This window comes from Demequina globuliformis (assembly GCF_000975155.1).
In the GTDB taxonomy this organism is placed as follows: Bacteria; Actinomycetota; Actinomycetes; order Actinomycetales; family Demequinaceae; genus Demequina; species Demequina globuliformis.
In genome coordinates this window covers 1-227571 of the sequence record NZ_BBRG01000003.1, presented here as the reverse complement: position 1 = coordinate 227571, position 227571 = coordinate 1, and the positions used below count along the sequence as shown (strand labels likewise).

The 227571-nt window shown below is 66.7% G+C and carries 224 protein-coding genes, 5 tRNA genes and 1 other RNA gene (1 of these 230 only partly in view); 132 read left to right on the top strand and 98 right to left on the bottom strand.

Annotated features, from left to right (window positions below; genetic code table 11):
• Positions 1–67: transfer RNA gene (locus AOP75_RS11110), tRNA-Glu, on the top strand (it extends 6 nt beyond the left edge of the window).
• 12 nt (positions 68–79) lie between these two features.
• Here AOP75_RS11110 and AOP75_RS11105 read toward each other — a convergent pair.
• The 3 genes from AOP75_RS11105 to AOP75_RS11095 all read right to left on the bottom strand — a co-directional run bounded on the left by AOP75_RS11105 (position 80) and on the right by AOP75_RS11095 (position 4626).
• Entirely contained in the window at positions 80–562 is a 483-nt protein-coding gene (locus AOP75_RS11105; RefSeq protein ID WP_062079143.1) for a thiol-disulfide oxidoreductase DCC family protein, read from the bottom strand.
• 75 nt (positions 563–637) lie between these two features.
• Positions 638–3709 carry a glycoside hydrolase family 9 protein gene (locus AOP75_RS11100; RefSeq protein WP_062079142.1) on the bottom strand — a complete coding sequence of 1024 codons (3072 nt, stop codon included), beginning with the start codon at positions 3707–3709 and terminating at the stop codon, positions 638–640.
• 197 nt (positions 3710–3906) lie between these two features.
• Positions 3907–4626, bottom strand: a complete 720-nt coding sequence (locus AOP75_RS11095) for an IclR family transcriptional regulator (RefSeq protein WP_062079141.1) — start codon at positions 4624–4626, stop codon at positions 3907–3909.
• A gap of 51 nt (positions 4627–4677) precedes the next feature.
• On the opposite strand from AOP75_RS11095, the gene leuC reads away from it, so the two are divergent.
• The 5 genes from leuC to AOP75_RS11070 all read left to right on the top strand — a co-directional run bounded on the left by leuC (position 4678) and on the right by AOP75_RS11070 (position 10031).
• Positions 4678–6111, top strand: a complete 1434-nt coding sequence (leuC, locus tag AOP75_RS11090) for a 3-isopropylmalate dehydratase large subunit (RefSeq protein WP_062079140.1) — start codon at positions 4678–4680, stop codon at positions 6109–6111.
• Between the two features lie 12 nt (positions 6112–6123).
• On the top strand, positions 6124–6762 hold the full coding sequence (gene leuD, locus AOP75_RS11085; protein ID WP_062079139.1) for a 3-isopropylmalate dehydratase small subunit: 639 nt from the start codon (positions 6124–6126) through the stop codon (positions 6760–6762).
• Positions 6763–6849: 87 nt separating this feature from the next.
• Positions 6850–8148, top strand: coding sequence for an MATE family efflux transporter (locus AOP75_RS11080; protein WP_083966929.1), 1299 nt, complete (start codon positions 6850–6852; stop codon positions 8146–8148).
• Between the two features lie 471 nt (positions 8149–8619).
• A complete protein-coding gene (locus tag AOP75_RS11075) occupies positions 8620–9465 on the top strand; it encodes a CPBP family intramembrane glutamic endopeptidase (protein WP_062079178.1) in 846 nt (281 codons plus the stop codon).
• Positions 9462–10031, top strand: a complete 570-nt coding sequence (locus AOP75_RS11070; protein ID WP_152650062.1) for an AAA family ATPase — start codon at positions 9462–9464, stop codon at positions 10029–10031. The genes AOP75_RS11075 and AOP75_RS11070 overlap by 4 nt, the downstream gene beginning before the upstream one ends.
• Here AOP75_RS11070 and AOP75_RS11065 read toward each other — a convergent pair.
• Positions 10009–10911: a PfkB family carbohydrate kinase gene (locus tag AOP75_RS11065; RefSeq protein ID WP_062079136.1), complete on the bottom strand. Its 903-nt coding sequence runs from the start codon at positions 10909–10911 to the stop codon at positions 10009–10011. The two genes, AOP75_RS11070 and AOP75_RS11065, sit on opposite strands and share 23 nt — an antisense overlap.
• 72 nt (positions 10912–10983) lie before the next feature.
• On the opposite strand from AOP75_RS11065, the gene murA reads away from it, so the two are divergent.
• From murA to AOP75_RS11045, 4 genes are read left to right on the top strand one after another with little or no spacing between them, the layout of a single operon-like run.
• Positions 10984–12294, top strand: coding sequence for a UDP-N-acetylglucosamine 1-carboxyvinyltransferase (murA, locus tag AOP75_RS11060; RefSeq protein ID WP_062079135.1), 1311 nt, complete (start codon positions 10984–10986; stop codon positions 12292–12294).
• A gap of 1 nt (position 12295) precedes the next feature.
• Positions 12296–13012, top strand: a complete 717-nt coding sequence (locus AOP75_RS11055) for a lysophospholipid acyltransferase family protein (RefSeq protein WP_236683155.1) — start codon at positions 12296–12298, stop codon at positions 13010–13012.
• Positions 13013–14014, top strand: a complete 1002-nt coding sequence (locus AOP75_RS11050) for an NAD(P)H-dependent glycerol-3-phosphate dehydrogenase (RefSeq protein ID WP_062079134.1) — start codon at positions 13013–13015, stop codon at positions 14012–14014.
• Positions 14014–15105 carry a D-alanine--D-alanine ligase family protein gene (locus tag AOP75_RS11045; protein WP_062079133.1) on the top strand — a complete coding sequence of 364 codons (1092 nt, stop codon included), beginning with the start codon at positions 14014–14016 and terminating at the stop codon, positions 15103–15105. Before AOP75_RS11050 ends, AOP75_RS11045 begins: the two co-directional genes overlap by 1 nt.
• Here the strand turns inward: AOP75_RS11045 and AOP75_RS11040 are convergent.
• A complete protein-coding gene (locus tag AOP75_RS11040; RefSeq protein WP_062079132.1) occupies positions 15102–15566 on the bottom strand; it encodes a DUF3515 family protein in 465 nt (154 codons plus the stop codon). The two genes, AOP75_RS11045 and AOP75_RS11040, sit on opposite strands and share 4 nt — an antisense overlap.
• 32 nt (positions 15567–15598) lie before the next feature.
• On the opposite strand from AOP75_RS11040, the gene AOP75_RS11035 reads away from it, so the two are divergent.
• The gene (locus tag AOP75_RS11035) at positions 15599–16537 is read left to right on the top strand and encodes a thiamine-phosphate kinase (RefSeq protein ID WP_062079131.1); all 939 of its coding nucleotides are present in this window, start codon (positions 15599–15601) and stop codon (positions 16535–16537) included.
• 155 nt (positions 16538–16692) lie between these two features.
• On the opposite strand, the gene rpmB (AOP75_RS11030) is transcribed toward AOP75_RS11035, so the two are convergent.
• Positions 16693–16884: a 50S ribosomal protein L28 gene (rpmB, locus tag AOP75_RS11030; protein ID WP_061962473.1), complete on the bottom strand. Its 192-nt coding sequence runs from the start codon at positions 16882–16884 to the stop codon at positions 16693–16695.
• A 206-nt stretch (positions 16885–17090) separates the two neighbouring features.
• Here rpmB (AOP75_RS11030) and AOP75_RS11025 point away from each other — a divergent pair, with 206 nt between their 5' ends.
• Positions 17091–18596: a DAK2 domain-containing protein gene (locus AOP75_RS11025; RefSeq protein WP_062079130.1), complete on the top strand. Its 1506-nt coding sequence runs from the start codon at positions 17091–17093 to the stop codon at positions 18594–18596.
• Positions 18593–20878 carry an ATP-dependent DNA helicase RecG gene (locus AOP75_RS11020; RefSeq protein ID WP_062079129.1) on the top strand — a complete coding sequence of 762 codons (2286 nt, stop codon included), beginning with the start codon at positions 18593–18595 and terminating at the stop codon, positions 20876–20878. The genes AOP75_RS11025 and AOP75_RS11020 overlap by 4 nt, the downstream gene beginning before the upstream one ends.
• Before the next feature lie 21 nt (positions 20879–20899).
• On the opposite strand, the gene AOP75_RS11015 is transcribed toward AOP75_RS11020, so the two are convergent.
• A complete protein-coding gene (locus AOP75_RS11015; RefSeq protein ID WP_161794571.1) occupies positions 20900–22630 on the bottom strand; it encodes a cellulase family glycosylhydrolase in 1731 nt (576 codons plus the stop codon).
• A gap of 268 nt (positions 22631–22898) precedes the next feature.
• Here AOP75_RS11015 and AOP75_RS11010 point away from each other — a divergent pair, with 268 nt between their 5' ends.
• The 11 genes from AOP75_RS11010 (at position 22899) to AOP75_RS10960 (ending at position 29996) form a co-directional block, all read left to right on the top strand.
• On the top strand, positions 22899–23459 hold the full coding sequence (locus AOP75_RS11010) for a hypothetical protein (RefSeq protein ID WP_062079128.1): 561 nt from the start codon (positions 22899–22901) through the stop codon (positions 23457–23459).
• Between the two features lie 13 nt (positions 23460–23472).
• Complete coding sequence (locus AOP75_RS11005; protein ID WP_062079127.1) at positions 23473–24006, top strand: signal peptidase I; 534 nt, start codon at positions 23473–23475, stop codon at positions 24004–24006.
• Positions 24003–24635, top strand: coding sequence for a hypothetical protein (locus AOP75_RS11000; RefSeq protein ID WP_062079126.1), 633 nt, complete (start codon positions 24003–24005; stop codon positions 24633–24635). The genes AOP75_RS11005 and AOP75_RS11000 overlap by 4 nt, the downstream gene beginning before the upstream one ends.
• Entirely contained in the window at positions 24632–25672 is a 1041-nt protein-coding gene (locus AOP75_RS10995) for a hypothetical protein (RefSeq protein ID WP_062079125.1), read from the top strand. The genes AOP75_RS11000 and AOP75_RS10995 overlap by 4 nt, the downstream gene beginning before the upstream one ends.
• A gap of 27 nt (positions 25673–25699) precedes the next feature.
• Entirely contained in the window at positions 25700–26281 is a 582-nt protein-coding gene (gene rsmD, locus AOP75_RS10990; protein ID WP_062079124.1) for a 16S rRNA (guanine(966)-N(2))-methyltransferase RsmD, read from the top strand.
• The gene (gene coaD / locus AOP75_RS10985) at positions 26278–26760 is read left to right on the top strand and encodes a pantetheine-phosphate adenylyltransferase (RefSeq protein ID WP_062079123.1); all 483 of its coding nucleotides are present in this window, start codon (positions 26278–26280) and stop codon (positions 26758–26760) included. The genes rsmD and coaD overlap by 4 nt, the downstream gene beginning before the upstream one ends.
• A gap of 98 nt (positions 26761–26858) precedes the next feature.
• Complete coding sequence (locus AOP75_RS10980; RefSeq protein ID WP_062079122.1) at positions 26859–27410, top strand: YceD family protein; 552 nt, start codon at positions 26859–26861, stop codon at positions 27408–27410.
• A 2-nt stretch (positions 27411–27412) separates the two neighbouring features.
• Positions 27413–27607 carry a 50S ribosomal protein L32 gene (rpmF, locus tag AOP75_RS10975; protein ID WP_062079121.1) on the top strand — a complete coding sequence of 65 codons (195 nt, stop codon included), beginning with the start codon at positions 27413–27415 and terminating at the stop codon, positions 27605–27607.
• A 27-nt stretch (positions 27608–27634) separates the two neighbouring features.
• A complete protein-coding gene (gene rnc / locus AOP75_RS10970; protein WP_236683154.1) occupies positions 27635–28375 on the top strand; it encodes a ribonuclease III in 741 nt (246 codons plus the stop codon).
• A gap of 9 nt (positions 28376–28384) precedes the next feature.
• The gene (gene mutM / locus AOP75_RS10965) at positions 28385–29344 is read left to right on the top strand and encodes a bifunctional DNA-formamidopyrimidine glycosylase/DNA-(apurinic or apyrimidinic site) lyase (protein ID WP_062079119.1); all 960 of its coding nucleotides are present in this window, start codon (positions 28385–28387) and stop codon (positions 29342–29344) included.
• Positions 29345–29378: 34 nt separating this feature from the next.
• The gene (locus AOP75_RS10960; protein WP_236683153.1) at positions 29379–29996 is read left to right on the top strand and encodes a response regulator transcription factor; all 618 of its coding nucleotides are present in this window, start codon (positions 29379–29381) and stop codon (positions 29994–29996) included.
• A gap of 13 nt (positions 29997–30009) precedes the next feature.
• On the opposite strand, the gene AOP75_RS10955 is transcribed toward AOP75_RS10960, so the two are convergent.
• From AOP75_RS10955 to AOP75_RS10935, 5 genes are read right to left on the bottom strand one after another with little or no spacing between them, the layout of a single operon-like run.
• On the bottom strand, positions 30010–31623 hold the full coding sequence (locus AOP75_RS10955) for a sensor histidine kinase (RefSeq protein ID WP_062079117.1): 1614 nt from the start codon (positions 31621–31623) through the stop codon (positions 30010–30012).
• Positions 31616–33271 (bottom strand): thiol reductant ABC exporter subunit CydC, encoded by a 1656-nt coding sequence (gene cydC / locus AOP75_RS10950; RefSeq protein WP_062079116.1) that lies wholly within the window; start codon positions 33269–33271, stop codon positions 31616–31618. The genes AOP75_RS10955 and cydC overlap by 8 nt, the downstream gene beginning before the upstream one ends.
• On the bottom strand, positions 33268–34848 hold the full coding sequence (locus AOP75_RS10945) for an ABC transporter ATP-binding protein/permease (RefSeq protein ID WP_062079115.1): 1581 nt from the start codon (positions 34846–34848) through the stop codon (positions 33268–33270). Before AOP75_RS10945 ends, cydC begins: the two co-directional genes overlap by 4 nt.
• Positions 34849–34851: 3 nt before the next feature.
• On the bottom strand, positions 34852–35880 hold the full coding sequence (gene cydB / locus AOP75_RS12730; RefSeq protein WP_062079114.1) for a cytochrome d ubiquinol oxidase subunit II: 1029 nt from the start codon (positions 35878–35880) through the stop codon (positions 34852–34854).
• Between the two features lie 9 nt (positions 35881–35889).
• Positions 35890–37362 carry a cytochrome ubiquinol oxidase subunit I gene (locus AOP75_RS10935; RefSeq protein ID WP_062079113.1) on the bottom strand — a complete coding sequence of 491 codons (1473 nt, stop codon included), beginning with the start codon at positions 37360–37362 and terminating at the stop codon, positions 35890–35892.
• A gap of 418 nt (positions 37363–37780) precedes the next feature.
• Here AOP75_RS10935 and AOP75_RS10930 point away from each other — a divergent pair, with 418 nt between their 5' ends.
• The 17 genes from AOP75_RS10930 to AOP75_RS10855 all read left to right on the top strand — a co-directional run bounded on the left by AOP75_RS10930 (position 37781) and on the right by AOP75_RS10855 (position 53165).
• Positions 37781–40309, top strand: coding sequence for an Rne/Rng family ribonuclease (locus AOP75_RS10930; RefSeq protein ID WP_062079112.1), 2529 nt, complete (start codon positions 37781–37783; stop codon positions 40307–40309).
• Positions 40310–40446: 137 nt separating this feature from the next.
• The gene (gene rplU, locus AOP75_RS10925) at positions 40447–40755 is read left to right on the top strand and encodes a 50S ribosomal protein L21 (RefSeq protein WP_062079111.1); all 309 of its coding nucleotides are present in this window, start codon (positions 40447–40449) and stop codon (positions 40753–40755) included.
• A gap of 14 nt (positions 40756–40769) precedes the next feature.
• Positions 40770–41021 carry a 50S ribosomal protein L27 gene (rpmA, locus tag AOP75_RS10920; protein ID WP_062079110.1) on the top strand — a complete coding sequence of 84 codons (252 nt, stop codon included), beginning with the start codon at positions 40770–40772 and terminating at the stop codon, positions 41019–41021.
• 107 nt (positions 41022–41128) lie between these two features.
• Positions 41129–42655, top strand: a complete 1527-nt coding sequence (gene obgE, locus AOP75_RS10915) for a GTPase ObgE (RefSeq protein ID WP_062079109.1) — start codon at positions 41129–41131, stop codon at positions 42653–42655.
• A 2-nt stretch (positions 42656–42657) separates the two neighbouring features.
• Positions 42658–43773 carry a glutamate 5-kinase gene (gene proB / locus AOP75_RS10910; protein WP_062079108.1) on the top strand — a complete coding sequence of 372 codons (1116 nt, stop codon included), beginning with the start codon at positions 42658–42660 and terminating at the stop codon, positions 43771–43773.
• Between the two features lie 201 nt (positions 43774–43974).
• On the top strand, positions 43975–45102 hold the full coding sequence (locus tag AOP75_RS10905) for a sugar ABC transporter substrate-binding protein (protein WP_062079107.1): 1128 nt from the start codon (positions 43975–43977) through the stop codon (positions 45100–45102).
• 119 nt (positions 45103–45221) lie between these two features.
• Entirely contained in the window at positions 45222–45971 is a 750-nt protein-coding gene (locus AOP75_RS10900) for an ATP-binding cassette domain-containing protein (RefSeq protein WP_062079106.1), read from the top strand.
• The gene (locus AOP75_RS10895; RefSeq protein WP_236683152.1) at positions 45968–47245 is read left to right on the top strand and encodes a sugar ABC transporter permease; all 1278 of its coding nucleotides are present in this window, start codon (positions 45968–45970) and stop codon (positions 47243–47245) included. The genes AOP75_RS10900 and AOP75_RS10895 overlap by 4 nt, the downstream gene beginning before the upstream one ends.
• A gap of 139 nt (positions 47246–47384) precedes the next feature.
• Positions 47385–48671 carry a glutamate-5-semialdehyde dehydrogenase gene (locus AOP75_RS10890; protein WP_062079105.1) on the top strand — a complete coding sequence of 429 codons (1287 nt, stop codon included), beginning with the start codon at positions 47385–47387 and terminating at the stop codon, positions 48669–48671.
• A gap of 54 nt (positions 48672–48725) precedes the next feature.
• Positions 48726–48872 carry a hypothetical protein gene (locus tag AOP75_RS12725; RefSeq protein WP_162488574.1) on the top strand — a complete coding sequence of 49 codons (147 nt, stop codon included), beginning with the start codon at positions 48726–48728 and terminating at the stop codon, positions 48870–48872.
• A 1-nt stretch (position 48873) separates the two neighbouring features.
• Positions 48874–49470 (top strand): nicotinate-nucleotide adenylyltransferase, encoded by a 597-nt coding sequence (nadD, locus tag AOP75_RS10885; protein WP_062079104.1) that lies wholly within the window; start codon positions 48874–48876, stop codon positions 49468–49470.
• On the top strand, positions 49463–51112 hold the full coding sequence (locus AOP75_RS10880; RefSeq protein ID WP_062079103.1) for a hypothetical protein: 1650 nt from the start codon (positions 49463–49465) through the stop codon (positions 51110–51112). The genes nadD and AOP75_RS10880 overlap by 8 nt, the downstream gene beginning before the upstream one ends.
• Positions 51113–51466, top strand: coding sequence for a ribosome silencing factor (gene rsfS / locus AOP75_RS10875; RefSeq protein ID WP_062079102.1), 354 nt, complete (start codon positions 51113–51115; stop codon positions 51464–51466). It begins immediately after the preceding gene.
• A 26-nt stretch (positions 51467–51492) separates the two neighbouring features.
• Positions 51493–52113, top strand: a complete 621-nt coding sequence (locus tag AOP75_RS10870; RefSeq protein ID WP_062079101.1) for a histidine phosphatase family protein — start codon at positions 51493–51495, stop codon at positions 52111–52113.
• Positions 52110–52709 (top strand): histidine phosphatase family protein, encoded by a 600-nt coding sequence (locus AOP75_RS10865; protein ID WP_062079100.1) that lies wholly within the window; start codon positions 52110–52112, stop codon positions 52707–52709. The genes AOP75_RS10870 and AOP75_RS10865 overlap by 4 nt, the downstream gene beginning before the upstream one ends.
• A gap of 72 nt (positions 52710–52781) precedes the next feature.
• Positions 52782–52854: transfer RNA gene (locus AOP75_RS10860), tRNA-Ala, on the top strand.
• Positions 52855–52952: 98 nt separating this feature from the next.
• The gene (locus AOP75_RS10855; protein WP_062079099.1) at positions 52953–53165 is read left to right on the top strand and encodes a helix-hairpin-helix domain-containing protein; all 213 of its coding nucleotides are present in this window, start codon (positions 52953–52955) and stop codon (positions 53163–53165) included.
• A gap of 27 nt (positions 53166–53192) precedes the next feature.
• Here the strand turns inward: AOP75_RS10855 and AOP75_RS10850 are convergent, their stop codons facing one another.
• Genes AOP75_RS10850 through AOP75_RS10840 form a run of 3 tightly spaced genes read right to left on the bottom strand, consistent with a single transcriptional unit; the run spans position 53193 to position 54758 of the window.
• Positions 53193–53864: a DNA alkylation repair protein gene (locus AOP75_RS10850; RefSeq protein ID WP_439645202.1), complete on the bottom strand. Its 672-nt coding sequence runs from the start codon at positions 53862–53864 to the stop codon at positions 53193–53195.
• 4 nt (positions 53865–53868) lie between these two features.
• Positions 53869–54267, bottom strand: a complete 399-nt coding sequence (locus tag AOP75_RS10845) for a hypothetical protein (protein WP_062079098.1) — start codon at positions 54265–54267, stop codon at positions 53869–53871.
• The gene (locus tag AOP75_RS10840) at positions 54264–54758 is read right to left on the bottom strand and encodes a glutathione peroxidase (protein ID WP_062079097.1); all 495 of its coding nucleotides are present in this window, start codon (positions 54756–54758) and stop codon (positions 54264–54266) included. The genes AOP75_RS10845 and AOP75_RS10840 overlap by 4 nt, the downstream gene beginning before the upstream one ends.
• Before the next feature lie 84 nt (positions 54759–54842).
• Here AOP75_RS10840 and AOP75_RS10835 point away from each other — a divergent pair, with 84 nt between their 5' ends.
• Complete coding sequence (locus AOP75_RS10835) at positions 54843–55604, top strand: SGNH/GDSL hydrolase family protein (RefSeq protein ID WP_062079096.1); 762 nt, start codon at positions 54843–54845, stop codon at positions 55602–55604.
• Here AOP75_RS10835 and AOP75_RS10830 read toward each other — a convergent pair.
• Positions 55561–56268, bottom strand: a complete 708-nt coding sequence (locus AOP75_RS10830) for an NADPH-dependent F420 reductase (RefSeq protein WP_083966925.1) — start codon at positions 56266–56268, stop codon at positions 55561–55563. The genes AOP75_RS10835 and AOP75_RS10830 overlap by 44 nt on opposite strands.
• Positions 56265–57311, bottom strand: a complete 1047-nt coding sequence (locus AOP75_RS10825; RefSeq protein WP_062079095.1) for an LLM class flavin-dependent oxidoreductase — start codon at positions 57309–57311, stop codon at positions 56265–56267. The genes AOP75_RS10830 and AOP75_RS10825 overlap by 4 nt, the downstream gene beginning before the upstream one ends.
• A gap of 107 nt (positions 57312–57418) precedes the next feature.
• On the opposite strand from AOP75_RS10825, the gene AOP75_RS10820 reads away from it, so the two are divergent.
• Positions 57419–57901, top strand: coding sequence for an NUDIX hydrolase (locus tag AOP75_RS10820; protein WP_062079094.1), 483 nt, complete (start codon positions 57419–57421; stop codon positions 57899–57901).
• 18 nt (positions 57902–57919) lie between these two features.
• On the opposite strand, the gene AOP75_RS10815 is transcribed toward AOP75_RS10820, so the two are convergent.
• Positions 57920–59392 carry a DHA2 family efflux MFS transporter permease subunit gene (locus AOP75_RS10815; protein ID WP_062079093.1) on the bottom strand — a complete coding sequence of 491 codons (1473 nt, stop codon included), beginning with the start codon at positions 59390–59392 and terminating at the stop codon, positions 57920–57922.
• Positions 59393–59597: 205 nt separating this feature from the next.
• Positions 59598–60425, bottom strand: coding sequence for an HAD hydrolase family protein (locus AOP75_RS10810; RefSeq protein WP_062079092.1), 828 nt, complete (start codon positions 60423–60425; stop codon positions 59598–59600).
• A gap of 40 nt (positions 60426–60465) precedes the next feature.
• Between AOP75_RS10810 and AOP75_RS10805 the strand changes: the two genes are divergently transcribed.
• Complete coding sequence (locus AOP75_RS10805; RefSeq protein WP_201774160.1) at positions 60466–61095, top strand: NADPH-dependent F420 reductase; 630 nt, start codon at positions 60466–60468, stop codon at positions 61093–61095.
• Here the strand turns inward: AOP75_RS10805 and AOP75_RS10800 are convergent, their stop codons facing one another.
• The 7 genes from AOP75_RS10800 to AOP75_RS10770 form a co-directional block, all read right to left on the bottom strand.
• Positions 61096–61392, bottom strand: coding sequence for a GNAT family N-acetyltransferase (locus tag AOP75_RS10800; protein ID WP_062079090.1), 297 nt, complete (start codon positions 61390–61392; stop codon positions 61096–61098).
• Positions 61393–61533: 141 nt separating this feature from the next.
• The gene (locus AOP75_RS10795; RefSeq protein WP_062079089.1) at positions 61534–62220 is read right to left on the bottom strand and encodes a CE1759 family FMN reductase; all 687 of its coding nucleotides are present in this window, start codon (positions 62218–62220) and stop codon (positions 61534–61536) included.
• Positions 62217–62672, bottom strand: coding sequence for a MarR family winged helix-turn-helix transcriptional regulator (locus AOP75_RS10790; RefSeq protein ID WP_062079088.1), 456 nt, complete (start codon positions 62670–62672; stop codon positions 62217–62219). The genes AOP75_RS10795 and AOP75_RS10790 overlap by 4 nt, the downstream gene beginning before the upstream one ends.
• Positions 62673–62679: 7 nt before the next feature.
• The gene (locus tag AOP75_RS10785) at positions 62680–63864 is read right to left on the bottom strand and encodes an LLM class flavin-dependent oxidoreductase (RefSeq protein WP_062079087.1); all 1185 of its coding nucleotides are present in this window, start codon (positions 63862–63864) and stop codon (positions 62680–62682) included.
• A 92-nt stretch (positions 63865–63956) separates the two neighbouring features.
• A complete protein-coding gene (locus AOP75_RS10780) occupies positions 63957–64721 on the bottom strand; it encodes a fructosamine kinase family protein (protein ID WP_062079086.1) in 765 nt (254 codons plus the stop codon).
• A 12-nt stretch (positions 64722–64733) separates the two neighbouring features.
• On the bottom strand, positions 64734–65960 hold the full coding sequence (locus tag AOP75_RS10775; protein ID WP_062079085.1) for an MFS transporter: 1227 nt from the start codon (positions 65958–65960) through the stop codon (positions 64734–64736).
• 4 nt (positions 65961–65964) lie between these two features.
• A complete protein-coding gene (locus AOP75_RS10770; RefSeq protein WP_062079084.1) occupies positions 65965–68211 on the bottom strand; it encodes a glycoside hydrolase family 3 N-terminal domain-containing protein in 2247 nt (748 codons plus the stop codon).
• Positions 68212–68283: 72 nt separating this feature from the next.
• Between AOP75_RS10770 and AOP75_RS10765 the strand changes: the two genes are divergently transcribed.
• Entirely contained in the window at positions 68284–68922 is a 639-nt protein-coding gene (locus AOP75_RS10765) for a TetR/AcrR family transcriptional regulator (RefSeq protein ID WP_236683151.1), read from the top strand.
• Between the two features lie 69 nt (positions 68923–68991).
• Here the strand turns inward: AOP75_RS10765 and AOP75_RS10760 are convergent, their stop codons facing one another.
• On the bottom strand, positions 68992–70944 hold the full coding sequence (locus AOP75_RS10760) for a M3 family metallopeptidase (protein WP_083966922.1): 1953 nt from the start codon (positions 70942–70944) through the stop codon (positions 68992–68994).
• A gap of 170 nt (positions 70945–71114) precedes the next feature.
• Between AOP75_RS10760 and AOP75_RS10755 the strand changes: the two genes are divergently transcribed.
• A complete protein-coding gene (locus AOP75_RS10755; protein ID WP_062079082.1) occupies positions 71115–71693 on the top strand; it encodes a DoxX family protein in 579 nt (192 codons plus the stop codon).
• On the opposite strand, the gene AOP75_RS10750 is transcribed toward AOP75_RS10755, so the two are convergent.
• Genes AOP75_RS10750 through AOP75_RS10740 form a run of 3 tightly spaced genes read right to left on the bottom strand, consistent with a single transcriptional unit; the run spans position 71686 to position 74821 of the window.
• Positions 71686–72540 carry a GDSL-type esterase/lipase family protein gene (locus AOP75_RS10750; protein WP_062079081.1) on the bottom strand — a complete coding sequence of 285 codons (855 nt, stop codon included), beginning with the start codon at positions 72538–72540 and terminating at the stop codon, positions 71686–71688. The genes AOP75_RS10755 and AOP75_RS10750 overlap by 8 nt on opposite strands.
• On the bottom strand, positions 72537–73679 hold the full coding sequence (locus AOP75_RS10745; RefSeq protein ID WP_062079080.1) for a glycosyltransferase: 1143 nt from the start codon (positions 73677–73679) through the stop codon (positions 72537–72539). The genes AOP75_RS10750 and AOP75_RS10745 overlap by 4 nt, the downstream gene beginning before the upstream one ends.
• Entirely contained in the window at positions 73676–74821 is a 1146-nt protein-coding gene (locus tag AOP75_RS10740) for a glycosyltransferase family 4 protein (protein WP_062079079.1), read from the bottom strand. Before AOP75_RS10740 ends, AOP75_RS10745 begins: the two co-directional genes overlap by 4 nt.
• Positions 74822–74937: 116 nt before the next feature.
• On the opposite strand from AOP75_RS10740, the gene AOP75_RS10735 reads away from it, so the two are divergent.
• From AOP75_RS10735 to AOP75_RS10630, 22 genes are all read left to right on the top strand, one after another.
• On the top strand, positions 74938–75594 hold the full coding sequence (locus AOP75_RS10735) for a copper resistance CopC family protein (RefSeq protein ID WP_062079078.1): 657 nt from the start codon (positions 74938–74940) through the stop codon (positions 75592–75594).
• Positions 75591–76832: an MFS transporter gene (locus tag AOP75_RS10730; protein WP_062079077.1), complete on the top strand. Its 1242-nt coding sequence runs from the start codon at positions 75591–75593 to the stop codon at positions 76830–76832. The genes AOP75_RS10735 and AOP75_RS10730 overlap by 4 nt, the downstream gene beginning before the upstream one ends.
• Entirely contained in the window at positions 76829–77746 is a 918-nt protein-coding gene (hemC, locus tag AOP75_RS10725) for a hydroxymethylbilane synthase (RefSeq protein WP_062079076.1), read from the top strand. The genes AOP75_RS10730 and hemC overlap by 4 nt, the downstream gene beginning before the upstream one ends.
• A gap of 3 nt (positions 77747–77749) precedes the next feature.
• Entirely contained in the window at positions 77750–78766 is a 1017-nt protein-coding gene (locus AOP75_RS10720) for a uroporphyrinogen-III synthase (protein WP_062079075.1), read from the top strand.
• Entirely contained in the window at positions 78763–79746 is a 984-nt protein-coding gene (hemB, locus tag AOP75_RS10715; RefSeq protein WP_062079074.1) for a porphobilinogen synthase, read from the top strand. Before AOP75_RS10720 ends, hemB begins: the two co-directional genes overlap by 4 nt.
• Positions 79743–81035 carry a glutamate-1-semialdehyde 2,1-aminomutase gene (gene hemL / locus AOP75_RS10710; protein WP_062079073.1) on the top strand — a complete coding sequence of 431 codons (1293 nt, stop codon included), beginning with the start codon at positions 79743–79745 and terminating at the stop codon, positions 81033–81035. Before hemB ends, hemL begins: the two co-directional genes overlap by 4 nt.
• A 279-nt stretch (positions 81036–81314) precedes the next feature.
• A complete protein-coding gene (locus AOP75_RS10705; protein ID WP_062079072.1) occupies positions 81315–82739 on the top strand; it encodes an MFS transporter in 1425 nt (474 codons plus the stop codon).
• 47 nt (positions 82740–82786) lie between these two features.
• The gene (locus AOP75_RS10700) at positions 82787–84916 is read left to right on the top strand and encodes a molybdopterin oxidoreductase family protein (protein WP_062079172.1); all 2130 of its coding nucleotides are present in this window, start codon (positions 82787–82789) and stop codon (positions 84914–84916) included.
• Positions 84913–86403: an FAD-dependent oxidoreductase gene (locus AOP75_RS10695; RefSeq protein ID WP_062079071.1), complete on the top strand. Its 1491-nt coding sequence runs from the start codon at positions 84913–84915 to the stop codon at positions 86401–86403. Before AOP75_RS10700 ends, AOP75_RS10695 begins: the two co-directional genes overlap by 4 nt.
• A gap of 2 nt (positions 86404–86405) precedes the next feature.
• Positions 86406–88979 (top strand): nitrite reductase large subunit NirB, encoded by a 2574-nt coding sequence (gene nirB, locus AOP75_RS10690; RefSeq protein WP_062079070.1) that lies wholly within the window; start codon positions 86406–86408, stop codon positions 88977–88979.
• Complete coding sequence (gene nirD, locus AOP75_RS10685; protein ID WP_369345462.1) at positions 88976–89428, top strand: nitrite reductase small subunit NirD; 453 nt, start codon at positions 88976–88978, stop codon at positions 89426–89428. The genes nirB (AOP75_RS10690) and nirD (AOP75_RS10685) overlap by 4 nt, the downstream gene beginning before the upstream one ends.
• A 127-nt stretch (positions 89429–89555) precedes the next feature.
• On the top strand, positions 89556–92126 hold the full coding sequence (gene nirB / locus AOP75_RS10680; protein ID WP_062079069.1) for a nitrite reductase large subunit NirB: 2571 nt from the start codon (positions 89556–89558) through the stop codon (positions 92124–92126).
• Complete coding sequence (nirD, locus tag AOP75_RS10675; RefSeq protein WP_062079068.1) at positions 92123–92494, top strand: nitrite reductase small subunit NirD; 372 nt, start codon at positions 92123–92125, stop codon at positions 92492–92494. Before nirB (AOP75_RS10680) ends, nirD (AOP75_RS10675) begins: the two co-directional genes overlap by 4 nt.
• Positions 92491–93720, top strand: coding sequence for a uroporphyrinogen-III C-methyltransferase (gene cobA / locus AOP75_RS10670; RefSeq protein WP_062079067.1), 1230 nt, complete (start codon positions 92491–92493; stop codon positions 93718–93720). The genes nirD (AOP75_RS10675) and cobA overlap by 4 nt, the downstream gene beginning before the upstream one ends.
• The gene (locus tag AOP75_RS10665) at positions 93720–94835 is read left to right on the top strand and encodes a uroporphyrinogen-III synthase (RefSeq protein ID WP_062079066.1); all 1116 of its coding nucleotides are present in this window, start codon (positions 93720–93722) and stop codon (positions 94833–94835) included. Before cobA ends, AOP75_RS10665 begins: the two co-directional genes overlap by 1 nt.
• Positions 94832–95518: a sirohydrochlorin chelatase gene (locus AOP75_RS10660; RefSeq protein WP_062079065.1), complete on the top strand. Its 687-nt coding sequence runs from the start codon at positions 94832–94834 to the stop codon at positions 95516–95518. The genes AOP75_RS10665 and AOP75_RS10660 overlap by 4 nt, the downstream gene beginning before the upstream one ends.
• Complete coding sequence (locus AOP75_RS10655; RefSeq protein ID WP_062079064.1) at positions 95502–96221, top strand: HesA/MoeB/ThiF family protein; 720 nt, start codon at positions 95502–95504, stop codon at positions 96219–96221. The genes AOP75_RS10660 and AOP75_RS10655 overlap by 17 nt, the downstream gene beginning before the upstream one ends.
• A gap of 5 nt (positions 96222–96226) precedes the next feature.
• Positions 96227–97414: a molybdopterin molybdotransferase MoeA gene (locus tag AOP75_RS10650; protein ID WP_062079063.1), complete on the top strand. Its 1188-nt coding sequence runs from the start codon at positions 96227–96229 to the stop codon at positions 97412–97414.
• The gene (gene moaC, locus AOP75_RS10645; protein WP_062079062.1) at positions 97411–97881 is read left to right on the top strand and encodes a cyclic pyranopterin monophosphate synthase MoaC; all 471 of its coding nucleotides are present in this window, start codon (positions 97411–97413) and stop codon (positions 97879–97881) included. Before AOP75_RS10650 ends, moaC begins: the two co-directional genes overlap by 4 nt.
• Entirely contained in the window at positions 97878–98444 is a 567-nt protein-coding gene (gene mobA, locus AOP75_RS10640) for a molybdenum cofactor guanylyltransferase (protein ID WP_062079061.1), read from the top strand. Before moaC ends, mobA begins: the two co-directional genes overlap by 4 nt.
• The gene (locus AOP75_RS10635; protein WP_083966918.1) at positions 98441–98728 is read left to right on the top strand and encodes a DUF6457 domain-containing protein; all 288 of its coding nucleotides are present in this window, start codon (positions 98441–98443) and stop codon (positions 98726–98728) included. Before mobA ends, AOP75_RS10635 begins: the two co-directional genes overlap by 4 nt.
• Positions 98725–98964, top strand: a complete 240-nt coding sequence (locus tag AOP75_RS10630) for a MoaD/ThiS family protein (RefSeq protein ID WP_062079060.1) — start codon at positions 98725–98727, stop codon at positions 98962–98964. The genes AOP75_RS10635 and AOP75_RS10630 overlap by 4 nt, the downstream gene beginning before the upstream one ends.
• Here AOP75_RS10630 and AOP75_RS10625 read toward each other — a convergent pair.
• The 13 genes from AOP75_RS10625 to AOP75_RS10565 all read right to left on the bottom strand — a co-directional run bounded on the left by AOP75_RS10625 (position 98961) and on the right by AOP75_RS10565 (position 112071).
• Complete coding sequence (locus tag AOP75_RS10625; RefSeq protein ID WP_062079059.1) at positions 98961–99998, bottom strand: ABC transporter ATP-binding protein; 1038 nt, start codon at positions 99996–99998, stop codon at positions 98961–98963. The two genes, AOP75_RS10630 and AOP75_RS10625, sit on opposite strands and share 4 nt — an antisense overlap.
• Positions 99995–100765 carry an ABC transporter permease gene (locus AOP75_RS10620; RefSeq protein ID WP_369345461.1) on the bottom strand — a complete coding sequence of 257 codons (771 nt, stop codon included), beginning with the start codon at positions 100763–100765 and terminating at the stop codon, positions 99995–99997. Before AOP75_RS10620 ends, AOP75_RS10625 begins: the two co-directional genes overlap by 4 nt.
• Before the next feature lie 8 nt (positions 100766–100773).
• Positions 100774–101538 (bottom strand): molybdate ABC transporter substrate-binding protein, encoded by a 765-nt coding sequence (gene modA, locus AOP75_RS10615; protein ID WP_236683150.1) that lies wholly within the window; start codon positions 101536–101538, stop codon positions 100774–100776.
• Positions 101535–101939: a TOBE domain-containing protein gene (locus AOP75_RS10610; RefSeq protein ID WP_062079169.1), complete on the bottom strand. Its 405-nt coding sequence runs from the start codon at positions 101937–101939 to the stop codon at positions 101535–101537. The genes modA and AOP75_RS10610 overlap by 4 nt, the downstream gene beginning before the upstream one ends.
• A 39-nt stretch (positions 101940–101978) precedes the next feature.
• A complete protein-coding gene (gene moaA, locus AOP75_RS10605; protein WP_062079057.1) occupies positions 101979–102980 on the bottom strand; it encodes a GTP 3',8-cyclase MoaA in 1002 nt (333 codons plus the stop codon).
• Positions 102977–103375: a molybdenum cofactor biosynthesis protein MoaE gene (locus tag AOP75_RS10600; RefSeq protein ID WP_236683149.1), complete on the bottom strand. Its 399-nt coding sequence runs from the start codon at positions 103373–103375 to the stop codon at positions 102977–102979. Before AOP75_RS10600 ends, moaA begins: the two co-directional genes overlap by 4 nt.
• 26 nt (positions 103376–103401) lie before the next feature.
• Positions 103402–103899 carry a MogA/MoaB family molybdenum cofactor biosynthesis protein gene (locus tag AOP75_RS10595; RefSeq protein WP_062079055.1) on the bottom strand — a complete coding sequence of 166 codons (498 nt, stop codon included), beginning with the start codon at positions 103897–103899 and terminating at the stop codon, positions 103402–103404.
• A 101-nt stretch (positions 103900–104000) separates the two neighbouring features.
• Positions 104001–104522, bottom strand: a complete 522-nt coding sequence (locus tag AOP75_RS10590; protein WP_062079054.1) for a PH domain-containing protein — start codon at positions 104520–104522, stop codon at positions 104001–104003.
• 78 nt (positions 104523–104600) lie between these two features.
• Positions 104601–105371: a respiratory nitrate reductase subunit gamma gene (gene narI / locus AOP75_RS10585; RefSeq protein WP_062079053.1), complete on the bottom strand. Its 771-nt coding sequence runs from the start codon at positions 105369–105371 to the stop codon at positions 104601–104603.
• Positions 105368–105997, bottom strand: a complete 630-nt coding sequence (gene narJ, locus AOP75_RS10580; protein WP_062079052.1) for a nitrate reductase molybdenum cofactor assembly chaperone — start codon at positions 105995–105997, stop codon at positions 105368–105370. Before narJ ends, narI begins: the two co-directional genes overlap by 4 nt.
• Complete coding sequence (gene narH, locus AOP75_RS10575; protein ID WP_062079051.1) at positions 105990–107633, bottom strand: nitrate reductase subunit beta; 1644 nt, start codon at positions 107631–107633, stop codon at positions 105990–105992. Before narH ends, narJ begins: the two co-directional genes overlap by 8 nt.
• Positions 107630–111334 carry a nitrate reductase subunit alpha gene (locus tag AOP75_RS10570; RefSeq protein WP_062079050.1) on the bottom strand — a complete coding sequence of 1235 codons (3705 nt, stop codon included), beginning with the start codon at positions 111332–111334 and terminating at the stop codon, positions 107630–107632. Before AOP75_RS10570 ends, narH begins: the two co-directional genes overlap by 4 nt.
• A complete protein-coding gene (locus AOP75_RS10565) occupies positions 111334–112071 on the bottom strand; it encodes a helix-turn-helix transcriptional regulator (protein ID WP_062079049.1) in 738 nt (245 codons plus the stop codon). Before AOP75_RS10565 ends, AOP75_RS10570 begins: the two co-directional genes overlap by 1 nt.
• Before the next feature lie 194 nt (positions 112072–112265).
• On the opposite strand from AOP75_RS10565, the gene AOP75_RS10560 reads away from it, so the two are divergent.
• The 4 genes from AOP75_RS10560 (at position 112266) to AOP75_RS10545 (ending at position 117086) form a co-directional block, all read left to right on the top strand.
• Complete coding sequence (locus AOP75_RS10560; RefSeq protein ID WP_062079048.1) at positions 112266–113627, top strand: MFS transporter; 1362 nt, start codon at positions 112266–112268, stop codon at positions 113625–113627.
• Between the two features lie 86 nt (positions 113628–113713).
• Positions 113714–115327: a circularly permuted type 2 ATP-grasp protein gene (locus AOP75_RS10555; RefSeq protein WP_062079047.1), complete on the top strand. Its 1614-nt coding sequence runs from the start codon at positions 113714–113716 to the stop codon at positions 115325–115327.
• Complete coding sequence (locus tag AOP75_RS10550) at positions 115321–116253, top strand: alpha-E domain-containing protein (RefSeq protein WP_062079046.1); 933 nt, start codon at positions 115321–115323, stop codon at positions 116251–116253. The genes AOP75_RS10555 and AOP75_RS10550 overlap by 7 nt, the downstream gene beginning before the upstream one ends.
• A complete protein-coding gene (locus tag AOP75_RS10545; protein ID WP_062079045.1) occupies positions 116250–117086 on the top strand; it encodes a transglutaminase family protein in 837 nt (278 codons plus the stop codon). The genes AOP75_RS10550 and AOP75_RS10545 overlap by 4 nt, the downstream gene beginning before the upstream one ends.
• A gap of 72 nt (positions 117087–117158) precedes the next feature.
• Here AOP75_RS10545 and AOP75_RS10540 read toward each other — a convergent pair whose 3' ends face one another.
• Positions 117159–118454: an S-layer homology domain-containing protein gene (locus AOP75_RS10540; RefSeq protein ID WP_062079044.1), complete on the bottom strand. Its 1296-nt coding sequence runs from the start codon at positions 118452–118454 to the stop codon at positions 117159–117161.
• A 655-nt stretch (positions 118455–119109) separates the two neighbouring features.
• Between AOP75_RS10540 and leuS the strand changes: the two genes are divergently transcribed.
• From leuS to holA, 5 genes are all read left to right on the top strand, one after another.
• Entirely contained in the window at positions 119110–121647 is a 2538-nt protein-coding gene (leuS, locus tag AOP75_RS10535; protein ID WP_083966935.1) for a leucine--tRNA ligase, read from the top strand.
• A gap of 33 nt (positions 121648–121680) precedes the next feature.
• Positions 121681–122556 (top strand): DegV family protein, encoded by an 876-nt coding sequence (locus AOP75_RS10530; RefSeq protein ID WP_062079043.1) that lies wholly within the window; start codon positions 121681–121683, stop codon positions 122554–122556.
• Between the two features lie 64 nt (positions 122557–122620).
• Complete coding sequence (locus AOP75_RS10525; protein ID WP_062079042.1) at positions 122621–123400, top strand: ComEA family DNA-binding protein; 780 nt, start codon at positions 122621–122623, stop codon at positions 123398–123400.
• The gene (locus AOP75_RS10520) at positions 123397–125781 is read left to right on the top strand and encodes a ComEC/Rec2 family competence protein (protein WP_062079041.1); all 2385 of its coding nucleotides are present in this window, start codon (positions 123397–123399) and stop codon (positions 125779–125781) included. The genes AOP75_RS10525 and AOP75_RS10520 overlap by 4 nt, the downstream gene beginning before the upstream one ends.
• Before the next feature lie 4 nt (positions 125782–125785).
• Positions 125786–126763, top strand: a complete 978-nt coding sequence (gene holA, locus AOP75_RS10515; protein ID WP_062079040.1) for a DNA polymerase III subunit delta — start codon at positions 125786–125788, stop codon at positions 126761–126763.
• 213 nt (positions 126764–126976) lie between these two features.
• Here the strand turns inward: holA and rpsT are convergent, their stop codons facing one another.
• The 3 genes from rpsT to AOP75_RS10500 all read right to left on the bottom strand — a co-directional run bounded on the left by rpsT (position 126977) and on the right by AOP75_RS10500 (position 129604).
• Complete coding sequence (gene rpsT / locus AOP75_RS10510) at positions 126977–127237, bottom strand: 30S ribosomal protein S20 (RefSeq protein ID WP_062079039.1); 261 nt, start codon at positions 127235–127237, stop codon at positions 126977–126979.
• Positions 127238–127308: 71 nt separating this feature from the next.
• The gene (locus AOP75_RS10505) at positions 127309–127908 is read right to left on the bottom strand and encodes a type II toxin-antitoxin system PemK/MazF family toxin (RefSeq protein ID WP_062079038.1); all 600 of its coding nucleotides are present in this window, start codon (positions 127906–127908) and stop codon (positions 127309–127311) included.
• A 4-nt stretch (positions 127909–127912) separates the two neighbouring features.
• Positions 127913–129604 (bottom strand): putative bifunctional diguanylate cyclase/phosphodiesterase, encoded by a 1692-nt coding sequence (locus AOP75_RS10500; protein ID WP_062079037.1) that lies wholly within the window; start codon positions 129602–129604, stop codon positions 127913–127915.
• Positions 129605–129760: 156 nt separating this feature from the next.
• Between AOP75_RS10500 and lepA the strand changes: the two genes are divergently transcribed.
• Complete coding sequence (gene lepA, locus AOP75_RS10495) at positions 129761–131614, top strand: translation elongation factor 4 (RefSeq protein ID WP_236683148.1); 1854 nt, start codon at positions 129761–129763, stop codon at positions 131612–131614.
• 2 nt (positions 131615–131616) lie between these two features.
• A complete protein-coding gene (gene hemW, locus AOP75_RS10490) occupies positions 131617–132819 on the top strand; it encodes a radical SAM family heme chaperone HemW (protein ID WP_062079035.1) in 1203 nt (400 codons plus the stop codon).
• Positions 132820–132955: 136 nt separating this feature from the next.
• Here hemW and AOP75_RS10485 read toward each other — a convergent pair whose 3' ends face one another.
• Complete coding sequence (locus AOP75_RS10485) at positions 132956–133654, bottom strand: magnetosome magnetite crystal formation protein family (protein ID WP_062079034.1); 699 nt, start codon at positions 133652–133654, stop codon at positions 132956–132958.
• A gap of 114 nt (positions 133655–133768) precedes the next feature.
• Positions 133769–134155 (bottom strand): DUF4870 domain-containing protein, encoded by a 387-nt coding sequence (locus AOP75_RS10480; protein WP_062079033.1) that lies wholly within the window; start codon positions 134153–134155, stop codon positions 133769–133771.
• A gap of 272 nt (positions 134156–134427) precedes the next feature.
• Between AOP75_RS10480 and hrcA the strand changes: the two genes are divergently transcribed.
• From hrcA to AOP75_RS10405, 15 genes are all read left to right on the top strand, one after another.
• The gene (gene hrcA / locus AOP75_RS10475) at positions 134428–135444 is read left to right on the top strand and encodes a heat-inducible transcriptional repressor HrcA (RefSeq protein ID WP_062079032.1); all 1017 of its coding nucleotides are present in this window, start codon (positions 134428–134430) and stop codon (positions 135442–135444) included.
• Entirely contained in the window at positions 135441–136583 is a 1143-nt protein-coding gene (dnaJ, locus tag AOP75_RS10470; protein ID WP_062079031.1) for a molecular chaperone DnaJ, read from the top strand. The genes hrcA and dnaJ overlap by 4 nt, the downstream gene beginning before the upstream one ends.
• Positions 136584–136588: 5 nt before the next feature.
• Positions 136589–137419, top strand: coding sequence for a 16S rRNA (uracil(1498)-N(3))-methyltransferase (locus tag AOP75_RS10465; RefSeq protein ID WP_083966914.1), 831 nt, complete (start codon positions 136589–136591; stop codon positions 137417–137419).
• A 4-nt stretch (positions 137420–137423) separates the two neighbouring features.
• A complete protein-coding gene (locus AOP75_RS10460; RefSeq protein ID WP_062079030.1) occupies positions 137424–137765 on the top strand; it encodes an HIT domain-containing protein in 342 nt (113 codons plus the stop codon).
• Complete coding sequence (locus AOP75_RS10455; protein ID WP_062079029.1) at positions 137765–138814, top strand: PhoH family protein; 1050 nt, start codon at positions 137765–137767, stop codon at positions 138812–138814. Before AOP75_RS10460 ends, AOP75_RS10455 begins: the two co-directional genes overlap by 1 nt.
• A complete protein-coding gene (gene ybeY / locus AOP75_RS10450) occupies positions 138811–139263 on the top strand; it encodes an rRNA maturation RNase YbeY (protein WP_062079028.1) in 453 nt (150 codons plus the stop codon). Before AOP75_RS10455 ends, ybeY begins: the two co-directional genes overlap by 4 nt.
• Positions 139264–139270: 7 nt before the next feature.
• Positions 139271–140536, top strand: a complete 1266-nt coding sequence (locus AOP75_RS10445) for a hemolysin family protein (protein WP_062079027.1) — start codon at positions 139271–139273, stop codon at positions 140534–140536.
• Positions 140520–141428 (top strand): GTPase Era, encoded by a 909-nt coding sequence (era, locus tag AOP75_RS10440; protein WP_062079026.1) that lies wholly within the window; start codon positions 140520–140522, stop codon positions 141426–141428. The genes AOP75_RS10445 and era overlap by 17 nt, the downstream gene beginning before the upstream one ends.
• Before the next feature lie 283 nt (positions 141429–141711).
• Complete coding sequence (locus AOP75_RS12670; protein ID WP_161794570.1) at positions 141712–142050, top strand: NINE protein; 339 nt, start codon at positions 141712–141714, stop codon at positions 142048–142050.
• 172 nt (positions 142051–142222) lie between these two features.
• Entirely contained in the window at positions 142223–143965 is a 1743-nt protein-coding gene (gene leuA / locus AOP75_RS10430) for a 2-isopropylmalate synthase (protein WP_062079024.1), read from the top strand.
• 127 nt (positions 143966–144092) lie between these two features.
• Positions 144093–145280 (top strand): TM2 domain-containing protein, encoded by a 1188-nt coding sequence (locus tag AOP75_RS12435; RefSeq protein ID WP_083966912.1) that lies wholly within the window; start codon positions 144093–144095, stop codon positions 145278–145280.
• 81 nt (positions 145281–145361) lie between these two features.
• Positions 145362–145895: a hypothetical protein gene (locus AOP75_RS10420; RefSeq protein WP_062079023.1), complete on the top strand. Its 534-nt coding sequence runs from the start codon at positions 145362–145364 to the stop codon at positions 145893–145895.
• The gene (locus AOP75_RS10415; protein WP_062079022.1) at positions 145892–146323 is read left to right on the top strand and encodes a GNAT family acetyltransferase; all 432 of its coding nucleotides are present in this window, start codon (positions 145892–145894) and stop codon (positions 146321–146323) included. The genes AOP75_RS10420 and AOP75_RS10415 overlap by 4 nt, the downstream gene beginning before the upstream one ends.
• A 3-nt stretch (positions 146324–146326) precedes the next feature.
• The gene (gene recO, locus AOP75_RS10410) at positions 146327–147067 is read left to right on the top strand and encodes a DNA repair protein RecO (RefSeq protein WP_062079021.1); all 741 of its coding nucleotides are present in this window, start codon (positions 146327–146329) and stop codon (positions 147065–147067) included.
• Between the two features lie 69 nt (positions 147068–147136).
• Complete coding sequence (locus AOP75_RS10405) at positions 147137–147895, top strand: isoprenyl transferase (protein ID WP_062079020.1); 759 nt, start codon at positions 147137–147139, stop codon at positions 147893–147895.
• On the opposite strand, the gene AOP75_RS10400 is transcribed toward AOP75_RS10405, so the two are convergent.
• The 5 genes from AOP75_RS10400 to AOP75_RS10380 are packed head-to-tail and all read right to left on the bottom strand — an operon-like array spanning position 147849 to position 151527.
• Positions 147849–148433, bottom strand: coding sequence for an SNARE-associated domain-containing protein (locus AOP75_RS10400; protein ID WP_062079019.1), 585 nt, complete (start codon positions 148431–148433; stop codon positions 147849–147851). The two genes, AOP75_RS10405 and AOP75_RS10400, sit on opposite strands and share 47 nt — an antisense overlap.
• Positions 148433–148843: a Fur family transcriptional regulator gene (locus AOP75_RS10395; protein WP_062079018.1), complete on the bottom strand. Its 411-nt coding sequence runs from the start codon at positions 148841–148843 to the stop codon at positions 148433–148435. Before AOP75_RS10395 ends, AOP75_RS10400 begins: the two co-directional genes overlap by 1 nt.
• Positions 148840–149703, bottom strand: coding sequence for a metal ABC transporter permease (locus AOP75_RS10390; protein WP_062079017.1), 864 nt, complete (start codon positions 149701–149703; stop codon positions 148840–148842). Before AOP75_RS10390 ends, AOP75_RS10395 begins: the two co-directional genes overlap by 4 nt.
• A complete protein-coding gene (locus AOP75_RS10385) occupies positions 149700–150497 on the bottom strand; it encodes a metal ABC transporter ATP-binding protein (RefSeq protein WP_062079016.1) in 798 nt (265 codons plus the stop codon). The genes AOP75_RS10390 and AOP75_RS10385 overlap by 4 nt, the downstream gene beginning before the upstream one ends.
• A complete protein-coding gene (locus tag AOP75_RS10380; RefSeq protein ID WP_062079015.1) occupies positions 150484–151527 on the bottom strand; it encodes a metal ABC transporter substrate-binding protein in 1044 nt (347 codons plus the stop codon). Before AOP75_RS10380 ends, AOP75_RS10385 begins: the two co-directional genes overlap by 14 nt.
• A gap of 169 nt (positions 151528–151696) precedes the next feature.
• Between AOP75_RS10380 and AOP75_RS10375 the strand changes: the two genes are divergently transcribed.
• Genes AOP75_RS10375 through dusB form a run of 3 tightly spaced genes read left to right on the top strand, consistent with a single transcriptional unit; the run spans position 151697 to position 155587 of the window.
• Positions 151697–153079 carry a glycine--tRNA ligase gene (locus AOP75_RS10375; RefSeq protein WP_062079014.1) on the top strand — a complete coding sequence of 461 codons (1383 nt, stop codon included), beginning with the start codon at positions 151697–151699 and terminating at the stop codon, positions 153077–153079.
• A 41-nt stretch (positions 153080–153120) separates the two neighbouring features.
• Entirely contained in the window at positions 153121–154347 is a 1227-nt protein-coding gene (locus tag AOP75_RS10370) for a YibE/F family protein (RefSeq protein ID WP_062079013.1), read from the top strand.
• A gap of 52 nt (positions 154348–154399) precedes the next feature.
• Complete coding sequence (dusB, locus tag AOP75_RS10365) at positions 154400–155587, top strand: tRNA dihydrouridine synthase DusB (RefSeq protein WP_062079012.1); 1188 nt, start codon at positions 154400–154402, stop codon at positions 155585–155587.
• A gap of 192 nt (positions 155588–155779) precedes the next feature.
• On the opposite strand, the gene AOP75_RS10360 is transcribed toward dusB, so the two are convergent.
• Together AOP75_RS10360 and AOP75_RS10355 are read right to left on the bottom strand one after the other, a co-directional pair.
• Positions 155780–156415 carry a dihydrofolate reductase family protein gene (locus AOP75_RS10360; RefSeq protein WP_083966910.1) on the bottom strand — a complete coding sequence of 212 codons (636 nt, stop codon included), beginning with the start codon at positions 156413–156415 and terminating at the stop codon, positions 155780–155782.
• A 45-nt stretch (positions 156416–156460) separates the two neighbouring features.
• Positions 156461–157384 (bottom strand): endonuclease domain-containing protein, encoded by a 924-nt coding sequence (locus tag AOP75_RS10355; RefSeq protein WP_083966909.1) that lies wholly within the window; start codon positions 157382–157384, stop codon positions 156461–156463.
• A 263-nt stretch (positions 157385–157647) separates the two neighbouring features.
• On the opposite strand from AOP75_RS10355, the gene AOP75_RS10350 reads away from it, so the two are divergent.
• Positions 157648–158937, top strand: a complete 1290-nt coding sequence (locus AOP75_RS10350; protein WP_062079009.1) for a deoxyguanosinetriphosphate triphosphohydrolase — start codon at positions 157648–157650, stop codon at positions 158935–158937.
• A 78-nt stretch (positions 158938–159015) separates the two neighbouring features.
• Positions 159016–159780, top strand: a complete 765-nt coding sequence (locus AOP75_RS10345; protein ID WP_236683147.1) for a class I SAM-dependent methyltransferase — start codon at positions 159016–159018, stop codon at positions 159778–159780.
• Here the strand turns inward: AOP75_RS10345 and AOP75_RS10340 are convergent.
• From AOP75_RS10340 to AOP75_RS10325, 4 genes are read right to left on the bottom strand one after another with little or no spacing between them, the layout of a single operon-like run.
• Positions 159777–160772 carry a DUF368 domain-containing protein gene (locus tag AOP75_RS10340; protein ID WP_062079007.1) on the bottom strand — a complete coding sequence of 332 codons (996 nt, stop codon included), beginning with the start codon at positions 160770–160772 and terminating at the stop codon, positions 159777–159779. The two genes, AOP75_RS10345 and AOP75_RS10340, sit on opposite strands and share 4 nt — an antisense overlap.
• Entirely contained in the window at positions 160769–161158 is a 390-nt protein-coding gene (locus AOP75_RS10335) for a hypothetical protein (RefSeq protein ID WP_062079006.1), read from the bottom strand. Before AOP75_RS10335 ends, AOP75_RS10340 begins: the two co-directional genes overlap by 4 nt.
• Positions 161155–161577 (bottom strand): hypothetical protein, encoded by a 423-nt coding sequence (locus AOP75_RS10330; protein WP_062079005.1) that lies wholly within the window; start codon positions 161575–161577, stop codon positions 161155–161157. The genes AOP75_RS10335 and AOP75_RS10330 overlap by 4 nt, the downstream gene beginning before the upstream one ends.
• Before the next feature lie 3 nt (positions 161578–161580).
• Complete coding sequence (locus AOP75_RS10325; RefSeq protein WP_062079004.1) at positions 161581–162039, bottom strand: DUF6941 family protein; 459 nt, start codon at positions 162037–162039, stop codon at positions 161581–161583.
• 143 nt (positions 162040–162182) lie between these two features.
• Between AOP75_RS10325 and dnaG the strand changes: the two genes are divergently transcribed.
• Positions 162183–164087 carry a DNA primase gene (gene dnaG / locus AOP75_RS10320; RefSeq protein ID WP_062079003.1) on the top strand — a complete coding sequence of 635 codons (1905 nt, stop codon included), beginning with the start codon at positions 162183–162185 and terminating at the stop codon, positions 164085–164087.
• Between the two features lie 37 nt (positions 164088–164124).
• Complete coding sequence (locus tag AOP75_RS10315; protein ID WP_062079002.1) at positions 164125–164562, top strand: VOC family protein; 438 nt, start codon at positions 164125–164127, stop codon at positions 164560–164562.
• A 63-nt stretch (positions 164563–164625) separates the two neighbouring features.
• Here the strand turns inward: AOP75_RS10315 and AOP75_RS10310 are convergent.
• The 8 genes from AOP75_RS10310 to rpmB (AOP75_RS10280) all read right to left on the bottom strand — a co-directional run bounded on the left by AOP75_RS10310 (position 164626) and on the right by rpmB (AOP75_RS10280) (position 166396).
• Positions 164626–164698 (bottom strand) — tRNA-Asn (locus tag AOP75_RS10310).
• A gap of 127 nt (positions 164699–164825) precedes the next feature.
• Positions 164826–165110 (bottom strand): HU family DNA-binding protein, encoded by a 285-nt coding sequence (locus tag AOP75_RS10305; protein WP_062079001.1) that lies wholly within the window; start codon positions 165108–165110, stop codon positions 164826–164828.
• Between the two features lie 10 nt (positions 165111–165120).
• Positions 165121–165303, bottom strand: coding sequence for a 50S ribosomal protein L32 (gene rpmF, locus AOP75_RS12430; RefSeq protein ID WP_083966908.1), 183 nt, complete (start codon positions 165301–165303; stop codon positions 165121–165123).
• 4 nt (positions 165304–165307) lie between these two features.
• Positions 165308–165430, bottom strand: a complete 123-nt coding sequence (gene ykgO, locus AOP75_RS10300) for a type B 50S ribosomal protein L36 (protein WP_062079000.1) — start codon at positions 165428–165430, stop codon at positions 165308–165310.
• Positions 165427–165678 (bottom strand): type B 50S ribosomal protein L31, encoded by a 252-nt coding sequence (locus AOP75_RS10295; protein ID WP_062078999.1) that lies wholly within the window; start codon positions 165676–165678, stop codon positions 165427–165429. The genes ykgO and AOP75_RS10295 overlap by 4 nt, the downstream gene beginning before the upstream one ends.
• A gap of 2 nt (positions 165679–165680) precedes the next feature.
• Positions 165681–165986, bottom strand: coding sequence for a 30S ribosomal protein S14 (gene rpsN / locus AOP75_RS10290; protein WP_062078998.1), 306 nt, complete (start codon positions 165984–165986; stop codon positions 165681–165683).
• Complete coding sequence (gene rpmG, locus AOP75_RS10285) at positions 165986–166156, bottom strand: 50S ribosomal protein L33 (protein ID WP_062078997.1); 171 nt, start codon at positions 166154–166156, stop codon at positions 165986–165988. Before rpmG ends, rpsN begins: the two co-directional genes overlap by 1 nt.
• Positions 166157–166396: a 50S ribosomal protein L28 gene (rpmB, locus tag AOP75_RS10280; RefSeq protein ID WP_062079167.1), complete on the bottom strand. Its 240-nt coding sequence runs from the start codon at positions 166394–166396 to the stop codon at positions 166157–166159.
• Between the two features lie 52 nt (positions 166397–166448).
• Here rpmB (AOP75_RS10280) and AOP75_RS10275 point away from each other — a divergent pair, with 52 nt between their 5' ends.
• From AOP75_RS10275 to AOP75_RS10260, 4 genes are all read left to right on the top strand, one after another.
• Entirely contained in the window at positions 166449–167525 is a 1077-nt protein-coding gene (locus tag AOP75_RS10275) for a CobW family GTP-binding protein (RefSeq protein WP_062078996.1), read from the top strand.
• A 56-nt stretch (positions 167526–167581) separates the two neighbouring features.
• Positions 167582–167655 (top strand) — tRNA-Ile (locus AOP75_RS10270).
• Between the two features lie 357 nt (positions 167656–168012).
• On the top strand, positions 168013–168492 hold the full coding sequence (locus AOP75_RS10265; RefSeq protein ID WP_161794569.1) for a hypothetical protein: 480 nt from the start codon (positions 168013–168015) through the stop codon (positions 168490–168492).
• A 218-nt stretch (positions 168493–168710) separates the two neighbouring features.
• Complete coding sequence (locus AOP75_RS10260; RefSeq protein WP_152650059.1) at positions 168711–169496, top strand: DsbA family protein; 786 nt, start codon at positions 168711–168713, stop codon at positions 169494–169496.
• Positions 169497–169538: 42 nt separating this feature from the next.
• Here the strand turns inward: AOP75_RS10260 and AOP75_RS10255 are convergent, their stop codons facing one another.
• From AOP75_RS10255 to AOP75_RS10240, 4 genes are all read right to left on the bottom strand, one after another.
• Positions 169539–172205, bottom strand: coding sequence for a transglutaminase domain-containing protein (locus AOP75_RS10255; RefSeq protein ID WP_152650058.1), 2667 nt, complete (start codon positions 172203–172205; stop codon positions 169539–169541).
• Between the two features lie 100 nt (positions 172206–172305).
• Positions 172306–172698, bottom strand: a complete 393-nt coding sequence (locus tag AOP75_RS10250; protein ID WP_062078992.1) for a hypothetical protein — start codon at positions 172696–172698, stop codon at positions 172306–172308.
• 2 nt (positions 172699–172700) lie between these two features.
• On the bottom strand, positions 172701–173960 hold the full coding sequence (locus AOP75_RS10245) for a hypothetical protein (RefSeq protein ID WP_062078991.1): 1260 nt from the start codon (positions 173958–173960) through the stop codon (positions 172701–172703).
• Complete coding sequence (locus AOP75_RS10240; RefSeq protein ID WP_062078990.1) at positions 173957–175186, bottom strand: SHOCT domain-containing protein; 1230 nt, start codon at positions 175184–175186, stop codon at positions 173957–173959. The genes AOP75_RS10245 and AOP75_RS10240 overlap by 4 nt, the downstream gene beginning before the upstream one ends.
• A 110-nt stretch (positions 175187–175296) precedes the next feature.
• Here AOP75_RS10240 and AOP75_RS10235 point away from each other — a divergent pair, with 110 nt between their 5' ends.
• Positions 175297–175602 (top strand): DUF1905 domain-containing protein, encoded by a 306-nt coding sequence (locus tag AOP75_RS10235; RefSeq protein ID WP_062078989.1) that lies wholly within the window; start codon positions 175297–175299, stop codon positions 175600–175602.
• Positions 175603–175679: 77 nt separating this feature from the next.
• On the opposite strand, the gene AOP75_RS10230 is transcribed toward AOP75_RS10235, so the two are convergent.
• Entirely contained in the window at positions 175680–175886 is a 207-nt protein-coding gene (locus AOP75_RS10230) for a CsbD family protein (protein WP_062078988.1), read from the bottom strand.
• A 73-nt stretch (positions 175887–175959) separates the two neighbouring features.
• Entirely contained in the window at positions 175960–176811 is an 852-nt protein-coding gene (locus AOP75_RS10225) for an NAD(P)H-hydrate dehydratase (protein ID WP_062078987.1), read from the bottom strand.
• A gap of 91 nt (positions 176812–176902) precedes the next feature.
• Between AOP75_RS10225 and def the strand changes: the two genes are divergently transcribed.
• Positions 176903–177397, top strand: coding sequence for a peptide deformylase (def, locus tag AOP75_RS10220; protein ID WP_062078986.1), 495 nt, complete (start codon positions 176903–176905; stop codon positions 177395–177397).
• A gap of 7 nt (positions 177398–177404) precedes the next feature.
• On the opposite strand, the gene AOP75_RS10215 is transcribed toward def, so the two are convergent.
• Positions 177405–178049, bottom strand: coding sequence for an NAD(P)H-hydrate epimerase (locus AOP75_RS10215; protein WP_062078985.1), 645 nt, complete (start codon positions 178047–178049; stop codon positions 177405–177407).
• A gap of 209 nt (positions 178050–178258) precedes the next feature.
• Between AOP75_RS10215 and AOP75_RS10210 the strand changes: the two genes are divergently transcribed.
• Together AOP75_RS10210 and AOP75_RS10205 are read left to right on the top strand one after the other, a co-directional pair.
• On the top strand, positions 178259–178756 hold the full coding sequence (locus tag AOP75_RS10210) for a DUF3145 domain-containing protein (protein ID WP_062078984.1): 498 nt from the start codon (positions 178259–178261) through the stop codon (positions 178754–178756).
• Between the two features lie 11 nt (positions 178757–178767).
• Positions 178768–179130: a nuclear transport factor 2 family protein gene (locus AOP75_RS10205; RefSeq protein WP_062078983.1), complete on the top strand. Its 363-nt coding sequence runs from the start codon at positions 178768–178770 to the stop codon at positions 179128–179130.
• A 123-nt stretch (positions 179131–179253) separates the two neighbouring features.
• Here the strand turns inward: AOP75_RS10205 and fabF are convergent, their stop codons facing one another.
• The 6 genes from fabF to aceE form a co-directional block, all read right to left on the bottom strand.
• On the bottom strand, positions 179254–180492 hold the full coding sequence (fabF, locus tag AOP75_RS10200; RefSeq protein WP_062078982.1) for a beta-ketoacyl-ACP synthase II: 1239 nt from the start codon (positions 180490–180492) through the stop codon (positions 179254–179256).
• A gap of 33 nt (positions 180493–180525) precedes the next feature.
• Positions 180526–180771: an acyl carrier protein gene (locus AOP75_RS10195; protein WP_062078981.1), complete on the bottom strand. Its 246-nt coding sequence runs from the start codon at positions 180769–180771 to the stop codon at positions 180526–180528.
• Positions 180772–180854: 83 nt separating this feature from the next.
• Positions 180855–181853 carry a beta-ketoacyl-ACP synthase III gene (locus tag AOP75_RS10190; protein ID WP_062078980.1) on the bottom strand — a complete coding sequence of 333 codons (999 nt, stop codon included), beginning with the start codon at positions 181851–181853 and terminating at the stop codon, positions 180855–180857.
• Positions 181850–182764 carry an ACP S-malonyltransferase gene (locus AOP75_RS10185; RefSeq protein WP_062078979.1) on the bottom strand — a complete coding sequence of 305 codons (915 nt, stop codon included), beginning with the start codon at positions 182762–182764 and terminating at the stop codon, positions 181850–181852. Before AOP75_RS10185 ends, AOP75_RS10190 begins: the two co-directional genes overlap by 4 nt.
• Before the next feature lie 77 nt (positions 182765–182841).
• On the bottom strand, positions 182842–184011 hold the full coding sequence (locus AOP75_RS10180) for a PucR family transcriptional regulator (protein ID WP_083966933.1): 1170 nt from the start codon (positions 184009–184011) through the stop codon (positions 182842–182844).
• Positions 184012–184181: 170 nt separating this feature from the next.
• The gene (aceE, locus tag AOP75_RS10175; RefSeq protein WP_236683146.1) at positions 184182–186890 is read right to left on the bottom strand and encodes a pyruvate dehydrogenase (acetyl-transferring), homodimeric type; all 2709 of its coding nucleotides are present in this window, start codon (positions 186888–186890) and stop codon (positions 184182–184184) included.
• A gap of 237 nt (positions 186891–187127) precedes the next feature.
• Here aceE and AOP75_RS10170 point away from each other — a divergent pair, with 237 nt between their 5' ends.
• The 8 genes from AOP75_RS10170 (at position 187128) to AOP75_RS10135 (ending at position 191836) form a co-directional block, all read left to right on the top strand.
• Positions 187128–187556, top strand: coding sequence for a DUF3052 domain-containing protein (locus AOP75_RS10170; protein WP_062078977.1), 429 nt, complete (start codon positions 187128–187130; stop codon positions 187554–187556).
• A complete protein-coding gene (locus tag AOP75_RS10165; RefSeq protein WP_062078976.1) occupies positions 187553–188014 on the top strand; it encodes a peroxiredoxin in 462 nt (153 codons plus the stop codon). Before AOP75_RS10170 ends, AOP75_RS10165 begins: the two co-directional genes overlap by 4 nt.
• A gap of 30 nt (positions 188015–188044) precedes the next feature.
• Positions 188045–188118: transfer RNA gene (locus AOP75_RS10160), tRNA-Val, on the top strand.
• Between the two features lie 103 nt (positions 188119–188221).
• The gene (locus AOP75_RS10155) at positions 188222–188650 is read left to right on the top strand and encodes a VOC family protein (RefSeq protein ID WP_062078975.1); all 429 of its coding nucleotides are present in this window, start codon (positions 188222–188224) and stop codon (positions 188648–188650) included.
• A gap of 62 nt (positions 188651–188712) precedes the next feature.
• A complete protein-coding gene (locus tag AOP75_RS10150; RefSeq protein ID WP_062078974.1) occupies positions 188713–189456 on the top strand; it encodes a potassium channel family protein in 744 nt (247 codons plus the stop codon).
• Between the two features lie 13 nt (positions 189457–189469).
• The gene (locus AOP75_RS10145) at positions 189470–190306 is read left to right on the top strand and encodes a Nif3-like dinuclear metal center hexameric protein (protein ID WP_062078973.1); all 837 of its coding nucleotides are present in this window, start codon (positions 189470–189472) and stop codon (positions 190304–190306) included.
• A 19-nt stretch (positions 190307–190325) separates the two neighbouring features.
• Positions 190326–191063 (top strand): zinc ribbon domain-containing protein, encoded by a 738-nt coding sequence (locus AOP75_RS10140; protein WP_062078972.1) that lies wholly within the window; start codon positions 190326–190328, stop codon positions 191061–191063.
• On the top strand, positions 191060–191836 hold the full coding sequence (locus AOP75_RS10135; RefSeq protein WP_062078971.1) for a histidine phosphatase family protein: 777 nt from the start codon (positions 191060–191062) through the stop codon (positions 191834–191836). The genes AOP75_RS10140 and AOP75_RS10135 overlap by 4 nt, the downstream gene beginning before the upstream one ends.
• On the opposite strand, the gene AOP75_RS10130 is transcribed toward AOP75_RS10135, so the two are convergent.
• The gene (locus AOP75_RS10130; protein WP_161794568.1) at positions 191833–192606 is read right to left on the bottom strand and encodes a YaaA family protein; all 774 of its coding nucleotides are present in this window, start codon (positions 192604–192606) and stop codon (positions 191833–191835) included. The genes AOP75_RS10135 and AOP75_RS10130 overlap by 4 nt on opposite strands.
• A 141-nt stretch (positions 192607–192747) precedes the next feature.
• Between AOP75_RS10130 and rnpB the strand changes: the two genes are divergently transcribed.
• Both rnpB and AOP75_RS10120 read left to right on the top strand, forming a co-directional pair.
• An RNA gene (gene rnpB, locus AOP75_RS10125) (RNase P RNA component class A) lies at positions 192748–193123 on the top strand.
• Positions 193124–193205: 82 nt separating this feature from the next.
• Positions 193206–193604 carry a hypothetical protein gene (locus tag AOP75_RS10120; RefSeq protein WP_152650056.1) on the top strand — a complete coding sequence of 133 codons (399 nt, stop codon included), beginning with the start codon at positions 193206–193208 and terminating at the stop codon, positions 193602–193604.
• A 61-nt stretch (positions 193605–193665) separates the two neighbouring features.
• On the opposite strand, the gene AOP75_RS10115 is transcribed toward AOP75_RS10120, so the two are convergent.
• A complete protein-coding gene (locus tag AOP75_RS10115; RefSeq protein ID WP_062078969.1) occupies positions 193666–194529 on the bottom strand; it encodes a formate/nitrite transporter family protein in 864 nt (287 codons plus the stop codon).
• A 92-nt stretch (positions 194530–194621) separates the two neighbouring features.
• Here AOP75_RS10115 and AOP75_RS10110 point away from each other — a divergent pair, with 92 nt between their 5' ends.
• Entirely contained in the window at positions 194622–195896 is a 1275-nt protein-coding gene (locus AOP75_RS10110) for an LCP family protein (protein ID WP_236683145.1), read from the top strand.
• A gap of 795 nt (positions 195897–196691) precedes the next feature.
• Positions 196692–198104, top strand: coding sequence for an O-antigen ligase family protein (locus AOP75_RS10105; RefSeq protein WP_062078968.1), 1413 nt, complete (start codon positions 196692–196694; stop codon positions 198102–198104).
• 6 nt (positions 198105–198110) lie between these two features.
• On the opposite strand, the gene ppgK is transcribed toward AOP75_RS10105, so the two are convergent.
• A complete protein-coding gene (ppgK, locus tag AOP75_RS10100; RefSeq protein ID WP_062078967.1) occupies positions 198111–198935 on the bottom strand; it encodes a polyphosphate--glucose phosphotransferase in 825 nt (274 codons plus the stop codon).
• Positions 198932–199813, bottom strand: coding sequence for a type I methionyl aminopeptidase (gene map, locus AOP75_RS10095; protein WP_062078966.1), 882 nt, complete (start codon positions 199811–199813; stop codon positions 198932–198934). The genes ppgK and map overlap by 4 nt, the downstream gene beginning before the upstream one ends.
• Positions 199814–199844: 31 nt before the next feature.
• On the opposite strand from map, the gene AOP75_RS10090 reads away from it, so the two are divergent.
• The gene (locus AOP75_RS10090; protein ID WP_062078965.1) at positions 199845–200042 is read left to right on the top strand and encodes a hypothetical protein; all 198 of its coding nucleotides are present in this window, start codon (positions 199845–199847) and stop codon (positions 200040–200042) included.
• Positions 200043–200048: 6 nt separating this feature from the next.
• Here AOP75_RS10090 and AOP75_RS10085 read toward each other — a convergent pair whose 3' ends face one another.
• The 3 genes from AOP75_RS10085 to AOP75_RS10075 all read right to left on the bottom strand — a co-directional run bounded on the left by AOP75_RS10085 (position 200049) and on the right by AOP75_RS10075 (position 203262).
• A complete protein-coding gene (locus AOP75_RS10085) occupies positions 200049–200723 on the bottom strand; it encodes an SDR family NAD(P)-dependent oxidoreductase (RefSeq protein WP_062078964.1) in 675 nt (224 codons plus the stop codon).
• A gap of 20 nt (positions 200724–200743) precedes the next feature.
• Positions 200744–201544 carry a 3-methyl-2-oxobutanoate hydroxymethyltransferase gene (panB, locus tag AOP75_RS10080; protein WP_062079163.1) on the bottom strand — a complete coding sequence of 267 codons (801 nt, stop codon included), beginning with the start codon at positions 201542–201544 and terminating at the stop codon, positions 200744–200746.
• A gap of 74 nt (positions 201545–201618) precedes the next feature.
• Positions 201619–203262 (bottom strand): NAD+ synthase, encoded by a 1644-nt coding sequence (locus AOP75_RS10075; RefSeq protein ID WP_062078963.1) that lies wholly within the window; start codon positions 203260–203262, stop codon positions 201619–201621.
• Positions 203263–203371: 109 nt separating this feature from the next.
• Here AOP75_RS10075 and AOP75_RS10070 point away from each other — a divergent pair, with 109 nt between their 5' ends.
• From AOP75_RS10070 to AOP75_RS10055, 4 genes are read left to right on the top strand one after another with little or no spacing between them, the layout of a single operon-like run.
• Positions 203372–204706, top strand: a complete 1335-nt coding sequence (locus tag AOP75_RS10070) for a glutamine synthetase family protein (protein WP_062079162.1) — start codon at positions 203372–203374, stop codon at positions 204704–204706.
• Positions 204707–204720: 14 nt separating this feature from the next.
• Entirely contained in the window at positions 204721–207717 is a 2997-nt protein-coding gene (locus tag AOP75_RS10065) for a bifunctional [glutamine synthetase] adenylyltransferase/[glutamine synthetase]-adenylyl-L-tyrosine phosphorylase (RefSeq protein ID WP_062078962.1), read from the top strand.
• On the top strand, positions 207714–208586 hold the full coding sequence (locus AOP75_RS10060) for a hypothetical protein (RefSeq protein ID WP_062078961.1): 873 nt from the start codon (positions 207714–207716) through the stop codon (positions 208584–208586). Before AOP75_RS10065 ends, AOP75_RS10060 begins: the two co-directional genes overlap by 4 nt.
• A 36-nt stretch (positions 208587–208622) precedes the next feature.
• Positions 208623–209660: a hypothetical protein gene (locus tag AOP75_RS10055; protein ID WP_062078960.1), complete on the top strand. Its 1038-nt coding sequence runs from the start codon at positions 208623–208625 to the stop codon at positions 209658–209660.
• A gap of 31 nt (positions 209661–209691) precedes the next feature.
• Here AOP75_RS10055 and AOP75_RS10050 read toward each other — a convergent pair whose 3' ends face one another.
• From AOP75_RS10050 to AOP75_RS10040, 3 genes are all read right to left on the bottom strand, one after another.
• On the bottom strand, positions 209692–210468 hold the full coding sequence (locus tag AOP75_RS10050; protein ID WP_236683144.1) for a carbohydrate kinase family protein: 777 nt from the start codon (positions 210466–210468) through the stop codon (positions 209692–209694).
• Between the two features lie 92 nt (positions 210469–210560).
• Positions 210561–211601, bottom strand: coding sequence for a LacI family DNA-binding transcriptional regulator (locus tag AOP75_RS10045; RefSeq protein ID WP_062078959.1), 1041 nt, complete (start codon positions 211599–211601; stop codon positions 210561–210563).
• Between the two features lie 30 nt (positions 211602–211631).
• Positions 211632–213272 carry a glycoside hydrolase family 13 protein gene (locus AOP75_RS10040; protein ID WP_062078958.1) on the bottom strand — a complete coding sequence of 547 codons (1641 nt, stop codon included), beginning with the start codon at positions 213270–213272 and terminating at the stop codon, positions 211632–211634.
• 297 nt (positions 213273–213569) lie between these two features.
• On the opposite strand from AOP75_RS10040, the gene AOP75_RS10035 reads away from it, so the two are divergent.
• Positions 213570–213923, top strand: coding sequence for a DUF2249 domain-containing protein (locus tag AOP75_RS10035; RefSeq protein ID WP_062078957.1), 354 nt, complete (start codon positions 213570–213572; stop codon positions 213921–213923).
• A 64-nt stretch (positions 213924–213987) separates the two neighbouring features.
• Here the strand turns inward: AOP75_RS10035 and AOP75_RS10030 are convergent, their stop codons facing one another.
• On the bottom strand, positions 213988–215016 hold the full coding sequence (locus AOP75_RS10030) for a metalloregulator ArsR/SmtB family transcription factor (protein WP_062078956.1): 1029 nt from the start codon (positions 215014–215016) through the stop codon (positions 213988–213990).
• Positions 215017–215243: 227 nt separating this feature from the next.
• Between AOP75_RS10030 and AOP75_RS10025 the strand changes: the two genes are divergently transcribed.
• On the top strand, positions 215244–216584 hold the full coding sequence (locus tag AOP75_RS10025) for a serine hydrolase domain-containing protein (RefSeq protein ID WP_062078955.1): 1341 nt from the start codon (positions 215244–215246) through the stop codon (positions 216582–216584).
• A gap of 95 nt (positions 216585–216679) precedes the next feature.
• On the opposite strand, the gene glnA is transcribed toward AOP75_RS10025, so the two are convergent.
• Positions 216680–218110, bottom strand: a complete 1431-nt coding sequence (gene glnA, locus AOP75_RS10020) for a type I glutamate--ammonia ligase (protein WP_062078954.1) — start codon at positions 218108–218110, stop codon at positions 216680–216682.
• A 182-nt stretch (positions 218111–218292) separates the two neighbouring features.
• Between glnA and AOP75_RS10015 the strand changes: the two genes are divergently transcribed.
• Entirely contained in the window at positions 218293–218730 is a 438-nt protein-coding gene (locus tag AOP75_RS10015; RefSeq protein ID WP_062078953.1) for an RDD family protein, read from the top strand.
• Positions 218727–219401 carry an HAD-IA family hydrolase gene (locus tag AOP75_RS10010; protein ID WP_062078952.1) on the top strand — a complete coding sequence of 225 codons (675 nt, stop codon included), beginning with the start codon at positions 218727–218729 and terminating at the stop codon, positions 219399–219401. The genes AOP75_RS10015 and AOP75_RS10010 overlap by 4 nt, the downstream gene beginning before the upstream one ends.
• Here AOP75_RS10010 and AOP75_RS10005 read toward each other — a convergent pair.
• From AOP75_RS10005 to lipB, 3 genes are all read right to left on the bottom strand, one after another.
• A complete protein-coding gene (locus AOP75_RS10005) occupies positions 219398–220093 on the bottom strand; it encodes a DUF4191 family protein (RefSeq protein ID WP_062078951.1) in 696 nt (231 codons plus the stop codon). The genes AOP75_RS10010 and AOP75_RS10005 overlap by 4 nt on opposite strands.
• 63 nt (positions 220094–220156) lie before the next feature.
• Entirely contained in the window at positions 220157–221176 is a 1020-nt protein-coding gene (gene lipA / locus AOP75_RS10000) for a lipoyl synthase (RefSeq protein ID WP_062078950.1), read from the bottom strand.
• Entirely contained in the window at positions 221173–221883 is a 711-nt protein-coding gene (gene lipB / locus AOP75_RS09995) for a lipoyl(octanoyl) transferase LipB (protein ID WP_062078949.1), read from the bottom strand. Before lipB ends, lipA begins: the two co-directional genes overlap by 4 nt.
• A 90-nt stretch (positions 221884–221973) precedes the next feature.
• Here lipB and AOP75_RS09990 point away from each other — a divergent pair, with 90 nt between their 5' ends.
• Positions 221974–224172: an MMPL family transporter gene (locus AOP75_RS09990; protein ID WP_152650055.1), complete on the top strand. Its 2199-nt coding sequence runs from the start codon at positions 221974–221976 to the stop codon at positions 224170–224172.
• A gap of 49 nt (positions 224173–224221) precedes the next feature.
• Complete coding sequence (locus AOP75_RS09985; protein ID WP_062078947.1) at positions 224222–225550, top strand: protein kinase domain-containing protein; 1329 nt, start codon at positions 224222–224224, stop codon at positions 225548–225550.
• Here the strand turns inward: AOP75_RS09985 and AOP75_RS09980 are convergent.
• The gene (locus AOP75_RS09980; protein WP_062078946.1) at positions 225528–226424 is read right to left on the bottom strand and encodes a TIGR01777 family oxidoreductase; all 897 of its coding nucleotides are present in this window, start codon (positions 226422–226424) and stop codon (positions 225528–225530) included. The two genes, AOP75_RS09985 and AOP75_RS09980, sit on opposite strands and share 23 nt — an antisense overlap.
• A gap of 6 nt (positions 226425–226430) precedes the next feature.
• Positions 226431–227571 (bottom strand): 2-oxoglutarate dehydrogenase, E2 component, dihydrolipoamide succinyltransferase (sucB, locus tag AOP75_RS09975; protein ID WP_083966903.1); only part of this gene is annotated, 1141 nt, incomplete at its 5' end.

Sequence of the window (227571 nt, the reverse complement as noted above, 5' to 3'; positions counted from 1 at the left end):
GTTGTGTAGCGGCCTAGCACGCCGCCCTCTCAAGGCGGTAGCGCGGGTTCGAATCCCGTCGGGGCTACGGACAGACTCCTCACCGATCACGGTGGGGAGTTTTTTCGTTTCTGGACTCGGTGAGTGCCGCGACATCGTGTTGCGTGGCGAGTCTTGCGCGCCATTGCCGTGCGAGCGCGGGCGGCGGAGTGCCGCACGCGGAATCCTCCGCCTCGCGGCGGGGGCGACGCTTCGCGATCTGGTCGTAGACGCTGTCCCGCACGCCACGTGGCACGACGCGCATTGCCGTAGCGGCGCGCCACGGCCACCCGAGCCCTCCGGCCACCTCAGCCACGGCATCGGACCGTAGCCGCGGCCCGTCCACGGTGGCGACCACGAGCGTGGAGTCGGCTACGTGCGAGCCAAGCCCCATGGCAGCAAGCGCACTGCGGCCCACCTCGCCCGCACTGCCTGCGATGAGGAAGCGACCGTGCGGATCATGGCGGATGAGCCAGGCGACAAACCCATTGCACAGGCCACAGTCGCCGTCGAAGACAACGACAGGGCGCGCACGGGTGCTCATGCCGCCACCCTACGCCGCACACGCAATGGCCCGGCGAGGGTCTCCCCACGCCGGGCCACTGCTTTTAGTGGTGCGCTAGCCGCGATCCTTCTTTGCCTTGCCACTGCCGTGGTGCGAGAGCGTGCACGGCTGGCCATTGAGCCAGAACTGTTCTGGCGGGGCATCGGCGAGCGTGCCCGGAGTGCCGATGAACCCGATCGTGGCGCGCTGGCCGGCCCGGAGCGTGCCGTTCCAGCGTTCGCCTGCGGCCGTCACCCACTCGGCCTCTTGGCTCCACTGTGCGCTCCAGGCTTGGCGGGAGACCTGGTCGTCGGCCGGGTAGGCCCACATCAACTCCCAGTCCTTGATGGCCTGGTCCGAGGTGTTCTCAACCCAGATCTGCGTGTTGTATCCCGCTGGCCACGAGCCGTGAACCGTGTAGGACACCGAGCACGGTTCCACGATGGGAGAGCCCTGGTCGTAGTCCGCCATCCATGACGCCACCCACGACAACGCCGAGTTCCAGTTCACAGTGATCTCGTTGGTCGACCACGACTCGATGTGGTCGATGTAGCACAGTTGCGGTGCGCAATCGCGATCGGGGTAGGTGGCGATAATGACCGGATCCCAGGTCCCAGTGTCCGCGTTGGGGCCACCTGCGACGGAACCCGCGGGCGGGTGTGGCAGAGACTCGTCGAGCTGGTTCGTGAACCACCGGCTGTGCTGGTTCTGGCTCGTGACCGTGCCGTAGTCGGTGATGTAGGACACGTTGAGTGCGTTGCGGCCCAGCAGGTAGTCCATCGACTCGACCACGCCGGCCGCGTAGGCCGCGTCACCCGTGAGGTCATACGCGGTCCCAAGGATCACCTGGTTGTTCAGCACGGCAGAGTTGGAGCCCCACTCGAAGCCGTCGTCGGCCAACGCGAGGCCAAACTCCTGGTCCTGCTGGATCTCCAGGAGTTCATCAGCGCCAGCAATCACCTGGTCGCGGATGTCCTCGCGGTTGGCGTAGTCGTTCGGCACCGTCGCGAGGTCGAGCTTGGCCAGCGCGGCCAGCGAACCCCAGTAGAAACCGTCGGCGACGTCAGCCGCCTCGTCGACGTCGGAGTCACGGAGGTAGTCCTCGAACTCGCGCTCGCCCGTGGTGATGAACAACTCCGCGGCGGCCCAGTAGAACTCGTCCGTGACGTCGTCATCGTCATAGGGCCCGCCGCCATCTGCGCCGTCCGCAACGGGCGCATACAGGTCGGGCGTGGCGAGTGCCGCCTCCCATGTCGACCGCGCCGTCTCAAGGAGTTCTTGCGCGAAGTCGGAGTCGTACGGGGCGAACAAGCGCGCGCCCTGCGCGGCTGCGGCAGACAGGTTGAGCGTGGCGGCCGTCGACGGGCGGTGTAGCTCGCGCACCTGCGGGTCATCGGCAGGCGCCAAGGGCAGCCCGGTCCATCCGTCGTCGTGGATCTTGTGGTGCACGAGGCCTGCGAACTGCGCCCCCTCCGGCACCTGCATCGACATCATGAACTCGAGTTGCCAGCGCGCCTCGTCGAGCACGTCCGGCACGCCGTTGGAGGACTCCGGCACGTTCAGGGTGCCGTCTGCGAGGGCCTCGTGGTCGGCCGATGCTGCGGTCTTGGTTCGCTCGTAGGTTCCCAAGAGTTGGGCGGTAGCGATGCCGCCATTGACCACGTACTTTCCGTGGTCGCCGGCGTCGTACCAACCGCCAACGACGTCAAGCGTGTAGTCGCATGGCTCCCAGCCGTAGCCGTCGGTGTAGACCTTGGCTGCGTCCGCGGCGTTTTGGCAGGGCACGTTGAGGTCACCTTGGTTGGTGGCATCGCCGCCTGCCTCGGAGACGTGGCCGGCCTCCCGGGCGTACTCCTCGCCAACGATCGCGGCGTCGATCTCGATTCCGGAGCGTGCGAGGTAGAAGTAGTTGAGTGCGTCGGTCCTGAGGTCCTCATACGCCTCGGTGCCAATGCTGAACTCGTACGACGTCTCGCCGTCAGCGCTCAGCGTGTAGGTGCCTGGGGTGGTGACGTCAGTGAAGTCGATCCCGTGGACGGCTATTCCAGCAGAGGCGTCGTCGCCGAGCACCGTCGTGGTGCCCGAGGCCACCTCGCCCGACTCGCCGGCGAGTGACCATGCCACAGGCTCCGAGGCGTCGGTCACGACAGTCGCGTTCTTGGGGCCGTGGGTGAGGTACCCAACCTGGTTCACGCGCACCCGAGGGCCGGTGTCCGGCTCGTACGGCTCCGCCGCGGCTCCGCCTACGTAGGACACGTTATCCACGCAGAACTCCCAGCTCTCGGGGTTGCCGTGGACCTGGAAGGTGAGTCGAGGGTCAACGGGATCGTCAGCGATCGCGACCTCGACGGAGTGAGAAGTGAGAGCGTCGCTCGGCTCCGCATCGATGGCGCCGTAGGACGTGTATGCGCCGCCCTCCTGCTGCACCTTGCCGACGATGGGCCCGGCGCCGGAACTGTCAAAGCTGAAGCTGTACGCGCCGGCGGCAAGCGTGAGGTCCTGGAAGAGGGCGACGGAGTAGTCGCCTGCACCGGCGGGAACGGTGGCGCAGAACGCGCCCTCCTCGGTGACCCGCGCCGTACCCTCCACGAATCCGTAGTGCGTCCAGCCGGTGAGGCCGTCGTCGAAGCCGCCATTGGTGACTTGTTCAACCTGGTTCGTGACTGCGACATTGTCGAGGCACACCGTGCGAGGCGAGCCGTCGGCATTGTTGCTGACGTCGACAATGATCTTCGCGGGATCAGCGGCCTGGGCCACATCGAAGCCAATCGAGACCTCGGTGGTGGTGTCCGCGTCGACGACTTCGAGCGCGTGCTCGATCGAGTCGTTGGGGCCAGAGACGACCTTGACCTGGACCTCTCCGGTCGAATACAGCTCGAGGTCAGCGACGTTGTGGCCCTCAGGGAGAGGGAAACTTGCCCCGAGGCCGCCAGCGCCAATGCCGTTGCCTGTCGAGGTGCCACAGAGTTGACCGTCGTCATTCACGGTCATGCCTGAGCCGTCGAGGCCCCAGTTCCAGAAGGAGCCGGTGCCGTCGGAGAAGTCTTGCTGCGCGAGGTCGGCGCGAGCGGGGGCCACGGTGAGGGTGGCGATGATCAGGGCGCCGGCTGTCGCGCCGGCCCAGCGGGTGAGGGAAGTGCGTTTCACGTTGCGCTCTCCTTTGAGCCATCGGTGGAGTACTTCGCGCGCCGTCAGCGTCGTTGCTGTGGGCGTGTGGTGAACCTAACACGAAACGATTCGACGCGGAGGGCGGGAGCGTTCACATCGTTTCGATAACCTTTTTACCTGGGCCCTTGCCGGCGGTAGAAGCGCGCATGGCGAGGCGCGTGAGCGCCGCGGACGTCCTACTGCTCGGTGCGTCGCAGAACGTCGCTCAGTTGGCGTGCGGCGTCAGTCACTGCCGTCGCGTGCTCGCCGGCTGGGTGCGTGGTCAGGCGCTCAATGGGGCCGGAGATGGATACCGCCGCGATGACAGTTCCGCCCGTGCCCCAGACCGGGGCAGACACAGAGGAGACGCCGGATTCGCGCTCGCCGGCGCTCTCCGCGTAACCGCGTTCGCGCACGCGCTGCAGGTCGGATGCCGAGAACGCTGACCCGACCAGGCCTGCGTGCATGCGCTCGGGTTCGGCCCATGCGAGGAGCACCTGCGCGGCCGATCCCGCGTGCATGGTCATGGTGGTGCCGACTGGGATCGAATCGCGCAGACCCACAGGGCGGTCCACGGCCGCAATGCAGATGCGCTGATCGCCGTGCGGACGGTAGAGCTGGCTGGACTCGCCCGTGCGGTCGCGCAGCGTGGTGAGCACGGGCAGCGCGGCGGAGACGAGGCGGTCCTCGCCCACGGAGGCCGCGAGCCGGGCAAAGCGCGGACCCAGGACGAACGCGCCCGAGTCGTCGCGCCCCACGAGGTGATGGTGCTCGAGCGCGAGGGCAAGCCTGTGCACGGTGGGCCGCGCAAGGTGCGTCTGGGTCACGAGCTCCGCGAGGGTGGCGGGGCCGTTCTCGAGGACCGAAAGTATGGCTGCGGTCTTGTCCACCACGCCAACGCCGCTATGATTGTCCATAGAGCGATACTAGCGTCTCATATCGTGAGATGCGAACATCTGGAGGTAAACATGGGAACCACGCTCGCGGAGAAGCTGTGGGCCAGCCACTTGGTCCGCAAAGGTGAGGGCGGCGCGCCCGACCTCATCTACATCGATCTGCACATGTGTCACGAGGTCACGAGCCCGCAGGCCTTCGAGGGCCTGCGCCTGGCCGGCCGTCAGGTGCGACGCCCCGACCTGACGATCGCGACGGAGGACCACAACACCCCGACGCTTGACATCGACAAGCCGATCGCTGACCTCACCAGCCGCACCCAGATCGACACCCTGCGCAACAACGCCAAGGAGTTCGGTATCCGCATCCACTCGCTGGGTGACGCCGACCAGGGCGTGGTGCACGTGGTGGGACCGCAGTTGGGCCTCACAATGCCCGGTATGACGGTGGTGTGCGGCGACTCCCACACGTCCACCCACGGCGCTTTCGGCGCGCTGGCCTTCGGCATCGGCACCTCCGAGGTCGAGCACGTGCTCGCGACCCAGACGCTGCCGCTGAAGGCCTTCAAGACCATGGCCATCAACGTCAACGGGGACCTGCCGGAAGGCACCACGGCCAAGGACATCATTCTCGCGGTGATCGCCAAGATCGGCACCGGCGGCGGCCAGGGCTATGTCCTCGAGTACCGCGGCGACGCGATCAAGTCGCTATCGATGGAAGCGCGCATGACCGTGTGCAACATGTCCATCGAGGCGGGCGCGCGCGCAGGCCTGATCGCACCGGACGAGACCACCTTCGAGTACGTCAAGGGCCGCCCCCACGCCCCCGAGGGCGCCGACTGGGCTGAGGCCGTCGAGTACTGGCAGACGCTCGTCACGGACGACGACGCCACCTTCGACGCCGAGGTGAACCTTGAGGCCTCCGACCTCGAGCCCTTCGTCACCTGGGGCACCAACCCCGGCCAGGGCTTGCCGATCAGCGCCAACGTTCCCAACCCCGAGGAGATCGCCGACGCCGACCAGCGTGAGGCGGCCGAGAACGCCCTGAAGTACATGGGCCTCACGCCCGGCCAGCCCCTCAAGGAACTTGAGATCGACACGGTCTTCTTGGGCTCGTGCACCAACGGTCGCATCGAGGACCTGCGTGCTGCTGCCGAGATCATCCAGGGCCGCACCAAGGCGCCGAACACGCGCTTCCTGGTGGTCCCCGGTTCCGCTCGCGTGCGTCTGCAAGCGGAGGCGGAGGGTCTCGATCAGATCTTCATCGACTTCGGAGCCGAGTGGCGCAACGCCGGATGCTCCATGTGCCTGGGCATGAACCCCGACCAGCTGAAGCCGCAGGAACGCAGCGCCTCGACCTCGAACCGCAACTTCGAGGGCCGCCAGGGCAAGGGTGGTCGTACCCACCTGGTCAGCCCGCTCGTCGCCGCCGCCACCGCGGTGCGCGGCACCCTGTCAAGCCCCGCCGACCTGGAAGGCGCCGACACCCTCGTCGGCGCCCCCGCGTAAGGAGCAGCCGCCATGGAGAAGTTCACCACCCACACCGGCGTCGGCGTTCCGCTGCGCCGCTCCAACGTCGACACCGACCAGATCATCCCCGCCGTCTACCTCAAGCGCGTCACGCGCACGGGGTTCGAGGACGCCCTCTTCGCTGCTTGGCGCGGCGACGAGAACTTCATCCTCAACCAGGACGCCTACAAGGCCGGCTCCGTGCTGGTCGCAGGCCCCGACTTCGGTACGGGTTCGTCCCGTGAGCACGCGGTATGGGCGCTGAAGGACTACGGCTTCAAGGTCGTCATCGCCGCACGGTTCGCGGACATCTTCCGCGGAAACTCCGGCAAGCAGGGCCTCCTCGCCGCCGTTGTGGAGCAGGGCGACATCGAGCTGCTGTGGAAGGCGCTCGAGGCCGAGCCCGGCAAGGAGATCACCGTCTCCCTTGAGGACCGCACCGTCACCTGCGGCGACATCACCGTCCCGTTCGAGATCGATGACTACGTGCGCTGGCGCCTCATGGAGGGTTTGGACGACATCGGCCTGACCCTCCACAATGAGGAGGACATCACGGCGTTCGAGGGCACTCGCGCATCGTGGCGTCCCCAGACCTTGCCGGCAAAGACCGAGCCCAAGCAAGAGGTCGTGGCAGCCCGCCCGGCCGAGTAAGCCAAGGAGCCGCTCACGAGCAGCACCCCGTCACAGCGACGCCGCGTCGCCCGACCGCTACCGCATCGGGCCGCGGCGTCGCTTGCGTTGCCCGCCATCGCCTCAAACGTGGCTGTGCCGCTCGCCGGCCTGGTGGACACCGCCGCGCTCGGACACTTCGCGACCGCCACAGACATTGGCGCCGTCGGCCTTGGCGCGGCCGTGGTCTCGACACTGTTTTGGATCTTTGCGTTCCTGCGTACGGGCACCACGTCGCTGGTGGGGCGCTCCTTAGGACGGGCCGATGCTCACGGGGCCGTGCGTCACGTGCAGCGGGCGTTCGGGCTGGCCTTGGCGCTCGCGGCAGTGTGGCTGCTCGTCATGTGGGTCGTGGTGCCTGGCATCTTGCAGATACTCGCGCCGCCGGGCGCCGCACGCGACGCCGCGCTGGCCTACACCCTCATTCGCGGCCTCAGTCTGCCGGCGATGCTCATGACGCTGGTGGTCTCCGGCTATTTCATTGGCGCCAAGAACACGCGCATTCCACTCGTGATCGCCAGCACGCAGGCTGTCGCGAACATCGTGTTTGACCTCGTCCTCGTCGGGGGCCTGGGTCTAGGCGCCGAGGGTGCCGCGTGGGGCACATTCGCCTCCGAACTGATCGGCGCCGCGCTCGCCGTCTCCCTGTTGTGGCGGCGGCTGTCTCCCGAGCAGCGAGCGACGTTCAAGGACTGGCGTGATGAGACCTTGCGTCACGGGTGGGCCGCCCTATTGCGGTTTAATGGCGCGCTCATGGGCCGCACTGCGTTGCTCACCGGCGTCGTGACTTTTGTTGCCTCGGTCGGGTCCTACTTTGGGCCTGAGGTCCTCGCTGCCAACGCCATCATGTTGCAGCTCATGAACCTGGCGTCCTACGCGCTCGACGGCTACGCCAACGCCGCCGAGGCGCTGGTGGCCCACGCCGCAGGCGCCGGCCAGACACCTCAACTGCATAGCGCCGTCATCGCGACAGCCATCCCCATGGCGGTCATTGGCGTGGGGCTGACCCTCGTGTATTGGTTCGGGCGCGGGCTGATCCTGACGTTGCTGACCGACCTAGCTGACGTGCGCGCTGCGGCGCTCGACTATTGGCCGTGGATCGCGCTGTTGCCGCTGCTGTCGTGGGGAGCGTACTGGCTGGACGGCGTGTTCCTGGGGGCGGGCCAGGCCGGATTGATGTTCGCCGCCATGGCGGTTTCAGTCGTGGGCGTGTTCATCCCCGTGATCCTGGTAAGTGCCTGGAGCGCAGGCGGGCTCACCAACACCGCCGTCTGGACCAGCTTTCTGCTGCTCAATGTGGTGCGACAGGTCACTCTCGGCGCCCTCTACCCGCGGCTCACGCGATCCGTCGCTGCGGGCGCTTCCTAGCCCGGCCGCGGCATCGGCCGCCAACCAGGCCGTGCCCCCAACCCGGCCGCGCCGCCGGCCCCGTGTGCCGCAGCGGGCACCTAGCCCGGCCGCGCCGCCGGCTGCCAACCCGGCCGTGCCCCCCAACCTGGCCGCGCCGTCGGCCCCGTGTGCCGCATCGGGCACCTAGCCCGGCTACGGCATCGGCCGTCGTTCCTGCGTGCGCCGCGTGCGAAAGTGACTGAAAATCCGACCAGCTGGCCGACACCCCGCGGCGTGTCGCGGGTGGAGGCACGATCCTCAGTCACTTTGCGACGCCGCGATCGATTGCAGACGCGCCGAGAGCCGAACCCGCGCTGAGCGCCGCGTCGGAACACGCGCTGAGAACCCGCTTCGAGAACCCGCGCTGAGAACCCGCTTCGAGAACCCGCGCCCGGCACCGCATTCGGAGCTGCGCCAGTACGCGCTCCAGAAGGTGGCATGCTGGCGGGCATGACATCCCCGGTCATCGAGGCCCCCGTGACGTTCGACCGCTCCGACGCGCGCGACTGGCTCCGCCTCAGCGCGGCGGCGCTCGTGTGCGCGGCCGCGATTGTGCTCTTTGCCCTGCACGAGCGTCCAGAGGGGTACATTCCACTGGTCGCAGGCGTGGCGTTGGGGTGGTACGTCGACCGCTCGCTTGGCAAGGACCTTGCGCTGATCGCACTCGGGCAGGCGATCATTTCCACGATCTCGCTCGAGGCGGATCTCTCCAACGCCGGCATCGCGCGGTTCGCGATCGCGCTATCGCTGGCCGTGGCGGTGCCGTGGGCGCTCGCGAGATGGGTCGTGGGCCACAGCGCCGTGACCTTCCCGGTGCGTACGGGCAGAAAGTGGACGCGGGCCCAGTGGTGGTACCTCGCGGTCGTGATTGTTGCGGGTTACCTTCTGTTGCCGTTCTACTTCATTGGCTCGGGCGCGTACCTGAACTGGCCAGACTTGTCCGGCGACACCGACGTGGCGCGGTTGTTTGTCGGTGTCAACGCCGTGGGCATCTGGGACGAGCTGTTCTTCATCTGCGTGGTGTTCGCCCTCCTGTGCCGACATTTCCCACTATGGTGGGCGAACGCTCTCCAGACCTTAGTGTTCGTGTCCTTCCTATGGGAGCTCGGCTACCGCGAGTGGGCGCCCGTATTCACGATTCCCTTTGCCCTGATTCAAGGCTGGCTGTTCGCGCGGTGGAAGTCCTTTTCCTATGTCGTGACTGTGCACCTGCTGTTCGATGCGGTCGTCTTCGCCGCGCTGGTGCACGCCCGCCATCCCGACCTCTTCGACATCTTTGTGACGGCTCCGCGATGAACATTCTGGGAATTGCCGGGCCTCCCGGCGCAGGCAAAACGACAATGGCGGCGGCCTTGGCGCAGCAGTGGGGGCCTGGCGCAATTGCGCTATCCGTGGACGGGTTTCATCTCCCAGGGCAGGCGCTCCGCGAACGGGGTATCGCGGACCGCAAGGGTGCGCCTGACACCTACGACGTGCCTGGTCTGCTGCGGTTGCTCGAGGCATTGCGGCGTCCTGACCGGGGCGAGGTGCTCGCGCCCGCTTACTCTCGCGACCTTCACGAGCCAGTCGCGGACGCCGCGAGGGTCGGTCCGGACATCCACACGGTGATCGTCGAAGGCAACTATCTGGGCTTGCAACAGACGCCGTGGAGTGAAGTGCGGCCCCTGCTGGACCTCCTGTGGTACCTCGACATCCCGTGGGCGGTCACGCGGGAGCGGCTCATCGCTCGTCGGGTCGCGACGGGCAGGGACGTCGTCGAGGCACGGGAGTGGGTGACGACGGTCGACCGCGCCAACGACGCGCTCGTGCGTTCAACGACCGCTGGAGTCGACCGCGTCGTTACTGCGGAAGAGCTTCGTTAAGCCAGGCGCGGGTCCCGAAGGTCCGTAGGGACACCGCCACGACCCGCGACGCCCACTCCAGGTCGGCGGGGAGCCTGTCGAGGTCCAGCCCCCAGGCGGCGAGACGGTGCGCGAGCGCGCCATGGAGCACGTCTCCCGCCCCCAGGGTGTCCACGACTTCTACGGGCGCTACCGGGACTTCGGTGACGTGCGTGCCGACCTGAACGAGCATCGGCCCGCCCCCGCGGGTCACCACGGCGGCTTTCACGCCCCGCTCGACCAGGGCAGCGAGGGTCGCCTCGGGTGAGCCGCCGCCGGGGAACGTGAAGTCGTCCGAGACGACCGCGACATCCGTCACCGCCAGGAGGTCATCCGTGTACGGCTTGTGCGAGCCCGCGTCCAGCACGACCGGTATGCCGGCCTCACGCGCGGCCTGCGCGATCGGGACAGCGAGGTGGCGGTGATACCCGTCGATGAGCACAGCGGTGGCGCCATGAACAAGGGCCGACGCGTCAAAGTTGTCAGGGGTGTGGGGCACGTCGACGGCCGCAGTGGTGGGGGAGACGACGGCACGTTCCCCTGTGGCCCGCGTCACCATGATCGCCGCCGTCAGGGGTGGCCCGGTGGGGGAGCCATCAGCCACGTGGAGGTCGACCCCGCAGTCGGCGAGGTCCGCACGGATCAGGTCGCTCAGCGGGTGAGAGGGCAGCGCGGTGACGAGGCGCGCGCGGGAGCCGCATGCGGCAGCCGCGACCGCGCCATTGGTAGCGGGTCCGCCTGCCGCCAGGAAAAAGTCCTGGGACGCGACTTTGACGTTGGAGGAGGGCACGTGATCGACGAGGTGCGCGACGTCGACGGTCGTGAGTCCTGAACAGACAACGAACGGAGCAGACGGAGCCATGCAGCGATCCTGCCACGCTCACGTCGCGCGCGGATGTGCGTGCCTGAGTGCGCCATGAGGCACGATAGTCACATGACCGATTCGATTCGCGTGACCGGTGGCCGCGCCCTGAACGGCGAGGTTCACGTTCGAGGAGCGAAGAACTTCGTTTCCAAGGCGATGGTGGCCGCGCTCCTGGGCTCCACCCCCTCTACCTTGCGCAACGTGCCGCGCATTCTCGACGTGGAAATCGTCTCTTCGCTGCTGCGGCTGCATGGCGTGGGGGTCGACTACGACGTGGAGTCCGGTGTCCTCAACGCGGACACCACCACGTTGTCGCCCGCGGACGCTGTCGACATCGCCCAGCACGCCGGGTCGTCGCGCATCCCGATCCTGCTGTGCGGCCCGCTGCTGCACCGCCTGGGAGCCGCCGTGATCCCCGACCTGGGTGGGTGCCGCATTGGTGACCGCCCCATTGACTTCCACCTTGAGATTCTCACCAAGTTCGGTGCTGAAGTTCGCCAGGCGGACGACGGCCTGCACCTGTCGGCACCGAACGGCCTACGCGGCATCAAGCACGAACTCGCGTACCCGTCCGTAGGTGCGACTGAGCAGCTCCTGTTGACCGCGGTGATGGCCGAGGGCATCACGACACTGCACAACGCAGCCGTCGAGCCCGAGATCAAGGACCTGATCGACACGTTGCAGAAGATGGGCGCGATCATCTCTGTCGACACCGATCGCTCGATCACCATCGAAGGGGTCACGGAACTGCGCGGCTACGATCACGTGTCGCTGACCGACCGCATCGAAGTAGGTTCCTGGGCCGCCGCCGCGCTGGCCACGGGAGGCGACATCTTTGCTCGCGGCGCGCAGCAGCGCCACATGGGCAGCTTCCTCAACACCTTCCGCAAGGTCGGGGGAGAATTCGATGTCACCCCTGACGGCATTCGGTTCTATCACCCTGGCGGCGACCTGAAGTCGATCGCGCTGCAGACCGACGTGCACCCCGGGTTCATGACCGACTGGCAGCAGCCCATGGTGGTCGCCCTCACCCAGGCCAAGGGCCTCAGCATTGTCCACGAGACGGTCTATGAGAACCGCCTGGGGTTCACCTCCGCCCTGAACCAGATGGGCGCCCATGTGCAACTGTTCCGCGAGTGCCTGGGCGACAAGCAGTGCCGGTTCGGGCAGCAGAACTATCAGCATTCCGCCGTCATCTCCGGCCCCACGCCGCTCAAGGCGGCGGACATCGAGGTCCCCGACCTGCGCGGCGGGTTCTCCTACCTGATCGCCGCGCTCGCGGCGGAGGGAACGTCGACCGTCACGAACATCGGCATCATTGACCGTGGCTACGAGAACTTCCGTGGAAAGCTCACCGCCCTGGGCGCGGTGATCGACTGACGTGGCACCCAAGATGCCAGGCGGTTTCCGAACCGCCGCCGTTTTTGTCAAACCCCTCCTGCTCGCGACCACGCGGCGTGAGTGGTCGGGAGGCGAGCACCTGCCGCAGGACCGCGGGTTCATTGCCGTGTCCAACCACTCCACGTATGCCGACCCCTTCACGTTCGCGCACTTCTTGTACGACCACGGGTTCGCGCCGCACTTCCTCGCGAAGGCGTCGCTGTTCGACATCCCCGTCGCTGGCAAGGCGCTCAAGGGACTCGACCAGGTGCCCGTTCACCGCGGGAGCGCCCGAGCCAAGGATGCGGTAGACGCCGCCGTCAAGCTGTTGGAACGGGGAGACTCGATTGCTGTCTTCCCAGAAGGCACCCTCACGCGTGACCCCGATCTGTGGCCCATGAAGGGACGCACGGGCGCCGCACGCATGGCGCTTGAGCACGACGTGCCGGTGGTACCCGTGGCTCAGTGGGGCGCCCACCGGCTCTTGGACCCGTACGGCAAGCGGCCGCACCTGATCCCGCCCAAGAAGATCATCATGAAGGCCGGTCCGCCCATTGACCTCGATGAGTTCCGCGGGCGACCAGCGGACATCGAGACATTGCGCGGCGCGACCGACCGCATCATGGATACCCTGACCGCAATGGTCGCCGACATTCGCGGTGAAGAGCCGCCCAGCGCACCGTTCGATCCGCGTGCGCGCAACGCTGAGGGAGAGTAAATGATCAAGGCCACCGTTCTGGGCTCCGGCGCATGGGGCACGACCTTCGCGGCCGTACTCGCTGACGCCGGCACCGAGGTGACCCTGTGGGGCCGCGATGAGGCAGTCGCGGCGCAGATCATGACCGAGCACGTCAACGGCCGTGCGCTTCCCGACCTGCCCCTGCCGCACGGCATTCACGCGACGACCGACATTGAGGCGGCGCTCGCTGGAGCCCACATTGTGGTGGTGGCGCTTCCCGCACAGAAGGTGCGCGACATCATTGGCGGTTGGAAGGACTTGGTTCCGGCCGATGCCGTGGTCGTCTCGCTCATGAAGGGCATCGAGGTCGGCACTCACCTACGGATGAGTGAGGTGCTGACGGAGCTGTGGGATATTGCGCCGGAACGCATGACGGTGGTCTCCGGCCCCAACCTTGCGCGTGAGATCGCCGCGAAGCAGCCCTGCGCGACCGTCGTCGCCGGTATCGACAAGGCGGCCACCGAGCTCGTTGCCGAGGCGACCGCATCGCCATACTTCCGTCCCTACACCAACCCCGACCTCGTAGGCGTCGAGCTGTGCGGCGCTTTCAAGAACGTGGTCGCGGTGGGCGTGGGCGCGACCGATGGCCTGGGTTTTGGCCACAACACCACGGCGACCGTCATCACCCGTGGACTGACAGAGATCACCCGCCTGGGCACCGCGCTTGGCGCCCACCCCGACACGTTCTCTGGTCTTGCGGGCATGGGCGACCTGATCGCGACGTGCGCGTCGCCACTGTCGCGTAACCACACGCTGGGAGCGCACATTGGGCGCGGCCTGTCGTTGGAAGTCGCGTTGGAACGCACTGGCGGCACGGCGGAGGGCGTCAAGACCTCGCTGTCCATCCAGGAGCTCGCCCGCGCCCACGACGTTGACGTTCCGATCTGCGACGCCGTGGTGAGCATGTTGCACGACGCCCAGCCCATCATGCAGGTCATTTCTGGCCTCCTGTCGCGTCCGCGCAAGGCAGAGGTGGTCTGATGGCCAAGCCCACAGCGGTCATCCTCTTTGGCGGCCGCTCGTCCGAACACGGCGTGTCCTGCGTCACTGCGGGGGGAGTACTCGCGGCCATTGATCGCGAGCGGTGGAACGTCGTGGCGGTGGGCATCACGGCGCAGGGCCGGTGGGTGCACGTCAGCGACGACCCTGAGGACTGGCAGATCGTTGACGGAGCGATGCCGACAGTGGGCGAGTCCGGGGACACCGTGGTGCTGCCTCGTGACGCCGGCGAGAAGATGTGGCGGGTCATCTCCGCCGACAACCGCGTGAGTGACCTCGCCGACGTCGACGTCGTGTTCCCTCTGCTCCATGGGCCGTGGGGTGAGGATGGCACTGTCCAGGGCGCACTGGAACTGGTCGACGTGCGCTACGTGGGTTCCGGCGTGCTCGCCTCAGCTGCCGGCATGGATAAGCAATTCATGAAGGCGGCGTTTCGCGATGCGGGACTTCCCGTGACACCGGATGTGACGCTCCTGCGGGGCGATGCGCTCGACGACCACATGGATGATGTCCGCACGCTGGGGCTGCCACTGTTCGTGAAGCCGGCGCGCGCGGGGTCGTCGATGGGCATCTCCAAGGTCACGGACCTTGACGAGCTTCCCGCCGCGATCGCGGAAGCGGTCAAGCACGATCCCAAGGTGCTAATCGAGCAGGAGGTGGTGGGCCGCGAGATTGAGACCGCAGTGCTGGAGACAGCTGAGGGTGCTGTCGCTTCTCCTGCCTCCGAGATCATTACGGCCGACACCCACGACTTCTACGACTTTGAGGCGAAGTACTTGGATCCGGATGCCGTGGTGTTGCGGATGGCCGACGACCTCGAGAGCTACACCGCCGCTCGCATCGAGCAGATTGCGCTCAAGGCTTTCCGTGCCGTGGGCGCTGAGGGCCTCGCGCGTGTGGATGTCTTCTTGTCAGAAGACGGCAACATCACGGTCAACGAGATCAATACGATGCCTGGATTCACTCCCACGAGCCAGTACCCGCGCATGTGGGCAGCTGCCGGCACCGACTTCGCGACCTTGGTGGAGACCATGCTCAGCACCGCCCTCGCGCGGCCGCTCGGGTTGCGCTAGCGGCACTCGAGGTTGTTGACGGGCGCTCGTGCAGCTGCCGTGGAGACGGCGGACAGTACCTCGCTGACGGCGTCATCGGCACGCACCTTCGGGACGGTGAGTTCGAGCGCGGGGGAGCGGCCAAACGTCACGGCCACCCAGTCCTCCTCAGTTTCCTCAACGAGCCAGTCCACGTTGGCAGAGGCCGTCGCGATCGCGAGGCATGGCTCGGTGGTGGGGCCTGGCGGCTCCACGCCACACCTCGCGACGATGGGGAACTCCTCGCCCCAGGCCTGGGTCGCTTGAGACGTGGTGCCGCGCTGGTCCAAGCCGCCCACAATGTCAGGGATGGCGAGCATCACCTCGGCGCAGTCGGGATCCGCCGCGTAGGGTGCGGGATCCACGACGAGGGGATGCGCGCAGCCAGCGAGCACGGCGGCCGAGGCGGCCGTCAGGACGGCAAAGGTGGCACGGCGACGCATGCGATAAGCCTAATGCTGGCTACCCTCGACCCATGACCCGCATCAGTGACATGAATGAGGACGACCTGATCGCGCTCTTTGCGCCGCGCTTGCCGGAGACGGATGCCGCCATTTTGGGTGCCGGTGACGACTCTGCGGTGCTCGCGGTCGACGGCCACCTCGTCGTGTCCGCCGACATGCTGGTGGAGGACCGTCACTTCAGGCGCGCGTGGTCGACGGGGGCAGATGTGGGCTACCGCGCGGCCATGCAGAACCTCGCGGATATCGATGCGATGGGCGCGGTGCCCACCGCGCTTGAGGTGTGCCTGGCGGCGCCGGGCGATACGGACGTGGAGTTCGTGCTGGGGCTGGCCGATGGCCTGCGCGAGGCCTGCGAACCGCATGGAGTGGGCGTCGTGGGTGGGGACTTGTCCGGAGCTCGGGAGATTGTGGTCGCGGTGACGGCGCTCGGGGAGACGCATGGCACGGAACCGGTCACGAGGGCCGATGCCGAGGTCGGGGATGTCATTGCGGTGGCGGGTCCGCTCGGGGCTGCGCGGGCGGGACTGGCGCTGTTGGAGGCGGGCCGCCGGGACGCGCCGGAGGCGGTCGACCTGTTCTTGCGTCCACAGCCGCGCATTGGGGCTGGCCTTGAGGCGGCATTGCACGGAGCCACGGCAATGATGGACTTGTCGGATGGCCTGGTGCGCGATGGCGCCAGGATCGCGCGCGCCTCGCAGGTGCGGCTGGCGATCGAGTCAGCCGCGGTCCCCATCCACGAGGCAGCGGTGTTCACGGCCCAGGTCCTGGGTGAGGACGCGCTGGGCTGGGCGCTGGGTGGTGGGGAAGACCACCACATGCTCGCGTGCTTCCCGCGAGCCTCCGCGGTACCGGCGGGCTGGCACGTGATTGGGACGGTCGAGCCCGGCGAGCCGGGACTACTCATCGACGGCGCACTCCCGTCGGTGGCCGGGTGGGATCACTTCGGTTGAGCAGGCGGGCAGTGCCGCAGCGCCTGACCGCATCACCTGACCGCAGCGCCGCGGCTAGCGACCCAGACTGTGCGCGCGTGCACGTAGGGGCCGTTGGCACACGAAAAAGCGGGCGTCCCCGAGGGGATCGCCCGCTTTTTACGTCTGTGTAAACGTCAGACGGCGCGCTGCACCTTGCCAGCCTTCAGGCAGGAAGTGCACACGTTGACTCGCTTGGGGGTACCGGCGACCACTGCACGGACGCGCTGGATGTTGGGGTTCCAGCGACGCTTGGTGCGGCGGTGCGAGTGCGAGATGGAGTGACCAAACGAAGGTCCCTTGCCGCAGACGTCGCAGTTGGCAGCCACGATAGTTCTCCTTGGTGTCTTTGCGCGTCCACGTTCAGTGCGGAGCGCCACATTTTTGAGCCCGGGGTGCCCGGGCAACCGCACTAGAGTATCCGATCTGGGCCCCTCACGGCAAACGCCGCGTGTGCGCCCGCTCCGGTGTCGGTGCTCCATGACAGCATAGACCTCGAACGCGCCGCGTCCGCGGTGCCCCTTGTGCAGGAGTTATGGCTGAATCCACGGACTTGCGGCGCTGGCTTACCTCGGGAGCCAGCGCGATCAAGCGTGCCCGGCAACATCTGGATTCCATCAACGTTTTCCCGGTGCCCGACTCCGACACCGGCACCAACATGTACCTCACCTTGCACGAGGGCAACCGGGCGGTCGCCAAGTTGCCGGAGAGCGCCACTCACCGCGAGGTCGTTGCGGCTTTCACCCGCGGGGCGCTGCTGGGCGCGCGCGGCAACTCCGGCGTCATCGTCAGCCAATATTTGACGTCGTTCCTGACGGCGATCGACGCGAGCGGGGGGCTGTCGGGGGCAAAGCCCAAGGCCATCGCCAGCGCGCTCGAACAGGCCTCGGACGCTGCCTATCGCGCGGTCGGAGCGCCCGTGGAGGGCACGGTGTTGACGGTGGCGAGGCGTGCGGCAGAGGGGGCCCGCGCAGCAGTCCAGTCCGGCGCAGACCGCGAAGGCACCGTGGTGGAGGCAGTGGTGAGCGCACGGGCGGCGCTCGCGCGCACGCACGAGGACCTGCCGAGTGCGCGCGAGGCGGGCGTGGTGGATGCCGGTGCCGCAGGCCTGTTGCTGCAGCTGGAGATGCTCGCGGAGACGATGGCGGGTGCCCACGCGCTGGACGGCTTCGACGACGTGCCCTGGGAGCTGCGCGACAACGGCGTGGTCGTGAGCGCAAGCGACGTCCACTCCCACGAGGGTGGCGCGTACGAGGTGATGTTTGTGGTGCGGGATGAGCATGACATTCGCGAAGCGTTGACCGGCGAGTTGCAAACGATTGGAGACTCGGTCGCCGTGACCGGAGCCCACGATCTCTACCAGGCGCACGTGCACACAGATGAGCCCCACATCGCGGTCGAGCACGGGATCGCTACCCACGCGCGCCAGATCGTGGTGCGCAACATCGTCGCGTCGCATGACGCCGACCGGGCGTCGACGGGAGTGGTGGCCCTGACGACATGCCCAGGTATGGCCGAGCCGCTCGCGGACGCCGGCGCCGTGGTGCTGGTGGTACCTGACCCGACCGGGGTCAGCAAGCGGGGCCTGCGCCGCGCCGTCAAGGACGCCTCCGGCACCCACGCCGTCGTCGTGGCCGGCCACCCCCACCTGCGCGCCGCGGCAGTAGAACTGGCTCACAAGCGGCGCAAGGAGCCCTCGCTCACGGTGTTGGAGGCTGAGCATGAGGCCCATGTCGTTGCGGCGGTCGCTGCCGCAGCTCTCACGACGCCGGGGCAGGACCTTGCGGAAGAGATGCGTGCCGCAGTGGCACGGACATCGGTCACGGCGAGCACCGGCGACGCACTGGACCAGGACGTGGATGCGCTCGTCACTGCGCAGACTGAGGTGGTGTCCCTCATCTTGGCCGCTGGTGTGCCGGAGGCCGTGGCAGAGAAGGCCCGCACGTCAGTGCCCGCCGTCGCACGCGCAGCGGACGTCAACGTGTATCGCGGCGGGCACGCACACCCGCCCGTGTGGATCGGTGTCGAGAGCACCGCATGAGTGAACCCGCGACCTCGACGGGGCGCCTGTATGAGCCACTGACGGCAGTTCTCGGGGCGAGGACGGCCGGCGGGCTCAAGAAGTTGGGGCTGGAGACAGTTGGCGACCTGGTGCGCCACTATCCCCGCCGGTACGGCGCGCCCGGAGAGATGACCAACATCGCGTCCCTGCGCACTGGAGAGCACGTCACGGTGATGGCACAGGTGCGTAGCGCTCAGGTGCGGTCCATGCGTTCGCGCGGCGGCGCCATGCTCGAGGCCATCGTCACAGACGGGTCGTCCACGCTGCAACTGACCTTCTTTGCCAAGCGCGCGGGCGTGCTGCGAATGCACGAGGACAAGCTGAGAGCCGGTCGCACGGGCCTGTTTACCGGCACCGTGGGCGAGTACCGAGGGCGACGCCAGCTCACGCATCCCGACTACCTGATTGTGGGAGTCGATGCGGACAACGAAGATGACGCTGTCCTCGAAGCATCACGGCCCATCCCGATCTACCCGGCCACGGCGTCGGTGCCCACATGGCGCATCGGCCGGTCAGTGCGGACCGTCTTGGACCCCCTGACCGAGGATGACCTGCCGGATCCCCTCCCTTCCGCGCTGCGTGAGTCGCGCTCCCTGCCCACGCTGCGCGAGGCGCTGCAGTTGGTGCACGTGCCCAACGAGGACGCCGACATTCGGCGCGGTCGCGACCGGCTCCGCTTCGAGGAAGCATTCGTGCTGCAGGCTGCCTTGGCGCGTCGGCGAGCCGCCCACGCGGACCTCACTGCCACCGCTCGCCCGCCTCGCACAGGTGGTTTTCTTGATGCGCTCGACGCCCGTTTGCCGTTCGCGTTGACCGAGGCGCAACGTGACGTGGGCCGGGAGATTGCCGAGGATCTCGCGCGGGACAGGCCCATGATGCGCCTGCTGCAGGGGGACGTCGGTGCGGGAAAGACGGTGGTCGCTTTGCGCGCCATGGCTCAGGTCATCGATGCCGGGGGACAGGCCGCGCTCCTTGCCCCCACCGAAGTCTTGGCCGCACAGCACGCACGGTCGTTGCGGGCCATGCTCGGCTCCCTCGCCGACGGCGGGATGCTGGGCGGCGCGGACAACGCCACCCGCATCGCCTTGCTGACGGGGTCGCTCGGCTCCACGGCGCGACGCCAGGCGCTCGCGGAGGCGGCCTCGGGCGCCGCCGGGATCATCGTCGGCACCCACGCGCTGCTGTCGGAAGGCGTGCAGTACGCGGATTTGGGCCTCGTCGTCGTGGATGAGCAACACAGGTTCGGCGTGGAACAGCGAGACGCGTTGCGCGAGCGAGGCGACCGCCCGCCGCACACCCTCGTGATGACCGCCACGCCCATCCCGCGGACCGTGGCGATGACGGTCTTTGGCGACCTTGAAACGTCCGTCTTGGGTCAGCGACCCGCTGGCCGAGTCGAGATCACCACCCACCTTGTTCCGGCAGACAACGCGCCATGGATGTCGCGCACGTGGCAACGGGTGCGGGAAGAGGTCGACGCGGGCCGGCGCGTGTACGTCGTGTGCCCTCGCATTGACGCAGACGGCGACGCGCCCCAGAGCGACGGCTCCGGTTCCAAGTCCCCCGCACCAGGAGACGTGCGCCCCGCGGACGGGGAACTGACGCTCGATGTCGGGGATGCGGTCGTCGATGACGAACCTGAGGTCCCGTTGGCGTCCGTGGCCGCCACGGTGGAGCAGCTGGCGGCTTTGCCGGAGCTAGCGGGCGTGCGCATCGGCGCCATGCACGGCAGGCTCAGCGCGGAGGACAAGGACGCCGTGATGGCCGCCTTCGCAGGAGGCGAGGTGCCCGTCTTGGTGTCAACGACCGTGATCGAGGTCGGCGTCGACGTGCCCCAGGCCACGATGATGGTGGTCCTCGACGCGGAACGGTTTGGCATCTCTCAGCTTCACCAGCTCCGTGGCCGCGTGGGGCGTGCGGACTTGCCGTCGCTATGCCTGCTTGTCACGCGGGCCGCGCCCGGCACTATCGCTGAGGAGCGGCTGCAGGCGCTCGCGGACACCGCGGATGGGTTTGTACTGGCGGAAAAGGACCTTGAGCTGCGGCGCGAAGGAGATGTCCTCGGCGCCGCCCAGTCCGGCGGCCGCTCGTCGCTTCGCCTCCTTCGCGCTGTTCGTGACGCCGACCTCATCGATGAAGCCAGGGTGGCGGCCGCACACGTCATCGAGAGCGACCCGCGCCTGGAGCAACACCCGGCCCTGGCATCGGCCGTCAGCGCGTGGCTTGATCCCGAACGCGAGGCCTTCCTCGAGCGTTCCTGACGCCCCCGATACCCGCGGGCTCTAGCCCAGCGGAATCTCGTGATCGAGGCCCTGGGGCTGTCCCGCCTCGTTCTTCCACAGCACTGGGTCCAGCAACGCCATCTTGTCCTCGTCCCACGTGGTCCAGTCGTCGAGCAGCAGCCCACCTGTGTCCCCCGAGTTGGGGTTCAAGGACCAGAACGTGTGGTGCAGGCGCCGGTCCTGGATGAGGTCGCGCAGCGACGTCAACCACCGGTCCTGACGCTCGTCTTGTCCCAGGCGCCCGCCCCATTCGCCAATGAGCAACGGAGACACGCCGTCGTCATGGAGGTAGAGCCAGAAGGGACCCCAGACATCGTCCTCAAGGGTCGCCGCGGTGAAATCGCCTTGGAACCAGGGCTGCTCATACACGAGCGGCCCGTAGTCGTGCGGGGAGTACATGATTTTGTCTGCCGGGCCCTCGACGGGGATATCGCCAGCCATGGAGAGATTGCCTCCCCACCACGTGATGTCCCAGTCGTCAGGGTTGGTCGACGTCACCGCCGTGCCGATTTTGGGCGTCGCCTCGATCCCCTCGACCAAGAGCAGGACGTCGGGGTGGATGGCGTGGATGCGCTGCGCGGCCTCGGAGGCCACCGCCTGCCAGTCGTTGGCCTCGCCGTCACCCCAACTCGCGCGCGGCTGCTCGGGCGGCTTGCCGTGCGGTTCATTTTTGAGGTCAAACCCAATGATGGTGTCGTCGTGTGCGTATCGCTGTGCCACCCACTCCCACGCGACAAAAAAGTCTTCCTCGGAGACGGCGTCGGTATGCCAGACGGGGGCGGTATGCCCGGCATTGTCGGCTTTCGCGGAGTGCACGTCCAGGATCACTTTGATCCCGTGAGCCTTGGACTGTTCAAGGAACACGTCGAAGATCTCCAGCGTCGTCAGGCCTTCCAGGTCGGGGTTGGCGGCCGCGTTCACGTTGCTGGTCGTGCCTGCTTGGCCGGCGCGCCATTCCAGGAGGAGCTGCGTGGAGATCGGGATGCGCAACACATTGAGCCCGCGGTCGGCGACAGCCGCGAGTGTTGACTCGAGGTTGACGGACCACAGGCCGTGAAGGACGCGCTCGGACGTGTTGAAGCCAAACCAGTTCGCCCCGGTCAACCACACCTCATCTCCTTGCGCGTTGACGAGCCGGTTGCCGTCCACGCTGAGCCAGTCGTCGTCGCTTGCGGCGTTGACTGGAGCGGGCACCTCGTCGCTCGCCGCGTTGCGGTGGTCGTGGTGGCCGTCGCCGCTGGTCGAGGTCACGCAGCCCGTGCTGACCACCTCCGCCGCGCCGTCCGCGGTGAACCCAAACGCGGTGCTCGAGCCCGCCGGCACGGCAGCGTTGTAGTCGAGGTTCCCGGCCTGGGTGGTGCCCGTCGCGCCGGTGGCCAGCGTGGAGTTCCAGGCGCTTGCGACAGTGGACGAACCGAGGTCGAGCTCGACAGTCCAGTCGGTGAGTGCGACGTCACCGGCGGTGACGGTGATGTCCGCCTGGTAACCGCCCTCCCACTCAGAGGTGACGTTGACGGTAGCGGCGCACTGGGCCGATGCCGCGGCTGGGTCGCCCGTGGCGCTGACGCTCACGGACGGGGTGGGGCTCGGCGATGCAGCGGGCGGCGCCGTCTCGTCGCCGGCTCGCGTGAGTGCCCAGCCGCCAGCGATGAGTACGGCCGCGAGGCCCACCCCCGCTGGAACAGCGATGCGGGCTTGCCTCCACCAAGGCGCGGTTGATGTGTCAGTCACGTTGGAAACCTCTCGCATTCGCCGGTCGCGACCACCCTAGCCATCGTTGCCGTTCGCGCTGGTCATCGGCCGGTTTTTTCGAAACATGGTGCTGGGGCTAGGACCTAAGTCGTGAGTAAGCGCCGGTATGCCCAGTTCCCGGACGTGACGATTCTCACGCTCCCGTTCGGCGCACGTGAACGCGGTTTGAATCGCCGTGAGCGGGTGGTCACACTCGAAAAACGGAGGCCAACCCCCTTCCGTCGCATGAACCAAGGAGTTGCAAGACATGACCGCACAAGCACAGGGCCGTTCCCGCCAGGACAAGGTCAAGATCGGCCTTGCCGGCATCGCCATCCTCGGCATCGGAGCCGCCGTCACCACCGCCGCGTGGACGGACGACGTCTGGTTTACGTCTCAGGCTGAGGCTGCCCAGTTCGACCTCCAGGGGTCGCTCGACGGTGTCGACTGGCAGGACGTGGGCGTCGACTCGATCGACGGCATGCCTGGCGCCGACGAGTCCATCGAGATCCCCGCGTCCGAGTTCGCTGGGCTGGTGCCTGACGACTCGCGCACGGTTACCGTGCACCTGCAGAACGCGGGCGACACGGACATCGCGCTTGCCGAGGCCGTGCCAGCCCTCACCGGTGACCTCTTCGTCGCAGACGCCGCGCCGCTGGACACCCCCGCCACCGTCACCGTCGGCGACTTCGCATCCGCGACGTTGGCCCCCGGAGCGGAGACGACGTTTGACATCACCGTCGCCACCCCCGAGGACTGGGGCACCGGCTACATGGGCGCCACCGGCTCCTTGAGCGTGTCCGTCGTGGGTACCGCGACGGCCTCCTAAGGCGACGACGACAGTGGCACGCGCGCTGAGGACCATCGGAAGCATCGCCCTTTGGGCAGGTGCTGCTGTTGGCGTGCTCACCTGCCTTGTATGGGCAGCAACGGCGCTAGGCGTGCTGAAGCCACTGATCGTCACCTCCGGCTCCATGGAGCCCACCATTGAAACAGGCGCATTGCTTGTTTCCGTGCCCGTCGCCGGCGACGAGATTGCCCCCGGTGATGTCCTGACTCTCCCCAGCGATATCACCGGGGGACTCGTCACGCACCGCGTGGAGTCCGTCGAGGCCACCGACGCCGGGTGGGACATCGCCATGCGAGGGGACGCGAACCCTGTTGCCGACCCCGAGGTATACGTCGTCACCGAAAGCGCATGGACGCCAGCTCTCAACATTCCCGGCGCGGGCGCCGTCCTGGCGAGCTTGTCCCGCCCCAGCGTGGTCATCCCGGCGCTCATCGCGTTGGCTGCACTGCTCGGGATGTCGATGGTTCGGGACGATCGCGCCAAGCCAGCCGCCGCGGACGCCGTGGAGGAAAAGGTGTCAACGTGACGCCCACGGCGCGCGGAACGTCGGGCCTGCTCATCGCTGCACTTGTGTGCGCGGTGGGCGCTGCTGTTCTCGCGGCTCTTCCCGTGCCCGGCGGCCAGCACGTGACCGTCGATGTCGACCTCGGCGCCGTGGTCCCAGGAGAACCCGTGACGAGCACCGTGAATGTCGACGTGCCGACTGACTCGACTGTGGTGCGCGCGGAGTGGGTGCACCTGGACGGCATCGCCCGCCACATCGACTGGTCGGTCGCCCTGTGCGGCGGTGACGGCTGCGCGGATGGAGCGCCCGTGCGCACGGGCGCGGTGGTCCCTGCGGGAACCCATACTGTCTGCGTCACCGGCGTGTTGGCAGGGGATAGCCCTGCTGGCTCCGGCCAGGCGACCGGCGTGGTCAGTCTCGTCTCCGAGGCCGACGCTGGCGCGCTCGAGGCCTGCCTCGACTCGGAAGCGGCGGATGCTGGCGGCGCACCTCCACGCGTAGTCGGAGCGCAGGCGGGTTCTGCGTCCGGCGGTGTGCCGCCGTGGACGGGCGACCAGACGCCGTGGGCCGCCGCGGTGCTTGCGGTAGCGGCCGTCGCGTGCGGATTGACAGCACTGGTCAGGGAGAGACGAAGGAGGGTGGACGCATGAGCCACACGCGGTCGCGGTTCTCCATGCTCGGTGTCGCAGCTGCGATGTCGGTTCTTGTCGTGGCACTCGCCTTGCTTCCTGGCTTCACCCAAGCGGCCTGGACAGACGAGGTCGCCACGACCACGGCAGCCTTCGCTGGCGATTGGGGCGCCGGCGGGGACGGAGACGGCGGGATCTCGCCGGGAAACGACGACACCGTGATCTCTGACATTCAATGGGCGATCGCGAGCCCTGTCCAAGCGTGCGCGAACCTCACCGTCACGACTGAGTCCACGACACCCGTTGACTGGGCCGTCGATGTCGACATGACCTCGTCACCCTGGAACGGAGTGGATCCGAGTCTGGGAAAGGTTGAGAACGGTGCGAACGCGGCCATCGATGGCACGGTCCTGCACCTGACAGGCATTCACGACGACGGCGCGCCCTTCAACGCCTCAAGCAACAACACGCCCTTGAGCAGCGCCCAGGTCGCCAAGATCCGCCTGTGTGTCTATGACGGTGGCGACCCGCCAGTGGGGGACGCGGACTGGTACACCACCGTCCAGCATGCACCTGTCCGCGACGGGAACAAGGTGTGCACCTCGATGGACGTCATCGGCCTTGTCGACGAGGATGAGTACCCGTTCTACTACGGCTGGCAGGCCACGATGGACCTGACCGAGGCTTGGGAGATGCTGGACGACGCGGGACTGTCGTACAACTTCACCTCGATGACGCCGGGCCCCGAGGGTGACTATGGGTACCACATGGACCCCGGAACCGTGAGCGTCGACCACAGTACGTATGCACTCACGAGCGCCGTCCACTTTTCGCTGCACGGCACCGCGTCCGGAACCGTGACGTGGTGTCTGAACGGCATCCCTCGCTCCGCAGGCACGACGGCCAGCTCCGACGCCGGGGACGCAGATGACCCGGCAAACTCAGGCGAGACCTCGCCCGCTCCGGCGGCCTCGGCAACGCCGGTGCCCTCCGCAGAGCCGACCGTCACGCCCAGCACAGACCCGACGCCCGAGTCGACCCCCACGGAATCTCAATAGTCCGGTCGCGGTGCGTAAGGTAGCAGCGTGACTCGAATCATCGCTGGCCAGTACGGCGGTCGCCGCCTCGCGGTGCCGCAACGGGGCACCCGCCCTACGACCGACCGCGTACGTGAGGCGCTCTTTTCGCGCCTGGATCACGCCGATGAGCTGCGCGATGCGGAGGTCCTCGATCTCTTCGCGGGCTCGGGCGCGCTGGGACTGGAGGCGCTGAGCAGGGGAGCGCGGCGCGCGACTCTCGTGGATAGCGCGCCTGCAGCTGCGCGGGTCCTGCAGGCGAACGTCCGCGACCTTGGCCTCGCGAGTACCGTCCGGGTGGTGAAGGAGAAGGCCGCCAGCTTCCTGGCGCGCGCGACGGGGCAGTTCGATCTGGTGCTCATCGACCCCCCGTATGACCTCCCGTCGGCCGAGGTCGACGCTATTCTCGCGGCGCTCGTTCCCGTCCTGGCGCCGGGCGCTGCAGTGGTGCTGGAGGGCTCTACTCGCGCGCAGGCTCCCCAGTGGCCCCGGGGAATCGCGCTCGCGGCCAGCAAGGATTACGGCGAGACTCGGTTGTTCTACGCCCATGCGGGCGACCCGGAATCCAGTGAGGTAGCGTCAGGCACATGAGCGTCGCTGTCTTCCCCGGCACCTTTGATCCCATCACGATCGGGCATGTCGACATTGCCGCGCGCGCCGCCCGGCTCTTCGATGAGGTCGTGATTGCCGTCGCCCACAACTCCACGAAGACGCCCTTGCTCGATGCGGACGCGCGTGTTGCCCTCGCCGTATCTGCGACACGCCACCTCGACGGCGTGAGTGTGGAGCAGACGGACGGCCTGCTCGTGGACTTCTGTCGTGATCGAGGTGCCAATGCCATCGTGAAGGGTTTGCGTGGCGGGGCGGACTTCGACGCCGAGCGGCCCATGGCTCTCATGAACCGCTCGCTGACCGGCATCGAGACGGTGTTCATCGTGGGCGACAACGCGCTCAGCCACATCGCATCATCCCTGGTCAGGGACGTCGCGCGGCACGGCGGAGACGTCAGCACGTATGTGCCACCAGGCGCGGCCGACGCGATCGTGGCGGCGCTCAAGTCGCCAAGTTGAGGTTGACGCCACTTTTCGCGTAAACTAGTGCGCCGGTCCTGCTGGAGATGTACGGGCCTGAAGTCCACGAGGACTGGAAACGATGGGAGGGGCGCTGAATGTCGCACCATCCCACCCATTCTCCCTATGTGTTCCACGTCCGGGACATGGCCGGGAGCCCAGGGTCGCACCGCGAGGTGAGCGAGTCGTTTCCTGCCCCCGAGGCCTTAGGAACAGACGTCATCAGCGTTCCTCAGGGCACGGAAATCGAGCTCACCGCGAGCCTCGAATCCGTGTCTGACGGAATATGGGTTTCGGGACGCGCCCGCGCGCAGGCAGTTGGCGAATGCGGACGGTGCTTGGATGAGGTTCGACAAGACGTCGATGCCGCGATCCAGGGGCTGTTCACAGCGGCTAAGATTGACCTGGGCGAGGACGAAGACGAGCCTGAGGACGTTTTCGAGTTTGACGGTGAAAGCCTCAATCTCGAGGATGTGGTGCGGGATGCGGTAGTGACTCAACTGCCGTTCACCCCGCTGTGCCGTCCGGATTGTCCCGGGCTGTGTGACCAATGTGGCGCGCGGCTCGCTGACGAACCGGACCACGCCCACGAGGTGATCGACCCGAGGTGGTCGACACTCCAGAGTTTGACTGAACAGAAAGAGAGTTAGCCGTGGCAGTTCCCAAGCGCAAGATGTCGCGCAGCAACACGCGTGCACGTCGCTCCCAGTGGAAGACCACCGCTGCGAACCTGACGTCGTGCCCGTCGTGCAAGGCCGACAAGCTCGCTCACACCGCATGCCCCTCGTGCGGCGCCTACAACGGTCGCCAGTACGCCGAGGCGCTGCGCACCGTGAACGAGCTGTAAAGAGTTTTCAGCGCGAGGACGAGTATCGTGACCATTCCAGGGCAGGCTGCGGCCGATGCCCTGGTGGCACGCCTAGGTGTCTTTATCGACCCCGAATTGCTCGTCCTCGCGCTTACTCATCGCTCGTTCGCCTATGAGGCGGGCGGGCTCCCCACTAATGAGCGCCTGGAGTTCCTCGGGGACTCGGTGCTCGGGGTGATCGTGACCGATCGCCTCTATCGTGACCACCCCGACCTCCCTGAAGGTGAGCTCGCGAAGATGCGCGCCGCCACCGTCTCTCAGAAGGCGTTGTCCGAGGTCGGCCGCGCGATTGAGATTGGGCCCTGCATCCTTCTGGGCAAGGGCGAGCGATCCACCGGAGGCTCCGACAAGGACTCGATCCTGTGCGACGCGGTGGAAGCCATCATTGGCGCCGTCTACCTCACGCACGGCATCGACACCACCCGCGACGTTGTGCTGAACCTGGTCGGCGGTCACCTCGCCGCCGCGGCCACGTCGGGCGTGGCACTCGACTGGAAGACCTCCCTCCAAGAGGCCGCTGCCGAACGTGGCAAGAGCGCCCCCGTGTACACGTGCGAGGGCGAGGGCCCTGACCACGCCCGCACGTTCACCGCGACGGTCCGCATTGACGGCGAAGCCTTTGGGACCGGTGTTGGCACAGCCAAGAAGCACGCCGAGCAGGCCGCCGCCGCGCAGGCGTATGAGGCACTGACGGGATCGAACGGGTCAACGTCAGTCCCCGACGAGGCACCCGCGCACCAGGCGTAGGGCGTCGGCTTGCCTGAACTTCCCGAGGTCGAGACCGTCCGTGCGGGTCTGGCGCCATTTGTGACGGATGCCTTCATCCGGGAGATCGACATCCGCCGCGACTCGTGCGTGCGGCTGCTGCCAGGCGGCGCTGAGGAGTTCCGCGCTCGATTGCTCGGCACGCGGATGGTCGCACCAGTGCGCAGGGGAAAATTCCTGTGGGTCCCCGTTGTGCATGGGGCCGATGCCCTGGCGGGGGAGACCACGGCAGTCGAGGCGCTTTCCGCGCACCTGGGCATGTCGGGGCAGTTCCGCGTCTACACGCAGGCGGAGGCGCCACCACCGCACTCCCACTGCCGGGCGCGGCTGTCGTTGGAACGTGGCGCCGAGTCGCTGGTGCTGGACTTTCTCGACCAACGCACCTTTGGCTACCTCCACGTCGAGGAAATGGGTGCGACGATCGATGGCTTGCCTGGCGGCCATGGCAGTGCCCAGGCGGCGCTGCCGGCGTCGGTGGCCCACATCGGTCGCGACGCCCTGGATCCGTCGCTGGACGTAGCTGCAGCATTGCGCGCGTTCAGGCGCGGCAACCGTGGCATCAAGCAGGTGCTGCTCGACCAAACCGTCGTGTCAGGGATCGGCAACATCTATGCAGATGAGGCCCTGTGGCACGCACGCGTGCATCCAGAACGCCCAGCACACGCCGTCAGCGCGCCACAGGCGGCCGCCCTCCTTCAGTCCGCGCAGGCAGTGATGCGGCGAGCGCTTGCCGAGGGCGGGACCAGCTTTGACGCGCTCTACGTCAACGTCAACGGCGAGTCTGGCTACTTCGCGCGAGGCCTCGAGGCGTATGGCCGGGCAGGGGAGGGGTGCCGGCGCTGTGGCAGGCCCCTGCGCCGGGCCACCGTGGGCGGCCGCGCGACCCATTGGTGCGCCACGTGCCAGCGGCGATACGTCGCGCGTGCAGGTGCACGTGGGCGCGCCAGGTAGGTCTGGACGCAGGGATACGCCTACGATGCAGGGTATGGCTGACGTGCGTGTACTGGTTCTTGATGACCACGAAGTGGTGCGGCGTGGCATTTGCGACATTCTTGACCGCGCCGAAGGCGTCGAGGTCGTCGCGGAGGCGGCATCTGTCGCGCAGGCGATTCGTCGCGCCGACGCGGTCCGGCCGGACGTCATTTTGTCCGACTTGCGCTTGCCGGACGGCACGGGGCTTGATGTCATCGCGCACGTACGCGAGACGCTTCCCCAGACGCACATTGTCGTGCTGACGAGTTATGACGACGATGAGGCTCGTGCGGCTGCCCGCCAGGCCGGTGCGGACGCCTTCGTGGCCAAGACTGCGGGTTCTGCGGAGGTCGTCAAGGCGGTGCGCGACAGTGCGACCGGCCGCGAGCACGGCCAGCACATCAACGTCAGCGAGGATGAGTCAGTCGCGAGCTTGACTCCTACGGAGCGCAAGGTGCTGACCGCCGTGGGCGAGGGGAAGTCGAACCGTGAGATCGCTGACCAGCTCGGCATTGCGGAAAAGACGGTGAAGAACCACGTGACGAGCGTCTTGGCCAAGATGGGGCTGAAGCGGCGCACACAGATTGTGGCGTGGGCTACCCAGCGGCGCGCGCAGTCGTTCCGCGGCTAGCCGTCGCAGCGCGTCAGTTTGGAATCTCGACGTTCCATGACGCCAACGATCCTGGTTGATCGGCGTCCTTGTGGACCGCGTGGAGCGAGAAACTGCCATGACGGCGCAGCGCGCGGTTGGCGAGGTTGGACGTTCCCGAGTAGCGCTTGAGCGCCCCCGCGGGGCCGATCCCGTTGTCCTGCACCCGAATTTCAAGGCGGCCGTCTTGGGTCAGGACCCACAGGTGCAACTCGCTGGCATGGGCGTGACGCGCCACATTCGACAACAGTTCGCGCAGGACGGCCACCACGTCGTCTCCCAAAGTAGCGTCGGCATTGACCGCTGCCTGCAGCGTGGGCCACTGTGCCTCACGCACCTGCGGTGCAAAGCCGAGGGATGCTTGGGCGAGGGTGATCTCCCGTTGGGCACGGTCTGCGATGGGCTCGGAGCTGCGTTGACCGGCGAGCGCGCGCATCACTCCGCGCACCTCGTGCTGCGCACGCTTCACGTGATCGAGCGTGCCCGCTAAGCGCTTCTGAAGAGACGGATCAACGTCCTCCGTGATCGACTCGATCTGCATGGCAGTCGCGAAGAGCTCCTGGGAGACAAAGTCGTGGAGGTCGTCCGCTAGGCGCTCGCGTTCCTCGAGGAGCGCCGAGTGATTGCGGGCATGACTGAGCTCCGACAACGACAGCGCGAGTGCCGCCTGGTGTGCGAACCGTTGCGTCGTGCTGAGATCGTCCTCGCCAAAGGGCTCGTCCCCGTTGTCACGCCACAGCAGGAGGAGGCCTATGGCTTTGCCCTCGGCGATGAGTGGCGCATAGAGCGACGGCCCGTAGTCCGTGACTTCTTTCAACACGTGGTTGCCCGGCGGGGCTGGCGCCACGATCCCCGTGCCCGAGCGGATGACGTCCATCGCCCGTCCGTACTGAGGCAACTCGAGGCCAAGTAGCATGTCGGCGCCTTCGCCGTCGGCCATTTCGATCACCCAGCGATCCTCGACGCCGGGAAGCACCAACGCGGCTGTGGCCGCCTTGGCCAGGTCGCGGGCGGCGTCAACGATGGCCTGCAGCGCTTCTTCCTCGTCCTCGATCGTCAGCATCTCTGTTGTGATGCGCTGCGAGGCCTCAAGCCACCGCTCACGGTCGGCTGCCTGCCGGTGCAAGTTGGCATGGTCGATCGCGACCGAGGCTCCCGCGGCGAGAGCGACGATCATGTGTTTGTCGTCTTCGTCGAACGCCGTGGGCTTGTCAGCCAGGTAGAGGTAGCCAAAGACCGTGTCGCCGACGGTGAGGGCCGTGCCTAGGAACGTGCCGAGCTCGGGGTGATTGTCCGGCATCCCTTGGTGCGCGGGATGCGTGCGCACGTTCTCGACCGCAAGCGTGCCGTGATCAGGGATGCGGCCCAGCACACCCACGCGGCCAGGCGGGTGGCCGATCATGCCCTGGGTGTCCTCGTCCATGCCCTTGACGTGGAACGCGACGGACTCGCCCTGGGGGTCCATGACGTGCAGGGCCGCGTATTTTGCGTGGGTGAGCGTCCTTGCCGAGTCGACCAAGAGATCGAGCACGGACTTCAGGTCGAGATTGCGGTTGAGGGCCGTGATCGCGTCGGCGAGCGTGAGTTCGCGGGGCCGGTGGTCAGACATCGAGGCTCACCACGGTGTCGACGTGCGCGGTCAGGTCCAGGTGGTGGGTCACGATCACCACCGTACGGTCTTGCTGGCGAAGACGCTGGAGCACCGCGGTGAGTGCGGCGCGTCCAGCCGTGTCGAGATGCTCGGCGGGTTCGTCGATCAGGACAACGGGCTGCGGTGTCAGGAAAGCGCGTGCGAGCAAGAGGCGGCGGCGTTCGCCGCCCGAGATCGAATCACCGCCGGCCCCGATCACGGTGTGCACTCCGTCGGCGAGGCCGTTGACCCAGGGCATCAACCCCACGAGCGTGAGTGCCTCGACGGCCTCGTGGTCGGAGACATCGCCGCGCGCCACCCGAAGGTTCTCGAGGATCGAGGTGCCGAAGACGTGGGCATCCTCCGCAGTCATGCCCACCGTGGTGCCGAGCAGTTCCCTGGTCGCGGGCTTGCCCTCAATGCGCACGGAGCCGGCCGCGGGTGCGAGAGCTCCCGCGATCGTCGTCAGCAGAGTCGTCTTGCCGACGCCCGAGCGGCCCACGATGGCGAGCGCACCACCGCGGTGCACAGTGGCGCTTAGTGGCGTCGTGGGGGTCATCCCGGGCCACGCGGCGCTCACAGCGACGAGCTCGACCGCAGGCACCGTGTCGGTTGCGACGGGCTCCTGAGCGTCCGGCGTGGTCCCGGCAGAGGGCGCACCGTCCTCGGCTTCAGGAGTGTTGGGCGCAATGTCGAGGATCCGTTCGGCGGCCTTGCGCGAGCGGAAGAGCTGAGTGACGGCAGCGGGAACACCGCCCACGGCCTCGAAGGACGCCAGGGGAAGCAGGACGATGATTGCTGCGGTCGTGGGGCCGTAGAGGCCATCCGCCGCGCCCGTCACTGCAATCCACAGGCATCCCACGAGTGCTGCACCCGCACTGAGGGCCTGCAGGGCCGCTGCGAACGCGGCCGGGCGGGCGGACCGGTCCTGAGCGCGCTCGGCCTCAGCATCGGCCTCCCGCAGCGACGCTCGCGCCGCTGCCGCGGTACCCCACACCTTGTGCTCGGCCGCCGCGTCCACACTGGACATGACCGCCTCGGTGACCCGGGCATCGGCCGTGACGGATGCCTCCGCTGCGAGGCGAGCGGATCGCCACGTGAGCGCCGCGGCGCCAACCCCCGCAACCACGAGGGCAACCGCGAGCACCGCTCCGGCCCGTGGATCCATCCAGCCATTGATGCCGACGGCGATTCCGGACACCACGACCGCGACGCCCAGGGGGATGATCCCGCGCACCACAGCGTCACCCACGGAATCAACGTCGGCGCCGATGCGCGACAGCGTGTCTCCCCGGCGCAGTCCCAACACTTTGTCAGCCCGTGCAGCGGCGAGGCGCTCGTACACGCGCGCGCGCAGCGCCACGACGCCCCGCAACGCGGCATCGTGAGACACCAGTCGCTCGAGGTAGCGGAACAGGCCGCGGCCAATGCCGAAGAACCGCACCACCACTGCGGCGAGCGCGAGGTCAGCGGGGGAGGGCATGCCCGCCGCGCGCGCGATCAGCCACGCCGCGACGGCCGCGAGCCCCACGGCAGAGCCCAAGGCGGCGGAGCCCGTCAGGATCGCCAATGCCACGCGTGGACGCGACAAGTCGCTTTCTCGCAAGAGGGTGCGCAGAGCGGTCATCGCGCCACCTCCATGGCCGTCACCTCGACCACGGAGTCGGCGGCGTGAATGAGCGCCTCCTCGTGGGTAGCGACCACCACGGTTGCGCCGGCAGATGCCGCGTCGACGATGCGCGCGATGACCTCGTCGCGTGAACTCCGGTCGAGGTGACTCGTGGGCTCATCAAGCACCACGACGGGCCGCCCCGCGCCCAGGGCGCGGTCGAGCGCGACGCGCTGACGCTGCCCCAAGCTCAACGTGCGCCCCTCCGGTCCCAGGTCAGGACGCTGGGGTGCCCAGGCGAACTGCGTGGACCAGCCTTCTGACTCGACTGCCGAGGCGTCGGTACGCCCCGCAGACGTCAGCGCTGCGACAAAGCCAGAGTCCGGCTCCAAGAGGCCCATGATCGCCGCCAACGCCGTGGACTTGCCGTCGCCGTTGGGTCCCACGAGCGCCGTCACGGTGCCGGGACGGGCAACGACGTTGAGGCGCGCTGGTGCGAGCCGGCGACCATCAGGCGTCGCCACACTGAGATCCTCCACGACGACGGTCGCGCCATGCAGCGACGGGGCGGGCGCGTTGCCCCCTGGCGCTACGACGGGGCGCTCGAGCACCTCGAAGGCCGCGTCCGCGGCCGCGAGGCCATCGGCACTGGCATGGAAATGTGTGCCGACCATGCGCAGCGGGAGGTAGACCTCGGGCGCGAGGATGAGGACGGCCAAAGCGGTCTCGATAGACACGTCGCCATCGACCAGGCGGAAGCCAAGGGTGACTGCGACCAGCGCCACGGCCAACGTGGTGAGCAGTTCGAGCGCCATGCCAGACATGAACGCGATGCGTAGCGAGCCCATGGTCGCTGACCGCTGCGCTTCGCCTAGTTCGCGGACCCGGGCGGCTGGGCCGCGTTCGCGTCCCAACGCTCGTAGTGTCGGGAGCCCGGCGATGAGGTCGAGAGTGCGTTCGGCAAGCTTTTGCATCGCCTCAAGATGCTTCGCGGAGCGTTCACGGGTCACGAGACCAATGAGCACCATGAAGATAGGAACCAGCGGCAGCGTGCCGATCACGATGAGCGCGGAGATCCAGTCCAGGCCAAGGACGACGACGAGCATGATCGGCGTGACGGTGGCGCTCAGGAGCAACTGCGGGAGGTAGCGCACAAAGTAGGGCATGAGCGACTCGAGCCCACGCGTGACGGTCGTCGCAACGGCGGTGCCCTCGCCGGAGGCAATCCACCTGGGCCCCAGCGCAGCCGCGTGTGCGACCACCTGTTCGCGCAACTCCGAGATGACCTGCGCGCCGGCGCGGTGCGCCAAACGCTCCTGTGTCCACGTCAGCGCCACGCGAATCAACACAATGACCACGAGCCACGTCAGCGCGACGGAGAGGGTGCGCGCCTCGATCGGCACAAGGAACCCCACGGGCCCTAGGCCGTCGTCGGTCAGCGGCGTAGGTGCCAATACGGGAGCGAGTGCTCGACTGAGCACCAGTGCCTGGAATCCAATGGTGATGGCGGTCGCCAGCCCCAGGACCGCCGTGACAATGATGTAGCGCCTGGCAGGACCGATGCGTCCCGCCAGGCGCGGATCAAGTGGGCGCACTCGCTACTTCTTCTTTGGAAGGAAGGTCAGCGAATTGTGCTCGGGGATGTGGTCCATCGACAGGCGACGGCGGAACACCCAGTAACTCCAGCTCTGGTACGCCAAGACGATGGGTACCAGGATGACGGCGACCCAGGTCATGACGGTCAGCGTGTAGTCCGTAGAGGAGGCGTTGTCGACGGTGAGGGAGTACGCCGGGTCAGTGGACGACGGCATCACGTCGGGGTAGAGCGACCCGAAAATGAGCACCACGGCGGCGGCGATCGCGACAGCGTTCGCGGCGAACGCCTTGCCGTACGAGCCCTGGTTCCCGAAGAACCACGCGCCCAGAAGTGCCAGCGCCGCAACGGCCACCGCCGCCCAGGTCCACGTCACGGAGTAGGCCACCTGCGTCCAGATCGCAAACGTGCCTGCGACGACTACTGCGATGGGTGCCAAGGTCTTAGCAACGCTTGCAGCGCGGTCGTGAACCTCTCCCGAGGTCTTGAGCGCCAAGAAGATCGCGCCGTGGCTGAGGAACAGGACCAGCGTGGTCGCGCCGCCCAGCAGCGCGTACGGGTTCAGCAGGTTGAAGAACCCGCCTGTGTAGGTCATGGTCTCGTCGATCGGCACGCCGCGCACGATGTTGGCGAATGCCACGCCCCACAAGATGGAGGGGATCCAGGCGGACCCCATGATGGCCCAGTCCCAACGGCGCCGCCAGGCGTCGTCGTTGATCTTGCCGCGGTACTCGATGGCCACCGCGCGCACAATGAGTGCGATGAGGATCAGCAGCAGCGGGATATAGAAGCCGGAGAACAGCGTGGCGTACCAGTGCGGGAAGGCCGCGAACATGGCGCCACCTGCGGTGAGCAGCCACACCTCGTTGCCGTCCCAGACGGGCCCAATCGTGTTGAGGGCCACGCGGCGACCCTTGTCGCCCTTGCCGACCTTCTCCATGAGCATGCCGACGCCAAAGTCGAAGCCCTCGAGAACCAGGTAACCGGTCCACAGGACCGCGATAAGGATGAACCAGACGAGTGCGAGATCCATGGGGGACTCCTAGTACGCGAAGGACATGGGTCGGTCGGGGTCAGCGGAGACCTGTTCGGGCTCGACGTCCGGCAGCCCCTCCACGGTGTAGCGATGCATGAGCTTGGCCCAGAAGACCCCGAGGATTGCGTACAAGACCGTGAACACGGTCAGTGACAGTGCTACTTCGAAGACCGAGGTCGCTTCCGAGACCCCAAACATGGTCATCAGCATGATCTCGTCGGATCCCGTGGGGTTGGGAGCGACGACGAACGGCTGACGGCCCATCTCGGTGAAGATCCAGCCAAAGCTGGCGGCAGCGAATGGCATGGGGATCGAGATGAGGGCAAGCTTCGACATCCACGGTTGCTCGATGACCTGCTTTTTCCGCGTGAACCAGAAGATCAGCACCGACAAGGCGGCGGAGAACGCGGCCAAGCCAATCATGAGGCGGAACGACCAGTAGGTCACGAGCAGGTTGGGGCGGTACTCGATCACTTCACCGTCAGGAGTGGTGGCGCCGTAGCGCTCGGCATAGATCTCCTGCAGGTCGTTGATGCCGAGCACCTCGCCGTCCCAGCTGCCGGTGGCCAGATACGAGGTAAGGCCAGGGATCTCGAGCACGTGCTGCACGGACTCAGGGTCATTTCCTGCGAGGTTGCCGATGGTCAACAGCGAGAACGGGGCGGGCCCGTCTGGCGTATCCATGAGGCCCTCAGCCGCGGCCATCTTGATGGGCTGCTGTTCGAACATCAGCTTCGCCTGGATGTCGCCCGTGATGATGACGCCGATTCCCGCCAGGAGCATCACCACGGCTCCAAAGCGCGCGGACGTGCGATAGATGTCGATGTCCGCCGACTTCTTGTCTTCGCGAGACTTGCGCACCATCCAGTAGACGGAGATACCTGCGACGAACGTGCCCGCCACCAGGAAGGCAGTGGAGATGACGTGCGGGAACGCCACAAGGGTCGTGTTGTTCGTGAGTACCGCCCATATGTCGGTCATCTCGGCGCGCCCAGTTTCCGCGTTGTACTCCGCGCCCACAGGGTGCTGCATCCACGAGTTAGCGGCGAGGATGAAGTACGCCGACAGGAGGGAACCGATGGCGAACGCCCAGATGGTGGCCAGGTGCACCTTCTTGGGCAGCCTGTCCCAACCAAAGATCCACAGCCCCAAGAACGTCGACTCCAGGAAGAAGGCCAGCAGCGCTTCCATCGCGAGCGGCGCGCCAAAGACGTCACCCACAAAGCGGGAGTACTCCGACCAGTTCATGCCGAACTGGAACTCCTGCACAATGCCGGTCGCGATGCCGAGCGCGAAGTTGATGAGCAGCAACTTTCCGAAGAACTTCGTCATTCGGTAGTACTTCTGCTTGCCGGTGCGCACCCAGGTGGTCTGCATGATCGCCACCAGCGTCGACAGGCCGATCGTCAGAGGAACCAGGATGAAGTGGTAGACGGTAGTAATGCCGAACTGCCACCGTGCGAGGTCGAGCACATCCACGGGGGGACTTCCCTTCAATTACACATCGATGGCATCCAACGTACCCGGGAGCGGCTAGTGCTGGTGGCGGGACCAAGGTCCCGGCGCCCATTACGGTTCGATTACGATGCGCCAGACACGCTGGATCCAGGGCATATAGGTGGGTATGGCGCTTGGTGTGTCACAATGGTCCGCAGGTCGCACCTAGCCACACCGGGTGCCAACCGCGCGACAGACGCAGCGACTGCGAAGCAGCCAGTCCCGTCCTGGTCCCGCCGGGCTACAGCCGGCAGGCGGAGACATCGGGGATAGGCGCTCATCAGCCAGGCGCCGCTGTCCGCCGCGACCTGCAGACTTCAGGTGGCCGTACAGACGTACGAGCCATGACCGACGACTAGGTCGGCGCGGAGTGTGGTCCGTGCCGATTCGAGGTACCCGCGTGAGCGAGGAACGAAGCACACCCGAATCACCCACGACTGCCGTTATTTTCCAGGCGCCTGAGCCCGCTCAGCCCCGCCGGGCATCGGCCCCAGCTGGCCCGCCGTCGTCGGCCAAGAAGGACACCGCACCCGCGGATGCGTCCGACTCTCCCAAGGACGGCGCTGCAGAAAAGAAGCCCGCCGCGAAGAAGTCGGGCTCAAAGGGCTCCGGCGCCAAGGGCGCAAAGTCGGAGGCCGGCAAGGGCACCAAGTCAAAGGCCGATGCCGGGGACAGCGCCAAGGGCGACTCCAAGAAGTCCGGCGCCAGCACTGCGGAAGCCGCCGACGGCGCCCGCGATAGCGGCACCGACAGCGCCGCCGATGGCGCTGGGCAGGGCAATGACGACTCCGCTGATGGCGGCGAGGGTGGCGCCAAGCGCCGCCGCCGCCGCGGCGGACGCGGTCGCGGCCGGAGCAAGAACGGCGGCGAAGGCAACCAGGACGGACAGGACCAGCAAGACGGGTCCACCAGCGAGCCGGGTAACGCCAGCGAGGCTCCCGCGGATGACGCTCAGGGTGCCGAGGACTCCCCGCAGGCGCAAGATAACGACGACACTTCAGACGGTGATGGCGAGTCGGGCGGCTCATCGCGTCGGCGTCGACGCCGCCGTGGATCGCGGTCGTCAGGGTCGAACTCCAGCGCCTCCGCCAATGAGGAGCAGCTGCAGGGCTCGACACGTCTGCAGGCCAAGCGTCAGCGCCGCCGCGAATCGCGTGACGGCCAGCGCCGCCGCCCAGTGATTTCCGAGGCCGAGTTCCTCGCGCGCCGCGAGTCTGTCAAGCGGTCCATGGTGGTGCGTGAAAAGGACCACCGCGTGCAGATTGCGGTACTGGAAGACGACGTCCTTGTGGAGCACTATGTCTCTCACCAGGCGCAGCAGTCGATGGCGGGCAACGTGTACCTGGGCCGAGTGCAGAACGTGCTGCCCGGCATGGAGGCCGCGTTCATCGACGTAGGCCGGGGCCGCAACGCCGTGCTGTACGCCGGCGAGGTGAACTGGGACGCTGCGGGCCTTGAAGGCAAGCCGCGCCGCATCGAACTGGCGCTGAAGCCCGGTGACACCGTGATGGTGCAGGTCACCAAGGACCCGATCGGGCACAAGGGTGCGCGTGTCACGAGCCAGATCTCTCTGGCCGGCCGCTTCCTTGTGTACGTCCCCGCCGGCGGCGTGACGGGCATTAGCCGCAAGTTGCCCGACACCGAGCGGGCGCGCCTCAAGAAGCTCCTGCGGGAGGTCATTCCGGCCGATGCCGGCGTGATTGTCCGTACAGCCGCGGAAGGTGCGTCTGAGGACGAGTTGCGCGCTGACGTTGAGCGCCTGAAGCGCCAGTGGGAGAGCATTCAAGCGGAGGCCGCCAACGGCAAGGGCCCCAAGTTGCTGCGCGGTGAGCCCGACATGGCTATCCGTGTGGTGCGTGACATCTTCAACGAGGACTTCGACTCGCTCACGATCCAGGGCGAGGACACGTGGAACTCGCTGAGTGCGTACGTGGGTCAGGTCGCACCGGATCTCATGGAGCGCCTGCACCGCTACCACGGCGAGGGCGACGTGTTCGTGGACTCCCGTGTAGACGAGCAGTTGGCCAAGGGCATGGACCGCAAGGTGTGGTTGCCGTCCGGTGGCTCGCTCGTGATCGACCGCACCGAGGCCATGACCGTCATCGACGTCAACACCGGCAAGTTCGTCGGCAAGGGCGGCACCCTCGAAGAGACGATGACGCTCAACAACCTCGAGGCAGCTGAGGAGATTGTCCGCCAACTGCGCTTGCGCGACATCGGTGGGATCATCGTCATCGACTTCGTGGACATGCTGCTTGAAGCCAACCGTGACCGCGTCCTGAGGCGCTTGATCGAGTGCTTGGGGCGCGACCGCACCAAGCACCAGGTGGCTGAGGTCACGAGCCTTGGCCTGGTTCAGATGACGCGCAAGCGCGTGGGCCAGGGCCTGGTCGAGGCGTTCTCGGAAACGTGCGATCACTGCAAGGGTCGCGGCTTCCTCGTGCACGGCGAGCCCGTCCCAGAGGCCAGCGAGAAGCAGCCCGAGCGTCGCCGTGGCGGTCGAAACAAGAATGGCGGCAATCCCCAGCAAAACTCCCAGCAGCAGCCGCAGGAGAAGAAGAAGCCTGCCGTGAAGGAAGAGGAGCCTGCCTCTCACTCCGAGACGCACGCCCTCGACGACCGGGAAGAAGCCCGGGCCGCCGTGAAAGCGACTCTCGCCTCGATCGCTGCGGCCGCTGAGAAGGCTCATCACGATCACGAGGACGCTCCCGCAACTGACGCGACGTCCGACGTCGCAGTCGAGCCCGGCTCCGAGGTGACCGACGCGGCTGAGCCCGTGGCGGCATCGGCCCCGGACACGACCACCCCATCCGCTGACAGCGCGCCCGCTGAGGGTGCGAATGATGCCCCGAGCGCGGCCGCCGAGACCGACGCGGGCACCGCGCCGCCGGTGGCAGCCGAGTCCGAGGGAGATGACACTCAGAAGTAGCGCACATGATGGCCGTGTCAGTTTGACCTGGCCGGTCTCGCGGCGTATATTTATACGTCGGTGCGCGAGCGCCAAGGCCTGCCTGCGCCCCGCACGGCAGCGGCAGGAAAACCACAAGCTTTGAAGGATTCGATTTCATGGTGTACGCGATTGTGAAGGCGGGCGGCCGCCAGGAGAAGGTCTCCGAAGGCGACGTCATCGTCGTTGACCGTCTCAAGGCGGAGCAGGGCTCGACTGTTGAGCTCGCACCGGTGCTGTTCGTCGACGGTGACAAGGTCACCTCCGATGCCAAGGCACTGTCCAAGATCAAGGTGACGGCTGAGGTGGTGCGCGATGAGCGCGGCCCCAAGATCGACATCCTTAAGTACAAGAACAAGACCGGCTACCGCAAGCGTATTGGTCACCGTCAGGAGCTCACGCGCCTGAAGGTCACCGGTATCAAGTAAGCGAGGAGAAACTCATGGCACACAAGAAGGGCGCGAGCTCCTCGCGCAACGGCCGCGACTCGAACCCCCAGTACCTGGGCGTGAAGCGCTTCGGTGGCGAGGTCGTCTCCGCCGGTGAGATCATCATTCGTCAGCGTGGCACCCACCACCACCCCGGCCACAACGTTGGCCGTGGCAAGGACGACACCCTGTTCGCCCTCGAGGCTGGCACGGTGCAGTTCGGCAACCGTCGTGGCCGCAAGGTCGTCGACGTGGTGGCAGGCTAAGTTCCACACTTCATTCTTTGTCAGGGGCGTCGCCGGTGAGGTGGCGCCCCTGACGCATATCTGTAGCGGTGTCCGGCGTTGACCGGCGCCAAGAAAGGAGCACGAACATGGCTTCGTTTGTGGATCGCGTCGTGCTCCACGCCGCGGGCGGTAAGGGCGGCCACGGAGTGGCATCTGTCCACCGCGAGAAGTTCAAGCCGCTCGGCGGCCCGGACGGCGGCAATGGCGGGCGCGGGGGATCGGTTGTCCTCGTCGTCGACGCCCAAGTCACCACGCTGCTGGACTACCACCACTCGCCGCACCGCACCGCGGACAACGGCGGCCAAGGAGCGGGCGACCACCGGCACGGCGCCAACGCGCCGGACCTGCGCCTGGGTGTTCCCAGCGGCACCATCGTCAAGTCCACTGACGGCGACGTCCTCGCCGACCTCGTGGGTGAGGGCGCAGAGTTCGTCATCGCGGCCGGTGGCCGCGGCGGACTGGGCAACGCCGCATTGGCGTCCCAGAAGCGCAAGGCTCCCGGATTTGCCCTCCTGGGAGAGCCGGGGGAAGAGCAGTCGGTTGTTCTTGAACTGAAGTCGATCGCGGACGTGGCGCTGGTGGGCTACCCCAGCGCCGGAAAGTCCTCGTTGATTGCCTCGATGTCCAAGGCGCGCCCCAAGATCGCTGACTATCCCTTCACCACGTTGGTGCCGAACCTAGGAATCGTCCAGGCGGGTAGCGCCAGGTTTACGGTTGCGGATGTGCCCGGCCTCATTGCCGGCGCCTCGGAAGGCAAGGGACTGGGCCACGACTTCTTGCGTCACATCGAGCGTTGCTCGGTGATTGCTCACGTGTTGGACACCGCTACGCTCGAGTCGGACCGCGACCCCGTGCGCGATCTCCAGGTCATCTCTGACGAACTGCGGGCGTACACAGGCGACGCTGCCATCAGCGGCATCCCCTTGGCGGAGCGCCCGCAGATCATCATTTTGAACAAGATCGATATCCCCGACGGACGCGAGTTGGCTGACATGGTTCGTGAGGACCTAGAAGCAACCGGGATGCCCATCTTCGAGGTGAGTGCGGTGTCGCGTGAAGGCTTGCGCGAACTGTCCTTCGCCTTGGCCACCATGGTGGCCGAACACCGTGCGGCGGCGCCCGAGTTGGAAAAGGCGCCCATCACGATCCGCCCCAAGGCAGTCGACGATTCCGGCTACAACGTCACGCACATTCGCGACGGTGCTCTCGACTACTACGAAGTGCGTGGACAGAAGGTCGAGCGCTGGGTCAAGCAGACTAACTTCGCCAATGATGAGGCCGTGGGCTACTTGGCAGACAGGCTGGCTCGCGCAGGAGTGGAGGACGCGCTGTTCAAGGCAGGCGCCGTGCCCGGCTCGGAAGTGGTGATCGGCCCACGCGAGGGTGGCGTGATCTTCGATTGGGAGCCCACCATGGCAGCCGGCGCCGAACTGCTCGGCTCGCGTGGTTCTGACCTGCGTATCGAGGAACACGAGCGCACCGGCAACCGCGCCACGCGTGCCCAAAAGCGGGCCGAGCACAAGGAGCGGATGGACGCCAAGTCCGCCGCGCGTGAAGAGCTCTGGACCGAACGCGACGCTGGCCACTGGACGGATCCCACGGAGGACGACTGACCATGGCCGCACGGGAGGGGATCGCCGCCGCGCACCGCATCGTCGTCAAGATTGGCTCGTCGTCCCTCACGGGGGACAGTGGTCAGCTCGATGAGGGTGCGCTGACCGCGTTGGTCGATGTGCTCGCTGCGCAGCGCCACGCGGGACGCGAGGTCATCTTGGTGACCTCGGGCTCGATCGCCGCCGGCATCGGCCCGCTGGGCTTGCCCTCCCGACCACGCGATTTATCGACTGCTCAGGCGACGGCGTCCGTTGGCCAGGGAATGCTGATCGCCGCGTACTCGCGCGCCTTCGCCGCGCACGCTCTCCATGTAGGCCAGGTCTTGCTGACCGCCGAGGACATGGTGCGCAGGACCCACTACGGCAACGCGCAACGCGCCCTTGAACGGCTGCTCGACCTCGGCGTGATTCCGATCGTCAACGAGAATGACACGGTTGCCACGGACGAGATTCGCTTCGGCGACAACGACCGGCTTGCGGCACTGGTGGCGACGGTGACCAAGGCCGACGCTCTGGTGCTCCTCACCGACGTCGACGGCCTGTATACCGCTGCCCCTGGCACGCCGGGCGCGCGGCGGCTCGACGTCGTGACCGGCCCCGACGACCTCGAGGGCATCGACATCACCAAGCGTGGCTCTGCGCTGGGCACGGGCGGCATGGTGACCAAGCTCGAGGCCGCTCTCATCGCGACGTCTTCCGGGATCTCCACGGTACTGACGTCCGCGCCGACGGTCGCCGCCGCGGTGGCGGGTGACCAGGTCGGCACGCTGTTTGCCGTCACGGGAAAGCGCAACGGCACCCGACTGACGTGGCTCGCTCACGCAGCCCGCATGCAGGGCCAGTTGGTCTTGGATGCAGGTGCTGCAGCGGCCGTCGACGGCCGGCGCGCCTCGTTGCTCGCTGCCGGCGTCCACGCCGTGCGTGGGGAGTTCGACGCTGGCGACCCGGTGGAACTGGTGGGCCCTGGAGGCGTGGTGGTCGCGCGTGGCCTGAGCGCCTTTGCCTCGCATGAGATTCCTCAGATGCTCGGCCTCACCACGGATCAGTTGCGGGCCGAACTGGGTGAAAACTACGCGCGCCCGCTGGTGCACATCGACGATTTGATCGTGACGCCCTAGCGCTCGCTCATTCGCCGCTCCACGGTGGCGCCGCCCGCAACCGGGGGAGGGCGCGCCGTTACCGTTTCGTGATGTGACCGAAGCCACATCGCAACCTTATTTGTCTATGCCGGGAACGAATGACGGCGTAACGTTTCGAAAGGTTGCTCAACGTGGAGCGACCAGGGGATTCACTCTCCATGACACAGAATGAGGTGTGATGTGAAGAAGAACTCATGGCTGACACTGGCGGCTGCAGCAGGAGCGACGGCGCTTGTGCTGGCTGGCTGTAGCTCCGACGACGGCGATGCGGACGCGGAGTCCACGGCCGGAGCAACGTCGGACACTCAGACAGAGTCCAGCGAAACCGCGGCGGCCGCTGGAGGTGACGGCTCGCGCGCATGCGTGATCCTTCCCGACGCAGTCTCGTCGCCCCGCTGGGAGAACGGCGACCGTCCTGCGCTCGAGGAGGCCATCACCGCGGCCGGCTTTGAGGCAGACATTCAGAACGCACAGGGAGACACCGCCAAGTACGCGACCATCGCCGACCAGATGCTCACGCAGGGTTGCGGCGTGATGATGCTCGTGGACCACCAGGGTGCGGCCGTGTCGGTGACCGAGAACGCCCAGAGCCAGGGCATCCCTGTCATCGCGTACGACCGACCGATCGAGGGCGCCGACTATTACGTGTCCTTCGACAACGTGAAGGTGGGCGAGCTCGAGGGTCAGATGATCGTGGACGGCCTGAACGACAATGGGGTGGATCCTGCGGAGGCCACCGTGGTGTACATCGGCGGTGACCCCGCCGATGGCAACGCTGCGATGTTCTACGAGGGCGCCAACAACGTCATGACGGAGGCCGGCATCACTCCGGCTGCTGAGCCGCCGGGCAAGTGGGACGGCGAGTACTCCGCGACCGCCTTCGAGCAGGCGCTGACCGACCTCGGTGGCGAGGTCGACGCGGTGTGGGCTGCCAACGACACCAATGCCGCTGGCGTCATCACCATCTTGGACAAGAACGGTCTCACCGTTCCGGTCTCCGGACAGGACGCCTCCGTCGCTGGCCTGCAGAACGTGCTGCTGGGTAAGCAGTACGGCACGGTGTACAAGCCCTATCAGGTGGAGGCAACCGCGGGCGCTGAGCTGGCGATTCAACTGCTGAACGGCGAGACTCCTGCGGTCGATATGACGCTCGAGGATGGCACCCCCTTCATCGCAGTCGAGCCCATCTCCGTGGGTGCGAGCGACGTCCAGCAGGTCATCGACGACGGCAACGCGTCGTACGACGAGATCTGCGCCGGCGATGTTGCCGCGGCGTGTGACGAGGCTGGCCTGACTGCCGGTTCCTGATCACGACAGCACTGATGCACTGAAGGAGGGCTCCACGTCACCACACGGCGACGTGGAGCCCTCCGCCCAGCGGGGACGCAGCGTCGCGGACCTGCCTCACTCGAACGGAGATTCAAGCGGTGAACCAACCGATCATCGAGCTCAAGGGCGTGACCAAGTCGTTCGGTCCCGTCAACGTGCTCAAAGGCGTCGACTTTAAGGCATACGAGGGAAAGGTCACCGCGTTGGTCGGTGACAACGGAGCGGGTAAATCAACGTTGATCAAGGGCTTGGCCGGAGTCCAGCCCTACGACGGCGGCCAGGTGTTGTTCGGCGGCGAACCCGTTCACCTGCACCACCCCAAAGACGCGGCCAAGCACGGCATCGAAGTCGTGTACCAGGACCTGGCCCTGTGCGACAACCTCGACATCGTTCAGAACATGTTCCTCGGGCGCGAGGAAACTCGCGTGGGGACTTTTGAAGAAGGCCGGATGGAGGTCGAAGCGGCCGCTGCGTTGCAGACCCTCTCGGTGAAGACCGTGAAGTCGCTGCGTCAGAAGGTCGCATCCCTGTCAGGCGGCCAGCGACAGACAGTTGCCATCGCCCGCGCCGTCGTGAAGCAAGCGAAAGTGGTCATTCTCGACGAGCCCACCGCGGCACTCGGCGTTGCTCAAACCGCGCAGGTGTTGAGTCTGGTGCGCCGGTTGGCCGACCACGGCGTTGCCGTCATCATCATTTCTCACAACCTCCAAGACGTGTTCAAGGTCGCCGACGATATCTCCGTGCTGTACCTGGGAAGCATGACGGCGCGCATCGCGACCGCGGACACCAACCCCAACGACGTGGTGGGCTACATCACTGGCACCAAGACCATGGAGGTGGCGTCGTGAGCGCGGACATCGACAACCCCGTGGCCGCAGAGGCGGCCCGTCACTCCAACGCCGAAAGCCTGCTGGGCAAGGGCATGGAGGGAGGCGTCGGCGATCACTTCCGCGCCTATGTGAGCCGCGTCAAGGGCGGCGAGATGGGAGCGTTGCCGGCCATCGGCGGCCTCATCGTCCTGTTCATCATCTTCGCCGTCGCCCACGATGCCTTCTTGTCCGAGCGCAACATGGCCAACCTGCTGACCCAGGCGGCGCCGCTCGTGATGCTCGGTATGGCGCTCGTGTTCGTGCTGCTGCTGGGCGAGATCGACTTGTCGGCAGGTGTCACCTTTGGCGTCACGATGGCGGTGTTTGTCAGGCTCACCCAACCCGATGGCTTGTCGTGGCCCGTCGCGATGCTGATCGCGCTGGGGCTCGGAGCGTTCATTGGCGCGTTCATTGGCTTCTTTGTCGCGAGGGTCGGTATTCCCTCCTTTGTGGTGACGCTCGGTATGTTCCTGGGACTCCAGGGCGTTCTGCTCATCATCATCGGAGACGCCGGTGCCTACCGCCTGATCCCAGAGCCCGTCAAGGCACTGCAGAACGCGAACCTGCCCGTCGTGGGTGGGTGGATCATGCTCGTCGTGGTGCTGGCCTTGCTGGTCGCAGTCGCGCTGTGGGACCGGCGACGTCGCGCTGCCGCCGGTGCGCCCAACCCGCCCGTGTCCATCATGATCGCCAAGCTCGCCGGCATCGCGATTGTGGGATGCGCGGGGGTGTACTTCCTGAGCCAGGACCGCGGGACGGCGACGCTCGCGATCGCGGGTGTGCCGATCGTGGTGCCGATGGTGCTCGGCCTCGCGATGGTCGGTACGTTCCTGCTCGACCGCACTCGCTACGGCCGCTACCTGTACGCGATCGGTGCGAACAAAGAGGCGGCGCGGCGCGCAGGTATCAACGTGACGATGGTCAAGTGGACCGCGTTCGTCATCTGCTCGTCCACGGCCGTGCTCGCCGGCGTGTTTTACGTGTCCCGCGTGGGCTCGGCCGATGCCGGCATGGGTCGCGAGATTGTGCTCTCAGGTGTGGCGGCTGCCGTGGTGGGTGGCGTCAGCCTCTTTGGTGGCCGTGGGCGTTTGGTGCACGCGGTGATCGGAGCGCTCGTGATCGCGACCATTGAGAATGGGCTTGGCCTTCTGGGGCTGCCCGCCGGCGCAACATTGGCGGTGTCCGGCGGAGTGCTCATCCTCGCGGCGACGGTAGATGCCCTCGCGAGGCGCCGGTCAGCAGGGGGGTCCTAGCCTGCGAGGGATTTCACCTGCGCCTCCTCCGCGCTCGTCGCGGAGGAGGCGCAGTGCTGTGCCGTGAGCGCAGCAGCACCCACTGCGGGTGGTGGCCGAGGCATCGGCCCGCAGGGAGCGCCTCGCTAGACTGGCACGTATGACCGACACCGCCGTGACTCCTGACATCGAGGCTGCCGTTCTCGAGGCCTGCCAGCGCGCCAAGCTCGCGTCCCGCGCGCTCGCGACCGCCACGCGGACCGCGAAGGACCAGGCGCTGCACGCGATGGCTGACGCTCTCGTGGAGCAGGCGCCGCGCATTGTCGAGGCGAACGCTAAGGACCTCGAGCGCGGTCGCGCCAACGACATGACGCCGGGGCTGCTGGACCGTCTCGCGCTCACGAACGAGCGGATCGGGACCATCGCCGAGGCCTTGCGCTACCTCGCCGGGCTTCCCGATCCGGTCGGCGAAATCAAGCGTGGGTCCACGCTCGCCAACGGAATCCGCTTGGTTCAAAAGGCCGTGCCCATGGGCGTGGTCGGGATGATCTACGAGGCGCGCCCCAACGTGACAGTGGATGCTGCTGGACTGGCCCTGAAGTCGGGGAATGCTGCGGTATTGCGTGGGGGATCGGCGGCCGCGAACTCGAACGAGGTCATCGTCGCCGTGGTGCAGGACGCCCTCGATAGCGTGGGCCTGCCGCGTGACGCGGTGCAGTCCATCGACGCCTATGGGCGAGAAGGCGCGCGCGTGCTGATGAACGCGCGCGGCCTCGTGGACGTGCTCGTGCCTCGCGGCGGGCGCGACCTGATTCAGGCGGTAGTGCGAGATTCGACGGTGCCCGCTATCGAGACCGGCGAGGGCAACTGCCACGTGTACCTCGACGCCTCGGCCCCCGTGGAGCGCGCGGTCTCTATTGTCGTCAACTCAAAGACCCATCGGGTGGGCGTGTGCAATGCTGCGGAGACGCTGCTGGTACACAAGGACGCGGCGCAGGAAGTGCTCCCCGCCGTCCTCGCGGCGCTTGCCGCTGAGGGTGTCACGCTTCACGCGGACCCCGCCAGCGCTGCCTGGGCGCCAGAAGGAGCGACGGTGGTGGCCGCGACGGAAGAGGACTGGGCGACCGAATACCTGAGCCTCGACATTGCGGTGAAGGTCGTCGACGACATCGAGGCAGCTATCGAGCACATCTCGCGCTACTCGACAGGACACACCGAGGCTATCGTGACCGACGACATTGGCGCGGCGGACAGGTTCGTGAGCCGGCTCGACACCGCAGCGGTCATGGTCAACGCCTCGACGCGATTCACCGACGGTGCAGAATTTGGGCTCGGTGCGGAGATTGGCATTTCCACGCAGAAATTGCACGCGCGCGGGCCCATGGGACTGGGTGAGCTCACGACAACGACCTGGATAGCCTACGGCGACGGTCACGTTCGCCCCTGACCGCGCGCACGCGTGGAATAATGGCCATCACCTCTGAGGAAGGAAGTCCCCCCTGTGTTTACCGAAGCGGCTGCCGAGGCCACCCACGTGGTCAACGAATTGCCCATGGAGCCCATCGCTTTTGGCCTGCTCACCTTCACCGGACTCATGAGCCTGTTGTTCGTGACCTTCGCCTTCCGGAGCATCGGCACGCGCCACTGACGTGAGCGCCCCGCTCGAGCGGATCGGTGTCCTGGGCGGCACGTTTGATCCCATTCACCACGGTCACTTGGCCGCGGCGTCTGAGGTCTGTGCCGCCCTTGACTTGGACCGGATGCTGCTCGTGCCTACCAACGTCCAGCCATTCAAGACGGACGTGACCTCCGCTCCAGCGCACCACAGGCTCGAGATGTGCCGACTGGCGGTCAAGGGCGACGAACGCTTTGGCGTCTCCGCAGTCGACGTTGACCGCGGCGGTGTGACCTATACGGTCGATACGTTGCGCGATCTGGGCCGGGAGTACCCGGACGCACAGTTGTACTTCGTCACGGGAGCCGATGCCCTCGAGAGGTTCTCGCAGTGGCGAGATGCCCACGTGTTGAGCACATTGGCGACATTCGTGGGAGTGACTCGGCCCGGTCATTCGTTAGGACAGTCGGATACCCCACACTCCCTGGTCGAGGTTCCCGCCCTGGCGGTATCCTCGACTGATGTTCGTCGGCGCGTAGGGGCCGGGGCGCCGATTCGATATCTGGTGCCGCGAGCGGTGGCAGATTACATCGCACAGCACGACCTGTATTCAGGAGGATCGGATGAGTGACCAGGAGCGCCCGCTCTCACGACGTGAGCGACGTGCGCAGGAGCAGCGGGAGGCGCAGCGCCTCGACGACACCGCGCCGCTCGAGCCTGGCCTGGATACCGAGGGCCTGCCCCTGTTTGGCCCCGACGGGCGGGCGCTATCGCGCCGTGAGCGTCGCCGCTTGGAGCGCCTCAACAACCCGGTGGAGACCTGGACCGCGGAAGAGGAAATGATCGCGACGGGTCAGATCCCCGCGATGACTCCCGAACGGATCGCGGAGCAGGAGCGCATTGCCCGTGAGAAAGCAGAGGCCGCCCAGCGCGAGGCACGTACCGCGTCAGCGGAGATCCTTCGCGTCAGCGACCAGGACATCGCCCCCGGAGACAACCAGGGCGACGACGATGACGATGACCAGGGCAACGCCGAGTCGCCGGAGCACGCCGCCGAGCCTGTAGCGCCGCGACGCGAATCCCTGATTCCTGAGTCCTCGGCGCCCGAGGAGCCGGACGCCGTGCACGACGTCGAGCCCGAACAGGACGCGCAGGCCGAGCAGGACGCGCACGCTGAGCAGGACACCCACGCCGAGCAGGACACGCTCGCCGAGCACGGTACTGACGAGCCCGTTTCCGACGAGGTTCCAGCTGACGCGGACGACGATGCAGAGGGTGGCGCCGCGGAGGCCGCAGGCGAGGCCACACCTGAGGACCCGCGGCCCGAGCCGCTCGAGCAAGCGCCCTCTCCGCAGACTCCTCTCGGCATGCCCCCCGGGATGTCGCCAGAGATGTTTGCGATGCTCTTCCCGCCGGGGTCCGCCCAGCGCCGGCTCATGGAGGAACACGCAACGGCGGCATCTGCTCCGAGCGCGCACTCGGCGCCACAGCCCCAGAGCGCGAGCGCGGTCAGTATGGCCAGCGCGGCCAGCGCGGTTAGCGCAGCGAGCGTGACAGACGTTGATGCCCCTGTGGGCGAGGAGCCCCAGGATGACCCCTCGCACACGGATGGCGCCGCGCACGCCGCCGCGGACGTCGAACCGCACTCGCCTGAGGCCCCCGAGCCCTGGGGATACGAGCCAGCCGAGCCCGAGCGCCCCGTTGACATGTGGGCGCAGGTCGCGAGCCAGTCTCACCAGCAGCCGGCGACCGAACCGATGTCGGAGTTGCAGCAGGGCGAGCCGTCCTTTGAGCAGATCCTCAATGCGGACGACGCTGCCCTCGAGGATGCGCCCAGCACGGGAGCCGTACCCGCGTTTGTGCCCGTGTCCGCCGCGTCATCCGATCACGATCCGGTGGATTCCTCTGGCGCAGCGCACGCGAGTTCCGGGCATGGCGATCGTGGCGCACCGTCGCCGTGGGACAGCCACCCGTTGATGACGGCCGAGGTGCCGCAGGTCACGGGAGAACTGCACCTCGACCTCGACGACGACTCGCTGGACGCCGAGCCCTTGCCGCGTCCTGACCTGAGCGGCGTGCACACGTCGACCAACCCGGCGCCTGCGGACGTTGAGCCCGTACCTACGGGAAACTTCAGCGTGGAACCGCGGGAAAAGCCCGAACTTCACCCCGCCGGTGGCGCCCACCACTTTGGTTGGGCACAGCTGGCCGTGATCGGCGCCGTGGCATTCGTGCTCGGCGTGATCGTATGGAACGTACTGAAAGGTAGTTGATTGAGCGCGACTGAAGCAGCGGTGGAACTGACCCGCGAGGCGGCCCGGGCCGCCGAGGACAAGAAGGCCACCAACATCGTCGCCCTCGACGTCACGGGCACCATGCCGTTGACGGACGTGTTCGTGATCGCCTCAGCCTCGAATGAGCGCCAGGTGATCGCCATCGCTGACGGCATCGAGGAAGCACTGCACGCCAAGGGTGCGAAGGCGATTGGCCGCGAGGGCCAACGTGAGGGCCGCTGGGTGCTGCTCAACTTCAACGACATCGTGGTGCACGTGATGCACGATGAGGAGCGCGCGTACTACGACATCGAGCGCCTTTACAAGGACTGCCCGGTCATCGACGTCGCGTAGCGGCCCCGTCGCCCCAAGGAGAACCCATGCAGGTCTACCTGGTCCGTCACGGCCAGACCGAGTGGAATGTCAAGGGGCTCCTCCAGGGCTCGTCTGACATCCCCTTGACCGAGGAGGGGCGCCAGCAGGCAACGCGAGCCGCGCAGGCACTCGCCCGGCGCATCGGCCCTCAGCCCATCATCGTGACCTCCCCGCTCGAACGCGCACGCCATACTGCCCAAGCGCTCGCGGACGTCGTCGGAGTGGACGTCACCGTTGACGACCGCCTGCGCGAGCGTGCCTACGGCGCCTGGGAGGGGATCACCCCTCAGGAGCGGGAGTCGCAGTGGGCCGAGGAAGTCGCCGTGTGGCGAAACCACGGCGAGCCGAACGTGCCCGGCTTTGAACTTCACGATGCGGTGAGGACCCGTATGGTCGCAGCGCTCGAAGAGGCGGCCGAATCCGCATCTGCTGGAAGCGCCGTCGTCGCCTTTGCGCACGGAAGCTGCGCGCGGGTGGGACTTCACGGACTCCTCGGGATCCCGCTGACGCACCGCACCATCGGGAACCTCGGCAACACGGCGTGGAGCCAGTTGACCAGGCGCGGGCGCGGCGACTGGACGCTCGACCGCCACAACGTGACAGCGGCCTTCATCGAGGCGGCATGACAACCCTGGTGCTGTGGCGTCACTCGCGCACCGGGTACAACGCCGCCGGGCGCCTGCAGGGTTCTCTCGACATTCCGCTGGGGCCAGAAGGGCAGGAGCAGGCGCGGCGCGCCGCTGGCCAGATCGTGAGCGCCTATGGCGCCCACCTGCGAGTCGTGAGTTCGCCCCTGGTGCGTGCGCGGGCATCGGCCCTCGAGTTGGCGAAGCTCGTGAGCGTCCCAGTCGAGGTCCAGGACGCCTTGACCCAGCGCTCGTACGGCGTGTGGGAGGGGCTCACGGGCGCGGAGGTCTCGCGGCGATGGCCCCAGGAATGGGCAGCGAAACAGCGCGGAGAGGACCCGTCCATCGATGGATGGGGCAAGGCCGCAGACGTCTCCGCGCGCGTGGGGAAGGCGCTACGCGCGCTCGCCGGGGACGCTCGTCCCACGGTCGTCGTGAGCCACGGTTCCGCCATCCAATTAGGTCTGTTGAACCTCCTTGAACTGGTGCCCACATCACGCATCTTGGGGCATGTGCCGCACGCCGCCTGGTCGGTCGTGACCCAGTCAGAGTCGGGCGCGTGGCACCTCGAGCACTACGGCCTTGGCGCGCCATAGCGGATTTGGTCCGTGCCGAGAACTGGGCTACTATTGCATTCGCCCTCAGGGGCACGGTGATCGCAAGATTACGGGGCTGTGGCGCAGCTGGTAGCGCACCTGCATGGCATGCAGGGGGTCAGGGGTTCGAGTCCCCTCAGCTCCACGATGTGTTGAGACAGCATCAAGAAAGCCGCTCTTCGGAGCGGCTTTCGTCTTTTCTGCCGCGGCACTCGCGCCGGTCGGCTCGCTACGCTGAATGGCATGAGCACCCGCGACGTTCCCGCCCAGATCGGTGACCTGCCGCGCATCGGTCGGCCCGCCAACTCCGCATTGCTCGAGCGTGGGATTACGACCCTTGACCAGGTGCTCGCCACAGGCCAGGCGGCGCTGCTGGGGATGCACGGCGTGGGGCCCAAGGCGGTGCGGATCCTTCGTGAAGCGCTCGCCGCGCGGGGCCAGACGCTCGGCGATTAGGCGCGCCGTGACGAGTGGGTCACGTGGCTACGCCCCGCGGCCGACCATCGCGTTGATCCAGATGGGGGCGTACGGCGACGTGCAATTGGGCGGCGTCGGGTAGTCCTTCAGGACTTCAAGTTCCTCGCCGATCGCCAGCGCGCGCGCACGGTGGTGCTCGTGGTGAATGCCGATGTACGCCAGGGTGTTGTTCATTTCCCACTGCAGATCCGCGGGCGCGGCCTGCATGTGGGACTCGATCTGGTCGAGCAGCGCGTTGAGGTCGAGCCCTTCAGGGCCCTTGCGTACTCGCAGCGCGGTCAGGGCCCATCCGGAAGCGGCGATCGCGGGGTTGGCGTCGCCGAACCATCGCTCACGCAGCGCCTCCTTGTGTGGACTCTTGGCCACCACGTAGTTGACGAGCCAGTCCCGCACTTTGGGAATCCGGGCATCGCGCAGCATCGCATCCAGCTCATCGTCAGAAAACTGACGCGGCCGGCAGATCAGCAGCGCGACCAGGCGGGCGGGTGAGTTGCCGGTGTCCCACAGCGCTACAGCGAGGTCGGGGTCCGTCTTAATTCGCTTGGCTACGGCCCGCAGCTTGGTCAGGTTCACCCCGTGGTCGTCGCCGTGCCGCTCATTGACCGCCCGCATCTTTGGGTCGTCGAGACCCTTAAGCTCGCCGAGGATGTCCGGAACGGATTCGGTGCTCATGGCCATCAATCTACGCTTGCGACGCGGCGACCACGCGTTCGATGCGGTCCGCCTCGTCCGGTTCCACCACAAAGTCGTGACGACCGGCGTGCGAGTCACGCAAGGTCACGGAGACCCCGTCCGGCGTGTCCTTGCGGTTCATGAAACGCACAATGTGGCGCCGCCGGTTGTAGCCCCACAGCCAAAACACCACGAGCGCGGGGAACAGGAGAAAGACACCCCAGATGATCGAGGCGAGGATGGTGTTGTCCAGATTGTCAGTCGTCGCCGCCTCGCGGTACGTATTGATCGCGAAAAACAGCAGCACGAGCGCGGGGACCCAGGACGCCCACTGCTTGCGTGTTTGGTAGACGCTCACCTGACGGTCGTTCACCGCCAACTGCCAGCGGCGGTCGCGGAGATCCTTCACTCGCCAGGCTCCGCAGCGAGTGCCTTCTCGATGTCGGCCGCGATCTGTTCCGGCTCAGTGTTGGAACCGTACCGTGCGATGACGTGGCCGTCGCGGCCCACCAAGAACTTGGTGAAGTTCCACTTGATGGCTGAGCTCAGGGTGCCTCCGGCCTCGGACTTCAGCCACCGGTACACGGGGTGAGTGTGCTTACCGTTGACGTCGATTTTCGCGAACATCGGGAAACTCACCCCGTAATTGGCCTCGCAGAACTCACCAATCTGGTCGGCCTCGCCGGGCTCCTGGTGACCGAACTGGTTGCAGGGGAACCCAAGCACGCTGAAGCCCTGCTCGCCGTACGTCGAGTAGAGCTTTTCAAGGCCTGCGTACTGAGGGGTGAATCCACACTTGGACGCGGTGTTGACGATGAGGACAACCTCGCCGGCAAAGTCCGCGAGGGTGCGTTCCTGGCCGTTGAGGGCCGTGGCCGTAAAGTCTGTGAGCGTCGGCATCTCTCTATAGTCCCACAGCGCTGTGGCGCGCCCGGCGCGGGTCGGCATAGCGCGTGAGCACACCCAAGCGGATAGCATCGACGGATGCGAATTGCGTCTATCGGCGACAGCTTTACCGAGGGAGTGGGCGACGAGCGGCCCGACGGCACGGTGCGCGGGTGGGCTGACCTCGTCGCCGCTGGCTTGGGTGCGGCGCTCGACGAGCCCGTGGACTACGTCAACCTGGCGATCCGCGGACGGCTCCTCGACCCCATCGTGGAGGACCAGTTAGAGGCGGTGCTGGCGCTCGACCCCCTCCCCACCTTGGTGACGTTCAATGGCGGCGGCAACGACATGATGCGGCCCAACTTCAACCTCGCTCACATCATGGGGCAGATCCAGCGGGCCATGGATCGCTGCGCCGAGGAGGGCGTTGAGCTCCTCATGCTGTCCGGCGGTGACCCCACGGCGCGGCTGCCTCGAGGTTCCATGATGGCCAGCCGCGGCCGGCTCTACCTTGATCAGGCTCGCGACCTCCTCGAGGACTACCCGGAACTGACATTTGTCGACAACTGGAGTGATGAGGAGCTGGCCACGGCGCCGTATTGGTCGCCGGACCGCCTGCACCTCAATGCGCTTGGGCACTCGCGGGTTGCCGCGCGGGTGCTGACGGCGTTGGGTGTGGAGACCGAGCTTCCCGTGGCGGGGGAGCAGGCGGGTAGCGCCGGTGGGCCGATGGTGGAGGCGCGTTACTACGCCACGTACGTGTTGCCGTGGTTGGGCAGGCGGCTGACGCGCCGCTCAAGCGGCGACGGGCGCACCCCTAAGTACGCGACCTGGACGCGGATGCCCAGTTCCCCGAACTGACCTTGTGCTCCTGCTGGCGATCGTGCTGGGCGGCGCCGGCGTCGATCGCGTCCAATAGCGCGCGAGCGTCGGTGGCGGCACCGAACGCAGGTGCCCCAGGCTGGAGAAAGCGGCCACGAGCGAGGTTCCCGATACGCAGTGGGTCAAAGCCGAGCGCGTCGACAACCTCGGTGGTCGCGCGCACCGCCGCGTCATCATCGCCTGCGATTGCGACCGCGAGCCGGTCGGCCGCGCCGTGAGGCCGGTGACGTTCGTCCACATCGTGGTAGCCCAGGTGGTTGAAGGCCTTCACCACGCGCGAGTCGCTGAGGTGAGCCGCGACAATCTCGCTTGAGGTGGTGCGCGGGTCCGTCAGGTCCTCGCGATTACCGTCGGTTTCCCACCAGAAGTTCATCGCATCGACGACGACACGGCCTGCGAGCGCCGTGGGGTCGAGTTCTCGGTACTTGCCCAGCGGAAGCGCAAGCACGACGATGTCCGCCTGCTCAGCCACGGCATCGGCCCGTACCGCGGTCGCTCCTGGGGCCAGAACCTCGACGGTGAGCGCGATGTGTGCGGGGTCGCCGGAGCCCGCGATCAGCACCCGGTAGCCGGCCTCGACCGCTCGTCGGGCGAGCACGGTGCCGAGCTTGCCCGCGCCCAGAATGCCGATGGTGGTGGTCATGAGCGCGCTCCCTCGGACAACAGGTCCTTGACACGGGGAATGACCTCGGTGCCATACAGGTCCACCGCGCGCATGCGTGCGGACGCGGGCATCGCGCCTCCGCCGGTGTACACCAGGTCAAAGCGGCCCGCGTCCACGGCGGCGATAGCGGCGGCCATCTTGCGTGCGACGGTGTCTACTGACCCCACGTACAGGGAGCCGTGATCGATCTCATCGTCGTACTGAGAGCGAGTCATGGCGGGCCATCCGCGCTCGGCGCCCACCCTGTCGCGCATGGCCTTGTACCCGGGGAAGTACGCTTCCCTCGCCTCATCATCGCTGGCAGCAATGAAGCCATGGCTGTGCATTCCGACCGGGTGCGCCGTGGTGCCATATTGCTCGCTCGCGCGGCGATAGAGGTCAACGTACGGTGCAAACCGCTCCGGCGCGCCGCCGATGATGGCGAGCATGAGCCGGAACCCGTAATGGGCGGTGCGCACCACGGACTGGGGGGACCCACCCACGCCTACCCAGGTCGTCAGCTGCCCCGAGTCAGTCAGCGGGTACACCTCCGCGTCAGTGAGTGACGCCCGGGTGGTGCCGCTCCAGGTCACCGGCCTTTCCTCGAGGATGCGCGAGAACAGCTCGATCTTCTCCTCGGAGAGCACCTCGTAGTCCGCGAGGTCGTACCCGAACAGCGGGAAGGACTCGGTGAAGGAGCCGCGGCCCAGAATGACTTCCGCTCGTCCATTGCTCACGGCGTCGAGGGTGGAGAAGCGTTGGAAGACGCGCACGGGGTCGTCGGAGGACAGCACAGTGACGGCCGAGCCCAGGGTGAGGCGCGTGGTCCGTGATGCGATCGCAGCGAGCACCATCTCGGGGGAGGAGATCGCAAAGTCCGAGCGGTGGTGTTCTCCGAGCGCGACGGCGTCGATCCCGATCTGGTCGGCCAAGGCGGCCTCGTCGACCACCTGCCGGAGCGCGGCGGCGTGGGACATGAGCGTGCCCTGATCGTCGAGGGGAAGGTCGCCAAAGGTCTCGATGCCGAACTGCACGTGCGTCATGGGTGCTCCTGGAAGTGCCGTGGTCGTTGATGTCTCAACTAAGTAGCGATCTGGGGTCGGGTTCTATTCCTCGCGGCGCTCGCTCGAGTCCGGATAGCCTGGATCGCATGGCGACCCCCGACTTCATCCTGTCCTTGCGAGAGAAGATCGGCCACGACCTGCTGTGGTTGCCGGGGGTCACGGCGGTGGTGTTGCGGCCAGGCGAGGGAGGGACGGAGGAGGTCCTGCTCGTCGAGCGCGCCGACAGCGGCGAATGGACTCCCGTGACCGGAATCATCGACCCAGGGGAGGAGCCCGCCGCCGCCGGTGCCCGCGAGGTCGAAGAGGAGGCCGACATCGTGGCGGAGCCCGAGCGGCTCGTACGTGTCCGCGCTTTGCCTGACACGACCCACGCCAATGGCGACCGCGCCCAGTATCTCGACTTAACGTTCCGCTTCAGATACGTCTCAGGCACGGCCCGACCTGCGGACGGCGAGAACGTCGACGCTGCATGGTTCCCGGTTGACGCGATGCCGCCCATGAGTCTCGATATGCAGTCACGGGTTGCCGCCGCGCTCAGCGACTCGCCTGATGTCGCCTTCATGCGCTAGTCGCGCCGAGCTCCTGACCTAGTGCGCAGCGACGGGTGCGGCGTCCTCGCTGGACTCCGGTTTGCGGATCAGTGAGGCAAGGCCGATGCCAAAGGTCGCCAGAACCGCGCCGACCAGGAATGCCGCCTGGATACCGCTTGCCTGCGCCGCGGTCGCCGTGGCGCCTTCCGCCTCCTGAGTGAGCGTGACTGCGGTCATGGTGGCGACGAACAGCGCTGTGCCGGCGGCTGCGGCCACCTGCTGGAGCGTCGAGACCGTCGCAGAGCCGTGCGAGTACAGCGAGCGCGGTAGCGACCCGAGCGACGCGGTGAACAGCGGTGTGAAGACCAGTGCGAGGCCCACGCTCATCGTCACGTGAATGGCGAGCACCGCCCACCACTGTGCGCCTTCTCCGAGCGTGAGCGCGGCGCACCACAGGGCGATGGTCACGAGCACCGTGCCGGGGACCAGCAGTGCGCGCGGTCCAATGCGGTCGTAGGCGCGCCCCACGGGCGTGGCAAGGAGGCCCATGGTGAGACCTCCTGGCAGGAGGAGCAGCCCTGCCTGAAGCACGCTCATGCCCAGCACGCCCTGCGTGTACAGCGGAATGAGGATGATGGTGCCGAACAGCGACACCATGCATACGACGAACATTGCACAGGAGAGCGCGAAGTTGCGGGACTTGAACGTGCGCAGGTCGAGCAGTGCGCGGTCCGTGCGCTGGAGCACGATCTGGCGCCACACGAACAGCCCGATGACTGCAGCGCCCACCGCGACATAGGCGATGGCTGTGCCGACATTTCCTTCGGCAGACTCGCCGATCTGGCTCAGCCCAAAGACGAGCGCGCCGAAGCCGAGTGCGGACAGCACCACCGACAACACGTCCAGGGGGGTTTCCTTGGGCTCGTTGGTCGACCGCATCGACATGATGCCGAAGATCAGCACGGTGATGGCGACCGGGAGAACGGCAACGTAGAGGAAGCGCCACGACGCAAACGCGAGAATGGCGCCCGAGATCGTGGGTCCAATGGCCGGCGCGACGGAAATGACCATTCCGATGGTTCCCATGCGCCGCCCTCGCTCGCGCTCGGGGACCAGTGAGATGACCGTGGTCATCAGCAACGGCAGCATGACGGCCGTGCCGCAGGCCTGAACGATGCGGGCGAGCAGCAACACCTCGAATCCTGGCGCCATGGCTGCCAACGCCGTGCCGGCGACAAACACCGACATCGCGATGATGTACAGCGGGCGGGTGGGGAAGCGCTGGAGCAGGTAGCCAGTGATGGGGATGACGACGGCCATCGTGAGCAAGAACGCGGTGGTGAGCCACTGCGCGTCGATGGCGGTGATCCCGAGATCCGTCATGAGGTGGGGGATGGCCACACCCATGATGGTCTCGTTCAGGATCACCGTGAAGGCGGAGATGATGAGCACACGGATCACGAGGTTGTCGCGCGCGGTGGTCGCCTGAATGTCGGTAGACACGGCGGTGTTCTCGGCGGGGACAGACATAGCCGGGGACAGCCTTTCTGGTCAATGCGTGGGCGCGGCGGTGGCTGCGCGGACGGCACACATCAACGGGGAACGGCAACCATTGTCGCACCACCCCGCCGTGCCGTCACCCCCTGACCGCGTAGCAGCTGTGGAGTGGCACACAACGCTCGTCTAGGCGCCGCTAGACAGCGAAATGGAGCCATGTGGCGGGGAGGCGGCGGGCTTAGATGAGGTCAAGTTCCGCGAAGGCGCGCACGAGCCCGGCTCGTTCGGGGCCGTCGGCGACGACATCTGCCAGCTCAAGAATGTCGGGAACAGCGGTCGAGATGACGATCGAGGTGTGCGCCTCAGCCAACATCTCACGATCGTTGGGCCCGTCGCCTGCGGCGACCACGGCATCGGCCCCAAGCCCCAGGGCGCTGCGCGCCAAGTCAACGCCGACAGCCTTCGTGATGTGCGTGAGGTAGATCTCGCCGGTGCGCTCGCCCAGGGCCTCGTTTGAGCCGGCGACCACGGAAATCTCGGGCCCAACAGCCTCGAGCACGGCCGCGATGGGACCGCCTCCGTCAAAGACGAAGATCTTCGAAAACGACCGCGAAGCGCGGTCCTCCGTCACGGTCAGCGCGGCGCGGAAGATCGAAAACGCCTCCTGGCGTTCACGCGGCGCGTGCGGCCCTGGGGCCTTGGCGTCCAGCAGGGCCTCCACCTCGGGGCCTGCATACATGGCATCGGGCGCCTCGAGTGCGTACAGGGCGCCCTGCGCGTCGAGGGCCTCGACAGTGCGACGCGCGATGTCGGCGGGAAAGCGCTCATCGGTCACCACCGCGTCTCCCACTTGCACGCGCGCGCCCGCCGAACTCACGATGCCGTCAAAGCCCGCGTCGACCAATTGGGGCGAGATTGCGCACGCTGGCCGCCCCGTGCACAAGAACACGAAATTGCCGCGTGCGCGCGCCCGTCGCACGGCGTCAGCGTGTGCCTGCGGGACCACGCCGTGCTCCGCGTAGGTGCCGTCGACGTCGAGGAAGATTGCCCGGGGATGGATTGCCATGGTGTCACCCTATCCAGCGGCCTGCCATAGGGTGGCGGGCGTGAGTTCGCCCATTTCCAGCCTTGGCATCCTTGGGGCCGGCCGCATCGGCCGCGCCATTGCCGCGCTCGCGCGTGACGCGGGCCTCGCGGTTGAGATGGTGGGCTCCACCGGGCCTTTCGAGACCGTGGTGAGAGCCGACGCCGTGGTGCTGGCCGTACCGCTCAGTCGGCTCGACACGCTCCCGGACGTGAGCGGCGCTCTCGTGATCGACGCGATGAACTACTGGTGGGAATTGGATGGTGCGATGGCGCGGTTCGAGGACCCGTCCACGTCGTCATCGGAGATCGTTGCGCGCTCATTGCGGGGAGCGCGTGTGGTGAAGACGCTCAACCACCTCAGCGGCTACGCCCTCGAGGAACTCGCGCGTGCGCACTCGGACCCCGAGCGCTTGGGGATGGCGGTAGCGGGCGACGACGAGGCCGACCGCGACCGCATCTGTGCACTGGTGGACGCGCTGGGGTTTACCCCGGTTGTGGCAGGCGCGCTCGCGGACGGGGTGCGTTTTGAGCCCTTGACGGAGGCTTTTGGGGCCGATGCGGATGCGGAGGAGCTGGCGGACATGTTGGCCAGGTTTTGGGACTCGCAACGTGGCCGCGTCGTCGCGCGAGCCCGCGGCCACGCGCGGTGACTACGGCCAGCGCACCTTAACGGCGCAATCCTCGCAGCGTCGGAGGTAGCGGGCGAGGTAGGGGCAACTCGGAACGACCGTCGCGTCGCGCTTGGCGAGGTCAGCGAGCGTCTCTTTCGCGAGGGTACGAGCGACGGCCGTGCCGCGCATCTCCTCGGCAACCTCCGTGTGGACCAGGTCGGTGGCGTCGCCGGCAATCACGTAGTCGATGTAGCCAACGACATCCCCGTCGACCCTGTATTCGTAGCGCGACGCGGACTCATTGCGGACCACGTCGGGAGAGTGGTGCTCAGTCATGGCTTCCTCCCCTGTAGTAGCAAATGTGCTGAGTTGCTCCGACACTAACGCCCCGCGGGGCGCCTCATGACCCGTGCAACCGCATTGTGACCTGGAGGGTGTCCGGTATGGGGTTTTGTCACCAGTTTGTGACGTGAATGGTTACGCGTCCCCTGACCGCGGCAACGTCCCGCCGGTCGCCAGACGCATGAGGTCAGACTCGAAATCGACCGAAACCTCTGTGCCCCCGGCGGATCCGAACTCGTGGCTGTAGGACTTCCACGAGTCCTCGCGAACCGCCTTGGCGAACCCGGATTCCATCAGCAGCGTGAGCTCCTTGGCTGCCCGGTCAATGCGAGAAGTGAGCGCCGTGCTGCTCATGTCTTCAGGCGCCGCGAAGAGCCCGGTTGGCACGGGGAGCGCACGCAGGTAGGCGAAGAGCGAGCGCACCTCCTGGTCCACGACCAGGGCGTGACGCGCCGTTCCGGCGGTGGCGGCCAGGACCACGGGCTTGCCAATGAGCAGGTCGTTGTCGAGCACCTGGAAGAAGCCCGTGAATGACGCCGCTGCGGCGGCCTTGTACACAGGAGTGGCCGCAATGATGCCGTCCGCCTCCACCAGAGCCTCGATGGCCTTGGTGAAACCCGGACCCATGAACTGGCTTGACAGCGCCTGGGGAAGTTCTGGCAGGAGTTCGCGGATCTCAATGACGGTGAGTTCCACATCGCGCCCCCGTTCCCGAGACAGCGCGACCGCGCGCTGCGCGGTGCGGTCGGCGAGCATGCGCGTCGAGGAGGGGTCGGAGGCGCCGGCCGAGATCACGACCAGACGCAGGGCAGTGGTGGTCATGGTGTCTCCAGAGCGTATGCCACAAGTTTGTGGTTGAGGGACGCGAGGGTTTCCACCTCGTCGTCGGAGAGTGCGCCGGTGAGCGCTGCTGCGACGGCGGCACCGTGGCGGCGCCCAATGGCGCGTTGGACCTCGCGCCCGTCATCGGTTAGGGCAAGGTGCGACGCCCGGGCGTCGCCCGGGTCAGCGCACCGGCTGATGAGACCGCGCGTGACGAGCCGGTCCACCATCCGCGACAGCGCCGGTTGACTGAGCAACACACCCCGGCTGAGTTCGCTGAGTCGCATAGGGGTCTCTGACTTCGACAACGTGTACAGCACGTCGTATTCGCGTACCGACAGTCCTTCCCAGACGTGCTGCGCGGCGAACTGACGCATCAGGACGGCGTGGGCAGTCATGGCGGACTCCCAGGCGGCGTTGGCCCGGGCGGTGCGCTGTCGTGGGGTGGTCATAGCGGTCCTAAAGAGTGGGGTAGACGGCTTCCGCGCCCTGGGAGTCCTGATAGGGCGAGGCGCCGGTGACGTTGTCGCCGCGGTTGGCGTTGGGGCGCGGCTGGCGCGGCTCGGCGTCGCCGTACTTGGCCTTGACCAGGCTCGCGTGCGTGGGAGCGTCAGGAACTCCGGGCTCCCGGCGGGCCTCGGTCTCCTTGCGCAACACGGGCACCACCTCCCCGCCGAGGTACTCCAACTGCTCCAGGACCATCTCGACGGGAAGCCCGGCGTGGTCAATCAGGAAGAGCTGGCGTTGGTAGTCGCCCACGTATTCGCGGAAGGAGAGGGTTTTGTCGATGACTTCTTGGACAGAGCCCACTGCCAGTGGTGTCTGCGAGGAGAAGTCCTCGAGGGAGGGGCCGTGGCCGTACACGGGCGCCTCGCGGAAGTAGGGCGCAAACCTGTCGCGTGCTTCTTGGCTTGTCTTGCCGATGAAGGTTTGACCGCCCAAGCCAACAATGGCTTGGTTTTGTGACCCGTGGCCGTAGTGCTCAAAGCGCTGCCGGTAGAACTGCACCATCCGCTGCGTGTGTTCCTTGGGCCAGAAAATGTGGTTGGCGAAGAAGCCGTTGCCGTAGAAGGCGGCCTGTTCGGCGATCTCGGGGGTACGGATTGACCCGTGCCACACGAACGGGGGCACGTCATCCAGCGGGCGGGGAGTGGACGTGAACCCCTGGAGCGGGCCGCGGAAGTTGCCTTCCCAGTCGACGACGTCCTCGCGCCACAAGCGGTGGAGCAGGTTGTAGTTCTCGAGTGCGAGCGGGAGGCCCTGACGGATGTCCTGGCCAAACCAGGGGTACACCGGCGCCGTATTTCCGCGACCCAGCATGAGGTCCATGCGGCCTTTGGACAGGTGCTGCAGCATCGCGTACTCCTCGGCAATGCGCACCGGGTCATTGGTGGTGATGAGCGTGGTGGACGTCGTCACCGTGAGGTGGCGCGTCTGAGCGGCGATGTGAGCCAGGAAGGTGGTGGGAGACGACGAGAAGAACGGCGGGTTGTGGTGCTCGCCAATGGCAAAGACATCCAGGCCTACCTCTTCCGCCTTGAGTGCAATGCGCGTGAGGTTGTCGATGCGCTCGGCTTCCGAAGGCGTGTAGTCGTTGACGGGATCGCGGGTGATGTCCGAGACGGACATGATGCCGAACTGCATGGTGTGCTCCTGACGTGGGGGACTGCTCCTGGCTCCAATATATGCGTATGCATGTAATAACGCGAATGCGCCGTTGGCATTCCCGACCGGGGCTACGTGCGGAGGTTGACAGTGGCGTGCGCAGCGCGTGTGAGCTCCACTCCGTAGGCGCGCCCATGGCCCGCGGCATGGACGGCGAGGGGGTGCAGCTGGTGCAACGGAATCCGGTCCTGCCAGCCGGAGCGCAAGGGCGCGACCTGTGCGTAGCCGCGCATCACCTCATCGAGGTGGGGGAGTCCGAACAGGTGGAGCATCGCGATGTCGGTCTCCGCGTGGCCGCCATGAGCGGCAGGGTCGATCAGCACCACGCCCGCCTCATCGCACAGCACATTGCCCGCCCACAGGTCCCCATGGATGCGAGCTGGGGCGGCGTCGTCGTCAAAGGCGCCCGTGCCAATGCGGTCGCACGCACGGCGCACGACGTCTGCCTCTGCGGGTCGCAGGTGGCCGTTGGCGACGGCGGGGGCAAGGAACGGCTCGACTCGGCCGCGCGCATACATCTCGCCCCACGACGGCGAGGTGAGGCGCGGCATCTCGCGCCGTCCAATGAACAGGCGCCCGTCGTAGCCGGGTGGTGCCTGCCCAAAGGCGGTGGCGCCGGCCATATGAGTCTGAGCGAGTTCTTGCCCGAACTGGCGTGCCGCACGTGCCGTGAGCAGTACATCATTGACACGCTCGAGCTCGATACCTGTGTCGCTTGAGCGGATGACGGTGGCGATGCGGCAGCCGTGAGCCGCCGCTAGCCACGCGAGCCCTGCGGCCTCCGCCGCGAAGAATCCCGCGGGTGCGTCGGCGCGTTCCTTGATGAACGTCTCCATCGCTCCACCCTCTCAGGTGTCGGTCCGAGCCTGCACCCTCCTTGGCGCCATGACGCCTGCCAGGACCACAATGAGGACGCCGAACACGGGAACTAAGGCGAGGCCCACTCGCAGCGAGGTGGCGTCCGCGATCGCGCCCACCAGCGGTGGGGACGCGAGGAAGGCTACGCGCAGCAGCCACGACAGGATTGTCAGACCCGTTCCTGGCCGCAGCCCTGGAAGTTCGTCAGCAGCGTGCATGGCACCGGGGATCAGCGTGGCCACACCAAAGCCGGCGATGCCGAAGCCGATGATCGTGCCCCAGGCGGACGGGAAGGCAAGCGCGCCGCCCATTCCAACGGCGACCATGAGCCCGCCCCAGCGAGCGACTGTGCGCTGGCCCCAGCGGTCGACCATGCCGTCACCGAGCAGACGCCCCACAAACTGGCAGCCCTGCATGGCAACGAAGGCGAGTGCGGCGACACCAGCGGCAGCGCCGACCTCGTCTCGCATATAGCTCGCGGACCAGGTCGACGCAGCGTCCTCGGTCCACCCGCCACCAATCGCGATCACGGTGAGGGCAAGAAGGAGGCCCCACGTGCGCACGGGGATGGCCCGCAGCGGAGTGTGGTGGGGCACGCCGGCCTCGTCGGCACCAGCGTCGGCGACCGCATCAGACTCAGGGCCGGGCAAAAGCATGGGATAGGCGGCGACATTGACGATCACGACCAGGACGGCTTGTGCGGCGAACTGCGCCGCGACGCTGACGCCGCCTCCAGCGCAGGCAGCGCCAATGAGTCCGCCGGTGACTGCACCAGCGCTCCACAACGCGTGAAAGGCGTTAAAGATGGACCGTCCGTAGCGACGTTGCACGCGCAGGCCGTGGGCGTTTTGCGCGACATCGACGATCGCATCCGTGGCGCCCACCACAAACAGTGCGGCACCAAACAGCCACACGTTTCCGGCGACGCCTGCGCCGAGCATCGCGAGGACGCTCAGCACCATGCCGACCGTCGCGACCCGCGAGGAGCGCCAATGGCGGATCATGGGCGCCGCGAGCAGCCCGAGCAGGAGTGCGCCAATGGGCCACATTGCCATGGCGACCCCGAGGCCACCGTAGGACAGCTCGAGGCCATCGCGAATCTCCGGCACACGCGGCGCGAAGCCGCCCAACACGATGCCGTTGGTGAAAAAAATCAACGACACGCCTAGGCGTGCGCGGCGCAGATCGCGCGACACCGCGCGGCGGGGAGAGGTCACGTATTCATTCTCCCGTGATCGTGAACGGCGCCTCAAGGAGGTCGCTCAACCGCGAACTGGGTCCCACCAGCAACGTGAAGTCGCCCGGCTCGACCAGGCGGCGGCCCTGCGCCGTCACGATCGTGCATGCCGATGCGGCGATGTCGATGTCCACGACGGCGTGAGTGCCGGGCTCCAGGTCAACGTGGGTAAAGGCCTTGAGTTCGCGATCGGCCCAGGTGGCGGAGGTCACGTTGTCACGCACGTAGGCCTGCACCGTCTCCCGCACGGGCCGCGTGCCAGTGTTGGCGACGGTGACGCGTGCGCGCACCGTGTCTGCCGTGGTAAGTGCTGGTTGGGAAATGCGCAGATCGCTGTACTCGACCTGCGAATAGGACAGTCCCTCGCCAAAGACCCACTGCGGCTCTTGCGTGAGGTCTGCATAGCGGTCGCCGTGCTGCGCGTCGATCTGGTTGTAGAAGGTGGGCTGTTGGCCCACGTGGCGAGGCCACGACAGCGGCAGGCGTCCCGAGGGTTCAATCGCGCCCAGGAGGAGCTCCGCGATGGCCTCACCGCCGGCCATGCCGGGGTTTGCTGCCCACACGACCGCGGCGGCGCGCTCGACGCTCGCCGGCAGCACGTGAGGCTTCGACGCCAGCACCACCACGATGACGGGCGTCTCTGTCTCGATGAGCGCATCAAGGAGCGCGACTTGGCCGCCCTGCAGCTCCAAGGTGGCGGTCGACCTTCCCTCACCCACGAGTTCGATTCGGTCGCCGACCACGGCGACCACGGCATCGGCCCCTTGCGCGGCCTCGACCGCAGCGGCGATCTCTTGTGGATCAGGTGCGACGGGTACGGCAATGCGTGGGCGTGGCTGTCCGTCTGGGAAGAACTCACCGCGGGGATCGGGCGCGGTGGTGACGACGCCAGCGCCCTGGACGTGACGGATCTGCGATCCCTCGGGCGCCTGGGCGCGCAGCCCATCGAGCACGGTCGTGATCATCTCGCGCGGGTGGCCGTGTGCGAGCCATGGGGCCTGCCCGGATGATCCTGCCCAGTCGCCCAGTTGCGTCTGCGCGTCGTCCGCATTTGGTCCGACCACGGCCACGGTGAGGGGGCGGTCGTGGGAAAGGGGGAGCGTGCCGTCGTTGTCGAGCAACACCAGCGAGCGGCGCGATGCCTCGCGTCCCAGTTCCCGGTGCGACGGCTGCGCGATCACGGCGCGCTGACGCTCGACGTCGGGTAGTCGGGGGTTCTCAAACAGGCCGAGGTCGAACTTAAGTGTCAGGATGCGTGCAACGGCCTGGTCGATGCGCTCCTCGCTGAGAAGCCCTAGGCGTACGGCCTCCTGGGCCCCTTCAAAGAACGCCGGTGTCGTCATGATCATGTCGTTACCGGCGTTGACGGCGGCGGCCGATGCGTGGGCATAATCCGGGAACAGGCGCTGCTCCCTGACGAGGTTGCCCACGTTGTCCCAGTCGGTGATGAGTGTGCCGCGGTAGCCCCACTCGCCACGCAGAACATCGCCCAGAAGCCACGAATTGATGGTGATGGGAACGCCGTCGGTGGCCTGGTAGCCCAACATAAAGGTGGCAGAGCCGGCCTCCGCGACGCGTTGAAAAGCGGGGAGGTACCAGGAGCGCAACTTGCGGGGCGAGATGTCTGCCTCGGACGCGTCACGGCCGCCCTGGGTTTCGGAGTATCCGGCAAAGTGCTTGGCCGTCGCGAGAACCGCATCGGGGTCGCCCAGCCCGTCGCCTTGGTACCCCTCCACCATGGCGGCGCCGAGTTCGCCCAGCAGGTACGGATCCTCGCCAAAGGTCTCGGAGACGCGTCCCCAGCGCAGGTCGCGGGCAATGCACAGGACGGGAGAAAAGGTCCAGTGGATGCCGGTGGCGGCGACTTCGACGGCCGTGGCGCGCGCGACACGGCGCAGCAGGTCGGGGTCGAACGATGCGGCCAGTCCAAGTTGAGTGGGGTAAATCTCCGCGCCCTCCCAGAAAGAATGGCCGTGGATGCAGTCTTCTGCGACCAGCAGTGGGATGCCCAGGCGCGTGTGCGGCGCCAGCGCGGCTGCTTCCATGACCCGGTCGGGGGAGGTGTGCAGGATGGACCCGACGTGGAAGGTGTTGATGAGGTCCTCGACGCCCTCCGTTGCGGTGAGCTGCAGCATTTGGCCCACCTTTTCTGCGAGCGTCATGCGCGAGACGAGGTCGGCGACTCTGTCCGCGGTGGGCAGGGAGGTGTCGAGGTAAGCGGCGGTGCTCATTCGAATCCTTTCGACAGGGGGCCAATGGAGGCGACGCTAGCACGTTTCTTACCGTGTGGTAGATTCAGTGGCGTGAACAACATATCGACCGAAAGTCAGGAGCTGGACGCCGCTGAGCGCACCTATGCGCGCGGCCGCGCCACCAAGGCTCACATTCTCGACGTCGCCATGGCGACCTTCGCGGAGAACGGCTATCGCGGTAGCTCACTGCGCGATCTCGCGAGCCGCGCCGGCATGTCGCACCCAGGACTGCTCTACCACTTTCCCACCAAGGAAGACCTGTTGATGTCCGTGCTCGCGCGCCGTGACGAGCTCGACGCTGAGGTCAACCCCGTGCGCGGCGAGGACGGCATTGTCGCGATGCGTAACCTTGCGCGGGCCTCGATGGTCAACGAAGACCGGCCCGGGGTGGTCGAACTCTTCGCCGTGGTCTCCGCCGAGGCCACCTCGCCGGCTCACCCCGCGCATGACTACTTCGTCGAGCGCTACCGCACGCTTGTCGCGACACTGACGCAGGCGTACGAGGTCGCGGCCAAGGCCGGGCAGGTCATTGACGGACTCGACCCGACCGCGGCGGCGCAGGCGGCGATCGCGGTGGTCGATGGACTTCAGGTGCAGTGGCTCCTTGGCCTGCGAGACGTGCGCATGAGCGAGGTGGTGCGCCGCCACTTCCAGGCTCACCTCACCGTTCCGCTCGACCTCGCGGACTAACTCACCGGTCACGGCTGCTGGCACCGGACGCCTTGGGGCGATCGGTGCCAGCAGCCGTTTCTGCGTGCGCTACTTCGATAGCGACGCGAGCCAGTCTGCGTAGGCTTCCGACGAGAACGGGCGGCCCAGGAAGTCGGCGATGAGGTCGGCCGCGGGCTTGCTGCCGCCTGGTGCCAGCACGGTGTCGCGATACCGGTGGGCACGCTCCGGGTCCAAAAGATTCTCCCGGTCGAACCCTGTGGCCAGATCCTTCGCGATCGCGAGGGACCACTGATAGGTGTAGTAGCACGCCGAGTACGTCGTGAGGTGCCCAAACGAGCGGTACTGGTGCGTGCCGGTGAGTGGCGTCCGCACGTCAAACTCGCGCTCGATGGCGCTTGCGGCGGCTTCGATGTCCTCCGGTACATCCCGGTGCAGCCTGTATGACATCTGCGCGTAGACGAGCTGGCGGCACGTGAGCAGACCTTCACCAAAGTCGCGGCTCGCTCGGAGACCCTCGACGAGGTTCTCGGGGATCTCCTCACCCTCGTCGTTCACGGCGAACCTGCGGAGCACGTCGTGGGAGTAGGCCCAATCCTCGAGGAGCTGCGATGGCGCCTCGACAAAGTCCCATTCGCCCCGCTCGCTCAGACCCGCGAGGCGCGCGTACTCGCCGTTCCCGGAGAGGATCGCATGCATGAGGTGACCAAACTCGTGCAGGAACGTTTCGAGGTCATCAAAGGTCATCTTGCCGCGCGGAAAGTTGCACACGAGTGCACTCTCGGGGAGGTATCGGTCCGCGATGCCGCCCACGACGCCAAAGCACGCCATGTGGCCGTATTTGCCTTCGCGGGGATGCATGTCGAGATGGATGCGGCCCACCCGGTCGTCACCCGTGCGGCTTCCCCCGACATGGTGTCCGCGCGCATGGACGTCGTACACCTCGACGTCGCCATGCCATCGCGGTGCCTCCGCAACGGGGCGGAACTCCAGTTCAAACAGGTCCCCGGCGAGAGCCAGGATGCCGTCCCGGACGCGCGAGTAGTCGAAGTATTGGCGGAGCAAGCGGCCGTCAACGCCGTAGCGCTCGGCCTTGAGGGTCTCGAGGTAGTAGCGGGAGTCCGACACCAGCACCGACTCCGCGTCTGGATGGTCCTCGCGCAGGCGGGCGAGGATCACATCCGCGTCCGCTTTGCCCGCCGGTAGCGCCGCCGCGGCGACGTCCGACAGGAAACTCTCGATCCCAGCGCCATCAGTCATCATCATGGGTGCGGTGGCGTAGTCGGGCCACCCCTCGAAGCCGAGCGCGCGTGCCTTGTCGTGGCGCAGGTGAAGCAGCCGCGCGAGCACCTCGTCGTTGGCAGGCGCGCGTTCATAGTCGGCACGCATCAGGGCTTCGCGCACGGCGCGGTCGGAGCACATGTCGAGAATGGGGACCAGATCGGGGTAATCCGTCGTGATGGTGACGAACCCTTCCGCGTCAGGAGCATGGGCCTCGATGTAGTCGGCCGGCATGTCCGCTAACGCGCTCAGCGGCACGCGGATGGAGCCCACGTCCTCGCGGATGTTGTCCGCGAACTCCGTGGTCGCCGCAGAAATCTGCTCGGAGAGCTGCGCGACCGTGCGGCGCGCGTCGTCGTCGAGATGGGCGCCTTGCAGGCGGAAGTCACGCAACACGAGCTCGCGCAGGTGCCGCGTGCGGTCATCAGTGGCGACCAGCCTCTTCTCGATGGCGTGGTAGAGCGCGGGATCGCCGTCGCGTGCGGAGCGGAAGGCGTCGACCTCGTGCAGCAGCGCGGTGGCGCGGGAGCGCACGTCGGGATCAGGGTGCACCTCCGTGAGGGTCTCGACGAGCGTGGCGGCCTGGTCGACCGCAATGTCTGCGTCGTTCCACGCCGCGAGGACATCATCGGTGGTGTCTGATCGAATCTGTTCCAACAGTGCCGTCGATAGTGATAGCCGCTGTGCGACATAATCCGCGGTGAATTGCTCCCAATCGGGGCTTCCGTGAACGGGGAGGACGACGGGTGCGATATCAGTCATGAGACTGATTGTAGGTGGGTATTTAGTCCTATGTGTTGCGCGTTGTGAGGGATGTGACACTTTGGTGACAACCTGCGGTTTTGTCGTGCATTTCCGCAAACTTCGCGCTACCTTTGTTGCAAGGCACCCCGGAATCCCCGCCTTACGTCACCGACATCAAGGAGACTTCAATGACCACCACGGAAAGCACTGAGAGCCAGGTCACTGGCCCCGTAGGTTCCAAAGCCGGATGGGTGATGCTGAGCGTTACCCGCATTGTCATCGGTTTTTACTTCTTCTGGGCCTTTATTGACAAGCTGTTCGGGCTTGGCTTCGCTACGTGTCGTCAGGAAGACGGCACCATCGAGGTCATGTGTGACAGCGCCTGGCTGAACGGCGCGCGCATTACCGAGGGCTACCTCGGTTCCTCGTCCGGCCCCTTCGCAGACTTCTTCGCCGACCTCGGCACCATGGCATGGACCGACTGGCCATTCATGATCGGCCTGCTCGGCATCGGCCTCGCCCTGATGCTCGGAATCGGCACCCGCGTGGCCATGTGGGCTGGTTCCCTCATGTTGGCCATGATGTGGATCTCCCACTCCTGGCCCAACCAGGGCGGCAACGCCACCAACCCCTTCGTCGACGACCACATCATCATGATCGTGGCGATCATCGCGGTGGTCCTTCTTGAGGTGCGCTACCAGGCCGTTGGTCTTGGCGAGCGGTGGAAGCGTATGGAGATCGTGCAGAAGCAGCGCTGGCTCATCTGACGCGACGATTCGCCTTGAGGGCGTCGGCGGCCCTGGCCGTCGACGCCCTTTCGCGTGTGTGGGGCCCACGGTTGTCCCTGGGGCCGATGCGGTGGCTGTGTCCCGTACGGGTGGCGACCCACTCCGCGGCGATGACGGCCGCGATCGCTGGCAGCAGGTCGGTCGACCTCCTGAGTGCCCAGGGGGTGCCGTGGCGTGCGAGCCACCATGCCTGCGCCGCACGCGAGGGTGGCCCTGGCGCCGGGCTTATTGAGTGCATGGCGGGAAGTCGGTCGCACATGACAGCCAACGCCTCCGCCGCGAGCGCCCTGTGCCCCTCGGGTGACGGGTGGATTCGGTCCACGTGCCATCCGCGGGAACCTGTCGCACCCATCGCCAACGCACCATTGACGATGCGCGCGCCTGTGGCAGCCGCCGCGGCGGTGAGTGCCTCGTTCACAGCACCGGCCCGCGAGGCCATCACCGCAGCAATGCCGCGGGGAAGGAGGTCGAAGAGGCCAATGCGATCGATCGTTGCCACGACGACGGTGTGTCCAGCCCGCGTCAGCGACCCGAAGGCCTCTTCGCAAGCACCGTGCACGTCGACCGCATCGAAGTCGCCGCGCAGGGCGTCATTGCCGCCAATCGAGCACAGCACCACGTGTGGCTCCCATGCAAGCGCCGTGGCAGCCTGCGCGGGCAGGTCGCGCGCGCGAGCGCCGTTGGCCGCGAGACACAGGTAATCCGCCGCGCCCCAGGCATCGGCCGCGTGCCGTGCCCACCCCACGGCTCCCCACTGATCCCGGGTCCCATCGCCTACCCCCAACGTGATGGAGTCACCCAGCGCCGCGACCCGCACGTCGCTCACGCCGCCAGCCGGGCGGTGGGTGCCAGCGCCAGGGAACGGTGAAGGGCCTCCATCGCGTCGATAGTGCGCGTCCATGGCCAACACTCGGCCTGGGACCGCGCCGCGGAGGACCGGTTGCGTGGGTCACGCCTCAGGACGCCGTGTATTGCCATGGCCAGATCTCCCGCCGTGCCACGGGCGCATATCCCCGCCTCGCCCATGACTTCCTTGAGCGCCGACGCACTGTTGGCGACGACGGGGGTCCCTGAGGCGAGCGCCTCCAGCGCGGCGAGCCCAAAGGTCTCGATAGGGCCCGGCGCCACCAGCACGTCGGCAGTGGCGAGCAACGCTGCGAACGTGTCGGGACACGACACGAAGCCCGCGAACTCCACGGGGAGCCCGGCGCTGAGGGCGCGCAGCGCACGCTCGCGCGGGCCCGAGCCGGCAATGACAAGACGGACTGGGAGCCCACGGCGATGCAGAATCCGCACTGCCTCGATGGCGAGGTCAGGGCGTTTCTCTGCCGACAGTCGCGACGCCATGACCAGGAGCGCCTCCGATGGGCGCGCATACCGGGCTCGCATTGCGGAATCCGCGCGCCCAGGGTGAAAGTGCTCGAGATCGACGCCCAGCGGCACGTGACGGGTGGGTAGGCCGAGCCGCGCGAACTCGCCAGCCGCGTAGGAGGTGGTGCACACCACCTCGGTGAAGGCCTCGTAGGTCCCGGCGTTGTGAGAATCGATGGCGCGTTGTGCCCACGGTGACGTGGCGACGCGCGGCACATGCGCACGCAGGACGCCGTCGGATCTCTCATGGGCGAAGAACACGGTCGGAATGTCCCGCGCGGCCGCCCACGACGCAGTGCTGCGCAACGTCGTGCGGTCGGACACTTCAAGAATGTCCGGGGCAAACCGAGTGAGCGCGTCGCGTACGCGGTCGATCCGGGTGATCATCCGGTAGCCACCGCTGCCAGGCAACCGCGGTGCGCGGATCGTGACGCGAGTGCCGCAGGGCGTGCGCTCCAGCGCGTCGCGTGCTCCTGGAACCACGAGCAGCACCTCGTGGCCGCGCGCGATGTAGCCCCGGCCCAGTTCCTGCATCGCGGTCCTCAGCCCGCCCGAGCGGGGGCCGTAGAAGTTCGCAATGTGCGCGATTCTCATGGTGTCACTCCCGTGATCGTCCTTGCTGGGCGCGCCGCCATCACCGCGGCGTAGTGGCCCATCAGCTCGTCGCACACCCGGTCCCAAGTACGACCGCTCACGCTCACGCGCGCGTGTGCTCCCGCCCGGGCCCGCCACTCGGGTGCGTTGACCACGTCGCGCGTCGCCGCTGCAAATGCTGCGCGATCTCCCGGTTCAAACAGGCGGCCAGTGATGCCGTCTTCAACGAGGTCAACTGGACCACCGCGCCGGGGGGCGACGACGGGCACGCCGCTGGCGTGGGCCTCCTGGATGGTTTGGCAGAAGGTCTCAAGCTCGCCGCAATGCACAAAGACATCGAAGGTGGCCATGGCCGCCGCCAGGTCCTCGCCATCCAGGAACCCGGTGAAGATCGCGTGGGGGAGCGCGCGCTCCAGTTCTGCGCGAGCCGGCCCCTCGCCCACAATCACCGGCCGGATCCCAGGGGCACGCGCCAACGTCGTCAGGTCCTCGACGCGCTTTTCCGCCGCGAGGCGGCCGACGTACCCGACCACCACCTCGCCGCGCGGCGCCCACTGCGCGCGCAGGTGAGGGTCGCGTTTGGTGGGGCTAAAGCGCGTGGCGTCTACCCCGCGCCCCCACCGGTGGAGGCGCGGTATCCCCAGTCGCTCCAGTTGAGCGTGAGCGTGGGAGGACGGCACCAGGGTGCGGTCGGCCTTGGCGTGAATGTCACGCACGCGCTTCCAGCCAAACTCCTCTCCCCATCCCGCGCCGTAGCGCGACGCATACGACGGCACTTCCGTTTGGTAGACGGCGACTGACGGCAATCCAAGAGCGTGCGCCGCCTTGACCGCTGACCAACCGAGCATGAAGGGCGACGCGAGGTGAACAACGTCTGGTGACTGGCTGTCCAACAGCGCCCCAAGTTTGCGGGTGCTCGCGGTGCACACGCGCACGTCCGGATACCCGGGCCAGCCAAGGGCAGGCAGCCGAACTATCCGTGCGCCGCGATACTCGTCCGGCCCGCCTCCACCCCGGCCCTGCGGCGTGAGGACCACCGCATCGTGCCCGCGCTCGGACAAATAGTCGATGATGCGCAACAGCGAATGGGTGACGCCGTTGGTGTGGGGAAGGAAGGACTCGGCGATCAGCGCGACTCTCACCTCTCCACTGTGACCGCCGTGCGTGACGTGCGTGGGGTAGGTGCGGAGAAGGTGCGGTGAACCTTCGGTGACGCACGCGTGACGGCGGCGCTGGTCCCCGATGTGACAATGGTGAGATGCCCGGACTTGTGAATGCTCCTGTGCGCGCCGTGATCGCGCTTATCGCTACCGCCGCCGTCATGATTGGCCTGAGCCCAGCGGCGACGGCCCACACCGAACTTCGCAGCTCTGATCCCGAAGCAGGTGCGACGGTGGACACGCTCGACAGCGTCTCCCTCGTCTTCAGTTCGGCGATCCTGGACATTGGCTCCGAACTCATCCTGGTCGACTCGGCCGGAGACACTCACGCGCTCACCCCGGAGTACCCCGATCCCACTGTGGTGAGCGCCGCGGTGGACACGCAGTTGCCGGCGGGTGACACCGTGTTGCAGTGGCGCATCGTGGCGGAGGACGGCCACCCCATTGAAGGTGAGGTGGCCTTCACCCTTGCGTCGACGGGCGCCGAGGCGAATGAGTCGAGTGGAGGCGCTTCCGCTGTGCCTTCGGCGACGCCAGCACCGTCAGACGCGCCGTTGCCGTCAGCGACGCCGTCGCCTGTAGACGGGCAGCTCATCGCGCCCAACCCGGATGCCTCGGTGAGCCCCAGCCCGTCGCCGACCGCTGACGCGGACGATGACGGCGGTGTGGCCAACCCATGGGTGTGGATGATCGTTGCGGTCGCCGTGGTCGGCACGGCCGCTGCGGCCCTCATCGCGCAGTCGCGGCGCCGGTGACTGACCTCCCCTCCACTATTCCCGCCGGGCAACCCCGGTGGCGGCTGCCGCGCACCGCGCACGCGCCTCGAGCGCGTTGGGTACTGGCATCCTTTGCCCTGGTCGGCTTTGTCATCGGCCTGGGACAAAACTCCGCCGCGGCGGTGATCCAGAACCAGGTCATCGATCTCGACACCACTGTCGATGTGCTCGGCTACACGATGGTCGCCTACTCGTTGGGTGTGGTGGTCGGAGCACCCGTCATCCTCGTCGGGCTTGGGCGCGTGGGCCGCAGGCCACTGCTGATCGCGCTGGCCGCCTCCTTTGCCGCGCTGTCGATCGCGACCGTGGTGGCCCCCACCGCTCAGTCGCTCATGGTCATCCGCTTTCTGACGGGCCTGCCGCACGGTGCACTGTTGGGCGTCGCGTCATTTGTCGCGATGTCCGTCCTGGGGCGGGGGCGGCGAGGCCAAGGTGTCGCGATCATCATGTTGGGGTTGACGTTCTCTCAGATTGTCGGCGTGCCCCTCATGCAGTGGCTGTCGAACGCCGCCGACTGGCGCGTGGCGTATGCAGTGGTCGCGTTTGCTTCCGTCGTCGCCCTCGCCGCCGTGTGGGCCTTCACCCCCGACGTCCCGGGAAATGCGGACACCTCCACGCGCCGCGAGATCCGTGCGTTCCGGTCAGTGCCGTTGTGGACGGCGTTGATCGCGATCACCGTCGGGTTCTCCGGGCTCGGCGCCGTGTTCTCGTACATAGTGCCGTTGCTTGAAGACACCAATGGGCTGAGCGCCACCAGCGTGACGTGGGCGCTCGTGATGTGGGGAGTGGCCACGTCAACGGGCGCTTTCGTCGGGGGCAAGTTGACGGACCGCTCCCATGTGGGTGCCGGACGCCTGGGACTTGTCCTCACGGGCGTCGCGTTGCTCGGCATCGGTGTGGGTGGCAGCAATCCCGTGGTGACGTTGCCCACGCTCTTCCTGTTGGGCGTGGCAACGCAGATCTATTCGCAGTCCGCGCAGGTACACCTGATGGATGTCTTGCACGGCTCGCCCTCACTGGGCTCCGCGCTGTCGCATGCCGCCCTCAATGCGGCATCGGCACTGGGTGCGGGCCTGGGTGCCGTCATCATTGGCGCGGGTATGGGCTACCAGGCGCCGGCGTGGGCGGCGCTGGCACTGACGGCCGTGGCGTTCGTCATAGCCCTGTGTGGACCCGGATACCGGAGGGTGCGCATTGTGAAAGAGTTGACCCCATGAAACTTCGTTTGGGCACGCGTGGCTCGGTACTCGCCCGCACCCAGTCAGGGATGGTTGCCGACGCCATTGTCGAGGCCGCCGCCGCTCGGGGAATCGAACTCGACGTGGAGTTGGTGTTCATCCGTACTGAGGGGGATGTATCGCAGACCCCCCTGGTAGGGATCAGCCAGACCGGCGTCTTTGTGAACGCCCTGCGAGATGCCCTCATGGCCGGCGTGTGCGACATCATTGTGCACTCCCTGAAGGACATCCCGACGGCGTCGCACCCGGACCTTGACCTGGCCGCGATCCCGGTACGCGAGGACGTGCGCGACGCGCTGTGCACGCGAGGCGAGTCGCTGTCGGAGCTTGCGCCGGGCGCCCGCGTTGGCACGGGCTCACCCAGGCGCGCCGCTCAGATCTTGGCCCAGCGTCCCGATGTCACGGTGGAAGGGCTGCGCGGCAACGTTGACACGCGACTGGGGAAGTTGCACGACGGTCTCGACGCTGTGGTCCTGGCCGCAGCAGGGCTGAGCCGTATGGGCCGGCTCGAGGACGCGACGCAATTGCTTGACCCGTCCGTGATGCTGCCGGCGCCCGGTCAGGGTGCGCTCGCGGTAGAGATCATGCCCGACGCGGATCCCGCCTGGGCCGTCGCCGTACGCGACCTCGACCACGCGCCTACCCGCCAAGCGGTCACCGCGGAGCGGGCTTTGCTCGGCGTACTGGACGCCGGCTGTGCCGCGCCGGTGGGGGCACACGCGACGGTCAAGGATGGCGTACTGACGCTCAAAGCTCGCGTGATCAACGCTGACGGCTCGTTGGCGTTGAACGAGACCACCAGCGGCCCCGCGACAGAGGCCTCGAGCCTGGGGCGCCGCACCGGATTCACTTTGCTCGGCCGTGGGGCCGCGCGACTCATGGGAGGCAGTTAACCGATGGATCTGTCCGTACTCGAAGGCAAGCGCCTCTTGGTCCCTGTGACGGCACAGCGCCGTCTGCTCGCGCAGCGCCTGGCCGACGCCGGTGCAGTGGTAGAAGAGGTGGAGTTCATCGCGATCGCGGGTCCCGCGTCGCCCGAGGCGCTGGAAGCCGCCACACTCGCATGGTGCGCCGGGGACTATGACTGGATGGCCGTGACGAGCCGCAACGCGGTGACGGCCATGGACCGGATCGCTCGCGCCCGCGGCATGCGTCTGAGTAACCCGCAGCCGCAGGCCAAGGTTGCGACGGTGGGGGAGGCCACGCGCGCTGTGTGCGAGCAGGTGGGCCTCGCCGTCGACCTGGTGCCCACGGACAAGCTCAATGCGCGCGGCATTGTCGCCGAGTTCCCCGAAGGCGGCGGCCGCATCTTGGCGCCGTTGGGCAATTTGGCATCGCCAGTGCTGGAACGCGGCTTGGGCCGCAAGGGCTGGACGGTCGATGTCGTCGAGGCGTACCGCACCGTTGATGGCGACGGCCCCGACCCGGACGTGCGCGAGATGCTCGCCGACGGTGCGTTCGATGCGGTCCTGCTCACCTCCGGCTCCGTTGCGGAGCGTCTGGCCACCACCTGCCCGGAGATGTCCGCTGACACGACCATCATCGCCATCGGCGACATGACGGCGGCCTCCGCGCGTGCGGTAGGAATGACCGTGGCTGCGGTGGCACAGGCCCCGTCGTACGACGGCATTGTGGCCGGGCTGCTCGAGGCGCTCGACCCCGCTGCGGCTGAGCGGGCCGATGCCGACGCAGCCTCCGAACCAAGCGCGCCGAGCGACCCCAATGCCGACAGTGCTTCGAGCGCCCCCAGCGCTCCGAGCGTCCCCAATGCCGACAGTGCTTCGAGCACCGTATCCCCGGCGACCGGTCCCACGCCGGCCAGCGCGGCATCGGCCGTCACCCCATCGAGCGCGACGTCGCAGGCGAGCGCGCCGAGCGCCGACACCCCCGCTGAGGTCGAGGGGTCGCGATGACATACCCCCAGCGGCGTCCCCGCCGGCTTCGCACCACGGCCGCCATGCGGCGTCTGGTGCGGGAAGTGCGCCCGCAACCGGCTCAGTTGGTGCTGCCGGTGTTCGTTCGCGAGGGACTCCAGGGTTCTCGCCCCATCGAGTCGCTTCCTGGCGTCTCGCAGCACGGGCTCGACGCACTGCCGGACCTTGTTGACGAGGCCGTCGCCGCTGGCGTTGGCGGCATCATGCTGTTCGCCATTCCTGAGGTGCGGGACTCGACTGGGTCGCAGGCGTGCGCCGCGGACGGGATTCTCAACCGGGCCATCGAACGGGCGGCCGCGACGGCCTCTGGGCGACTCGTCGTGATGGCGGACCTGTGCCTTGACGAGTTCACTGACCACGGGCACTGCGGCATCCTCACCGCCGAGGGGGCCGTGGACAACGACGCCACCCTTGCGGTGTACGCGCAGATGGGTGTCGCGCAGGCTCGTGCAGGCGCTGACGTGCTGGGGCTGAGCGGAATGATGGACGGTCAGGTGCAGGCGGTGCGAGCCGCTCTGGATGCCGAAGGCCTGGTAGACACCAGCATCTTGGCGTACAGCGCCAAATACGCCTCAGCCGCATACGGGCCGTTCCGCGACGCGGTCGAGAGCCAGCTTGACGGTGACCGCAAGACGTACCAGATGGACCCGGCCAACCGGCGCGAGGGCTTGGTCGAGGCGAGCCTCGATGAGACCGAGGGCGCTGACTTCCTGATGGTGAAGCCAGCCCTGCCGTACCTGGACGTGCTCGCAGACGTAGCCCAGGCATCGGCCGTGCCCGTCGCGGCCTATCACGTGTCCGGAGAGTACTCGCAGATCGAAGCAGCAGCCGAGCGCGGCTGGATCGATCGCCGCACCGCTCACCTCGAGGCCATCACCTCGATTGTGCGGGCAGGCGGCGACATTGTGTTGACGTACGCGGCGCTTGACGCCGCGCAGTGGTTGAAGGAGGACTCATGAGCGTTCGCAGTGATCGCGCTGCCGCCATCTTGCCCGGTGGAGTGAACTCGCCGGTGCGGGCCTGGAATGGTGTGGGCGGCGAGCCAACCCCGATCGCCTCGGCGAAGGGCGCGAGGGTGACCGACGCCGACGGGCGTGAGTACATCGACTACGTGGGGTCCTGGGGCCCGGCCATTCTTGGCCACGCTCACCCCACCGTGGTGCAAGCCGTTCAGGAGGCCGCGGCACAGGGCCTGTCGTTTGGTGCCACGACTGAGCGTGAGGTCGAGCTCGCAGAAGAAATCCGTGGACGCTACGCGCCTGCAGAGCGATTGCGCCTCGTGTCGACTGGCACGGAAGCGACCATGACCGCGATCCGCTTGGCGCGCGGAGCGACTGGTCGCGACGTGATCGTGAAGTTCGCCGGCTGCTATCACGGCCACTCCGACGCGCTGCTCGTGGCCGCCGGCTCAGGACTTGCCACGGCGGGAGTGCCGGACTCCGCGGGCGTGACGGCTGGCGCAGCCGCAGACACGCTCGTGTTGCCCTACGGTGACGAAGACGCGCTGACGGCAGCCTTCGCCGAGCACGGGCCCCGCATCGCGGCCGTGATCACGGAGGCCGCTCCGGCCAACATGGGCACGGTGACGCCGCCGCGCGGTTTCAATCGCCTCATCGCAACGCTGTGCCGCAACGAGGGTGCGGTGTTCATCGTCGACGAGGTCCTCACCGGATTCCGTGCCGGTCCCGCGGGGTACTGGGGCGTCGAGCGCGACCTCGATCTCGCGGCGGGCGTCGAGCCATGGCAGCCGGATCTCGTCACCTTCGGAAAGGTCATTGGCGGCGGGATGCCGGTGGCGGCGCTGGGCGGGCGTGCGGACCTGATGGATCAGCTCGCGCCGCTGGGGCCCGTGTATCAGGCAGGAACGCTGTCGGGTAACCCCGTGGCGGTCGCGGCAGGGCTCGTCACGATGCGGCTGCTCACCGATGACGTCTACACGGGCATCGCTCGCAGGGCGGACGCGCTCGCGGATGGCGTGTCGACCGCGCTCAGCTCCGCTGGCGTCACGCATGCCGTGGGTCGAGCCGGCACCTTGCTGTCCTTCTTCCTGGGGCTCGACGTCGCGCCCGTCACCTTCGACCAGGCAGCGAGCCAGGATACGGCGGCGTTCGCGCGCATGTTCCACGCGCTCAATGAGTCCGGCATCTACCTCCCGCCGAGCGCGTTCGAGACCTGGTTCGTCTCGGATGCCCACACTGACGCCGACATTGACGCGACCGTCGCCGCGGTCGCGGCCTGGGCGCAGTAGCACCCGCTTTCCCTACCCTCACGAGTGCGCCTGCGTCGTTCTTGCCACTGAACGATGCAGGCGCATGTGTGGGCGCGAGAGCCGGCGCGCCGGCTCACCTCACGTCACCCCTGAGCGTGAAGTGAGAAAGAGTTCGCAGGAGTTTCACACAAACCGCCGATAGGCGAAACACCACCTCCCTACCTTGAGAAGTGTCCGACAGGGCCGCCGATGCGGGGCGACCCACGTGCCAACGATGGCCCGGACGCTCCATCAGTCAAGGAACCCTCGGGAGGGGTCATGTCCGTACAGGATCGCGAAGCATCCGTCGTCGCCGCATCTGCCGAGCCCGCACCTGTCGCCCCCGGCGTCGTGGGCCGCGGTCGCTGGATCGAGCGGTGGACCCCGGAGGATGAATCCTTCTGGACCTCCGCAGGCAAGCGCATTGCCCTCCGCAACCTCATCTTTTCCATCGTCGCGGAGCACATCGGATTCTCAATCTGGATGCTGTGGTCGATCGTCGTGGTGCGCATGTACGGCACCTACGACGACGCGGGAGTCCTCATCCAGGCCGGTGCCAACGGCTGGGCGCTGACCGCGGAGCAGGGCCTGACGCTGCTGGCTGTCACCTCCGGGGTGGGTGCGTTCTTGCGCGTTCCGTACACCTTCGCCGTTCCGATCTTTGGCGGACGCAACTGGACCGTCATCTCCGCACTGCTGTTGATCATCCCCACCCTCGGACTTGCGTGGGTGGTGGGCCGCCCGGACACGTCCTTTGGCGTCCTGGTTGCCATCGCCGCGACAGCGGGCTTTGGCGGCGGCAACTTTGCGTCGTCGATGGCGAACATCACGTTCTTCTATCCTGACAAGGAGAAGGGCTGGGCCCTGGGACTGAATGCCGCTGGCGGCAACATCGGTGTCGCCGTCGCACAAAAGTTGGTGCCCGTCGCGATCGGGATCGGCGGTGTGGGTCTGGCTATGGCCGGCCTGATGTACTTGCCGCTGGCCGTGGTCGCCGCCGTCCTCGCGTTCCTCTTCATGGACAACCTTCGCGAGGCCAAGGCCGACCCCAAGCCCACGGCCCGGTCGCTGCGCCACGGACACACCTGGGTCATGGCCTTCCTTTACGTCGGCACCTTTGGGTCCTTCATCGGTTACTCGGCCGCGTTCCCCACCCTGCTGACCGTCGTATTCGACCGCCCCGACATCGCGCTCGGCTGGGGCTTCCTTGGCGCGCTGCTGGGATCTCTCGCCCGCCCGTACGGGGGCAAGCTGGCTGACCGCTTCGGTGGCTCACGGATCACCATCATTGCCTTTGTGCTCATGGCCGGCGCTGGCCTGCTCGCCGTCGAGGGCATCCGGCAGGAGAGCCTTGGCTTCTTCTTTGTGTCCTTCCTCGCGCTCTTCCTGCTCACCGGAATCGGCAACGGCTCCACCTACCGGATGATCCCGTCGATCTTCAACCGCCTGCGCGACGTCAAGGGCGACGGCTCGGAAGCCTCGGTGCTGGACTTCAAGCGTCAAAGCGCGGGCGCGGTCGGCATCATCTCCGCGATCGGCGCCTTCGGGGGATTCGCGATCCCCTTCGTCTACAAGTACTCACGCGAGTGGTTCGACGGCTCGATTGTCCCCGCGCTCCAGCTCTACATCGGAGTCTTCCTCGTCATGGCCTTGCTCACGTGGATCCTCTACGTCCGCAAAGGCGCACGCATGGCGGGGGTGTAAACGTGCCCGCATCGCACGGCGCCGCATCGCCCAGGGACACCATCCCCCTGGGTGGTGCGGTCGCGACCCATTGCCCGTACTGCGCGCTTCAATGCGCCCAGTCGTTGCAGCCGACGCCAGGGGGCCGAGTCCCGCTTGAGGTCACGGGACGCGATTTCCCCACCAACAGGGGAGGGCTGTGCCAAAAGGGCTGGACCTCGGCTGAGGTACTGCGCGCCCGCGACCGCATCACGACCCCGCTGATCCGGACGGCCGACGGCGGTTTTCGCGAGGCCGGCTGGGATGAGGCGCTCACCTTGGTCGGTGGGCGCGTCCGTGACATCCAGACTGAACACGGGCGTGACGCGATCGCGGTGTTCGGTGGCGGCGGCCTCACCAATGAGAAGGCGTACGCGCTGGGGAAGTTTGCGCGGGTCGTGCTCAGAACCCCATACATCGATTACAACGGCCGTTTCTGCATGTCCTCCGCAGCGGCCGCGTCCAACCGGTCGCTTGGCCTGGATCGAGGTCTTGGCTTCCCGCTTGCGGACCTGGGTGGAGCCGACGCTGTCCTGGTGGTGGGGTCGAACATGGCGGCCACCATGCCGCCGTTCGTCGCCCATCTGGCAGGGGTGCGTGAGCGTGGCGGGCTGATCGTCACGGACCCGCGTGTGACGGCGACCGCGAAGCTCACCCACGACGGCAAAGGCATGCACCTTGCACCCGTGCCCGGGACTGACCTCGTGGTGTTGCTCGCCATCGCTCACGTGCTGGTGGCAGAGGGGCTCACGGACACCCGCTACCTTGCCGAGCGCACGAGCGGCCTCGAGGCTGTCCAGCGCTCGGTCGCGTCTTGGTGGCCCGAGCGCGCCGAGGCGGTGTGCGGCATCCCGGCCGAGGACCTGCGCCGCGCGGCCCGGATCCTCGCTTCGGCCTCGCCCGCGCAGGGCGGGCGAGGCGCGTACGTCCTGACCGGGCGGGGCTTGGAGCAGATGAGTCAGGGCACCGACGGCGTCACCGCCGCCATCAATGTTGCATTGCTCTTGGGTCTGATCGGTCGTGAGGGCTCCGGCTTTGGCCCCGTCACCGGGCAGGGCAACGGGCAGGGCGGGCGCGAACATGGCCAGAAGTCCGACCAGCTTCCGGGCTACCGGATGATCACTGACCCCGCGGCCCGCGCCCACGTCGCGGGCGTGTGGGGCGTTGACCCGGACTCCCTGCCTGGTCCCGGCGTTCCCGCGGTCGCGCTGCTGACGAAGCTCGGGACCTCGCAGGGGCCGCGCGCGCTGCTGGTGCACGGCTCGAACGTGGTGGTGTCTGCACCGAACGCCGACCGTGTCCGCGAGGCGCTTGGGCGGCTTGATCTGCTGGTGGTGTGCGACATGGTGCCCTCGGAGACCGCGCTGATGGCGGATGTCATCTTGCCTGTCACGCAGTGGGCGGAAGAGGACGGCACCATGACCAACCTCGAAGGACGCATTATTCGCCGCCGCGCGGCCGTCAAAGCGCCAGGCGAGGCTCGCAGCGAGTTGTGGATCTTGCAGCGCCTCGCCGCCGAACTTGGTGTGGAGCGCGGCTTTTCTGACAACCCCGGCGAGGTGTTCGCGGAACTCGCCCGAGCATCGGCCGGTGGAAAGGCCGACTACTCCGGGATCACCTACGAGCGTCTCGACGCCGGCGAGGAACTGTTCTGGCCCGTGCCAGGGGCCGGTCACGCTGGCACGCCGCGCGTGCTGCTGGACCGTTTCCCGACCCCGGATGGCCGCGCCACGATGATCCCGGTCAGTCACCACGACCCCGCGGACGATGTCCGGCCAGGCGCGCCGTTGTACCTCATCACCGGGCGCGTGCTCCAGCACTATCAGTCGGGCGCGCAGACGCGCCGCGTGGACGAGCTGAACGCGGCCCAGCCAGGCCCGTTCGTTGAGATGCACCCGCTCTTGGCCGAGCGCCTTGGGCTGGCTGAGGGCGACATCGCTGCACTCACGACGGCGCGCGCGGAAGGGCTCGCGGCGGTGCGACTCACCGAGGACATCCGTCCCGACACCGTTTTCATGCCCTTTCACTGGTCCGGCGTGGGCAGCGCGAACCGCCTGACCAATGACGCCACGGATCCGATCAGCGGCATGCCGGAATTCAAGGTCACCGCGGTGGCAATCGCGCCGGCACCAGCGGCCCAGGAGGTGCTGACGTCATGAACGTTGTGGTCATTGGCCATGGGATGGTCGGCTCGCGTTTTGTTGAGGACCTGATTGCTCAGGATCCGCACGCCCACGTCACCGTCCTTGGTCGCGAAGACACCCAGCCGTACAACCGTGTCCTGCTGTCCAGCGTGGTCGCCGGCGTCACTGACCCCGCCCTGCTCACGATGAGTGCAGCACGCGGGGAGCGCGTGCGGGTCCGCCAGGGGATCTGGGCCACAGAGATTGACCGCACAGCCCGCACGGTCACGGACTCGAGCGGCACGGTGCATCGCTACGACCGGTTGGTGCTCGCGACCGGGTCTCAGGCACGCATTCCTGACATCCACGGCATCGCCACCGACCGCGGTCTCATGCCCGGCGTCACCGTGCTGAAGGACCTGTCCGACGCCACCGGCATCGTGAAGCGCATCTCCAAAGCGCGCCGGGCCGTGGTACTCGGCGCGGGTGTGCTGGGGATGGAGGTAGCCACCGGCCTGGCTGCCCGCGGACTCTCCGTCACCCTGGTCCATCACGCCGCCCGCGTGATGGAGCGCCAGTTGGGCGACGCGGCCTCCCGCATCGCCACAGGGTCGCTTCACCGGTTGGGGGTCAAGGTTGTGACCGAGACCTCCGTCGCCGAGGCGATTGATCGGCGCGGGGTGCTGCAGGCCGTCCGCCTGACCGACGGCACCCAGGTCCTCACGGACATGCTGATTATGTGCGCAGGCACCATCCCCGAGACGTCACTTGCCCGTCGCGCAGGGTTGCCGTGCGAGCGTGGCGTGCTCGTAGGCGAGGACTGCGCGAGCCCCGTCGACGGGAACGTGTTCGCGATCGGTGACTGCGCACAGCCGCCCGAGGGGGGCACGGGGCTGGTGGCCCAGGGCTGGGACCAGGCCGCGCGGTTGGTGGCGGCGTGGACGGGGCGGGCCGTTGCCCGCAGGGACGCTGAGGACGATCTCACCAACGTGGTGCGCGTCAAGGCCTCTGGGCTCGACCTGGTGACGATGGGGCTGTCGGGCAAGTGCGACCACGGCGAGCGCGACCTGCGCGCGGTGCGTATCTCCGACCCCGCCATTGGCCGGTTCGTGGAGGTCGTGGTGTCCCATGGGCTGCTCGTGGGCGCCACGATCGTGGGGGACAAGGCATGCGCCTCAGAGCTCTCCGCGATGTATACGCGCATGCTGCCCGTTCCCTCCGACCCTGCCCACCTGATCATCCGGCCGCTGGCAGGCATGACCGGTGGGGTCGCAGCGAAGTCGCCCAAGGATATGGACAACGCGGACACGGTGTGCAACTGCAACACCGTCACCAAGGGGCGCATCGTCGCCGCGATCGACGATGGCTGCACGAGCGTCGATGAGGTGGCGCGCGCAACCCGGGCCGGCACCGGCTGCGGCGATTGCCGTGCGGTGGTCGGCGAACTTATTCAGGCCTGCGCGGCGGACGCCGCGGACTCAGGCGACAAGGTTCCCGCGCTCGCGGGACGTGGGGAAGGGTGATCATGACCGGCACAGCTCAGATCGTCGTCGTTGGCGGCGGCATGGTGGCACATCGATTCGTGGAGGCGCTGCGCGCGCGAGACGCCGATGGGCGCTACGCGGTCACCGTCCTCGCGGAGGAGCCGCGCGCTCCATATGACCGCGTTGCACTGACGTCCTACTTCACCGGGCGTGACCCCGAGGATCTCGCGTTGGGCGACCCGGAGTTGTGGGCCGACCCGCTCGTGCGCCTTGAACGCGACGCCAAGGTCGTCGAGATCGACCGCGAGGCACACACGGTGACCGACGTGCACGGTGTCACCTACCCCTACGACCACCTTGTCATGGCGACGGGTTCCTACGCGTGGACGCCCCCCACCGAGGGCGCCGACCTCCCGGGCGTGTTCGTGTACCGCACCATCGATGACGTCGCGGCGCTGCGCATTTACGTGGAGCAGCGACGCAAGGATCTGGGCCGTCCTGTTCGCGGCGCCGTCATTGGCGGTGGCCTGTTGGGGCTTGAGGCCGCTGGCGCGCTGCAGGAGCTCGGTGCTCACTCCACCGTCATCCAGTTCACCGACCGCCTCATGAACCTGCAGGTCGACGAGGGCGGAGGTCAGGCGCTGACGCGGCTCATCGAGAAGCTCGGTGTGTCCGTTAAGTGCAACACGGCGACCCAGGCCATTAAGCCCGACAAAACCGGCCGCGTCGGTCGGCTTACCTTCGCCGACAAGGGGGAGCAGCTCGCGGACGTCGTGGTCTTCGCCACCGGTGTTCGCCCGCGCGACGAGCTGGGCCGCGAGGCCGGGCTCCCGATCGGCGAGCGCGGCGGAATCGTCGTCGATGACACGTGCCTCACCGAGGACCCGCACGTGTCTGCCATCGGCGAAGTCGCCTGCATCCAAGGCGCCTGTATTGGCCTCATTGCCCCTGGCAACACCATGGCGGAGATCGCCGTCGACCGCCTGTTGGGAGGCACCTCGACGTTCCCTGGTGCCGACACCGCCGCCAAGCTCAAGTTGCTGGGAGTGGACGTCGCCTCGTTCGGCGACGCCTTCGCGACGACGCCAGGCGCGCTCGAGCTGACGTATGCGGACCCGGTGGCGGGTGTCTATAAAAAACTGGTCGTGACCGACGATGCCCGCACCCTGTTGGGTGGCATCTTGGTGGGCGACGCGTCGGCCTACGCGTCGCTTCGCCCGCTAGTGGGGTCGGAACTGGGCGGTGACCCCGCCGGGTGGCTGCTGCCCGAGGGCGCGATCGAGCGCCCCAACGTAGAACTGCCGGACGAGGCCAACATCTGCTCGTGCAACAACGTGTCCGCAGGCGCGATTCGCGGCGCGGTCAACGAGGACGGCTGCACCGACCTCGCAGGTGTGAAGGCATGCACCAAGGCCGGCACCTCCTGTGGGTCGTGCCTGCCGCTAGTGAAAAAGCTGGTCGGCGCCGAACTGGAGAAGTCCGGCATCGAGGTCTCCAACGCTATGTGCGAGCACTTCGAGTTCTCCCGTGCGCAACTGTTCGACGCCATCCGGGTATCCGAACTGCGCACCTTCTCCGAGATCATCGAACGCTTCGGCACCGGCCGCGGGTGCGACCTGTGCAAGCCCGCGGTGGGTTCCATCTTGGCCTCGCTGTACAACGAGCATGTGCTGGCGGCGGACCGCGCTGCACTCCAGGACACGAACGACCGGGTCATGGCGAACATGCAGAAGGACGGCACGTATTCGGTGGTGCCGCGCGTGCCCGGCGGCGAGATCAAGCCCGAGCACTTGATCCTCATAGGCGAGATCGCCAAGGAATTCGATCTTTACACAAAGATCACGGGCGGTCAGCGCATCGACATGTTCGGCGCCCGGTTGGACCAGTTGCCGAGCATCTGGACGCGGCTCGTTGACGCAGGCATGGAGTCCGGTCACGCGTACGGCAAGAGCCTGCGCACCGTGAAGTCTTGCGTGGGATCCGACTGGTGCCGCTACGGCGTGCAGGATTCGGTGGGCATGGCGATCGCGCTCGAGATGCGCTATCGCGGCCTGCGTAGCCCCCACAAGATTAAGCTAGGTGTGTCCGGGTGCGCACGCGAATGTGCGGAAGCGCGTGGCAAGGACGTAGGGGTCATCGCCACCGACAAGGGCTGGAACGTCTACGTGGGCGGCAACGGCGGTTTCACTCCCAAGCATGCGCAGCTGCTGGTGGAGGATGTCGACGACGCGACGGTGTTCCAGGTGATCGACCGCTACTTGATGTTCTACATCCGGACCGCGGATCGCCTCCAGCGCACCGCGCCTTGGCAGGAAGAGTACGAGGGCGGGCTCGACGCGATTCGCGAGGTCGTCATAGGCGACTCGCTGGGCATCTGCGCGGACTTGGATGCGCACATGGCCCGCCACGTCGACACCTATGAAGACGAGTGGAAGGCCGTGCTTAACGACCCCAAGCGGCTCGCCCAGTTCACGAGCTTCGTGAACGCTCCGGACGAGGCAGACCCGTCGCTTGCCTATGTCGAACAGCGCGGTCAGCGTCGCCCCGCCACCCCTGCGGAAAGGGCCGGAGGGGCTGTGCTCATCGCACCCGCGACACTGGAGGTCCGCTCGTGAGCGCCCCCGTACGGCCGCGGGACGCGGAGGCGAACCTGACTGAAGCATCGTCGCCCACCCAGGCATCGGCCCCGTCCCAAGCATCGGCCCCCACCGCCATGGTCCGGATCTGTGGCTTTGAGGACCTGGTGCCCGAACTCGGCGTCGCCGCTTTGGTGAGCGGCACTCAAATAGCGGTCTTTCGATTAACAGACGGCTCGGTGCACGCCGTGCAGAACTTGTGTCCGTTCTCAGGAGCGTCTGTGCTCAGCCGCGGGATCACCGGGTCGCGTGGTGACGAACCCACGATCGCATCCCCCATCTACAAGCAGGTGTTCTCGCTCGTGACCGGCGAGTGCCTGGTCACCATGGACAAGGAGCCCATGCCAGGCGCGAGCCCTCACCTGCGTGTCTATCGCGTGCTGGTCGACGGCCCGGGCGTGTGGGTGGATCCCACGGACCTGCCCTAGGGACAAAGTCATGGATAGGTGCCGCGTGGGCTTTCTAGACTCGAATCACCTGGAAACGCGCGACGGTCGCGCGGCGCGCAGCGCCACAATGGCCGGCGCGCGCTGCTGCCAGGGGAGGAGGCACCACATGGGTGCGCAGCGGATCATCGTCGTCGGTGCTGGCATGGTCGCCCAGCGGTTTGTGCAATCGCTGCGCGAGGCGGACGACGCCGGCCGGTATGAGGTCGAGGTCTACGGCGAAGAGCAGTACGCCCCGTACGACCGCGTCGCGCTGACGAGCTTCTTCTCCAAGGCGGGTCCAGAGGAACTGCTCTTGGGTTCTCCGACCCTGTGGGATGACCCCCGCGTCACTCTCCACCGCGGGGCCCGCGTGACATCGATCGACCGCGCCGCCCGCACCGTGACTGTCGATGACGGCTCACAGCGCAGCTACGACCACCTGGTGCTGGCGACCGGCTCCTCCGCGTGGGCGCCGCCCATTCCAGGGGTCGACCTTCCCGGCGTGTTCATGTACCGCACCCTGGACGATGTCGCCGCGCTGCGGGACTGGGTGCGCGCCAAGCAGACGTTGGTGGGCCGCCCCGTGCGAGGCGCGGTCATCGGAGGAGGGTTGCTGGGCCTCGAGGCCGCAGGAGCGCTGCAGAGCATGGGCGCGACCGCGACGGTCGTGGAGTTCGCCAACCGCCTCATGGCCTTGCAGGTCGACGATTCCGGCGGCGAGGCGCTCAAGTCCCTCATCCAGCGCCTGGGGGTGCAGGTCAAGTGCGGGCTCGCAACATCCGCCGTTGAGGCCGATGCCTCGGGCAACGCGGGCACGCTCAAGTTCAGTTCCGGTGGTGAGCAGTTGGTGGACGTCGTGGTGTTCGCGACGGGAATCCGGCCGCGCGACGAACTCGCCCGCGAAGCGGGGCTGCCTGTGGGCGAGCGTGGCGGCGTAGTAGTCGACGATGCGTGCCTCACGAGTGACCCGTCTGTGTCCGCGATCGGGGAGTGCGCGGCGGCGGCAGCCGACGAGCACATGTCGATTGGCCTGATCGCGCCCGGCAACACGATGGCCGACGTCACTGCGCACCGCTTGCTGGGCCGCGAGGAGGCCTATCTGGGTGCCGACACCGCGACCAAACTCAAGCTGCTCGGAGTCGACGTCGCCTCGTTCGGCGACGCCTTCGCCACGACGCCAGGGGCGCTCGAAGTCGTCTATTCCGACCCGTTCTCTGGCGCCTACAAAAAGCTCGTCATGACCGACGATGCCTCGACTCTGCTGGGCGGCATGTTCGTGGGCGACGCCTCCGCCTACGCCACCTTGCGGCCCATGGTGGGTGCGGAACTTCCTGGCGACCCGAGCAGCTGGATCCTGCCGGAGGGTCAGGCGGAGCGTCCCGAACTCGAACTGCCTGACGCTGCCACGGTGTGCTCGTGCAACAACGTCACGGCTCAGTCCATTCGCGCGGCGGTCAACGAGGACGGCATCCACGACCTCGGAGAACTGAAGTCACACACCAAGGCTGGAACCGCGTGCGGCTCCTGCCTGCCGCTGGTGAAGAAGATCCTCAACACCGAGCTGGAGAAGTCCGGCATCGAGGTCTCCGAGGCACTGTGCGAGCACTTCGCGATGTCACGCGCATCGCTGTTCAGCGCAATCCAGGTTGCTGGCCTCACCACGTTCTCCGACATCATTGAGCGGTTCGGCACCGGCCATGGATGCGACATCTGCAAGCCGACCGTCGGCTCCATCCTCGCCTCGATCTATAACGAGCACGTCTTGTCCGACGGCCGCGCGGCGCTCCAGGACACGAACGACCGCTACATGGCGAACATGCAAAAGGACGGCACGTACTCGGTGGTGCCGCGCATCCCCGGCGGCGAGATTACGCCGGACAAGCTGCTCGTCATCGCGGAGGTGGCCAAGGACTTCGACCTGTACACGAAGATCACCGGCGGCCAGCGCATCGACCTGTTCGGCGCGCGGCTCGAGCAACTGCCGGAAATCTGGCAGCGCCTCGTCGACGCTGGCATGGAGTCCGGCCACGCGTACGGCAAGAGCCTGCGTACCGTGAAGTCCTGCGTGGGCTCGTCGTGGTGCCGCTATGGCGTGCAGGATTCCACCAGCATGGCGATTGCCCTCGAAGAGCGCTACCGCGGCCTGCGCAGTCCGCACAAGCTGAAGGTTGGAGTGTCGGGATGCGCCCGCGAGTGCGCGGAGGCGCGCGGCAAGGACGTGGGCGTCATCGCGACGGAGAAGGGCTGGAACGTCTACGTGGGCGGCAACGGCGGCTTCACCCCCAAGCACGCTCAACTGTTGGCCGAGGACGTCGACGACGCGACGGTGTTCCAGGTGATCGACCGGTACCTCATGCTCTACATCCGCACCGCGGATCGCCTCCAGCGCACCGCGCCGTGGCAAGAGGAGTACGAGGGCGGGCTCGACGCCATCAAGGACGTCATCCTCAATGACTCGTTGGGGATCTGCGCTGACCTCGATGAGCACATGGCGCACCACATCGACACGTACGAGGACGAGTGGAAGGCGGTCCTCGAGGACCCCGCGCGACTCGCGCAGTTCACCAGCTTCGTCAACGCTCCTGACCAGGCCGATCCCAGCCTGGCATACGTGGAGGAGCGCGGCCAGCGCCGCCCCGCCACCCCCGCAGAACGCGCCGCGATGAGTGGCGCCTCCCGATCGGAGTCCCGCGTATGACTGTGACTGTCCCCGCCACCGCTGTTCCCGTGTGTGACTATGACGCCCTGGTGCCTGACCTCGGCGTCGCGGCTCTCGTCGGCGATACCCAGGTCGCGGTCTTCCGCCTCGACGACGGCTCCGTCCACGCCGTGCAGAACCTGTGCCCGTTCTCGGGAGCATCGGTGATGAGTCGCGGCATCACGGGCTCGCGCGGTGACGAGCCTACGATCGCCTCCCCGATCTACAAGCAGGTGTTTTCCCTGATCACGGGCGAATGCCTGGTGTCCATGGACAAGCAGCCCGTCGCCGGCGGCCCCGACTTGGCCGTTTTCCCAGTGGTCCTCGACAATGGCCAGGTGATGATCAACCTGGCTGGTGGCGAATGACCGTACTCTTCGGACTCGACCTGCGCGGCAAGTCCGTCGTGATCGCTGGAGCGGGCACGGTGGCGGAGCGCCGGGTGAGGCGGTTCGTCGGTGATGGCGCCGTGGTGACCGTCGTCGCGCCGCGCGTGAGCGAGGACATTGAACGGCTCGCCCTCCACGGAGACGTGACGGTTCAACGGCGAGGGATTGCTCCTGAGGACCTCGACGGAGCGTGGTTCGTGCTCGCCGCCACGGATGACCGCTCGCTGAACGATGAGATCGCCCAGTGGGCGCATGCGCGCCGGGTGTGGTGCATCGACGCCTCGGACGCGTCACGCGGAAGCGCCCGCCAGGCCGCCATGAGTCGCCACGGCGAGACGGCAGTCGGGGTCCTGTCGCTTGGATCGCCTGACCCTCGCCGCATTCGCGCGGTACGCGATGCGGTTGCGGAGCACATCGACGCCGGCGAGGTGGACCTGCGCCGTCGGCGCACGGGGGAGGGGCGCGTCGTCTTGGTGGGCTCCGGGCCAGGTGACGTGGGTCTGATCACCGTGCGTGGTCGGCAGGCCTTGTCGGAGGCCGATGTCGTGGTCACCGACCGTTTGGGAGCCACCGAATTGCTCGTGGCGCTGCCCGCAGACGTCGAGGTCATCAACGTGGGGAAGTCCCCTGACCGCCACCCCGTGCCCCAACATGAGATCAATCGGATTCTGGTCGACAAGGCTCGCGCGGGCAACACCGTGGTCCGGCTCAAGGGCGGCGATCCTTACGTCTTTGGGCGCGGGGGCGAGGAAGTCCACGCGTGCCAGGCCGCCGGCATTCCCGTGGAAGTGGTCCCCGGTATTTCCTCCGCCCTGTCGGTGCCTGCGCTCGCGGGCATTCCGGTGACCCAGCGCGGCATCGCCACGTCTGTGCACATCACGACAGGTCACGCTGGCGCGGACCCGGCCGCCGTGGCATCAATGGCCGCCGGCGCGACCACGGTCTTCCTCATGGGAGTGACGGCGCTGCCGCGCATTGTCGAGTCCGCCATTGAGGCGGGCTGCGACGCCGGTGTGCCCGTCGCCATTGTGGAGAACGGCTCCACCGCGCGCGAGCGGGTCACCCACGGCACGTTGGCAACCATTGCTGGTATTGCTGCGGAAACAGGAGTGAAACCTCCGGCGGTTATCGTCGTCGGCAAGGTCGCGGAGCCGGGAATCCTCGGCACAACCGCCGCGGCGACGCCAGAGCCCAAGGGGGAGTGATGAGCGACGCAGGTGACGTCCTTGCCGGCTGCGTGCTGGTGATCACCGCTGACCGACGCAAACGTGAGTTGGCGTCCGCACTCGAGCGCCGGGGGGCCACCATCGCTCACGCGCCCGCGCTCAGCACCATCTCGCATCTCGATGACGCGGCCTTGGTTGCCGACACGCGAGCGCTGATCGACGCGCGGCCGGACGTGGTGGTGGCGACAACGGGGATTGGCTTTCGCGGGTGGATTGAGGCTGCGGATGCGGCTGGCCTTGCCGACCCGCTGCTCACGGTGCTGTCTGAGGCGCGGCTCATTGCTCGCGGTCCCAAGGCGCGCGGCGCGATTCAGGCTGCCGGAATGCAAGCCGATTGGGTCGCGGAATCGGAGACCGCCGCAGAGCTGCGCGACTACCTCCTCGCGGAGGGAGTCGACGGCCTGACCATCGCAGTGCAGCACCACGGCAACGGGTCCGACGGGCTCGACGAGGCCTTTGCTGATGCGGGCGCTACGGTGCATAGCCTGGTGGTGTATGGCTGGGGTCCGCCCGTCGATCCTGAGGCCCACCGCGCCGGCATCACGGCGGCGGCCACGGGCCGGGCGGATGCCGTGCTGTTCACGTCGGCGCCGGGCGTCGAAGCGTGGCTTGCCGGGGTGCGCGAGGCCGGGGCGTTGGCAGACATTGCGGCGCTGGTAGAGGCGGGTTCTTTGGTGCTCGCCTCCGTGGGCCCTGTCACGGCCGCTCCACTTCAGGAAGCCGGCCTGCGAACCTGCTATCCCGATCGCTGGCGCTTGGGCGCGCTGGTGCGAGAGCTCATCAAGCACTTCAGCGATACCTCGGGCGCGATCCCCACTGCGGACGGGCCGCTGGTGATCCGCGCCACGGCCGCGATTCTCGACGGTCGGGTGCTGCCGCTGACGCCCACCGGTCTCGATATTCTCAAGGCGCTCGCGGCCGCCAAGGGGTCCGTCCTCACGCGTGAGCAACTCGGGGCGCTCCTGCCTGGTGCGCAGGCCGGGCCACATGCAGTGGAGGCGGCCATCAATAGGCTGCGCGACAACGCTGGCTCGCGTGCGCTGGTGCGGACGGTCGTCAAACGCGGCTATGCGTTGGGGGTGACGGGCTCATGACGTCTCCGATCCTGATTGGCTGTGCGCACGGGACTCGCTCCAAGGAAGGCCAACTCACCATCCGGAACCTGCTGCAAGAGCTGCGTGAGGCGACAGGCCTGGACGTGCGTGAGGCGTATGTCGACGTCCAGGAGCCCAAGATTGACGAGGTGGTTGCGGGCATTCCCGAAGGGGACGGGGTGTCGGCGGTGGTGGTCCCCCTGCTGCTCGCGGGCGGCTACCACGTGTATGTCGACATTGCGGAAGCCGTCGAGCACCGGGCCGACGTGGTCGCCGCTCCGGCCCTGGGACCCGACGAACGTCTCCTGGACATCGTCTTGCAGCGGCTCGACGCGCAGGGGGTAGAGCATGACGCGACGGTGATTTTGGCCGCAGCCGGGTCCTCAGACCCGCGTTCGCAGGCGGACACGGAACGCGCCGCCGAGATGTTGCGCGAGCGTTGGGGAGGTCCAGTGCGGATCGGTTTCGCGGCTGGCCCCAAGCCGTCGGTGGCCGATGCCGTGGCTCAGGCCCGAACAAACGGCGAGGACGGCATCGTGGCGGTTGCCTCGTATCTGTTGGCACCCGGGCTCTTCCAGCGCAGACTGGAGGATGCCGGCGCGGATTACGTCACCGGTCCGCTGGCCCCCCATCCCATCTTGCTCGAGATTGTCGCCGATCACTTCAATGACCTCATCGCCTGACGCGTTCACCCGCCAGCGGGGCCTGACTGGCTTCGGTTCCGGCGGGCAAGAGTCGTTGGCCACGGCGGCGGTGGCGATCGTCGGAGCGGGCGGCCTTGGGTGCCCAGCGGCGCTCTACCTGGCGGCGGCGGGTGTGGGATCCCTGACGTTGATCGACGATGACCACGTTTCGGTCACGAATCTTCATCGGCAGGTGCTGTATGGCCCCCAGGACGTGGGCCGCGTCAAGGTTGATGCCGCGGCAGATGCCTTGGCCCGCGTCGCGCCACACTGCCGTGTGACCGCGGTGCGCGCACGCGTGACGGAAGCGAATGCCCACGACCTCCTCGCGGAGCACACGGTCATCGTGGATGCGACCGACACTATGCCAGCGCGCCGGCTCATAGAGGCGACCGCCTACGACTCCGGTCTACCCGTGGCCTGGGGCGCCGTTCAGGGATGGCACGGTCAGGTCACCGTCTTTGACCGGGACCACCGGCTCGCGGACGTGTTCCCCGGACCGGACCCCCTTGACCTCGAGATGTGCGACGCGGGTGCAGTGTTTGGGCCTGTGTGCGGCGTCGTGGGCACCGCGATGGCATCCGAGGCTGTGCGACTCGCCGCTGGCGCGCACTCGTCGCTGGCCGGTTCGCTCGCTATCGTCGATGGCAGGACTGGCCGCTGGCGTCACATTGAGGTGGCCGGCAAAGCACACCGGAGGTGAGGCGTATGCGCCCCGTCGATGAACACGTCGCGCATGCGGTCTCGCTCATGGCACCGGTCGACCTTGATGAGGTCGCGTTGGCCGAAGCGTTCGGCCGTGTCCTCGCGCGGACCGTCACGGCGCGGTACGACAGCCCGCGCTTCGACAATTCGGCTATGGACGGCTACGCGGTGCGCGCAGCGGAAGTCACCGTCGGCACTCGCATGCGGGTGGCGGCCGACATCCCGGCTGGCAGTGGCGAACCCCCCGCACTTCACTCGGGAACCTGCGCGCGCATCATGACCGGCGCGCCCGTGCCGCACGGGGCCGACGCCGTGATCCCCGTCGAACACACCGACGCCGCGACGGCCGAGGTGACTTTCTACCAAAGCGCGGTGACGGGAGCCCACATCCGGCGCGCGGGGGAGGACGCACGTGCGGGGGACGCCGTCGTCGCCGCAGGGCAGCTCCTCGGAGCGTGGCAGTTGTCGGCAGCCGCATCGGCCGGCCACGCCACGGTGGCCGTCCGCCGGCGCCCCGTGGTGGCGGTGCTGGCGACTGGGGACGAGTTGGTCGACCCCGGTATGGAGCCGGGCCCCGGCCAGATTGTCGATTCCAACTCGACCCTGCTGTCGATGTTGGTGACAGCCGTGGGCGGCGTCCCCGTGGTCTTGCCGCGCTGCCCCGATCGCCCGGGTGCGGTCGCGGCAGCGCTCGCCGGTGTTGATGCGGACCTCATCGTGACGGCCGGAGGCGCCTCTGTGGGGGCATATGACCCGGTGAAAGCTGACCTCGCCGGTCACGGTGTGGAGTTCTTCGCTGTCGCGATGCAACCGGGAAAGCCGCAGGGGCTCGGCACGGTCAACGGGATCCCCATCGCCTGCCTTCCTGGCAACCCGGTCTCCGTGGCGGTGACCTTCCACGTGGTTGTGGGGCCCATGCTGCGGGCGCTGCTGGGTGCAGTGGAGCCGAAGGTCCTGGCGGCTCCTGCGGCCGAGGGTTGGAAGTGCCCAGCAGGCCGGGCACAGTTTGTGCCGGCGGTGGTGGAGTCCGACGGATCAGTGCGGCCCGCGACCGGTGGCGGGTCGCGATCGCATTTGGTCGCTTCCCTCGCCGCTGGGCGCGTGCTCGCGGTGGTCCCCGCGGAAGTCGAGCAGGTCTATGCCGGGGATACGGTTGGCATCATGACGAGCATCTTGGAGAACATGGGATGAGCCACTTCACGCACCTCGACAGTGACGGCCACGCGCGTATGGTCAACGTGACCGGGAAGCAACCCACGGTGAGGTCAGCGACGGCGGAGGCGCACGTTGACTGCGCCCCGGAGGTGGTCGCCGCATTGCGTGACGGCACCGTGCCCAAGGGTGACGTGCTCGCGGTGGCGCGTATCGCGGGCATTGCGGGAGCCAAGCGCGTTCCGGACCTCCTGCCCCTGGCCCACGTGATCGGCGTGCACGGTGTCGATGTGGAGGTCGATGTCGCCGACGACGGCGTCCACATCGTCGTCACTGCGCACACCGCTGACCGCACCGGCGTGGAGATGGAGGCGCTCACCGCGGCTAGTATCGCCGCGCTCAACGTGGTGGACATGGTGAAGGGACTCGACAAGGGCACCTCGATCCGTCACGTGCGGCTTCTGCGCAAGACCGGAGGCAAGTCGGGAGACTGGACCCGCCAGTGATTGCCGACGCGATCATCGTGGCGGGCGGGCGTGCCTCGCGGCTGGGGGGAATCGACAAGGCCTCCGTCAACGTGGGGGACTCGACCCTGCTTGATCTCGCGCTCTCGGCGACCGCAGGTTGCCGTGAGGTCTGTGTGGTGGGGCCACCTCGCATGCTTCCTGAGGGCGTGATCTCCACACAGGAGGAGCCGCCGTTCTCGGGTCCAGTCGCCGCTGTGGCCGCGGGCGCGGGGGCGCTCCCAGGCGGGAGTGACGCAGTGCTGGTGCTGGCGTGCGACATGCCGTTCGCAAGCGAAGCAGTGGCGCAGTTGTACGTCCGGCTTGAGTCGTGCGTTCAGGCCGATGGTGTGTGGGGCGTGGATGAGGATGGCCGCGAGCAGCCGCTCTTGGCGCTGTACCGCACGCGCGCTCTGGAGCGGGCTTTGGCTGGCGTGCGTCCGGCGGGCGCATCGATGCGGGAGCTCACGGCGGGCCTGCGGATGGTGGACGTGACAGTCCTTCGCGCCGCACAGGACGCGGACACCTGGAATGATGTCAATCGTCTGCGAAAGGAGTGGGGATGACGAGTACACAGGTGGAAGCCTGGGTCGAAGCACTGGCGGGGGAACTGGGGATTGACACCGCAGTCGTGGACATCGACAGGCTCCTCGACGCGGCGCGCGAGGCCGCGCATTCGGTTTCGCGACCGTCAGCGCCGCTCACGACCTTCCTGATTGGTTATGCGGCCGGGCGCGCATCGGTCGGGGAGGACGGGCCAGATGAGGGCCAGGCCGTCGAGGCCTTCGACGAGGCCGTCGAAGCTGCCAATGACCTGGCGCGCGGATGGCTCCAGGAGATGCCCGGATGACGGTCACCGTCCGGCTTTTCGCGGGTGCGAGTGAGGCTGCTGGCGCTGAGGTGGCGACCGTCGACGCTGCGAGCGTGGCGGACCTGCGTGCGACGCTCGCGAGCGACTTTGGTGACGAGTTTGTGCGCGTCTTGCGCCAGTGCAGCGTCATGGTGGACGGCAGGAGGGCCGACGACCACGCCCCGCTCACACCGGGGTCAACCGTCGATATTCTCCCGCCCTTCGCTGGCGGCTAGGTCAGCGCGTACGCCTGCGGGCGCGGGGTGACGACAAATGTGACGCGTGCTCCCGGTTCGAGCCCGCGTGCCGCGAGCGGGTCCACGTCCGCGGTCAATGTCTCTCCGCGCACTCGCACCGAGTCTCCACGCGAGTCGATCGCGACCACGGTGTCAGGGATGCCACCGGCCCGCTCGGGGCCCGCAAGGGTCACTGCGCGCGGCGCGATCGCTACCCGCGCCACCTCACCTACGGACAGCTTCGAGGTGTCCGCAGGAACGGTCGCCGTCGCGGAGACGCGCAGTCCCTCTCGCATCACCGTTCCCTCCACCAACACCCGCCCCGCCATCCGCGCAGCGAACAATGTGCGGGGCTGCGTGAGGACCTGCGCCGTGGGTCCCGATTCCGACACCGAGCCGCCGTCCAACACCACCACGGACGGGGTGAGAAGCCAGGCGTCAGCGGCATCGTGGGTGGCCATGATCAACGGGATGTGGGTGGCTGCCTGCTTCACCAGCGTGCGTACGGCGTGAGCCGCCTCCACGTCGATGCCGGCGAACGGCTCGTCTAGCAACAGCGCCTTCGGCTGGGCCGCCAGCGCGCGCACAATCGACACGCGGCGCGCCTGCCCGCCGGACAACGCCCCGGGCCGGCGGTTCGCGAGGGATGCGAGCCCTGATGCTTCGAGGTGGTTCATCGCTGCCTCGCGCGCGGCGGCGCGGCTGAAGCCACGCGAGCGCGGGCCGAATGCCACGTTGTCGAGCACGCTGAGGCGCCCGAACAGGTCGTCGCGTTGGGTGACCAGGGCGAGCCCTCGCTGGCGCGAGGGCAACGGGGCCATATGAGGTCCGCTCAGGTCGAGCCCCGCTAACCGCGCGTGGCCCCCTGACGTGGGCAGGGTGCCGGCGAGCGCGGCGAGCACGGTCGATTTTCCTGACCCATTGGGGCCCAGCAGGGCCAACGCCAGCGCGTCGCCGCATTCCAGACGGCAGTCCACGCCGCGCTCGGGCACCACCACATGCGCGGACAAGCCCATGCCGCTCGCTGGCGTCATGCCGGCCTCCGCCCCAGCGGTCGGTACGCCAGCGCGACGACCGCGATCGCGACGGCAAGGAGAACGACCGCGAGCGCGACAGCGGCCGCCGTGTCAGATTCGCGCTGCAGGTAGATCTCGAGCGGCAAGGTGCGCGTCACGCCCTCCATTGAGCCCGCGAAGGTGAGAGTGGCGCCAAACTCGCCGAGCGCGCGGGCGAACGTGAGGACAACGCCGGTGGCGAGCGCGGGCGCGATGGCAGGGATAGTCACGGTGCGCAGGATCCGGCTGCGACTGGCGCCGAGCGTGCCAGCCACGCGCTCGTGGTGCGTCGAACGCGCGCGGAGGGCCGACTCGGTTGCGAGGACCATGAATGGCATGGCGACGAACGTCTGGGCGATCACGACCGCGGTGGTGGTGAACGCGATGTCGATGCCACCCGCTGAGAGGGTCTGTCCCAGGAGACCCTGACGGCCGAATGCGTACAGCAGGGCCAGGCCGCCGACCACGGGTGGCAGCACCAGCGGGGCCAACATCGTTGCTCTGATCACGGGCTGAAACCGAGAGTTCCATGACGCCAACGCAAAGCCGAGCGGCACCCCCATCACCGTGCACGCGACAGTGGCAATCGTGGCCGTGCGCAGGCTCAGACCCATGGCGTGCAGCGATGACGAGGTCGTGAGCAGCGCGGGGAGATCGCCCCAGGAGACCCTGAGTACGGTGGCCACGAGCGGCACGATGAGGAGCGCTGCGCCGACGAGGGCAAGCGGCACCATCCAGCGAGGCATGAGGCGCATCATGGTGTGCCAAACCCGTAGCTGGCGAGGGTCGCGAGGCCGCTTGGGGAGGTGACGTGCGCGACGAATTGAGCGGCGAGGTCGGGATCGTTCGCGGAGGTCAGCGCGGAGATCGGGTAGGTGGTCGTGGCCGCAGCCACCACGTCGGGGTCGGTTGACAGTGCCACAGCATCGAGGTCGGCGCGGTCGGCGACGTCAGTCGTGTAGACAATTCCGGCGTCCGCTTGTCCGGTGGTGACCTTGGTGACCACGTCGGTGACGGCGAGTTCCTCGCTCGCGGGGCTGAGGTCTACAGCCGCGATCGCGGCGGCATCGCGGGCGAGCACCCCACACGGGACCGGCGTGGCGCACGTGACCAGCGTGAGGTCGCGATCTGCGAGGTCGCTGATGTCCGTGATGCCCCTGGGGTTTCCTGGAGCCACGGCGATGGCGAGGGTGTTGGTGGCGAAATCGATGGGTGCGTTCGCGAGGCCGGCGTCCACCACGCGCGCCATCTGATCATGGCTGGCGGAGGCAAAGACGTCTGCCGGTGCACCCTCAAGCAACTGAGTGGCGAGCGATGACGATCCTCCGGTAGCGAGCCGGACGTCGACTCCAGGGTGACCTGCCTCAAAATCCACGGCGATGTCCTCGAAGGCGTGAGCGAGAGAAGCCGCGGTGTGCACGGTGAGGACATCCGACGTGCCTGGAGTGCATCCCGCCGCCATGGTCGCTGCTATCGCTGCCGTCGCCGCCCAGGCGCCCATCGCACGCCCGGTCGTCACCCGCGGTCCCGCTCGCGTTCGACAATCACGGTGGTGGCCTTGACGACGGCCGTCGCCACCGTTCCTGGTTGGAGCCCCAGGTCTCGCACGGCCTCCGCGCTCATGAGGGAGACCACCCGGTGAGGCCCGCATTGCAGTTCGACCTGCGCCATGACCCGGTCCATCGTGACTGCCGTCACGAGTCCTTCGAATTGATTGCGCGCGGACCGTGCTACAGGAGCCTCGGTGGAGGTGGCGTTGGCCCGTTGAGTGGCGTACCTCGCGACGTCGACGCCGTCGATTACCAGTCTGCCCGCGGCGTCCTTGGTCGTGGGCACCGCTGTGGAGTCGATCCACCGCCGGACCGTGTCATCGGAAACTCCGAGGAGCCGAGCGGCTTCGGATACTCTCAAATGCGGCATGTACGCAAGCATATCGCCGCATGTGCGGCGAGGGCGAGGCTATCCTCCGATTGCGCTCATGGGGCGGTCGGGCTGCAAAAAGCCGGGATCGTCAATGTCATGCCCCGGGCGTTTGAGTTGCAGGCATGCCGCCACCGCCGCCGCGATCGCCTCGTCGTCGGCGTCACCGCGCACAAGCGCGCGAATGTCAGACTCTTGGCGGGCAAAGAGACAGGCGCGAAGCTGGCCGTCGGCGGTGAGGCGCACGCGGTCACATGTGCCACAAAAGGGTGCGGTCACGGAAGCGATGACGCCCACCGAGGAGGGTCCGTCGTCAATGTCCCACACCTGGGCCGGGGCTGCGCCGCGGTCCCCACGCTCCGTGAGCCGCCATCGCCGGCGCAATTGCGCGAGGATCTCCTCGCCCGTCACCATCTGGTGCCGATCCCACGTGTGCCCGGCGTCCAGCGGCATTTGCTCAATGAACCGCATCTGGTACCCGCGGTCGACGCAGAACTGGGTGAGGTCAACGACCTCGTCGTCGTTGACGCCTCGCATGGCGACCGCATTGATCTTCACTGGCGCCAGGCCGGCGGCGTCGGCCGCGGCAATGCCGGCAAGTGTCTCGGTCAGCTTGTCGCGCCGGGTGAGTGCGTGAAAGCGATCGCGGCGCAGCGTATCTAGCGAGATGTTGACGCGTGCCAGGCCCGCGTCGTGCAAAGCGTCCGCGAGGGCAGGAAGCCGCAGAGCGTTCGTCGTCAGCGACACTTCCGGGCGACCCAGCGGTCCCTCCAGGTGCGCGAGCCTGTCGACGACATCCACGACATCGGCCCTGAGCAGGGGCTCGCCGCCTGTCAGGCGAATCTCGGTGATTCCCATCTCGACCGCGACGCGTGCGACGCGGACAATCTCATCGGTGGACAACATGGTGTCGCGCTGGAGCCACGGGACGCCCTCCGCCGGCATGCAATAGGTGCACCGCAACGAACACCGGTCGGTGAGCGAGATACGCAGGTCACGGTGGACGCGCCCAAAGCGGTCGGTGAGGCCGGGATGTGTCATGTCAGTCCTACCCACGTGTGGGAGCCGTCCGCGAGGAATTCGCGCTTCCAGATGGGGGCTTCCGCTTTGACTCGCTCGACCACGTCGCGGCACGCCTCGAAGGCCTCGGCACGGTGAGGCGCTGCGGCGGCGGCGATGATCGCGACGTCGCCCACGTGCAATAAGCCAAGGCGGTGAGTCACCACGACCCGCACAGTGTCGGTGGTGAGTTGGCGCGTAATGGTGTCAATCACCGTGGCTGCGTCGGGGTGTGCGCTGTAGTCCAACGCAGTGACCTCGCCGGTGACCGAGGGATCGTGGTTGCGCACGCGGCCCACGAACGTCGCCACGGCACCGTCGGCTGGCGTGGCCACCGCCTCCACGTGCGCGTCGAGGCTCAGGGGCGTCTCGCTCACGCTCGTCCATGTCGTTGTGGGGCCGCTCATTGGTGATCCGATCCGCGCACCTGGGCGACCAGGTGCGGCAGCAGCGGCACAAGCACGGTCATGCCGTCGCGTGCGCCACCGACCGAGCCGGGAAGATTGACGACGACTGCGCGCTCAGGGGCAGCGGTCACCCCAGCAAGTCCGCGGCTGAGGGCCGCGTACGGGGAGTGCGAGTGGCCCTCGCGCCGGATCAGTTCGGGGATGCCGTCCAGCAGCTGCGCCAAGAGGGGCGCCGTGGCCTCCGGCGTGACGTCGCGGGGGCTGACCCCGGTCCCGCCGGTCGTAATCACCACGTCGCTACCTGCCTCCACCGCAGCGGAGATCGCCCGTCGCACGGACTCGATGCCGTCGGGCACCACGACGGAGGCGACCGAAGCCGCCCATTCGCTCATCGCCGCCGCGATCATGGGTCCGGTGGTGTCCTCCGCGGCGCCAGCCGCGCGCCTGTCCGACACCGTGATCACCGTGACGTCAAACTGAGGTGTATCCGGCATCGGCCCTCCTGCCCTCGACGGTGCCGCCAGTGTAGGACGGGTGTCTACCGGCCGTGTTGCGCAAAACTCGCAGCGGCAGCGGCGTCCCTGTGAAGTGGCGCTCAGCGGTTCCGGTCGCCGTCGTCCTCGATCGAATCGAAGACCTCGTTGTACAGCAGTGAGTGGACCTTCTCGACGTTCGGAATGTCGTCGAACTCGAGCGGGTCGTCTGATGCGGACTCGATGATGAGCGTGCCAGTGCGGAACATGCGATCCACGAGTCCGTGGCGGAACTGCACGGTGTTGATGCGTTGCAACGGGATGTCGATCCCCGTCTTGGTGAAGACGCCCGTGCGGAAGATGACACGGCGGTCGGTAATGACGAAGTGCGTGGTGCGCCAGCGGATCCACGGAGCGACGGCGAGCCACCCCACTAGTGCCGCACAGAGCACTCCTGCAACGACCCCTATCCACGTGCGAGTACCGTCGCTCCACTCGGTGCCGCTGACCCACCACCACAGCGCGCCCACGGCGGCGATCGCGAGCACAGACACCACGACGGGCCAGAAGAGTGCTTTCCAGTGAGGATGACGGTCGACGACGACCTCTTCGTCGGGAGCAAGGAGTGAACGCGGATAGCCCATGGCGCCACAGTAGTGGGCGCGCGCCAACTGGGGCGAGAGGAATCGTCCGTCGCCTCCCCGGCGCGAGTGCGTCGCCGCTCAGTCGCGCCGCGATGGTTCCCACCCCCGGCGCGGTGCGCGCGATCCTGTGGGGTGCGGTTCGCGCTTGCGATAGACCACATATGGACGCGCAAGGTATTGCAGCGGCACGGAGAACACGTGGACCAGACGCGTGAATGGCCAGATCGCGAACAGCAGCATCCCAGCGATGGCGTGCAGTTGGAACGGCAACGGCGCGGCAGCCATGATGGCCCCATTGGGCTGGAAAACCAGGACTGATCGGAACCACACCGCGACGTCTTCGCGGTAATTGTGGCCCTCGCCAAAGATGCCGGACGCGTACCAGGACACCAACACGCCCAGCACGATGGCAAGACCCAGGAACACGTACATGATCTTGTCGCCGGTGGAGGTGCGTTCGAGGACCCGCGTGACGGTGCGTCGCCTGTAGATCAGGAGGGCGAAGCCCACGATGGTGCATGCGCCCGCGGTCAACGACAGAGGCACCGTGAGGGTGTGATACGTGTGTTCAGAGATCCCGAGCGCCTCGGTCCACGACTCGGGAATCATGAGGCCAAGGAAATGCCCTGCGATGACCGCGAGGATGCCGTAATGAAACAGCGGCGACGCGATGCGCAGAATGGATTTCTCATACAACTGGCTTGACCGAGTGGTCCACCCGAACTTGTCGTAGCGGTAACGCCAGATCAGGCCCGTAATCATGGTCGCCATCACCACGTAGGGCAGAGCGATCCACAAAATCTCCATGGCCGCAGACGGTTCGGTCGCGGCGACGTCGGCGAGAATCATCGGCGGCCTCCAGACGGTTCGAGCGCCAGTGTCTGCGAGAACGGGTCGAGTCCGACGGTCTCTTGAGGAGCGCCCATCCTGGCGAGAGACTGCATACGCTCGCGGATCTCGTCCGTGATGGGTGGAAGGGTGGCGAGCATGGCATCAACGACGGAGGCGTAGGGCGAGTGGTACTTGTCGAGTGCCTCGCGGAACAGGCCGATCGACACTCGATGCTCCACCAGCAGGGCCTCACCCGTCAGTTGGTCGCCGCGTGCGGTGAACTCAAGTACCACCGCGAGGTGATCGGGCAGTTCTTCCGGGCCAAGCTCCCACCCGTGTCTGAGGTAGGCCTGCTTGAAACGCAGCAACGCTAAGCCCCGGTTGCGGGTATCGCCGTCGGTCCAATAGCTCAGGTACGGGCACGCGCGGCGTTTGGTGTCGATGGTGGACACGTAGTGGCGTTGAACTGGCCCAAGGCCCTCGGCCCGCAGGTGCGCGATGAACGTGAGCAAGGGACCGCTGACGGCTGTGGGCGCCTGGCGGCACACGGCCTCGATCTCATCGAGGCGCTCCCACAGGTCGTCATCGGGGTAGCACAGGAGCCACGCTGCTGCGAGCCGTGCCGCTGCAATGTTCTCAGTCATCGCTCTTCCTCACCTTTGGCATCCCCAGAGCGACCCCTTTGCCGTTCCAGTGGGGCAAATCCGTCGTCGCAGAGGTCACGGCCGCGCCATACCGCTGCTCGTCTCTGACGGCCTTGAGCATGTGGAAACTCTCGGCACTCACGCGCTGCGGCGGAGGTGGTGCCGCGAACTGGCCCGGACCGCCTTCTCCGTCCAGCGCGCAGCCCATCTCGTCGAGGTCAGCAGCGACCTCGGCGTGCGCGGGTGGAATCACGTAGCGGTCCTCGTACTTCGCGACCGCGAGTAGGCGGTACAGCGCAAGCATCTGGGCCTCCGACAGCCCCACCCGCGCCGGAATCGTGTCATCCGTGTCGTTGCCGATGTTCTTGTCCCGCATGTAGGCGCGCATGGCCGACAGCGTGTCGAGGCTGCGCAAGACGGGCGCGACATCGCCTGCAGTGAAGAGCTCGGCGAGGTACTCGACGGGGATGCGAAGCGAGCGCAACGCACCGAACAGGTTGTCGGCGTCTTCGGCGTCGTTGCCCGTCTCGCGCAATGCGTCAACGACCGGCGAGAGCGGTGGGATGTACCAGACCATCGGCATAGTGCGGTACTCGGGATGGAACGGGAGCGCTACCCGGTACTCCTTCGCGAGCGTGTACACGGGGGACTTCTTGGCCGCCTCCAGCCAATCCTCTTGGATCCCGTCCCTGCGGGCTTGTGCGATCACGGCCGGGTCGTGGGGGTCCAAGATCAGGTCCAGCTGGGCCTCATAGAGATCCTGCTCGTTTGGCGTTGAGGCCGCTGCCGTGACCCTGTCAGCGTCGTACAGGAACAGGCCCAGGTACCGAAGGCGCCCCACGCATGTTTCCGAGCACACGGTTGGCTGGCCGGCCTCGATGCGCGGGTAGCACATGGTGCACTTCTCGGCCTTTCCGGTGTTGTGATTGAAGTAGACCTTCTTGTACGGACACCCGGTCACGCACTGGCGCCAGCCGCGGCACGCGTCTTGGTCGACGAGCACAATGCCGTCTTCCTCCCGCTTGTACATCGCTCCCGACGGGCACGACGACACACAGGAGGGGTTCAAGCAGTGTTCGCAGATACGCGGGAGGTAAAACATGAACGCCTGCTCGAACTCGAACTTGATGCGGTCCGTGACATCGTCCTTGATTTTCTTCACGACCGGGTCTTGCGGGGCGTACTCGGGTGCGCCGCCCAGGTTGTCGTCCCAGTTCGCCGACCACTGGATCTTCATGGATTCGCCGGAGATCGCAGATCGGGGAGTCGCGACGGGAGTGTGCTCGGTCGAGGGAGAGTTCAGGAGCGTGTCGTAGTCGTACGTCCAAGGCTCGTAATAGTCCTTGACCTCCGGCAGGAGGGGGTTCGAAAAGATGGTGGCCAGGCGCTTGATGCGCCCACCTTGCTTGAGCTTGAGCTTCCCTCGCTTGGTGAGCTCCCAGCCGCCCTTCCACTTTTCTTGATCTTGATAGGCGCGTGGGTACCCCAGGCCAGGGCGCGTCTCCACGTTGTTGAACCAGACGTACTCAACGCCGTCACGATTGGTCCACGCCTGCTTGCACGTGACGGAGCAGGTGTGGCAGCCAATGCATTTGTCGAGGTTCATCACCATGCCGACTTGAGCCATGACCTTCATCGGTACTGCACCTCCTGGTTGGAACGACGGCGGATGAGCGTTACTTCGTCCCGCTGATTGCCCGTGGGCCCGTAGTAATTGAAGGCGAAGGAGAACTGCGCGTAGCCGCCGATCAGGTGCGTGGGCTTGAGGATCAGGCGAGTGAGTGAGTTGTGGATGCCTCCGCGCTTGCCGCTGCGCTCGGTGAGCGGCACGTCGACCAGGCGATCTTTGGCGTGGTACATGTACACAGTGCCCTGGGGCATGCGGTGGGAGACGACTGCTCGTGCCGCAACCACGCCGTTGCGGTTGTAGGCCTCGATCCAGTCGTTGTCCTTGACGCCAATCGCCTCCGCGTCTTGCGGACTCATCCATACGTCGGGTCCGCCGCGCGACAACGACAGCATGTACTGGTTGTCCTGGTAGTTCGAGTGAATGGACCACTTCGAGTGAGGAGTGAGGTACCGCACCGCCACTGCCGCGCCGTCGGCCTGTGGTCCATCCTGGGAGATGCGCGCCATGTTCAGTGGCGGCCGGTAGGTCGGCAGTTGTTCTCCCACCTCGCTGATCCAGTCGTGATCGAGGAAGAACTGCTGGCGACCCGTGAGCGTATGCCATGGCTTGAGTCGCTCAACGTTGATCGCGAACGCGGTGTACCGGCGCCCACCGTGTTCGGAGCCGGACCATTCGGGCGACGTAATGACAGGCACCGGTCGCGACTGGGTGTCGGCGAACGTAATGCGCTTGCCCTCGTGGTCCTCCGCGAGGTCCGCCAGGCGCTGGCCCGTGCGCTTTTCCATGTCCCGGAAACCCTCGACCGCCACACGGCCATTGGTGGTGCCGGACAAGGCGAGGATCATCTCGCAGGCTTCCTGGGCGGTGGTGATTGACGGACGGCCTGCCATGGGTCCGTCCGCGATGACGCCGTTGATGCGGCCGAGGAGCTCGACCTCGGGCGCTTGATTGAACTTCACGCCCTTGGTCGCGGTCCCGAGTTTCTCGATGAGGGGGCCGATGGAACTCATCTTGTCCCCGATCGCCGTGTAGTCGCGCTCGACGAGCACGAACTTGGGGGCTGTGACCCCGGGAATCACCTCGGTGCCCTCGTCCTTCCAGTCCCGCACCACGCCGCCGGGTACGGCCATCGCGTCCGGCGTGTCGTGCTGGAGAGGCGCACACACGAGGTCGGTGCGCGTGTCGAGGTGGCCCACGGCCAGCCGGCTCACTTCACGCCCAAGTTCTTGGAAAGTGTCGTAGTCGCTCTTGGTCTCCCACGGAGGGGCGATGGCAGGTGTGAACGCGTGGACGAACGGGTGCATGTCGGTCGACGACAAGTCGTGCTTCTCGTACCACGTCGCGGCGGGCAGCACGATGTCTGAGAACACGCCCGTGCTCGTCATGCGGTAGTCGATGTCAATGAGGAGGTCGAGTTTGCCTCCGTCAGGATCGTCGCGCCACACGACGTCTGGGGTCCGCTTGTCTGGCGCGGTGTGGTCGGCATCGACGGCGTGGTCGGTTCCTAGAAGGTGGCGAAGAAAGTACTCGTTTCCCTTCGCAGAGCTACCCAGCAGATTGGCGCGCCAGACCGTGAGGACTCGCGGCCAGTTCTGCTCGGCATCAGGGTCCTCCACCGCAAAGGCGATCTCTCCAGACTTGAGTTTGGGGCCCAAGTAGTCGCCGGCACTTTGTCCAGAAGCCTTGATTGCATCCCCGAGGTCGAGGGAGTTCACATTGAGCGTGGGGTAGGAGGGCATCCATCCGGACCGTGCGGACTGAGCAAGGGTGCCGATCATCGACTTGCCCTTAAACATCCCCTTGCCCAGGGGGGAGGCAATGGCCTCCGGGCCCAGCGCGTCGTACTTCCACTGGTTGGTGTTCTGGTAGGCCCATGCCGTCGTGATCATGTGCCGCGGGGGCCGCGACCAGTCAAGCGCATTGGCGAGCGTCGCCCACCCTGTCACGGGTCGGCACTTCTCTTGGCCAACGTAGTGCGCCCAGCCGCCGCCATTCACACCTTGGCAGCCGGTCAGGGTGATAAGGGTCAGAAATGTGCGATAGGTCTCGTCCGAGTGATACCAGTGATTGGTGCCGGCACCCAGAATGATCATTGACCGCCCGCCTGACTGCTCCGCGTTTTCCGCGAATTCTCGACCCACCCGCTCGACGAGCGACGCTTTCACCCCGGTCACTTCCTCCTGCCAGGCCGGCGTGTACGGCGCGGGGTCGTCGTACCCCTCCGGCCAGTCGCCGGGGAGGCCCTCCCTGCCAACCCCGTATTGCGCGAGCATGAGGTCGTAGACCGTCGTGACACGCCGCTGTCCCGATGCTGTGTCCAAGGCACCCGCGGGGACGCCGCGGCGGTGCGCGGTCCCGCCCTCGCCCTCGTCTTGGTTGACGTCGAAGCGCGGGAGGAGGACCTCAAGGGTGTCGGTGCCGGTCGCTCCGTACAGCGAAAGGGCGGGGTCGATTCCCTCCAGGTCGAGGTTCCACTTGCCCTCGCCCTGCTGCCCAAATCGATCGCCGAGCGTGCCGTTCGGGACCGTGAGTTGTCCGGTGGTCCCGTCAATGAGGACGGTTTTGAAGGCTGCGTTTTCGCTGGTATCCCCGAGGTCCGCGGCAGTCACGAACTTGTCTGGAACCCACGCACCGTCGTGTTCACGCAGCGACACCAAAAAGGGCAGGTCCGAGTAGCGCTTGACGTAGTCGACAAAGCGCGGGACCTGCCGCTCAACGAAGAACTCCTTGAGGATGACGTGGCCCATCGCCATAGCCATGGCGCCATCCGTCCCCGGGTGGGGATTGAGCCACTCGTCTGCAAACTTGGTGTTGTCCGCGTAGTCGGGGGAGACCGTGACGACCTTCTGCCCGCGGTAGCGCGCCTCGGTCATGAAATGCGCGTCGGGGGTGCGCGTCACGGGGACGTTGGCTCCCCACATGATCAGGTAGCTCGCGTTGTACCAGTCGGCAGACTCGGGCACATCGGTCTGGTCGCCGAACACCTGAGGGGACGCGATGGGGAGATCGCAGTACCAGTCGTAGAACGACAACATGGAGCCGCCCATCAGCGAAATGAAGCGACTTCCCGCGGCGTGGGACGCCATCGACATTGCAGGGATGGGTGAGAAGCCGAAGATGCGGTCAGGGCCGTGTCGCTTGGCCGTATGGACGTGTGCGGCGGCCGCGATCTCTTTTACTTCCTTCCACGAGGCGCGCACCATGCCGCCCTTGCCGCGCGCACGCTGATATCCCCGGCGTGCGATGTCGTCGTCTTGCAAGGCCGCCCAGGCGTCGACGGGGTCGGGGTGGTCCACCTTCTTGGCGCGGTAGGCCTCCAGGAGGGCCGACCGGATGTACGGGTACTTCACCCGGGTGGGCGAATACGTGTACCAACTAAAGGCCGCACCGCGTGGGCACCCCCGCGGTTCGTACTCGGGGCTGTCGGGCCCGGTCGTGGGGTAGTCGGTCTGCTGCGTTTCCCACGTGATGACGCCGTCTTTGACGTACACCTTCCACGAACAGGAGCCGGTGCAATTGACGCCGTGCGTCGAGCGCACAATTTTGTCGTGGCTCCACCGGTCGCGGTAGAAGACGTCTGCGTCTCGGCCGCCCTCAAGCGTGACCGTCCGCAAGTCGTCGGAGACCTCGCCGCGGTGGAGAAACCGGCCGGCACTCACCAAGAAGTTTCCGGCGATGCCGGCATCGGTGGGTTCTGTCGTGGTCATCAAGGCTCCTCGCGTGCGGTCGTGTCGTCGTTGACGGGATGGGAGGGAACGGTGAAGCGGGGGGAAACATCGGCCCTGTTCAGGCGGGCGCGGCACATGCCGGGACGCACCCACACGTCGACGGCTTTGACCGAGACCGGCTGACCGCTGACGCTGAGCGTGTTGTGGATCAGTTCGGCGTGAATCGCGCAGATCTCGGGATGGTCCGGAAAGAGGCTTGCGTAGGGGCAATTCGTCATCGTGATCTCGTCACCCACGCGATTGCGGCTGGCGTCGAAACCGATGTCTCGGAGGACCTCGACCGCGTGGTCGACGGCCTCATCGGGCTCGGCTGCCGCCTGGGTACGTGCGGGTTTCCATGCGCGCGCGGAGGTCTTTGCGATGGCGGAGGCATCGCACGCGTCGAGCGCTGCAGTGAGTTCGGCAGACAGTTCTTCGAGCGGGAGTAAGCCGGTCGACAGCGGCGCGTAGACCGTTGAGGGGCGCCCCCGGCGACCACTGCGCCGCTGGCTTCGCTCGACGAGCCCGTCGTCTGCGAGGGAGTCGAGGTGATTGCGAACGGTGTTCGCATGCAGGTCGAGGCGGCGTGCGAGTTCAGTGACGGTGACAGCGGAGTCGTGGTGGCGCAGGCCCTGCGCGACGGCGCGGCGCGTGGAGATGCCCGGTGATGGGGCCGCGTTGCTGTGGGACGCCGCTGTCCGCAATGCACGACCGATGCTCTCGCCGTCGGGGCTCATATCCACTGTCCTAGCACGTGGGAGTGGGACCGTGCATTTTTTACAAGGAACTCTGACGGAGGTGTAAAAAACATGTGTCGGAGGGTCCACGGCAGGCATCACCTCCCGGGAGGGCTTGTGGCGACGTTCCGGTGGCAGATCCCTCGAAACCGGGCCACGCTAGGAATCAAGCCACGACAGAAAGGCAGACGCCGATGTCTGATGCAGCAGCCGCCGTTCCAGCGAGGACCGGCCAGGACTGGCTCAAGGACTGGGACTCAGAGGGGCCCTCCTGGGACAAGCGGCGCGCATGGCGCACGCTCGCCATCACGACCTTTGACCTCATCCTGTGCTTCATCGTCTGGTTCTTGGTCTCCGCGATAGCGCCTGTGCTCAACGATCTCGGTTTTGAGATCTCAAGTAGCCAGTTGTATTGGCTCACGGCTATGCCCGGGCTTGCCGGCGGGTTCCTGCGGATGGTGTGGACGTTCCTGCCGCCCGTCCTCGGCACGCGCAAGCTCGTCACCTACACCATGGCGCTCTTGTTGATCCCGATCATCGGCTGGGCGGTGGCCATTCAGAACCCCGACACTCCCTACTGGGTGTTGCTCGTCCTGAGTTTCGCGACCGGAATTGGTGGCGGCGCCTTCGCGGGCTTTATGCCGTCTACCTCCTACTTCTTTCCCAAGGCGAAGGCCGGAACAGCGCTCGGCATCCAGGCAGGCGTGGGTAACTTCGGGGTCAGCATTGTGCAGTTGGCGACTCCCTGGATCGTGAGCTTCATGCTGCTGGGCGGATTCGCATCGGGAGTGATCGGTCCCTCGCAGACGCTGGTCGACGACGCCACTGGGGCGACTGAGGAGGTGTGGTACCAAAACGCCAGCTACGCATGGGCGTCGCTCACCGTGATTGGCATCGTGATCTCGTGGCTCTACCTGCGTTCGATCCCCATGAAGGTGTCGAAGGTCACCGACCAGTTCGTGATCTTTAAGAACAAGCACACGTGGATGATGACGCTCCTGTATGTCATCACCTTCGGTGCCTTCTCAGGCTTCGCGGCGGTCTTCGCCCTGTTGATCGATGAGACGTTTGGCACCGGCGTGTTCGGGGACGCGGGAATCGATCCGCTGCAGTACGCGTTTTTGGGCGCCCTCGTGGGCTCAGCGGCCCGCGTGCTCTTTGGTCCCGTCGCTGACAAATTTGGCGGCGGCAAAGTGACGGTGCTCTCGTGCGCAGGGCTCGTGGCCTCGTGCGCATACACCGCCATGCAACTGTCACCTGAGTCTGCCGATGACTTCCCGAAGTTCCTCTGGGGCATGCTCGCGATCTTCTTCTTCTCAGGAATCGGCAACGCGTCCACGTTTAAGCAGATGCCGTACATCTTCAACCGCGTCGAGTCCGGCGGCGTCATTGGGTGGACCTCCGCGGTCGCTGCCTTTGGCCCGTTCTTCTTCTCCGTCATTCTGGCCTCCACACCCAGCTACACACTGTTCTGGTGGTGGACGGCGTTGTCCGCCGTCGGCACCGTGGTGGCCTGGTGGTACTACGCCAGGCGCGGCGCGGAGAAGCCCAGCTAGGCCACGCTCAGGGGCGGCGCACGGGAGACACGCGGCGGATACACGCCCGCCACGCGCTCGACACGATCCCCGGTTAACGTGGGGGAATGACCGATGCTGCGACCCCGTGGAGTGGATACGCGCCGGTGGCGGCGTGGGACGAGGCGATGGACGTGCACGGTGAGGTGCGCGAACCGTACCGCCGCGTGTACGACGAGCTTGAGCGGATGTCACGCGAGGACCTCACCGCCCGCGCAGAGGCTCTCGCCTCGACGTACCTCGCGCAGGGGGTGACCTTTGATCACGCGGGGGAGGAGCGTCCGTTCCCGCTGGACATTGTTCCCCGCGTGATCGGCAGCGACGAGTGGGACATCATCTCGCCCGGAGTCGCCCAACGCGTACGCACGCTGGAAGCGTTCTTGGCGGACGTCTACGGTTCGCAGCGGTGCGTCACAGATGGCGTGGTGCCCCGCAAACTCATTGCGACGAGCCAGTACTTCTACCGGGCCGTCGCCGGCGTCGAACCCGCCAACGGAGTTCGCGTACACGTGTCAGGCATTGACCTGGTGCGCGACAGTCAAGGCATCTGGCGCGTCTTGGAAGACAACGTGCGGGTCCCGTCCGGAGTGAGTTACGTGCTGTCCAACCGCCGCGCGATGAGCCAGATGTTCCCCGAGCTGTACGGGGCCATGGGCATCCGGCCCGTGCTGGAGTACTCGCGCCGGCTGCGGGCGGCTCTCGCCAAGAGTGCACCCGAAGGTGTGCACGACCCGACCGTGGTGGTGCTGACCCCCGGTGTCTATAACTCGGCCTACTACGAGCATTCCCTGCTTGCGCGCACCATGGGCGTGGAACTGGTGGAAGGGCGCGACCTCGAGACCGTCAATGGCCACGTGTTCATGCGCACCACCGCCGGGCGCCGGCGCGTCGACGTCATCTACAGGCGGGTGGATGACGACTTCCTCGACCCAGTGAAGTTCAGGCCAAACTCGTCCCTGGGCGCCCCTGGTCTCATCAACGCCGCGCGGCTGGGCAACGTGACCATCGCGAACGCTGTCGGAAACGGCGTCGCCGACGACAAGTTGATCTATACCTACATGCCGGACCTCACCCGGTACTACCTGGGAGAAGAGCCGATCTTGCCCAATGTTGATACCTGGCGCCTGGAGGAACCCGAGGCGCGCGAAGAGGTGCTCGACCGGCTGGAGGAACTCGTCGTCAAGCCCGTTGACGGTGCGGGCGGCAAGGGCGTGTTGATTGGTCCGAACGCCAGCCGCGCGCAATTGGCAGAGGCACGCGCGACAATCCAGCGCGATCCGCGCGGATGGATTGCGCAACCGGTGATTCAACTGTCCACGGTGCCCACCCTGACGGAGGACGGACTTGAGCCACGACACGTCGACCTGCGCCCATTCGCGATCAACGACGGTGAGGAGCAATGGGTGCTCCCTGGAGGCCTCACGCGGGTGGCGCTTGAACGAGGGCAACTGATTGTCAATTCCTCCCAAGGCGGCGGGTCAAAGGACACGTGGGTGTTGGGCGGCGCGCGTCAGTGGCGGCGCCACCGGGCGCCCGTCGAGGGGCGCATCGAGTTGTCCGGAATGGCTTCAGTCCCGCAGTCCAGTCACCCAGAGGATGTCGCCGCCGGCCAGCAGCAGCAACAACAGCAGCAACAGCAACACCGGCAGGCCCCTGGCGCGACGGAGGGCACGTCATGCTGAGCCGCATCGCAGAGTCGCTGTTTTGGATTGGACGCTACGTCGAGCGTGCAGATAACACCGCGCGCCTGCTCGATGTCCACCTGAATGTGCTCCTTGAGGACCCCTGGGTGGACGAGCCGTCCGCCAACGCATCGCTGCTCAACGTCATGAACGTCTCGTTCGAGCCCGATGCCGTGCTGACTCAGCGGGATGTGCTCGCCACACTTGCCTACGACCCCGAGCAGCTGTCATCGATCGCCGGATCCCTCATGGCCGCGCGCGAGAATGCGCGCCGGGCGCGCGAGGTCATCTCCACCGAGGTGTGGCACAGCCTCAACACCACGAGGATGGAGCTGCGCCGCTGGACTGGAGGCCACCGTCGGCCGCACGAGTACTTTGACTGGGTGCGTGAGCGGACCGCTGTTACGCGTGGGCTCGCGAGTGCCACCACGTCGCGCGACGATGTGTGGAACTTCCTCGAACTGGGGCGCTCCCTTGAGCGCGCGGACATGATCGCCCGGCTGCTCATGACGCGCTCGCTCGACGGCACCACGGGGCCCGACTGGACCACGCTGCTGCGCACCTGCTCAGCGCACGAGGCATACCTGCGCACCGTGCGTGCCCTCGTCGTCGAAGAACGCGCCGCAGAGTTCATTCTGATCGACCGGTACTTCCCACGCTCCATCGCCTACAACCTCAACATGGCGGAGGAGTTCCTCACACGCATCGAAGGTGAGGAACGCAACCGCACCCTTGCGGGGCGAGCCCAATTGGCTCTCGGGCGTGCCCGCACCACCCTCGAGTACTCGCCGGTGAGGGAGGTGCTGGACGACCTCCGCAACCAAATGCAAGCCGTACAGCAAGCCTGTGCCACGGCATCGGACCTCATCCGTGACCGCTACTTCCTTCCCGACGCGACCGTCGCATGGAATCAGGAGGCGCTATGACCACCATGCGCATCGAACACACCACACGCTTCCGCTACGCAGCAGAGATTGGCTCGTCCTACAACGAAGCGCGGGTGGTGCCGGCGTGGCTGCCCCGGCAGCGCGTCCTCGACTCACGGGTGTCCATCACGCCCGTGACCTGGCGTTCGTCCTACCGCGACTACTGGGAGTGTGATGTCACCGTGTTCGAGGTGCTTCAGCCGCACACGTCGCTGACCGTCGCCGCATCGTCGGTCGTCGAAGTCGCGTCCTCTCCGCCGCGTGGGGAAAAGGCAGGCTGGGAGGCGTTGGAGGGGCCAAAGCTGCGTGACCTGTTGTGCGAGTACTTGGACAACTCCGCCGCGACAGCGCCCCCTGACGCGCTCGCGGATTTCGCGCGTGATGCCTCCCACCGCCTGGGGCCTGATTCGACTGCTCGAGCCATCTGCGAGTATCTCCACTCGGAGGTGCGCTACGTGCCGGGGGTGACGTCAGTGCACTCGACGGCCCAAGACGCGTGGGAGGGTCGTTCCGGTGTGTGCCAGGACATGGCGCAACTGGCCATTGGTGCCTTGCGGGAGATCGGGATCCCCGCGCGGTATGTGTCGGGATACTTGCATCCCTCACGCGATGCCTCGATCGGCGAGACAGTCGAGGGGGAGTCGCACGCGTGGATCGAATGGTGGAGCGGCGAGTGGACAGGGTTTGACCCCACCAACGATCGTGAAGTCGGCGACCATCACGTCATTGTGGGCCGCGCCCGCGAATACCGCGACATCCCGCCCCTGGCAGGCGTGGTCGCGGGGGCAACCGAGGACCTCGACGTCACCGTCAAGGTGACGCAGACCGCCTGACGACAGAGGCACTGGTGCCCGCGCCGCACTAGGGGCACAGTGCCGGCGCCGCACTAGGGGCACAGTGCCGGACTACCCGGTGTACTCGAGGTGCCACGCTTCGGGCTTCGCGCCCGTGGGCCACGCCCACGTGGGGTGCATCCAGTTGTACGCGGTGAGCTGCTGGCGCAACCATGCGTACGCCTCGCCGGTGAATGCTCCTGGCAGTCCTGCGCCAGACAGATCCACGGCGGCACCCCAGCCGTGGTAGGACGTCCCCGGCTGGGCAGCGAGCGAGCCGTGCGTCGCGCGGGCGCGCACCTGGCCCGCCAGGTCGCGATACGAATCACTGATGGGGATGTCGATGCCGTAGCGGGCGCTGAAGGCCCGGTTGAGCCGCTCGAGGTCGCCGGCCGCCTGGCATAGAAGCTGCTGGCCTGGCGCCCAGGACAATCCGCACAGGTCGTGGTCAGCCAGCGCTCCATTCGTCGCAGTGAGCCGAGCCCGTTCGACGCTGTCACGGTCAACTCCGGCGAGGTAGATCCCGGGCACCCAGCCGGACTCGGACCCGACCGTGACCTGCACCCAGCCATTGGCCGCTGCCGCGCCGGTCGTTGCCATGACGTCACCGGCGCTGACAGTGGCGAGCGTCGTGTGGAGGAGGCCTGGGCCTGAGCGCACGGGCACCGACGGTGTTCCAACCACCTGCACCTCGGCATGGCGCATGAGCGGACGTGCCGCGGTATCTGAGCCGAACCACACGCCCGCTTGGTGGGTCTGGAAGAGCACCTGGGCGAGGCCGGCGCGGGAGATGGCCTGGGCGGGCCTAAAGAGCCGAGCATCGCCATCGCGCCACCCCTGCACCGCACCGATCTGAGCGAGCCACACGATGGCTTCGTAATGTGGTGACGCTGGGTCGACGTCCGCGAACGTCACGACCGGAGGTGCCTCGAGCTCGGGCGAGCCGGCGAAGGCGTACAGGAAGGAAGCAACCTGTTCACGCGTGAGGTCGGCGTCCGGCCGGAACTCGGCGCCGTCGCGGGTGTTCCAACCGTGCGCAATCTCCGCGGCGGCGAGCCAACTCACGTTGTCGAAGTCGTCTGAGGAGGCATCGACGTCGACATAGGGCGAGGCATCCGCAGGCGTGTGTGGCGGCTCGCCAGCGAGGCGATAGAGATAGGCGGCCATCTGCGCCCGCGTAGGAGTCTCTCCAGGAGAGAACAGCCGGGCCCCGGACGGCGCAGTGCCGGCGTCCATGACACCGGCGAGCACCACCCATTGAATCGCCTGCGCGAACGGCGAGTAGTGCGCGGTGGTCGCGACCTCAGAGACGTCGGCAAAGACGACGGTGGGCAGGGCGGGCCCCAACTGGGGGCCGAGCGCGGCCACTGAGGACGACGGCGGCGCGGGCGTCGAGGACGACGTGGCCGTTGGAGCGGGGTCGGCCGATGGCGTCCCCGTGGGGGCGGGCGGCTTGCTTGTCGGGGTTGGCGTGGGCGACGCGGTGGCCGAGGGAGAGGGCGTAGGAGGGGTGGCCGATGGCGACGACGTGGGGCGAGGCGTCGGGCTCGGGGTGGGCCGGGCGGTGGTGGTCGGCTGCGGATCAATCGTGGTGGTCGGCTCGGGCGTTGCAGACACCGTTGGAGTCGGTGGTGGCGATGCCGGGGAGCTGGGCGCTGGCGTTGCCTCCGGCGATGGGGAGGGAGAGACGGTCGGCTCCGCGCTCGCGGTCGCACTGGGCGAGGGGGCGGGTGCGTCGGGTGCCGTCGACGCCGCGCTGGCGAGGAGCGGCGAGTGGCTCGGCTCGGGCTCGTCGCCCACGGCGTACGCTGCTGGCGCGCAGACCAGGAGCGCTACCCCCGCCACGGCTGCCGCGGTGACGCGGATCGCGCTGCTGAATGTCCGGCGTGCAGAAGCGATCATCGGCGATCCCCTTCGTTGTCGCGCGGTGGTGACCCCGCGCGACCTAGGTCCCATTGTGACTCGGCTCGCTCGGGTTTGCTCGTCGGGATTGGTGCCGCTTCCGGGCGCAACCCGACGCCGCATCGGCCCTGAGCTCAGCGCCGATACAATTCGGGGTGTGACTGATACGCCCGCAACTGACGAGAACCGGTACGACTTCCGCGCAATCGAGGAGCGCTGGCTGCCCGTGTGGCGCGAAAACCAGCCGTTCCGCTCCTCAAACGAGGACGACGACCGCCCCACGAAGTACGTCCTCGACATGTTCCCGTACCCCTCGGGCGACCTTCACATGGGCCACGCTGAGGCGTACGCGCTCGGCGACGTGATTGCGCGGTACTGGGTGCAGCGTGGTTACAACGTCCTGCACCCCATTGGGTGGGACTCGTTTGGCCTGCCGGCCGAGAACGCCGCGATTAACCGTGGTCTGGACCCACGCGGGTGGACCGAGGACAACATCGCTCAGCAGCGCGCCTCGATGGAGCGCTACGCGTGCTCCTTTGACTGGGACCGCGTACTCGCGACGCACCGCCCCGAGTACTACCACTGGAACCAGTGGCTGTTCACGCGCATGCACGAGCGGGGCCTGGCGTATCGCAAGCACAGCGCCGTGAACTGGTGCCCCAAGGACCAGACAGTGCTGGCCAATGAGCAGGTCGTCGGCGGCCTGTGCGAGCGGTGCGATACCCCTGTCACGAAGAAGAAGCTGAACCAGTGGTACTTCAAGATCACGGACTACGCGGACCGGCTTCTGGATGACCTGAACGGCCTCGAAGGTAAGTGGCCGTCCAAGGTCATCGCGATGCAGCGAAACTGGATTGGGCGCTCCGAGGGTGCGGACGTCGCCTTCCAGATCGAGGGCCGCGATGAGCCGATCGACATCTACACCACCCGCCCTGACACGCTTCACGGCGCGACCTTCATGGTCGTTGCCGCGGACTCCGACCTTGCAGCGGAACTGGTGAAGGGGGCCGATGCTTCGGTGACGGCCGCGTTTGAGGCGTATGTGGAGCACGTGCGCGCCGCCTCCGACATTGACCGGCTGGCGACGGACCGCCCCAAGACGGGTGTGTTCCTCAACCGCTACGCCGTCAACCCCGTCAACGGCGAGCGCCTGCCTATCTGGGCCTCGGATTACGTCCTGGCCGACTACGGTCACGGCGCGATCATGGCGGTCCCCGCGCATGACCAGCGCGACCTCGACTTCGCTCGTGCCATGGACTTGCCAGTGCGGGTCGTGCTGAATGTCCTGGATGAGGACGGGACGCCGCTCGAGGACCCTGCCGTCTCGGGAGTGGCGGCCACGGGTGACGGTGAACTGATCAATTCGGGTGACCTGGACGGCAAGTCCAAGGCGGAGGCCATTGCGGCAATTACGGCTGACCTCGAGGCCAAGGGCCTGGGCCACTCGTCGCGCAACTATCGCCTGCGCGACTGGCTGATCTCCCGCCAGCGCTATTGGGGCACTCCCATCCCCATCGTGCACTGCGACGACTGCGGCGAAGTGCGCGTCCCCGACGACCAGTTGCCGATTGAACTGCCTCCTGCGCAGGGTCTAGACCTCAAGCCCAAGGGCACCTCGCCATTGGGTGGCGCGAGTGAGTGGGTCAACACGACCTGCCCGGACTGCGGAAAGCCTGCCAAGCGTGACACCGACACCATGGACACCTTCGTGGACTCGTCCTGGTACTACTTGCGGTTCCTGTCGCCGGGCAAAACCGACGGGCCATTTGACCCGGCCGACGCGCAAAAGTGGGCGCCCATCGACCAGTACGTTGGCGGCGTCAGCCACGCGATCCTGCACCTGCTGTACTCGCGGTTCTTCACCAAGGCGCTCAAAGACATGGGACTGGTGAACTTTGACGAGCCGTTCTCGTCTTTGCTGAACCAAGGCATGGTGCTGATGGACGGGTCTGCCATGTCGAAGTCGCGCGGCAACATCGTGCGCCTGTCGGAGCAGCTCGACGAGTACGGCGTGGACGCAGTGCGCCTCACCATGGGCTTCGCGGGCCCGCCCGAGGACGACATCGACTGGTCGGATGTGTCGCCCGGCGCGACGGCGAAGTTCCTCGCCCGTGCCTGGCGCCTGGCGCGCGACGTGACGTCCGAGCCCGGGGTCGACCCCGCGACCGGTGACGCGGCGTTGCGTGCGGTCACCCACAAGACCATGCACGAGTGCGCGGAGCTCACTGAGGGATTCCGCTTCAACGTGGTCGTCGCGCGCACCATGGAACTCGTCAACGCGACCCGGAAGGCCATCGACTCCGGCCCCGGCGCGGCCGACCCCGCCGTGCGTGAGGCAGCCGAGCAGGTCGCGGTCCTGCTCAGCATGTTCGCCCCCTACTGTGCCGAGGACATGTGGTCGATGCTCGGCCACGACAACGTGTCCCGCGGCGGGTGGCTCACGGTCGACGAGGCTCTCCTGGTTGAGGACACCGTCACGTGTGTGGTGCAGGTCAAGGGCAAGGTCCGCGACCGCCTCGAGGTCTCGCCCAGCATCGGCGAGGACGACCTGCGGGAATTGGCGCTCGCCGCTCCCGGAGTGGTCCGCGCACTCGAGGGAGCGCAGATCCGTACCGTCATCGTGCGCGCCCCCAAACTGGTCAACATCGTCCCTGCGTAGCGGTCGAGCGGCGGCAGTCGCTAGGTTGGGAACATGACCGGCCCCACCGTAGTCGTCACGGACTCCGCCGCGTCGGTGCCCACGGCACTGGCGCGGGAGTTCGGATTAGTGGTGGTGCCGCTGTCGGTGATCGTGGACGACGAGGCCTTCGAAGAGGGTGTGTCGATCACGAGCGATCAGGTGCTCGCTGCACTGACGGTCGGCAGTACCGTGACAACCTCGCAGCCGGCGCCGCAGGCTTTCTCGGAGGCGTTCCGCGGCATCGCGGACGGTGGTGCTGGCGCGATTGTCGCAGTGCTGATTGGCGGCAAATTATCGGGCACGGTCGATGCTGCTCGGGCCGCCGCCTCCACGGTCGACATCCCGGTGACGGTCGTGGATTCGCGCACGGTGGCGATGGGCACGGGTTTTGCCGCGTTAGCGGCGGCTAAGGTCGCCCGCGATGGCGCGCCTGCCGGCCGGGTCGGTGAGATCGCCCGCGTGGTGGCGGCGAGCGTGACGTGCGTTTTTACGGTGGACACTCTCGAGTACCTGCGACGGGGCGGTCGCATCTCCTCAGCGGCGGCAGCCATGGGGCGTGTCCTGAGCGTCCGCCCTGTGCTGGAAATTGTTGACGGCGAGGCATCGGTGACTCACAAGGTGCGGTCCACGGCGCGGGCCCGCGACACGGTGCTCGATCGCGCTGAAGAGGCCATTGCGGCGGCAACCGCCCCAGCGGTGGCGGTGATGACGCTGGGCGATGGCACCTTTGGCGACGACGCGGCCCGCTCGTTCAGGCTCCACCATGATCATCTCGCGATGCAGGTAGACACCACGATTAGCTCCGTGCTGGCGGTCCATGCTGGTCCAGGAGCCCTTGCCGTCGTGGTCGCGGATGTCGCGGCCTCGTCCCCAGGCCGCATCGACTAGCGGCCCTTCCACGAGTTCTCTGGGCGGATCAGCCGTCTCCGCCGGCGCGCCTTAGCGTCGAAGCGTGACACCGACTTCGTCAGAACCGCCGACGGCGCCCACCACAGTCGCGGGCGCAGACCCGCAGGGCCGGACGGACGCCTCGCCTGCGCCCGTAGGCGGGAGCCACGCCTCGCCTGCGCCGTGGCGAGAGGCGGCCGCCGGGCGGGTCGCCCGGGCGTACGAAGCCGCCCACGGCCGCGAGATCGAAGACACCGCGCGCGGATTCCGCATCGGTGTCGAGCCGCGCGTCGCGATCGCACTTGTGGTGACGCTCGCCGTCGGCGCAGTGGTCGCATGGGCACTCCTGCGCGCGAGCGCGCCCGCCACTCCGGCGCCATGGGGCGAGGAGGCCGCCGCCACCGCGTCCGCAACGCCGGTGCCAACGGCCGCAGCGTCCGTCACTGCCGGCACCGTCTGGGTGCACGTGTCCGGAGCGGTTGAACAACCCGGACTCGTCGAAGTGCCTGCTGGCTCCCGGGTCGCGGACGCCATTGACATGGCGGGCGGTGCTACCGCGCAGGCGGACCTTGGCAGCGTCAACCTTGCCCGGATTGTCGCGGATGCTGAACAGGTTCACGTCGCCGAACCGGGCGCCACGTCAGCTGCCGAGGGACCCATCAGTGTGAACCGAGCGAGTGCGGATCAACTGGAAGAGTTGCCGGGGATAGGCCCGGTGATTGCCGCGCGCATCGTCGCCGACAGGGAGGCAAACGGGCCCTTCGCGTCGCTTGCGGACCTCACGCGGGTTTCCGGTGTGGGCGACGCCATGGTCGCGGGCTTGGAACAAGTGGCGACCGTGTGACGCGCGTGCACGATGCGCGCCTGGTGCCAGCCGCCGGCGCTGCGTGGGCAGCGGTCCTCGCTGTGGCCTGGCACGGGGTGGACCCCGGTACGGTCGCCGCGGGAGCGTGGGGGCTGTGGGTCGTAGCCGCAGGGGTGGTGGCGCTTGCCGTACGAGCGTCCACGCGGCGAGACGCCCACGCCCGGGTGGTAGCCGTGGTTGCGTGCCTAGGGGTGGCGGCAGCGGCCGCTTCATCCGCCGCCTTCGCGGCGCATCTGTGGGAGCGTGCGGCCGCGGATGGTGGGTTTGAGAGCGCGATCGCGGCCGACGAGATTGACGTGCGCGTCGTCGCACGGGAGCGCGGCAACGAATATGCGAGCGCCCGCGGCCGAGCGTGCATGGTGCCGGTGACCATGACGGCGTGGGCACCGCCGGTGGATGGCGGTGGGCCAGGGCCGCCTGGGGAACTGGGGGCCTCACGTGTGATCAGCAACGTCGACGCCGGGCGCTGGCTGCCGTTGCGCGGCCCCGCCACGGTCTCGCTTCCGGAGTGCCCGCGTGCCGGCGACACCCTCGAGCTGAGAGCTGATCTGGTCGCGGATGGGAACGGCGCCTTGGCCTGGGATGCGACTGTCCTCGCTGTGCAGCACGGGACGGGGCCCGTGCATGAAGCGCGGCGAGCGTTCATTGACGCCTCCGCAGCCGTACCGGACGAGTCACGGGGGCTGCTCCGAGGAATGATCACCGGCGACACGTCCAGCATGAGTGAGTCTCAGGTGGCGGACATGAGGGTCGCGGGGATCGCGCATGTCACTGCCGTGTCCGGCGCCCACTTCGCGATGGTGTCACTCGGGGTCATGGCGTTGGTGCGCCTCATGAAGTGGCCCAGGTGGGGCCAGGCGGCGGCCGTGTCGATCGCGGCGGCAGCATTTGCGCTGCTGGTGGGGCCACAACCCTCCGTCGTCCGCGCCACGGGGTTCGCGCTCATTGTTGCGGTGGCCGTTGCCTGGGGACGGCGCGCGCGAGCTCTTCCGGCGCTCGCCGTCACGATCCTGGTGGTGGCGCATGGGGCACCGGCCGTGGTGGGGGAGATCGGATTCGCGATGTCGGTGACGGCCGTCCTTGCCATTGTTCTCGTGGCACCCGCGATCGCCCGCCGGCTTTCCGCCGCCGTGACCCCACGGTTGGCGAGCGCGTTGTCGATACCGGTGGCGGCGCAGCTCGCACTGGTGCCTTTCCTTATTTTTCTTCAGCCCGGCATCGGCCCGTACGCAGTCCTCGCGAACGTCGCAGCCGCGCCGTTCTTGGCTCCGGTCATGGCACTGGGCTTGGCCGCTGTGTTGGTCGCGCCGTGGTGGGCGGTGGGCGGCACGGCACTCGCCCACCTCGCGGCGGTGCCGACCACGGCAATGGCCCGCATCAGCGCAGGGGTGGCGGATCTTCCAGGTGCGTGGTTACCGTGGCCCTCGGGACCCACGGGAGTGCTGCTGGGCATGGGGCTGGGACTGGCCGGACTCGTGGCGACGGCGACACACATGGTGCTGGTGCGGGCAGTTGCCATCGTGGTGATGATCGCCATCTGTGCAGGCGTCTGGGGAGCAAGGACGGGGCTGACGCGCGCGGCGGCATCCGACTGGGATGTGGTGGCGTGCGATGTGGGGCAAGGCGACATGATGCTTGTGAGGACGGGGGACCGGTCGGCCGTCGTGATCGATACCGGGCCTGACGACGTGGCCGCGATCGCCTGCTTGGACCGCTACGGCGTCACGACTGTGCCCTTGTTGATCCTGACTCATCCCGACCTTGACCACGACGGCGCGGCCGTCGCCATTGCTACGCACGTGGACGTTGAGCGGGCGTGGATTGCGCGCGCGGGCGAGGGCGGGGACGCGGCCCGCGGTCTGCGTGCTGCGGGCATCGCGCTCGAGGTACCGGCCGATGCCTCGGTACAGAGATTGGGGCCCGTCACCTTGGAGGTCTTGCCCGGTTCGCAGGATGGTGACCCGGCGCCTGAGGGAGACAACGATGGCTCGATCACCATGCTGGTGTCGGGGGCACGCACGTCTGTGCTCGCGCTCGGTGACCTCGAGCCCGCCGGTCAGGGGCGCCTCGTGGCGACCATGCGCGCCGCGGGGCAGCGCGTGTTCACGGTCGATGTGGTGAAGGTGGCACACCACGGCTCCCGTCACCAGGATGCCGACCTTGCTGCCCTGATACAGGCTCGGTGGGCTGTCTTCAGCGCGGGGCGCGACAACGACTATGGTCACCCGGCGTCTGACGCCATCGAGATGTACAGCGGCGCCGGCGCACACCCGCTGGTCACTGCCGAATGCGGAGACATTGCGTTCGCGGTGAATGGACCGGCGACAGGACATGAGTGTCACAGCGACGTGGCACGCTAGTGCCATGCCACCGCGTACCCGAGCTGCAGAGCCCACGTGGTTCCGCGCCAAGCCAGCACCCGTTGTCCTCGTGTCGGGACCCGAGGGCGTACTGGGCCAGCGTGCGATCGAGCGGATCACGCAGGCGCGGCCGGACGCCGCGATTACCCGTCTCGACGCCGGCGCGTACACCCGTGGCGCACTCCTCGCCGCCGCGTCGCCATCCCTCTTTGACGAGGCCGGAATCGTCATTGTGGCCGGCGCGGAGGCGATGAACGACGAGTTCTTATCGGATGCGCTGTCGTACGTGACGTCGCCTGACCCTGACGTCGTCGTGGTCATCCGCCATGGCGGCGGGGTTCGTGGCAAGAAGCTCCTCGACACCATGCGCAAGGGCGGCGTCCCCGAGTACACGTGTCCCGCGATCAAGAAGGACTCCGAGCTCGCGGACTTTGTCGCGGGAGAGTTCGAGCGAGCCAAGCGGCCTGTCGGCGCACAGGTGGTGAGGGCACTCGTCGATGCCGTGGGCGGCGACATCGCGGAACTTGCCGCAGCCGCCCAGCAGTTGATGCGAGACGTCGAAGGGTCCATCTCGCCGGAAACCGTCACGCGCTACTACGGTTCGCGCGTGAACGCGACCGCCTTCGAAGTGGCGGACGCCGCCGTCGCGGGGGACGTGGCGAAGGCGCTCACGCTCCTGCGCCACGCGCTCGCTACCGGTACCGATCCGGTGCCGCTCAACGCCGCGCTCGCCGCAAAGCTGCGAGTTCTCGCGAAGGTAGGCGCGGCGCGCGGTCGCAGGCTTGACCCCACCAAGGACCTGGGAATCGCTCCGTGGCAGGCGGATCGCGCTCGTCGTGAACTGCGCAAGTGGACCGCGGACACTCTTGCTGAGGCGATCGAGGCCGTCGCTCAGGCTGATGCGGAGATCAAGGGCGCTGCGCGAGCGCCCGAGTTCAGTCTGGAGCGCGCCGTGCGCGTCGTGGCGCAGCTCGCTCAGTAGCGCGAGGGCGCAGCTTGCTCAGTAGCGCGAGGGCGCAGCTCGCTCAGTAGCGCAAAGGCGCACCTCACGCGCTACGCGGGTACAGACGTGGTGTGGGCTGAGCCTTCCCGGTGGTGGGGGATCAGGAACCCCAAGTGGTCGCTGCGCCCACAACGCCTCGGGCCCCCACACGCCGAAGCGAGTGAGGGCCCGAGGGACGAGCGATGGGCGCGCTTAGAGAGCGGCGACCTGCTTGGCCAGCGCCGACTTGCGGTTCGCGGCCTGGTTCTTGTGGATAACGCCCTTGGAGACGGCCTTGTCCAGCTTGACGGAGGCGACCTTCAGCGCGTTCGCAGCCTTGTCCTTGTCGCCGGCGGCGATTGCCTCGCGCACCTTGCGGACATTGGTCTTCAGCTCGGACTTGACGGCGACGTTGCGCTGGCGGGCCTTCTCGTTGGTCCCGATGCGCTTGATCTTCGACTTAATGTTTGCCACAGCGATCCTTCTTGATGAGGTGAAATCTTCCTTGGGGGGCGCGAGCGCGCGCCCACACACAAACGTCAATGCTACCAGTGATGGTGGTCGGAAAGCGAACTCGCCACCGCATCGAACCGGTGCCTATCCAGGATAGCGCCTTCGCGGCGAACGGCCCGCGGGTCCACACGGATGATGCGGTCGATCCTCACCTCGCTTGGGCGGCGCTGGCGGTCCCATGCGCCGGTCCCAATATCCACCCAGTACCTGCCCCAACGCGCCTCTTGGGCGGAGTCGAGGTCGTGGTCCTTGCTCGTGAGCTGGAGCGCCAACAGCCACGGGCCGTCGTGCCCGATGAGCAACACCGGCCGGTCCTTCCCCTGCGAGTGGTCTTCCTCGAACGGCACCCAGGTCCACACAATTTCCCCGGGATCTGGCAGTCCGTCGGCGTGCGGCGCGTACCGCACTGCCACGCGTCCGGTGTAGTCGCCCGGGTAGGGACGGTGCCGTGTTGGCGCCGAGGTGGGGCGGTGCCGGGATCCCGACCGCGTTGCCCGCGATGGGCGCCCCGGCGGTCGCTTGGTGGCGCGTGTGCGCGCGCGAGCGTTGCGTCGACGCTTGTCTTCGCGAGTGGCCCACGCTGACAACCCCACAACGGCCAGCACGGCCACGATGAGAAGGAACTGCTCCATGGGGTCAGCGTAGAGGGACGGACGCCACGCGCTGGGGTGTGGGGGAGGGCGAGGCCAGTGGGGCCGATGCCGGGGCATCAGGAATGTCGCTGGCCGGTCGGGGGTGGTCGAAGAGGAACCCTTGGGCGAGCTGCCAGCCGTGGGCAATCGCGGTGCGTCGCTGCGTCTCGGTCTCCACGCCCTCGATGATTCCCACCATTCCCAGGCTCGCGACAAGGGAGGAGATGGCGGTCGAGATGCGGTCGCCCGTAGAGCCGTCGCCGAGGCGTAGCGTGAATTCGCGCGCGAGCTTGATGCCGGTCACGGGGGAGCGTAGGACCGATGACAGTGCGGAGTATCCCGTTCCAAAGTCGTCGAGCAAGAGGTCCACGCCCATATCGGTGAGCTGTTCCAATTCAGTGCGGGTGGACGAGGTAGAGATCAGCATCCCCGACTCGGTGATTTCCAGCGCAAGGCGAGACGGCGCAACCCCGGCCTCAGCGAGCGCCTCGCGCACCGTGTCAACCAGACCGGCGCCGCCGATGTGTTGAGTTGAGATATTGACCAGCACCCGCCCTGGGAACGCCGGGCGCTCCGCGATGAACTGGCATGCGTCGCGCAACACCACCTCGCCTAGCGGCACCACAAGGTTCGCTTCCTCGCAGATGTCGAGGAACTCGTGGGGGAGCAACAGGCCGCGATGGGGGTGGCGCCAACGCACCAGGGCCTCGTAAGCGCGCACCTCGCCCGTGGCGAGTTCCACGATGGGTTGAAAGTGCACCTCAAGCTGGCCCTCGCGCAACGCGGCGCGAAGTTCCGACTCGACTGACAGCCGCATCTGCGCGTGGTGGCGCATCCCCTCCGAGAACGACTGCGCGTGATCGCGGCCGGCCCGCTTGGCGTGCGACATGGCGACATCCGCGTCACGAATGAGTGCCTGTGCACTCATGTCGGGACCGCCGAGCGCGACTCCCACGCAGGCGGTGGGCTCGACCTCGTGACCGCCCACGGAGAAGGGCACTCGCAGCGCCGCTCGGACATCGTCAGCGAGGCCCTCGGCCTCGGCCAGCGACGTCAGCCCCGGCGCGACGATCACAAACTCGTCGCCGCCCAAGCGGGCGACGGTGTCCTGGCTGCGTACCGTCGCGCGTAGCCGCCGAGCAGCCTCGGTGAGGAGGCGGTCACCGGCTTCGTGGCCCAGGGAATCGTTGACGACGGTGAAGTCGTCGAGGTCCAAGAAAAGGCATGCAACCTGCGGTTCGGGCGCTTCGAGCACCACGTCGAGCCGGTCAACCACCAACGCACGGTTCGGCAGCCCGGTCAGGGTGTCGTGCAACGCGCGGTGCTCGAGCAATGCCTGGGCGCGCCGCGTTTCGGTGACGTCCTCCACCTGAGCCAGCACCCGCATCGGCCCGCCGTCCACGCGAGAAAACGTCACTCGAGCCCACACCACGTCACCACTGACGTGAACCAAGCGACGCTGTGCCTGCAGGTGACTGACGCCGCGCTGCAGCCGCTCCCACACGCGCCCATCGCGCGTGGCGTCGTCAGGGTGGGTGATGGAGGCGAGCGCCACTTTTTCTAGGGCCCCGGAGTCGTAGCCCAACAGCGCCTCAAGGGCACTGTTGGACTCGTGGATTCGCGCATCAGCATCGAGCACAGCCATGCCTATCGCTGCGCTGGCGTATGCCGCGCGGAAAAGTTCGTCGCCTGCCACCGGTTCGACTCCTCGCCTGGGTGACTGAGGACTCTCCCGCCACCACCGGGACTATCGGCAGGTTTCCTTACAAAGTCAAGTGGGCCCTCGTTCGGCATAAACGTGGGAAAATGACGCCAGACCTGTCCGGCACACCACAAGGATTCCAAGGCCATCGTGAATTTCGCCCCCAGCATCGAGCCCGCCGCCACTGCGCCCGAGCTCATCCGCAACTTCTGCATCATCGCGCACATCGACCACGGCAAGTCGACTCTCGCGGACCGCATGCTCGGTATTACGGGCGTCCTGGAGGCCCGCCTGCAAAAGGCGCAATACCTGGACCGCATGGACATTGAGCGCGAGCGGGGCATCACGATCAAGTCGCAGGCCGTCCGCATGCCGTGGGACGTCGAGGGCACGCCGCACGCGCTGAACATGATCGACACTCCCGGGCACGTCGACTTCTCCTACGAGGTATCCCGCTCGCTGGCCGCGTGCGAGGGCGCGATCCTGCTCGTCGACGCCGCACAAGGTATTGAGGCGCAGACGCTTGCGAACCTGTACTTGGCCATGGAGAACGATCTCGTCATCATCCCCGTGCTGAACAAGATTGACCTTCCATCCGCCGACCCGGACCGCTATGCCGCGGAACTCGCGCAGCTGATCGGTTGCGAGGAGGACGAGGTGCTCCGGGTGTCTGGCAAGACGGGGGAGGGCGTCGAGGCCTTGCTGGACCGCGTCGTGCGTGACATTCCGGCACCGGTGGGCGTGGCTGACGCCCCCACGCGCGCCATGATCTTCGACTCCGTGTACGACACGTACCGCGGCGTCGTCACGTACGTGCGGGTGGTTGATGGCTCGCTCAAGCCGCGCGAGAAGATCGCGATGATGTCGACATTGGCCACTCACGACTTGTTGGAGATTGGCGTCATCAGCCCCGAACCCAAGCCGACGAAGGGATTGGGCGTGGGCGAGGTGGGCTACCTCATCACGGGCGTGAAGGACGTGCGCCTGTCCAAGGTGGGTGACACGGTGACCCAGGCAAACAACCGCGCGACCGAGTCGCTGGGCGGCTACCGGGACCCCAAGCCCATGGTCTACTCGGGCCTGTTCCCGCTGGATGGCTCGGACTTCCCGATCCTTCGAGATGCGCTCGACAAGCTTCAGCTGAACGACGCCTCGCTCGTGTACGAGCCGGAGAGTTCCGTCGCGCTCGGATTCGGGTTCCGCTGTGGATACTTGGGTCTGCTTCACCTGGAGATTGTCCGCGACCGCCTTGAGCGCGAGTTCGGCATCGACCTGATTTCCACCGCGCCCAACGTGGTCTACGAGGTGGAGATGGAGGACGGCAAGGTCGTCACGGTCACCAACCCGTCGGAGTTCCCCGGCGGCAAGATCGCCCAGGTGCGTGAGCCCGTCGTCGAGGCCTCGATCCTGGTGCCCAGCGAGTTCATCGGGACCGTCATGGAGCTGTGCCAGGAACGCCGTGGGCAGATGGGCACCATGAACTACCTGTCCGAGACACGCGTCGAGATGCACTACACGCTGCCGCTTGCGGAAGTGGTCTTCGACTTCTTTGACCAGTTGAAGTCCCGCACCCGCGGCTACGGCTCGCTCGACTACGAACCCGCCGGGGACCAGACTGCAGACCTGGTCAAGGTCGACATTTTGCTGCAAGGCGAGGCCGTCGATGCGTTTAGCGCCGTGGTGCACCGCGACGCCGCTTACCAATACGGTCTGCAGATGGTCACCAAACTCAAGGACCTGATTGATCGTCAGCAGTTTGAGGTGCCTATTCAGGCTGCGATCGGCGCGCGCATTATCGCTCGCGAGACCATTCGCGCGATTCGCAAGGACGTGCTCGCCAAGTGTTACGGCGGCGACATTTCTCGTAAGCGAAAGCTGCTTGAGAAGCAGAAGGCCGGCAAGAAGCGCATGAAGAACATCGGCTCGGTCGAGGTGCCGCCGGAGGCCTTCATCGCCGCGCTGTCCACGTCCGACGACGGTTCGGACAAGGGCAAGAAGAAGTAGCGGTGTCCGCCGCGACCGTGACCGTGGGCGCTGCCACGGAGCGCGACTTCGGGGTCTACATTCACGTGCCGTTTTGCTCGGTGCGATGTGGCTACTGCGACTTCAACACCTACGCCCCGGGCGAAAGCGAGTTTTCCTCCCGCTCGGACTATGTGCAGGCGGCACTGGGCGAGATGCGGCAGGCGCGCGACACCATGGCGGGCGACACGCGCCCCGCGCGCACGGTGTTCGTGGGAGGTGGCACGCCGACCATGCTGGACGCGGGCGCGCTGACGGCGCTGCTCGACGGGGTGCGCGACACCTGGGGGCTTGCGGCCGATGCCGAGGTCACCACGGAGGCCAACCCTGACTCGGTCACTCGAGAGTCCCTTGAGCAGCTTGCGGGGGCGGGCTTTACGAGGGTGAGCTTCGGTATGCAGTCGGCAGTCCCGCACGTGCTGGCGACGCTGGAGCGCACGCACCAACCCGAGAACGTTGCGCGCGCTGTTGCGTGGGCGCGCGCGGCTGGCCTCGCCGTCAGCCTGGACCTGATCTACGGGACACCTGGCGAATCGCTCGAGGACTGGACTGCGTCCTTAGACGCCGCGATCGCGCTTGAACCCGACCACGTCAGTGCCTACGCACTGGTGATCGAGCCCGGTACGCGCATGGGTGCGCAGTTGCGACGCGGACAGATCCAGGCGGTCGATCTCGATACCCAGGCGGATATGTATGAGGCAGCGGAGGCACGCCTGGCGCGCGCGGGTTATGACTGGTACGAGGTGTCGAACTGGGCGCGCTCGCCCGAACAGCGCTGTCGTCACAATGTGGCCTACTGGACCAGCCAGGACTGGTGGGGCGTGGGCCCTGGAGCGCACTCCTACCTAGGCCCGCGGGTGGCGCCGGCAGGCGAGAGCGTTCCCGCGCAGCGCTGGTGGAACGTGAAGTTGCCGCGCGCTTACGCGGCACGCATCGACGGGGGCGAGTCGCCAGTGGCCGAGGTGGAGCCGCTCGACGAGGCGGACCTGGCGCTCGAGTCGGTCATGCTGCGCTTGCGACTCGCCGACGGCATGCCTGTGGGGGAGTTGCCCGAGCGACGACCCGACCAGATCGCGGCGCTCGTGGCCGACGGCGTCCTCGACGGTCGCGCGGCGCTGCGGGGCACGCTGGCGCTCACGCTGAGGGGCCGGTTGCTCGCCGACGCCGCAGTGCGTGCACTGACCTAGCGTTCCGTCGTGGGCGCCTGGTACGCAACTGACTGAGATTCCGCCCCGGACATGGCGTGTCGTGCACGCCAGCCGGCGTGTCTGCAGAATCTCAGTCAGTTTGGAACGCGAGCGTTCAAGCGGTCTCGCGGGCGTCCTACTTGAAGAACGGTATGACCAGCTTGATTCGGTAGTAGTCGCCGTTGTTGGCCTTCACCGCCGCAATGATCGACACGACGATCGAGTAGATCCAGTAGGCAATGAACAGGGGCAGCGTGACAATGAAGCCGAACAGCAGCGTGGCGAGCCCAATGATCACGGCGCCCAGCCCCACGCACAAGGCAGTGAGCTGCAGGTTCAACTGCTGACGACCGTGGTGCGCCACCAAGGCGCTGCGCTCGCGGTAGATCAACCAGATCACGAGGGGGACCGCGAAGCCCAGGACGCTCGCGGAGATCGCGGCAGCAATGAGCGCACCCACGTGCGTGAACATGGCCCACATGCGCGCGTCGGACTCCAGCATGGGAGCGGGCGCGCCGTGCGGGTAGTGGCCATTGGACTGGCCGTACTGTGCGTGGCCGTATTGCGACTGCCCGTACTGTGACTGGCCGGGCTGGGGATCCGGGTTGTCTGTTTGCCCGTCAGCCGCTTGCTCGGGCTGTACTGGATTGGTCTGCGCTGGGTCGGTCTGCGCTGGGTCGCGCGGGTCCTGCGCGTCGGCGGCGAAGGCCGCTTCGTGAACCGCGCCGGCCTCGGGGGTCGTCTCGGCTTCGTGGTTCGCGCCGCTGTCCGGAGTGTCGGATGCGCCGGCTGACTGCTCGGTAGCGTCGTCAGGCTCTGGAGTTGATGTGCTCATACCCCCACGGTGCCACGAAAACGCAGGGCCCCGCATCGGCCACTAAGCCGATCCGGGGCCCTGACTGCCTTCGGGGTCAACCCTGAGTGAGTGACCGCGGGTGAAGACTCTGGGTTACTTCACGAGTTCCAGCGTGAAGGGGTACTTGTAGGTGTTTCCCTTGTTCACTGCCTGGAAGGCCTGGATGCCAAAGACGAGGCCAATGATGAGGACGGCGAGCCAGATCAGCAACGAGAGGATCCCGATCAGCGGAATGACGCCGATCACGCTCGACGCGACGTATCCGATCGTGACCAGGATGCCGAAGTTGAGCGCGTTCTTGCCCTCACGGTCGGCGAACTCCGACTGGTCCTTGCCGACAAGCCAGAAAATCAGCGGCAGCAGGAATCCGGTGAAGACGGTCAGGTGGGCCAGCGCGGGCAGCAGGTTCGGGTTTGACCCGGAAGTGCTTGGTGCCGGCTGCTGCGGAGGCGGCGGGGGAGTCCCGTTGTTGTCAGTCATGTTCTCTCACCACTTTGATGTTGATGGGTCTGGACGGCGCTGGCGTACCTCGAGTGTCGCGAGAAACATCCCTCAGTCTTATCGCGTACCAGCGGTGACACCGTAGCGGTATTCGCCGCGCACGTCACCAGTGCGCTTTCGACGCTACCGCGTGCTGGCGCGCCGCGCACGGTGGCCCAGTGCGCGAGCCAGGAACGCACGGCCGCGAGAAACGTTAGAATTAGCACTCGTAGGTTGCGAGTGCCAGAACGTGAGGTAGTCAGGAGGTGCCGGTGAGCGAAGATCGTCGCCGCGCGGTGCTGCACGCCATCGTGGAGGGATACGTCTCGACGTCGGAGCCGGTGGGCTCGAAGGCGCTGGCGGAAACCTCCCACCTGGGCGTGTCCTCTGCCACGATTCGCAACGACATGGCGGCGTTGGAGGAGGAGGGCCTCATCGCCCAGCCCCACACGAGCGCCGGGCGCATTCCCACTGATGCCGGCTACCGCCGCTTTGTGGACCAGGTGGCGTCTGCCGCGCTGCACGAGCCGCACAAACGCGCCATCACCACTTTCCTGTCCGACGCGGTTGATCTCAACGACGTCGTCGAGCGCTCCGTTCGCCTGCTGAGCCAGCTGACCCGCCAGGTCGCGGTGGTGCAGTATCCGTCGCCGCGAGAATCTGCGGTGCGGCGGGTCGAGCTGGTGCGGATCGGCGTGGATCGCGCTTTGGTGGTGGTGGTGTCGGCCGATGCACGGGTGGAGCAGGGCACGGTGGGCTTGGGGCACGATGTGCCAGAGGATGAGTTTGAGACGGCCGCACGGGCCATCAACGATGTGTGTGTGGGGCGCACGCCCAGTGAGCTCGGCCCCGCGCTCGCCGCATGGCTGCAGCGCAACTCGCACGCCTCATGGGCCGCTGCGGTTGTCGACGCCGTGGTGGCGCAGGCCAAGGGCGGTACCGTGGAGCGCGTCGTTTTCGCCGGGACCTCGAACCTGGCGCGAGCGGCGAACGACTTCGAAACAGACGCCATTGGCCCGGTCCTCGATGCGCTCGAGGAACAAGTGGTGCTGTTGCGGTTGTTGCACGAGATGGCCGGTGAAGGTCGGGACGTGAGCGTGCGCATCGGGATGGAAAACGGTGCCGATGCCTTCGCTCGCACATCAATTGTGGCGGCGGGCTACGGATCCCAGGGAGAAAACGTCTCCTTGTTGGGTGCGTTGGGCCCCACCCGCATGGACTATCCAGGGACGATGGCCGCTGTACGTGCCGTTGCCCGCTATCTGTCAAGAATTGTGGAGACTGAGTGAACGACTATTACGCCACCCTTGGCGTCGAGCGCACCGCCTCGGAAGCCGAGATCAAGAAGGCCTATCGCAAACTGGCGCGTGAGCTGCACCCCGATGTCGCGGGGCCCGACTCCGCGGATAAGTTCAAGGACGTCGCGGCCGCGTATGAGGTGCTGGGCAATGCGGACAAGCGCGCCCAATACGACCGGGGCGTGGACCCGCGCGGCGGCCACGGCGGTGCGCAGGGTGGGCCGCAGGGCTTCGGTTTCGAGGACATCTTTGAGCAGTTCTTTGGCGGCGGGGGACAGAGCCCATTCGGTGGTGCGCAGCAACGTGGTCCCGCGTCACGGACGCAGCGTGGAGGCGACACGCTCGTCCAGGCGTCGATCTCGCTTAAGGAAGCCGTCTTTGGCGTGAGCCGCGAGATTCAGGTGGACCTCGCGGACGTGTGCAAGACGTGCTCGGGTTCGTGCTGCGCGCCGGGAACGCAGCCGCAGCAGTGCTTGCAGTGCAACGGTCAGGGCGTGGTGCAGCGCATGGCGCGGTCGCTGCTTGGAAATGTGATGACGACCTCGCCGTGCCCCGCATGTGGTGGCTACGGCACCACGATCCCGTCGCCATGCGGTGACTGCTCGGGTCAGGGCCGCAACCACTCGCGTCACACGGTGAAGGTCGACATTCCCGCCGGCGTGGAAACGGGCACGCGGATCCGATTGGCGGGACGCGGCGACGCTGGCGTGGCAGGAGGCCCCAAGGGCGACCTCTACGTGGAAATCCGGGAGAAGGGCGACGAGGTCTTCGAACGTCGCGGCGACGACCTCCACTGCACGCTCGAGGTGCCCATGACAGCGGCAGCGTTGGGCGCGCAGATGACGGTCGACACATTTGACGGCGACCAGGTGGTGGACATCCGCCCTGGTACGCATGCCGGGACGTCCGTGAAACTCAAGGGCCTGGGCGTGGGCCGACTGCAACGCAACAGTCGCGGCGATCTCTACGTTCACCTCGACGTGCACACGCCTACCGACCTCACTGACGAGCAGGCCGAGCTGATGCGTCAGCTCGCGACGCTGCGCGGCGAGGAGTTGCCGGAGGCGAACCTCGCGCCTATGGGCGGCGGGGTCTTCTCCCGTCTGCGTGGCGCGTTCAAGGGACGCTAACCGTCGTGTCCGCTCCCGTCTTCGTTGACCCCGCCGCCGCGAACGCGGTTCCAGGCGCACTGATCGATGTGCGCGGTAGCGAAGCGCGGCACGCGGTGACGGTGCAACGGCGTGAGGTCGGGGAGACCGTCGACATTGTCGATGGCCACGGCACGCGCGCCAGGGGTGTGATTGAGGGCGCTGCAGGCGACCTGCTTCAGGTGCGGGTCGGGACGGTAGCGCATGAGGCCGATGCCCCGGTGACCTTGGTTCAGGCGCTCGCCAAGGGCGGGCGTGACGAGCAGGCGGTGGAGGCGGCGGTAGAACTGGGCGTGACGCGCGTGGTGCCGTGGGCAGCCGCGCGCTCCATTGTTCAGTGGCGAGGACCCAAGGCCGACAAGGGCCGTGCCAAGTGGGAATCCCTGGTGGTGGCGGCCTCGAAGCAGTCGCGGCGTGCCTTCGTTGCGCCCGTGGACGCTGTCGCCTCGACGAGAGACCTGTGCCACAGCATCGGCCCTGCAGTCGCCGCAGGCGACACGGTGCTGGTCCTGCACGAGGATGCCACCGTGCCGCTCACGTCCCTCTCGTTCGCGGGCCCGGCGACTCCCGAGCCGGCACGTGCAGTGTGGCTGATTGTGGGTCCCGAGGGCGGCATCGCGGCTGAGGAACTTGAACAGTTTCAACGCGCAGGCGCGACCGCGGTGCGCTTGGGTCCCCACGTCTTGCGGGCGTCCAGTGCCGGACCTGCCGCCATGGCCGCACTCGCGGCCGTGAGGGGCACCTGGGACAACCCTGCGGGTTTTGCGCAGGGCGCAACGGGCCAGGCAGACGCGCCGACCGGCGGGGAACTACGCTAGCTGTATGAGCGACGACTGCCTGTTTTGCAAGATCGCCGCGCGGGAAATCCCGGCGGACGTAGTGCTGGAAAACGACCACGTGGTGGCGTTCCGTGACATCGCCCCCAAAGCGCCCGTGCACGTGCTCGTGGTCCCACGCGCTCACGTCGAGAACGTCGCGCAGGCGGCACACGAGGTGCCCGAGCAGCTCGCGGCCATGGCGGCGGCGGCGCAGGAGATTGCGGACGCCGAGTGCGATGGTCAATTCCGATGGATCTTTAACACGGGGGAGCGTGCTGGTCAGTCCGTGTTTCACGCGCACGGCCACGTCATTGGTGGCGGCAACTTGGATTGGAATCCTGCTTAATGGCTGAACGCATTGTCACCATTGACGACGCTGATCGGATGCCCGAGCTGATGGGCAGCGCGGACGCCGTCATGAAGGAAGTGGAACGCGCACACCCTGACGTCGACATCTTTGTGCGCGGCAACGTCATCACCTTGCGCGGCACGGATGAGGCGGTTGCAGCGGCCACCACTGCAGTGGAGGAGCTGCGATCGGTCATGGCTGCCGGGGTGCCCCTCACGCCGGAGATCGCGCGGGAGTCTGTTCGCATGCTGTCGGCTGCGCGCGGAGTGGCCGCGGCGGCAGCGGACGCTGGCAAGGCCGGAGAGGCTGCTGAGCGGCCCGCGGGTGTCTTGAGCCGCTCGATCCTGTCCACGCGGGGACGCACTATTCGCCCCAAGACGCATGGCCAGGCCGACTACGTCAAGGCAATCGAGTCGCACACCGTGACGTTCGGCATCGGCCCTGCCGGCACCGGCAAGACCTACCTCGCGATGGCCCAAGCGGTCGCGGCGTTGCAGGCAAAGAAGGTCAATCGCATTGTCCTGACGCGCCCGGCGGTTGAGGCCGGCGAGCGGCTCGGATTCCTGCCGGGGTCGCTGAACGACAAGATCGACCCGTACCTGCGACCGCTGTACGACGCGCTGCATGACATGGTGGACCCGGAGTCGATCCCTCGACTCATGGAGGCGGGGACCATTGAGGTGGCGCCGCTGGCGTACATGCGCGGGCGCACGCTCAACGACGCGTTCGTGATCCTGGACGAGGCTCAGAACACGACGCGCGAACAGATGAAGATGTTCCTCACGCGCTTGGGTTTTGGCACCACGATGGTGGTCACGGGCGACGTGACCCAGGTGGACCTGCCCGGCGGCACTCAGTCGGGCCTGCGCGCGTCCCGCGAGATCCTCGACGGAGTGGAGGACATTGCGTTTTGCGAGTTGGGTGCGCAGGACGTGGTGCGTCACCGGTTGGTGTCGGACATCGTGACCGCATATGCGAAGGCGGATGAGGCACACGCGCCGCGCGGCGGTGGCCAGCAGCGGCGATTCAAGGAGAGCGGACGATGATCGAGGTCAACAACGAGACGGACGCCGTCATCGAGGAGATCGAGTTCTCCGAGCTGGCGTCCTTCGTGTTGCGTGAGATGCATGTGGCCGACGGGACTGAGCTAGCGATCATGTTCGTCGACGAGCGCACCATGGAGGACCTCCACATCAAGTGGATGGATGAACCCGGTCCTACGGATGTGCTGAGTTTTCCGATGGATGAGCTGCGTCCTGGCACGGCGGCCGAGCCCACCCCAGCGGGCCTGCTGGGTGACATCGTGGTGTGTCCGACGGTCGCCGCGACGCAGGCCAAGGCTGCCGGTCACACAGCGGAAGAGGAGATGCTGCTGCTCACGACGCACGGCATCCTGCACCTTCTGGGGTACGACCACGTAGAGCCGGAGGAAGAGAAGGAGATGTTCGCCCTGCAGCGACGCCTCTTGCTGACCTTCCTCGCCCAGCGAGGCTAGAGGTTCAGTGAGCGCCACCGCAGTCGCCACCCTTGCCCTCATTGGCGGGTTTTGTCTGGTGGGTGCGGCCGTGTTGCACGCCCTCGTCGCAGCGTTCGAGCAGGTGCCCCATGCCGCCGAGCGGGATCTCGCGCAGGCCCGCAGGCCGGATGGCAAGCCCACGCGTGCCGCGCGATGGGCCTCGCTCCCCGGTACGCAAGACGACCGAGCATCGGTGGCGTATGCCACGTTCGAGGCAATCGCCATCGTCTGCCTCACGGTCTTGATGGTGGCGCTCGGGATGGAGATGGACTGGCATGTCGGCGTGGTCGTGCTCGCGGGCGCGATCGCCGCGACCACCCTGTCGCTCGTGGTGATCCGTGCGCTTCCGCGCCAGGTCGCCCGCCAAAGCCCCGAGGGCGCGATCCGCGTGCTGTCGAGCACCGGGTGGTCCCTGACGCAGCTGGTGCAGCCCCTGCGCGCCGTGGTGCCAGCACTCAAGGCGCCGCCATTGGCGGAGCCCGAGGACCTCGTCGAGCAGGCACAGGATGCGCTCGAAGCTGAAGACGCCGAACTCTTGCGCTCCGTTGTCTCCCTCGGTGACACGCTCACGCGAGAAGTCATGGTGCCGCGCACCGACATGATCACCATCCGCTCCGGGACTACGGCCCGCAAGGCGATGGTGCTGTTCATGCGATCAGGATTCTCGCGCATCCCCGTCATTGGCGACGACGTCGACGACATCTTGGGCGTCATCTACCTCAAGGATGTGGTCGACGCTACGTGGGACGATCCCGACGCGCTCGAAGAATCCGTGGACGCGTTGCTGCGCGAGCCAGTGTTCGTGCCGGAGTCGGTACCTGCAGACGACCTCTTGCGGCGCATGCAAAGCGAGGTTTTCCACATGGGGATCGTGGTGGACGAATACGGTGGCGTGGCTGGGCTGGTGACGATTGAGGACGCGCTTGAGGAGATTGTCGGGGAAGTGGTCGACGAGCACGACCGCAGCGCGCCTGAGGTGACCGAGGTGTCGCCTGGGAGGTACCGAATTCCGGCCCGCATGCCGCTGGATGACTTGGCGGAACTGTGTGGCGTCGACATCGAAGACGAGGACGTCGAGACGGCAGCGGGTGTGCTCGCGAAGGCGCTCGGCAAGGTGCCGATCCGGGGTGCGCGTGCCACTGCGCATGGGCTGACCCTCATTGCAGAGACAATGGAGGGTCGGCGTCGCCGGCTGACGACGCTACTAGTGGAGAAAGCTCCCGAGGAGGACACAGATGACGGACAGCGCTGAGCACCGTTCAGGATTCGCCTGTTTTGTGGGGCGACCCAACGTGGGAAAGTCCACGCTGATGAACGCGCTGGTAGGGGAGAAGGTCGCCATCATGTCCTCGCGTCCCCAGACCACGCGCCGCGCGATCCGCGGAATCCTCAACCGCGAGGATTCGCAGATCGTGATTGTCGATACGCCCGGGCTGCACCGCCCGCGGACATTGCTCGGGGAGCGGCTCAACGACCTGGTGCGTGAGACCTTCGCCGAGGTCGATGTGATCGGGTTCTGCCTGCCCGCGAACGAGAAGATCGGGCCCGGTGACCAGTGGATCGCTCGGGAACTATCCGAGGCCCGCGCCCCCGTCGTCGCGATCGTGACCAAAGTCGACACCGTGCCGCGGGACAAACTAGCTGAGCATCTGCTCGCGGTCCAGCAACTGGGCGAATGGTCGGACATCGTGCCCGTGTCCTCCGTCAAGGACATCCAAGTGGACGTGGTGTGGGACGTGCTCGTCCAGCACCTGCCTGAGGGGCCGCCCCTGTATCCGGAGGGCGAGGTCACTGACGAGCCCGAGGAGATTCGCATTGCAGAACTGATCCGGGAAGCGGCGTTGGAGGGGGTGCGTGATGAACTCCCGCACTCCATCGCGGTCGTGATCGAGGAGATGATCGAGCCAGGCGAGGAGACGTCGCGGCGGGAAATCCTTGAGATCCGGGCGCACCTGTTCGTGGAGCGCGACTCCCAAAAGGGGATCATCATCGGCAAGGGCGGCTCGCGCCTCAAGGAGGTGGGCGCCACGGCTCGCGAGGGCATCCAACGCCTGCTGGGACGCAAGGTCTTCCTTGACTTGCACGTGAAGGTCGCGAAGGAATGGCAGCGCGATCCCAAGCAGCTGGGACGGCTCGGCTTCTGACGAGGTCGTCGTCGGCAGTGTCGGCGCGCTGGTGTAGTTTCGGTGGCGACGAGCGCGGCCGTGAGGGGACCGCGCGTCACTGAGGGGACACTCCATGGCCACGACGCACTGCGACGCCTGCGCTCAACCGTTGACGGACGCGGGACCGTACTGCCCGGGCTGCGGTCGTGCCCGCGCGGGAGCAACCCAGCAGTGGGGAGCGCCGCCCCCACCGCCCGTGGCCACGGCAACCGGGGCATCGGCCCCCTCCATCCCTCCGCCTGCGCCGTACAGCCCGGCTCCCATGAGCGACGTCTTGCCACCCGCGCCACCCGCGCCGTCGTGGGCGCACGCCCAGCCCCACGCACAGATGTATTCGGTGCCGCAACAGCCCTACGGCGGGTATGCCGCCGTCATGATGTCGTCGAAATCGCGCGTGGCCTACATCCTCCTAGGACTGTTCCTGGGCGGCCTCGGGATTCACAACTTCTATGTGGGGCGGGTGGGGCCGGCCGTCGCACAACTGTTGTTGATCGTCTTTCTGGGATGGACCGGCGTGGTGGCCCTCGCCGTGATGATCTGGATCATCATCGAGGTCTGCACGGTAACGACGGACAGCCAGGGGCGACGCCTCCGGGCATAGCGTCAGGTCTGTGCGCGAAGCCGTCATCATTCGCTATGGTGGACGCATGCGTGCACGCTCGCTGCTCCTTCGTTGCCGCGACGAGGCTTAGTTCCCAAGCCGGATCCTCGTCGCGGAGGTTCGCGCGCCGGCTGGCTTCCAGCCCTCCCACACCACAAGGAATTCATTAGCCATGAGCGAGCACTACACCGGCGGTTCCCAGAACGCGAGCCGCATGCCCATCCACAAGTACGCGCCCTTCCACGACATCATCGCGGTAGACCTGCCGGACCGGACGTGGCCCAACCAGCGCATCGACAAGGCCCCGCGCTGGTGCGCCGTGGACCTTCGTGACGGCAACCAGGCACTCATCGAACCCATGAATGTGGAGCGCAAGATGCGCATGTTCGACTTGCTGGTCCGTATGGGTTACAAGGAGATCGAGGTCGGCTTTCCGTCCGCGAGCCAGACTGACTTCGACTTTGTCAGGGCCCTCATCGAGGACGATCACATTCCCGACGACGTCACGATCCAGGTCCTGACTCAGGCTCGTGAGCACCTGATCGAGCGGACTTACGAATCGTTGCGTGGTGCCAAGACCGCCATCGTTCACCTATACAACTCGACGTCAGTGCTGCAGCGCGAAGTGGTCTTCCGCGCGGATGAGGACCAGATTCTCGACATCGCAACTCACGGAGCGATGCTGTGCCAGAAGTTCGAGGAGACCATCCCGGACACGCAGGTGTTCTACGAGTACAGCCCGGAGTCCTACACAGGGACGGAACTGGAGTACGCGGTCAAGGTCTGCAACGCGGTGCTGGACGTGTGGAAGCCCACGCCGGAGCGCAAGGTGATCATTAACCTGCCGGCCACGGTGGAGATGGCGACCCCGAACGTCTACGCGGACTCGATTGAGTGGATGAACCGCCATCTCGATTACCGCGACTCCGTCGTGCTGAGCCTGCACCCGCACAACGATCGCGGCACCGCTGTCGCAGCCGCGGAACTGGGCTACATGGCCGGTGCCGACCGCATCGAGGGCTGCCTGTTCGGCAACGGCGAGCGCACCGGCAACGTGGACCTGGTGACGCTGGGGATGAACCTGTTCAGCCAGGGAATCGACCCCCAGATCGACTTCTCAGACATCGATGAGGTGCGCCGCACGGTTGAGTACTGCAACCAGATCGACGTGCACCCGCGCCACCCCTGGGGCGGTGACCTGGTCTTTACGGCGTTCTCGGGATCGCACCAGGACGCGATCAAGAAGGGCCTCGACGCCATGGCGGCGAAGGCCGATGCCGCTGGCAAGGAGGTCGACGACCTGGTCTGGGGCGTGCCTTACCTGCCAATCGACCCCAAGGACGTGGGCCGCTCGTACGAGGCCGTGATCCGAGTCAACAGCCAGTCGGGCAAGGGTGGCGTGGCGTACCTGCTCAAGACGGAGCGCAACCTCGACCTGCCCCGACGGCTCCAGATTGAGTTCTCCCGGGTAGTGCAGCAGCAGGCCGATGCCACCGGCGCCGAGCAAACGACAGAGGACCTGTGGAGGGTCTTCCGGGACGAGTACCTGCCGTCTCCCACGGGCGAAGGGCAGTGGGGCCGGTTCTCCCTGGTCGGTACCCGCGGCACCAGTTCCGATGACGGACCCGACACTTTGGCCGCAGACATCATCGACGCCGGCACCGCGGTCACCGTGGAGGCCTCAGGCAACGGTCCCGTGGCGGCGTTTGTCGCCGCTCTCGGCCAGCGCGGCGTCAAAGTCGAGGTCCTCGACTACCACGAACACGCGATGACCACGGGCGGCGATTCGCAGGCCGCGGCCTATGTTGAGTGCCTCATTGACGACGAGATCATGTGGGGCGTGGGAATTGACCCGTCGATCACGACGGCGAGCCTCAAGGCGATTATCTCTGCCGTGAACCGAGCTTCGCGTTAGTGCATTCCTGACCGCCGGGGGCGTCTTTGCCCCCGGCGGTCAGGGTGTCGGTGGTGACTGCCATACTGGCAGGTGCTGGGGGTTCTCTCCGGCACGTATGTGATTCACCACTGAGGGGAAAGTTTTCATGACCGACAATTCGTCTGTCCCGCCCACGCCTCCGGGCAACGGCTCTGCCGTTCCGCCGCCGCCGCCCGGCGCGCCCGTGCCCGCGCAGCAGCCGGCATCGGCTCCCGCTGCCGGCTACGCGCAGCCTCCGACGCCTGGTGCCGGCGGCGCTGGTCCCGCGGCCGAGGGGTCGCGCAGCTTCATCGTGACGTGGCTCCTGGCCTGGATCCTTGGCTACTTTGGCGCCGACCGTTTCTACCTCGGCAAGGTCGGTACCGGCCTCCTGAAGTTTTTCACCATCGGTGGCCTCGGCATCTGGTACCTCGTGGACCTCATCCTGGTACTCGCCGGCGCTCAGCGAGACAAGCAGGGATTCGCGCTGCAGGGCTACCAGAAGAACAAGCTTGTCGCGTGGATTGTGACCGGTGCATTCGTCCTGCTTGGCATTGTCGTGGGCGCCGTGAGTGGGGCTGCCGCTGGCGGTGCTGATGACGCCGCACCCACCGCAAGCGTGGAGTCGAGCGCGACGCCGGAGGCGTCGGACGCGACTGCGGAGGCCTCGGCTGAGCCGAGCGACTCTCCCAGCGCCGAGCCCGAGCAGTCGGCGAGCCCCGAGGCTACGGAAACGGCTGGCTCGTCGGACGCCGACGTCGTTGCATGGGCAGAGGAGACCTACGGCACGTTTGACGTCGTAGAGGAGTCCGGCACAGGAGACACGATCATTACCTTGCCCGAGGGCGTGGACGCCGGTCTGCTGACCGCGTCCTACGGCGGTAGCGGCGCATTCACCATGCAGATTCTCGACGCCAACAACGAGGCCACCATTGAAGGAACGGTGCTGTCCTTCGGTGCCTACGACGGCACCGTGCCATTCGGGCTCGACGGGTGGATCGGCGAGCCCGGAACCAAGATCGAGATCCAGGCAGACGCCGACTGGACGCTAGAGATCGCGCCCGTGGCCTCCGCGCCGGCACTGGTCGAGAACGGTACCGGCGCTGGCGTGTACCTCTACGACGGTGCGGCAGCCACGCTCAACGCCTCCTACGCAGGGGAGAGCGCATTCTCGGTAATCGAGTACGGCGACGACATCCTGTTTGGAGTCCTGGTGCTCGAGTTTGGCGCGTATGAGGGCCAGGTGGCGATGTCCGCCGGACCTTCCGTCATCGCTGTCAACACTGACGACGACTGGACGCTGACGGTCGAGTAAGCCCTCAGCTCCACGCTGCGCCCTCGGATCTGCGCAAGTGAGATCCGAGGGCGCACGCATGTCGCGAACTAGAATGCAGGGATGAAGGAGACCGCTGTGAAACGCGCGCTGGTGGTGAGCCTCGGCGGCTTTGGTCTCTTCGCTCTCGCGGGCTGTTCCGGCTCCGGCCAGGCGCAGGACGCCGCTGACAATCTTCCCAACCTCGAGGTGCAAGGCTTGGCAAGGATCGACTGCGCTGACTCCACGGTGTGGGGCGGCGACCTCGAGCCCACGCGCGGCCCCTATGTGCAGGAGTGTTGGCGTGGCGCGCCAGAACTGCCCTTCGACGAGGAGGCCGACGACATCATGTACTCGATCCTCGCCGCGACCGATGCCGTTGATGTGACTGACGCGGTGTGCCCTCAGGACGCGCTGTACGCCTCCGCGGCAGTGGCGTGCCGGGCCGCAAACGAGGGCGATGTTCTCTATCGCGTGGTCGTGGCGCTCACGGATCCCGCGACCGTGGTGGGCACACTGCCAGACGAGCCAACCGATGAGCAGATCGATGACGCGCTGGCGGGAGCACAGGTGGAAGTCCTTGTCGCGACGCAAGAGGTTCCGGAGGCCACGACATGACGGTTCGCGTGCGCAGGTTCGCCCCGCGAGATGGGGAAGCGGTCGCTCATCTGTGGCGTACCTGCTTTCCTAGCGACCCCGCGCGCAATAACCCCGAGGATCTGATCGCGCGCAAGCTCGCACGCGATCCTGACCTGTTCTGGGTCGCCACCGACGGCATGGACGTGGTTGGCGCAGCCATGGGCGGGTACGACGGCGTTCGCGGCTGGCTCTATCACGTGGCAGTCAGTCCTGACCGACGTCACGAAGGCATTGGCCGAGCCCTGGTCTCGCGGGCGCTTGCCGAGTTCGAGGCGATCGGATGCCCCAAGGTCAACCTCCAGGTCCGTGCCTCCAACCGTGACGTGGCGGCGTTTTACGAGGCACTCGGATTCACCCTCGACGAGGTCGCCTCTTACGGCTACCTGATGCCGGGCTCGGGCGGATAGCCAGTGCCCCTGTATCGAGACGACGCGATCGTCCTGCGCACCCACAAGTTGGGCGAGGCCGACCGCATCATCACGCTCCTGACGCGGCGCCACGGCAAGGTGCGCGCCGTTGCCAAGGGCGTACGGCGAACGACCAGTCGCATTGGCTCCAGGGTGGAGCCCTTCATGCTCATCGACGTCCAGCTCTACGAGGGGCGCAATCTCGACATCGTGAGCCAAGTGGAGACGCGCGAGCCGTACGCACGACGCATCGCGGAGGACTACGGCTTGTGGACCGCGGCGACCGCGATGGTGGAGACCGCAGACAAACTCGTGGACCACGAGAAGGAACCCGCGAACGACCAGTTCCGGTTGTTGCACGGGGGTTTGGGGTCGCTCGCACGGCGCGCCCATGCGCCCGGGCTGGTCCTCGACAGTTTCTTGTTGCGATCGTTAGCGCTGGCCGGCTACGAGCCGAGCTTCGGTGACTGCGCCTCGTGCGGGCGGCCAGGGCCTCACCGCGCGTTCGCCGTCGCAGGAGGTGGGGCAGTCTGCGAGAGCTGCCGTCCGCCAGGGGCGGCGGCCCCAAGCCCAGAGACATTCCTCTTGCTCCAGTCGTTGCTGAGCGGAGATTGGGACAGGGCGGACTCGTCGGACGAGCGTGCGCGCAAGGACGCGGCCGGGCTTATCGCGGCCTACGCGCAGTTCCACCTGGAGCGCAAGGTGCGCTCCCTCAACCACGTCGACCGGTCCGGACACACGTAACACGCCCGATCCCGACGGCGGTGCGGGCGGTACCCGAGCATCGGCCTGTTGCGCCGTTAGGCTGGCGGTGTGACGTACGAGCGCCCCTTCCCGCACCCCGGTGGTGCCACCCCACCCGCACTGCCCGCCGCGGCCGTCCCGCGCCACGTAGCTGTCGTGATGGACGGCAACGGTCGGTGGGCAAAGGATCGAGGACTGCCGCGCACGGCCGGGCACGAGCAAGGCGAGTCATCCCTGCTGGACGTCGTTGCCGGAGCTGTGGAGGTCGGGGTCACCCACCTCAGTGCGTACGCGTTCTCCACCGAGAACTGGAAGCGAAGCCCTGAAGAGGTGCGCTTCCTCATGGGGTTCAACCGCGACGTGATCCGGCGCCGGCGCGACGAGATGCACTCGTGGGGCGTGCGCGTGAGGTGGGCGGGGCGTCGCCCCAAGCTGTGGACGTCCGTCATCAAGGAATTGGAGAAGGCGGAAGAACTCACGCAGCACAACACCGGGCTGACCCTCACCATGTGTGTGAATTACGGCGGCCGCGCAGAGATTGCTGACGCTGCCCGGGAAATCGCGCGCAAGGTGGCCGCAGGGACGTTGAACCCAGAGAAGGTCACGGAGGCGACCCTCGCCGCACACATGGATGAGCCGGACATGCCGGACGTCGACTTGTTCTGGCGCTCCAGCGGCGAGCAGCGCAGCTCCAACTTCTTGCCGTGGCAGGCCGCCTACGCGGAGTACGTGTTCTCAGACACGCTATGGCCTGACGTCGACCGCACGCACCTGTGGGCGGCTATTGAGGAGTACGCGCGGCGGAACCGGCGGTTCGGCGCAGCGTAGTCGCGACAAAGGCGACCGCGATCACGCCCACAAGACCCGCGGTGAACAACCACGGCGACCGCTTCCACAGTTCGATGAGCGTCACGGAGACCGAGCCGTAGATCATCGCCCAGGCGGCACAGCCCGGCAGCATGGCCACCGTGAACATGTCCCAACGCATACGGGTGTAGCCGGCGGTGCCGAGCACGACCGTCTGAAAGCCGATGGTGAGAAAGCACAGGGGGATACCGACAAATCCCCATTTCTCCAGGAACAGCTGAGCGCGGTCCATGGCAGGCCCGGACAGGCGGCGGGCCATGCGGCTGCGGCGGTTCGCCGGCGGGGGAGTCGGACGTGGCGCCGCTGGTGCCTCGGAGGCTGTCGGCGCGGTCGCGTTGACCTCGAGAGACTCACCGGCGGTGGCGAGGGCGTCGGTCCCTCGGCGTAGCCACCGCCCCACCCAGTAGGTGCCTTGCGAGCGGAAAAACACCACGGCGAACAGGAACGGGACTATCGCCCAGATCCCAATGTCAGAGATGAATGAGGGAACGCCGGGCATTAGCGGCCTTGCGCGGCACAGTCCCGGCAGATTCCTGTGATCTCTACGGTGTGGTCGATCCCGGTGAAGCCGAGCTTCACACCGAGCTGCTCAGCCCACCGTTCGAATTCGGGAACCTCGATGTCGTGCGCTGCGCCGCACGACCGGCACCGCAGGTGATGGTGGTGCGTGTCTTCAGCGCCGCACCGACGGTAGAGCGTCTCGCCGCTGTCAGTGACGACGGCATCTACCTGACCGGCTTCCGCGAGAGACTGCAGCGACCGATAAACCGTCGCGAGACCTACGGAAGAACCGTCGTGGCGGAGCGTGTCATGCCAGGCCTGCGCGGAGCGGAACTCCTCGGATTTGGACAGGACGTCCATGATGGCGGCGCGCTGCTTGGTCATGCGCGGGGCGGGTGATGTGCTCATGCTGTCTCCACCTTCTCACGGCGCTGCCGGGCTCGATGTCGCAGGCTTGCCCCGGACGCGACGACAACATACAGGAGTACGCCCAGAACCACGATGAGTGCGCCCGGCTGAAGGTTGTAGAAGAGCGTGATGCCGACGCCTGACACGCACAGCACGACGCCGATGACCATGGCGATGTTCATGGTGCGGTTGAACGATCCGGTCACCATTTGCGAGATCGCGACGGGCAAGATCATGAGCCCCGAGACAAGCAGGACACCTACGACGCGCATCGACGCAGTGATCGTGACGGCGGCGAGCACAGCGACGACCATGTTCAGAGCGTTGACCGGCAGGCCGGTGGAGTGAGCAAACTCTTGATCGTGCGTCACAGCGAACAACGACCGGCGCAATCCCAGACCGATCGCGAGGATCGCGATCGACAAGATCACGGTGACCCACACATCGTTCCAGCTGACCGTCGATATGGAGCCAAACAGGTAGCCCATGAGGTTGGCGTTTGACCCGCCGGCTGCGGAAATGAGCAGCACACCGGACGCGATGCCGCCGTAGAACATCACTGCCATGATCACGTCAGCGGCCGCGATTCCACGGGCGCGCATGCGCTCGATGACCACCGCGCCCGCGATTGCGAAGACGATGGCTCCTGGAATCGCGAGCGCGTCCTGGTCCGCGAGGCCTGCCCACGATCCCGCGAGCCATCCGGCGGCAACACCTGCAAGGGCGACGTGGCCGATGCCATCGCCCAGCAGCGCCATGCGGCGATGGACAAGGTAGGTGCCCACGATAGGCGCGGTGACGCCCACCATGATCGCGACCAGCATCATGCGCTGAACGAGGGGGTCAGTGAGTACGCTCACTTGCGCACCTCCCATGCGAAGGGCGACGCGGTGGGCTCGGGCACATCCGCGTGTGCGTGTTCGTGATCGTGTCCTGGCAGCGCGTGCACGCCCAGGCCACGCGGCGGCTCGCCCACGTGGGTGACGCAGCCCTGTTCGAGCACGACTGCGTGGTCGATGAGGGGCGTCAGTGCGCCGAGCTCGTGGAGGACGATGACCACCGAGCCGCCGCTGTCACTGTGGCGCTGCAGCGTGGCGGCGAGCGCCTCCTGGCTCGGGACATCCACGCCGGCCATGGGCTCGTCGAGGATCAACAGGTCGGGTTTGCGCACGAGCGCGCGCGCGATGAGGACTCGTTGCTGCTGACCACCGGAGAGGTGGCTGACGTCGCGGTGTGCCAGTTCGCCGACGCCTAGATCGTCGAGCGCGGCAATGGCACGCGCCTTGGCGTCTCGTGGAGGGACAAGGCGGCCAGCGCCGAGGAGCCCAGAAGTGACGACCTCAATTGCGGTCGCTGAGACACCCGAACCTGCGCTGACGCGCTGCGGAACGTACCCGACGCGACGTGATGTCGCCCGTGAGCGCTCCTTGCCGAAGATCTTGACGGAGCCGCCGCTCAGCGGAAGGGCTCCCACGAGAGCACGTACCAGAGTCGACTTTCCGGAGCCGTTGCCGCCCATGATGGCGACCGGCGCTCCGGCGTGTGCGTCTACATGGACATCGTGGAGGATCTCGTGCCCTCCCAAGCGCACGCGCACCCCGCGTGCCTCGATGGCAGGCGGGGTGGCGGTGCGGTCAGGGCTACTGGCAGCCAAGGCCGGTCCTCAGGTTTTCTAGGTTGGTCTCCATGACGCCAAGGTAGTCTTCGCCGTCGGCCACTGTCTCGATGGGACTGAGGACCAGGACCTCGACGCCGACGTCTTCCGCGATCGACTCCGCGACATCGGCCGAGACCTCGTCCTCGGTGAAAATGGTGGTGGCCCCGCTCGCCTCGACCATGTCGCGAATCTCGCGCACACGCGCCGGGGACGGCTCGCTCTCAGGGTCAATCCCCGCCAGTCCCTCTTGGGTGAGGTCGTAGCGAAGCGTCAGGTAGCCGAACGCCTCATGCCCCACGAAGATGTCGTCGCGTTCGCACGTGGCCAGCCCGTCGGTGTACGAGGCGTCGAGCGCATCGAGATCGGTCAGCAACTGTTGCCCGTTCGCGGCGTACGTGTCGGCGTTGGCGGGATCGAGGTCGCTGAACTCGGCAATGACGTCCTCGGTGTACTCGGCCAGCAACGTGGGGTCAAGCCAGAAGTGAGGATCGAGGCTGCCGTGATCGTGGCCGTCGTGCGAGTCAGCCTCGTCGGAGTGTGCGTCCTCAGCCTCCGCGGATTCATCCGCGTGGTCGTGGTCGTCCTCGCCGGACTCGTCGTCAGCGTGGTCATGGCCTTCGTGCGAGCCCTCAGCGTGCTCGGCGACGTCCGCGCCATGCTCGTCGATGATGTGGTGTGAGTCGAGGCTACGCACGCCGGTGGTGTCAACGGCATCGTCAATCGCTGGCTGGAAGTCGCTTTGGAACAGGACAGTGTCCATGTTTTGCATGTCGCGCACCGTCTTGGGGGATAGTTCCGCGTCGTGCGGTTCCACGCCGGAGCCGATGAGGGGCTCAACCGCTACGAGTTCGCCACCGACCCGCTCGGCGACAAACTGCAGGGGATAGAAGGCGGAGCCAACGGTCAGGGTGGCGTCGGTGCTGTCGGCTGCGGCGGAGTCCGACGAGTCCTCGGGCGAGGCCGACGAGCAGCCTGCGAGCACGAGGGCACCAGCGATGCCGGCAATGATGAAGGGGCGAGATTTCATGCGACCACAATACGCTTTATTGATAATCATTGTCAATTAAGCGAGGGGATGCTGGATCCGTGCTCAACCCCAGCATCGGCGCCGCCAGTGCACGGCGCGCTCGCGCCGCGACTGTCCGCGCGCCGATAGACTAGGCCCGCACTTCCATCCGAATCCCAAGGAGTATTCAGTGGCACCGTCTCGCCTGGACAACGTGATCTCGCTGGCAAAGCGTCGCGGCTTTGTCTTCCCGTGTGGGGAGATCTACGGCGGTACGCGGTCCGCGTGGGATTACGGCCCGCTCGGAGTGGAGCTCAAGGAGAACATCAAGCGCCAGTGGTGGCGTGCGATGGTCTCGAGCCGCGACGACATCGTTGGCCTGGACTCGTCGGTCATCCTGCCGCCAGCAGTGTGGGAGGCCTCGGGCCACCTCAAGGCGTTCGTCGACCCGCTGGTCGAGTGCCTCAGCTGCCACAAGCGCGACCGCGAGGACCATCTTCTCGAGGCCTTCGAAGAGAAGAAGGGCCGCGCCCCTGAAGGCGGCCTCGCCGAGGTGCCCTGCCCGCACTGCGGAACGCGCGGCGAGTGGACCGAGCCCAAGATGTTTAACGGCCTCCTCAAGACCTACCTTGGCGTCAGCCAGGACGAGTCAGGCCTGCACTATCTGCGTCCCGAGACCGCGCAGGGCATCTTCGTCAACTACGACAACGTGCAGCGCACGTCGCGGATGAAGGTTCCCTTCGGCATCGGCCAGATCGGAAAGTCCTTCCGCAACGAGATCACGCCAGGAAACTTCATCTTCCGCACGCGCGAGTTCGAGCAGATGGAGATGGAGTTCTTCGTCAAGCCCGGCACGGACGACGAGTGGCACCAGTACTGGATCGACACCCGCCTGCAGTGGTACAAGGATTTGGGTATTGCCGCGGACAACCTGCGCCTGTACGAGCACCCGCAAGAGAAGCTCTCGCACTACTCGAAGGGCACCACTGACATCGAGTACCGCTTTGGTTTCCAGGGCAGCGAGTGGGGCGAGCTTGAGGGCATCGCGAACCGCACGGACTTTGACCTCAGCACCCACAGCGAGCACTCCGGCAAGGATTTGAGCTATCTGGACCCGGCCACCAACGAGCGCTACACGCCGTATGTGATCGAGCCTGCGGCGGGCCTGACGCGTTCCTTGATGGCCTTCCTTGTCGAGGCTTACGACGAGGACGAGGCGCCCAACACCAAGGGCGGCGTGGACAAGCGCACCGTGCTGCACCTTGACCCGCGCATTGCGCCGGTCAAGGCCGCTGTCCTGCCGCTGTCCAAGTCGGAGGAACTGCTGCCGACCGCTGAGGCACTCGCGAAGGAACTGCGCGCAGCGTGGAACGTGGATCTCGACGTGACGCAGGCCATTGGCAAGCGCTACCGCCGCCAGGATGAGATTGGCACGCCGTACTGCATCACGGTCGACTTCGACACCAAGGACGACCAGGCCGTCACCATTCGCGACCGCGACACCATGCAGCAGGAGCGCGTGGCGCTGTCTCAGGTGCAGGCGTACCTCGCGACTCGCCTCATCGGCGCCTAACGCTCCTTGAGAGGGCCGATGCTCGGGCTGGGTGCGCGCTGATGGGTGCGGGGCATTCGCACGTGCTTGAGGAGCGCCCACGCGCCTCCGAGCGCACCACCACGGTGCTCACCAGTGCGGTGGGCGTGGTCGTCTTTTTGACGGTGGTGGGTGCCATGGTGGTGTGGCCGTCGGACTGGTCGTTCCTGCGGTCGGTCCCGACGTCATATGAGGATGCGACCTGGGTTGACGTCACTGTGGAGTCTGTGGACGAGGCCACGGGTGAGGCGCAGGTGATCGTCGACGGGCAGGAGGATGTAGGCCTGCAGACGCTGCTGCCGCTTGAACTCGCGGACTTCACCTACGCCGTGGGCGACTCCGTGCGAGCCCTGCAGATCGAGGACGGCACGCTCATCTTCGGGGACTTCAACCGTGGTCCCCCCATGCTCCTGCTTCTCGTGGTCTACGTGGTGCTTGTGCTGGCCGTCGCCTGGTGGCGTGGTTTGGGGGCACTGCTCGGCCTCGTCGCGGCGTTTGGTGTCGTGATCTTCTTCACGGTTCCCGCGCTATTTGAAGGCGGCGACCCCCTGATCGTGGGACTCGTCACCGGGTCCGGTGCACTGTTCTTGCTGTTGTACATGGCGCACGGCCCCAACGCGCGCACCACAACCGCGTACCTCGGAACGCTCGCTGGCCTCATGATTACCGCAGTCCTTGCATGGTGGGCCGTGGGAGCGTCCCGTCTGACAGGGATCTGGTCGGAAGAGGGCACGCACCTCGAGCTGGCTGGCCGTGCGGTCGACCTTCAAGGCTTGGTCCTGTGCGGCATCATCATCGCGGGGCTCGGCGTGCTCAACGACGTGACGGTGACGCAGGCGTCCGCCGTCTGGGAACTGCGCGCTGCACGGCCCGACATCACGCGCTGGAACCTGTTCGCACGCGGCATGCGCATTGGCCGCGACCACATCGCCTCGACGGTTTACACCATTGCGTTTGCGTATGTCGGAGCCGCGTTGCCGACCATCATGCTGGTGTCGCTGTACGACCAGTCCATCGGGGTGTCACTGACCAGTGCGCAGATTGCAGAAGAGGTCGTACGCACCCTCGTGGGTTCCATCGGCCTGGTGCTCGCGGTGCCGCTCACGACCGGCATCGCGGCGCTGGTGGTCGGCCATGACGGGGCCATCGCCGGAGAAGAGACCACGGACGTGGCGCACGCGCATGGGAACGCGACCCCCACAGAGCCGGGCTCGCGTGACGCCGAGGCCCCTGGAGACGGTCCGCAGTAACGCCCAGTGGCCGCTTGCGGGCGCCGCGCCACGCATCGGCGACAATAGAGGCATGACGACTGACGCATCGGCCCTGCCCGCAGCAGGCGCGCGCGTGCTGCCGCCGCTGCACATTGGGCCCCTCACGATCGACACCCCCGTGGTGCTGGCCCCCATGGCCGGCATCACCAATGCTGCCTTCCGTCGCCTGTGCCGCGAGCACGGAGGCGGCATCTATGTTGCGGAGATGGTCACCAGCCGCGCGCTGGTGGAGCGCACCCGCGAGTCCATGCGGATCATCCACCACGATCCTGATGAAACGCCCCGGTCCGTCCAGTTGTACGGCGTGGATCCCGCGACCATTGGCGCCGCAGTGAAAATGCTTGTCTCTGAGGACCGCGCCGACCACATCGACATGAACTTTGGTTGCCCCGTACCCAAGGTCACCAAGAAGGGCGGGGGAGCAGTGCTGCCGTGGAAGAAGGACCTCTTCCGCGACATCGTGCGTGCCGCCGTGCGCGAAGCGGCGCCCTACGACGTTCCCGTGACCGTGAAGATGCGCAAGGGTGTCGATGACGACCACCTCACGTACCTCGAGGCTGGGCGCATGGCGGAGGCGGAGGGCGTGGCAGCGGTCGCGCTCCACGGCCGCACTGCTGCCGACTACTACTCGGGCAACGCTGATTGGGAGGCGATCGCGCGCCTCAAGGAGGCCGTCACCACGATCCCCGTGCTCGGCAACGGTGACATTTGGTCGGCCGAGGATGCGCTGGAGATGGTGGAGCGCACCGGCGTCGATGGCGTAGTCGTCGGGCGTGGATGCCAGGGCCGGCCGTGGCTGTTCGCGGACCTGCAAGCCGCGTTCGAGGGCCGCGAGGAGCGAGTACGTCCAGACCTACGGATGGTCGCGGACACCATCTACCGCCACGGCGAACTCATGATCAGCTTTTTCGACGACGACGAGCTCAAGGCAATGCGCGAGATCCGCAAGCACGTGGCGTGGTACTTCAAGGGGTATCCGGTCGGCGGCGAGATCCGCAAGAGCCTGGGCTTGGTCGAGACGCTGCCGCAGTTGCGGGCTCTGCTCAACACGCTGCCATTGGACACCCCGTATCCGGGAGAGGCGGCCGAGGGGCCGCGCGGGCGCCAGGGGACTCCCAAGAGCCCATCGTGCCCGGACGGGTGGCTCGACACTCAGGACATCACCCCGGATATCGAGGCACGGCTCCGCGAAGCGGAACTGAGCGTGTCAGGCGGCTAGTTCCCGGGCTCGCTGTGCTCGCGCCTCCGTTAGGCCCCGTACTCCCCACCCAGTGCGTCCCCACCCTGTGCCACACCACCCTGTGCGACCCCCACCCTGTGCGTCCCCACCCACGCTGCGAATCGGAGCTCTGGCCGCCAACTTCGCGCGTGTTTGGCGGCTCGTGCTCCAGTTCCAGTGCGCACTGCGGCTCTACGCGAGGCCGTAGGGCGTTTCCTCGGCGGGTCCGCCGTCCTCCGGAATCGGTGACCGGTCCTCGGGTTCGCGCGCGGCCCGCATCGTCACCTGGACCATGCCATCGCCGTACCGGCGCACATCGGTGACCGTGACAGCATGGCGTTGCTCCGCGCCCGCGAACAGGGGGTGGCCCGCCCCGAGAATGGTGGGATGGATGGTGACGATCATCTCGTCGATCAGCTTGGCGTCGAGGGCCTGGCGAATAACGGAGCCACCGTCGATGTAGACGTGCTTGTCGCCCGCAAGTTCCTGAGCCTCCGCAACGAGATTCGCAATGGGGGCCGACGCTGAGCTCACCGTCGAGCGTGCTTGCGCCAGAGGGCGGCCGGTGGCGATCAGGATGGGCATGTCGCCGTAGAACCACTCATTCATGCCGTGAACCACGTCAAAGGTGCGCCGGCCCATGAGAATCGCGCCCACGCCAGCGTAGAAGTCAGCGAACGTGATGGCATCGGCATCCACCGCAGCCCACTCGCCGGCCGCCATCGGCGCCCAGGAGGGGCGGTCCGCCTCGAGCCACGAGATGTCGTCTCCCGGCCCCGCGAGGAACCCGTCGACGGACATTGCGCAATACACCTTGACCTCACCCATGCCACCCACGCTACGCCCCGACTCGTCGTCGTGCGTGGCATCCGATCATGGATAGTCGCGCCGGCGCGAACGTAGGCTGTCGCGGACTTGTTGTCGGCACCACTCGGGTCGCTGTGTGACGTCTTCGTACGTGAAACGAATCGTCATAAACCCCGCGGCGGAGAGCAGGGCATCGCGCTCGAGGTCACGACGGCGCGCGCGATCGCTGGAGTGGAATTGCGCTCCATCGAACTCCACGGCGACTCTTGCCTGACGGTGCAGCATGTCGACAACCGCGGCGCGACCGGGCACATTGACGCGTCCTTGCCACACCCAGGCTTCCCACTCCGGGCCTGTGAAGACCTGAGTCTTCGCGATGTACTCGAGTGCACTCGTGACACCATCGCTCGCGACGGTGAGCAGGGTAGTCAGCTCGGCGCGGTCCGGGACTCGGGGATAGCGGGCGAGTGCCTTCAGCGACAAGTCGGCACGGATACGCAGGTCACGGACAACGCCAAGCATGGAACCGGGATCGCGGAAGGCGCTGCTCCGTGCCCAGACCTGCACGGGCACGTGTGCTTTGGGAACGGTCGTGAACGCACCCACTCGTGTGGGGTGAATCGACGCGGACGTGCGCCACACTCTGACCCCCTGCGGCGGTCGTAGGCGTGCAGAGGGGCGTGCGCAGACGTCGATCTCACGAATGTCCAGGTGCCGCATGCCCCACACCCATGCCGCGGCCGGCCCAGCGATGAGCGCGTCGGTCGGCATCCATGCCTGTGCTTGTGTCACGCGTGTGAGGACCGTGTCGCGATTGTGCGGCGCGGTAATCAGGCCGGGGCCGGTGGGGACGGCAAGTCCCAAGTGAACTGCTCGCTCGATCGTCCGAGCTGAGCAGTGACTTAGGAGGTCCGACCGCGCTACCGGCACCTCCGCGTTCGCGAGCACGCGCTGGAGCCGCGTCAGAGCTGGCGAGCGTCCGGGTGTCATGGAGGCGACGTTAGGTGCGCATGGGATCTGAGGGGTGCAAGAGGCCCTGATCCGTGGACACCGGTGCTGATGTAGCGCCCTGGGGACGACCCCGGCAAGGCTGACCTCAACCTCGAAGTGGAGCACGAGCCGCCATTTTGGGGGTTCCTTGGCGGCCGATGCTCCATCTCAGGTCCGCAGGGCGGTGGGGTCCCGCAGGGCGGTGGGGTCCCGCAGGGCGGTGGGGTCCCGGAGGGCGGCGGGGAGCGCGCTAGGTTGGGACCGTGAACGACAACAGCGATGCAGCCGCCAGCGGCACCGTGCCCGAGGGCTACACCGAGGCCGACGCGGAGCGCTGGGTCCACGAACCGTCGAAAAGCCCCAACCGCACGCCATTTGAGCGGGACCGCGCGCGCATTCTCCATTCCAGCGCCTTGCGGAGGCTGGGAGCGAAGACGCAGGTGCTGGGCCTGGGAAGCGGTGACTTTGTGCGCACGCGGCTCACCCACTCGCTGGAAGTCGCGCAGGTGGGGCGCGAGCTCGCGAAGGCGCTGGGATGCTCGCCAGACGTCGTGGATGCGGCATGCCTTGCGCACGACCTGGGACACCCCCCGTTTGGCCACAATGGAGAGCGCGCCTTGGACAAGGTCACGCGCCACATTGGCGGCTTTGAAGGCAACGCGCAAACGCTACGCCTGTTGACGCGGCTCGAGCCCAAGTCCGTGCACCCGGACACGGGCCGCCCGATTGGTTTGAACCTGACGCGCGCGAGCCTCGACGCGGCCGTGAAGTACCCGTGGGGGGAGGAAGGCGCTCCCGCGCGTGCCGACGGTAAGCCCAGCCGCAAGTTCGGCGTCTACGCGGATGACCGCGAGGTCTACGAGTGGCTGCGTACGGGTGCCCCCGAGCGTGCGCAGAGCTTTGAAGCGCAGATCATGGATTTGGCCGACGACATCTCGTACTCCGTCCATGACGTCGAGGACTCGGTGGTCTACCGCCAAGTGTCGTTGTCAGTCTTGCGCGATCCCGGTCACGCCCGCGAGATTGTTGACCACGCGCGCGAGTGGTACGGCCGGGGCGACGAGGCAGCGCTGTTGGCGGCACTCGAGCGACTGCGCCAGTTCCGGTGGTGGGCGGATAGTTTCGATGGGTCCCGCCAAGCACTCGCTGCGCTCAAGGACATGACCAGTCAATTGATTGGGCGGTTTGCCTCGGCGACCATCGCCGCAACGCAGGCCGAGTACGGCACGGGTCCTCACACCCGTCATCATGCAACCTTGGTGGTCCCCCAGGACACCCTCGATGAGATTTTGATCCTCAAAGGCATCGCGGTGCATTTCTTGATGGCGCCGCGTGAGACGAGCCCCACGTACACCAAGCAGCGCCGGGTATTGCGAGAGCTGGTCAAGGCGCTGGCCGAGCGCGGCGCGGACGTGATGGAGCCTCAGTTCGCGGCCGACTACCGCGCCGCGTCTGGCGACGACGAACGGCTTCGCGTCGCCGTTGACCAGGTGGCGTCGCTGACAGACACGTCGGCGTACAACTGGCACCACAAGTACTGCGGCGGGCAATAGCGCACGGGCCGATGCGCCGGCTGGCGCTCGATGGCGTGCACGGGCCGCACCGGCACAGTGAGGGAAGGGAGCCCCCGGGTGGACACCTTCGAGAGTCAACTCGAAGCTGGCGCTTCAGCAGACGTGTCCGGATGGGACTTCGCGTGGCTTGAGGGCCGCGCCACGGAGGAGCGTCCGCCGTGGGGGTATGGGCGGCAGCTGTCGCAGCGGCTCGGGACGGCGCGGGCCTCACTGGACATTCAGACTGGCGGCGGCGAGGTCCTCGCTGAGGCTAAGCGCTTCCCGCCCACCGCCGTCGCGACCGAGTCGTGGCCGCCCAACGTCGCACACGCGAGCCAGCTCCTCCACCCGCGCGGCGTGGTCGTGGTCGCTGACCCCGACGAGCCACCACTGCCGTTCGCCGACGGCTCCTTCGACCTGGTCACGAGCCGTCACCCCGCCACCATTTGGTGGTCAGAGATTGCCCGTGTGCTGGAGCCCGGCGGGACATACTTCGCTCAGCATGTGGGTCCGGCGAGCGCCTTTGAACTTATCGAGTTCTTTGTGGGTCCGCAGCCTCAGGCACGGCGCGGACGTGACCCGCACGATGAGGCGGCGGCGGCGCGCGCCGCGGGGCTCGAGGTTGAGCGCCTCGAGACCGCGCGATTGCGCATCGAGATCTTCGACATTGCGGCGGTCGTATACCTGCTCCGGAAAGTCATCTGGTGGGTGCCCGACTTCACCGTGGAGCGCTACCGCGACCGGTTGCGCGATCTTTACGACGTCATTGAGCTGCGCGGGAGCTTTGTCGCTCACTCCACGCGCCACCTCATCGAGGCGCGCCGGCCTCGAGCCGGGCGCTAGTCAGAGGCGAGGAGCGCGTCGCGCCGGCGCACAAGCCGCGCCTCGATGACGAGCAACGCCACCACCACACCAAACCCGAGCAGGAAGGCGAGGATGGGGCCCACGATGTCGCCGGAAGGCGCCTCGAGGTGACGGTCGTCGTCTTGCCACGGCCACAGTGCCACCAGTGACCCGGCCATGACGCCGGTCAGGACTACAAGCGTGGTGCGGCGGTGGTGTTCCAGGAGCCACTGCAGCAACTTCACGATCGACACCAGGCCAATCGCGAGGCCGATCGAGAAAAAGGCCAGATATCCCAGATCGCGGTCGTTGACCGCCGCGAGGGTCGGCTCGTACAGGCCCATCGTGAGCAGGAGGAACGACCCTGACAGGCCCGGCAGGACGAGTGCCGACACGGCGATGGCTCCAGCAGGGATCAGCACCAGGGGAGTGGGCTCCAGGTTCCCTCCAGGCAGCGACACGATCACCGCGGCCGCCACCGCGCCCACTGCCGCGATCAGCCAGTCTGTGGCCGACCATCGGCCCACCGGACGAGTCCTGAGCGGCGCGTGCGCCGCCAACCTGAACGGCACGGCCAAGGATGCGAGAACCAGGCCAAAGAACAAGGCGCGCATGGTGACGGGATGGTCGTGCACCAGATCCTCCATGACGGAGGCCATGACAAGGAGCGCGATGACCATGCCCACGCCGAGCGGTAGCAAAACGCCCCAGCTCACGCGTGCCCACTCCGGCTTGGAACGGGACACCCCTCGCCCGCGCACTCCGTCGGAGATCGCGATGCGGGTGCCCGAGATGAAGTGGCCGGCGGAGGTCAGCAGCGTCTCGTAGACGCCAGTCATGAGCGCCACGGTGCCGCCGGAGACTCCCGGCACAGTCTCGGCGGTGCCGATCAGAGCGCCGCGCACCACATTCAGGGCACCGGTGCCGACAGATCGCCGAGCCGGCTGATTCGGGGTCGTGCGGGACGTGTCCGACTCGGTGGGCTCGGTCATGCGGCTACTTCCTTGTGAGGGCGGCGTTTGCTGAGGAGCACCCACAACGCAGCCAAGGGCAACAGGAGCGGGACCCAGCCATAGGCGGAACCGTAACCGGTCCACACCGTTTCATCGGCCCACCACTGCGGCTCGATGTATCCCAGCGTGCCCACAGTGAGGACGCCTGCCAATTCGATGCACGTTCCCCACAGCGCGGTCCGACGCCAGCCGCGCCACAGGGCGACGGCGATGACGATGTAGAGCACGGCGCTCACCGCAGACACGCTGTACGGCAAGGGCGCGTCCGCGAACTTCGTAGAGATTTGGTAGACGGACCTGCCCGTCGACGCGATTCCCAGCACCGCGTAGGCGACGATCAGCACAATGCGACCGATGGGGTTCATGACGCTCCCAGGATCTGGAATACGCGCCACGCAAGCACGGCGCCGGCAATGCCAATGATGACGGCCGCGCCGCCATCCACTCGTGCGATCTGGTCCGGTTGCAGCACAGGTCGGTGGGGGTCGGGGTCAAGTGCGACGGCATCGGGCTCACCCAGGCGGCCGATGCCAAGGAAGGGCACCAGAATCACGGAAGCCAGCAGATAGCCGAGTGTTAGGACGAGTCCCGCATCCGAGTCGCTGAACAGCACGACGACCACCGCGAGGGCGTGGACGGCCGTGACGATCCACATCGCCGTCACGACGCGTTTGAGCCACGCGTGCAGACGCGGCCACACCATGGTCGCGATTCCGACCACAACGAGGGCCGCGCACACCGCGATATACGCGGGGAACACGACCCCGGTGTACACACCGGTCATGTGTTACTGCTGCTGCTGCTGAACCTGCTGCACACGCATGGGCAGGCGGCCGAGCTCTTCGCCGTCGACGGAGATGACCCACGAGAACATGCCAGGCTGCACAAACCGGATGCCATCGATCGTGAAGGCGAAGCAGGCGACCTGCTCGTCGCCGTCGACCAGATGCGCGGGGCGACCGAGCGTGAACTCGCCGCCCATGCCGCGCACAGGCTGTGCCTTGCCCTCGGCGTCAGCACGCATGCCGATCGGGTACTCCTTGCCGTCCTCCGTGAGCAACTTCAGCTCGAGCTGGTGGGAGGCGTTGGTGGCGGTGAAGGGCACGTGCACGGTGGCAGCGACGGCGAGGCGTCGGTGCGCCGCCGGGAACTGCCGGACGAAGATGGTGTTCCATCCCGCACCGAGCGAGTAGATCTTGCCGTTGACGACCTCAGCCGAGTCGGCGAGGAAGGCGTCGATTCTCACGGGGGATTCCTTTCGATGGGCGTGGACCTCCACCAGAGTACCCACCGAGGCCGCTGCTCGCGGCACCCTTCGCTGAGGGAAGAAGACGCGAGCGCGTACCGACGAGCACCGGTAGGGGTCCGAGTGCCGAGTACCATGCAGACGTGGCCGGGACAATCAACAGGGACGACATCGCGTCCGTGCGTGAAAAGGCCCCCATCGAGGACATCATCGGCCAGCATGTGGCGCTCAAGCCCGCTGGCGTGGGTTCTGTGAAAGGCCTGTGTCCATTCCACGATGAGCGTTCGCCGTCTTTCCACGTGCGACCTGCCGCGGGGCGCTGGCATTGCTTTGGCTGTGGCGAGGGCGGCGACGTCATCGAGTTCGTCATGCGGATCGATGGGCTGCCCTTCGCGGAAGCCGTGGAGTATCTCGCCGACAGGGCCGGCGTCACGTTGCGGTACGAGGCCGGCGGTGGCCCCAAGCGTGAAGGAACCGCGGGGCAGCGCAAGCGCCTGCTCGAGGCGCATCGCGTCGCACAGGAGTACTTCGCTGAGCAACTGCACAGCCCCGAGGCCCGCATTGGCCGGGACTTCCTGCGCGATCGCGGGTTTGACCGGGCCGCTGCCGAACACTTTGGGGTGGGCTACGCGCCGCAGGGGTGGTCGCACCTCACTGATCACCTGCGCGGCAAGGCCTTCACCGAGGCGGAACTGCGTACATCGGGATTGGTCTCCGAAGGGTCGCGGGGCGTCTATGACCGCTTCCGTGGGCGCTTGGTGTGGCCCATCAGGGACGTCACAGGGGACGTGATCGGGTTCGGTGCGAGGCGTCTTCACGACGAGGATCAGGGCCCCAAGTACCTCAATACGCCCGAGACCCCGTTGTACAAGAAGAACCAGGTCCTCTATGGCATCGATCTTGCCAAGGGTGCCATCCGGTCGGAGCGCAGCGCCGTGGTGGTCGAGGGATACACCGATGTGATGGCGTGCCACCTCGCGGGCATCACCAACGCCGTCGCGACCTGCGGCACCGCGTTCGGGGAAGAGCACGTGAAGGTGGTGCGCCGCCTGATGGGAGATGTGGGCGGCTCCGCCATGAAGGTGGGGTCAACGGGTGCGAAGGTGATTTTCACTTTCGATGGTGACGAGGCAGGTCAGAACGCCGCCTTGAAGTCCTTCCAGCTCGACCAGCAGTTCCTCGCCCAGACATTCGTGGCCGTTGACCCAGACGGCAAGGACCCTTGTGACCTGCGCATGGCAGGTGGCGACCAGGCCGTCCAGGCTCTGCTGGAGGCCCGCACGCCCCTGTTCGAGTTCGTCATCCGGACCGCGTTGGGGGCGAACGACCTCGAGACGCCGGAAGGGCGCGCGGCAGCTTTGCGCGCGGCTGCCCCCGTCGTTGCCGGCATCCGCGACCGCGCCATTCAGCCCGAGTACGCGCGCCGCCTGGCGGGCTGGCTCGGGATGGACATTGACGTGGTACGCCGTGCCGTTGCTGATTCCGCGAAGAGCCGCGGCCGTGAGCCCGCCCCCGTCACGGGGGCGGTGGAGACGGTTCCTCAGGGCTACCCCAATCCGGGCGCCCCCGAGCGTCCCAACCGCCGCGACCCGGTGGTGAGGGCAGAGGCGCTGTCGCTGGGAACGTTGCTGCAGGCGCCAGGGGAGATCCTTAAGGATCCCTTGGGGTCCGTGGTGGTGCAGGAGATGGCGCCGCAGACCTACTCGGTGCCGCAATACCGCGCCGTCTTCGAGGCGATTCTCGCCGCCGGCGGGCCCGCGCAGGCCGGCCCTGACTGGGCCAACGACGTGGCCGAGCAGGCCAGCGACGCGCTCGCGGCGACGATTTCGGAATTGGCGGTGTCGCCGCTACCTCATGACAGGCCCGAGACTATTGGGCACTACGCAGGGACTGTCCTTGCGCGCGTGCTGGATCTGTCCCTCACGCGCCAGATCGCGGAGCTGCGGGGGCGTATGCAGCGTGCCGGAGCGGGTACCGAGGGCGCGCAAGAGGCGTTTGCCGAGATCATTAGGCTCGAGACCAGGCGGCGGCTCCTGCGCGACGGATAACGCGCCACGTGTCGCAGCCCGGGTTTACGGTGACTGCATGACTGTTCAGCGCGTGTCTTTGGTCACTCTCGGCGTCTCCGATCTTGCGCGATCGCGCGCGTTCTATGAGGGGTGGGGGTGGACCGTCCGTCAGGAGTCACCTCAGATTGTGTTCTTCCAGATGGATGGGCTGGTGCTGGCCCTGTTTGGTGCTGAGGATCTCGCGCAGGACCAGGGCCGTGCCGGCGCTGCGCTGGGGACGGGGGCGATCACCTTGGCGCAGAACTATGCGAGCACGGAGGAGGTCGAAGAGAGGTTTGCCGCGGCACTGGCAGTTGGAGGTCGCGCACTCAAGCGGCCCGAGTCAATGCAGTGGGGTGGCTATAGCGGCTATGTCTGCGATCCCGATGGCCACGTGTGGGAACTTGCCGTGAATCCATTTTGGGTGACAGGGGAGCACGGCACGGTCATCCCTGACGACTTGCCAACGTCGTAGCTGACACGCGGCATCGGCCCTACAAAACACGAAAGCCGGTCCCGCGGGACCGGCTTTCTTCCGCTCCTCCAGTTGGACTCGAACCAACAACCTGCCGATTAACAGTCGGCTGCTCTGCCAATTGAGCTATGGAGGATTGCGAGAAGAAACTCTACATGATGTTCCGGCCCTGTGGTGACACCTTGGAGGTCATCGCGAGTCACGCATGAGGGCCAGTGCGCGGGGCAGGTTCGGTTGGCGCCCCGCCCCGCGCAGTGCGCGGCCTAGCTGCCCTTGACTGCGGTCTTCAGGCCCGCGCCGGGCACAATCTTGACGACTGTCGCCGCAGGGATCTCGATGCTCTCTCCGGTGCGCGGATTGCGGCCATTGCGTGCCGAACGCTGGGTGGTGTCGAACTTGGCGAAGCCGGTCAACTTCACCGGCGTGCCTGCGACGAGTGACTGAGTGACGGTGTCCTCGAATGCGCGGAGGGCATCGGCCGCCTGGCCTTGCGTGATGTTCGCAGCCACAGCCATCCGGGCAGCGAGGTCGGAACGAGTGAGGGTCATGCGTGTCCTTTCATGCCCGACGGGTGCCGTCGGGCTCAATGAGGCCGCGCTGGAGGGCGCGGCCGAGCGGCCGGGGGACCATGTGGACCTCCCCGTTGACAGTGACGGGCACTAGGCGGGGCGCCTTGGCCTTCCACTGCGACCTCCTGGCGCGCGTGTTGGCGCGCGACATCTTGCGCTTAGGAACTGCCACAGCGCTACCCCTGACGTCCCTTGAAGCGCGGATTGCGCTTATTGATGACGTAGGTCTTGCCGCGCCGGCGGACCACAATCGACCCTTCCTTGCGGGCAAGAGACTTGAGCGAGGCGCGGACCTTCACTGTGACTCCTTGTTGTAGCGGCGGCGGAAGCGTTCAACACGCCCTGCCGTGTCGACCACGCGAGTCTGGCCCGTGTAGAAGGGGTGGCTGGCGGCCGAGATCTCCACGTCAATGACGGGGTACTCGTGACCGTCTTCCCAGGCAATGGTCTTGTCCGATGTGGCGGTCGACCGCGTGAGGAACGCATAGTTCGCGGAGGCGTCGCGGTAGACGACGGCCTCGTAGCGGGGATGGATGCCCTTTTTCATGGTTACCAACTCGACTTTCTGATTCCGGGGAGTTCGCCGCGGTGTGCGGCGGCTCTGAAGCTGACGCGGGACAGTCCGAACTTCCTGAGGTGGGCGCGGGGGCGACCGTCGGCCTGGTCCCGATTGCGCAGGCGCGTGGGCGAGGCATCCCGGGGGAGTGCCTGGAGCGCTGCCATGGCGGCGCCGCGCTCCGCTTCGCTCGCGTGTGGGTTGACCGATGTCCGCTTAAATTCCGCGCGCCGCTGCGCGAATCGCGCGACAGTGGCTTCCCGCTGGCGTTGCTTTGCGATCTTGCTCTTCTTTGCCATCAGCGAGTCTCCTTGAAGTCCACGTGGCGGCGGGCGATCCGGTCGTACTTGCGAAGTACGAGGCGATCGGGGGTGTTGCGGCGGTTCTTGCGGGTGACGTAGCGGATGCCTGTGCCCGCAGTCGACAGCAGGGTGATCTTGGGACGGATGTCCTTGGACTGCTTAGCCATCTAGAACTTCTCTCCTCGTGCCCTCATGCGCGCTACCACCGCTTCAATGCCGTCCCGATCGATCACCTTGATGCCGGTGGTGGACACCTGGAGCGTGATCTTGCGGCCCAACGAGGGGGCGTAGAAGCGCTTGCGTTGGACGTTGACGTCCCAGCGGCGCTTAGTGCGGCGGTGGGAATGGGAAATGGTGTGCCCAAAGCTCGGGACGGCACCCGTGACTTGGCATCTCTGGCGTGACATGCCGACCAACATAGTAATGATAATCGTTCTCGTCAACTGATACGGTGGTGCCATGAGTTCACCGTTCACCGTTTCTGTCCTGTCCAGCATCGACCCCGTCGCGCGGTCGTCCGTTGCGTGGAGCATTGCGCTCGACGATGCGCAGACGGTCGTCATCCAGCACGACCTCAGCGCCGACGGCATTAGGCGGGCGGTCTCCGATGCGACCGGTGTGATCGAGACCGAGGACACGCCACTCGAGCATGCGTGCTTGAGCTGCGCAATCCGCGAAGACCTACTGCCCACACTCCAGCGCCTGATGGCACTACGGCGTTGGTCACGCGCCGTCGTCGCGCTTCCCGTGACCGCAGAGTCCGCACCCGTCACGCGCGCGCTCCACGCCCATGGCAGGCGTGGCGAACTGCTTGCGGGCCTCACTCTGGGCCCTGTGGTGTGCGCCGTTGATGGCACGACCATTGCGGACGACGCCTTCTCCTCCGAGTTTGTCGAGGACCGTGGCCTGGCCCTGGTGGAGGACGACGGTCGCGTAGTCGCGGAGGCAGTAGCGCCGATGCTTGCGCACGCGGACGTGGTCGCGGTCGTTGGGGAGGAGCCGGCAGCGCCCAAGGCGCTGAGCACGGTTGGGCACCTCCGAGGCCGAGGATCGAGCGTGGTCTGTGCGCCGGCATCGGCCCTCGACATCGACGCGCTCATGTCCCACACCCACCGCTGTGGACGCGCGCTGGGCCGCGTGGACCCCCTCCGAGTCGACCGGCACGTGGAACCCGATGCCCACGGCGTGTGGTCGATCGAACTGGCCAGCACGCGCCCGTTCCACCCCGGACGTCTGCGCGACAACATCGCTCGCCTCGGTAGCCACGACGCGCGCGTCCGCGGTCACTTCTGGGTGCCCTCCCGGCCAGGCGAGCCGTGCGCATGGGACGGTGCTGGGCGCCAGCTCAGCGTCGGCACTCTCGACGGCTGGGGCCGGCGTTTGCCCGCAACGCGCCTGGTGGTCACCGGGCGCGGCGCCGAACGCGCCATGATCGAGAGCGCCTTCCGCGAGTGCCTCATCCGCGACGACGAATGGACGCGCGACTGGAGCCGCGAAGACGATCTGAGCGACTGGCTGGGGCCTGTGGGCGGCTAGACTGGCGCGCGTCCCTCGCGACAGCAGCACACGCGAGGCCGCCAGCGGGGACGTCAGGGCCAGTAGCTCAGCCGGTTAGAGCAGTGGACTCATAATCCATCGGTCGCGGGTTCGAGCCCCGCCTGGCCCACCTCAGACGTCGACCGGCTGCTGGGAGTCACACAACGCGAGTCGCTATCAAACCCCCCAGCGATTCGCTAGAGAACTACCGACCTGCGTGGGAGGTTGCATCGTGAATGGCCGTGACTCGGGTTGTGACACGCTGTCTCGGCCAACGTTCGTGCGAGCCTCTCAGAGTCGAGGACTCGTAGTGCTCGGGGCTCTGGCGCCAATGCTTGCCATCGTTGGCTGTGGCGCGAGTGACGAATCTCTCGCAGACGAACCTACCGTCGGCTCTATCGTTGTGGAGGTGACTGGCGTCCGGGGCGACGATCCCGCTTCAGGTGAGTTTGTCGTGACCGCCACCCGCGTTCCAAGGGGCGTCGAAGTGCCCGCTCCTGCAACGCTGGGTGCACCAATGATCGTCAACCTCTATGGCGAATCAGGGAACCCGATCGCGACCGCGGGCATCGACAACGCCCCCGAAGCGAACTCTCCGTTCAGCGGCGCCGGTACTGCCGCGAACTCCCCTCATGGGCACATCGTTTCCGCGTCGGTCTCCATACATGCGGACACTGTCGCGACCCAGCAGTTTGCACTGGATGACCCAGGAGCGCGACTGGTATGCACAGGCGAGCGGGAGGATCTCGTGTGCGAGGCGTCAACGGACTTCACGTCCGACCAGGCCCCGTACATCGAAGTGTGGGATGGGCGGGTGTCGGCAGGCATTGCGCCAGCGGAACCACGTATGGACCGTGCTTTCCTCGAGGAAGTTTCAGGAGGCGCCCTCCCAGATGAGTTCACCCTCCAACTCCAAGCGTTCTGGGGACCCAACGTCACGACTGACACCACCGCCGTATTGCACTGACTTCCCACTTTGGAGTCGCTCGTTGTACTTACTAGGCGCCGAGCACGGCAAGGCAAAGTTCTGCGACCGCTGAGTGTCTGGGTTAAGCGCCGCGGCAACGTGGCCCACCGCTGCGGAGAGATGACTCGTCAGGACCTTCGACTCACCGGAGCGCGGAATGAGCGATGTAGACATGAAGTGTTGTTTTCTCCTTCTGTCCGCTTACGGCGAGGTTTCCCGTGTCTGCTCTCTTTCAGTCGTTTAACTCTCGCCGTATGGGTAAGGTCGCTGCGCTTACCGGTGCCCTCGCGATCGGACTGACCGCCTGTAGCGCCAACGTCGACACTGATCGGACCGCCGCTGCTCAGTCCGTTGCGCCGGAGGCGACCGCCACCGCGCCCGCAGTTGCAGATTCCTCCCCGCAGACGACGGAAGGGGGGTTGCCCAGCGGCCCGGGCTCGTACGGAGCCATCGCGATCGGCATGAATGGCACCGCGCACGGCGACGTGACGGATGCCGAGGTTCCGGTCGTCGACGTTTATGTCGATTTCGCGTGCTACTACTGCATGCTGTTCGAGTCCGGCGTTGCGCCCGACCTCGAGGAACTGGCCATGGCGGGGGAGGCCATCGTAGTCTATCACCCGGTCGCGATCCTGGACCGCAAGTTCCCCTCCCAGTACTCCACCCGTGCTGCGGCGGCCGCGATGGTTGTCGCGGAGGAGACGCCTGAGGCGTTTGTTGAGTACACGATGGCTCTGATGACCAGCCAGGAGAGCCTGCCAGAAGACGGCTGGACCGAGGGCGAGCTCGCCGATTTTGCGCTCGACTTGGGCGCCCCACAGGAGGCGGCCGATGCCATCGTGGCGACGGACTTCGAGGACGTTGTTGGCGAGGCGACAGCACAGGCGTACGCGGGGGGCATGCAGGGCACGCCCTCGGTCGCGGTGAACGGCGTGCTGCTGGACTACGAGCAGATCAACTACATCGAGCCCGGCGTCCTGGTGGACTATCTCGCCTCGATGTAGAGCTCCGGTAGGTCAGGACGCACGCGAAGAGGCAAATCCACGCTACTCGGGCGTCGCGAATTCCTCCTCGTCACGCATGGTCCATCCGGTGCTGTCCTCAAAGCGGTCGCCCCGGTCGATGCCCTCCACATCCGCATCATCGAGCAGCAAATAGTCCGTCGTCGGCACGTCACCGTCGTTCCACGTGACATCCACTACTTTCCACTCGCCGTCGACCTTCACCTTGTTCCACGCATGCCCGTCCGCGGAGCCGATGGTGGATCCCGTGACCACCACCGCCTCAAGGCCGGCCTTGTCGGCGAGCTCTAGGAACATCATCGCGTAGCCCGAGCAGACTGTGCGCCCCTCCAGCACGCCTCCGTAGAGCATCCACCCATTCGACATCTCACTGGCGCTGACGGCGTTGCTTCGGACTGCGTCACGCGCGTCCGTGTCGTATGCCACGTTGTCCACGATGTATGTGTTGATCGTTTCCACCTTGTCGGTGTCGGACATGGAGTCATCGATGATCTCATTAACGATCTGGTCGACCATCGCGTTTGCTTCGGCCGTCTTCCCGGTGTCGTCGTACTGCACACGAAGGGTGGCGGTGGACGAGTCGAAGTACGCTCCGTCAGGCATGACGCCTAGGTCAGGATTCTGGTTCACTGCAACTCGCACGGCATCGGAGATTTGCGTCGTAGACCAGAACTGCACGTAGTCAGTCAGGTCGACGAGCACGTGGCCCTGATATAGGTGAGAAGCGATGTATGCAGTGAGTTCGTGGTCGTACTTGATCTCGCTCAGGACGCTCTCATCGAGGCCTGCCTCAATCTCAGCGTCGTCGGACACCTGAACTTCGCGCTCCGTGACCTGGAGCGAGCCGGTCGGCAGGCGCTCGCTGGCCGCCGTGGCGTTGTGTTCTTCGGCGATCGCGAGCGCCTCGGCCTCGTCCGTCACGCCTAGGCCTTGGTAGTAGGACAGTCGGGTGCCGTCCACTGTCATCACGGCCACGTACTGGCTCTCTTTCCAGTACCCAAAGTCCTCGTGGTATTCGACGCTTTCCACCAGTACAGGCGCGGAGTTAATGATGCCACTGAGTGTGAAGTAGTCGGCCGTCGTGGGGATCGTTTCGCCGTCACCGCAATCGTCGAACTGGGTACATGAGATGTAGTTGTCGAGAGTCGTCGAATCGCTAATGTCCATGCGCGACGGCAGGTTGCCGAGTCCCGAACCCGCCGCGGAGACTATTCCCATGCCCGACATGCGCTCGCCGGTCGCGTCGTAGGCGATGACGCCGTACTCGGTGCCGAAGGAATACTCGTCGTTGTCCTTCCACCACTGGGGGTCATAGTCGAGCGCGTTCTCGCTAGCGTCGTCGACTGAATCAGGGTTGGCGGGGCCCCGAGGGTCAGCGGGATCACCGCTCGCGGCGTCCCCAGACTCGTCGCCGTCGACCATCCACGGTGGATCCTCTTTGTACTCAGGCCCAAACGCGAGGTAAGCATTCTGCGAACTGCTTATTTCGGAATCGGAGCCGGACACCCACGTCGTCGCGCCCTCCTCAACGTAGCCCAGCAGCGCGAGCTCTCTTTCACGCGCGCTGTCCATCCCTTGGTGGCTCGTGAAGACGCCGTAGGAGGCAGCCCCATCGACGGGGTCCCAGTCGAGTTGCACGCTCCCGGGCAGATCAGCACTGATGCTGACTCTGACCTCCGGGGTGTCGAGGGAGTGGGCGAATCGAAGCTCCGTCACGATCGGGCGCACCAGCTTGTTTCCGTCGCCGTCGATGTAGCGCACGACGAAGTAGGAGCCGCGCAGGCCCCAGCTGTCGAGGACTTCAACGTCCTCAACGGAGCCACCTGTGGCTTCACGACAAGTCTCCTCGTCTTCCATGCACACCGGCTCATGCCACCGTTGGTGCTCACGAACAACAACATCGCGGTCCTGCACGCGGTTGCCCTCGGCGTCCAGGACGAACCCGAAGGATGACTCGACCGGAGTGACCTCAGCGAACTTCTGGTCGCCCGTCATGGGTACCCCGGTGGTCGAGGGAACCTCGACCGTGAGGTCGGCATCCGCATAAATTCGTGCGGCCCACCGCTGCCCAATGTCACGGCCAGGAGTAGATTCCGCCTCTTGTGTCCACGCCGGCGGTGCATCCGTAAAGATCTCAGGATCGTTCACTGCGAAGCGGAACGCCTGTTCCACGTCCTCAAGTTCCGTCATGGGTGCGGTGTAGTCGTAGCCGTTGGATGTGTAGACAACGTCGAGTGTGTACGCCTCCGCCTGATTGCCAGCAACCACGGGTGTGATGCCTACGGACGAGGTCGCACCGTCTTCGCCCGCCGCGACCAAGACGGGTTCGTCATCGCGGAGCACTCCGAAGTAGAGGCCACCCGCCACCAGTGCACACACGGCAACGCCGGCCACCGGGATCACCCACCGGCGTGTGGAACGCGGACGTTCGCGTACCCGACCATTCCCAGTTGAGTCCGGTGCGGGCGCACTCCTTGCCACGGCGCCGTCGTCTGCGGGGGCCGATGGCACCCGCGTCGTGGCCGCCTCTGGCACCTGGGCGGACAAGGCTGCAGAGTGAGCGGCAGACTCACTCACCCATTGGTGTCCGTCCCAATGCTGAAGGTGCGGGGTCCATGCGGTCCCATCCCAGTAGCGAAGGGCCGAGGCATTGTCGGGAAGGGGGTACCAGCCTGCAGGACTGTGATTCACGTGCTACACCTCTCGGGAACTTGCCTGGAGGCTACCAGTCGGGACAGAGCGCGAGGGCGCGCCATGGACCGGCGTCTACCGGGGGTGATGCATCGAATCGTTACGTCTGCTCGTCGAGCTGGTGGCCAGCTTCTCCGCCGTCCGAGCCTCCGGTGGAACCAGGGTCGCCGGTCATCTCCTTGAGGTCGACGTACGGGGCGCGCTGCGTGGGCTGCTCGGCGTTGCGGCCCTCGATCGAGCGATTTCGCAGGCGCTTGCGCTCGCGCTGAAACACGTCCCATCGTTCGAGGTTGCTCATCGTGGATTGCGTGGTCTGCTCATAGCGGTACCGCGCATCCTGATTCCGATAGCGCTTGTACAGCGTCTTGTGCGCGAACCACAGCACCACGAACGGTGCCGCGAACAGGACAGCCGCCAGGAAGAAGCCATCGTCCGAGCCGCCTGTGGAGGCAAGTAGGACCTCGTTCACCGCGGTCATCATCATCGGATCCATGTTTAACCCACCAACGCAATCAGGGACAGGGGCCAGCAGACGACAGCCGCGCCCACGGCCCACCCCAGGGAGGCGGCCCACAGACGGCCCTTGGAGATGGGTACTGAGCCCATGGTGGTGCCGCTACGCCCGTTGACCGCAACGTAGTGGACGGTGAGGCGCCCATGGTCGTCGCGCTCGGGATAGGAGTACAGCCACACCGGGAGGTACACGGACGCCCATCGGGTTCCGCGGACCCACATCTCTTCATGCGTGACGCGCACGCCGCGGTCGTAGCCTGCGAAGTCTGGGCGGATGCGTTCGCGCGCCATGGTGAGGAACCGCACGTGGGTAGCGCGCGAGACATCGTCAATGTCCATGTCGCGCTTTTCTGCCTGGATGTCGCCCATGTAGTTCGAGTTGAACGCGACCATGTTCTTCACGTCGAAGGGCAGGATCGCGTTGATGATGTTGTTCGTCGACACCTGGGTAGCGAAGTCGGCTTTCGAGGCCGAGGACTCCACGATCAGGTCGTCGGCATGCAAGTCGAACTGGCGCACGACCTGGAACTCATTCGCGTCGTAGTACGTCGTCGACGTCTTTCCGTGCTGCACCGTGTAGCGGCGGGTCTGGACCTCGCCTACGCCATGAATGCGCGCGTGCAGGTTGCCGTCGACCACCATGTACGGCAGGTACACCGGGCGCACATGCTCGGCGGAGAAGTCCGCCTTGAACTTGGGGTTCGCGAGCATCTTGCGATCGCCCACGAACTCGGTGATCTTTGCGATGGCCTGCTCGCGTGACAGCGAGAACGGCAAGATTCCGTCGGGCACGGCCCCGTTGGAGAGCTTGTCGTTGAGCGACAGGATCGAGCGGCACCAGTGGCAGCGCGCCTGCGTCGCGTGCGCGGTGTCGACGGTGACCTCGGCCGCACAGCCCTGGCACTTCATGGTGACGAGGTTGGCTTCGGACTCGATGCGGGCAGCACCGGAGGCCACGGTGCGGCCCGAGAGCTCGCCGATGCCTTCGCCGAGCCCGTGCGTGTCCTCGAGACGCGAGCCCACCCACTCAAACCGGCAGAATCCACACACGAGCGCCATGGTGCCCGCCTTGTGGGAGATCTCGGTGGACCCACATTTGGGGCAGTCGTCTTGTCCGTGATCCTTGCCGGTGGTGGTGTCGAGATGGGTGACGTGGCCGTTCCAGCCGTCACCGACCTGGGGCGCGGCCCCCTCGGCGACGTCGCCCGTGGCGGACTGCTCCTGAGGGTCAGGAACTGTCACAGGCCCAGCACTTTCTTCTTGACCGCGTCAAAGTCGTCCTGCGTGATGAGCCCTTCGTCGAGCATTGCCTTGTACTTGCGCAGTTCCGCCATGGGGTCGGGCTCTGAGGGGGCCGATGCTGCCGCAGGGGCCGCTTGGGGTTGCTGCGGAGCCGCCTGCTGGCCGCCCTGAGGCACCCCCTGCTGTGGGACGCCCTGGTTCTGCATCAGCCCGCCCAGTGCTCCGCCAGCGGCGTTCATACCCATACCCATGAAGGCCAGGCCGTCACCGCCGCCGGTTTCACCGGCGGCCTGAATACCGCGCGCGGCCGACTGCCGAAGGAACGAGTCCCCACGGGCCCCCGCCAAAGCATCGGCCTTCTGCACGTCAGCGAGCAGTGCGGCCGTGGGCGCGTCGTACTCGATGGCGACCAGCGCGGCTTTGTCGATCACGAGGCCGCGCTCGGACTTCCAGTGGTAGTTGGTCTCGATGACCTCGGCGAGCGAGGTAGCGAAACCGAGCGCGTCTCCTTGGATCCGTGAGATGCGGTTGCCGCGCTCGCCAGCGTTGGTGTAGTTCGAGAATGCGGCAGACAGGGAGCCAACAACCTCGTTGAACAGCTGGTCCGCGACCGGGTTGCCGGCTGCATTGAGGTCAAAGACCCCGGCGGAGGCGGAGATGTACGGGGCGGGCACAATGCTGGTCACGAACAGGATCGGGTCTACGACCTTGAGCGTGTAGGAGCCACGTGTGACCGCGCCAGCCTGGGTGCCGAGGTAGTGGTCGTCCCAGTAGATGGGGCCCTGGGTGCCAAAGCGGTTGTCGGGCACCTCCTTGAGTGACACATAGAACGCCAGGTGCTGGCTGCCGGGCTGGCCGCCAAACTTGAAGCGCTCCCATGAGGTCTTGACGGTGGGGGAGATGATCCCGTCGCCCGCGAACAGCGACTCTCCCTGCTGGTCGTCGGAGTGGTAGATGTAACCGCCTGACTCGGCGATGAAGTTGGTAATGCGGCCATCTTGGAACGTCAGAAGGCCGTATCCCGCCGGGACCACCACCTTGGAGCCGTTGGAGATGATGTTCTCCGAAGCCTGCGTGTTCGAACCGCGGCCGGCATTGGTGCCCTGCGCAACCGCAGGGAACAGCAGCGCGGTGGCCGACACTCCCGTGGGTGGGACCAGGAAGTCGAGCCACTGATCCGCGAAGGTGCCGCCGATGGCACCGGAGAAAGCCTTGATGAATCCCATGGGAGTCCCCTCAACAGAGTGAATGTCTGGCTCGACCACCCTAGCGAAGCGCAGGCCCGCCCGGCAGGGCACACGCGCCCGGGTGGGCCGATGCTGGCTAGGGTGTGCTTATGAGCGACACCTTCCGCTTCACGGCCGAGCTGTGGCCGTGGCGCGCACGGCACCAAACGTGGACATTCGTGACGGTGCCTGAGGGGATTTCGGATGAGATCGAGGCGCTGCAAAGCGATCTGCGGCGCGGTTTTGGTGCGGTCAAGGTGCGTGTGCAGGTGGGCGCCCAACAGTGGGAGACGTCCATGTTTCCCTCGAAGGAGCATGCGGCGTACATCCTGCCCGTCAAGGCCGCTATCCGGAAGGCCGCAGGACTCGAACTCGGCGCCCAGGTGGCCGTGACGATTGAGTTGATCCCGGCCTGAGCGTCGCGCGAGCATGACGAAGGCCGGACCGCGCAATGCGCGACCCGGCCTTCGTTAATCAGCGGTGCAACGGAGCGTTACTCCTTGTTGCGGTCCGTGAGGTCGTTGTACTTCTCGGCCGCGGCGTCCTTGACGTCCTCGACCTTGTCCTTGGCGTCAGCCTTGAGCTGGTCAAACTTGCCCTCGGCCTCCAACTGCTCGTCATCGGTCGCCTTGCCAAAGCCCTCCTTGGCCTTGCCCTTGGCGTCCTCAGCTGCGTTGCCCATGCGGTCGGTGTTACTCATGTCCTCGTCCTTCCTTCAGGTCGGTGTGACATAGGACAGAACACGGCCATCGCTGAAAGTTATTCCCGGTGGCTCACGTCAAGAATGAGGCAATAACGCGGGGCACCGCTGCCGCAACCTCGAGCGCGACGAGCGGACCACCTGCGCTCGCGGCTTGGCCGGCTTGCGCGTGCAGCCACGCCGCGCAGGCGCCCGCCTCGGCCGCCGACATTCCACTGGCAAGCGCTGCACCCGCGATGCCCGCAAGCACATCTCCTGAGCCTGCCGACGCGAGCCACGAGGGCGCTGGCGGCAGACGAATCAGACCGCCGCCAGGCGTGGCGATGATGGTGCGCGATCCCTTAAGCAACACCGCCGCGCGGGACGTCTCGGCGAGCAGTCGCGCATGGCCCTCGCGGTCGCCCATCACATCGTCGGAGGTGACATCGTGGCGGAGGGCGCGCAGCGTGCGGACGAGTTCACCCGCGTGCGGGGTGAGGAGGACCGCATCCGCAGATGCTTCACGCGAGCCCGCCGCTCGCGCCTTGGCGACGGTCTCGAGGGCCCCGGCATCGACCACCAGCGGCGCACCCGCAGCCATGGCCGCACCCATCGCGGCGTCTTGTTCGGGATAGTCGGCAACGCCAGGGCCCAACACCCACGCCGCCGCCCGGGGCAGCTTCTCCGCAGCGTCTCCCGGGTCGTGGACCACGCACTCTGGCCGGTGGTGGAGTACCAAGTCTTGAGCCCGCATCGGCCCCACGTACCTCACCATGCCGGCGCCAGAGCGCGCCGCTGCGGACACCACCAGCGCTGCCGCGCCGGGATAGGCTTCCGAACCGGCGATCACGCCCACCACGCCGCGTGAGTACTTATCGTCATGCGGCTCTGGGGCGCGCCAGCGCGCCTTCACCGCCTCCACGTCCCAGGTGACTGCATCGCTCACCTGTCCAGACTGGCACAGGCGTACGTGCGTACGCGGGAAGCGCGACCGTCCCCGGGCTGTGGGGCCGCGTGGCCGTGAGAGAATGCCGCCTATGGCCATGCGTGACATCCGAGTGACCGGTGACCCCGTCCTTCGCACTGTGTGCGATCCCATCCGCGACATCAACGACCAGGTGCGCACCCTTGTGGAGGACCTGCTTGAGACAGTCGACTACGACGGTCGCGCCGGACTCGCGGCGAACCAGATCGGGGTCTCACTGCGCGCGTTCTCGTGGAACATTGACGGTGAGATCGGGTACATCCTCAACCCCGAAATCGTGGAGCGCTCAAGCGAGCTCCAGGAACTTGGCGAAGAGGGCTGCCTGTCCGTTCCCGGCCTCTGGTACCCCTGCGAGCGCCCCGCCTACACGCGTGCCGTCGGCACCGACCTCGATGGCAAGGAAGTCGTGATCGAGGGCGAGGAGATTTGGGCACGCCTCATCAACCACGAGGTGGATCACCTCGACGGTCACCTGTACCTGGACCGCCTCGCTAAGGATGTCCGCAAGCGCGCCATGCGCGAGCTACGCGAGTCGCTCGAGGCGTAAATTCGCCTCAGGTGCGCGCAACGCCCACCTGTGCCACCACGACACGCCCCGCGGCAGCCTTCGCGGGTGCTTCCACGAGGCACCGTTTGAGAGCGGTAAAGGTGACGGTGACGGAGGCGGTGACGTGCGAGCCGCCCACGCTCGCCGCGTCCGCGTCGAGACCGCTGGGGATATCAACCGCCACGACCGGAGTAGTGGAGGGGATGGTCGCGACCAGGCCGTCTGCGGGCTTACGCAGGCCGGCCTTGGAACCAATGCCGACGATCGCGTCGATGACGAGATCCGCCCCAGCCGTCGCACGAATAGCTGACGACGGGTCCTCGTCCGCCGCGACCACCACGCCGCCGGCCTCCTCGCACTCCTGAATCGCGGCGCCGTCACCGGCGCCGCCCGTGAGCACGGCCGTCACGATCGCGCCGCGGGCGGCAAGACGCGCGCCGGCCAGCAGGCCGTCGGCACCGTTATTGCCGGTGCCCGCGAGGACCACCACTTTTGCGCCACGAACGCGCCCACGCGCAGTGGTGAGCGTCGAATCGGCCTCAGCCGCTACCGCATCCGCCGCGCGCGCCATCAGTACCGGGCCGGGCACCGTCGTCATCGCGTGCGCCTCCGCTGCGCGAATCTGCTCCACCGTCATGATCTGCTCAGGCATGCGCCCTAGCGTGGCATACGGGCCTTGGACTTTCTGTGATTGCTGCGCGAATGCCGGGTGAATGCGGCATGTACCGGCTGGTTCGGCGTGGCGCGGCTGGTGTTTTCGCTGTCAGTCGGGCACCATAGAGGAACACCGAGGCATACGCCGTGGTCGCCTTCACGCATGAGGTCGTAGGGGAAGACGCACCTCAACAGGAAGGACGGGTCATGGCATCCATCACCCGCGGTGTACTTTTTGTGCACTCCGCCACGCGCGCGATGTGCCCCCACATCGAGTGGGCGGCGCAGTCCGTGCTAGGTTCTCGCGCCTCTTTTGAGTGGACCGACCAGCCGGCGGGCACGTCCCTCTTCCGCGCGGAAGTCGCGTGGCAAGGACAGCCAGGTACTGGTGCACGCCTCGCCTCCGCCCTGCGCGGTTGGGAACACGTCCGCTACGAGGTCACCGAGGACCCGTCGTTCGGCTCGGACGGAGCACGCTGGTCGCACACCCCTTCCCTGGGCATCTTCCACGCCGTCACGGACGTCCACGGCAACGTCGTGGTGCCGGAGGATCGCATCCGTGCAGCGCTGGAAAACGGCGGCACCGTCACCGAGTTCAAGCGTTCCATGGACCTCGCGTTGGGGACCGCCTGGGATGAGGAGCTCGAGCCGTTCCGCTACGCAGGTGCCGGGGCTCCGGTGCGCTGGCTCCACCGCGTGGGGTAATCTCCCGGCACATGATGGAACTTGCCCACGATGAGGCACTCACCCTCCAGGCGATGGAAGAGGCGATGTGGCGTGCCGATACGCGTTTTGATGCCCGCTACATGGACGCCGTTCTCGCGGAGAACTTCCACGAGGTAGGACAGTCGGGGCGCACGTATACCCGCGAGGACACCTTGGCGCTGCGCGGTATCGAGATCGACATCACCTTCCCCCTGCGAGATTTCTCCGCTGTCGCCATCTGCGAGGACGTCGCGCTGGTGACCTACACGGCCGTGCCAGAGCGCGGTCGTGGCGTGTCCCACCGGTCGTCTGTGTGGGTCAACGACGGGCGCTGGAAGCTGCGCTTCCACCAGGCGACGCCGACCGACGCCTGAACCCAGGCATCGGCCCACCTGGTTGCCCGTCCTGCGGCGTCCTGGTGCGGACTGGTTTGGGGCGGAATGCACAACGCCCCCCGCGGCCAAAGCCAAGACGGGGGGCGTGTGAACGGCGCGGTGTCAGGCAGTACCGAACACGAGGGCCACATTGTGACCACCAAAGCCGAACGAGTTGTTGATGGCGGCGAGCTGACCCTCAGCGGGCAGCTCACGGGGCGTGTCGCGCACCAGGTCGACCTGGAGTTCCGGGTCCGGTGAGGACACGTTGATGGTCGGCGGCGCGGTGCGAGTCTCCAGCGCCTTGATCGTGAAGATCGACTCCAGGGCGCCCGCGCCGCCCAGCAGGTGGCCGGTCATCGACTTGGTTGCCGACAGCAGCACGTGATCGGCCTGAGAGCCGAGCACGCCGCGGATGCCGCGCGCCTCAATCATGTCGCCCACTGGCGTGGACGTCGCGTGTGCGTTCACGTGCGAGATGTCCGCCGCGGTGACTCCAGCGCGCTCCAGCGCGAACTTCATGGCCTTGGACTGGCCTGCGCCGTCGGGCTCGGGAGCAGCGATGTGGTGGGCGTCTGCCGTCATGCCCAGGCCCAGCAGCCGCGCGTACACACGTGCGCCACGGGCGGCGGCGTGCTCTGCGGACTCCAGCACCACAATGCCGGAGCCCTCGCCCAGAACGAATCCGTCACGGCTGGTGTCGTAGGGGCGCGACGCTCCCTGGGGGTCGTCGTTGTTCTTCGACAGCGCTGCCATGGCCGCGAATGCCGCGATGGGGAGCGGGTGAATCGCCGCCTCCGTGCCACCTGCTACCACGATGTCCGCGCGGCCAGACTGGATCATTTCGAAGCCAGCCGCGATGGCCTCAGCGCCAGAAGCGCATGCCGAGACGGGAGCGTGGGCACCGGCGCGGGCGCCGAACTCGAGCGACACGTAGGCCACTGGCGAGTTGGGCATCAGCATGGGAACAGACATGGGAAGGACGCGGTTGGCGCCCTTTTCCTTCATGGTGTCCCAGCCATTGAGCAGGGTCCAAATGCCGCCGATGCCCGAGGAGACCGCAGCACCAAGGCGGTCCGGGTCTACCTCGGGCGAACCGGCGTCTGCCCAGGCCTCGCGCGCGGCCACGATCGCCATTTGGGCGGACGGGTCCATGCGGCGGGTCTCTGGGCGGGACAACACCTCACTGGTGGGCACGGCGAGCTGGCCGGCGAAGTGGACGGGGAGGTCGTACTTCTCGACCCAGTCGTTGTCGAAGGGACGCACGCCGGAACGGCCCGCGAGTGCTCCTTCCCAGGTGGTCGGAACATCTCCGCCCAGGGGCGACGTGGCACCGAGTCCGGTAATGACAACGTCAGTCATGTGCTCTCCAGTGTGGTTGAGGTGAAACGAGTGTTAGTTCTGTGCGCCCTCGATGAAGGTGACGGCGTCGCCGACGGTCGTGAGGTTCTTGACCTCCTCGTCGGGAATGCGCACGTCGAACTTCTCCTCAGCGAGGGTGACGATGGTCATCATCGACAGCGAGTCGATGTCGAGGTCGTCGGTGAAGGACTTGTCGAGGGCGACCTCGTTCGCGTCCAGGCCGGTCTCCTCGGCAACGATCTCTGCGAGGCCTGCGAGGATCTCGTTCTTGTCAGCCATGTTTTTCTCCTTCTGGATGGGGTGTGTGCGTCCCGTTGACACCAACGCGGACACGGGTATGAACTCTATGGGGCTTGTGTCCCTTACGGGAGGACGACTACCTGCGCGGCGTAGACCAGGCCAGCGCCAAATCCGATCTGTAGGGCAAGGTCACCGGATGCGGCGTCACCGTCGCGAAGCAGCCGTTCGGTGGCCAGCGGGATGGAGGCCGCTGACGTGTTGCCTGAGTCTGCGATGTCTTTGCCGATGGCAACGTGGTCCGGAAGGCCAATCTGCTTGGCGAGTTGGTCGATAATGCGCACGTTCGCCTGGTGAGGGATGAACGCCTTGATGTCGTCAGGAGTGACGCCGGCGGCCTCGATCGCTTCGAGCGCGACGGGCGCCATCTTGAACGACGCCCACTTGAAGACGCTGGGGCCTTCCTGAACAAGGGTGGGGAAGGGCGTGTCCGGGTTATCACGGACGTCAGTCCACGACGCGGTCTGGCGGATGAGCTTGGCTCCGGAGCCATCCGAGCCCCAGACTGTGGGGCCGATTCCGGCCTCATCGGACGCGCCGATGACGATCGCGCCAGCGGCGTCGCCCAACAGGTAGGAGATCGAGCGGTCGGCGGGATCCACCCAGTCGCTCATCTTTTCCGCGCCCACCACCAGGACATTCCGGGCGGTGCCGGCGCGCACCAGGGCATCGGCCTGGCTCACGCCGTAGCAGTACCCCGCGCAGGCGGCAGAAATGTCGAACGCTGCGGCCTGCAGTCCCAAGCGGTCCGCGAGCACCGGAGCGCCACCAGGGGTGATGTGGGGGTAGGTGATGGTCGACAAAATGACCGCGTCGATCTCATCGCGAGAGATTCCCGCCTTGTCGATCGCCTCGATCGCAGCCTTTTCCGACATGTCGATGACGTCGGTGTCGCGCCCGGCACGCACGCGGGTGCGGATGCCGGTCATCTTCTGAATCCACTCGTCGGAGGAATTGATGGGCTCGATGAGGTCCTCGTTGGGGACCACGTTCTCGCCACGACTGGTGCCGAGGGCGAGAATGCGCGAGAACTCGGGTCCTCGCTTGATCGAGATGGGGCTCACGCGTGCTCCTTCACCAGCTGGTGCGCTGCATCGAGGTCGTCGGGCGTCTTGAGGGCGACTGCAGGAATGCCCTTGAGGCCGCGCTTGGCGAGGCCGGTCAGCACACCGCCTGGGGCCACTTCGAGGATGGCGGTGACGCCTTCGTCGAGCATACGGGCCTGGCAGAGGTCCCAGCGAACAGGGCTCGCGACCTGCTTCACGATGCGGGTGATCGCGTCAGCGCCGGATGCCACGGGCGCGCCGTCGGCGTTCGACAGCAGTGTCACGCGCGGGTCGCTGGGGGTGAGGGCCGATGCCGCGGTTTCCAACGCTGCAACGGCGGGTGCCATGTAGGACGTGTGAAACGCTCCGGCAACCTGCAGTGGGATCACCCGCGCCCGAGCGGGCGCGTCGGCGACGAGAGCTTCGATCGCCGCTGCGGCTCCAGCGGCGACGATCTGTCCGCCGCCGTTCATGTTTGCCGGGGTCAGGCCCAACTGGTCGAGGCGAGCGAGGACCTCGTCCTCGACGCCGCCAAGAACCGCCGCCATCGACGTGGGCTCGGCATCGGATGCGGCCTGAGCCATGGCGTTAGCCCGCACGGTGACCAGGCGCATCGCTTCCGCGTCGGTGACGACGCCAGCGAGCGCTGCAGCTCCGAGTTCTCCCACGGAGTGGCCGGCGACGAGTCCTGGCGTCGCGTCGCCAAGCGCGGCGCGTGCGGTTGCCAGCGCCGTGGCGACCAGCAACGGCTGCGCGATGGCGGTGTCGCGGATCGTGTCAGCGTCGGAGTCGGTTCCGTGTGAGAGGAGGTCTGCGTCTGTGGCTTCCGACAATGTGGTGAGAGAGGCGGCTACCTCGGGCAGTTCAAGCCATGGCTTGAGCATTCCGGGAGTCTGCGCACCCTGACCGGGGCAGAGAACGGCAATCATGTTTCTAGGATGACGCACACGTGGGCTGAGCCGGCCACATTCGCTCACGGGAATCTCCCGCGAGTCTTGTAGGTTCTCTACAAAGACTCGCGGCTGGAGTCCCGGAGGCGGCCCAGGGCAAAGGCCATTTCCAACACGTGGGCGTCGCGATGGGCGAGGACGTCCCAGCCGGTCATCTCTGCGACCTTCTTCAGGCGGTAGCGGACCGTGTTGGGGTGGACAAACATAGTGCGCGCCGCCGTTTCCAGCGACCGTCCGCAGTCCAGGTACGTCGCGACCGTCTCCGACAGCGAACCACCCGCCTGGACAATCGGATCGTACGCGATCGACACCAGACGTTCCCGCGCAGCTGTATCGCCAACGAGCACGCGTTCTGGCAGGAGGTCATCGGCGCCAACTGGGCGCGGTGCCATGGACCACGCGGGAGCGGCAATGACGCCAGCCACGGCGGCGCGCGTGGCTCGCGCAACCTCAATGAGGGTGACCGCCTTGGGGCCGCGGACCACAGGGCCCGGACCAAACGCTGGCAGGAGGGCGGCGACGAGGTCCTCGTGACCCTCGTCGGCCCGGGAAATCACAATGAGGTCTTCGCCATGAATCCCGACCAGCGCGCCCGGCGCAGACCGGCGGATGGTGCGACGCAGGTCAGCGCTTTGCACTTCACCGAGCGCGCCATCAGTGAGGCCCACGAGCACCAGGGTGGGCCCGGGCTTCCATCCGAGCGCCGCGGCGCGAGAGGGCAGGTCGTCGTCGACTTCTCCGCGCACGAGCGCGTCGACCACCAGGGCCTCGAGGCGTGCATCCCATGCCCCGCGAGTCTCGGCGGCGCGTGCGTAGACCTCTGCGGCAGAGAACGCGATCTCACGCGAGTACAAGAGAATCGCTTCCCGGACTTCCTGTTCGGAACCTGGGGAGGCGAACTCGTCGGAATGGGTTTCGACGACCTCGACGACGGTGCGCACGATCGACAGGGTGTGTTGAAGCGAGACGGAACGCGTGAGCTCCGGGGGAGCGGCCGCGAACACCTCGGTGGCACTGCGGTGGGACCGTTGCGGGTCAGCGAACCACGCGACAAAGGACGAGATGCCTGCCTGCGCGACCGTGCCCACCCAGGAGCGCTCCTGCGCCGGGAGCGCGCGGAACCAGGGATAGTCCGTATCGAGTTGGCGGAGCGCGGCGGTCGCGAGGCGCCCTGTGGCGGCGCGGAGCCGGCGCAGCGTTTCAGAACGCGCAGCGGAGGTGGCCATGCCGTCAGCATAGGGGAGTTGTTGTGGGATTCCCACAACGCCAGGCCCGCAGTTAGTGCGACACCTCCTGATGCACCTCTACGACAAGGCTGACTCGTCGCGCCTGCCGACAACGACGAGGGCCCTGCCCACCGCTGGTGCGGTGGACAGGGCCCTCTGAGGCGTAGACCTTAGGCGTCGCCGCCGGCGTTGCCTGACGTGCCCTTGCGGACGTCGTGGAGCTCGTACCGGCTCACGGCATCGGCCGTCGTTCCGGGGGAGACCTGACCGCGACGCTCCAACTGCTGGAGCACCTTGACCGCCGTCGACGGCCCATCGATCTTGAAGTACCGGCGGGCAGCGGCGCGAGTGTCGGAGAAGCCAAAGCCATCCGCTCCCAACGTCGCATAGTCGCCGGGGACCCAGGCACGAATCTGGTCGGGGACCAGGTGGTCGTAGTCGGACGTGGCCACAAACGGGCCCTGCGCACCCTGGAGCTTCTGGGTGAGGTACGGCACGGGGTTCTCGCCGGGGTTGAGGAACGCCGTCTCCTCGCATGCGAGCGCCTCGCGACGCAGCTCGTTCCAGGACGTCACGGACCACACCGAGGCGCGCACGCCGTAGTGGGTGGCCAGCAGCTCCTGAGCCTCAAGCGCCCACGGAACCGCCACGCCGGAGGCGAGGATCTGCGCCTCCGGTCCGTCACCGGCCGGCGCGTCCGCGAACTTGTAGATGCCCTTGAGGATGCCCTCGACGTCGACGTTTTCCGGCTCGGCGGGCTGCCGAATGGGCTCGTTGTAGACGGTGAGGTAGTACATGACGTTCGGGTCACGCGAGTCCTCGCCATACATACGCTGCAGACCGTCGCGCACAATGTGGCGGATCTCGTAGCCGAACGCGGGGTCGTACTGCACCACCGCGGTGTTGGTGCCCGCCAGCAGAGGCGAGTGACCGTCGGCGTGCTGGAGGCCCTCACCCGTGAGGGTGGTGCGTCCGGCCGTGGCGCCAATGATGAAACCGCGCGTGAGCTGGTCGCCCGCGGCCCAAAACTGGTCGCCAGTGCGCTGGAAGCCGAACATCGAGTAGAAGATGTAGAACGGCACCAAAGGCTCGCCGTGTGTGGCGTACGCCGTACCGACGGCCTGGAAGGCTGCGGCGGAGCCGGCTTCGTTGATGCCGGTGTGCATGATCTGCCCGGCCTCAGACTCCTTGTACGAGAGCATGAGTTCGCGGTCAACGGGCAGATAGTTCTGCCCCTTGGTGTTGAAGATCTTCGCCGACGGGAAGATCGCGTCCAGGCCGAACGTGCGAGCCTCGTCGGGGATGATCGGCACAATGCGCTTGCCGAACTCCTTGTCGCGCACCAGGTCCTTGAACAGGCGGACGAACGCCATCGTGGTGGCGACTTCCTGCTTGCCGGAGCCCTTCGCCAACAGTTCGTATGCCTTGTCGTCTGGCAGGGCGATCTGCGTCTTGGGGTCGCGACGCTCGGGGACAAACCCGCCCAGCTGCTTGCGGCGGTCGAGCATGTACTTGACGGCCGGGTCGTCCATACCGGGGTGGTAGTACGGCGGGTTGTAAGGGTCAGCCTCGAGCTGTTCGTCAGAGAACGGGATGTCGAAGGTATCGCGCAGCACCTTGAGGTCTGCGGCCGCCAGCTTCTTCATCTGGTGGGTCGAGTTGCGCGCCGCGAAGTTGGAGCCCAGGCCATAGCCCTTGATGGTCTTCGCGAGGATGACCGTGGGCTTGCCGTTGGCCTGCGTGGTCGAGGCCTTGTATGCGGCGTAGAGCTTCCGGTAGTCGTGGCCGCCGCGCTTCAGCGCCCAGATCTCGTCGTCACTCATGTCCTTGACGAGCTCCTTGGCGCGCGGGTCGCCGCCAAAGAACTGGTCGCGAATGAAGGCTCCCGACTCCGCACGGAAAGTCTGGAAGTCGCCGTCGGGGACGGTGTTCATCAGGTTGACGAGCGCGCCATCTTCATCGCGAGCAAGCAGGGGGTCCCAGTTACGGCCCCACACGACCTTGATGACGTTCCAGCCTGCACCACGGAAGAACGCCTCGAGTTCCTGAATGATCTTGCCGTTTCCGCGGACCGGGCCATCGAGGCGCTGGAGGTTGCAGTTCACGACGAAGGTCAGGTTGTCGAGGCCCTGGTTGGCAGCGAGCTGGAGCATGCCGCGGCTCTCGGGCTCGTCCATCTCGCCGTCGCCAAGGTAGGCCCAGACGTGCTGCTGCGACGTGTCCTTCAGGCCACGCAGGTGCATGTACCGGTTGGTCCAGGCCTGGTAGATCGCGGAGGCAGGGCCAAGGCCCATCGAGACGGTGGGGAACTCCCACACGTCCTGCATGAGGCGCGGGTGCGGGTACGAGGACATGCCGCGACCGGGACCGGACTTTTCCTGACGGAAGGAGTCGAGGTCGTCCTCACTGAAGCGTCCCTCGACGTAGCCGCGGGCGTACACACCGGGAGCCGCGTGGCCCTGGAAGTAGACCTGGTCACCGCCGCCGGGGTGGTCCTTGCCGCGGAAGAAGTGGTTGAGACCCACCTCGTACAGTGTCGCGACTGAGGCGTAGGAGGAAATGTGGCCGCCCACACCCTTGCCTGCAGCCTGCGCGCGCGTCACCATGACGGCCGCGTTCCAGCGGATCCACCCGCGGTAGCGACGCTCAATCTCCTCGTCGCCGGGGAACTCGGGCTCGTCATCCGCGTGAATGGTGTTGACGTAGGGGGTGTTCAGGCTCAGCGGCACCGAGAGCTGCTTGGTGGCAGCGTGCTCGACCATGCGGTCAAGGACGTATTCGGCTCGCGACTCACCACCCGTCTCGATCAGTCCGTCTAGCGACTCGAGCCACTCATCGGTTTCGCTCGGGTCTTTGTCAATCTCGCCGTGTGATGCCACCGGTGACCTTCCTGTGGGGCGCAAGGGTGTAGCGCCGTGCCTTGGGGTGGGGGCGGGTGGTACCGCCTCTTCATCGCTCATTGTGTCGAGTTCCGGAGCAAATGTCACGCTGGGCCCGTGCCGCGTGGAGACCCAAGTGGCCTGTCGCATTGCCACGGCCTACGCGCGCGCTCTACTGTGGTGGAAACGTTCGCGCAGGAATTGCGCGGAGAGTGCAACGAAGGGAGTGCCACCGCTGTGGCCACACAGGAGGGGACGAGCACCGTCGACGATGGTGTCATCGACCGGTTCGACCTGACCAAAGGACTTGTCCTACAGGAATTCGGCTACGACGAGGACGTGGACTCCGCGTTGCGTGTAGCCATCGAGGAACGTACCGGCGAAGCGCTCGTCGACGAAGACTACGGCGATGTCACCGACGGAGCGCTGGTGTGGTTCCGTGACGGAGACGACGACCTCACTGATCTATTGATGGACGTGCAGTCGCTGATGGACGACGGTGGGGCCGTCTGGCTTTTCACTCCCAAGGCCGGCACCTCCGGCCACGTACCGCCTCGCGACGTGCAAGAGGCGGCTTCTGTCGCCGGACTGCACTCCACGATCACTTTCGTGGTGGGCGAAGGTTGGTCGTGCACTCGACTCGTCGACAAGGGTTGGCAAAAGTGACGGGACCTCGTCTAGGCGAGGCTGCTCCCGACTTTGTCTTGGTCGACCAGCACGGCCGCCGAACGACTCTCCGTGACTTCGGTGGGGCACCGCTGCTGCTGGTGTTCGTGCCATTCGCTTTCTCTGACACCTGCACCAACGAGTTGATTGACTTGCGTGACGAGTCGCCGCTCGTTGAGGGCTCGGATGTCGCAGTCGCGGTCGTCTCATGCGACTCCCTGTACACGATGAAAGCGTGGGGAGACGCACACGCGTATTCCGCGCCGTTGCTCAGCGACTTCTGGCCTCACGGTGAGGCGGCGCGCGCCTACGGCGTGTTCAGCGATGACAAGGGTCTCGCTGGACGCGGCAGTTTCCTCATCGACTCTGAGGGGATCCTCCGTTGGTCTGTCGTGTCTGACCTTGGCCAGGCGCGAGATCTCGACGAATACCGCGCCGCGATTGGCGACGTGTCGTAAACATCGCGCAAGATGCGCCACAATGGTGGCGGGCCCTTAGCTCAGTTGGTTAGAGCACTGCGTTTACACCGCAGGTGTCATCGGTTCGAGTCCGGTAGGGCCCACTCGTGAGACAAGCGCGCAGCGCGCATGGCCGCTCCGCCCGTAATGTGCGCCCGTGGCAGCGTCACCGCGCATCCGGAACGCCAGGGCTCTACCATCTCCCGTATGGTCACCAGACTGGACAACGTCGGCATCGCCGTCGAGGACATCGACGCGGCGATTGCGTTCTTCACTGACCTCGGTTTGAGCATCGAGGGCCGCGACACGGTGAGTGGCACATGGGCCGACACCGCGGTCGGGCTCGACGGAAACCACGCCATGATCGCGGTGCTCACGACGCCTGACGGCCACGGACGCATTGAACTCATGCAGTACTTGCACCCCGCAGCGCGCGCGACGCCGCCAACTGAGCCACACGACATTGGCATGCATCGTGTCGCACTCGCCGTGGACGACCTCGACGCCGCGCTCGATGTCGCCGCACGCCATGGCTGCCATCCGCTCCGGGGTGTGGCGAACTACCAAGACATGTACCGCCTCACGTATGTGCGCGGCCCCAGCGGAATCCTGGTCATGCTCGCGCAGAAACTCTAGGCGGCTGGTTGCACTCGCTACGATGTGGGGCGAACGGCTGAACGCGAGGAAAGGGACGCACCGTGGCCGAACCCATGGGCCCGCGATACGACGCATACGCGGCCAAGACCGATGCCCCGATGGCTGCGCTGGCCTTTATTTTCCTCCTGGTGTGGTCGGCGCGCATCATCTTCTTCACTGAGTTGCCACACGGCGTGCGCTCGACTCTGCTGTCGATTCAGGGCTTCATTTGGGTCGCGTTCTTGGTCGACATCATCATTCGCACGCTGATCTCCCAAAAGTCGTGGAAGTTCTTGTGGACGCATCCCCTCGACGTCATTGCCGTGGCCGTGCCGGCAGCACGCCCTCTTAAGGTGCTCACCGCCTTTACCCAGGGCGCGGCCTTCGCGTCGGCGAAGGGCCGCCTCAAGACCATGCAGGCGGTGATCCTGTCGGTGGTCCTGCTCCTATGGATCGGGTCCGTTGCTGTGCTGGCAGCTGAGCGCGAGGTCACGGACTCCGCGATCAATAACTTTGGTGACGCCCTGTGGTGGGCCTTCGTGACCGTCACGACCGTGGGCTATGGCGACTTTTCGCCGGTGTCCGTCACCGGGCGCATCGTCGCCGTGATCATGATGCTTGTCGGTATCGCGCTCATCGGTGTCGTGACCGCCTCCGTGGCCGCATGGTTTGTGGCGCTCACGTCAGGTGACGACAGCGAGGATGAGGCGAGGGAAGAGTCTCGCCACGAGGAGCTTCAGGCGCAAGTCCGCGAACTCGAGGCCAAGATTGACCGGCTTTTGGAGAATCCCAGGCGCGAAACCTGAGTAGCGTGGTGCCATGACCACCGTCGCGGACATCGCAGACATCTTGGAACGGCGCTTTCCGCTCCACCTCGCTGAAGACTGGGACGTCAACGGCCTCACCGTTGGCGATCCCACGGCGCATGTCCGTCGCGTGCTTTTCGCCGTGGATCCCACGCTTGCCGTGGTGCAAGAGGCGATCGACATCGACGCCGACCTCATCGTCACACATCACCCGTTGCTGCTCAGGGGCGCGACGCAACTGCCCGTCACGTCCTCGAAAGGGGCCGTGATCCACCAGCTCATTGCCCATGGAATTGGGCACTACAACGCCCACACCAACGCGGATGTCGCCACCGATGGCGTCTCGGAGGCGCTCGCCCAAGCCGTCGGCGTGAGGACCTCAGCGCCGCTCATCGCCCGCCCCGGAGACCGTACGCAGGGGACTGGGCGCATCGGCCCCCTTCCCGGCCCCATCTCTCTCGCGGAGTTCGCGCAGCAGGTCGCCCAGGCCCTTCCAGCGACCGCGCACGGGGTGCGCGTCGCGGGCGACCTAGACGCCGCAGTCACGACCGTCGCCGTATGTGGGGGCTCGGGAGACGCCTACTTGGCCGATGCCAGGGCGGCCGGCGCGGACGTCTACATCACTGCAGACTTGCGTCACCACCCCGCATCAGACTTCCGCGAAACGGCTGACTTGGGTGATGGACGGCCCTTCCTGATCGACGTGGCGCACTCGGCTTCTGAGTGGGCTTGGTTGACGGCCACCGCGGAACACGTGGCTGATGCCGCCGGAGTGGACACGACCGTCTCCACCCTGAACACTGACCCCTGGACCGCGCACATCCCGTCGCGGCCCGACCCGCACGCGTAACCCAAAAGGAGACCTACCTGTGGCTACCGCCCCCGTCGCCGACCAGCAGCGACTACTCGAGGTTCAAGACGCTGACCTGCGCATCCAGCAGGCCCGCCACCGCCTCGAGACTCTCCCTCAGCTCGCTCAGATTGCCGAACTCACCGGCCGCGCGGCGGACCTGCAGGAGGATGCGATCGCGCGCGGGGCCGAGGTCTCTGATCTTCGCCGCGAAGTCACCAAGGCGGAGGATGACGTCCAGGCCGTCCGGGCTCGCGCGGAACGCGACCAGTCCCGCCTCGACTCTGGGTCAGCGAATGCCAAGGACCTGCAGGCGCTCCAGGCGGAGCTTGAGGTGCTGAAGAAGCGTTTGAGCGACCTCGAGGACATTGAGCTGGAGGCCATGGAACGCCTTGAGACGGCGGAGGCAAGCCACGCCGACGCCACGCGTCAGCGCGACGCTATCGACGCGCAGATCGCCGAATTGGAGGCGGAGCGGGCACGCGCCGCAGCGGACATCCAGGACGAAGTCGCCGACATCGAAGCCGAGCGCGTGCTCAAGGCGGAGGGCCTCGACGCCGCGCTCGTGTCGCTGTATGAGCGTCTGCGTGACCAGCATGGCGGCGTGGGAGCGGCTGCCCTCCAGGGCCCGCGTTGCCTGGGTTGCAACATGACGCTCAACGCGGGCGACCTGCGTGCGATCGAGTCTGCCCCCGCGGACCAGGTCGTGCGCTGTGAGGAGTGTGGGCGCATTTTGGTGCGCAAGGCGGACGCATGACGCCAGACGCGAACCCCACGGGGCCGGAGTATGACGACGCGCAGCGCGACAGCGCGCCCAGCCGGTCCCCGTTTGCCGCGGACGCTGCCAATCTTGTGAGCCCCCTCACCGTGGTGCTGGTGCGCCACGGGGTGACGGACATGACGCTCACACACGCGTTGTCTGGTTCGGGTGAGGTCGGGCCCTCGCTCAATGCACAGGGGCGTATTCAGGTCGCCAAGGCCGCGGACGCGATCTACAACATCGGCCGGCGCTCGTGGCCGCACCTCGCTCACGTGAGCCGTGTGTTCGCGTCGCCCATGACCCGTACGCAGGAGACCGGCGGCGCGCTGGGACGTCGAGTGGGCGCGCATGTCGAGACCGATGACCGGGTGCGCGAGATTCACTTTGGCGAGTGGGAGGGACTCACAGGGGACGAGGTTGCCGAGCGATTCGGCGACGCGATCCACCGCTGGCGTTTTTCCGAGATCCCGGCTCCCGGGGGCGAATCGATCGCTGAGGTGGGCGCCAGGATGGATGCCTTCTTGACCGACGTGGCGCGTCAGCATGCGGTACTGGCCGCCGAGGGGCGCGATGAACTTCGCACGTGGGCCGTGGCCTCGCACGCCGTCGCGATCAAGTCAGCCGTGGGCGTGTCCTTGGGCATGGATCCACGGACGTGGGGAGCCATCTGGCCGCAGCCGGCATCGCTGACGATGCTGCGCCTGCATGTGGACACCAACGGCGACATCATCGAGCGCCACGTGCTGTGCGTGGGTGCGCCGACGGATTAACCCTGCAGCACGATCGTGAGCTCGGACGGCGTGAGCGCGACGTCGATCACGTGGTCGAGTGAGCGGGCGACGTCGGCGACCTCATCCGCCGTCTGGGGTTCCGTCTGAGTCGCCGTCAGCGCGCCCGTGAGGAGCCCGCGCGTGTGTTTGGCCATGTGGCTGACCACGGTGCGCTTGCCGTGCAGCTCGCGTTCCACGCGCACGTTGACCACGGGGTGCGCGCTGGGGCGCCAGGCAGCAACGTACGCACTTGAGCGGCAGTCGACAATGATGCCGTCACCGGCTTGGTGGGAGAGTTCCTGGGCGAGGTGCTGGCGCCAGTAGGACGCGAGGGGACCCACGCGTCCGAGCGACGTCGACATCGAGAGGCGGTAGGCCGGGACGCGGTCAGCGGGGGAGAGCGCTCCCCACAGCGCTGACACGATGCGCACGCGCGAGGCGGCGCGGGCGGCGTGCGCGGCATCCCAAGTGGCCGCGCCGGCCGCGTCATAGAGCACCCCGGTGTAGACCTGGGCCGCCGGAGCTGCGGGGTTGTCCCACAGGTTCCGGTTGCGGGCCACCTCAGCCTCCAAACTGGGTCCCACTCCGAGCACGTCGAAGGCGTTGCGTTGCGCTGACACTTTGGCGAGCGCGTCGCCTACCCGCTGGCGTGCGCTGGAGAGTGCGGGGTGGGACAGCGACTCAAGGTCGACGGGAGCGCCATGGGTGGGCGCCGTTTTTCCTTCGGACGGTGGCAGCAGGATCAGCACGCCCACCAGGGTACGGGGCAAGAGGCCCTCGCCTTCTCGCCTGGCCGAACAAACCCGGCGGGAATTCGAGGGCTGCGGCGCCCTGGCCGTCAGTTTTCGGTGACCACTGCATCGGGCCGATGCTCGGGTCAGGTGGCCTGCCGGGTAGTCTTGAGGCGCGGATGAGTTGGCTAGGCGACCGCGTGGCTCGTCAGAGCCCCGAGGAACGTCCGGGCTCCACAGGGCAGGGTGATGGCTAACGGCCACCCGGGGTGACCCGCGGGACAGTGCCACAGAGAGTAGACCGCCTTCGGTGTATGCCGAAGGTAAGGGTGAAAGGGTGAGGTAAGAGCTCACCGCGCGACTGGTGACAGGAGCGGCACGGTAAACCCCACCCGGAGCAAGGCCAGACAGGATGCGTTCGAGGGCTGCCCGCCCGAGGCATCCGGGTAGGCTGCTGGAGCCCTGGAGCAATCCAGGGCCTAGATGGATGGTCGCCCGGCGCGGTGCGGTAACGCGGCGTGCCAGACAGAACCCGGCGTACAGGCCAACTCATCCGCTTCCGCCAGTTGTGACGAAGTCCTCACTACTTTTGTGTGGTAGCACTACAAAAGTCGTCTGGTCTTCACTACGCTGACGGAATGCGCACCGTTGCCATGGCCCTCGTCGCCGCGACCTCCCTGCTAATCGCCGGTTGCTCTGCTCCTGAGGCCCCAGAGGCGGAGCCGACGCCAGCGCCCGAGGAAACGACGCCAGCAGTGGCGCAGTCGGCCGAGGTCACCTTCTGGGATCTTGCTCCGCTTGGGGATGGGGCCCACATCAAGGTGCAGGTCGAGGACCGGGCGAAGGCCGCTGACTGCGCCGGCTTGAACGCCTTGTTTGCTCGCATCGTCGCGGACGACGCTGTCGAGGGCTTCACCGACGAGGCGCTGTCGTACATCGACACCCACCGCTCCGCGGCCAACTGCGATGGCACGGAAAGCGGCGCCAGCCCCAGCCCGACAGCGAGCCCCTCACCCAGCATTGAGTCGCAATGGTGAGGTGACACGGACTGTCACCGCACCCGCGGCATCGGCCCTATCCGGCCCATAGTGCCAATGGCTAGTCCACAGGGCGCTGCCTGCGCGAGCGACGATCAAGGTGCTTGCGTGCGTCATTGGCGTACGCGTAGTAGATCCCGATGAGCAAACCACCGCCGATGAAGTTACCGGCGAGCACGATCGCGAGATTGCCGAACGCCAGGCCCAGGTCGATCCCGTCCTGGAGACCCACCATCGTGAACACCACCGTGTTCGCCACCGAGTGCTCGAACCCGATGAACGCGAAAATGAAGACCGAGACGATCATGGCGACCGACTTCATCAGGTCCTCCTTGATGGTGCCGTTGTAGACCAGCAGCATCGCCAGATTGATCATGAAGTTGCACAGGATCGCGCGGACAAAGAGATCGCCCCAGCCGGTCAGACCCTCGGCGACATACTCGAGCTTGTGATCGACCGCGGCCGTGAGTTCGTCTCCCACCGCGCCGTCGGCAAGGGTCGAGCCCCACAGCAGGAGCGCGAGCGCCAGGCCGCCCAAGAAGTTGCCCAAGTAGCAGAGCCCCAACACCCTGAGCGAGCGCAGGACAGTGATGCGCTTGTAGTAGCGCCCAATGGACACAATCATCATGTTCGACGTCAGTAGCTCGGACTTGGAGTAGTAGATGAACACGAGCGCGAACCCGAACACGAGCGCGCCTACGATGCGTCCCAGTGCGGCGAAACTTCCCCCGCCCACCTCAGAGAACACCGCGAGTACGGCGAAGTCGGCCAGGTAGAGGATGCCAATGATCACGCCAGCCATGGCCGCGCGCATCAAATACACGCGGGCGAGCGCGCCACTCATGGCGGTCTTGGTTTCCAGTGCGTCGAGCACCGTTGAGATGAACTGAGTGCCCGGGAAAAGCTGGCTCTTGGCGTCCGTCATAGTGATGAGCCTGGCACACACTCGCGGAAGCGGCGTGTGCGCGACGCCGTGCCTCCCGACATATGAGAGGTCACCGGGCTACTCTCGGTGGCGTGAGCAACCAGGACAACGGCCGTACGCCGGACCGCGACGCGCCGCGGAGCGCGAACCGCCCCAAGCCGCCCTCGGTTCCACCTAAGCCCAAGCGCGTGTCCACCCGCATGCCCGTGAATCGCCCGTCCGTCGAGGATGAGCCGCTCGCCCCCACGCGCGCGATGCCCCCACAGTCAGCGGCGACTCCGCCGTCGGCCGCCCGGCGCAACTCCCCGCCGCCGTCGTACCCGCCCCGCGAACGTACGCAGCAGGCGCGCCACGAGACCTATGGGGAGCAGCCGTCACGGCAGCACGCCTACGACGCGGCGCCGGCCCCCGCTGCGGCGCCGCCCCGCAAGCGCAAAAAGCACAAATGCTGCACGGCTGCGCTGGTCATTGTCCTCATCCTGGCGGTCATCTTCGGCTGGTTGCTGATCTGGGTTCAGGGGCAGATCCAGACGGTGCCGGCGCTGTCCGGCGCAGCCAATACGCCCGGCGACACCACCCTGATCGTGGGGTCGGACTCGCGTGACGGGTGGGGGCACAACGACCTAACGGAGGGCGAACGCACCGACACCATCATGGTCCTGCACGCTCCCGAGAGCGGACCCACGTCGCTGATTTCTATCCCGCGAGACTCGTTCGTCCCCATTCCTGGCTACGGCAGCAACAAGATCAATGCCGCGTTCTCCTTTGGCGGGCCGCAGCTCCTGGTGGAGACCGTCGAGGACCTCACCGGGCTCACCATCGACACCTACCTAGAGGTGGGGTTCACGGGCGTGGAGGGGATCGTGGACGCCCTGGGAGGTGTGGAGTTGTGCCTCGACTACGACGTCGATGACGAGAAGAGCGGGCTGGTGTGGGAAGCGGGATGCCACACGGTCGACGGTGAGACGGCATTGGCGTTCTCTCGGATGCGGTACTCCGACCCGCTCGGCGACATTGGTCGTGCCGAGCGCCAGCGCCAGGTCGTCGGTGCCGTCGCGGAGGGCATCCTGAGCCCGGCAACGCTCCTCAATCCCACCAAGCTGCTGCCGGTGACGTCTGCGACGCTTGAGGCCTTCCGCGTCTCGGAGGGCACAGGCGTGTTCGACCTCATGGGCTTGGCGCTCGACATGCGCAGCGCCCTCGGGGGCAATGCCGTCACAGGGACGCCACCAATCACATCGCTGGGCTACAACGTCGACGGCGTTGGCTCGACTGTCCTGCTCACCGAGGAGGAACTGCCGCAGTTCTGGGAGGACGTCGCCGAGGGCAACTTCGAGCCCGGCGAAGAGGTCGGGGGAGTGGAGTAACCCCGCGCTTCCCGCCAGATGGCTCCATTTGGTTGTTTTAGCCGGACATAGCATCCGTTTTGTGCCACGTGGCGGACTGAGGCTGCCTGCGTGCGCCACATGCGGCTCGGTCGTGGCGTCTGGAACGCGCCACAGGGCCGATGCATCGGTGACCTTCCGTACGGACCGCGCCACCGCATCGGCTGGTTGCGGTGGTCGCGCGAGTGTTCGCTCGTATACGCGCCTGGGATGCCATTCGTGGCGGAGGATTCCATCGGCGCACGAGCCCGAACGCGCTTCCGAACGCGCTGAAGGCATCGAGCCGACCGCTCAAGTGGCACGAAACGGCCGTTATCGCCTCCCAAAACAGCGAAATGGAGCCATTTGGCGGGGAAGGCGGAGGGGGGGAAATGAGACGACCCCGACGTCGCAAGGGGGGCTAGCGACGCCGGGGCCGGATGCCATCGAGCGCGTCACAGAACCGAAGTTCCGGAGCGCATTCACGCATCGGGATAATCATGGCATGGCTCGCGGCCGTTTGTCACATCGTTTTGATGATTTTCGTCGTTTTTATGAGAAGTGCCTGGTAGATTACAAGAAATTCGCGAGTTGAAGTGCCACTCAGTGTGAGCTGGCCGCACGGGGGCACGCCCGAAAAGTCCATCTGTGGCGGCAACAGAGCCGCCTTGACTACACTGGGCCGTGGTCGCACCAGTGTTGACAGGCGTCATCGCTGGCCGTTGAGGTCCCAATGTCGCCCCTCCGACCATCCTTCCGGAGTGCCCTTCACCATCCCGAGGCGAGAAAGCGAGCGACATGTCCATCCACGCCACCACCAGCAGGCTCCATGCCTGGCTGACGACGCGCGCCGGTCGCGAGTCGCTAGTGGTGTGGACCGTGGTGTTCATGATGTCCGGTCAAGGATTCCGGTACATGCTCGGCATCCCCGGATATGCGTTGCTGTGCGTCCTGACCCTGGCTGCCTTCTGGGTGGCGTTCCGTGACTCGCTCTGGCGAGCACGGTTCCCTCTGATCATCGTCGCCTTCGTCGCGCTGGGCGGCCTCTCCATTGTGTGGTCCGCGACCCCGGCGGTGACGGCCCTTGCCTTCGCCGTGACCGCCGTCACGACTGCGCTGGCGGCGGTGTCGGTGCAGGGCGTGGGTGGTAAACGATTCCTCGACTTGCTCTACCGCGGGCTGCAATGGTGTGTGCTCCTGGGCATTGGGTTCGAAGTCTTTGTCACCCTTGTGGTGCAAGACGAGCTCATGCCCGTGGCCGGCGATTTCTCCGGCGTGACGGGCCTCGACGACTCCACCTCGCCGTTCGTGTGGTCGGAGAACGCCTTGCTCGACGGCGGCCCCATTCAGGGGTTTGTGGGCAACCGCAATCCGTTTGGTGCGATCGTGCTGTTCACCGCCATCCTCGCCGTGATTTTGCGGCTCGAGCGGCGCATCAGCGCCCGCAATGGCTGGACCACCCTGCTCACCTGCATTGGCGTCCACATGCTCACCCAGTCAGCGACGGTCACGGTCGTGGCGGGCGCGGTGCTCCTGCTCGCTGTGTTCGGCGTGGTCATCCGCGCCGCTGACCCGCCGGGCAAGCGACTAATCTCGCTGAGTTTCATTGGCATGATGACCGTCGCGGCGTTCTTTGCCCTTCGCCACTTCGACAAGATCTTGGATCTGCTCGACCGCGACTCCGACCTCACCAACCGCACCGGAATCTGGGAGCGCGTGGTCGACATCGCTCAGATGCGCCCCGAAGGGTGGGGTTTTGTGGGGGTCTGGCCCATCTGGGCAAACCCGTACTCGGCAGTGGTAGACGAGACCACCGTGCGAGCGACGCACGCGCACAACTCCTACCTGGATGCGTGGTTGCAACTAGGCGTGCTGGGCGCTGTGGTCCTCATCGCGATCGTCGTGCTGACCATGGCCCGTGCGTGGCGCGCCGTCGAGTACGGCCGCCCCCACGACACCTGGATGCCGCTGGGCTGGTTCCTCTTGCTGGGCGCGCTCGCAGTGCAGTCGCTCGCGGAGTCCAAGATGCTCGTCGAGGGTGGCTGGTTCATGCTCGTCGCCCTGGCCTGCATTGTGCCCCGGATGCGCGCCGTTACCCTCGCTCCGCCGCACCGAGCGCGCACGGGCGCCGAGTGGTTCCCGCGCTATGTGGCCAAGCGCACCGCAGCCCCCGCCGAACGGCTGGGGGAGTCGGGCACCGAGCGGGCGTAGGGCTCGCTACTTCTTGGGCTTCTTCGAGGGCTTCTTCTGGGCGTCCTTCGCGCTGGCCTTCTCACGCTTGTCCGCGCGCTTGGCGGCCGCGGCAGCCCACGAGGCCGCCCCCACAATGCCGGCGCCATTGCGCAGCTCTGCGGGGATGATCGGGGCTCGCAGGTTGAGCTTGGGCAGGAACATGTGATGCGACTTCGACACCCCGCCGCCCACAATGATGAGGTCCGGCCACAGCAACTTCTCCATCTCGTCGTAGAAGCGCTGCAGGTTGACGATCCAGCCATCCCAGTCGAGGTCGAGCCGCGTGCGTGCGGATTCCGCGGCCCAGTGCTCCGCGATCTCGCCGTCGATGATCGTGTGCCCGAACTCGGTGTTCGGCACCAGCTCGCCATCGGCGATGAGCGCTGACCCAATGCCGGTGCCCAGGGTCGTCATGAGAATGACGCCGTCGGCGCCGTGCGCGGCACCGTAGCGGTGTTCGCCAAAGCCAGCGGCATCCGCATCGTTCATGACGAACACATCGTGGCCGGCGTGCTGGCGAATGAGCTCGCGCAGGTTGACGCCAATCCATGACTCGTCAAGGTTGGCGGCCGTCTTGACGACGCCGTGCTGAATCACTCCCGGGAATGCGACGCCGACGGCGGTGTCCGCGCTGGGTTCAAACCGGGTGATGCACTTGGCGACGGTGCGCGCAATGGCGTCGGGTGTGGAGGGCTGGGGAGTGGGGATTCGGTAGCGTTCTTCAGCGAACTTGCCGTTTTTCAGGTTGACGGGCGCCGACTTGATGCCGGTTCCGCCAATGTCGACTCCGACCGCGATCTTCTTGCTCATGGCAGTGTCAGGACCTCCGCGCCCTCTTCGGTGATGACGATGGTGTGTTCAAACTGCGCGACCCAGGAACGGTCGTTCGTGACGACTGTCCAGCCGTCGTCCCACTCGCTGCTGTCCTGCGATCCCATGCACAGCATCGGCTCGACCGTGAAGACCATGCCGGGCTCGATCACGTCGTCGTGCATGGGCGCGGCATCGTAGTGAGGAATGATCAGGCCGGTGTGGAAGGCCGGTCCCACGCCGTGTCCGGTGTAGTTGCGAACCGACTCATAGCCAAAACGCTGGGCGTACTTCTCGATCACGCGGCCAATGATGTTGACCTCTCTGCCCACGCGGGCGGCCTTGATGCCGCGCATCATGGCCTCGTGGGTGACCTCCACGAGCTGCTTCGCCTCAGCGGAACCCTCGCCGGCGATGAACGAGCCACAGTTGTCGCCGTGGACGTCATTCTTGTAAGCGGTGATGTCCACCTTGACGATGTCGCCGTCGTAAATCACCGTCGAGTCCGGGATGCCGTGGCAAATGACCTCGTTGACCGATGTGCACAGAGCCTTGGGAAAGGGCGGGCGGCCCGCAGCGCCTGGGTAGCCCAGCGTCGAGGGGTACGCGCCGTGGTCCAGCACATATTCGTGCCCAATGCGGTCGAGTTCGTCCGTGGTGACGCCGGGGGCGACGTGGCGGCCCACTTCCTGGAGTGCGCCCGCAGCGATCTTTGCGCTCTCGCGGATCCTTTCGATGGTCTCCGCGCTGTGGACGTCACCACCGGTCCACTCGGTGGCGACGGCGCGTCCGACGTACTCCGGACGAGCGATCGAGGCGGGGACATCACGCCGCGGGGAGACGTGTCCTTTGGCAATGTGCTCGCGAACGGGACTCATGCCTGGCAGTCTATTGGGGGAGGCGATGCCAATGTCCAGCCAGGGCGACAAGAAACCGCAGTACTACTTCAACACCCGCACAGGCGAGGTCGAGGAGGGGCCCCAGAGTTCATGGGAGAACCGCATGGGTCCGTATGACACGCGTGAGGAGGCCACCAAGGCCTTGGAGACCGCTCGCAAGCGCACTCAGGCCTGGGATGAGGCGGACGAGGAGTGGCGTCAGGGGTAGGTCGCGTTACTCGCGGCCCTCATCCAGTGGGATCAGCATGTCTCGGAAGTCGCCGGGCGTGGCGTGCAGTTGCCAAATGCGTTCCGCGACGTCCTCGATGCCGTTGTCGAGCTGCAGTTTGGGGATAGCGCCAGGGATGACGAGTTGGCGCACCCGGATGCCCTCGTCCGTCAGCTGTTCGTGCAGCATCTCGCCATAGGCGGTCTCCGCTGGGAACGCGATCGAGGTTCCGGCAAAGCCCGCACGCGACTTCACTGACGTGCCGCCGTTGATGAGGATGATCGACCCGTCGCCGGCCTCGCGCATGGCGGGCAGCACGGCCCGAGCCGCATGCATCAGGCCTAGCGCGGAAAATCGCAGCGCCTCGAGCGCGAGCGCGGGGTCAGTGTCGAGCACCGGCTTGAGGTAGTCACGTGACGGCAGGGGGCTGTACTGAAGGGCGGTGACGGGGCCGAGTTCGTTGGCAGCGTCGGCCAGCGCGGCTTCAAGTTGCCGACCGTTGCGCACGTCTGCCAGGTACGGGCGCGCGGTGACACCGTCGGTAGCGAGCTCGGTGACGAGGTCGTCCAGCTTGGCCTCATCGCGGGCGATGAGGGCGATGGAGAATCCTTCGCGTCCAAACCGGCGTGCGACAGCGGCGCCCAATCCTGGTCCGGCTCCCACTATGGCGAGGGTTGGCATGAGCGATCCTTTCGTCGAGGCTATTCGTCGAACGTGTGGTCGAGCGTGGGGAACTGCCCGCCCTTGACTTCACTGACGTAGGCGGCGGCGCCGTCGCGCATCGCGTCGCCAATGTGGCCGTACTGCTTGGAAAAGCTCGGGTGCCACTCGCCCACACCCAGTGCGTCGAGCCACACCAGCACTTGACCATCGGTGTGCGGCCCAGCGCCGATCCCGATGGTGGGAACGTCGAGGGCAGCAGACAACTTCTCGGCGACAGGTGAGATCACCATTTCCAGGACGATGGCGAAGGCTCCCGCCTCCTGGAGCGCGAGAGCGTCGGCGAGCATGTCGTCGTAGGCCCCGTCGCCGCGGCCCTGAATACGGCGGCCACCCAACGCGTTTTCTGACTGCGGGGTGAAGCCGAGGTGTCCGCAGAACGGAATTCCGGCGTCCGTGACGGCCTTGACCTGGGCGGCAATGCGGCGGCCACCTTCGAACTTGATCGCGTTGGCGCCGGACAACTTCATCATGCGGATGGAGGACTCGACCGCTTGCTGGGGGGAGACCTCGTAGGCGCCGAACGGCAGGTCAGCGATGACGAAGGAGTGCTCCGCACCCTTGGCAACGGCGCGTGCGAAGGGAATCATCTCGTCGACCGTTAGCGGCACTGTGGAGTCGTAGCCGAGCATGTTGTCGCCGAGCGAGTCGCCCACCAGCAGAATGTCCACGCCCGCGGCGTCAAACGCGCGAGCAGTGGGGTAGTCGTAGGCGGTAAGCATGGTGATCTTCTCGCCGCGGCGCTTCATCTCGGCGAAGTGGTGAATCCGAACCTTCTTCATGCCACCACTGTAGGCGTGCGGCACCGGCAGAACATACTTGGCGCCGGTGCTGTGCACCAGGGCCGATGCCTGGGTTACGAGAGTTCGCGCCACCGGCTGGTGATGGGCAGGCGGCGGTCGCGCCCAAACGCGAGAGCGGTCACCTTGGGGCCCGGCGGGTATTGACGACGCTTCCACTCCGCGCGGTCCACGAGGGACAGCACCTTGTCCACCACGGCCTCGTCGAATCCGCGCGCGAGCAGTTCCTCGCGCCCCTCCGCATGTTCGACGTAGGCGTCGAGCACCTCGTCGAGGAGGTCGTACTCGGGCAGAGAGTCCTGGTCGGTTTGGCCTGGACGCAGTTCCGCGCTCGGTGGCTTGGTGATGGAGTTCTCAGGGATTGGCGGCACGGCCCCGGTGGCCTCGGCATGGGCATTGCGCCAGCGGGCGAGATCCCACACCCGGGTCTTGTCGACGTCCTTGAGGGGAGCGAACCCGCCAATCGAGCCTGCGTCGTAAATCGTGGCGTAGCCGGTGGCAAGTTCGGACTTGTTGCCGGGAGCGATGACGAGGTGACCTTCGCGGTTGGACAGGCCCATGAGGATCACACCGCGTACGCGCGCCTGGAGGTTCTCCTCTGCCACGCCCGTGAGCGCGAGTTGCCGCTGAAAGGCCTCGACCATGGGCGCGATGGGTTCCACGCGGTAGTCCGCGCCCAGGCGCTTCGCGAGATCGGCGGCGTCATCCTTCGAGTGTTCCGAAGAGAACTCGGACGGCATCGACACGCCAACCACCTTGTCGCCGCCGAGGGCGTCAGCGGCAATGGCCGCGGTGAGTGCGGAGTCGATGCCGCCTGACATGCCGAGGATCACGGAGGAGAAGCCGTTCTTGACGACGTAATCGCGCAGGCCCGTCACGCATGCGCGGTACACCTGCTCGGTGTCGGAGGCGAAGTCCACGACGGGGCCGGGTACGGCAGGTGAGCCGGCGTCGGCCAGATCCCACACGAGGAGCGCATCCTCGAAGCCGGGCGCGTTCGCCACCCACGCGCCGTCGGCCCCCACCACGAAGGAATGCCCGTCAAAGACCAGGTCGTCCTGTCCGCCCCACAGGTTGACATACGCGACCGGGGCGTTGACCTCCGCGGCCCGGCGACGGACCAGATCTGTTCGCACCATGCCCTTGCCCTCCTCGAACGGTGAGCCGTTGAGCACCACGAGCAGGTCGATACCCTCGTGCGCGAGCGCGGCAACCGGGCCGCCGTCGACCCAGATGTCTTCGCAAATGACGACGCCGAGTCGCCTTCCGTGCACCTCGACCACGCAGGGCTCGTCGCCGGTCGCGAAGATGCGTCGCTCATCAAACACGCCGTAGTTGGGCAAGTGATGCTTGGCGTAGCGCTGCTGCACCGCGCCGCCGCGCACGACCGCGGCTTCATTGAGCGGGCGGCCGTCCGGGTCGACCCCGAGCGAGCCGAGCACCACTGTCAGGTCTCCTAAGCCCTCCGTCTGCAAATCGGAGGCGAGGCCCTGCAGCGCAGCGGCGGTGGCACGTTGGAAGCTTTCGCGCAGCGCGAGGTCTTCGATTGGGTACCCGGTCAGCACCATCTCGGGGAAGGCGACGACCTCCGCTCCTTGGTCACGAGCCGCACGGCAACGATCCTTGATGAGAGTCGCGTTACCAGCGATATCTCCCACACAGGCGTTGACTTGGGCGAGTGCGATGCGCAGGGTCGACATGCGGGCAAGCCTAGTGGTCGCGCACGTGCTGAGCGCAGTCGTGCGCGAGGCCCGCGCGCACGGCCAAGAGCGTTACACAAAGGACACACGCGTAGGGCAGGATGGGCACATGGATAAGCAGCAGGAATATGTCCTCCGCAGTGTCGAGGAGCGCGACATCCGGTTCATCCGCATGTGGTTTACGGATGTGCTGGGCGTCCTGAAGTCGGTCGCGATCGCGCCGGCGGAGCTGGAGAACGCCTTCTCCGAGGGAATCGGCTTTGATGGTTCCGCAGTCGAGGGACTCACTCGTGTGTATGAGGCGGACATGATCGCGAAGCCGGATCCGTCGACGTTCCAGATCCTCCCGTGGCGCGGGGCTCGCCAGGGAGCCGCCCGCATGTTCTGCGACATTTCCACGCCGGACGGTGAGGCGGCGCTGACCGACCCCCGCCAGGTCCTGAAGCGCAACCTTGACAAGGCATCTGCCCAGGGGTTCACGTTCTATACGCACCCCGAGATCGAGTTCTACCTGCTGGAAAAGCCTGAGCCCGGCATGCCGCCTCAGCCGGTCGACAAGGCCGGCTACTTCGACAACGTCCCCCGCGGCACCGCGCACAACTTCCGCCGCGAGGCGATCACCATGCTCGAGTCCATGGGCATCTCGGTGGAGTTCTCTCACCACGAGGCTGGTCCGGGACAAAACGAGATTGACCTGCGCTACGCAGACGCACTTTCGATGGCGGACAACATCATGACGTTCCGCACCGTCGTCAAGGAGGTCGCGCTCGAGCAGGGCGTCTTTGCCTCCTTCATGCCCAAGCCGCTGGCCGACGGCCCGGGTTCGGGTATGCACACCCACCTCAGCCTCTTCGAAGGCGACACCAACGCCTTCTACGAGGCGGGTGCGGACCACCAGCTGTCGCCCATTGCACGTCAGTTCATCGCCGGCCTGCTGACCTACGCGCCAGAGATCACCGCGATTACCAACCAGTACGTCAACTCGTACAAGCGACTGTGGGGTGGCGCGGAGGCGCCGTCGTACGTCTGCTGGGGCTCCAACAACCGCTCCGCCCTGGTGCGCGTCCCGATTCACAAGCCCAGCAAGGGCCAGTCGACTCGCGTCGAGTACCGCGCCATGGACTCAGCGGCCAATCCGTACCTCGCGTTCTCCGTGCTGCTGGCGGCGGGGATGAAGGGCATCGAGGACGGCTTGTCGCTGCCCGACGGCGCGGAGGATGACGTGTGGGAGCTGAGCCCGGCGGAGCGTCGCGCCATGGGGTATGAGCCCCTGCCTGCATCGCTGTCCGAGGCAATCCAGGTGATGGAGCGCTCCGAACTGGTTGCCGAGACGCTGGGTGAGCGCGTATTCGACTTCGTGTTGCGCAACAAGCGCGCCGAGTGGGAGGCCTACCGCGCCCAGGTCACGCCGTACGAGCTCGAGCAGTACCTGCCCGTCCTCTAACGCACGGAGTCACCATGAGCACGCGAGAGGTGTCCCTCGCGACCAAACTGCGCCGCGCTGGGGTTGCCGACCCTAGCCGGGCGGCAGGCCTCATCGCACAGCTCGAGTCCCTCGCGGGAGAGTCTTTTGATGATCCCGCGCGGGCGCTGTCGTACCTCGCGGACCCCGACGCCGGCCTGCTGCAACTGCTGCGTGTGGCCGAGGCCGCGCAGGAATCGGGCCACCTCGCGGACTTGCTTGCGCTGCGCGGTTCCGCCGCGGGCGCCAAGTTCGGGTTGTTGCTGGGCGGGTCGCTCGCCCTTGGCGACTTCCTGGTGCGCCACCCTGAGTTCATCGCGGACTTTGCCTCGTGGCCCGAAGACGAGTCGTTTGCGGACGTCGATGTGCGCGCGGCCATCCTTCGTGCCGTGGGAGCGGACCCCGACGACGACGCGCCCGTCGCGAGCGTGACAGGGCCAGATGGCGTGGCCGCGATGCGGGTGGAGTACCGGCGGCAACTGATGCGCGTCGCCGCTGAGGATCTCTGGCACGCCAAGCCTCAGGACATTTTCCCCGAGGTGGGCCGCGCGCTCGCCGACCTCGCTGGTGCCGCGCTGGAAGCCGGCCTGGCACTGGCTCGCGCGGGGGAGCCCAAGCACGTTAAGACGCGCGTGGCCATTATGGGCATGGGCAAGTGCGGCGCGCGGGAACTGAACTATGTGTCCGATGTCGACGTGATCTTTGTCGCTGAGCCCGCTGAGGGTGCGTCCGACGCGGAGTCGCTCGCGGTGGCGACACGGCTGGCGGCGGCTGCGGCGCGAGCGTGCGACCGGGCCGGAGCGGAGATGCCGCTGTGGCAGGTCGACGCGAACCTCCGCCCCGAGGGCAAGGACGGCGCGCTGGTGCGCAACGTGGCGTCGCACCGGGCCTACTACGACCGCTGGGCAGAGTCGTGGGAGTTCCAGGCCCTGCTGAAAGCGCGCACCATTGCTGGCGACCGCGAGGTGGGCGCCGCCTACCTGGATGCTGTGTGGCCGATGGTGTGGACGGCGGTGGAGCGTGACGGCTTTGTGACCGGAGCACAGGCGATGCGCAAACGGGTGGAGGAACACGTTCCCGCCGACGTCGCCGATCGCCAGATTAAGTTGGGCGCCGGTGGGCTGCGCGACGTCGAGTTCACCATTCAGCTACTTCAGTTGGTCCATGGGCGCCACGACGAGTCATTGCGTTCGCGCACGACCCTGGATGCTCTGCGCGCACTGCGCGACGGGGGCTACGTGGGGCGGCCGGACGCGGCCAAGATGGACCGTTCCTATCGCCAACTGCGTGTGTGGGAGCACCGGCTCCAGCTACGCAAGCTTCACCGCACCCACGTGATGCCCATGGACGACGATGGCAAACGGGTGCTGGCTCGCGCCTCAGGGTTCGCCACCGTCGAGTACATGGACGAGGTGTGGCAGGACATTAGGCGCGACGTGCGCGCGTTGCACCTCGAGATGTTCTACCGCCCCATCCTTCCGCTGGTGGCATCCCTCAGCGCGGATGAGGCACGTCTGGACGACGAGGCGGCTAGAGATCGCCTCGCGGCAGTGGGCTTCAGGGACGCGACGGCGGCACAGCGCCACATTGCCGCCCTCACCGAGGGCGTCTCTCGACGTGCGGCCATCCAGCGTCAGCTCCTCCCAGCGATGATCGGGTGGTTTGCGTCGGGCGCCGATCCGGATGCCGGCCTGCTTGCCTTCCGCACCCTGTCAGAGCACTTGTCGGACACCCAGTGGTACCTCAAGCTGCTGCGGGACTCCGGCAGCGCCGCCGAGCGCCTCGCCAGGCTGCTGTCGACATCGCCCTACGTGACAGATGCGCTGTTGGCGTCGGCGGAGCACATCACGTGGCTGGACAACGACGCTGACCTCGCCCCTCGTAGCCTCGAGCGGCTCGAGCAAGAGGCCGACGCCATCTTGAAGCGCACCGATGACGCGGACCATGCGATCACCGCGCTCAGGGGGCTTCGCCGGCGCGAGTTGGCACGCGTGGCTGCAGCGGACACCTTGGGCCTGATCAACTCGACCGAGGCCGCGGCGTCCGTGACGGACTGTGCGGACGTAGTGCTCGCCGGAGCACTGCGGATTGCCCGCTGGGAGGTAGCGCGCGCTGCCGGATTGGATGAGTTGCCTTTCCGGATGATCGTGGTGGCGATGGGGCGGTACGGCGGCGCAGAGATGAGCTACACCTCCGATGCCGACGTGCAGTTCGTGTGGGACGGGACCGCAGAGGGTTCACAATCCTTGGCGGTGAAGGTGGCGCAGGCGGTGCGCACCATGTTGCAAAAGGTCTCCAGCCAGCCATCGCTCGCCGTTGACGCCGACCTGCGTCCAGAAGGAAGAAACGGCCCCTACGCGCGGTCGCTGAACAGTAGTGCGGAGTATTACGGCCGCTGGTCCGACCCGTGGGAAGCGCAGGCCCTGCTGAGGGCCCGCCCTTGCGCGGGCGACGGCGAGTTGCGCGAGGCGTTCACCGCGATGATCGACGAGGTCCGCTACCCGGAGTCTTTGCCTGACACTGCGCTGCGACAGATGCGGACGTTGAAGGCGCGCATGGAGTCGGAGCGCCTTCCGCGAGGACTCGATCCACGGCGCCACCTCAAGTTGGGTCCGGGCGGGTTGTCCGATGTGGAGTGGACCATCCAGCTGGTGCAGATGCAGCATGGTCGTACCGTTGAGACGCTCCGCACCACTCGCACCCTGCCCGCACTCCAGGCCGCAGTGGCCGCCGAACTGATGTCCGTGGAGGACGCAGAGACGCTGAGCGACGCGTGGACGTTGACGACGGACCTACGCGGAGCGCTTGCCTTGAGGGGCAAGGCGAAGGAGGCCGACGTCCTCCCTGGCGATCCACACGAGCTGGCAATCCTCACCGAGATCATGGCAACGCCAGAGACGGGGATGGAACTGCGCGACCGCTACGAGCGAACGACGCGGCATGCCCGGGCGGTCATGGAGCGACTGTTTTACGGCTGGGAGGACACCGAGTGAAGGGCCTGCGGACGTTGCTGTCCGCGCTCAGCATCGTCGCGGGATCGCTACTGATCGTGGCATGGGCGGTGAGTTCCATCGTGGTCGCCACAGTGAAGGACGGCACCGCGTTGACGGGGATCACGCAGACCGCTTTCGACGTGCCTGGTGTGATGTCAGCGCTGTCCCGCCAGGTGCAGGACCAGACGGTCCAGAACCTTGACCAGCGCGGCATCGACACCGAGGCGCTCGGCGTGGATGAGCAGGTACGCACAGTGGTGGACGACGCCGTGCGCTCGGATGAGTTCGAGGCTGCCGTCGTGGCGCAGGTGACGCAGGCACAGGACGCTTTCCTCGCGCAACTCACCGACGCGGACCGAGACCCGCAGCCGCTCGTGCTCGCGGTCGACGTCTCGAGTATGGTCAACGCCAGAATCGATGACCTCGGCGGGGTCGCTGCGCTCGCACCGGACGTGACCGTCCCGCCCGTTGACGTCGAGGTGCTCGACGCGGATCAGATGGCCGATGCCCAGACTGGGTACGCGTGGATGGAGTGGCTCGCCGCGTGGGGCCTGTGGGTGGGGCTGGGCTTACTGGCCCTTGGCATCCTGGTATCCCACCGGCGGCGGTGGTTTCTTGGCAAGGCGCTCATCGCGTTGGGGATTCTCTCCCTGGGCTTTGGCCTCGTCGTCCGGTTCGTTGAACCTCAGTCTGTGATGGCATTTCTCCCAGGCGGCGAGGACGGACTGCTCGGCTCAGTGTGGACTCAAAGCGTCACCGAAGGCAGCGCCCCTGCGATCGCCACCCGCGCGATGCTCATTGGTGCCGCGTGCTTGCTGGGCAGCGTCGTCATGCTCGCGCTGGGCCGCCTGGTGGGCGGGCGGCGCTAGCCTGGTGCCAGGGTTTCAACGAGAGGGAGTCTTCCCGTGAAGACAGTTCGGTATATCGCTTCCGCATTCCTGGTGCTGCTGGGGTCGATGCTCGTCGTGGCGTGGGGCCTGTCCCAGAAGTCTGCAGAGAGTATCGAGAATGGGACTGCGGGTGAAAACCTCGTCGTCAACGTGGTTCAGTCGCCCCAGACCGCCGAGGTCATCGCTGACGGTGTGGTGCGCGCGCTGGAGAACCAGGTCGACGGCCAGGTAGGCGACCTCGTGTTGGGCTTGCTGGACGACCAGATTCACGACCTCACCGAGGAGGCGGTGAAGTCGGAACAGTTCCAGTCTGTGCTGCTGACGAGCGCGGATCGCGCCCAGAATTTCTTCCTCGCTGAACTGTCGGACCCGTCACGTGAGCCCGCGCCCTTCGGAATCTACTTGGATCCAGGTGAGCGCCTGAATTCACGTCTCGACGAGGTGCCCGTGGTGGGGCCATTCATCCCCGAGCTCGAGATCGACCCCGTCGAGGTCGAGATTATCCCCGCAGATACCTTTGAAGACATCCGCACCGCGTATAGCGCCCTCGTGTGGGCCGCCACGTGGTTCATCTGGATCGGTATCGCGTTCATCGCAGCGGGAATCGCGATCGCCCCGCGCTGGAAGCGGTTCTTGCCGCGCGCACTCGTCGGTGCCGGAATCTTGGGCCTCGCTGTCGCCTTCACGCTGAACTTCTTTGGCCCGAGCACCATTGCGTCGTTCGTCCCCGGCGGTAGCGCTGGGGGAGTGGGCACGCTCGTCGAAGACGTGATCGCTGACTCCGCGCTGGCTCCCATCACCAACATCTTGCTCACGCTCGGCCTCATCGCACTTGGCCTCGCCATCGCCTTCGTCCTGGCAGTGAGGTATATCCCGGCGCTTGGCGGCCGGCGCGACGGCGACGAGGACGGGCACGACCACAGGGGCGATCTGGAGCCCGAGCCGCCCGTCGACACACGGGAGTTGGCCTCCGTGACGCCTGAACAGCAGGCGCGTATCGACAGCGGCGAGCAGCCTCCTGCGGTGCCGCCGCGTACGACCCGCGACGGATAAATCAACGGTCAGCGGGCATCGGCCCGGGGCGCTATCCCTCGCGTGACGCGTCGAGGAGCGGGCTGAGATGCCGGCTGCCAAGCGCACGCGCTGCCTGGGCCGCTCCTGACGCCAGTTGCTCGCGCGGTGAGCCTCCGAGGCACTGCGCCACGAGAGCGCCGGCCGCGAACGCATCGCCTGCCCCGTTGGTGTCGACGACCGTGCATGCCACGGCGGGCACGGATTCGACACGGCCGTCTGCCGTCATGACCTCTGCCCCTGCCGCACCGAGCGTGCGGATCGCAGAGGTTGCCCGGCCGGCCACGGCATCGGCCATCACCGCGCGAGCATCGCCGTGTCCGTCGTCGTTGATCACGACGGTGGTGCCCGCCTGCGCGAACGGGCGCTGATAGTCCGCAGCTCCGTCCCAGTCATGCAGGTCAGTCCACAGGGGCAGGCCCGTCGCGACTGCCGCGGGCAGAAGTGCGCGGCCAAGCGGTGACAGGTCGATCACCAATGCGTCTGCGCGATCAAACAGCGCGCTGGCGGTCGCGGTGTCCGCTCGCGACGGTGCAGCCGGGGCCGATGTGTAGACAGAGACTCGTTCGCCCTGCGTCGTCATGAGGTTCGTGTGGGACTCCGTGACGTCGGCGCCGAGTGGGAGGACGGACAATCCCGTGCGGCGCAGGGCTGTGTGCACGCGGCGCCCGTCATCGTCGTCGCCCAATGGCGTGACGAGCGTGACGTCGACGCCGAGTTCATGCAGGTGGAGCGCCTTGCCGGCGCTCGTGCCTCCGACCGTCCACCATGCGTCCTGTGCGAATCGCATGTGAGGGCGCGCCTCGGGGAGGGAGTCGAGCACAATGAGGTGGTTCCATGATGCGGGCCCGCACACCACCACGCGGAGGCGTCCCGAGCGTGTCATGGCTGTCGCAGCGGTGCCGTCGAGCGTCGCGCGACCAGTTGGTACGGCAACGCCTCATCCACGGCTTCAACGCCATCGCCTGCGAGTTCATCCAACACCAGCTGGGCCACCTGCTGGCCTTGGCGCTCGGGGAACTGATCAATAGTCGTCAGCCCAAAAAACTCTGCAAGATCGTGTCCATCGACGCCAATGATGGACACGTCACCGGCCACGTCGCGACCGAGGTCCCGTGCCGCGAGGATCGCGCCAATCGCCATTTCGTCGGACGCGGCAAAGATGGCGGTGGGGTGGATGCGTGGGTCGGTCAGGAGTTCCTTCGTCGCTGCGTAGCCGCCCTCGATGGTGAAGTTTGCGTGACGCACCAGTAGCGGGTCAGACTCGACGCCGGCGTCCGCCAATGAGGCTTCGTAGCCGGCGCGGCGGGTAGCGGGCATCTGGAAGTCGCGTTCGAAGTCCGGATCGCCGGTGATGTGCGCGATGTGACGATGGCCTAGGTCAAGGAGGTGCTGCGTGGCGCACCGAGCGACGGCGGTGTCGTCGAGGCTCAGTGTGTGCAGTCCTGGAAGCGGGCCGCCAAGTCCCACGAGCGGGCGGCGGAGGTCTCCCAGCGTTGCACGCTCGGCATCATCCAGTTCCAGGTTGACGGCGAGGATCGCATCGCATCGCTGGCGCCGGAGAAACTCGTCGAACAGGCGTGCGCGCCGCTGAGCGCCCTCGATGTCCTCCTCAAGGCCATTGGCCGGTGGGAGGTGGTACAGCGTGACGTCGTAGCCTGCGTCGGCCAGGAGGCGTTGGGCCCCCTTCAGGACAGCCATGAAGAACCAACTGTCCAGATACGGAAGCACCACGCCGACGTTGCGGGTGCGCCCCGAGGCGAGCGAGGACGCGGCCGAGGACACGACATAGCCGAGTTCCTTGGCCGCGGCCTCCACCTTAGCTTTGGTCGCAGGGGAGACCGAGGTTTTCCCCGCGAGTGCGCGAGAGACGGTCGCCGTGGAGACGCCAGCGAGTTCGGCGACCCTTTGGATCTTCGCCATCGCAGCACCTCCGAGCGTGTCTGGGTGCGGTCAGCCCCTCAGCCAGACCGTTGTGTCCGCAGGAATGGTATCGGTCACAGGGGCGGAGGACAGGAGCACCTCGCCGGAGGGGAGTGGAATCGACGTGCCTGGGTCGACCACCGCATACACGGACAACTCTCCGACGCGGAACGCCACGACGCCGTCAGGCACTGTGTCAATCCACTCCAAGGTCGCCGTGGCCGTTCCGAACTCCCGGCGCAAGCGCAGCGCCTGCTCGTACAGCGACAGGGTCGAGGAAGGATCTCCGTGCTGCAGGTCGCGCGCCAGCTGCGCCCACTGCGCCGGCTGGGGAAGCCACGTTTCGCCGGAAGGCGAGAATCCGAACGCCGGTGCTTGCGACGTCCACGGGAGCGGCACACGGCACCCGTCGCGGCCGTAACGCTCGCCTGCGGTCCTGAACCAGGTCGGGTCCTGGCGCGCCTCGTCTGGAATGTCGATGGCCTCAGGGAGGCCCAGTTCCTCACCCTGGTAGATGTATGCGGACCCCGGGAGAGCAAGCATGAGCGTGCTCGCCGCGCGGCCACGCCGCAGGCCCAGCTGGGTATCGGGCAGGCCGGCTGAACGAGGGCCGATGCCGTGGCCCTGCGGGTTGTCGGCTGTCAGCGCGAGACGGCTCGCGTGGCGCACGACGTCGTGGTTCGACAGCACCCAGGTGGACGGCGCGCCCACGGCCCCGAACTGCTCGATCGACTCGTCGATCACGTCGCGCAGGTCCGCGGCTTTCCAGTCGGTCTCGAGGTACGCGAAGTTGAAAGCCTGGTGCATCTCGTCCGAGCGGACCCACTTGGCCATCTTTGACAGTGGGAGGACCCATGCTTCTGCCGCGAGGATGCGGTCGTCGTACTCGTCCACCACGCTGCGCCAGCGACGCCAAATGTCGTGAACGCCGTCGAGGCCAAAGTAGGGCGATTGTGGGCCCTCGGTGCCGCCCATGGAGTTGGCGTCATCATCAAAGGCGAAGTCCGGCAGTCCGTCAGCCTTGATCAGGCCGTGGGCGACGTCTACTCGGAATCCGTCTGCGCCCCGGTCGAGCCAGAACCGCAGCACGCGGTCAAACTCCTCAAGGACCTCGGGGTTGGACCAGTCAAAGTCCGGTTGGGTGGAGTCGAACAGGTGCAGGAACCATTGGCCCGGCGAGCCGTCGGCATTGGTGCTCCGCGTCCATGCAGGACCGCCGAACACGGAATGCCAGTTGTTGGGAGGCTCAGAGCCGTCCTCGCCGCGTCCGTCGCGGAAGATGTAGCGGGCGCGCTCGGCGGAGCCCTCGGGTGCCGCGAGTGCCGCCTGGAACCACGCGTGCTGGTCGGAACTGTGGTTGGGCACAATGTCCACGATGACGCGTAGGCCCAGGTCGTGGGCGCGCGCCACCATCGCGTCGAAGTCATCGAGCGTGCCAAACAGCGGGTCAACGTCGGTGAAGTCGGCGACGTCGTAGCCCGCGTCCTTTTGCGGAGAGACGTAGAAGGGGGACAGCCAGATCGCGTCGACCCCGAGTGCTGCCAGGTCATCGAGCCGCTGGGTGATGCCGCGCAAGTCGCCGATGCCGTCGCCGGAGGCGTCCGCGAAGGACCGGGGGTAGATCTGATAGATGACGGCGGTGCGCCACCACTGGTCCTGCGCGGCATTCATGCGGGCGGGTCCTCTCCGTTGAGCGTGGCGTGGTGAGCATGGTGCGCCACCACGGCGTGATTCATTCCCACTAATGTAAACGCTTGCATGCGGTGGTTGCAAGCTGTGCGACAGACGGGTCAGGAGCATCCGGGTGTCTAGTGGGAGCCCAGCGAGCACGGAGGGCAAGGCGGGACCATCGTCCTGTAGGTGCGCGCCATCGCGTGTCTAACGTAGGAAGTGGCGGAGCGGCACCTCGGGGACAGGGTGCCGCCCGCCATTTCCTTTTCAACGCGAGACGCGAGGGAGAACGGCGACATGCGCATTGCCTACGAGGCCCGCGACAGCGCAGGCCGGTGGGACACGGTCGTAGGCGTCGACGAGATCGACCTCGTGACGCTCGGCCACATGCCTGGCGGTGCCAGCCGCGCGCGTGCGAGCAAGCCGCGCGACATCGATGTTTCCGGTCTTGGTGAACGCGCCGCACACGTGCGTGTGCTGGCGCAGGCAGCCGTGTTGGTCCCAGGGGAGTCCTTCACGTTGACGTCGGCGCACGACCCGGCGCACATGCTGGACTTGGTCCACACGGAAGTGCCGGGCTTTTGCATGGTTGAGTACCGCGAGGCAGGGCCAGCACGCTGGCGAGTCCACCTCACACGCGTGACCTGCTAGCAGGTCTGCGCAGGCACGCTACACCTCGGGCTCTTCCTCAACTGCGCCGCGCTCGGGAATCTGTTCAGGCGCCTTCGGCAGGGAGGTCAAGGTCCGGCACGAGCTCGCTCAGCAGATGGCGTACGCGCGCGTCAATGTCGTCGCGGATCGCGCGCACGCCGTCTTGTGACGCGAGTGCGGGATCGCCGACGCGCCAGTCCTCATAGCGCTTGCCAGGGTAGACGGGACACACGTCGCCGCAGCCCATGGTGATCACGACATCCGAGGCCCGAACGGCGTCGTCTGTCAGCGGTTTCGGGAAGGCGTCTGCGGTGGGGCCAAGCTCCGCCACGAGGGGTGCGACGTTGTCGTGGACGTCGGTAGCCGGCATGGAGCCGGCCGATCGCACAGTGACCCGCTCGCCCGCGTAGTGGCGTACCAATGCGGCGGCCAGTTGCGAGCGCCCCGCGTTCTGCACGCACACAAAGAGCACCTGCGGCACGTGGCCACGATCCGGGGTGCGGGCCTTGGCCACGTCCTGGAGGCGTTGCCGAGCGAACTGTCGCGTCAGCGGAATGAGGTGCTGGCGCACCTTGGCGCGGCTGAGCAGCGATGTGTAGGACTCCTGCACGGTACGAGTCACGAGTGCGGGCTCCAGCTCGGGCAAGGCGTGCGCGAGATCATTGGCGATGGATTCCAGCGCGCGCTCCACGTGGTCCAGGCCGTGAGGTGCATCAGCGTCGTGCCCTCCGGCGCCGTGCTCCGTCTTTTGAGGCGTGGCTACGAAGGCCTGTAGCAGCGCCTCCACCGCATCCTTCATCTGAGGGTCGACGCGGTAGTACACCCATGTGCCACGGCGGTGCGACAGCACCAGGCCGGCGGTGCGTAGCGCTTTGAGGTGATACGAGACCGTCGGGTCTGATACCTGGGCCAGCGAGCTGAGGTCACACACGCATACTTCGCCGTCGGGGGCGCTCGCGATTACGGCCAACATGCGCAGACGCAAAGGGTCCGCGAGTGCTTTGAGGATCGTCGCTGCTTGCGCGGCTCGCGCGGCGTCAATGGAGTGTGCCTCGATATTGCCGACGCTGCAGTCGGCGGCCGTGGAAGTCATGGGCGCTCCTCGGGTGGGGTCTACTTCGCTGATTGGGGGCAAGACATCGATGTCTCTCTATTTAGACATCTATCGAATCAACTGTCAAGGTCTGAGTGGACCTCATGCGCGAGATCGTGGCTCACACCCCTGCCGTACCCTTGTGTGGTCCCGGGCGCCCTGCGCCCTCATTACACGGCGCGTGGCCGAATCGCCGCGCCCTGCTTGCCTCAACGGAGAGTGCACCTATGTCGCGCAAGGCCATCGCCGCCCTGATCTCGCTCGTCGTCCTCGTGATCGCGCTCGTCGCGGCCTATTGGTATGCCCGGCCGCTCCTCATGACCGGAACGGGCTACGCCGCGCACAACGCATGCGCGCTCGACGTCATTGCAGGACGCGACGACGCGGCGACCGACCTCCCGCCCAACCCGCTGGTGCCCGTGGTTCGCACGGAGGTGGCAGAAGACGGCGCCTCCGCCGAGGGGTCCATCCTTGGCATCCTCGCGCGCCAGACGGCCTGGGAGGTGCCGGGATACGGGTGCGCGCTAGCCGATGAGTCTCCCGCAACTGTCCCACCCGCGACCGCGGTCACACCCGGCGCGAACCCCTACACCGATCTTCCGCTCACAGAACCCACCGATAGTGCGATGGTCGCGGCGCTCGCGCACGGCTTTGGGGACGACCTCGACGCGCAGGCCCAGGAGGAACTTGGTACTCGCGCGATGGTCGTGGTGCACGACGGGCGCCTTGTCGCTGAACGATATGCCGACGGCTTCGATGAGTCCACGCCGCAACTGGGCTGGTCGATGACCAAGAGCGTCACCAACCTGTTGGTGGGCCGCCTGGTCGAGCAGGGCGACCTGTCCCTCGATGACGACCACCTGCGCGCCGATTGGACTGACCGCCGTGCTGACATCACCATCCGGCATCTCCTGAACATGACCTCGGGGCTTGCCTGGGATGAGACCTACGACCTCGGCACACCCATCACGCAAATGCTTTACGCGGAGCCGGATATGGGCGCCTTCGTCGCGTCACAGGAACTCGCTCACGACCCCGGAAGCTTTCTGCAGTACTCGAGCGGCTCGACGACGCTGCTGTGTGACGTGATCACCGAAGGGCGCGGGCTCGCAGACATGCCTCGTCAGGAGTTGTTCACACCCCTGGGACTGTCGAGCGCCGTGATGGAGGCCGATGCGGCTGGTACCCCCGTGTGCAGTTCCTACATGTGGGCGTCCGCCAGGGACTGGGCTGCCGTGGGGCAGTTCGCGCTCCAGGAGGGGCAATGGGAGGGAGAGCGGCTGTTGCCCGAGGGGTGGATGGAGGAATCAACGGCGCCTATCGACACCGTCGTCGAGGAGGGCTCTGATGGCTACGCCTCGGGATGGTGGGCCAACACCAGCGCGGACGGCACCGTGATCAATGACGAGCTCCCTGCGGACGCGTACTTTGCGAGCGGCCACGATGGTCAACGCATCACGGTGGTGCCCTCCGAGGGCATTGTCGTCCTCCGCCTCGGGTTTACGCCGACTGCCGAGGACAACCGCGTAGTCTCGTCGGCCGCTCAGGTGGTCGAGGCCCTGAGCTGACTCAGCGATACGCCGGTTACGTAACGACCTGCGACACGGCGAAGGCCCGCCGCCCCAAGAGGGCGACGGGCCTTCGACTTCGCGTGTGCGACGACTTAGCAGTCGTAGTACAGCTCGAACTCGTGGGGGTGCGGACGGAAGCGCAGCGGGTCAATCTCGTTGGTGCGCTTGAAGTCAATCCACTCGGCGATGAGGTCTTCCGTGAAGACGTCGCCCTCCGTGAGGAAGCTGTGGTCAGCCTCGAGCGCGTTGAGGACCTTGTCCAGCGAGTCAGGGACCTGAGCGATCTCTGCGTGCTCCTCGGGGGGCAGCTCGTAGAGGTCCTTGTCGATCGGGGCGGGCGGCTCAATCTTGTTCTTGATGCCGTCCAGGCCGGCCATGAGCAGCGCAGCGAACGCGAGGTAGGGGTTACCGGACGAGTCAGGCGCGCGGAACTCGATGCGCTTGGCCTTCGGGTTGGAACCGGTCACCGGGATGCGCACTGCAGCAGAGCGGTTACGTGCCGAGTACACCAGGTTCACAGGTGCCTCATAGCCTGGCACCAAACGGTGGTACGAGTTCACGGTCGGGTTGGTGAATGCCAGCAGCGAGGGAGCGTGCTTGAGGATTCCACCGATGTACCAGCGTGCGATGTCGGACAGGCCGCCGTAGCCAGCCTCGTCGTAGAACAGCGGGTCGCCGTTCTTCCACACCGACTGGTGCACGTGCATACCGGAACCGTTGTCACCGAACAGCGGCTTGGGCATGAAGGTGACGGTCTTGCCGTGCTTCCACGCGACGTTCTTGACGACGTACTTGAACTTCATGATGTCGTCAGCAGCGTGCAGCAGCGTGTTGAAGCGGTAGTTGATCTCCTGCTGGCCGGCGGTGCCCACCTCGTGGTGTGCGCGCTCGAGCTCAAGACCGACCTCTTCGAGGACGGTGCAGATCTCGTCGCGGAGATCAGCGTTCTGGTCGCCGGGGGAGACGGGGAAGTAGCCGCCCTTGTAGCGGGTCTTGTAGCCAAGGTTCGGCGAGCCGTCGAGCTCGGTCTCGCGACCGGTGTTCCACCAGCCCTCGGAAGAGTCGATGTGGTAGTAGCCCTCGTGCTGGTTGGTGTCGAAACGCACGGAGTCGAAGATGAAGAACTCGGCCTCGGGGGCGAAGAAGGCGGTGTCGCCGATACCGGTGGCCTTCAGGTACTCCTGGGCCTTCATGGCAACGTTGCGGGGGTCACGCGAGTAAGGCTCGTCGGTGAAGGGGTCCACGACGGAGAAGTTCACGACCAGGGTCTTCGCCTTGCGGAAGGGGTCGATGTACGCGGTCTGAAGGTCCGCGATCAGCTTCATGTCGGACTCGTTGATGGCCTGGAAGCCGCGGATCGACGAACCGTCGAATGCTGCGCCGTCTTCAAGCACGGTCTCGAACTGGTGTGCGGGGACGTTGACGTGCTGCATCGCACCGGGCAGGTCGCAGAAGCGAATGTCGATGTACTCGACCGCCTCGTCCTTCACATATGCGATTGCCTCTTCGGCAGTCTTGAACATCCGTGTGCTCCTCGTGAGTGTAGGTCTGGCCTTCAATGGCACGCGTCACTCTACGGCGAGTGGGTTTCCCCTACATTCGCCGAATGTTACGAGAGTGTTTCGCATGCCCGCGTGGCGCGCCAGAACTGGCGCCGACGCCGATGTCTCCTCGACCCTACACCGCCCACCGTTACGATTGTCCGGTGACTGAACCCCGTGAAGACGACCAGCTGGCACAGTCCTCGGCCTTGGTGGGCCGTAGGCTGATTGGCCTGGGAATCGACTGGATGCTGTGCCTGGTGATTACCTCCGCCTTCTTTGCGCAGGAGGCGTATGCAGACACCACTGGCATTGAACGCGTGCTCGTCGCGGGTGATCCCGTCATCACGATGGCGATTTGGGCGGCTCAGCATCTGATCCTGGTAGCCACCCTGGGCACCACCATTGGCCACCGAGTCGCTGGGCTGCGCGTGGTGCGTGAGGACGGCGCTTCCATGGTGGGACTGCCCAAGGCGCTCGGCCGTACCGTGCTGCTCGCGCTCGTGATCCCCGCGGTGGTGTGGGATCCGCAGGGCCGTGGTCTCCACGATCGCGCTGTGGGCACCCGCATTGTCTCGACCCGAGCGGCCAACGCCACGTGAGCACTCAGATAGCGGTCGACGCAGTGCTGTTCGACATGGACGGCACCTTGGTCGACTCGAACGCGCTCGTCGATGTGGTGTGGACGGAGTTCGCGCACGCGCATGACCTCAACCCGGCTGAGGTGTTGGCGTACGCGCACGGACGGCCCTCACGTGTGACGGTCGCGCATTACCTCAGTGACGCGTCCTCGATCGCTACGTGGAATGACCACATCCATCACCTTGAGGCCACGATGTTTGGCGCAGTGGTGGAGATTCCAGGAGCACGCGCGCTCGTCGAGGCGCTCCCGCGCGAGCGTTGGGCCGTCGTCACCTCAGCGATCCGTGAGCCGGCCCGTGAACGCATCCGAGCCGTGGGCATTGACGTCCCCGAGGTGCTGATCGGTGCTGACGACGTCAGTCGTGGCAAACCAGACCCAGAAGGCTATCTCGCGGCTGCGCGCGACCTCGGTGTCGACCCTCGCAGGTGCGTCGTCTTTGAAGACACCGACGCCGGAGTCCGCGCGGGCCTTGCCGCGGGTTGCACCACTGTGGTCGTGGGGCAGGGCACGTCAGAGGTACTGGACCGGCAGCTGCGTGTGCGTGACTTGACTCAGGTCAGCGTGTCAGTTGCGGGCAGTGAAGTGACCATGCACCTCAACACCACGGCTCCGGGAACCAGCGGGCTCTAGCGGCCGCGCATCGCCTTGCGGTCGGGGCGCGCGCTCATGGGGTCGACGCCCTTGGGCACGGGGAGCTTCTGGCCACCGATGGCACGCAAGCGGGCGTAGACCTGCTCCCGCTGGTGCTTGTTCAGCGCCTTCTTGTGCTTCTTAATGGCACCGGTCAGCTTCTTGAGAGGCACCTGGCCCTCGTGCGTCCCCACGTAGATGGTGTTCACCGGAACGTCTGGGACCAGCTTGGTGATGCGGCGCGTGGAGGCCTCGACCTGCTTGCGGGCGGCGTTGCCACCTTCCGCCAGCAGCATGACGCCGCCTTTGCCCACGCCGTAGAAGACGACGGCGCGACCGCGCGGGTCGATCGACAGCGGCTGCTCCTCGAAGCGCCATCCACGGCGGATCGACTGGGCAATCGCGACGGATGAGCCGTGCTGGCCCTCCATGCGGATAAAGGCGTTGCGCTCGAAACGGCGAGTGAGGGTGTACATCGCGGCGAGCAGCGCCATGGGGAGGGCGAAGATGAGCGCGTACACGAGGATCCACGTCGATCCCGACGCCAGCCCAATGATGAGGGCGATCGCGATGATTGCGAGCGGGATCAGGATCAGCAGTGGCAGCAGCCACTTGTCGTGCGGAGCTGTCGACGTGTACGCCTGCTTGATCAGCGTGCGCATCTTGGGCTTGCTCTGAGGTTCCTTCGCCATAATGCCGCACAGTCTAGTCGCCTTGGGGCGGTGGTTGCTCACCACCGCCACAAGGGCGACCGTTTAGCAGGAAGGGCGCTGGGGGCGACCCAGGAGGGCCGATGCTTCTTGGCGAGCCTCCATGGGCTCGCCAAGGTGGGCGAGAGACTCCGGAATGGGGCGGCCCTTGCGCGTCATGGCCTGACCCCAGAGCCGGCCGGCGCGGTACGACGAGCGCACGAGTGGGCCCGACATGACGCCCAGGAAGCCGATTTCCTCGGCTGCCTGAGACAGATCGACGAACTCCTCTGGCTTCACCCACCGCTCGACCGGATGGTGGCGCGGGCTGGGACGGAGGTACTGGGTGATCGTGATGAGGTCGGTGCCGGCGTCATGCAGGTCCTGCAGGGCCTGAAGCACCTCTTCCATGGTCTCGCCCATGCCCAGAATGAGGTTTGACTTGGTGACGAAGCCGTCCTGCTGCGCACGGGTGATCACCTCGAGCGAGCGCTCGTAGCGGAACGCGGGGCGAATGCGCTTAAAGATGCGGGGTACGGTCTCGACGTTGTGCGCGAGGACCTCGGGCCGCGAGGAGAAGACCTCGGCAAGTTGATCGGGATCGGCGTTGAAGTCGGGGATCAGGAGTTCGACGCCGGTGCCGGGATTAAGCTCGTGGATCTGGCGGACGGTCTCGGCGTACAGCCACGCGCCACCGTCTTCGAGGTCATCCCGGGCAACACCGGTGACAGTCGAGTACTTCAGCCCCATCTGTTGGACGGACTTGGCCACCTTCAGCGGCTCCATGCGGTCCAGCGCAGTGGGCTTGCCGGTGTCGATCTGACAGAAGTCGCACCGCCTCGTGCACTGCGCGCCTCCAATCAGGAAGGTCGCTTCCCGGTCTTCCCAGCACTCAAAGATGTTGGGACACCCTGCTTCTTCGCAGACAGTGTGGAGTCCGCCGCCCTTGACGAGCGACTTGAGCTCCGAGTACTCGGGGCCCATCGTGGCCTTGGTGCGGATCCATTCGGGCTTGCGCTCAATGGGGGTCTCGGCGTTGCGTGCCTCGATGCGAAGCATGCGGCGGCCCTCGGGTGCGATGGTCACACGGTCTCCTTGTGTGGTGCGGTGCCATGGTCCGGCGCCGTACTGGGGTCGGTCGACGCTTGGTACTCCCAGCGTACGGGTGCCAGGGCAGTGGTGAGATGCGCGGTCATGCGGTGTGTCACATCGGCAATGGTGACGCGACGGCCAAGCTCCTGAGTGAGCGACGTCACGTCCGCATCGGAGATCCCGCACGGGACAATCCGGTTGAACTCAGCGAGATCGGGCTCGCAGTTCAGCGCGAAGCCATGCATGGTGACGCCTTTCGCGACGCGCACGCCGATTGCGCAGATCTTGCGTGCACGCGCCGTCGCGGACGCCGGCAGCCAGACCCCGGAGCGGTCCTCAACGCGTACTGTGTCGAGGCCGTACTCGGCGCACACGCCCATGACCGCGTCCTCGAGTGCGCGCACGTAGCGGACCACATCGATGGGCTGCGCGAGCCGAATGATGGGATAGCCCACCAGTTGTCCAGGCCCGTGCCAGGTGATGCGGCCGCCCCGGTCGACGTCCACGACGGGGGTGCCGTCGGTCGGCCGGTCCCACGTGGCGGTGCGGCGTCCGGCGGTATACACGGCCTCGTGCTCGACGTACACGACTGTGTCCCCGCGGGCGCCACCGACGCGCTGCTCGTGCAGGGCGCGCTGCAACTGCCAGGCCTCGTCGTACGGCACGTGACGCTCGCCGAGCCCGAGCGGGAGGATCTCCATAGCGTCCCAGGCTAGTCGCGCATCGTCTCAGGTCAATTTCCCACTACCGGGAATTTCAAGGACTCGCCAATGTTAGTGAATGATATGTCTATGTCCCCGCGCCTGACGTGGCTCCGGCCGCTCGCCCTTGTTGCTGTCATCGTTGCCTGGCTCGCCGTTGGCGGCGCCGGCGGTCAGACGTTCGGAAAGCTCTCCGCCGTCCAAGAGAATGAGGCGTCGGCCTTCCTGCCATCGTCAGCGGAGTCCACGCAGGCGACTGAGCTTCACCAAGAGTTCGCGCCCGCAACGACCTTGCCCGGAATCTTTGTCGTCGACGGCATCGCCGGCGAGGAGGACTTAGCTGCGGTCCAAGCGTTCGTTGACGCCGTCATTGAGACGGAGATCGAAGGCGACGCCGAGGGGCGGACCATTGGCGAGGTGCTGTCGCCCCCGGCCAGCGAACAGGCGCCCCAGGCCGTGCCGTCCGAGGACGGCGAAGCGGCACTCGTCGCGTTCAACCTGGACGCCGCCGTCGCCGAAGAGACCGCAGGCGAGGGCACCGTGGGCGCGATTGTCGCGGAGGACATCCGCGCCGTCTGGGCGGAGCAGGACACGGAGCTTGACGGCCACCTCACGGGTGCGTTGGGCATCACCGCAGACCTCACTGAGGCGTTCGCTGGGATCGACGGCATCCTGCTCGTCGTGGCGCTCGTGGTCGTGCTGATCATCCTGCTCATCGTCTATCGCAGCCCGGTCCTCCCGTTCCTCGTGCTCGCCACGTCCATGATTGCGCTGACGGGTGCGATCCTCGCGGTCTACGCGATGGCATCGGCAGACATCATCACGCTCAATGGTCAGTCTCAGGGCATCATGTTCATCCTCGTGGTGGGTGCTACGACCGACTACGCGCTCCTGCTGGTTGCCCGCTATCGCGAGGAACTGCTGCGCGTGCCATCGCCGTATACCGCGATGGCACGGGCGTGGCGTCGGTCGATTGAGCCCATCGCGGCGTCCGCCATCACCGTGATCCTCGGTCTCTTGGTCCTGTTGCTGAGCGACCTCAAATCCAACGCCGCGCTTGGCCCTGCCGGCGCGCTTGGCATTGCCTCGGCATTTATCGCCGCGCTCACGCTGTTGCCCGCTCTACTCCTCATTGGCGGCAAGCACGCGCGTGGCGTGTTCTGGCCGGCCATGCCCCGTTACCAAGAGTCCGCGGATGGCAAGGACGCTGCGCTTGCCGACCCGTCGCAGGGCAAGGGTTTCTGGCCGCGTGTGGCGCGCAGCGTCGACGCGAAGCCTCGCCGCACGTGGCTGATCGCCGCCGGTGGACTGCTGGTCCTGTCCGCGTTCGTCCCCACGTTCAAGGCCTCTGGGCTGGGACAGGGTGAGGTCTTCACCACGGAGACCGATTCCGTCCAGGGCATCGCCGTTCTCGAGGACCACTTCGATGCAGGGGCCACGTCGCCCATTCGCATCTTCGTTCCCGAGGACCAGGCCGACGCGGCCATCGATGCCGCCACCGGTGTCGACGGAGTGTCAGAGGCGTATGTGCTGACCCCGTCGGTCGCCGAGGGCGCGCCTCCCGGTGTGGTTCCCAACGAGCAGCCCATCGTGGTCGACGGCACCGTCGAGGTCGTCGCGGTGACCGCGGTCGCATCGACCTCGAACGCGGCCGCCGACATCGTCGCTGACGTCCGGGACGCCACCCACCCGCTCGGTGACGAGGTCCTCGTCGGTGGCGCTGCTGCCGAGCAGCTCGACACTCGGGAGACCACGCAGCGGGACACGCTCATCATCTTGCCGACGATCTTGGCCGTGATTTTGGTGGTCCTCATCGCGCTGCTGCGGTCGATCGTCGCGCCGGCCGTGATCGTCGCTGCGAACATCCTGTCCTACGGCGCCGCCATCGGATTGTCGGCAATCCTGTTCAACTGGGTGTTCGGCTTCCCCGGGTCCGACCCGTCCGTGCCGTTGCTGGGCTTCGTTTTCCTCGTCGCGCTGGGTGTGGACTACTCGATCTTCCTGATGTCGCGCGCACGGGAAGAATCGCTCGAACACGGCACTCGAGCAGGTACGCGCCGTGCGCTTGCCGTCACCGGTGGCGTGATCACGTCCGCCGGAATTGTGCTTGCCGCGACCTTCGCTGCGCTGGGTGTGATTCCACTGATCTTCCTGGCTCAGATCGCAGTCATCGTGGGTGTTGGCGTCCTGATCGACACGTTCGTCGTGCGCTCCTTGCTGGTGCCCGGCGTGATTAGCGACATTGGCCGCCGCTCGTGGTGGCCGTGGCACAAGAAGATCGCTGACTGAGCCCTGTGGATAACCTCCAGGCCTGCTCCGGCAGGGTCACTCTGGAGGCATGGCTGACACGCAACCGCGGGTACTTCGTCGATCCCTTGGCTACGGTGCTGAGCTCGCTGCCAGAGCTCGGCGCCGTGGCGCCCGCCTCCGGGCGCTGAACCGCGTCGACATCGTCGCGCCCATCGAGGTGATGAGCGGGCGCGACGGGGAGGTCACGTGTGCCCTCCCGGCTCTGACCGGCGTGGACCTTGCGACGCTGTCAGCACGCAGGGAGCCCTTGAACGCTGGCGAGGTCAGGTGGCTAGGTGAGCGCATTGCATCTGCGCTCACCGCCCTGCACGGTGCGGGCCTTGCCCACGCAGATCTGTCGCCGGCCAATGTGCTCATCCGCAGTTCCGGAATCGTGCTGCTCGACACGCTCGCCGGCATTCGCGATGACGAACGGGGGACGCCGGGCTTCCGGGCGCCTGAGATCCTTGCGGGGCAACCAGTGGAGGCCAGCGATGTGTACTCGCTGGGGTGCCTCCTGCGGTGGGCGGCGTCCGACGCCGACTGTGCACGTGTCTCCGCGCTCACGAGACCGTTGGTCGCGCCGGATGCGGGCGAGCGTCCTGAGGCCGCCTCAGTCGCAGGTCTTCTCGCCGACCTTGGGCCCGCCGTGCCCGTCGACCTTCCAGGACGGGTAGACGTCGTGGCGACCTTGCGATCGCACGCCGCGATCAGGACGGAACGCACTGTCGCTGGACGTCCGTGGCGGTGGACCCGATGGGCAGTGCGCGCGGGCGTGGTGGCGGGCGTATGTGCCGCGGGTGCTGGCATTGCTGTGCCGCTCGCGTACAGCGCGGACGGCGGGGGTGCACACGGTGACGGTGCTGACGGTCGCGGTGCGATGCCAGGCGAGCCGTTCGAAGTCCGCAGCGGCGTCCAGGCGGGCGCGCACAGTGGCGGTGGCGGCCGTGACGACGCGCAGGGCGATCGTCCCGACCTCGCCGCGGGGGAGATGGCGGACAAGGTCGCGGACGTCGTGGCAGCCGCAGAGGGGCTGACGCACGCGAGGTTCCAGGCGCTAGCGACGGGCGATGGCGAAGCGCTTCGCGCAACGGTCACAGGCGACTCGGAGACGGCGAAGCAAGCCCGCACCCTCGGGGACGATCTCGACACCGGAGTGGTGGTCTATGAAGGGCTAGTGGGGACGGTGGTCGGTGCTTCCGTCGAGTCCGTCGAGCACGAGCGGGCCGAGGTCACAGTGGAGTATGCGCTCAGCGACCACACCGTGGTGCGCGGCGGTGACCCCACTGCAGTCGAGGCGCTGACGGAGGTTGCCGTCCTCAGCCTCAGATACGTCGACGGTAGTTGGCGCGTTGCTACTGCTGCGCCTGCTCCATGACCCACGTCGCTGCCGTGGAAATCTCCGGGTGCTCCCACGTGAAGCCGTAGCGATTAAGCACCCCGGGGGTGGCGAGCTGGCTCGACAACAGGTCCTCGGCGGCAGGGCCCACGACGGCTCGCAACACTGTGGCGGGCACGGGGAAGCCCGGGGAACGGCCAGCTGCCTCGGACATCGCGGCGATCAGGTCACGGTCCCTCACCGCGATCGGCGCAATCAGATTGGCTGGCCCATCGTGGTCACCGTCGATCAAGAAGCGGATTGCCCGCACCTCGTCCTCGAGGGTGATCCACGAATGCCATGCGTTGCCGCTGCCCAACCGGCCGAGCAAGCCCTTCTTCACCCAGGGGAGCAGCCGCGCCGCGAACCCGCCGTGGCCCGCGAGCACCAGGCCGGTGCGGCAGAAGACGGTGCGTATGCCCGCATCGACCGCGGGGCGGGCCGCTGCTTCCCACTGGGTCACGATGCTCGCGAGCATCGTCGAGCCTGGTCCTGAGCGCTCGTTGAGCTTCTCTTCGCCTCGTGCACCGTAGTAGCCCATCGCTGAGCCCTGAATGAGCACGCCGTCGAATGCGACGTCGGTGAGCGCCCGGACAAGTGTGCCGGTGGATTGCAGGCGGGAGTTCAGCACCACCTCGGCGTACGAGGAGGTCAGACGCTTGTCCCCGATCGAGGCCCCTGCGAGGTTGACGACGGCATCGGCCCCAGCGAGGACGCTTGAGTCAACGGTCCCGGCGCGCGGATCCCATGTCGACTCGTTCGGTCCGCGCGCCTCGCGCCGGACCAGGGAAATTGCCTCGTGGCCGTCCGACCTCAACGACTCCTGCAAAGCAGTGCCGATGAGGCCGGACGAACCCGCGAGAACGACGCGCATGGGCGCTTAGAGCCCGACCTCGGACTCGAAGGCACCGGCTTCGATGCGCTTCTTGACGGTCTGCAGGAACTTCGCAGCGTCGGCACCGTCCACGATGCGGTGATCGTAGGACAGCGGGAGGTAGACCATGGGCCGGATGGAAATGACGTCCTCGCCGTTGGGGCCGGTCACGACGACGGGGCGCTTGATGATGGCGCATGTCGCGAGGATGCCGACCTGAGGGCTGGGGACAATGGGAGTGTCGTGGAGCGTGCCGCCGGAACCAGTGTTGGTCACGGAGAACGTGCCGCCCGAGATCTCGTCTGCCTTGAGGCCGCCCGTGCGTGCACGCTCGGCGAGGTCAGCGATGGCCTTGGCGTGTTCGCCGACCGTCTTGTCCTCGGCCTTGTGCATGGTGGGCAGCATCAGGCCCTTGGGGGTGTCGACAGCGAGCGACAGGTTCACCGAGTCGTGGTAAACAATGCTGTCGCCGTCCACGGAAGCGTTGAGGAACGCGTGCTCCGTGAGTGCCTCTGCCACCGCACGGGTGAAGAACGGCAGGAAGGTGAGCTTGACGCCCTCGCGCTCCTGGAACGAGTTCTTCGCCTTGTTGCGCAGCGCCCAGATCTTCGAGCAGTCGACCTCAACGACGGAGGTCAGCTGCGCCATGCCGTGCAGCGATTCCATCATCTTGTCCGACGTGATCTTGCGGATACGGCTCATCTTCACGGTGGTGCCGCGAAGCTCAGAGACCTTGGGGGCCTCCGGAGCGGGGGCCGATTCCGCAGCGGCCGGGGCCGATGACGGGGCGGCGGCGGACTGAGCCTGCGATGCGGCATCCGCGGCAGCGAGCACGTCCTCCTTGCGGATGCGGCCACCCACTCCCGTGCCGGACAGACCAGACAGTTCGACGCCACGCTCCTTGGCGAGCTTGCGCACGATCGGGGTCACGTAGCCGGCGCCTTCAGCGGCGGACGCATCAGCGGACGCCGCGGCGACGGCGGGAGCCGAGGTCGGGGCGGGGGCCGATGCCGGCGCAGCCGGGGTGGATTCTGCGGGAGCCGGCGCGGAGGCCGCCTCCTGCGCGGAAGCCGGGGTGGGCTGCGGTGCCGGAGCGGACGCAGGCGCGGACTCCTGAGCCGGGGCCGACGGCTGTGCAGGAGTCGCA

Bases quoted from the DNA above. Each gene is read 5' to 3' on its own strand.
- AOP75_RS10180 (WP_083966933.1), bottom strand. From the start codon at position 184,011: ATGGCCACCTCCGCTGCGCGTTCTGAAACGCTGCGCCGGCTCCGCGCC.
- AOP75_RS11105 (WP_062079143.1), bottom strand. From the start codon at position 562: ATGAGCACCCGTGCGCGCCCTGTCGTTGTCTTCGACGGCGACTGTGGC.
- AOP75_RS10595 (WP_062079055.1), bottom strand. From the start codon at position 103,899: ATGCCGGATACACCTCAGTTTGACGTCACGGTGATCACGGTGTCGGAC.
- AOP75_RS10870 (WP_062079101.1), top strand. From the start codon at position 51,493: ATGCAGGTCTACCTGGTCCGTCACGGCCAGACCGAGTGGAATGTCAAG.
- AOP75_RS10295 (WP_062078999.1), bottom strand. From the start codon at position 165,678: ATGAAAAAGGGCATCCATCCCCGCTACGAGGCCGTCGTCTACCGCGAC.
- AOP75_RS10545 (WP_062079045.1), top strand. From the start codon at position 116,250: ATGACCACCATGCGCATCGAACACACCACACGCTTCCGCTACGCAGCA.
- AOP75_RS11010 (WP_062079128.1), top strand. From the start codon at position 22,899: ATGACCGCACAAGCACAGGGCCGTTCCCGCCAGGACAAGGTCAAGATC.
- AOP75_RS10480 (WP_062079033.1), bottom strand. From the start codon at position 134,155: ATGACTGACAACAACGGGACTCCCCCGCCGCCTCCGCAGCAGCCGGCA.
- nirB (WP_062079070.1), top strand. From the start codon at position 86,406: ATGACCGGCACAGCTCAGATCGTCGTCGTTGGCGGCGGCATGGTGGCA.
- AOP75_RS10045 (WP_062078959.1), bottom strand. From the start codon at position 211,601: ATGGCGAAGATCCAAAGGGTCGCCGAACTCGCTGGCGTCTCCACGGCG.
- rplU (WP_062079111.1), top strand. From the start codon at position 40,447: ATGGTGTACGCGATTGTGAAGGCGGGCGGCCGCCAGGAGAAGGTCTCC.
- AOP75_RS11045 (WP_062079133.1), top strand. From the start codon at position 14,014: ATGGCCAAGCCCACAGCGGTCATCCTCTTTGGCGGCCGCTCGTCCGAA.
- AOP75_RS11025 (WP_062079130.1), top strand. From the start codon at position 17,091: ATGGCTGAATCCACGGACTTGCGGCGCTGGCTTACCTCGGGAGCCAGC.
- AOP75_RS10755 (WP_062079082.1), top strand. From the start codon at position 71,115: ATGACCACCACGGAAAGCACTGAGAGCCAGGTCACTGGCCCCGTAGGT.
- lipB (WP_062078949.1), bottom strand. From the start codon at position 221,883: ATGGAGATCCTCCCGCTCGGGCTCGGCGAGCGTCACGTGCCGTACGAC.
- narH (WP_062079051.1), bottom strand. From the start codon at position 107,633: ATGAAGGTCATGGCTCAAGTCGGCATGGTGATGAACCTCGACAAATGC.
- AOP75_RS10195 (WP_062078981.1), bottom strand. From the start codon at position 180,771: ATGGCTGACAAGAACGAGATCCTCGCAGGCCTCGCAGAGATCGTTGCC.
- AOP75_RS11050 (WP_062079134.1), top strand. From the start codon at position 13,013: ATGATCAAGGCCACCGTTCTGGGCTCCGGCGCATGGGGCACGACCTTC.
- narJ (WP_062079052.1), bottom strand. From the start codon at position 105,997: ATGACTGAGAACATTGCAGCGGCACGGCTCGCAGCAGCGTGGCTCCTG.
- AOP75_RS10800 (WP_062079090.1), bottom strand. From the start codon at position 61,392: ATGACTGAGCACCACTCTCCCGACGTGGTCCGCAATGAGTCCGCGTCG.
- nirB (WP_062079069.1), top strand. From the start codon at position 89,556: ATGGGTGCGCAGCGGATCATCGTCGTCGGTGCTGGCATGGTCGCCCAG.
- AOP75_RS10825 (WP_062079095.1), bottom strand. From the start codon at position 57,311: ATGACGCACGTGCAGTTCGGCATCGAGACCTTTGGCGACCTTCCCCTC.
- AOP75_RS10865 (WP_062079100.1), top strand. From the start codon at position 52,110: ATGACAACCCTGGTGCTGTGGCGTCACTCGCGCACCGGGTACAACGCC.
- AOP75_RS10420 (WP_062079023.1), top strand. From the start codon at position 145,362: ATGAAGGAGACCGCTGTGAAACGCGCGCTGGTGGTGAGCCTCGGCGGC.
- AOP75_RS09980 (WP_062078946.1), bottom strand. From the start codon at position 226,424: ATGCGCGTCGTTCTCGCGGGTTCGTCCGGCCTCATCGGCACTGCTTTG.
- leuD (WP_062079139.1), top strand. From the start codon at position 6,124: ATGGAGAAGTTCACCACCCACACCGGCGTCGGCGTTCCGCTGCGCCGC.
- AOP75_RS11095 (WP_062079141.1), bottom strand. From the start codon at position 4,626: ATGGACAATCATAGCGGCGTTGGCGTGGTGGACAAGACCGCAGCCATA.
- AOP75_RS10330 (WP_062079005.1), bottom strand. From the start codon at position 161,577: ATGACCGGTGTGTACACCGGGGTCGTGTTCCCCGCGTATATCGCGGTG.
- AOP75_RS10630 (WP_062079060.1), top strand. From the start codon at position 98,725: ATGACGGTCACCGTCCGGCTTTTCGCGGGTGCGAGTGAGGCTGCTGGC.
- AOP75_RS10005 (WP_062078951.1), bottom strand. From the start codon at position 220,093: ATGGCGAAGGAACCTCAGAGCAAGCCCAAGATGCGCACGCTGATCAAG.
- rpmG (WP_062078997.1), bottom strand. From the start codon at position 166,156: ATGGCTAAGCAGTCCAAGGACATCCGTCCCAAGATCACCCTGCTGTCG.
- AOP75_RS10855 (WP_062079099.1), top strand. From the start codon at position 52,953: ATGAGCACCCGCGACGTTCCCGCCCAGATCGGTGACCTGCCGCGCATC.
- AOP75_RS10275 (WP_062078996.1), top strand. From the start codon at position 166,449: ATGAGTTCACCGTTCACCGTTTCTGTCCTGTCCAGCATCGACCCCGTC.
- AOP75_RS10835 (WP_062079096.1), top strand. From the start codon at position 54,843: ATGCGAATTGCGTCTATCGGCGACAGCTTTACCGAGGGAGTGGGCGAC.
- AOP75_RS10620 (WP_369345461.1), bottom strand. From the start codon at position 100,765: ATGCCTCGCTGGATGGTGCCGCTTGCCCTCGTCGGCGCAGCGCTCCTC.
- cydB (WP_062079114.1), bottom strand. From the start codon at position 35,880: ATGGATCTCGCACTCGTCTGGTTCATCCTTATCGCGGTCCTGTGGACC.
- AOP75_RS10115 (WP_062078969.1), bottom strand. From the start codon at position 194,529: ATGACGGACGCCAAGAGCCAGCTTTTCCCGGGCACTCAGTTCATCTCA.
- era (WP_062079026.1), top strand. From the start codon at position 140,520: ATGACGGACAGCGCTGAGCACCGTTCAGGATTCGCCTGTTTTGTGGGG.
- AOP75_RS10625 (WP_062079059.1), bottom strand. From the start codon at position 99,998: ATGACGCCAGCGAGCGGCATGGGCTTGTCCGCGCATGTGGTGGTGCCC.
- AOP75_RS10090 (WP_062078965.1), top strand. From the start codon at position 199,845: ATGTCCAGCCAGGGCGACAAGAAACCGCAGTACTACTTCAACACCCGC.
- AOP75_RS10785 (WP_062079087.1), bottom strand. From the start codon at position 63,864: ATGCAGTTCGGCATCATGTCCGTCTCGGACATCACCCGCGATCCCGTC.
- AOP75_RS10145 (WP_062078973.1), top strand. From the start codon at position 189,470: ATGACCACCGTCGCGGACATCGCAGACATCTTGGAACGGCGCTTTCCG.
- AOP75_RS10305 (WP_062079001.1), bottom strand. From the start codon at position 165,110: ATGACCCTCACTCGTTCCGACCTCGCTGCCCGGATGGCTGTGGCTGCG.
- rpsN (WP_062078998.1), bottom strand. From the start codon at position 165,986: ATGGCAAAGAAGAGCAAGATCGCAAAGCAACGCCAGCGGGAAGCCACT.
- AOP75_RS10550 (WP_062079046.1), top strand. From the start codon at position 115,321: ATGCTGAGCCGCATCGCAGAGTCGCTGTTTTGGATTGGACGCTACGTC.
- AOP75_RS10565 (WP_062079049.1), bottom strand. From the start codon at position 112,071: ATGAGCCCCGACGGCGAGAGCATCGGTCGTGCATTGCGGACAGCGGCG.
- AOP75_RS10105 (WP_062078968.1), top strand. From the start codon at position 196,692: ATGTCCATCCACGCCACCACCAGCAGGCTCCATGCCTGGCTGACGACG.
- AOP75_RS10815 (WP_062079093.1), bottom strand. From the start codon at position 59,392: ATGTCTGTCCCCGCCGAGAACACCGCCGTGTCTACCGACATTCAGGCG.
- AOP75_RS10050 (WP_236683144.1), bottom strand. From the start codon at position 210,468: ATGCGATTCGCACAGGACGCATGGTGGACGGTCGGAGGCACGAGCGCC.
- AOP75_RS11065 (WP_062079136.1), bottom strand. From the start codon at position 10,911: ATGGCTCCGTCTGCTCCGTTCGTTGTCTGTTCAGGACTCACGACCGTC.
- coaD (WP_062079123.1), top strand. From the start codon at position 26,278: ATGAGCGTCGCTGTCTTCCCCGGCACCTTTGATCCCATCACGATCGGG.
- AOP75_RS10570 (WP_062079050.1), bottom strand. From the start codon at position 111,334: ATGACCACGACAGAACCCACCGATGCCGGCATCGCCGGAAACTTCTTG.
- narI (WP_062079053.1), bottom strand. From the start codon at position 105,371: ATGATTCTCGCCGACGTCGCCGCGACCGAACCGTCTGCGGCCATGGAG.
- AOP75_RS10635 (WP_083966918.1), top strand. From the start codon at position 98,441: ATGACGAGTACACAGGTGGAAGCCTGGGTCGAAGCACTGGCGGGGGAA.
- cydC (WP_062079116.1), bottom strand. From the start codon at position 33,271: ATGACCGCTCTGCGCACCCTCTTGCGAGAAAGCGACTTGTCGCGTCCA.
- AOP75_RS10560 (WP_062079048.1), top strand. From the start codon at position 112,266: ATGTCTGATGCAGCAGCCGCCGTTCCAGCGAGGACCGGCCAGGACTGG.
- AOP75_RS10840 (WP_062079097.1), bottom strand. From the start codon at position 54,758: ATGCCGACGCTCACAGACTTTACGGCCACGGCCCTCAACGGCCAGGAA.
- AOP75_RS10810 (WP_062079092.1), bottom strand. From the start codon at position 60,425: ATGGCAATCCATCCCCGGGCAATCTTCCTCGACGTCGACGGCACCTAC.
- panB (WP_062079163.1), bottom strand. From the start codon at position 201,544: ATGAAGAAGGTTCGGATTCACCACTTCGCCGAGATGAAGCGCCGCGGC.
- ppgK (WP_062078967.1), bottom strand. From the start codon at position 198,935: ATGAGCAAGAAGATCGCGGTCGGAGTCGACATTGGCGGAACCGGCATC.
- AOP75_RS10400 (WP_062079019.1), bottom strand. From the start codon at position 148,433: ATGCCCGGCGTTCCCTCATTCATCTCTGACATTGGGATCTGGGCGATA.
- AOP75_RS10340 (WP_062079007.1), bottom strand. From the start codon at position 160,772: ATGACCGAGCCCACCGAGTCGGACACGTCCCGCACGACCCCGAATCAG.
- AOP75_RS10360 (WP_083966910.1), bottom strand. From the start codon at position 156,415: ATGGGTGAGGTCAAGGTGTATTGCGCAATGTCCGTCGACGGGTTCCTC.
- AOP75_RS10795 (WP_062079089.1), bottom strand. From the start codon at position 62,220: ATGACCACCACTGCCCTGCGTCTGGTCGTGATCTCGGCCGGCGCCTCC.
- AOP75_RS10485 (WP_062079034.1), bottom strand. From the start codon at position 133,654: ATGAGCACATCAACTCCAGAGCCTGACGACGCTACCGAGCAGTCAGCC.
- AOP75_RS10025 (WP_062078955.1), top strand. From the start codon at position 215,244: ATGTCGCGCAAGGCCATCGCCGCCCTGATCTCGCTCGTCGTCCTCGTG.
- AOP75_RS10230 (WP_062078988.1), bottom strand. From the start codon at position 175,886: ATGAGTAACACCGACCGCATGGGCAACGCAGCTGAGGACGCCAAGGGC.
- AOP75_RS10880 (WP_062079103.1), top strand. From the start codon at position 49,463: ATGAGTGACCAGGAGCGCCCGCTCTCACGACGTGAGCGACGTGCGCAG.
- AOP75_RS10830 (WP_083966925.1), bottom strand. From the start codon at position 56,268: ATGACCACCACCATCGGCATTCTGGGCGCGGGCAAGCTCGGCACCGTG.
- AOP75_RS10790 (WP_062079088.1), bottom strand. From the start codon at position 62,672: ATGACCACCCCACGACAGCGCACCGCCCGGGCCAACGCCGCCTGGGAG.
- AOP75_RS09990 (WP_152650055.1), top strand. From the start codon at position 221,974: ATGTCCCCGCGCCTGACGTGGCTCCGGCCGCTCGCCCTTGTTGCTGTC.
- AOP75_RS10380 (WP_062079015.1), bottom strand. From the start codon at position 151,527: ATGAAATCTCGCCCCTTCATCATTGCCGGCATCGCTGGTGCCCTCGTG.
- AOP75_RS10315 (WP_062079002.1), top strand. From the start codon at position 164,125: ATGACTGTTCAGCGCGTGTCTTTGGTCACTCTCGGCGTCTCCGATCTT.
- AOP75_RS10370 (WP_062079013.1), top strand. From the start codon at position 153,121: ATGGGTGCGGGGCATTCGCACGTGCTTGAGGAGCGCCCACGCGCCTCC.
- AOP75_RS10555 (WP_062079047.1), top strand. From the start codon at position 113,714: ATGACCGATGCTGCGACCCCGTGGAGTGGATACGCGCCGGTGGCGGCG.
- hemL (WP_062079073.1), top strand. From the start codon at position 79,743: ATGAGCGTTCGCAGTGATCGCGCTGCCGCCATCTTGCCCGGTGGAGTG.
- AOP75_RS10155 (WP_062078975.1), top strand. From the start codon at position 188,222: ATGGTCACCAGACTGGACAACGTCGGCATCGCCGTCGAGGACATCGAC.
- AOP75_RS10695 (WP_062079071.1), top strand. From the start codon at position 84,913: ATGAACGTTGTGGTCATTGGCCATGGGATGGTCGGCTCGCGTTTTGTT.
- AOP75_RS09985 (WP_062078947.1), top strand. From the start codon at position 224,222: ATGGCTGACACGCAACCGCGGGTACTTCGTCGATCCCTTGGCTACGGT.
- holA (WP_062079040.1), top strand. From the start codon at position 125,786: ATGCCACCGCGTACCCGAGCTGCAGAGCCCACGTGGTTCCGCGCCAAG.
- obgE (WP_062079109.1), top strand. From the start codon at position 41,129: ATGGCTTCGTTTGTGGATCGCGTCGTGCTCCACGCCGCGGGCGGTAAG.
- AOP75_RS10415 (WP_062079022.1), top strand. From the start codon at position 145,892: ATGACGGTTCGCGTGCGCAGGTTCGCCCCGCGAGATGGGGAAGCGGTC.
- AOP75_RS10505 (WP_062079038.1), bottom strand. From the start codon at position 127,908: ATGGAGCAGTTCCTTCTCATCGTGGCCGTGCTGGCCGTTGTGGGGTTG.
- AOP75_RS10120 (WP_152650056.1), top strand. From the start codon at position 193,206: ATGCGCACCGTTGCCATGGCCCTCGTCGCCGCGACCTCCCTGCTAATC.
- dusB (WP_062079012.1), top strand. From the start codon at position 154,400: ATGACGACTGACGCATCGGCCCTGCCCGCAGCAGGCGCGCGCGTGCTG.
- AOP75_RS10610 (WP_062079169.1), bottom strand. From the start codon at position 101,939: ATGCCGCATTTGAGAGTATCCGAAGCCGCTCGGCTCCTCGGAGTTTCC.
- AOP75_RS11070 (WP_152650062.1), top strand. From the start codon at position 9,462: ATGAACATTCTGGGAATTGCCGGGCCTCCCGGCGCAGGCAAAACGACA.
- hemB (WP_062079074.1), top strand. From the start codon at position 78,763: ATGACATACCCCCAGCGGCGTCCCCGCCGGCTTCGCACCACGGCCGCC.
- AOP75_RS10735 (WP_062079078.1), top strand. From the start codon at position 74,938: ATGCCCGGACTTGTGAATGCTCCTGTGCGCGCCGTGATCGCGCTTATC.
- AOP75_RS11075 (WP_062079178.1), top strand. From the start codon at position 8,620: ATGACATCCCCGGTCATCGAGGCCCCCGTGACGTTCGACCGCTCCGAC.
- AOP75_RS10955 (WP_062079117.1), bottom strand. From the start codon at position 31,623: ATGTCTGACCACCGGCCCCGCGAACTCACGCTCGCCGACGCGATCACG.
- AOP75_RS10085 (WP_062078964.1), bottom strand. From the start codon at position 200,723: ATGCCAACCCTCGCCATAGTGGGAGCCGGACCAGGATTGGGCGCCGCT.
- AOP75_RS10135 (WP_062078971.1), top strand. From the start codon at position 191,060: ATGACGCCAGACGCGAACCCCACGGGGCCGGAGTATGACGACGCGCAG.
- AOP75_RS10210 (WP_062078984.1), top strand. From the start codon at position 178,259: ATGGCATCCATCACCCGCGGTGTACTTTTTGTGCACTCCGCCACGCGC.
- AOP75_RS10760 (WP_083966922.1), bottom strand. From the start codon at position 70,944: ATGACTGATATCGCACCCGTCGTCCTCCCCGTTCACGGAAGCCCCGAT.
- proB (WP_062079108.1), top strand. From the start codon at position 42,658: ATGGCCGCACGGGAGGGGATCGCCGCCGCGCACCGCATCGTCGTCAAG.
- AOP75_RS10250 (WP_062078992.1), bottom strand. From the start codon at position 172,698: ATGGATCCGATGATGATGACCGCGGTGAACGAGGTCCTACTTGCCTCC.
- AOP75_RS10995 (WP_062079125.1), top strand. From the start codon at position 24,632: ATGAGCCACACGCGGTCGCGGTTCTCCATGCTCGGTGTCGCAGCTGCG.
- AOP75_RS11020 (WP_062079129.1), top strand. From the start codon at position 18,593: ATGAGTGAACCCGCGACCTCGACGGGGCGCCTGTATGAGCCACTGACG.
- AOP75_RS10185 (WP_062078979.1), bottom strand. From the start codon at position 182,764: ATGATTGCCGTTCTCTGCCCCGGTCAGGGTGCGCAGACTCCCGGAATG.
- hemC (WP_062079076.1), top strand. From the start codon at position 76,829: ATGAAACTTCGTTTGGGCACGCGTGGCTCGGTACTCGCCCGCACCCAG.
- AOP75_RS11035 (WP_062079131.1), top strand. From the start codon at position 15,599: ATGACCCGCATCAGTGACATGAATGAGGACGACCTGATCGCGCTCTTT.
- def (WP_062078986.1), top strand. From the start codon at position 176,903: ATGGCCATGCGTGACATCCGAGTGACCGGTGACCCCGTCCTTCGCACT.
- AOP75_RS10455 (WP_062079029.1), top strand. From the start codon at position 137,765: ATGGCTGAACGCATTGTCACCATTGACGACGCTGATCGGATGCCCGAG.
- AOP75_RS10980 (WP_062079122.1), top strand. From the start codon at position 26,859: ATGTCGCACCATCCCACCCATTCTCCCTATGTGTTCCACGTCCGGGAC.
- moaA (WP_062079057.1), bottom strand. From the start codon at position 102,980: ATGACACATCCCGGCCTCACCGACCGCTTTGGGCGCGTCCACCGTGAC.
- AOP75_RS10030 (WP_062078956.1), bottom strand. From the start codon at position 215,016: ATGACTTCCACGGCCGCCGACTGCAGCGTCGGCAATATCGAGGCACAC.
- AOP75_RS10215 (WP_062078985.1), bottom strand. From the start codon at position 178,049: ATGCCTGAGCAGATCATGACGGTGGAGCAGATTCGCGCAGCGGAGGCG.
- ybeY (WP_062079028.1), top strand. From the start codon at position 138,811: ATGATCGAGGTCAACAACGAGACGGACGCCGTCATCGAGGAGATCGAG.
- leuA (WP_062079024.1), top strand. From the start codon at position 142,223: ATGAGCGAGCACTACACCGGCGGTTCCCAGAACGCGAGCCGCATGCCC.
- AOP75_RS10665 (WP_062079066.1), top strand. From the start codon at position 93,720: ATGAGCGACGCAGGTGACGTCCTTGCCGGCTGCGTGCTGGTGATCACC.
- AOP75_RS10850 (WP_439645202.1), bottom strand. From the start codon at position 53,864: ATGGCCATGAGCACCGAATCCGTTCCGGACATCCTCGGCGAGCTTAAG.
- map (WP_062078966.1), bottom strand. From the start codon at position 199,813: ATGAGTCCCGTTCGCGAGCACATTGCCAAAGGACACGTCTCCCCGCGG.
- leuC (WP_062079140.1), top strand. From the start codon at position 4,678: ATGGGAACCACGCTCGCGGAGAAGCTGTGGGCCAGCCACTTGGTCCGC.
- glnA (WP_062078954.1), bottom strand. From the start codon at position 218,110: ATGTTCAAGACTGCCGAAGAGGCAATCGCATATGTGAAGGACGAGGCG.
- AOP75_RS10460 (WP_062079030.1), top strand. From the start codon at position 137,424: ATGAGCGACGACTGCCTGTTTTGCAAGATCGCCGCGCGGGAAATCCCG.
- AOP75_RS10820 (WP_062079094.1), top strand. From the start codon at position 57,419: ATGGCGACCCCCGACTTCATCCTGTCCTTGCGAGAGAAGATCGGCCAC.
- AOP75_RS10890 (WP_062079105.1), top strand. From the start codon at position 47,385: ATGACCGACACCGCCGTGACTCCTGACATCGAGGCTGCCGTTCTCGAG.
- moaC (WP_062079062.1), top strand. From the start codon at position 97,411: ATGAGCCACTTCACGCACCTCGACAGTGACGGCCACGCGCGTATGGTC.
- AOP75_RS10650 (WP_062079063.1), top strand. From the start codon at position 96,227: ATGCGCCCCGTCGATGAACACGTCGCGCATGCGGTCTCGCTCATGGCA.
- AOP75_RS10590 (WP_062079054.1), bottom strand. From the start codon at position 104,522: ATGGGCTATCCGCGTTCACTCCTTGCTCCCGACGAAGAGGTCGTCGTC.
- rpmB (WP_062079167.1), bottom strand. From the start codon at position 166,396: ATGTCACGCCAGAGATGCCAAGTCACGGGTGCCGTCCCGAGCTTTGGG.
- AOP75_RS10960 (WP_236683153.1), top strand. From the start codon at position 29,379: ATGGCTGACGTGCGTGTACTGGTTCTTGATGACCACGAAGTGGTGCGG.
- rpmA (WP_062079110.1), top strand. From the start codon at position 40,770: ATGGCACACAAGAAGGGCGCGAGCTCCTCGCGCAACGGCCGCGACTCG.
- murA (WP_062079135.1), top strand. From the start codon at position 10,984: ATGACCGATTCGATTCGCGTGACCGGTGGCCGCGCCCTGAACGGCGAG.
- AOP75_RS10205 (WP_062078983.1), top strand. From the start codon at position 178,768: ATGATGGAACTTGCCCACGATGAGGCACTCACCCTCCAGGCGATGGAA.
- AOP75_RS10065 (WP_062078962.1), top strand. From the start codon at position 204,721: ATGAGCACGCGAGAGGTGTCCCTCGCGACCAAACTGCGCCGCGCTGGG.
- AOP75_RS10720 (WP_062079075.1), top strand. From the start codon at position 77,750: ATGGATCTGTCCGTACTCGAAGGCAAGCGCCTCTTGGTCCCTGTGACG.
- AOP75_RS10355 (WP_083966909.1), bottom strand. From the start codon at position 157,384: ATGACACCCGGACGCTCGCCAGCTCTGACGCGGCTCCAGCGCGTGCTC.
- AOP75_RS10040 (WP_062078958.1), bottom strand. From the start codon at position 213,272: ATGAATGCCGCGCAGGACCAGTGGTGGCGCACCGCCGTCATCTATCAG.
- AOP75_RS10240 (WP_062078990.1), bottom strand. From the start codon at position 175,186: ATGGGATTCATCAAGGCTTTCTCCGGTGCCATCGGCGGCACCTTCGCG.
- nirD (WP_062079068.1), top strand. From the start codon at position 92,123: ATGACTGTGACTGTCCCCGCCACCGCTGTTCCCGTGTGTGACTATGAC.
- AOP75_RS11040 (WP_062079132.1), bottom strand. From the start codon at position 15,566: ATGCGTCGCCGTGCCACCTTTGCCGTCCTGACGGCCGCCTCGGCCGCC.
- AOP75_RS10530 (WP_062079043.1), top strand. From the start codon at position 121,681: ATGACCGGCCCCACCGTAGTCGTCACGGACTCCGCCGCGTCGGTGCCC.
- AOP75_RS12435 (WP_083966912.1), top strand. From the start codon at position 144,093: ATGACCGACAATTCGTCTGTCCCGCCCACGCCTCCGGGCAACGGCTCT.
- fabF (WP_062078982.1), bottom strand. From the start codon at position 180,492: ATGACTGACGTTGTCATTACCGGACTCGGTGCCACGTCGCCCCTGGGC.
- AOP75_RS10660 (WP_062079065.1), top strand. From the start codon at position 94,832: ATGACGTCTCCGATCCTGATTGGCTGTGCGCACGGGACTCGCTCCAAG.
- AOP75_RS10035 (WP_062078957.1), top strand. From the start codon at position 213,570: ATGCGCATTGCCTACGAGGCCCGCGACAGCGCAGGCCGGTGGGACACG.
- AOP75_RS10655 (WP_062079064.1), top strand. From the start codon at position 95,502: ATGACCTCATCGCCTGACGCGTTCACCCGCCAGCGGGGCCTGACTGGC.
- AOP75_RS10395 (WP_062079018.1), bottom strand. From the start codon at position 148,843: ATGAGCACATCACCCGCCCCGCGCATGACCAAGCAGCGCGCCGCCATC.
- AOP75_RS10780 (WP_062079086.1), bottom strand. From the start codon at position 64,721: ATGGAGACGTTCATCAAGGAACGCGCCGACGCACCCGCGGGATTCTTC.
- AOP75_RS12670 (WP_161794570.1), top strand. From the start codon at position 141,712: ATGAGCGACGTCTTGCCACCCGCGCCACCCGCGCCGTCGTGGGCGCAC.
- AOP75_RS10745 (WP_062079080.1), bottom strand. From the start codon at position 73,679: ATGAGAATCGCGCACATTGCGAACTTCTACGGCCCCCGCTCGGGCGGG.
- AOP75_RS10235 (WP_062078989.1), top strand. From the start codon at position 175,297: ATGAGCGACACCTTCCGCTTCACGGCCGAGCTGTGGCCGTGGCGCGCA.
- cobA (WP_062079067.1), top strand. From the start codon at position 92,491: ATGACCGTACTCTTCGGACTCGACCTGCGCGGCAAGTCCGTCGTGATC.
- AOP75_RS10075 (WP_062078963.1), bottom strand. From the start codon at position 203,262: ATGTCGACCCTGCGCATCGCACTCGCCCAAGTCAACGCCTGTGTGGGA.
- AOP75_RS10705 (WP_062079072.1), top strand. From the start codon at position 81,315: ATGTCCGTACAGGATCGCGAAGCATCCGTCGTCGCCGCATCTGCCGAG.
- AOP75_RS10770 (WP_062079084.1), bottom strand. From the start codon at position 68,211: ATGAGCACCGCCGCTTACCTCGACACCTCCCTGCCCACCGCGGACAGA.
- AOP75_RS10070 (WP_062079162.1), top strand. From the start codon at position 203,372: ATGGATAAGCAGCAGGAATATGTCCTCCGCAGTGTCGAGGAGCGCGAC.
- AOP75_RS10335 (WP_062079006.1), bottom strand. From the start codon at position 161,158: ATGAACCCCATCGGTCGCATTGTGCTGATCGTCGCCTACGCGGTGCTG.